The sequence below is a fragment of the Pseudoruegeria sp. SHC-113 genome (assembly GCF_025376885.1).
Lineage (GTDB): Bacteria > Pseudomonadota > Alphaproteobacteria > Rhodobacterales > Rhodobacteraceae > Pseudoruegeria.
The window spans coordinates 1-221,159 of sequence record NZ_JAHUBR010000003.1 but is presented as its reverse complement, the minus strand read 5'-3'; the positions used below and the strand labels follow the sequence as shown (position 1 = coordinate 221,159).

At 64.5% G+C, this 221,159-nt stretch carries 214 protein-coding genes, 3 tRNA genes, 1 rRNA gene and 1 riboswitch (1 of these 219 running past the window's edge); of the genes, 98 read left to right on the top strand and 120 right to left on the bottom strand.

Annotation, left to right across the window (positions count from 1 at the left end; all coding sequences use genetic code 11):
* From KVX96_RS17285 to miaB, 11 genes are all read right to left on the bottom strand, one after another.
* Positions 1-394, bottom strand: partial view of an amidohydrolase family protein gene (locus tag KVX96_RS17285; RefSeq protein WP_261196016.1) — the beginning only. Its footprint begins 668 nt before the window's first position; only the first 394 of its 1,062 coding nucleotides appear in the window; its start codon is at positions 392-394; its stop codon lies beyond the left edge, outside the window.
* 112 nt (positions 395-506) lie between these two features.
* Positions 507-1,229 carry a tRNA (guanosine(46)-N7)-methyltransferase TrmB gene (gene trmB, locus KVX96_RS17280; RefSeq protein ID WP_261196015.1) on the bottom strand — a complete coding sequence of 241 codons (723 nt, stop codon included), beginning with the start codon at positions 1,227-1,229 and terminating at the stop codon, positions 507-509.
* Positions 1,230-1,283: 54 nt separating this feature from the next.
* Positions 1,284-2,183 (bottom strand): bile acid:sodium symporter family protein, encoded by a 900-nt coding sequence (locus tag KVX96_RS17275; protein ID WP_261196064.1) that lies wholly within the window; start codon positions 2,181-2,183, stop codon positions 1,284-1,286.
* A 163-nt stretch (positions 2,184-2,346) separates the two neighbouring features.
* On the bottom strand, positions 2,347-3,528 hold the full coding sequence (gene metK / locus KVX96_RS17270; RefSeq protein ID WP_261196014.1) for a methionine adenosyltransferase: 1,182 nt from the start codon (positions 3,526-3,528) through the stop codon (positions 2,347-2,349).
* 5 nt (positions 3,529-3,533) lie between these two features.
* A riboswitch (SAM-SAH riboswitch) is annotated at positions 3,534-3,582 on the bottom strand.
* A 34-nt stretch (positions 3,583-3,616) separates the two neighbouring features.
* On the bottom strand, positions 3,617-5,134 hold the full coding sequence (gene lnt, locus KVX96_RS17265) for an apolipoprotein N-acyltransferase (RefSeq protein ID WP_314733142.1): 1,518 nt from the start codon (positions 5,132-5,134) through the stop codon (positions 3,617-3,619).
* A 3-nt stretch (positions 5,135-5,137) separates the two neighbouring features.
* Entirely contained in the window at positions 5,138-6,013 is an 876-nt protein-coding gene (locus KVX96_RS17260; protein WP_261196013.1) for a hemolysin family protein, read from the bottom strand.
* 37 nt (positions 6,014-6,050) lie between these two features.
* Positions 6,051-6,554 carry an rRNA maturation RNase YbeY gene (ybeY, locus tag KVX96_RS17255; RefSeq protein WP_261196012.1) on the bottom strand — a complete coding sequence of 168 codons (504 nt, stop codon included), beginning with the start codon at positions 6,552-6,554 and terminating at the stop codon, positions 6,051-6,053.
* Positions 6,555-6,658: 104 nt separating this feature from the next.
* Positions 6,659-7,672 carry a PhoH family protein gene (locus tag KVX96_RS17250; RefSeq protein ID WP_261196011.1) on the bottom strand — a complete coding sequence of 338 codons (1,014 nt, stop codon included), beginning with the start codon at positions 7,670-7,672 and terminating at the stop codon, positions 6,659-6,661.
* Positions 7,673-7,816: 144 nt separating this feature from the next.
* Entirely contained in the window at positions 7,817-8,101 is a 285-nt protein-coding gene (locus tag KVX96_RS17245; protein WP_261196010.1) for a hypothetical protein, read from the bottom strand.
* A 13-nt stretch (positions 8,102-8,114) separates the two neighbouring features.
* Complete coding sequence (locus tag KVX96_RS17240) at positions 8,115-8,675, bottom strand: OmpA family protein (RefSeq protein WP_409977137.1); 561 nt, start codon at positions 8,673-8,675, stop codon at positions 8,115-8,117.
* 232 nt (positions 8,676-8,907) lie between these two features.
* Complete coding sequence (gene miaB, locus KVX96_RS17235; protein WP_261196009.1) at positions 8,908-10,230, bottom strand: tRNA (N6-isopentenyl adenosine(37)-C2)-methylthiotransferase MiaB; 1,323 nt, start codon at positions 10,228-10,230, stop codon at positions 8,908-8,910.
* 134 nt (positions 10,231-10,364) lie between these two features.
* Between miaB and KVX96_RS17230 the strand changes: the two genes are divergently transcribed.
* Together KVX96_RS17230 and KVX96_RS17225 are read left to right on the top strand one after the other, a co-directional pair.
* Positions 10,365-11,231 carry a hypothetical protein gene (locus KVX96_RS17230; RefSeq protein WP_261196008.1) on the top strand — a complete coding sequence of 289 codons (867 nt, stop codon included), beginning with the start codon at positions 10,365-10,367 and terminating at the stop codon, positions 11,229-11,231.
* A gap of 147 nt (positions 11,232-11,378) precedes the next feature.
* Entirely contained in the window at positions 11,379-11,807 is a 429-nt protein-coding gene (locus tag KVX96_RS17225; RefSeq protein WP_261196007.1) for a peptidylprolyl isomerase, read from the top strand.
* 75 nt (positions 11,808-11,882) lie between these two features.
* On the opposite strand, the gene irrA is transcribed toward KVX96_RS17225, so the two are convergent.
* On the bottom strand, positions 11,883-12,296 hold the full coding sequence (irrA, locus tag KVX96_RS17220) for an iron response transcriptional regulator IrrA (RefSeq protein WP_261196061.1): 414 nt from the start codon (positions 12,294-12,296) through the stop codon (positions 11,883-11,885).
* A gap of 174 nt (positions 12,297-12,470) precedes the next feature.
* Between irrA and fabA the strand changes: the two genes are divergently transcribed.
* From fabA to KVX96_RS17205, 3 genes are all read left to right on the top strand, one after another.
* Positions 12,471-12,980 carry a bifunctional 3-hydroxydecanoyl-ACP dehydratase/trans-2-decenoyl-ACP isomerase gene (gene fabA, locus KVX96_RS17215; RefSeq protein WP_261196006.1) on the top strand — a complete coding sequence of 170 codons (510 nt, stop codon included), beginning with the start codon at positions 12,471-12,473 and terminating at the stop codon, positions 12,978-12,980.
* A 27-nt stretch (positions 12,981-13,007) separates the two neighbouring features.
* Positions 13,008-14,237, top strand: coding sequence for a beta-ketoacyl-ACP synthase I (fabB, locus tag KVX96_RS17210; protein ID WP_261196005.1), 1,230 nt, complete (start codon positions 13,008-13,010; stop codon positions 14,235-14,237).
* Between the two features lie 136 nt (positions 14,238-14,373).
* Positions 14,374-14,631, top strand: coding sequence for a type II toxin-antitoxin system ParD family antitoxin (locus KVX96_RS17205; protein ID WP_261196004.1), 258 nt, complete (start codon positions 14,374-14,376; stop codon positions 14,629-14,631).
* Between the two features lie 52 nt (positions 14,632-14,683).
* Here the strand turns inward: KVX96_RS17205 and KVX96_RS17200 are convergent, their stop codons facing one another.
* The 3 genes from KVX96_RS17200 to KVX96_RS17190 form a co-directional block, all read right to left on the bottom strand.
* A complete protein-coding gene (locus KVX96_RS17200) occupies positions 14,684-14,932 on the bottom strand; it encodes a hypothetical protein (RefSeq protein ID WP_261196003.1) in 249 nt (82 codons plus the stop codon).
* Positions 14,933-15,020: 88 nt separating this feature from the next.
* Entirely contained in the window at positions 15,021-15,488 is a 468-nt protein-coding gene (locus KVX96_RS17195; RefSeq protein ID WP_261196002.1) for an SRPBCC family protein, read from the bottom strand.
* The gene (locus KVX96_RS17190; RefSeq protein ID WP_261196001.1) at positions 15,485-15,826 is read right to left on the bottom strand and encodes an ArsR/SmtB family transcription factor; all 342 of its coding nucleotides are present in this window, start codon (positions 15,824-15,826) and stop codon (positions 15,485-15,487) included. The genes KVX96_RS17195 and KVX96_RS17190 overlap by 4 nt, the downstream gene beginning before the upstream one ends.
* Positions 15,827-15,961: 135 nt before the next feature.
* On the opposite strand from KVX96_RS17190, the gene KVX96_RS17185 reads away from it, so the two are divergent.
* The gene (locus KVX96_RS17185; protein ID WP_261196000.1) at positions 15,962-16,933 is read left to right on the top strand and encodes a phosphotransferase; all 972 of its coding nucleotides are present in this window, start codon (positions 15,962-15,964) and stop codon (positions 16,931-16,933) included.
* Positions 16,934-16,939: 6 nt separating this feature from the next.
* Here KVX96_RS17185 and KVX96_RS17180 read toward each other — a convergent pair whose 3' ends face one another.
* Complete coding sequence (locus KVX96_RS17180) at positions 16,940-17,338, bottom strand: VOC family protein (protein WP_261195999.1); 399 nt, start codon at positions 17,336-17,338, stop codon at positions 16,940-16,942.
* Between the two features lie 104 nt (positions 17,339-17,442).
* Here KVX96_RS17180 and KVX96_RS17175 point away from each other — a divergent pair, with 104 nt between their 5' ends.
* The 9 genes from KVX96_RS17175 to KVX96_RS17135 all read left to right on the top strand — a co-directional run bounded on the left by KVX96_RS17175 (position 17,443) and on the right by KVX96_RS17135 (position 27,310).
* Complete coding sequence (locus KVX96_RS17175) at positions 17,443-18,129, top strand: haloacid dehalogenase type II (RefSeq protein WP_261195998.1); 687 nt, start codon at positions 17,443-17,445, stop codon at positions 18,127-18,129.
* Entirely contained in the window at positions 18,126-18,953 is an 828-nt protein-coding gene (locus tag KVX96_RS17170; protein WP_261195997.1) for an alpha/beta fold hydrolase, read from the top strand. The genes KVX96_RS17175 and KVX96_RS17170 overlap by 4 nt, the downstream gene beginning before the upstream one ends.
* On the top strand, positions 18,950-19,921 hold the full coding sequence (locus KVX96_RS17165; RefSeq protein ID WP_261195996.1) for a threonine/serine dehydratase: 972 nt from the start codon (positions 18,950-18,952) through the stop codon (positions 19,919-19,921). The genes KVX96_RS17170 and KVX96_RS17165 overlap by 4 nt, the downstream gene beginning before the upstream one ends.
* A gap of 21 nt (positions 19,922-19,942) precedes the next feature.
* On the top strand, positions 19,943-21,286 hold the full coding sequence (locus tag KVX96_RS17160) for a lyase family protein (RefSeq protein WP_261195995.1): 1,344 nt from the start codon (positions 19,943-19,945) through the stop codon (positions 21,284-21,286).
* Positions 21,286-22,503, top strand: a complete 1,218-nt coding sequence (locus KVX96_RS17155; protein ID WP_261195994.1) for a TCR/Tet family MFS transporter — start codon at positions 21,286-21,288, stop codon at positions 22,501-22,503. Before KVX96_RS17160 ends, KVX96_RS17155 begins: the two co-directional genes overlap by 1 nt.
* 91 nt (positions 22,504-22,594) lie before the next feature.
* A complete protein-coding gene (locus KVX96_RS17150) occupies positions 22,595-23,683 on the top strand; it encodes an alcohol dehydrogenase catalytic domain-containing protein (RefSeq protein ID WP_261195993.1) in 1,089 nt (362 codons plus the stop codon).
* A complete protein-coding gene (locus tag KVX96_RS17145) occupies positions 23,680-24,918 on the top strand; it encodes a mandelate racemase/muconate lactonizing enzyme family protein (RefSeq protein ID WP_261195992.1) in 1,239 nt (412 codons plus the stop codon). Before KVX96_RS17150 ends, KVX96_RS17145 begins: the two co-directional genes overlap by 4 nt.
* Before the next feature lie 122 nt (positions 24,919-25,040).
* Positions 25,041-25,325, top strand: coding sequence for an ArsR/SmtB family transcription factor (locus tag KVX96_RS17140; RefSeq protein ID WP_261196060.1), 285 nt, complete (start codon positions 25,041-25,043; stop codon positions 25,323-25,325).
* 233 nt (positions 25,326-25,558) lie between these two features.
* Positions 25,559-27,310 carry a sugar phosphorylase gene (locus KVX96_RS17135; protein ID WP_261195991.1) on the top strand — a complete coding sequence of 584 codons (1,752 nt, stop codon included), beginning with the start codon at positions 25,559-25,561 and terminating at the stop codon, positions 27,308-27,310.
* Here the strand turns inward: KVX96_RS17135 and KVX96_RS17130 are convergent.
* The 6 genes from KVX96_RS17130 to KVX96_RS17105 all read right to left on the bottom strand — a co-directional run bounded on the left by KVX96_RS17130 (position 27,307) and on the right by KVX96_RS17105 (position 33,081).
* Positions 27,307-28,527 (bottom strand): glycosyl transferase, encoded by a 1,221-nt coding sequence (locus KVX96_RS17130; RefSeq protein ID WP_261195990.1) that lies wholly within the window; start codon positions 28,525-28,527, stop codon positions 27,307-27,309. The genes KVX96_RS17135 and KVX96_RS17130 overlap by 4 nt on opposite strands.
* Positions 28,520-29,326: an HAD-IIB family hydrolase gene (locus KVX96_RS17125; protein ID WP_261195989.1), complete on the bottom strand. Its 807-nt coding sequence runs from the start codon at positions 29,324-29,326 to the stop codon at positions 28,520-28,522. Before KVX96_RS17125 ends, KVX96_RS17130 begins: the two co-directional genes overlap by 8 nt.
* 139 nt (positions 29,327-29,465) lie before the next feature.
* On the bottom strand, positions 29,466-30,101 hold the full coding sequence (locus tag KVX96_RS17120) for an AAA family ATPase (protein WP_261195988.1): 636 nt from the start codon (positions 30,099-30,101) through the stop codon (positions 29,466-29,468).
* On the bottom strand, positions 30,098-30,874 hold the full coding sequence (locus KVX96_RS17115) for an ATP-binding cassette domain-containing protein (RefSeq protein WP_261196059.1): 777 nt from the start codon (positions 30,872-30,874) through the stop codon (positions 30,098-30,100). Before KVX96_RS17115 ends, KVX96_RS17120 begins: the two co-directional genes overlap by 4 nt.
* 2 nt (positions 30,875-30,876) lie before the next feature.
* The gene (locus tag KVX96_RS17110; protein ID WP_261195987.1) at positions 30,877-31,941 is read right to left on the bottom strand and encodes an ABC transporter permease; all 1,065 of its coding nucleotides are present in this window, start codon (positions 31,939-31,941) and stop codon (positions 30,877-30,879) included.
* A 114-nt stretch (positions 31,942-32,055) separates the two neighbouring features.
* The gene (locus tag KVX96_RS17105) at positions 32,056-33,081 is read right to left on the bottom strand and encodes a sugar ABC transporter substrate-binding protein (protein WP_261196058.1); all 1,026 of its coding nucleotides are present in this window, start codon (positions 33,079-33,081) and stop codon (positions 32,056-32,058) included.
* Positions 33,082-33,253: 172 nt separating this feature from the next.
* Here KVX96_RS17105 and KVX96_RS17100 point away from each other — a divergent pair, with 172 nt between their 5' ends.
* Entirely contained in the window at positions 33,254-34,474 is a 1,221-nt protein-coding gene (locus KVX96_RS17100) for an ROK family transcriptional regulator (protein ID WP_261195986.1), read from the top strand.
* Between the two features lie 230 nt (positions 34,475-34,704).
* Here the strand turns inward: KVX96_RS17100 and KVX96_RS17095 are convergent, their stop codons facing one another.
* The 3 genes from KVX96_RS17095 to KVX96_RS17085 all read right to left on the bottom strand — a co-directional run bounded on the left by KVX96_RS17095 (position 34,705) and on the right by KVX96_RS17085 (position 37,875).
* Complete coding sequence (locus KVX96_RS17095; protein WP_261195984.1) at positions 34,705-35,970, bottom strand: ABC transporter permease; 1,266 nt, start codon at positions 35,968-35,970, stop codon at positions 34,705-34,707.
* Entirely contained in the window at positions 35,967-36,743 is a 777-nt protein-coding gene (locus KVX96_RS17090) for a taurine ABC transporter ATP-binding protein (RefSeq protein ID WP_261196057.1), read from the bottom strand. Before KVX96_RS17090 ends, KVX96_RS17095 begins: the two co-directional genes overlap by 4 nt.
* A 133-nt stretch (positions 36,744-36,876) precedes the next feature.
* Entirely contained in the window at positions 36,877-37,875 is a 999-nt protein-coding gene (locus tag KVX96_RS17085; protein ID WP_261195983.1) for an ABC transporter substrate-binding protein, read from the bottom strand.
* 442 nt (positions 37,876-38,317) lie between these two features.
* Here KVX96_RS17085 and KVX96_RS17080 point away from each other — a divergent pair, with 442 nt between their 5' ends.
* The 3 genes from KVX96_RS17080 (at position 38,318) to xsc (ending at position 43,248) form a co-directional block, all read left to right on the top strand.
* On the top strand, positions 38,318-39,724 hold the full coding sequence (locus tag KVX96_RS17080; RefSeq protein ID WP_261195981.1) for an aspartate aminotransferase family protein: 1,407 nt from the start codon (positions 38,318-38,320) through the stop codon (positions 39,722-39,724).
* 177 nt (positions 39,725-39,901) lie between these two features.
* Positions 39,902-41,332: a PLP-dependent aminotransferase family protein gene (locus tag KVX96_RS17075; protein WP_261196056.1), complete on the top strand. Its 1,431-nt coding sequence runs from the start codon at positions 39,902-39,904 to the stop codon at positions 41,330-41,332.
* A gap of 134 nt (positions 41,333-41,466) precedes the next feature.
* Complete coding sequence (xsc, locus tag KVX96_RS17070; RefSeq protein ID WP_261195979.1) at positions 41,467-43,248, top strand: sulfoacetaldehyde acetyltransferase; 1,782 nt, start codon at positions 41,467-41,469, stop codon at positions 43,246-43,248.
* Positions 43,249-43,285: 37 nt separating this feature from the next.
* Here the strand turns inward: xsc and KVX96_RS17065 are convergent, their stop codons facing one another.
* A complete protein-coding gene (locus KVX96_RS17065) occupies positions 43,286-44,155 on the bottom strand; it encodes a phosphate acyltransferase (protein WP_261195978.1) in 870 nt (289 codons plus the stop codon).
* 31 nt (positions 44,156-44,186) lie between these two features.
* Between KVX96_RS17065 and KVX96_RS17060 the strand changes: the two genes are divergently transcribed.
* Positions 44,187-45,320, top strand: coding sequence for a citrate/2-methylcitrate synthase (locus tag KVX96_RS17060; protein WP_261195977.1), 1,134 nt, complete (start codon positions 44,187-44,189; stop codon positions 45,318-45,320).
* 72 nt (positions 45,321-45,392) lie between these two features.
* On the opposite strand, the gene KVX96_RS17055 is transcribed toward KVX96_RS17060, so the two are convergent.
* The 5 genes from KVX96_RS17055 to KVX96_RS17035 form a co-directional block, all read right to left on the bottom strand.
* Complete coding sequence (locus KVX96_RS17055; protein WP_261195976.1) at positions 45,393-46,229, bottom strand: GNAT family N-acetyltransferase; 837 nt, start codon at positions 46,227-46,229, stop codon at positions 45,393-45,395.
* Between the two features lie 23 nt (positions 46,230-46,252).
* Positions 46,253-47,392, bottom strand: coding sequence for a fumarylacetoacetate hydrolase family protein (locus KVX96_RS17050; protein ID WP_261195975.1), 1,140 nt, complete (start codon positions 47,390-47,392; stop codon positions 46,253-46,255).
* Positions 47,385-48,548 (bottom strand): Gfo/Idh/MocA family protein, encoded by a 1,164-nt coding sequence (locus KVX96_RS17045; RefSeq protein WP_261195974.1) that lies wholly within the window; start codon positions 48,546-48,548, stop codon positions 47,385-47,387. Before KVX96_RS17045 ends, KVX96_RS17050 begins: the two co-directional genes overlap by 8 nt.
* Before the next feature lie 40 nt (positions 48,549-48,588).
* Positions 48,589-49,641 (bottom strand): sugar phosphate isomerase/epimerase family protein, encoded by a 1,053-nt coding sequence (locus KVX96_RS17040; protein WP_261195973.1) that lies wholly within the window; start codon positions 49,639-49,641, stop codon positions 48,589-48,591.
* 125 nt (positions 49,642-49,766) lie between these two features.
* Positions 49,767-50,780 carry a LacI family DNA-binding transcriptional regulator gene (locus tag KVX96_RS17035; RefSeq protein ID WP_261195972.1) on the bottom strand — a complete coding sequence of 338 codons (1,014 nt, stop codon included), beginning with the start codon at positions 50,778-50,780 and terminating at the stop codon, positions 49,767-49,769.
* Positions 50,781-50,978: 198 nt separating this feature from the next.
* Here KVX96_RS17035 and KVX96_RS17030 point away from each other — a divergent pair, with 198 nt between their 5' ends.
* The 6 genes from KVX96_RS17030 (at position 50,979) to KVX96_RS17005 (ending at position 57,215) form a co-directional block, all read left to right on the top strand.
* Positions 50,979-52,211 carry an ABC transporter substrate-binding protein gene (locus KVX96_RS17030; RefSeq protein WP_261195971.1) on the top strand — a complete coding sequence of 411 codons (1,233 nt, stop codon included), beginning with the start codon at positions 50,979-50,981 and terminating at the stop codon, positions 52,209-52,211.
* Positions 52,212-52,346: 135 nt separating this feature from the next.
* A complete protein-coding gene (locus KVX96_RS17025; protein ID WP_261195970.1) occupies positions 52,347-53,276 on the top strand; it encodes a carbohydrate ABC transporter permease in 930 nt (309 codons plus the stop codon).
* The gene (locus tag KVX96_RS17020; protein ID WP_261195969.1) at positions 53,269-54,171 is read left to right on the top strand and encodes a carbohydrate ABC transporter permease; all 903 of its coding nucleotides are present in this window, start codon (positions 53,269-53,271) and stop codon (positions 54,169-54,171) included. The genes KVX96_RS17025 and KVX96_RS17020 overlap by 8 nt, the downstream gene beginning before the upstream one ends.
* Before the next feature lie 5 nt (positions 54,172-54,176).
* Positions 54,177-55,319: an ABC transporter ATP-binding protein gene (locus KVX96_RS17015; RefSeq protein WP_261195967.1), complete on the top strand. Its 1,143-nt coding sequence runs from the start codon at positions 54,177-54,179 to the stop codon at positions 55,317-55,319.
* Between the two features lie 3 nt (positions 55,320-55,322).
* Entirely contained in the window at positions 55,323-56,069 is a 747-nt protein-coding gene (locus KVX96_RS17010) for a sugar phosphate isomerase/epimerase family protein (protein ID WP_261195965.1), read from the top strand.
* Positions 56,070-56,093: 24 nt separating this feature from the next.
* Positions 56,094-57,215: a Gfo/Idh/MocA family protein gene (locus tag KVX96_RS17005; protein ID WP_261195964.1), complete on the top strand. Its 1,122-nt coding sequence runs from the start codon at positions 56,094-56,096 to the stop codon at positions 57,213-57,215.
* Positions 57,216-57,285: 70 nt separating this feature from the next.
* Here the strand turns inward: KVX96_RS17005 and KVX96_RS17000 are convergent, their stop codons facing one another.
* The 6 genes from KVX96_RS17000 to xylF all read right to left on the bottom strand — a co-directional run bounded on the left by KVX96_RS17000 (position 57,286) and on the right by xylF (position 63,747).
* Positions 57,286-58,431, bottom strand: coding sequence for an ABC transporter permease (locus tag KVX96_RS17000; RefSeq protein WP_261195961.1), 1,146 nt, complete (start codon positions 58,429-58,431; stop codon positions 57,286-57,288).
* On the bottom strand, positions 58,428-59,363 hold the full coding sequence (locus KVX96_RS16995; protein WP_261195959.1) for an ABC transporter ATP-binding protein: 936 nt from the start codon (positions 59,361-59,363) through the stop codon (positions 58,428-58,430). Before KVX96_RS16995 ends, KVX96_RS17000 begins: the two co-directional genes overlap by 4 nt.
* Entirely contained in the window at positions 59,360-60,325 is a 966-nt protein-coding gene (locus KVX96_RS16990; protein WP_261195957.1) for an HlyD family secretion protein, read from the bottom strand. The genes KVX96_RS16995 and KVX96_RS16990 overlap by 4 nt, the downstream gene beginning before the upstream one ends.
* 246 nt (positions 60,326-60,571) lie before the next feature.
* Complete coding sequence (locus KVX96_RS16985) at positions 60,572-61,333, bottom strand: ATP-binding cassette domain-containing protein (protein WP_261195956.1); 762 nt, start codon at positions 61,331-61,333, stop codon at positions 60,572-60,574.
* A gap of 15 nt (positions 61,334-61,348) precedes the next feature.
* Positions 61,349-62,614: a sugar ABC transporter permease gene (locus tag KVX96_RS16980; protein ID WP_261195955.1), complete on the bottom strand. Its 1,266-nt coding sequence runs from the start codon at positions 62,612-62,614 to the stop codon at positions 61,349-61,351.
* Between the two features lie 158 nt (positions 62,615-62,772).
* Complete coding sequence (xylF, locus tag KVX96_RS16975) at positions 62,773-63,747, bottom strand: D-xylose ABC transporter substrate-binding protein (RefSeq protein ID WP_409977138.1); 975 nt, start codon at positions 63,745-63,747, stop codon at positions 62,773-62,775.
* 284 nt (positions 63,748-64,031) lie between these two features.
* On the opposite strand from xylF, the gene KVX96_RS16970 reads away from it, so the two are divergent.
* A complete protein-coding gene (locus KVX96_RS16970; RefSeq protein ID WP_261195953.1) occupies positions 64,032-65,255 on the top strand; it encodes an ROK family transcriptional regulator in 1,224 nt (407 codons plus the stop codon).
* Entirely contained in the window at positions 65,245-66,813 is a 1,569-nt protein-coding gene (locus KVX96_RS16965; protein ID WP_261195952.1) for a CRTAC1 family protein, read from the top strand. Before KVX96_RS16970 ends, KVX96_RS16965 begins: the two co-directional genes overlap by 11 nt.
* Here the strand turns inward: KVX96_RS16965 and hemE are convergent.
* On the bottom strand, positions 66,810-67,850 hold the full coding sequence (hemE, locus tag KVX96_RS16960; RefSeq protein ID WP_261195951.1) for a uroporphyrinogen decarboxylase: 1,041 nt from the start codon (positions 67,848-67,850) through the stop codon (positions 66,810-66,812). The genes KVX96_RS16965 and hemE overlap by 4 nt on opposite strands.
* 104 nt (positions 67,851-67,954) lie before the next feature.
* Here hemE and hemC point away from each other — a divergent pair, with 104 nt between their 5' ends.
* Positions 67,955-68,911, top strand: a complete 957-nt coding sequence (gene hemC / locus KVX96_RS16955; protein ID WP_261195950.1) for a hydroxymethylbilane synthase — start codon at positions 67,955-67,957, stop codon at positions 68,909-68,911.
* Positions 68,912-69,116: 205 nt separating this feature from the next.
* Here hemC and ccoS read toward each other — a convergent pair whose 3' ends face one another.
* From ccoS to ccoN, 8 genes are all read right to left on the bottom strand, one after another.
* The gene (gene ccoS, locus KVX96_RS16950; RefSeq protein ID WP_261195949.1) at positions 69,117-69,275 is read right to left on the bottom strand and encodes a cbb3-type cytochrome oxidase assembly protein CcoS; all 159 of its coding nucleotides are present in this window, start codon (positions 69,273-69,275) and stop codon (positions 69,117-69,119) included.
* Between the two features lie 4 nt (positions 69,276-69,279).
* Positions 69,280-71,469, bottom strand: a complete 2,190-nt coding sequence (locus KVX96_RS16945; RefSeq protein WP_261195948.1) for a heavy metal translocating P-type ATPase — start codon at positions 71,467-71,469, stop codon at positions 69,280-69,282.
* Positions 71,466-71,927 carry a FixH family protein gene (locus KVX96_RS16940; RefSeq protein WP_261195946.1) on the bottom strand — a complete coding sequence of 154 codons (462 nt, stop codon included), beginning with the start codon at positions 71,925-71,927 and terminating at the stop codon, positions 71,466-71,468. The genes KVX96_RS16945 and KVX96_RS16940 overlap by 4 nt, the downstream gene beginning before the upstream one ends.
* Positions 71,924-73,363, bottom strand: a complete 1,440-nt coding sequence (gene ccoG, locus KVX96_RS16935; protein WP_261195944.1) for a cytochrome c oxidase accessory protein CcoG — start codon at positions 73,361-73,363, stop codon at positions 71,924-71,926. Before ccoG ends, KVX96_RS16940 begins: the two co-directional genes overlap by 4 nt.
* A gap of 578 nt (positions 73,364-73,941) precedes the next feature.
* Entirely contained in the window at positions 73,942-74,811 is an 870-nt protein-coding gene (ccoP, locus tag KVX96_RS16930; protein WP_261195943.1) for a cytochrome-c oxidase, cbb3-type subunit III, read from the bottom strand.
* Positions 74,808-75,014, bottom strand: coding sequence for a cbb3-type cytochrome c oxidase subunit 3 (locus tag KVX96_RS16925; protein ID WP_261195942.1), 207 nt, complete (start codon positions 75,012-75,014; stop codon positions 74,808-74,810). The genes ccoP and KVX96_RS16925 overlap by 4 nt, the downstream gene beginning before the upstream one ends.
* A 10-nt stretch (positions 75,015-75,024) precedes the next feature.
* Positions 75,025-75,750: a cytochrome-c oxidase, cbb3-type subunit II gene (ccoO, locus tag KVX96_RS16920; RefSeq protein WP_261195941.1), complete on the bottom strand. Its 726-nt coding sequence runs from the start codon at positions 75,748-75,750 to the stop codon at positions 75,025-75,027.
* Between the two features lie 15 nt (positions 75,751-75,765).
* A complete protein-coding gene (ccoN, locus tag KVX96_RS16915) occupies positions 75,766-77,376 on the bottom strand; it encodes a cytochrome-c oxidase, cbb3-type subunit I (RefSeq protein ID WP_261195940.1) in 1,611 nt (536 codons plus the stop codon).
* Positions 77,377-77,584: 208 nt separating this feature from the next.
* Between ccoN and KVX96_RS16910 the strand changes: the two genes are divergently transcribed.
* Positions 77,585-78,424 (top strand): universal stress protein, encoded by an 840-nt coding sequence (locus KVX96_RS16910; RefSeq protein WP_261195939.1) that lies wholly within the window; start codon positions 77,585-77,587, stop codon positions 78,422-78,424.
* 107 nt (positions 78,425-78,531) lie between these two features.
* On the opposite strand, the gene fnrL is transcribed toward KVX96_RS16910, so the two are convergent.
* Positions 78,532-79,281: a transcriptional regulator FnrL gene (gene fnrL, locus KVX96_RS16905; protein ID WP_314733139.1), complete on the bottom strand. Its 750-nt coding sequence runs from the start codon at positions 79,279-79,281 to the stop codon at positions 78,532-78,534.
* A gap of 58 nt (positions 79,282-79,339) precedes the next feature.
* Here fnrL and hemN point away from each other — a divergent pair, with 58 nt between their 5' ends.
* Positions 79,340-80,695 (top strand): oxygen-independent coproporphyrinogen III oxidase, encoded by a 1,356-nt coding sequence (gene hemN / locus KVX96_RS16900; protein WP_261195938.1) that lies wholly within the window; start codon positions 79,340-79,342, stop codon positions 80,693-80,695.
* Positions 80,696-80,698: 3 nt separating this feature from the next.
* On the opposite strand, the gene KVX96_RS16895 is transcribed toward hemN, so the two are convergent.
* The 3 genes from KVX96_RS16895 to KVX96_RS16885 all read right to left on the bottom strand — a co-directional run bounded on the left by KVX96_RS16895 (position 80,699) and on the right by KVX96_RS16885 (position 83,903).
* Entirely contained in the window at positions 80,699-81,691 is a 993-nt protein-coding gene (locus tag KVX96_RS16895; protein WP_261195937.1) for a 2-dehydropantoate 2-reductase, read from the bottom strand.
* 75 nt (positions 81,692-81,766) lie between these two features.
* Positions 81,767-82,693: an ornithine carbamoyltransferase gene (gene argF / locus KVX96_RS16890; protein WP_261195936.1), complete on the bottom strand. Its 927-nt coding sequence runs from the start codon at positions 82,691-82,693 to the stop codon at positions 81,767-81,769.
* Positions 82,694-82,712: 19 nt separating this feature from the next.
* Positions 82,713-83,903 carry an aspartate aminotransferase family protein gene (locus KVX96_RS16885; protein WP_261195935.1) on the bottom strand — a complete coding sequence of 397 codons (1,191 nt, stop codon included), beginning with the start codon at positions 83,901-83,903 and terminating at the stop codon, positions 82,713-82,715.
* Positions 83,904-84,196: 293 nt separating this feature from the next.
* On the opposite strand from KVX96_RS16885, the gene KVX96_RS16880 reads away from it, so the two are divergent.
* Positions 84,197-86,527 carry a response regulator gene (locus KVX96_RS16880; protein ID WP_261195934.1) on the top strand — a complete coding sequence of 777 codons (2,331 nt, stop codon included), beginning with the start codon at positions 84,197-84,199 and terminating at the stop codon, positions 86,525-86,527.
* 141 nt (positions 86,528-86,668) lie between these two features.
* On the opposite strand, the gene KVX96_RS16875 is transcribed toward KVX96_RS16880, so the two are convergent.
* A complete protein-coding gene (locus tag KVX96_RS16875) occupies positions 86,669-87,481 on the bottom strand; it encodes an ABC transporter permease (protein WP_261195933.1) in 813 nt (270 codons plus the stop codon).
* 153 nt (positions 87,482-87,634) lie between these two features.
* Here KVX96_RS16875 and KVX96_RS16870 point away from each other — a divergent pair, with 153 nt between their 5' ends.
* Positions 87,635-88,243, top strand: a complete 609-nt coding sequence (locus KVX96_RS16870) for a GcrA family cell cycle regulator (protein ID WP_314733138.1) — start codon at positions 87,635-87,637, stop codon at positions 88,241-88,243.
* A 69-nt stretch (positions 88,244-88,312) separates the two neighbouring features.
* On the opposite strand, the gene KVX96_RS16865 is transcribed toward KVX96_RS16870, so the two are convergent.
* On the bottom strand, positions 88,313-90,256 hold the full coding sequence (locus tag KVX96_RS16865) for a DUF3604 domain-containing protein (protein ID WP_261195932.1): 1,944 nt from the start codon (positions 90,254-90,256) through the stop codon (positions 88,313-88,315).
* 268 nt (positions 90,257-90,524) lie between these two features.
* Between KVX96_RS16865 and rimO the strand changes: the two genes are divergently transcribed.
* Both rimO and KVX96_RS16855 read left to right on the top strand, forming a co-directional pair.
* The gene (gene rimO / locus KVX96_RS16860; RefSeq protein ID WP_261195931.1) at positions 90,525-91,925 is read left to right on the top strand and encodes a 30S ribosomal protein S12 methylthiotransferase RimO; all 1,401 of its coding nucleotides are present in this window, start codon (positions 90,525-90,527) and stop codon (positions 91,923-91,925) included.
* A gap of 136 nt (positions 91,926-92,061) precedes the next feature.
* On the top strand, positions 92,062-92,763 hold the full coding sequence (locus KVX96_RS16855; protein WP_261195930.1) for a GntR family transcriptional regulator: 702 nt from the start codon (positions 92,062-92,064) through the stop codon (positions 92,761-92,763).
* 16 nt (positions 92,764-92,779) lie between these two features.
* Here the strand turns inward: KVX96_RS16855 and KVX96_RS16850 are convergent, their stop codons facing one another.
* From KVX96_RS16850 to KVX96_RS16820, 7 genes are read right to left on the bottom strand one after another with little or no spacing between them, the layout of a single operon-like run.
* A complete protein-coding gene (locus KVX96_RS16850; RefSeq protein WP_261195929.1) occupies positions 92,780-93,652 on the bottom strand; it encodes a dioxygenase in 873 nt (290 codons plus the stop codon).
* 15 nt (positions 93,653-93,667) lie between these two features.
* Positions 93,668-94,975: a TRAP transporter large permease gene (locus KVX96_RS16845; RefSeq protein WP_261195928.1), complete on the bottom strand. Its 1,308-nt coding sequence runs from the start codon at positions 94,973-94,975 to the stop codon at positions 93,668-93,670.
* Positions 94,972-95,493, bottom strand: coding sequence for a TRAP transporter small permease subunit (locus KVX96_RS16840; RefSeq protein ID WP_261195927.1), 522 nt, complete (start codon positions 95,491-95,493; stop codon positions 94,972-94,974). The genes KVX96_RS16845 and KVX96_RS16840 overlap by 4 nt, the downstream gene beginning before the upstream one ends.
* 13 nt (positions 95,494-95,506) lie before the next feature.
* Complete coding sequence (locus tag KVX96_RS16835) at positions 95,507-96,592, bottom strand: C4-dicarboxylate TRAP transporter substrate-binding protein (RefSeq protein ID WP_261195926.1); 1,086 nt, start codon at positions 96,590-96,592, stop codon at positions 95,507-95,509.
* Between the two features lie 31 nt (positions 96,593-96,623).
* Positions 96,624-97,079: an OsmC family protein gene (locus tag KVX96_RS16830; protein WP_261195925.1), complete on the bottom strand. Its 456-nt coding sequence runs from the start codon at positions 97,077-97,079 to the stop codon at positions 96,624-96,626.
* A gap of 7 nt (positions 97,080-97,086) precedes the next feature.
* Positions 97,087-97,752: a malonic semialdehyde reductase gene (locus KVX96_RS16825; protein ID WP_261195924.1), complete on the bottom strand. Its 666-nt coding sequence runs from the start codon at positions 97,750-97,752 to the stop codon at positions 97,087-97,089.
* A complete protein-coding gene (locus KVX96_RS16820) occupies positions 97,749-98,630 on the bottom strand; it encodes a fumarylacetoacetate hydrolase family protein (RefSeq protein ID WP_261195923.1) in 882 nt (293 codons plus the stop codon). The genes KVX96_RS16825 and KVX96_RS16820 overlap by 4 nt, the downstream gene beginning before the upstream one ends.
* Before the next feature lie 89 nt (positions 98,631-98,719).
* On the opposite strand from KVX96_RS16820, the gene KVX96_RS16815 reads away from it, so the two are divergent.
* Genes KVX96_RS16815 through KVX96_RS16805 form a run of 3 tightly spaced genes read left to right on the top strand, consistent with a single transcriptional unit; the run spans position 98,720 to position 101,891 of the window.
* Positions 98,720-99,106, top strand: coding sequence for a YciI family protein (locus tag KVX96_RS16815; RefSeq protein ID WP_261195922.1), 387 nt, complete (start codon positions 98,720-98,722; stop codon positions 99,104-99,106).
* An 8-nt stretch (positions 99,107-99,114) separates the two neighbouring features.
* Complete coding sequence (locus tag KVX96_RS16810; protein ID WP_261195921.1) at positions 99,115-100,392, top strand: malonyl-CoA decarboxylase; 1,278 nt, start codon at positions 99,115-99,117, stop codon at positions 100,390-100,392.
* Positions 100,392-101,891, top strand: coding sequence for a malonate--CoA ligase (locus tag KVX96_RS16805; RefSeq protein WP_261195920.1), 1,500 nt, complete (start codon positions 100,392-100,394; stop codon positions 101,889-101,891). The genes KVX96_RS16810 and KVX96_RS16805 overlap by 1 nt, the downstream gene beginning before the upstream one ends.
* Here the strand turns inward: KVX96_RS16805 and KVX96_RS16800 are convergent, their stop codons facing one another.
* From KVX96_RS16800 to KVX96_RS16765, 8 genes are all read right to left on the bottom strand, one after another.
* Positions 101,892-102,632, bottom strand: coding sequence for a ribonuclease activity regulator RraA (locus tag KVX96_RS16800; RefSeq protein ID WP_261195919.1), 741 nt, complete (start codon positions 102,630-102,632; stop codon positions 101,892-101,894).
* Between the two features lie 119 nt (positions 102,633-102,751).
* Positions 102,752-103,063 carry a cupin domain-containing protein gene (locus KVX96_RS16795; protein WP_261195917.1) on the bottom strand — a complete coding sequence of 104 codons (312 nt, stop codon included), beginning with the start codon at positions 103,061-103,063 and terminating at the stop codon, positions 102,752-102,754.
* Between the two features lie 36 nt (positions 103,064-103,099).
* On the bottom strand, positions 103,100-103,843 hold the full coding sequence (locus KVX96_RS16790; RefSeq protein WP_261195915.1) for an SDR family NAD(P)-dependent oxidoreductase: 744 nt from the start codon (positions 103,841-103,843) through the stop codon (positions 103,100-103,102).
* A 37-nt stretch (positions 103,844-103,880) separates the two neighbouring features.
* The gene (locus KVX96_RS16785; protein ID WP_261195913.1) at positions 103,881-106,208 is read right to left on the bottom strand and encodes a DUF4962 domain-containing protein; all 2,328 of its coding nucleotides are present in this window, start codon (positions 106,206-106,208) and stop codon (positions 103,881-103,883) included.
* A gap of 83 nt (positions 106,209-106,291) precedes the next feature.
* A complete protein-coding gene (locus tag KVX96_RS16780; protein ID WP_261195912.1) occupies positions 106,292-107,863 on the bottom strand; it encodes an extracellular solute-binding protein in 1,572 nt (523 codons plus the stop codon).
* 26 nt (positions 107,864-107,889) lie between these two features.
* Positions 107,890-108,771, bottom strand: coding sequence for a carbohydrate ABC transporter permease (locus tag KVX96_RS16775; RefSeq protein WP_261195911.1), 882 nt, complete (start codon positions 108,769-108,771; stop codon positions 107,890-107,892).
* A gap of 13 nt (positions 108,772-108,784) precedes the next feature.
* Positions 108,785-109,753 (bottom strand): ABC transporter permease, encoded by a 969-nt coding sequence (locus tag KVX96_RS16770; RefSeq protein ID WP_261195910.1) that lies wholly within the window; start codon positions 109,751-109,753, stop codon positions 108,785-108,787.
* Positions 109,750-110,850 (bottom strand): ABC transporter ATP-binding protein, encoded by a 1,101-nt coding sequence (locus tag KVX96_RS16765; protein ID WP_261195909.1) that lies wholly within the window; start codon positions 110,848-110,850, stop codon positions 109,750-109,752. Before KVX96_RS16765 ends, KVX96_RS16770 begins: the two co-directional genes overlap by 4 nt.
* 228 nt (positions 110,851-111,078) lie before the next feature.
* Here KVX96_RS16765 and KVX96_RS16760 point away from each other — a divergent pair, with 228 nt between their 5' ends.
* The 9 genes from KVX96_RS16760 (at position 111,079) to KVX96_RS16720 (ending at position 119,878) form a co-directional block, all read left to right on the top strand.
* Entirely contained in the window at positions 111,079-111,771 is a 693-nt protein-coding gene (locus KVX96_RS16760) for a GntR family transcriptional regulator (protein ID WP_261195908.1), read from the top strand.
* Between the two features lie 326 nt (positions 111,772-112,097).
* A complete protein-coding gene (locus tag KVX96_RS16755) occupies positions 112,098-113,084 on the top strand; it encodes a TRAP transporter substrate-binding protein (RefSeq protein WP_261195907.1) in 987 nt (328 codons plus the stop codon).
* Between the two features lie 79 nt (positions 113,085-113,163).
* Positions 113,164-113,694 (top strand): TRAP transporter small permease, encoded by a 531-nt coding sequence (locus KVX96_RS16750; protein WP_261195906.1) that lies wholly within the window; start codon positions 113,164-113,166, stop codon positions 113,692-113,694.
* Positions 113,695-113,696: 2 nt separating this feature from the next.
* Positions 113,697-114,980 (top strand): TRAP transporter large permease, encoded by a 1,284-nt coding sequence (locus KVX96_RS16745; RefSeq protein ID WP_261195905.1) that lies wholly within the window; start codon positions 113,697-113,699, stop codon positions 114,978-114,980.
* Positions 114,981-115,033: 53 nt separating this feature from the next.
* Complete coding sequence (locus KVX96_RS16740) at positions 115,034-116,338, top strand: MATE family efflux transporter (protein WP_261195904.1); 1,305 nt, start codon at positions 115,034-115,036, stop codon at positions 116,336-116,338.
* On the top strand, positions 116,331-117,419 hold the full coding sequence (locus KVX96_RS16735) for a L,D-transpeptidase (protein WP_261195903.1): 1,089 nt from the start codon (positions 116,331-116,333) through the stop codon (positions 117,417-117,419). The genes KVX96_RS16740 and KVX96_RS16735 overlap by 8 nt, the downstream gene beginning before the upstream one ends.
* Positions 117,419-118,057, top strand: coding sequence for an SH3 domain-containing protein (locus tag KVX96_RS16730; protein ID WP_261195902.1), 639 nt, complete (start codon positions 117,419-117,421; stop codon positions 118,055-118,057). Before KVX96_RS16735 ends, KVX96_RS16730 begins: the two co-directional genes overlap by 1 nt.
* Positions 118,032-118,793, top strand: coding sequence for a heparan-alpha-glucosaminide N-acetyltransferase (locus KVX96_RS16725; protein ID WP_261195901.1), 762 nt, complete (start codon positions 118,032-118,034; stop codon positions 118,791-118,793). The genes KVX96_RS16730 and KVX96_RS16725 overlap by 26 nt, the downstream gene beginning before the upstream one ends.
* Positions 118,794-118,951: 158 nt before the next feature.
* Positions 118,952-119,878 carry a sugar kinase gene (locus KVX96_RS16720; RefSeq protein ID WP_261195900.1) on the top strand — a complete coding sequence of 309 codons (927 nt, stop codon included), beginning with the start codon at positions 118,952-118,954 and terminating at the stop codon, positions 119,876-119,878.
* A gap of 50 nt (positions 119,879-119,928) precedes the next feature.
* Here the strand turns inward: KVX96_RS16720 and KVX96_RS16715 are convergent, their stop codons facing one another.
* The 3 genes from KVX96_RS16715 to KVX96_RS16705 are packed head-to-tail and all read right to left on the bottom strand — an operon-like array spanning position 119,929 to position 122,803.
* Positions 119,929-120,954, bottom strand: coding sequence for a zinc-binding dehydrogenase (locus KVX96_RS16715; RefSeq protein ID WP_261195899.1), 1,026 nt, complete (start codon positions 120,952-120,954; stop codon positions 119,929-119,931).
* A 13-nt stretch (positions 120,955-120,967) separates the two neighbouring features.
* Positions 120,968-121,684, bottom strand: a complete 717-nt coding sequence (locus tag KVX96_RS16710; RefSeq protein WP_261195898.1) for an SDR family NAD(P)-dependent oxidoreductase — start codon at positions 121,682-121,684, stop codon at positions 120,968-120,970.
* Between the two features lie 3 nt (positions 121,685-121,687).
* Positions 121,688-122,803 (bottom strand): extracellular solute-binding protein, encoded by a 1,116-nt coding sequence (locus KVX96_RS16705; protein WP_261195897.1) that lies wholly within the window; start codon positions 122,801-122,803, stop codon positions 121,688-121,690.
* Between the two features lie 134 nt (positions 122,804-122,937).
* On the opposite strand from KVX96_RS16705, the gene KVX96_RS16700 reads away from it, so the two are divergent.
* The 11 genes from KVX96_RS16700 (at position 122,938) to KVX96_RS16650 (ending at position 135,236) form a co-directional block, all read left to right on the top strand.
* Positions 122,938-123,696, top strand: coding sequence for an enoyl-CoA hydratase/isomerase family protein (locus tag KVX96_RS16700; RefSeq protein ID WP_261195896.1), 759 nt, complete (start codon positions 122,938-122,940; stop codon positions 123,694-123,696).
* Position 123,697: 1 nt separating this feature from the next.
* On the top strand, positions 123,698-124,876 hold the full coding sequence (locus KVX96_RS16695; RefSeq protein ID WP_261195894.1) for a CaiB/BaiF CoA transferase family protein: 1,179 nt from the start codon (positions 123,698-123,700) through the stop codon (positions 124,874-124,876).
* 185 nt (positions 124,877-125,061) lie between these two features.
* Entirely contained in the window at positions 125,062-126,162 is a 1,101-nt protein-coding gene (locus KVX96_RS16690) for a mandelate racemase/muconate lactonizing enzyme family protein (protein ID WP_261195892.1), read from the top strand.
* 11 nt (positions 126,163-126,173) lie between these two features.
* Positions 126,174-127,205 (top strand): zinc-dependent alcohol dehydrogenase, encoded by a 1,032-nt coding sequence (locus KVX96_RS16685; RefSeq protein ID WP_261195890.1) that lies wholly within the window; start codon positions 126,174-126,176, stop codon positions 127,203-127,205.
* Complete coding sequence (locus KVX96_RS16680) at positions 127,205-127,975, top strand: SDR family oxidoreductase (protein WP_261195888.1); 771 nt, start codon at positions 127,205-127,207, stop codon at positions 127,973-127,975. Before KVX96_RS16685 ends, KVX96_RS16680 begins: the two co-directional genes overlap by 1 nt.
* Before the next feature lie 185 nt (positions 127,976-128,160).
* Complete coding sequence (locus KVX96_RS16675; protein WP_261195886.1) at positions 128,161-129,117, top strand: ABC transporter permease; 957 nt, start codon at positions 128,161-128,163, stop codon at positions 129,115-129,117.
* Between the two features lie 72 nt (positions 129,118-129,189).
* Positions 129,190-130,224, top strand: coding sequence for a sugar ABC transporter substrate-binding protein (locus tag KVX96_RS16670; RefSeq protein WP_261195884.1), 1,035 nt, complete (start codon positions 129,190-129,192; stop codon positions 130,222-130,224).
* Between the two features lie 64 nt (positions 130,225-130,288).
* Positions 130,289-131,263 carry an ABC transporter permease gene (locus KVX96_RS16665; protein WP_261195882.1) on the top strand — a complete coding sequence of 325 codons (975 nt, stop codon included), beginning with the start codon at positions 130,289-130,291 and terminating at the stop codon, positions 131,261-131,263.
* Positions 131,263-132,762: a sugar ABC transporter ATP-binding protein gene (locus KVX96_RS16660; protein WP_261195880.1), complete on the top strand. Its 1,500-nt coding sequence runs from the start codon at positions 131,263-131,265 to the stop codon at positions 132,760-132,762. The genes KVX96_RS16665 and KVX96_RS16660 overlap by 1 nt, the downstream gene beginning before the upstream one ends.
* A gap of 12 nt (positions 132,763-132,774) precedes the next feature.
* The gene (locus KVX96_RS16655; protein ID WP_261195878.1) at positions 132,775-134,397 is read left to right on the top strand and encodes a GMC family oxidoreductase; all 1,623 of its coding nucleotides are present in this window, start codon (positions 132,775-132,777) and stop codon (positions 134,395-134,397) included.
* Positions 134,398-134,519: 122 nt separating this feature from the next.
* Positions 134,520-135,236, top strand: a complete 717-nt coding sequence (locus KVX96_RS16650; protein WP_261195877.1) for an FCD domain-containing protein — start codon at positions 134,520-134,522, stop codon at positions 135,234-135,236.
* Positions 135,237-135,251: 15 nt separating this feature from the next.
* Here the strand turns inward: KVX96_RS16650 and KVX96_RS16645 are convergent, their stop codons facing one another.
* The 10 genes from KVX96_RS16645 to KVX96_RS16600 form a co-directional block, all read right to left on the bottom strand.
* Positions 135,252-136,223, bottom strand: a complete 972-nt coding sequence (locus KVX96_RS16645) for an ABC transporter ATP-binding protein (protein ID WP_261195875.1) — start codon at positions 136,221-136,223, stop codon at positions 135,252-135,254.
* The gene (locus tag KVX96_RS16640) at positions 136,216-137,229 is read right to left on the bottom strand and encodes an ABC transporter ATP-binding protein (protein ID WP_261195873.1); all 1,014 of its coding nucleotides are present in this window, start codon (positions 137,227-137,229) and stop codon (positions 136,216-136,218) included. Before KVX96_RS16640 ends, KVX96_RS16645 begins: the two co-directional genes overlap by 8 nt.
* Positions 137,219-138,361 carry an ABC transporter permease gene (locus tag KVX96_RS16635; RefSeq protein WP_261195871.1) on the bottom strand — a complete coding sequence of 381 codons (1,143 nt, stop codon included), beginning with the start codon at positions 138,359-138,361 and terminating at the stop codon, positions 137,219-137,221. The genes KVX96_RS16640 and KVX96_RS16635 overlap by 11 nt, the downstream gene beginning before the upstream one ends.
* Positions 138,358-139,341 (bottom strand): ABC transporter permease, encoded by a 984-nt coding sequence (locus tag KVX96_RS16630; protein ID WP_261195870.1) that lies wholly within the window; start codon positions 139,339-139,341, stop codon positions 138,358-138,360. Before KVX96_RS16630 ends, KVX96_RS16635 begins: the two co-directional genes overlap by 4 nt.
* Before the next feature lie 78 nt (positions 139,342-139,419).
* Positions 139,420-141,357, bottom strand: coding sequence for an ABC transporter substrate-binding protein (locus tag KVX96_RS16625; protein WP_261195869.1), 1,938 nt, complete (start codon positions 141,355-141,357; stop codon positions 139,420-139,422).
* A 286-nt stretch (positions 141,358-141,643) separates the two neighbouring features.
* Positions 141,644-142,855, bottom strand: coding sequence for a mandelate racemase/muconate lactonizing enzyme family protein (locus KVX96_RS16620; RefSeq protein ID WP_261195868.1), 1,212 nt, complete (start codon positions 142,853-142,855; stop codon positions 141,644-141,646).
* 63 nt (positions 142,856-142,918) lie between these two features.
* A complete protein-coding gene (locus tag KVX96_RS16615) occupies positions 142,919-143,668 on the bottom strand; it encodes an SDR family NAD(P)-dependent oxidoreductase (protein WP_261195867.1) in 750 nt (249 codons plus the stop codon).
* Positions 143,665-144,492 (bottom strand): carbohydrate ABC transporter permease, encoded by an 828-nt coding sequence (locus KVX96_RS16610; RefSeq protein ID WP_261195866.1) that lies wholly within the window; start codon positions 144,490-144,492, stop codon positions 143,665-143,667. The genes KVX96_RS16615 and KVX96_RS16610 overlap by 4 nt, the downstream gene beginning before the upstream one ends.
* Positions 144,489-145,358, bottom strand: a complete 870-nt coding sequence (locus tag KVX96_RS16605; RefSeq protein ID WP_261195865.1) for a carbohydrate ABC transporter permease — start codon at positions 145,356-145,358, stop codon at positions 144,489-144,491. The genes KVX96_RS16610 and KVX96_RS16605 overlap by 4 nt, the downstream gene beginning before the upstream one ends.
* 90 nt (positions 145,359-145,448) lie before the next feature.
* Complete coding sequence (locus tag KVX96_RS16600) at positions 145,449-146,672, bottom strand: ABC transporter substrate-binding protein (protein WP_261195864.1); 1,224 nt, start codon at positions 146,670-146,672, stop codon at positions 145,449-145,451.
* Positions 146,673-146,805: 133 nt separating this feature from the next.
* Here KVX96_RS16600 and KVX96_RS16595 point away from each other — a divergent pair, with 133 nt between their 5' ends.
* Positions 146,806-147,474 carry a GntR family transcriptional regulator gene (locus KVX96_RS16595; RefSeq protein WP_261195863.1) on the top strand — a complete coding sequence of 223 codons (669 nt, stop codon included), beginning with the start codon at positions 146,806-146,808 and terminating at the stop codon, positions 147,472-147,474.
* An 11-nt stretch (positions 147,475-147,485) separates the two neighbouring features.
* Here KVX96_RS16595 and KVX96_RS16590 read toward each other — a convergent pair whose 3' ends face one another.
* Positions 147,486-148,286: an IclR family transcriptional regulator gene (locus KVX96_RS16590; protein WP_261195862.1), complete on the bottom strand. Its 801-nt coding sequence runs from the start codon at positions 148,284-148,286 to the stop codon at positions 147,486-147,488.
* A gap of 226 nt (positions 148,287-148,512) precedes the next feature.
* On the opposite strand from KVX96_RS16590, the gene KVX96_RS16585 reads away from it, so the two are divergent.
* The gene (locus tag KVX96_RS16585; protein WP_261195861.1) at positions 148,513-149,943 is read left to right on the top strand and encodes an aldehyde dehydrogenase family protein; all 1,431 of its coding nucleotides are present in this window, start codon (positions 148,513-148,515) and stop codon (positions 149,941-149,943) included.
* A gap of 180 nt (positions 149,944-150,123) precedes the next feature.
* On the opposite strand, the gene KVX96_RS16580 is transcribed toward KVX96_RS16585, so the two are convergent.
* Genes KVX96_RS16580 through KVX96_RS16560 form a run of 5 tightly spaced genes read right to left on the bottom strand, consistent with a single transcriptional unit; the run spans position 150,124 to position 154,814 of the window.
* Positions 150,124-150,876, bottom strand: coding sequence for an SDR family NAD(P)-dependent oxidoreductase (locus KVX96_RS16580; protein ID WP_261195860.1), 753 nt, complete (start codon positions 150,874-150,876; stop codon positions 150,124-150,126).
* Positions 150,877-150,914: 38 nt separating this feature from the next.
* Positions 150,915-151,652: an SDR family oxidoreductase gene (locus tag KVX96_RS16575; RefSeq protein ID WP_261195859.1), complete on the bottom strand. Its 738-nt coding sequence runs from the start codon at positions 151,650-151,652 to the stop codon at positions 150,915-150,917.
* Positions 151,649-152,497 carry a fumarylacetoacetate hydrolase family protein gene (locus KVX96_RS16570; protein WP_261195858.1) on the bottom strand — a complete coding sequence of 283 codons (849 nt, stop codon included), beginning with the start codon at positions 152,495-152,497 and terminating at the stop codon, positions 151,649-151,651. The genes KVX96_RS16575 and KVX96_RS16570 overlap by 4 nt, the downstream gene beginning before the upstream one ends.
* A complete protein-coding gene (gene eno, locus KVX96_RS16565) occupies positions 152,494-153,804 on the bottom strand; it encodes a phosphopyruvate hydratase (RefSeq protein WP_261195857.1) in 1,311 nt (436 codons plus the stop codon). Before eno ends, KVX96_RS16570 begins: the two co-directional genes overlap by 4 nt.
* Positions 153,801-154,814 carry an aminoglycoside phosphotransferase family protein gene (locus KVX96_RS16560; RefSeq protein ID WP_261195856.1) on the bottom strand — a complete coding sequence of 338 codons (1,014 nt, stop codon included), beginning with the start codon at positions 154,812-154,814 and terminating at the stop codon, positions 153,801-153,803. The genes eno and KVX96_RS16560 overlap by 4 nt, the downstream gene beginning before the upstream one ends.
* Positions 154,815-154,903: 89 nt before the next feature.
* On the opposite strand from KVX96_RS16560, the gene KVX96_RS16555 reads away from it, so the two are divergent.
* Positions 154,904-155,917, top strand: a complete 1,014-nt coding sequence (locus KVX96_RS16555) for a LacI family DNA-binding transcriptional regulator (protein ID WP_261195855.1) — start codon at positions 154,904-154,906, stop codon at positions 155,915-155,917.
* Between the two features lie 54 nt (positions 155,918-155,971).
* Here KVX96_RS16555 and KVX96_RS16550 read toward each other — a convergent pair.
* Positions 155,972-156,046, bottom strand: a tRNA-Thr gene (locus tag KVX96_RS16550).
* Positions 156,047-156,100: 54 nt separating this feature from the next.
* Between KVX96_RS16550 and KVX96_RS16545 the strand changes: the two genes are divergently transcribed.
* From KVX96_RS16545 to KVX96_RS16485, 13 genes are all read left to right on the top strand, one after another.
* Positions 156,101-156,367 (top strand): hypothetical protein, encoded by a 267-nt coding sequence (locus KVX96_RS16545; protein ID WP_261196065.1) that lies wholly within the window; start codon positions 156,101-156,103, stop codon positions 156,365-156,367.
* A 9-nt stretch (positions 156,368-156,376) separates the two neighbouring features.
* Positions 156,377-157,642 carry a UDP-N-acetylglucosamine 1-carboxyvinyltransferase gene (gene murA, locus KVX96_RS16540; RefSeq protein ID WP_261195854.1) on the top strand — a complete coding sequence of 422 codons (1,266 nt, stop codon included), beginning with the start codon at positions 156,377-156,379 and terminating at the stop codon, positions 157,640-157,642.
* Complete coding sequence (locus KVX96_RS16535; RefSeq protein WP_261195853.1) at positions 157,642-158,121, top strand: DUF2948 family protein; 480 nt, start codon at positions 157,642-157,644, stop codon at positions 158,119-158,121. Before murA ends, KVX96_RS16535 begins: the two co-directional genes overlap by 1 nt.
* Before the next feature lie 4 nt (positions 158,122-158,125).
* Positions 158,126-159,430 (top strand): histidinol dehydrogenase, encoded by a 1,305-nt coding sequence (hisD, locus tag KVX96_RS16530; RefSeq protein ID WP_261195852.1) that lies wholly within the window; start codon positions 158,126-158,128, stop codon positions 159,428-159,430.
* Positions 159,431-159,434: 4 nt separating this feature from the next.
* Positions 159,435-159,914 carry a UPF0262 family protein gene (locus KVX96_RS16525; protein ID WP_261195851.1) on the top strand — a complete coding sequence of 160 codons (480 nt, stop codon included), beginning with the start codon at positions 159,435-159,437 and terminating at the stop codon, positions 159,912-159,914.
* A gap of 2 nt (positions 159,915-159,916) precedes the next feature.
* Positions 159,917-160,387: a low molecular weight phosphatase family protein gene (locus KVX96_RS16520; RefSeq protein ID WP_261195850.1), complete on the top strand. Its 471-nt coding sequence runs from the start codon at positions 159,917-159,919 to the stop codon at positions 160,385-160,387.
* Complete coding sequence (locus tag KVX96_RS16515; protein WP_261195846.1) at positions 160,387-160,968, top strand: GNAT family N-acetyltransferase; 582 nt, start codon at positions 160,387-160,389, stop codon at positions 160,966-160,968. The genes KVX96_RS16520 and KVX96_RS16515 overlap by 1 nt, the downstream gene beginning before the upstream one ends.
* Complete coding sequence (locus tag KVX96_RS16510; protein WP_261195845.1) at positions 160,965-161,861, top strand: carbon-nitrogen hydrolase family protein; 897 nt, start codon at positions 160,965-160,967, stop codon at positions 161,859-161,861. Before KVX96_RS16515 ends, KVX96_RS16510 begins: the two co-directional genes overlap by 4 nt.
* Before the next feature lie 66 nt (positions 161,862-161,927).
* On the top strand, positions 161,928-162,146 hold the full coding sequence (gene infA / locus KVX96_RS16505) for a translation initiation factor IF-1 (RefSeq protein WP_261195844.1): 219 nt from the start codon (positions 161,928-161,930) through the stop codon (positions 162,144-162,146).
* 4 nt (positions 162,147-162,150) lie between these two features.
* The gene (locus KVX96_RS16500) at positions 162,151-162,732 is read left to right on the top strand and encodes a Maf family protein (protein ID WP_261195843.1); all 582 of its coding nucleotides are present in this window, start codon (positions 162,151-162,153) and stop codon (positions 162,730-162,732) included.
* Positions 162,733-162,736: 4 nt separating this feature from the next.
* Positions 162,737-163,774: a ribonuclease E/G gene (locus KVX96_RS16495; RefSeq protein WP_261195842.1), complete on the top strand. Its 1,038-nt coding sequence runs from the start codon at positions 162,737-162,739 to the stop codon at positions 163,772-163,774.
* Positions 163,771-163,953, top strand: a complete 183-nt coding sequence (locus KVX96_RS16490) for a DNA gyrase inhibitor YacG (RefSeq protein ID WP_261195841.1) — start codon at positions 163,771-163,773, stop codon at positions 163,951-163,953. The genes KVX96_RS16495 and KVX96_RS16490 overlap by 4 nt, the downstream gene beginning before the upstream one ends.
* 78 nt (positions 163,954-164,031) lie before the next feature.
* Positions 164,032-164,106 (top strand) — tRNA-Phe (locus KVX96_RS16485).
* A 591-nt stretch (positions 164,107-164,697) separates the two neighbouring features.
* Here KVX96_RS16485 and KVX96_RS16480 read toward each other — a convergent pair.
* The 4 genes from KVX96_RS16480 to KVX96_RS16465 all read right to left on the bottom strand — a co-directional run bounded on the left by KVX96_RS16480 (position 164,698) and on the right by KVX96_RS16465 (position 170,555).
* Positions 164,698-164,931: a hypothetical protein gene (locus KVX96_RS16480; RefSeq protein ID WP_261195839.1), complete on the bottom strand. Its 234-nt coding sequence runs from the start codon at positions 164,929-164,931 to the stop codon at positions 164,698-164,700.
* Positions 164,932-165,311: 380 nt separating this feature from the next.
* Positions 165,312-165,554, bottom strand: a complete 243-nt coding sequence (locus KVX96_RS16475; protein WP_261195838.1) for a hypothetical protein — start codon at positions 165,552-165,554, stop codon at positions 165,312-165,314.
* A 699-nt stretch (positions 165,555-166,253) separates the two neighbouring features.
* A complete protein-coding gene (kynU, locus tag KVX96_RS16470) occupies positions 166,254-167,447 on the bottom strand; it encodes a kynureninase (protein WP_261195837.1) in 1,194 nt (397 codons plus the stop codon).
* Positions 167,448-167,516: 69 nt separating this feature from the next.
* Positions 167,517-170,555, bottom strand: coding sequence for an FG-GAP-like repeat-containing protein (locus tag KVX96_RS16465; RefSeq protein ID WP_261195836.1), 3,039 nt, complete (start codon positions 170,553-170,555; stop codon positions 167,517-167,519).
* A 173-nt stretch (positions 170,556-170,728) separates the two neighbouring features.
* Between KVX96_RS16465 and KVX96_RS16460 the strand changes: the two genes are divergently transcribed.
* Entirely contained in the window at positions 170,729-171,433 is a 705-nt protein-coding gene (locus KVX96_RS16460) for a sulfotransferase family protein (RefSeq protein WP_261195835.1), read from the top strand.
* On the top strand, positions 171,433-172,170 hold the full coding sequence (locus tag KVX96_RS16455; protein ID WP_261195834.1) for a sulfotransferase domain-containing protein: 738 nt from the start codon (positions 171,433-171,435) through the stop codon (positions 172,168-172,170). Before KVX96_RS16460 ends, KVX96_RS16455 begins: the two co-directional genes overlap by 1 nt.
* A gap of 1 nt (position 172,171) precedes the next feature.
* Here KVX96_RS16455 and KVX96_RS16450 read toward each other — a convergent pair whose 3' ends face one another.
* The 6 genes from KVX96_RS16450 to KVX96_RS16425 all read right to left on the bottom strand — a co-directional run bounded on the left by KVX96_RS16450 (position 172,172) and on the right by KVX96_RS16425 (position 178,518).
* Positions 172,172-172,852, bottom strand: coding sequence for a class I SAM-dependent methyltransferase (locus KVX96_RS16450; protein WP_261195833.1), 681 nt, complete (start codon positions 172,850-172,852; stop codon positions 172,172-172,174).
* A gap of 103 nt (positions 172,853-172,955) precedes the next feature.
* Complete coding sequence (locus KVX96_RS16445) at positions 172,956-174,143, bottom strand: hypothetical protein (protein WP_261195832.1); 1,188 nt, start codon at positions 174,141-174,143, stop codon at positions 172,956-172,958.
* Between the two features lie 31 nt (positions 174,144-174,174).
* The gene (locus KVX96_RS16440) at positions 174,175-174,600 is read right to left on the bottom strand and encodes a hypothetical protein (RefSeq protein ID WP_261195831.1); all 426 of its coding nucleotides are present in this window, start codon (positions 174,598-174,600) and stop codon (positions 174,175-174,177) included.
* A gap of 194 nt (positions 174,601-174,794) precedes the next feature.
* Entirely contained in the window at positions 174,795-176,006 is a 1,212-nt protein-coding gene (locus KVX96_RS16435; protein ID WP_261195830.1) for an SEL1-like repeat protein, read from the bottom strand.
* The gene (locus tag KVX96_RS16430) at positions 176,003-177,616 is read right to left on the bottom strand and encodes a tetratricopeptide repeat protein (RefSeq protein WP_261195829.1); all 1,614 of its coding nucleotides are present in this window, start codon (positions 177,614-177,616) and stop codon (positions 176,003-176,005) included. The genes KVX96_RS16435 and KVX96_RS16430 overlap by 4 nt, the downstream gene beginning before the upstream one ends.
* A 53-nt stretch (positions 177,617-177,669) precedes the next feature.
* On the bottom strand, positions 177,670-178,518 hold the full coding sequence (locus KVX96_RS16425) for a prepilin peptidase (RefSeq protein WP_261195827.1): 849 nt from the start codon (positions 178,516-178,518) through the stop codon (positions 177,670-177,672).
* 37 nt (positions 178,519-178,555) lie between these two features.
* On the opposite strand from KVX96_RS16425, the gene gspG reads away from it, so the two are divergent.
* From gspG to KVX96_RS16390, 7 genes are read left to right on the top strand one after another with little or no spacing between them, the layout of a single operon-like run.
* Positions 178,556-179,044 (top strand): type II secretion system major pseudopilin GspG, encoded by a 489-nt coding sequence (gspG, locus tag KVX96_RS16420; RefSeq protein WP_409977136.1) that lies wholly within the window; start codon positions 178,556-178,558, stop codon positions 179,042-179,044.
* Complete coding sequence (locus tag KVX96_RS16415) at positions 179,029-179,505, top strand: prepilin-type N-terminal cleavage/methylation domain-containing protein (protein WP_261195826.1); 477 nt, start codon at positions 179,029-179,031, stop codon at positions 179,503-179,505. Before gspG ends, KVX96_RS16415 begins: the two co-directional genes overlap by 16 nt.
* Positions 179,490-179,891, top strand: a complete 402-nt coding sequence (locus tag KVX96_RS16410; RefSeq protein ID WP_261195825.1) for a type II secretion system protein — start codon at positions 179,490-179,492, stop codon at positions 179,889-179,891. Before KVX96_RS16415 ends, KVX96_RS16410 begins: the two co-directional genes overlap by 16 nt.
* On the top strand, positions 179,888-180,526 hold the full coding sequence (locus KVX96_RS16405) for a GspJ family type II secretion system protein (RefSeq protein WP_261195823.1): 639 nt from the start codon (positions 179,888-179,890) through the stop codon (positions 180,524-180,526). Before KVX96_RS16410 ends, KVX96_RS16405 begins: the two co-directional genes overlap by 4 nt.
* Positions 180,523-181,554, top strand: coding sequence for a general secretion pathway protein GspK (locus tag KVX96_RS16400; RefSeq protein WP_261195821.1), 1,032 nt, complete (start codon positions 180,523-180,525; stop codon positions 181,552-181,554). The genes KVX96_RS16405 and KVX96_RS16400 overlap by 4 nt, the downstream gene beginning before the upstream one ends.
* Positions 181,551-182,726, top strand: coding sequence for a type II secretion system protein GspL (gene gspL / locus KVX96_RS16395; protein ID WP_261195820.1), 1,176 nt, complete (start codon positions 181,551-181,553; stop codon positions 182,724-182,726). The genes KVX96_RS16400 and gspL overlap by 4 nt, the downstream gene beginning before the upstream one ends.
* Complete coding sequence (locus tag KVX96_RS16390) at positions 182,723-183,220, top strand: type II secretion system protein M (protein ID WP_261195819.1); 498 nt, start codon at positions 182,723-182,725, stop codon at positions 183,218-183,220. The genes gspL and KVX96_RS16390 overlap by 4 nt, the downstream gene beginning before the upstream one ends.
* 4 nt (positions 183,221-183,224) lie before the next feature.
* Here the strand turns inward: KVX96_RS16390 and KVX96_RS16385 are convergent, their stop codons facing one another.
* Entirely contained in the window at positions 183,225-183,761 is a 537-nt protein-coding gene (locus tag KVX96_RS16385) for a hypothetical protein (protein WP_261195818.1), read from the bottom strand.
* 170 nt (positions 183,762-183,931) lie between these two features.
* Between KVX96_RS16385 and KVX96_RS16380 the strand changes: the two genes are divergently transcribed.
* The 4 genes from KVX96_RS16380 (at position 183,932) to KVX96_RS16365 (ending at position 189,269) form a co-directional block, all read left to right on the top strand.
* On the top strand, positions 183,932-184,402 hold the full coding sequence (locus tag KVX96_RS16380) for a type II secretion system protein N (RefSeq protein ID WP_261195817.1): 471 nt from the start codon (positions 183,932-183,934) through the stop codon (positions 184,400-184,402).
* A 283-nt stretch (positions 184,403-184,685) separates the two neighbouring features.
* A complete protein-coding gene (locus tag KVX96_RS16375) occupies positions 184,686-186,611 on the top strand; it encodes a secretin N-terminal domain-containing protein (RefSeq protein ID WP_261195816.1) in 1,926 nt (641 codons plus the stop codon).
* Positions 186,547-188,055, top strand: a complete 1,509-nt coding sequence (locus KVX96_RS16370) for a GspE/PulE family protein (protein WP_261195815.1) — start codon at positions 186,547-186,549, stop codon at positions 188,053-188,055. The genes KVX96_RS16375 and KVX96_RS16370 overlap by 65 nt, the downstream gene beginning before the upstream one ends.
* Positions 188,052-189,269: a type II secretion system F family protein gene (locus KVX96_RS16365; protein ID WP_261195814.1), complete on the top strand. Its 1,218-nt coding sequence runs from the start codon at positions 188,052-188,054 to the stop codon at positions 189,267-189,269. Before KVX96_RS16370 ends, KVX96_RS16365 begins: the two co-directional genes overlap by 4 nt.
* A gap of 58 nt (positions 189,270-189,327) precedes the next feature.
* Here KVX96_RS16365 and KVX96_RS16360 read toward each other — a convergent pair whose 3' ends face one another.
* The 11 genes from KVX96_RS16360 to KVX96_RS16310 form a co-directional block, all read right to left on the bottom strand.
* On the bottom strand, positions 189,328-189,777 hold the full coding sequence (locus KVX96_RS16360; RefSeq protein WP_261195813.1) for a molybdenum cofactor biosynthesis protein MoaE: 450 nt from the start codon (positions 189,775-189,777) through the stop codon (positions 189,328-189,330).
* Between the two features lie 4 nt (positions 189,778-189,781).
* On the bottom strand, positions 189,782-190,030 hold the full coding sequence (gene moaD / locus KVX96_RS16355) for a molybdopterin converting factor subunit 1 (RefSeq protein WP_261195812.1): 249 nt from the start codon (positions 190,028-190,030) through the stop codon (positions 189,782-189,784).
* Positions 190,027-190,698, bottom strand: coding sequence for a CDP-diacylglycerol--glycerol-3-phosphate 3-phosphatidyltransferase (gene pgsA / locus KVX96_RS16350; RefSeq protein WP_261195811.1), 672 nt, complete (start codon positions 190,696-190,698; stop codon positions 190,027-190,029). The genes moaD and pgsA overlap by 4 nt, the downstream gene beginning before the upstream one ends.
* Positions 190,699-190,716: 18 nt before the next feature.
* Entirely contained in the window at positions 190,717-192,597 is a 1,881-nt protein-coding gene (gene uvrC, locus KVX96_RS16345; RefSeq protein WP_261195809.1) for an excinuclease ABC subunit UvrC, read from the bottom strand.
* A gap of 338 nt (positions 192,598-192,935) precedes the next feature.
* Complete coding sequence (locus KVX96_RS16340; RefSeq protein ID WP_261195807.1) at positions 192,936-193,718, bottom strand: SDR family oxidoreductase; 783 nt, start codon at positions 193,716-193,718, stop codon at positions 192,936-192,938.
* 26 nt (positions 193,719-193,744) lie between these two features.
* Entirely contained in the window at positions 193,745-194,704 is a 960-nt protein-coding gene (locus KVX96_RS16335) for a calcium/sodium antiporter (RefSeq protein WP_261195805.1), read from the bottom strand.
* A 171-nt stretch (positions 194,705-194,875) separates the two neighbouring features.
* Complete coding sequence (locus KVX96_RS16330) at positions 194,876-195,676, bottom strand: S49 family peptidase (RefSeq protein ID WP_261195804.1); 801 nt, start codon at positions 195,674-195,676, stop codon at positions 194,876-194,878.
* Positions 195,677-195,813: 137 nt separating this feature from the next.
* Complete coding sequence (glpK, locus tag KVX96_RS16325) at positions 195,814-197,295, bottom strand: glycerol kinase GlpK (protein WP_261195803.1); 1,482 nt, start codon at positions 197,293-197,295, stop codon at positions 195,814-195,816.
* Positions 197,296-197,354: 59 nt separating this feature from the next.
* On the bottom strand, positions 197,355-198,926 hold the full coding sequence (gene glpD / locus KVX96_RS16320) for a glycerol-3-phosphate dehydrogenase (protein WP_261195802.1): 1,572 nt from the start codon (positions 198,924-198,926) through the stop codon (positions 197,355-197,357).
* A gap of 90 nt (positions 198,927-199,016) precedes the next feature.
* Positions 199,017-199,778, bottom strand: coding sequence for a 3-keto-5-aminohexanoate cleavage protein (locus tag KVX96_RS16315; protein WP_261195801.1), 762 nt, complete (start codon positions 199,776-199,778; stop codon positions 199,017-199,019).
* Between the two features lie 4 nt (positions 199,779-199,782).
* Positions 199,783-201,102: an aspartate aminotransferase family protein gene (locus KVX96_RS16310; RefSeq protein ID WP_261195800.1), complete on the bottom strand. Its 1,320-nt coding sequence runs from the start codon at positions 201,100-201,102 to the stop codon at positions 199,783-199,785.
* A gap of 141 nt (positions 201,103-201,243) precedes the next feature.
* On the opposite strand from KVX96_RS16310, the gene KVX96_RS16305 reads away from it, so the two are divergent.
* The 4 genes from KVX96_RS16305 (at position 201,244) to KVX96_RS16290 (ending at position 206,307) form a co-directional block, all read left to right on the top strand.
* Positions 201,244-202,128, top strand: coding sequence for a MurR/RpiR family transcriptional regulator (locus KVX96_RS16305; protein WP_261195799.1), 885 nt, complete (start codon positions 201,244-201,246; stop codon positions 202,126-202,128).
* 32 nt (positions 202,129-202,160) lie between these two features.
* Positions 202,161-203,129: a TAXI family TRAP transporter solute-binding subunit gene (locus KVX96_RS16300; RefSeq protein WP_261195798.1), complete on the top strand. Its 969-nt coding sequence runs from the start codon at positions 202,161-202,163 to the stop codon at positions 203,127-203,129.
* A gap of 137 nt (positions 203,130-203,266) precedes the next feature.
* A complete protein-coding gene (locus KVX96_RS16295) occupies positions 203,267-205,876 on the top strand; it encodes a TRAP transporter permease (RefSeq protein ID WP_261195796.1) in 2,610 nt (869 codons plus the stop codon).
* Positions 205,873-206,307: a universal stress protein gene (locus KVX96_RS16290; RefSeq protein ID WP_261195795.1), complete on the top strand. Its 435-nt coding sequence runs from the start codon at positions 205,873-205,875 to the stop codon at positions 206,305-206,307. Before KVX96_RS16295 ends, KVX96_RS16290 begins: the two co-directional genes overlap by 4 nt.
* 55 nt (positions 206,308-206,362) lie before the next feature.
* Here KVX96_RS16290 and KVX96_RS16285 read toward each other — a convergent pair whose 3' ends face one another.
* Complete coding sequence (locus KVX96_RS16285; protein ID WP_261195794.1) at positions 206,363-206,692, bottom strand: DUF1992 domain-containing protein; 330 nt, start codon at positions 206,690-206,692, stop codon at positions 206,363-206,365.
* A 264-nt stretch (positions 206,693-206,956) separates the two neighbouring features.
* Between KVX96_RS16285 and KVX96_RS16280 the strand changes: the two genes are divergently transcribed.
* Genes KVX96_RS16280 through bfr form a run of 4 tightly spaced genes read left to right on the top strand, consistent with a single transcriptional unit; the run spans position 206,957 to position 208,072 of the window.
* Positions 206,957-207,124 (top strand): hypothetical protein, encoded by a 168-nt coding sequence (locus KVX96_RS16280; RefSeq protein ID WP_261195793.1) that lies wholly within the window; start codon positions 206,957-206,959, stop codon positions 207,122-207,124.
* Positions 207,121-207,300 (top strand): hemin uptake protein HemP, encoded by a 180-nt coding sequence (gene hemP, locus KVX96_RS16275; RefSeq protein WP_261195792.1) that lies wholly within the window; start codon positions 207,121-207,123, stop codon positions 207,298-207,300. The genes KVX96_RS16280 and hemP overlap by 4 nt, the downstream gene beginning before the upstream one ends.
* A gap of 45 nt (positions 207,301-207,345) precedes the next feature.
* Entirely contained in the window at positions 207,346-207,612 is a 267-nt protein-coding gene (locus KVX96_RS16270; protein ID WP_261195791.1) for a bacterioferritin-associated ferredoxin, read from the top strand.
* Positions 207,587-208,072, top strand: a complete 486-nt coding sequence (gene bfr, locus KVX96_RS16265; RefSeq protein ID WP_261195790.1) for a bacterioferritin — start codon at positions 207,587-207,589, stop codon at positions 208,070-208,072. The genes KVX96_RS16270 and bfr overlap by 26 nt, the downstream gene beginning before the upstream one ends.
* Before the next feature lie 6 nt (positions 208,073-208,078).
* On the opposite strand, the gene KVX96_RS16260 is transcribed toward bfr, so the two are convergent.
* The 4 genes from KVX96_RS16260 to KVX96_RS16245 all read right to left on the bottom strand — a co-directional run bounded on the left by KVX96_RS16260 (position 208,079) and on the right by KVX96_RS16245 (position 211,506).
* A complete protein-coding gene (locus tag KVX96_RS16260) occupies positions 208,079-208,543 on the bottom strand; it encodes a hypothetical protein (RefSeq protein WP_261195789.1) in 465 nt (154 codons plus the stop codon).
* A 9-nt stretch (positions 208,544-208,552) separates the two neighbouring features.
* On the bottom strand, positions 208,553-208,807 hold the full coding sequence (locus tag KVX96_RS16255) for a hypothetical protein (protein ID WP_261195788.1): 255 nt from the start codon (positions 208,805-208,807) through the stop codon (positions 208,553-208,555).
* A 63-nt stretch (positions 208,808-208,870) separates the two neighbouring features.
* The gene (locus tag KVX96_RS16250) at positions 208,871-210,625 is read right to left on the bottom strand and encodes a glycosyltransferase family 2 protein (protein WP_261196052.1); all 1,755 of its coding nucleotides are present in this window, start codon (positions 210,623-210,625) and stop codon (positions 208,871-208,873) included.
* A 74-nt stretch (positions 210,626-210,699) separates the two neighbouring features.
* On the bottom strand, positions 210,700-211,506 hold the full coding sequence (locus KVX96_RS16245; RefSeq protein WP_261195786.1) for a hypothetical protein: 807 nt from the start codon (positions 211,504-211,506) through the stop codon (positions 210,700-210,702).
* A gap of 207 nt (positions 211,507-211,713) precedes the next feature.
* Here KVX96_RS16245 and KVX96_RS16240 point away from each other — a divergent pair, with 207 nt between their 5' ends.
* Positions 211,714-212,634, top strand: a complete 921-nt coding sequence (locus KVX96_RS16240) for a hypothetical protein (protein WP_261195785.1) — start codon at positions 211,714-211,716, stop codon at positions 212,632-212,634.
* Here the strand turns inward: KVX96_RS16240 and KVX96_RS16235 are convergent.
* Together KVX96_RS16235 and KVX96_RS16230 are read right to left on the bottom strand one after the other, a co-directional pair.
* On the bottom strand, positions 212,631-213,176 hold the full coding sequence (locus KVX96_RS16235) for a hypothetical protein (protein WP_261195783.1): 546 nt from the start codon (positions 213,174-213,176) through the stop codon (positions 212,631-212,633). The genes KVX96_RS16240 and KVX96_RS16235 overlap by 4 nt on opposite strands.
* Entirely contained in the window at positions 213,163-215,025 is a 1,863-nt protein-coding gene (locus tag KVX96_RS16230) for a glycerophosphodiester phosphodiesterase family protein (protein WP_261195782.1), read from the bottom strand. Before KVX96_RS16230 ends, KVX96_RS16235 begins: the two co-directional genes overlap by 14 nt.
* A 175-nt stretch (positions 215,026-215,200) precedes the next feature.
* On the opposite strand from KVX96_RS16230, the gene rbsD reads away from it, so the two are divergent.
* Together rbsD and KVX96_RS16220 are read left to right on the top strand one after the other, a co-directional pair.
* The gene (gene rbsD / locus KVX96_RS16225; RefSeq protein WP_261195781.1) at positions 215,201-215,581 is read left to right on the top strand and encodes a D-ribose pyranase; all 381 of its coding nucleotides are present in this window, start codon (positions 215,201-215,203) and stop codon (positions 215,579-215,581) included.
* Between the two features lie 83 nt (positions 215,582-215,664).
* Positions 215,665-216,759: a hypothetical protein gene (locus KVX96_RS16220; protein ID WP_261195780.1), complete on the top strand. Its 1,095-nt coding sequence runs from the start codon at positions 215,665-215,667 to the stop codon at positions 216,757-216,759.
* Positions 216,760-216,840: 81 nt separating this feature from the next.
* Here the strand turns inward: KVX96_RS16220 and KVX96_RS16215 are convergent, their stop codons facing one another.
* The 4 genes from KVX96_RS16215 to rrf form a co-directional block, all read right to left on the bottom strand.
* Positions 216,841-218,751, bottom strand: a complete 1,911-nt coding sequence (locus tag KVX96_RS16215; RefSeq protein ID WP_261195779.1) for an acyl-CoA synthetase — start codon at positions 218,749-218,751, stop codon at positions 216,841-216,843.
* 167 nt (positions 218,752-218,918) lie between these two features.
* The gene (locus tag KVX96_RS16210; RefSeq protein ID WP_261195778.1) at positions 218,919-220,712 is read right to left on the bottom strand and encodes an ABC transporter transmembrane domain-containing protein; all 1,794 of its coding nucleotides are present in this window, start codon (positions 220,710-220,712) and stop codon (positions 218,919-218,921) included.
* A 104-nt stretch (positions 220,713-220,816) separates the two neighbouring features.
* A tRNA-Gly gene (locus tag KVX96_RS16205) sits at positions 220,817-220,890 on the bottom strand.
* A 179-nt stretch (positions 220,891-221,069) separates the two neighbouring features.
* A 5S ribosomal RNA gene (gene rrf, locus KVX96_RS16200) occupies positions 221,070-221,159 on the bottom strand; the annotation flags it as partial.

Here is a 221,159-nt window from a genome sequence, read left to right as displayed (position 1 = left end):
CAAAGGGGATCACCTGCGCGCCGTAAACGGAGTCACGCGCCAGCGCCGCCAGCCCGTCATGCTGCGCCGCGATGTCCTCCTCAACCGGGCCATGGCCGATCAGCGCCATATCCATCGGCAAGACAACAAACCGCGTCTCGCGCGGATAATAGCGCACCACCTCCTTGAAGACCTCAAGCTGGCTCGTGCGCCCGCCGGTGCGGTGGAAATTCTCCATCCGCACGAGCCAATCGTAGAGCGCGCCGCCCCGCACCAGCCCCACCAGCCAGCGCAGCACCTGCACGAGCCATGGAAACACGCGGAACAGGTAGACCGCCTTGGCCGGGTAATACTTCGGCGAATGGGCGGTTGTGAACGTATGCACGTGGCAATTGATCATGCGAAATTTCGCCATAGACGGTCATTCCTTCATCAGAAATACCGCCATGATAGCATCCCGCAGCGCCACCGCGCCCACATTGTTCTGAAAATATCCCGGGGTCCGGGGCAGAGCCCCGGCCCTGCCCTCAGAGCCTGCGGAAGGTCAGGTAATGGGGCGTGCGCCCTTCGCGCAGGGCCTTCTGCTCGTAGCGGGTCGAGATCCAGTCGCCCCAGGGCTTGCGCCAATCCTCTGGCCCCTCGGCCAGCCATTCGAAGTCGGGCCGCGTGGCGACCTGCTCCAGCGTCTGGCGCACGTAGTCGGGAATGTCCGTCGCCACCCGGAAGATCGCGCCGGGCTTCAGAACGCGGGCGAGCGGGTCAAGGTGATCGGGCGTCACGAAGCGGCGGCGGTGGTGGCGTTTCTTGGGCCAGGGGTCCGGGTAAAGCAGAAACGCGCGGGAGATGCTGGCCTCGGGCAGCACGTCGAACATGTCGCGCACGTCGCCGGGGTGCACCTTCACGTTCTCCACTTCGGCGCTGCGGATCTTGCCCAGAAGCATCGCCACGCCGTTGATGAAAGGCTCGCAGCCGATGAAACCCACGTTCGGGTTCAGCGCCGCCTGATGCACCATATGCTCGCCGCCACCAAAGCCGACCTCGAGCCAGATCTCTTCCTTGTCCGGAAACACCTGCTTCAGGTCCAGCGGTGTGCGGTCGGGGTTTTCCTCCCAGCCCACGGCCCCCGGCGAGAGCGCGGCGAGATCTTCGTCGAGATAGGTCTTCTGGCTGTCGCGCAGCGTCTTGCCGCGGAACCGGCCGTAGAAGTTGCGCCACGGCGCGCCGGAAGGATGCTGCGTGTCGTCAGACATGGAAAACCCCGCTTTCAAACGTGGCCCGCCGTTTGCACCCTTCCGCCGCTGCCGTCAAGTTTGCGGGGTCAGCGCGCGCAAGCCGTAGAGCGCCGGGATCGTCACCAGATACATGATGATGCCATAGACCGCCGCCGGGATCGCGAACTCGCCGATCCCCGCCTGACCGGCGATCAGCCCGGCCACGGTGATCGCGACGGTGGCGTTCTGCACCCCCATCTCAACCGAGATACAGCGCGCATCCGCGCCCGTGAGCCCCAGCAGCCGCGCCAGCAGAAGCCCTGCGGCCAGCAGCACGAGGTTCAGCACCACCAATAGCGGCGCGAGATGGCCCACGTTGCTGACGAACAGATCCCAGTTCGCCGCCAGCGCCCCGACGACCACCAGCACGAAAAGCACGAGCGCCACGCGCGACAGCAGGCCCTCGCCGCGCTCCGCCAGCCCCGGCGCGACATGGCGCAGCAAAAGGCCCAGAAGCACCGGCACGGCGGTGATGGCGAACATGGTGATGGCAATCGAGGTCACGTCGATCTCGGGGCCGGCCTCGCCCAGGAAAGCGCCAGCCGCCCAGGCCACAAGGAGCGGCATCGTCAGCACCGCGAGCAGGCTGACAACCGCCGTCAGCGTGATCGACAGCGCCACGTTACCGCCGCCCATCTTGGTGAGCATGTTCGACGTCACCCCGCCGGGACTAAAGCTCAACAGCATCACGCCGAAGGCAAAGGCGGGCGGCATCTCAAACACCTGCAACAACAGGAAAGCCGCCAGCGGCACCAGAGCCATCTGGCCCAGCATGCCGATGAGCACCGCCTTGGGCATTGTCAGCACCCGACCGAAATCGGCAAACGTCAGGCCAAAGCCCAGTGAAAACATGATGATGGCCAGCGATAGCGGCAGGCCCACGTCGATCAGCATTTCAGTCCTCCCCTGATTTGGAAGGGAGGTTAGCCGCAGGAACGCAAAGCACCAGCCCTATCGTGGCGGCAGGGAACAATTCGCCGGGGCGCGATGCGCGGATCCCGCGATGGCCATGCATCGAAAACGAAAGGGCCGCGCTGCCCGGCGGGGCAACGCGGCCGAATTTTGTCAGTGGCGAAGGCCCGACGTAAGGCCCGCCTCAGAGCGCGCCTTTCAGCACATCGACCAGATCGGTTTTTTCCCAGCTGAAACCGCCATCAGCCTCAGGCGCGCGGCCGAAGTGGCCATAGGCCGCCGTGCGCTGGTAGATCGGCTTGTTCAGCTGCAGATGGGTGCGGATGCCGCGCGGGGTGAGGCTCATCACCTGCCCGATGGCAGCCTCGATGGCCCCATCATCCACTTCGCCCGTGCCGTGGGTGTCCACGTAGATCGATTGCGGCTCGGCCACGCCGATGGCGTAGGAAAGCTGCACCGTGCAGCGTTTGCCAAGCCCGGCAGCCACCACGTTCTTCGCCAGATAGCGCGCGGCATAGGCGGCAGAGCGGTCCACCTTGGTCGGATCCTTGCCGGAGAAGGCACCGCCGCCGTGAGGCGCGGCCCCGCCGTAGGTGTCCACGATGATCTTGCGCCCGGTCAGACCGGCGTCGCCATCCGGGCCGCCGATCACGAATTTGCCCGTCGGGTTCACGTGCCAGACGGTCTTCGGCGTCAGCCAGCCTTCTGGCAGGGTTTCGCGGATATAGGGCTCCACGATGGCGCGCACATCGGCGCTGCTCAGATCCTCTTTCAGGTGCTGGGTGGAAAGCACAACAGAGGTCACCTCCACGGGCTTTCCGTCCACGTAGCGCACCGAGAGCTGGGATTTCGCATCCGGCCCGAGGTAGGGCTCGGTGCCATTCTTGCGCACCTCGGCAAGGCGGCGCAGCATGGCGTGGGCGTAGAGGATCGGGGCCGGCATCAACTCGGGCGTTTCATCGGTGGCGTAGCCGAACATGATGCCCTGATCGCCCGCGCCTTCATCCTTCTCGGCAGAGGCATCCACCCCTTGCGCGATATGGGCGGATTGCTCGTGCAGCAGGTTGGTGATTTCCACCGTTTCCCAGTGGAACTTGTCCTGCTCGTAGCCGATGTCGCGGATGCAATCGCGCGCGATGGCGTCGATCCGGCCCATGTATTCTTTCAGCTTGTCCTGATCGCTCAGGCCCACCTCACCGCCGATCACCACGCGATCGGTGGTGGCGAAGGTCTCACAGGCAACGCGGGCTTCGGGTTCTTCGGCGAGAAAGGCGTCCAGAACGGCGTCCGAAATCCGGTCACAGACCTTGTCGGGGTGGCCCTCGGAAACGGATTCAGAGGTGAACGTATAGGAATTGCGGGACATGAAGGCGCTCCATTGGGGGTAACCTGCCACGCCAGGAAGCCGTTGTGGCAGCAAGATCAACAGGCGATACCGCCTGCGCGCGGCAGGGTCAATCCGGCTTGCGAAGGCGCAGGGCGAGGGCTGACAGGAAAAGCACAGCCAGCAGAGCGAAAACGGGCAGGTTGCCCATACGCGCATAGGCCGTGGGCGGCAAAGGGGCGGGCAGCGCGGCATCAAGCGCCCCGGCCTGCCCCATCGGCAGCGCGGCTTTGATCCGGCCCTTGGCGTCCATCACGGCGGAGACACCTGTGTTGGCCGCCCGCACGAGCGGCAGCCCCTGCTCGATGGCCCGCATGCGGGATTGGTCGAGATGCTGGTAGGGCATGGCCAGCTCACCGAACCACGCGTCATTGGTGATCTGCACGATCCAGTCCGCCCGCTCCGGCGCAGCCGCCACATCGCGGGCAAAGATCGCCTCGTAGCAGATCAGCGGCAGCACCCGGCCAAGGGGGCCGAGATCCAGCACCTGCGCGCCCGGCCCGGCGCTGTAGCCGCCGCCCTCATTGGCCGCGAGCCCGTGGATGCCGATCTTCGCCAAGAGATCCCCGAAGGGCACATATTCGCCGAAGGGCACGAGGTGGTGCTTGTCATAAACCGCTTGCAGCTGCGCCTCGGGCGAGAGCACCGCGAGGCTGTTGTAGTAGCGCGCACCGTCCCGGCGTTGCGCGCCGAAGATCAGCGGCGCACCTGCGGCAGAGGCCATTTGGTCAAAGGCCGATCCGGAATCATCCAGCCACCACGCAAGCGAGGTTTCGGGCCAGACCACCACGTCGGGCGTCTCAGGGCCTTCGGCACTCAGCATGAGCTGCCTGCGGAAGAACATGCCCACGTAGTCGGGGTGCCATTTCTCATGCTGCGGCGCGTTGGGCTGGATCACGCGGACGGTTTGGCCAGTATCGGGCAGAGGCGCTGCAAGCCGTGCCGCGCCCCAGCCCCATGCGGCGAACAGAGCCAGCCCCGCCACACCCAACGCAAGCCACCGTGAACGCCCAGCAAAGGCCAGCGGTAGGGCCAGCAGGCCATAGGTGAAAAGCGCCAGTCCGAAAGGCCCGACGAGCGCAGCGAGCTGCGCCACGGGGGTGGGCAGCCAGATCATGCTGGCCGCCGCCCATGGAAACCCGGTGAACACATAGACCCGCGCCACTTCCATCAGCGTCATGGTGAGGGCGAGCGCGAGCAGCCGTGCACGGGGCGTGCGGCCCAGCGCATAGGCTGCGCCATAGGCGGCCGCCCAGAACAGCGCGATGCCCCCGGCCATGAACAGCAGCGCGAAGGGAGCCATCCAGCCGTGGCGGGCCACTTCCACGAAGAAGGGCTGCACGATCCAGAAATGGGTGCCTCCCACATAGCCGAGCCCGGCCCACCAGCCGATCCAAGCCGCCCCGCGCAGGCTTTCCGCCCGTCGCAGGCACAGAAGCGCCGCCGCCAGAGCGGGCAAGGCGCAATACCAGAGGTTCAGGGGGGCGTGGCCGGTGGCGGCCAGAAGGCCCGCTGCAAACGCCACGGCACAGACGCGACGGCCCGCCAGCCACCCGGCGGGGCGGGCCCTCTGCGCCAATTCGCTCAAGGCTTAAGCGCCTTCCGCGCCCGGCACATGCACGCGCAGCCGCTTGATGCGGCGCGGATCGGCGTCCACCACTTCGAACTCCGGTCCGTCCGGGTGCTCCACCACTTCGCCGCGCGCAGGGATGCGCCCGGTCAGCACGAAGACAAGACCGCCGAGGGTGTCGATCTCCTCGTCGTCCAGCGAATCCGTCAGGCTCTGGCTGATCTCGGCCTCGAACTCCTCCAGCGGGGTCTTGGCCTCCACCAGATACTGGCCCGGCTTTTCCTCGATCCAGAGTTTGTCCTCATCGGTGTCGTGTTCGTCCTCGATCTCCCCGATGACCTGTTCGATCAGATCCTCGATGGTCACGAGCCCATCCACACCGCCGTATTCGTCGATCACCAGCGCCATGTGGATGCGTTCGGTCTGCATTTTCTGCAGCAACACGCCGATGGGCATGGAGGGCGGCACATAGAGAAGCTGGCGCACGATGGCGCGCAGATCCAGATCACCACCACCGCCGTTGAAGCCATGCTTCAGCGCCAGATCCTTCAGGTTCACGAAGCCGATGGGGGTATCGAGCGTGTTCTCGAAGACCGGCAGCCGAGTGAAGCCGCTTTCGCGGAAGACCTCGATCAGCTCCGGCAGGCCGATGTCGGCGGCCACGGCGGTGATATCGGCTGTGGGGATCGCCACATCTTCCACCCGCATGCGGCGCAGGTTGACCATGCCAGCCACGGGCTGGGAGGGATTGGACGCCGCACCTTCGGCTTCGGTTCCGTTTGCTTCGGGGGAGGCGAGCGCGTCCATGATACGGCCAAAAAACCCGCGGTCGCTGCTCGTGTCGGTCTCCTGCGCGCCGTGCGCTGCGTTAGAAGACCCGTCGGTGGTGTCGCCCATCTTTCCTTTCCAGACATAATGAGGGGGGCAATGGCCCCTAGGATGAATATGGGTCAGGCAGACCCAGTTTCGCAAGTATCCGCACCTCAAGACCTTCCATAAGGGCGGCATCGGCGTCGTTTATGTGATCATAACCCAACAAATGAAGAATGCCGTGCACAACAAGATGCGTCACATGCGCCTCAAACGGCTTGCCAGCCTCCTGCGCTTCACGGGCGCAGGTGTCCCAGGCGATGGCGATGTCTCCAAGCTCGACGGGCATCCCCGGCAGATCGGCCTCGGGCAGATCGGGCGTGCCGCCCGGCGTATCGGCCGCGCGTTCCTCGGACGGCCAGGAGAGCACGTTGGTGGGGGTGGGCTTGCTGCGGAACTCGGTGTTGAGCGCGGCGATGCGGGTGTCATCGCAGCCCATGAGGCTGACTTCCCAATCCTCGGCGTCCAGCGCAAGCACGCCGGCCACGGCCACGGCAGCGGCTTCGGCAATGGCCTCAAGCCCCGCCGTGTCCCAACGCTCATCCTCGATCAGCACATCAAGCTGCAACAGGGCACTCCCCGGTCATCACAAATCCCGGCGGCAGAACCACGAAACCCCCGCCACCGCAAGCGCAATCGCCTGCCTGCGGCACCCTGTGCGCGGGGAGGCGCTCAGCCCTCCTCGTCGGCCTCGTAGGCTTCGATGATTTTCGCCACCAGCGGATGGCGCACCACGTCCTTGGCGGTGAAATAGTTGAACGAGATGCTGTCCACGCCCGCAAGGATCCGTTCCGCGTCGCGCAAGCCGCTCATCACGCCGCGCGGCAGATCCACCTGCGAACGGTCGCCGGTGATCACCATGCGGCTGCCCTCGCCAAGACGGGTGAGGAACATCTTCATCTGCATGGTCGTGGCGTTCTGCGCCTCGTCCAGCACCACGAAAGCGTTGGACAGCGTGCGCCCGCGCATGAAGGCCAGCGGCGCGATCTCGATGCGCTTTTCCTCTTTCAGCTTCTCCACCTGCTTGCCGGGCAGGAAATCGTTCAGCGCGTCATAGAGCGGCTGCATGTAGGGATCGACCTTGTCCTCCATCGCGCCGGGCAGGAAGCCCAGCCGCTCGCCCGCTTCCACGGCGGGACGGGAGAGGATGATGCGGTCCACATGGCCGTTGATGAACATGTTCACGCCCACGGCGACGGCGAGATAGGTTTTGCCCGTGCCGGCGGGGCCAATGCCGAAAGCCAGTTCGTTGTTGTAGAGCGCCTGCACATAGGCCTTCTGGGCCTCGGTGCGCGGCTCGATCAGCTTCTTGCGGGTCTGGATCTCGACCTTGCCGCCCTTGAACATCTCAAGCTGATCGCCATCGCGCACGCCGGTGCCTTCCGCCGAGCCGCCCATGCGGATCTCGCCGTCGATGTCACCGGGCTCAACCTCGCGCCCGGCTTCCAGCCGCTGGTACAGCGCACCCAGCACGGTGGCCGCCTTGGCGCGGCTGTCGGCTTCGCCCATAAGGGCAAGCTGGTTGCCACGGCGAATGATCTGCACCGAGAGCTGTTGTTCGATCTGGGCAAGGTTTCGGTCAAATTCCCCGCACAAATCGATCAAGAGGCGGTTGTCAGGGAATTCCAGAAGGGTTTCGAGAACCTCTTCCGACGTCGGCGGTGGGGTGAGCGCACTGATGCCCAAAAACGTCTCCGTTCGATAAAGCCTGTGAGGCCATGGTGCACGCCCCGGCGGCCCCGCGCAAGACGCAAGGCATCAAACTTCAACAAACCGCAATGAAAAGGGCCGCCCCCGAAGGCGCGGCCCGAAATTCCGGCAGAGCGTGGATCAGATTGGATCTGTGCCGCGCTTGTAGGGGCCGATCGCCGTGTTGGGCGGGGCCGCGCCGGAGCAGACCGGCTTGCCGTATTTGTCCAGACGCTGGGAAAGATAGCCTTCCGCGCCATCGTCGATGATCCAGTGATCACAGCCGTTGGGATCGATCCAGATGCCCGCTTCAAGCTTGGACAGATCGCCCGAGTCCACGAAACGGTCCACACCGAGGTTCTGCTTGTCACAGGCGGCCACGCCACCGGCGATTGCAAGAAGGAGAGCGGTTTTTGTCAGGTTCATCTCGTTTCTCCCCTCAGCGAACGCACAGAACTTCGACGCGGCGGTTTTCTTTCCGCCCGGCCGCCGTGCTGTTGGAGGCTTTCGGCTGACGCTCGCCATACCAGCGCACATCGGCGATGCGCACGCCCGTGGACTGCGCCACGGCGGCCACAGATTTCGCGCGGCGCTCGGACAGGCGCATGTTGTATTCGTCGCTCGCGCGGCTGTCGGTATGGCCCACGATGATGTAGGAGGTTGCTCCGGCTCCGCGGAAGAAATTCGCAAGGCTCTGCTTGCCCGCGCTGCTGATGGCGCTGCGATCTGTTGCAAAGAGCGTATCGGTGTTCATCACGGCGCAGGTGTTCACCTGGCGGCACACCGGGGTACCATCGCGGCGCACGTGGGGGCTCATGTAGCCTTCCCAGCCGTCGTCCATGACCCAATGCTCACAGCCATCTGGATCAACCCAGATCGTGGGGACTTTTTTCTTGCCTACGATGGTCCGGGCTTCCTGCGCCGCCACATCCTGGGCCCCAACCCCAAGAGCCGCAACAGCCGCAAGCGCACCCGCCAGTCTGGTCAGATGTTGAAACACGTCACTTGTCCTTCGCCAATCGTTTCAGGAGCTTACTGCGGAAGTGGGCGCAGGAACCCCCTTTAAATCATAGGGAAGCTTAGCAAATTTTAGGGGTATGTGAATAATGTTTTCCTTGCGTCAATCAACGGCAAGGAAACAATCGCGGCGCTCAGCCGGGATTGTTCTCAACCTCTCGCAACAATGCCCGTTGCCGCGCCAATTCGTTGCCGCGACAGAAATAGCGATATGGTCAGGCCAGCAGCTCTCCGCCGAGCGAATTGGTTTCGCTTCGGGTGATTCTCACCGGGCGGATCTCGCCCCGCGCCACCTCCGGTGCCTGCACATGCACCGCGTGGAGATACTCTGATTTACCCACCATCTGGCCGTCCAATCGGCCCTTCTTCTCGAAGAGCACCCTGACCGTCCGGCCCACCATCGACTCTTGCACCTCGCGCTGTTGCCGCACGATGAGCGCCTGTAGCTCTTGCAGGCGAAATGCGGCGACATCATCGTCGATTTGTGGCTTTTCTGCGGCGGGCGTGCCGGGGCGGGTGGAATACTTGAAGGAGAACGCCTGCCCGTATTTCACCTCTTCCACGAGTGCCATCGTGTCGGCGAAATCCTCATCGGTTTCGCCGGGGAAGCCGACGATGAAATCGCCCGACAAGAGGATGTCGGGCCGCGCGGCGCGAATGCGCTCGATCAGGCGCAGGTAATCCTGCGCGGTGTGCTTGCGGTTCATTGCCTTGAGGATGCGGTCCGAGCCCGATTGCACCGGCAAATGCAGGTAGGGCATCAGTTTTTCGCACTCCCCATGGGCCGCGATCAGCTCATCGCTCATGTCGTTGGGGTGGCTCGTGGTGAAGCGGATGCGGGCCAGCCCGTCGATCTCGTTCAGGGCCCAGATCAGCCGTGCGAGGCTCCAGTCGCCGCCCTCGCCCACGCCGTGGTAGGCGTTGACGTTCTGACCCAGGAGTGTGATCTCGCGCACGCCGCGCTCCACCAGATCGCGCGCCTCCGCCAGAATGCGCTCTGCCGGGCGGCTGACTTCCGCCCCGCGCGTGTAGGGCACCACGCAGAAGGCACAGAACTTGTCGCAGCCCTCCTGCACCGTGAGAAAGGCCGTCGGCCCGCGCTGCGCCTTGGGGCGCGCTTTCAGGTGCTCGAACTTGTCTTCCTCGGGGAAATCGGTGTCCAAAGCCTTCTCACCCGCGCGCGCCTTGGCCTCCATCGCGGGCAGGCGGTGATAGCTCTGTGGCCCTACCACGAGATCCACCATCGGCTGGCGCTTCATGATCTCTTCGCCCTCGGCTTGCGCCACGCAGCCCGCCACGCCGATCTTCAGATCCGGCTTCTCTGCCTTCAGCGGCTTGAAGCGGCCCAGCTCCGAGTAGATCTTCTCAGCCGCCTTTTCGCGGATGTGGCAGGTGTTGAGCAGGATCATATCCGCATCATCCGGGCTGTCCGTCGTCACATAGCCCGAGCCGCCCAGCGTTTCCGCCATACGCTCGCTGTCGTAGACGTTCATCTGGCAGCCATAGGTCTTGATGTAGAGCTTCTTGGGTGCGGACATGGGACGGGCCTTGCGGTTTTTTCCGGTTCAGCCCGCGCTCCTACAGAAAAGCGCCCTTGGCTGCAACGCTTGCATTGAACCGGGAATTAACGGAGTTTGCCTCAAAATACAGGCCAGAGCGGCAAAGGGCGATCATGTTTTACGGCGACCTTCAGGATTTTCTGAGCAACGGCAAGGCGGCGCTGGCCAAGGGGCCGGTGGCGATGATCCTCGTGGAGGATCTGGTCGAGGTGGATACAACGATCCGACATCACCAGAACATCGGCTTCGCCTCCGTGCTCGTCTTTGCGCCAGATGAGCTGGTGCTGCCGCCTGAGCTTGAGGCAACCGTCCACCGCATCCGCTTTGACACCCATGCCGACGCCGCCATGCAAACGGCGGTGAACGCGGTGATCAAGGCTGCGCCGGGGATCTGGATGTATTACTGCTTCAACGCGGAATACCTGTTCTACCCCTTCAGCGAGACGCGCAGCGTCGCCGAGATGCTGGCCTTCCACACCGAAGAGCGCCGCGATGCGATGCTCTGCTATGTTGTGGATCTCTACGCGGGCGATCTGGCAGACCACCCTGATGCCGTGTCGCTGGAAGACGCCTATATGGATCGCTCCGGCTATTACGCGCTTGGCCGCTTCCGGGGCCGCGACAGCGAGGCGATGGAGCGGCAGTTGGATTTCTTCGGCGGGCTGCGCTGGCGGTTTGAGGAGCATGTGCCGTTTGAGCGCCGCCGGATCGACAGGATCGGCCTGTTTCGCGCCGCGCCCGGGCTCACCTTGCGCGAGGATCACACGTTTTCGGACGAGGAATATAACACCTACGCCTGCCAGTGGCACCACAATCTCACCGCCGCCATCTGCTCCTTCCGGACAGCCAAGGCATTGCGCAAGAATCCGGGTAGCCGCTACGAGATCCACAATTTCCGCTGGCGCAACTCCATGCCGTTCGAATGGCACAGCCAGCAGCTGATGGATCTGGGGCTGATGGAGCCGGGGCAGTGGTTCTAATCGCCTGAGAGCGGTAAACAGCGGCACGCCCCCACCTGCTTTACATCCGGGCCACAGCCGTTAGGCTCGCCGCCATCTTTCATGTGAGCACCCGGCGGGCTGCCGGCCTCACCCAATTCACCCCCCAGAAAATCGAAAGTGCTACCGATGACCGAGATCAAATCGGGCGATACCGTCCGCATTCACTACAAGGGCACACTGGACGACGGTTCCGTCTTTGACTCCTCCGAAGGCCGCGACCCGCTGGAATTCACTGTCGGCTCCGGCCAGATCATCCCGGGTCTGGACGAAGCCCTGCCCGGCATGGCCGTGGGCGAGAGCAAATCCGTGACCATCGCGCCTGAGAAGGCCTATGGTCCCTCCCACGACGAAGCCCGCCAATCCGTGCCCCGCGCCCAGATCCCGGCGGAGATTCCGCTGGAAGTCGGCATCCAACTGCAGATGCAAACCCCCGATGGCCGCGCCATCCCGGTGACGGTTGTCGAGATCACCGAGGACAGCGTCACGCTGGACGCCAACCACCCGCTGGCGGGCAAGGCGCTGACCTTCGATTTCGAAATCGTTTCGATCAACTGATCCGGCAAACACCCCAAACAAACAAAAGCGGCGCCCACTTGGGCGCCGTTTTTCATTCAGCGATCGAGGGGGGGCTTATTTCCGGCGCAGGCGGATCACCACGTCCACCTTGGCGATCTCCGCGCCTTCGGGCGCATCCGGCACGCGGGCGATCTCCAGCTGTTCTTTCGGCGCATCCGTCAGGCGGGCACTGTCTTCCCAGTAGAAATGCGGGTGGTCGGAGATGTTGGTGTCAAAGTAGCTCTTGGAGCCATCCACGGTGATCTCGCGCAAGAGGCCCGCATCGCAGAAAGCGCGCAGCGTGTTGTAGACCGTCGCAAGCGAGACCTTTTCACCCGCATGGCTGGCCGCATCAAACAGGCTTTCCGCCGTCACGTGACGGTTCTGCCCATCGCCCACCAGCAACGCGGCAAGTGCTGTGCGCTGGCGTGTCGGGCGCAGCTCCGATGTGGCAAGCCAATCGGTGGCGCGGGTCTGGGCTTCGGTCATCATCCGTGGCGTCTTCCGTCTGTCCGTGTAAACCATAGTATAAAGGCCGCAATTCGGCAGTTTCAAATGAAAATGAGTCGCGGCTGCCGTGGCGCCTCCCTTGCCCTTGGTCAACCGCCGGTGCTAGAGGGGTTCAATACAAAGAGAACAACAGGCACAAGGGCTGCGGGAACGATGTCGGATTATCCGAACAGCTTTGACAAGGAAGATCTGCTGAAATGCGCGCGTGGCGAGCTGTTTGGCGAGGGCAATGCCCAGCTGCCGGCCCCGCCGATGCTGATGATGGATCGCATCACCGAGATCAGCGGCGACGGCGGTGAACACGGCAAGGGCCATGTGGTGGCGGAGTTTGATATCACGCCCGACCTCTGGTTCTTCGACTGCCACTTCCCGGGCAACCCGATCATGCCCGGCTGCCTTGGCCTTGATGGCCTATGGCAGCTGACCGGCTTCAACCTTGGCTGGCGCGGCTGGCAAGGGCGCGGCTATGCGCTTGGCGTGGGCGAAGTGAAGCTCACCGGCATGGTCCGGCCCGATCGCAAGATGCTCACCTACTACGTGGATTTCACCAAGGCCGTGCAGACGCGCCGCCTGACCATGGGCGTTGCCGATGGCCGCGTGGAAGCCGACGGAGAGGTGATCTACCTCGTCAAGGACATGAAAGTGGCCCTCTCGGCCAACTGACCCCCAATTCGCGAAGAGGAGTGCGCCATGCGCCGCGTCGTCATCACCGGGCTGGGGATCGTCTCGCCCATCGGCAACAATGCAAACGAAGTGCTGGACTCGCTGATGGCCGGCAAATCCGGCATCATCCGCGAGGAAACCTACGCCGAGAACGGCTTCCGCTCGCAGGTGGCCGGCATCCCGCAGATCGATCTGGTGGAAGCCATCGACAAGCGCCAGCTGCGCTTCATGGGGCCGGGTGCCGCCTATAACTACCTCGCGATGGAACAGGCCGTGGCCGATTCCGGGCTGGAGGAAAACGAGGTCTCCAACGTCCGCACCGGCCTGATCATGGGCTCTGGCGGTCCGTCGACCTCCAACTTCTTCACCGCCCACACCATCGTGAAGGAAAAAGGCGCGCCCAAGCGCATGGGGCCCTTCATGGTCACGCGCTGCATGTCCTCCACCAACTCCGCCTGCCTTGCGACGCCCTTCAAGATCAAGGGTGTGAACTACTCGATCACTTCGGCCTGCTCGACCTCCGCCCATTGCATCGGCAACGGCGTGGAGCAAATCCAGCTCGGCAAGCAGGACATCGTCTTTGCCGGCGGCGGCGAGGAAGTGGACTGGACGCTGTCGTGCCTGTTCGACGCGATGGGCGCGATGTCCTCCAAATACAACGACACGCCCGAAACGGCCTCCCGCCCGTTTGACGCCACCCGCGACGGTTTCGTGATCGGCGGCGGCGGCGGTGTTGTGGTGCTGGAAGAGCTGGAGCACGCGCTGGCGCGCGGCGCGAAGATCTACTGCGAAGTCACCGGCTACGGCGCCACCTCCGACGGCTACGACATGGTCGCGCCCTCTGGCGAAGGCGGCGAGCGCTCCATGAAACTCGCGCTCTCCACGCTGGGCGAGGATCGCTCGGTGGATTACATCAACGCCCACGGCACCTCGACGCCCGCAGGCGATGTGACGGAAGTGGAAGCGGTGCGCCGCGTGTTCGGCGAGGGCAACACGCCCCCGATCGCCTCCACCAAATCGCTCACCGGTCACAGCCTTGGCGCGACCGGCGTGCATGAGGCGATCTATTCGATCCTGATGATGGAGAACAACTTCATCGCCGCCTCGGCCAACGTCACCGAACTGGACCCGGCCCTGAAACCGGAAGAGATCGTCACCACCCGCCGCGACAACGTGAAACTGGATACGGTGCTCTCCAACAGCTTCGGCTTCGGCGGCACCAACGCCACGCTTGTGATGTCCAAATACCGCGACTAAGGGCGCGGCGGTTTCTGAAAGTCATCAAGGGCTGCCCTGATCGGGCGGCCCTTTTTCATTGGGCTGCGCGCATTGGCCTTCGGATTGACACGCCTCACACGACCCGAAATACTACCCAGTAGCACTGGAGGCCAACATGAGTGTCAAAGCGTCGATTTCCCTGACCGAGTCGCAAGAGGCCTATGCCCGCAGGCTTGTGGCAGAAGGCAGGTTTGCGAGCCTGAGCGCGGTCTTGCAACAGGGGCTGGAATTGCTTCGGGATCAATCGCAAACCTCTGACGCGTTGCGCGCACTTCTTGAGGCGCGGCGCAAGGGCGATTTCCAATCCCTGGAGGACGGGCGAAAGGCAACATCAGACATGATCGCGCGCAAGCGGGCCGAGCGTGGCCTTTAAGTTCACGCGGGCGCGCGGTGTCGCCGCCGACCTTGAAGTGATCTTTGATTTCCTAGTCGCGTCGGCCGAGGGGTTCGGCGAGGATACGGAAACGGCTTTTGCCATGGCGCAGCGGCGCATTGGCCAGATCGAAGCCGATATGGAAAGGCTTGGCGATGCGCCCCTGCAAGGCAGCTTGCGGCCGCACCTTGGTCAAGGCATCCGTAACGTGACCAAGGGGCGCGCGGTTTTCTATTTTGACGCCGACGAACGGGCTGAAACGGTCCGCATCCTTGCGGTTTTCTTTGGCGGGCAGGATCACGACACCCGAATACTCCTGCGCCTGCTCACAGGCAGCTGAGCACCTGTTACTGCCACGGCCAACAGGTGCCGCCCGCTCCAAATGTCGACTACATCAAACTCCGGGCGTAGGCCTCCAGCTGGGTGGCCACCGTACCCCAGCCGTCAAAGAAGCCCATATCCTCATGGCCCTTTCGCGCCTCAGCGCTGCGGTGGCGGGCGGTGGCCGTGTAGGTGGTGCCGCCGCCTTCGGCATCGGCGAAATCGACGATGGCCGTCATGAACGGGTCGGCGGCGGGCTTCCAGCCTTCGGTGTAGGTATCGGTGAACACCAACCTCTCCTGCGGGATGATCTCGAGGTAGACGCCTTGGTTGGCCATGAGCTGGCCGTCGATGTTCATCACCGTGTTGAACCGCCCGCCGACGCGCAGATCGATTTCGCAGGAGTCGATCCCGTAGGGCTTGGGCACGAAGAAATGCCTGATGTGCTCGGGCGTCGTCCAGCACGCCCACAAGAGGGCGCGGGGGGCGTTCAGGGTGCGGGTGAAGCTGAGGTCTGTCTCGGGATCAAGGATCATGGGGTTTCATCCGTTGTGAGGGTGGTGACATAGGCGTCGAACCGGTCCAGCCGCCCCTCCCAGAGGGCGCGCTGTTCGGAAAGCCAGCTGTGAACGGGGGCGAAGGCCTCGGGCGACAGGCGGCAGATGCGGCTGCGCCCTTCTTTCTGCGTTGCGATCAGCCCGGCGGCTTCCAGCTTACGCAGATGCCCCATGAAGGAGGGCAGCGCCATATCATGAGGCGCGGCCAACTCGCTCACCGTGGCAGGGCCGCGCGCCAGCCGCTCAAGAATGCCGCGCCGCGTCGGATCGCCCAGCGCGGTGAAACAGGCATCGAGGGAGGGATCATACTTAGCCATGTGACTAAGTTTAAGTTCCACCTCCGCCTGAGTCAATAAACTTAGCCAAACGACTAAACATCATGACGTGCGGGGTTTTGTCCGACACAACCTACAGCTAGGGTCACACCACGCGACCAGCAGGAGCCACCGGCGATGAAACTTCCCTTTGTCAATCAGATCGGCCTGATGGACGAGACCGCCACACGGCTCAAAGGCATCATCGCACAAGACCCGGCCCTGAGCGGGGCAAAGATCCAGAAGTTCATCAAGGCCAAGCCGGACCGCGCCGTGTTCATCGGCAAGCTTGGCGGTGAGCGGGTGATCTTCAAACTGTATTCGGGCGACAAGGCGCTGGAAACGGTTGAGCGGCAGGTGGCGGAACTGGCCTATCTGGAAGGCTTCATGTCCGAGGGGCCGCTTCAGGCCCTGCAAATGCGCCATGCGCGGCCGGACGCCGGGCTGGCTGTTCTGTCTTTCGTACCGGGCAACCGGCTGGACGAGGTGATGGCGAAAGCCGATGCCGCCAAGCGGCGGCGGCTGGTGGCGCAATGCGGCAGTTGGCTGAAGCGATATACCTCGGGCCGCCAACGTCTGGCCAATTTCGGCCCCCATTACTGGGTCGAGAAACGCGCAGGCCTTGCCGCGCAGATCCCCGATGCCGACGATCAGGCGCTGGCCGCCCGCCTGCACGACAACATGCATCGCCGCGCGCCGCTGGTGGCCGGGGCCGATGTGTGCCAAGCCGCCACCCACGGCGATTTCACCACGCTCAATCTCTCGTTCCATCAAGGCACGCTCTACGGCTTCGATATCCAGGGCGAAAGCTGGATGGCCCTGAGTCAGGAGGTGGCGCGCTTCCTCGTCTACCTGCAGATCACCTATCCGCACCCCTCCGGCCGCTTGCGGCTTGGGATTTCGGAGCCCGACATGAAGGCCTTCCTGAAATGCGGGCTGCTGGATCCGAAGGAAGAAACCACCACCCTGCCCTTCTTCATCGCCTCCCAGCTTCTGGGCCGCTTCGTGCAGGAATACAAACGCCCCGAAACACGCGCCAACACGCGCGCCGCGATCGAGGCCTTTCTGGAGTTGCCGCTCAGCCCGGACGCGCTCGCCGCGCTGCGCTAAAGCCGCTCACCCGGCGGGCGTCATGATCCCCAGCGCTGCGCCGGTGGGATCGGTGATGATCGCGATGCGCCCCACGCCGGGAATGTCAAAGGGCGGGCGCAGGATCTCCCCACCTTGGGCCTTCGTTGCCTGCAGCGCGGCGTCCAGATCGGCTACGGCGAAATAGGTAAACCAATGGGGCGGCACCTCCTCCATGCCCGGCAGGGGGGCCATGTCCATGATCCCAGCCACGGGCTGATCGTTGCGGCTGCCCATGTAGTAAGTGCCCATCTTGGGATCCTGCATCGGCATCTGCGAGATCGTCCAGCCGCAGACGGTTTCGTAGTAGTGCAGCGCGGCTTTCACGTCCCGCGTCATCAATTCGCTCCACCAGACCTTGCCGTGATGCTCCGCTGCGCCGCTCATCGCTGAATTCCTTTCCTTGTGCCCCGCCACCTTAGCACGACAATTGGCATCTGCCCCCCTCCCGTGCCACTCTCGCGCCAGTTTGCGACATGAAGGAGCGCCCGATGCCCGTCACCACCTGCGTTTTCGATGCCTATGGCACGCTCTTTGACGTGGCCGCCGCCGCACGGCAAGCGGCGGGCGAGCCGGGGCGCGAGGCCTTCGCCGCGCATTGGGTGAAAGTGGCCAGCGACTGGCGGCTCAAGCAGTTGCAATACACCTGGCTGCGCGCTGTCGTCGGGGCGCACACCGATTTTTGGGAGGTCACGCAGAACGGGCTCGACTGGGCGCTGGAGGCCTCTGGCCTCACCGATCCCGACCTGCGCGAACGGCTGCTGGCGCTCTACTGGGAGCTCTCCGCCTACCCGGAAGTGCCCGCGATGTTGAGCCAGTTGAAGGCGCAGGGTTTCCAAACGGCCATCCTCTCCAACGGCTCGCCCGCCATGCTGGAAGGCGCGGTGCGCTCCGCCGGCGTCGGCGATGTGCTGGACGATGTGCTCTCGGTCGAGAGCGTTGGCATCTTCAAGCCGGATGCGCGCGTCTACGATCTGGTGGGGGCGCGCTTCGGCTGCACCAAGGAAGAAGTGCTCTTCGTCTCCTCCAACGGATGGGACGCAGGCTGCGCCACCGGCTACGGGTTTCACACGGTTTGGGTCAATCGGGGTGGGGAACCTGTTGACCGCCTGCCCTGGGTTCCGGCACATACGCTCTCAGATCTGACCACCATTCCGGAATTGGCCCAATCCCTTTGATACAGCGTTTCACGTCCAGCGACGGCCTGTCGCTTGCCTATACCGACGAGGGCGAGGGGCTGCCGCTCCTGTGCCTTGCCGGGCTCACCCGCAACGGCCGCGATTTCGATCACCTCGCCCCGCATCTGGAAGGCATCCGTCTGATCCGCCCCGATTACCGGGGCCGAGGCGAAAGCGACTATGCCGAGGATTTCCACACCTATTCCATCCCCGTTGAAGCGCGGGACGTGGTGGAATTGATGGATTACCTCGGGCTTGAGAAGGCCGCGATACTTGGCACCTCACGCGGCGGGCTCATCGCCATGGCGCTGGCCGCCACGGTGAAGGACCGCCTGCTCGGCGTCTGCCTCAACGACATCGGCCCCGAAATCGCCGCCGACGGGTTATCTTACATCATGGGCTACCTGGGCCGCCGCCCGGCCCAGCGCTCCCTGCCCGAGATCGCCGCCGCCCGCGCCAAGCTGATGGACGGCTTTGCCAATGTGCCGCCAGAGCGCTGGCTCGCCGAGGCGCAGAACCACTACCGCGAGACAGAGGCTGGCATCGAGTTGCGCTACGACAAGCGCCTGCGCGACGCGATCGAGGCCGCCGGGGCCGCCCCCGTGCCCGATCTCTGGCCTCTGTTTGACGCTTTCGCCGGCCTGCCGCTGGGCCTGATCCGGGGCGCGAACTCCAACCTGCTCACCGCCGAGACCGCCGCTGCCATGCGCGCGCGCCGCCCGGACATGCATTTCGCCGACGTCCCCGATCGCGGCCACGTGCCCTTCCTTGACGAGCCCGAAAGCCTCGCCGTGATCCACGCTTTCCTGAAAGAGCTGCAATGAACATCCAGATGATCGAGGCCGCCAATGCGCGCCTCGCCGGCAACCGTCGCCGCACCCAGATCCTGAACTCCCCCTTTCTGGACGAGATCGCGGGCCGCCGCGTTTATGTGAAGCCCGAATGCCTGCAGCAGACCGGCAGCTTCAAATTTCGCGGGGCTTACAATGCCATCGCCTCCCTGCCCGAGGCGATCCGCGAGAAGGGCGTGCTGGCCTTTTCCTCCGGCAACCACGGGCAGGGCGTGGCATATGCCGCGCGCATGTTCGGCATCCGCGCTGTTGTGGTGATGCCGTCGGATGCGCCCAACCTGAAGATCGAGAACACCCGCGCGCTTGGGGCGCAGGTGGTGCTGTATCAGCGCGACACAGAGGACCGCGCCGAGATCGGCGCGCGGCTGGCCGCCGAACAGGGGCTGACGCTGATCGCTCCCTTTGATGAGCCGCAAGTGATCGCCGGGCAGGGCACCATCGGCCTTGAGATTGCCGAACAGGCCCGCCTGCGCCGGGTGTCGGAGGCCGATGTGTTGATCCCCTGCGGTGGCGGCGGGCTGACCTCGGGCGTGGCGCTGGCGCTGGAGGCCAAGGCCCCCGGCCTGCGTGTGCGCCCGGTGGAACCCGAAGGCTTTGATGACGTGACCCGCTCGCTTGTCTCCGGCGAGATCGAGCGCAACCCCACCACGGCAGGCTCGATCTGCGACGCAATCGTCACCCAGAGCCCCGGCAACCTGACCTTCCCGATCCTTAAGCGCCTCTGCGGCCCCGGCATCGTGGTGAGCGAGGCCGATTGTCTCTGCGCCATGGCCACGGCCTTCACCCGGCTTAAATTGGTCGTGGAGCCCGGCGGTGCCGCCGCGCTGGCCGCTGCGCTCTACCATGGCGATGCGATCGAGGGCGACGCCGTCTTCGTGGTGGTCTCGGGGGGCAATGTGGATGCCGCCATCTTCCAGCGCGCGCTGGAAGACTGGGGTTAAGAGACAGGACAGGAGAACACCATGGCAGCCTCCGTCTACGACAGCGCGATCTACCGCGATCTTTTCCTCGATGCCGAGGCCGGGAAGCTGTTTTCCGACAGCGCCGTGGTGCGCGCCATGCTGATCGTGGAAGGCGCGCTCGCCAAGGCGCAAGGGGGCTGCGGCGTGATCCCGGAGGAAAGCGCCTTCTTCATCCATCGCGCGAGCCTTGAGTGCCAGATCGATCCCGCCGGGCTTTCGGCGGGCACCGGGCAATCCGCCGTCGTGGTGCCCGCCCTCGTGGCCGCCTTCCGCAAGGCGATGGAAGCGCCGGAGCACGCACAATACATCCACTGGGGCGCGACCTCGCAGGACATCATGGACACCGGGTTGGTCCTGCGCCTGCGCCAGTTGCTCACGCTCTTTGACAAACGCATCGACGCCCTGCTCGCCGCCTTCGCCACGCAGGCCGAAGCCCATGCCGACTTGCCAATGGCCGCGCGCACCTTTGGCCAGATCGCCACGCCCACGAGCTTCGGCGCACAGGCCGCTGAATGGGGCGCGCCGCTGCTGGCCCACCGCAGCCGCCTCGCCGCCCTGCGTGGCGAGGTACTGAAGGTGAGCCTCTCCGGGGCCTCCGGCACCCTCGCGGCGATGGGGCCAAAGGGAACCGATGTGCGCGCGAAACTGGCGGAAGGGCTGGCGCTGGCCGATCCCGGCGCAAGCTGGCACAGCCAGCGCGAAGGCCTCGCCGCGCTGTGCGGCTGGATGGCGGGCCTCTGCGCGAGCCTTGCGAAATTCGGCGAGGATCTGGTGCTCCTGAACCAGAACGAAGTGGCCGAGATCACCCTGCCCGCCGGCGGGGCCTCCTCCACCATGCCGCAGAAACGCAACCCGGTGCAGCCGACGCTGCTCATCGCCATCGCCCGCAGCGCCACCGGCCTGAACGCCGCGCTGCAGGGCGCAGCCACTCACCGCCAGCAGCGCGACCCGGCGGCCTGGATGGTGGAATGGATGCTTCTGCCCCAGCTCTGCCTCGGCACCGCCCGCGCGCTGGCCGTGGCGATTGAATTGGCCGAGGGCATCACCCCCAACGCCCCCGCCATGGACGCGCGGCTCTCCGATCCGCTGGGCCTGAGCTACGCCGAAGCCCTGAGCTTCGCGCTCGCCGCCCGGATGCGCCGGCCCGAAGCGCAGGCCGAAGTCAAAGCACTCTGCGCTGAGGCGCGGGACACCGGCACCCCGCTGCAGGATCTCGCCGCCGCGCGCTGGCCCGATCTGGATCTCGCCGCGCTCTTCACGCCGCAGGCGCAGCTTGGCACCGCCCCTGCCGAGGCCCGCACCTTCGCCGCAAAAGCCCGCGCTGCCAGCACAGGCTCCGCCTGATGCAAAGCCGCCTGCCCTTCATCTTCATCCTGCTCACGCTGATGATCGACGCCATGGGCGTCGGGCTGATCATGCCGGTGATGCCCGATCTGATCCGCGACGTGCAGGGCGGCGATCTGGCTTCGGCCGCGATCTGGGGCGGCATCCTCGCCACCGCCTTCGCAGTGATGCAGTTTCTGTTCTCGCCCACGCTGGGCAGCCTGTCGGACCGCTTCGGCCGCCGCCCGGTGCTGCTGATCTCGCTCGTGGTGATGTGCCTCGATTACGTCGTCATGGCGCTCGCGGGCACGATCTGGCTGCTGCTTCTGGGCCGCATCATTGGCGGCATCACCGCCGCCACACAGGCCACCGCCGCCGCCTTCATCGCCGACATCTCCGCCCCCGAAAAGAAAGCGCAGAACTTCGGCCTGATGAGCGCGGCCTTCGGCATGGGCTTCGTGCTCGGCCCGCTGATCGGCGGCCTGCTCGCGAGTTTCGGCCCCCGCGCGCCCTTCGTGGCCGCCGCCGTGCTGGCCGGGCTCAACGTGGTGCTCGGCTACTTCGTGCTGCCCGAAACCGTGACAGACCGCATCCGCCGCCCCTTCGAGTGGCGCCGCGCCAACCCCTTCGGGGCCTTCAAGGCAATCTCCAAGCTCGACGGCGTGCGCCCGCTGCTGCTGATCTTCTTCCTCTACCAGCTGGCGTTTTTCGTCTACCCGGCGGTGTGGTCTTACTTCACGCAGGCCAAATTCGGCTGGAGCGCGCAGATGATCGGGCTGAGCCTCGCCTCCTTCGGTATCTCCATGGCGCTGATCCAGGGCGGGCTGATCCGGGTGATCCTGCCGCGCCTCGGTGAATACCGCACGCTGCTCTTCGGCCTGCTGTTCAACGCTTTCGCCTTCCTGCTGATCGCCACCCTGCCCTCGGGCACTGCCGTGCTGGTGCTCACCCCGCTTACCGCCCTTGGCGCGCTGGCCGGTCCTGCGCTGCAGGGGATGATGTCGCGCATGGCCGAGGACAACCAGCAGGGCGAGCTGCAGGGCCTTCTGGGCAGCGTCGCCTCCGTGGCTGTGATCCTGTCGCCATTGGTGATGACCCAGACCTTCAGCCTGTTCAGCCGCGAAGGCGCGAGCCCCTATTTCCCCGGCGCGCCCTTCCTGCTGTCGATGCTGCTGATGGCCGTCTGCCTCCTTATTGCGCTGCGCAGCCGCCCGCAGGCGCTGGCCGACGCACCGTAAACCTGAAAGCGACACGCGGTGTCGCGGATCAGGCTTGCCCCGGCAAAGCCGCGCAGCGCAGTCTGAGCCGATCCCTGCCAAGGAGGCCACCATGCAAAAGATCCGCGCCGCCGTCTGCCACACCCACGGAACACCCCTGCGCATCGAGGAGGTCAGCCTACGCGCCTGCCTCCCCGGCGAGGTGGAAGTCACGGTGGAGGCCTGCGCCATTTGTCATTCCGACATCTCCTACATGGAGGGCGGCTGGGGCGGTGCGCTGCCGGCTGTCTACGGCCACGAGGCCGCCGGCAAGATCACCGCGATGGGTGACGGCAAGAGCCGCTATAAGCTGGGCGACCGCGTGCTCGTGACCCTGATCCGCGCCTGCGGCCACTGCAGCCCCTGCGGCTCGGGCCACCCCGTGGCCTGCGAAGGCGATCGCAGCGCCCCGCCCACGCTCTCTCTCGCCGATGGCACAGCCGTGGAGGCCGCCATGTATTGCGGAGCTTTTGCGGAAAAGGTTGTGGTGCAGGAAAACCAGCTGGCACCCCTTCCCGCAGACATCACCGCCGACGCCGCCTCGCTGCTGGCCTGCGGCGTGATCACCGGCGCGGGCGCGGCCGTGAACACGGCACAGGTGCGCCCGGGGCAAACCGTGGTAGTGATCGGCGCGGGCGGCGTGGGGCTCAACGCCATTCAGGGCGCGCGCATCGCCGGGGCGGCCCAGATCATCGCCGTGGACATGCTGCCCGAGAAACTGGACGCGGCGAAGGACTTCGGCGCGACGGGCGGTATCCTCGCCTCCGAGCCCGACCAGCGCGCCGCGCTGAAGGCGCTCACCGGCGGGCGGCTGGCCGATGCCGTCTTCGTCACCGTCGGCGTGATCCCCGCCTATGAGGCCGCGCCCGCGCTTCTGGCCGCCAACGGGCAGCTCGTGATGGTGGGCATGCCCCACAACGGCGATCTGGCGCGCTACGATCCGGCCACCTTCGCCGCCCTCGGCCAAGGCATGATCGGCTCCAAGATGGGCGACGTGGTGCTGGCCCGCGACATCCCATGGATGATCGATCTCTACCGACAGGGGCGGCTCAAGCTCGATGAGCTGATCAGCGCCCGCTGGCCGCTTGAGGCGATCAACGAAGCGGTGCAGGATACCAAGAAAGGCTCCGCCCGCCGCAACGTGATCGTGTTTGACCAATGAAACTGCAAGACCTCGAGATTTTCACCGTCGCGCCCCCGGCTCCGGGCTGGGGCGGGCGCTACTGGCTCTTCGTGAAGCTCACCACCGCCTGCGGCCTCACCGGCTACGGCGAATGCTACGCGGCCTCGGTGGGGCCGAAAGCGATGGAAGCGGTGATCACGGATGTGTTCACGCGCCACATGCAGGGCGAACACCCGCAGAACGTGGAGCGCATGTTCCGCCGCGCCTATTCCTCCGGCTTCACCCAGCGCCCCGACCTCACCGTGATGGGCGCCTTCTCGGGGCTGGAGATCGCCTGCTGGGACATCCTCGGCAAGGCGCTCGACCGCCCTGTCTGGGCGCTTCTGGGCGGGATGATGAACGAGCGAATCCGCTCCTACACCTACCTCTACCCGCTTGAAAACCAGCCGATGAAGCCGTTCTGGACCTCCCCCGACATGGCCGCCGAATGCGCCATCGAGATGGTGCGCCTCGGCTTCACGGCGGTGAAATTCGACCCGGCCGGCCCCTATACCTTCCGCGGCGGCCACCAGCCCGCGCGTACCGACATCACGATGAGCGCCGAGTTCTGCCGCGCCATCCGCGAGGCCGTGGGCGATCAGGCGGATCTGCTCTTCGGCACCCACGGGCAGTTTTCCACCGGCGGCGCGATCCGCATGGCCAAGGCGATCGAGCCCTATGATCCGCTCTGGTACGAAGAGCCGATCCCGCCCGACAACATCCCCGAAATGGCCAAGGTCGCCCGCGCCACCTCGGTGCCCGTGGCCACCGGCGAGCGGCTGACGACGAAAGCGGAATTCGCCGAGGTGCTGCGGCAGGGCGCGGCGACGATCCTGCAACCGGCGCTGGGGCGCTCCGGCGGGCTCTGGGAAACCAAGAAGATCGCCACGCTGGCCGAGGCCTACAACGCACAGCTCGCCCCGCATCTTTATGCCGGGCCGGTGGAATGGGCGGCCAACATCCACCTCGCTACGACGCTGCCGAACCTTTTGATCGCCGAAACCATCCAGACCGGCGGGGCCTTCCACATGGCGCTGATCAAACAGTCGATCACATGGGAAGACGGCTACATCCTGCCCCCCACCGCACCGGGCCTCGGCATCGACTTCGACGAGGATCTCGCCCGCGCCCACCCCTACACCGGCAGCGGCCTGCACCTCGAAATGCAGGAAGCGCCCTGCGACTACACCAACGGCAACGCCTTCGAGGGCGGCGCTCCAGCCCCGGAGATGTGAGAGCCTGCCCCCTCGCATTCTCGGCAAAACGCGCCTATATGACGCAAACTGCCCCGCACCGCAGGAGCCTTTGCGTGACTCACCCCGGCACTGAGGCGGCACCCGATGTGGATGTCGCCACCATGCAAACCCAGGCCCAACAGGCCGCTGCCCTCCTCAAGGCGCTCTCCCACGAGGGCCGCCTGATGATCCTGTGCAACCTGGTGGAAGGGGAAAAATCCGTCTCCGAACTGGAAGAACGCCTCGGCAGCCGCCAGGCCGCGGTCAGCCAGCAACTCGCCCGCCTGCGGCAGGACGGCATGGTGCAGACCCGCCGCGAGGGCAAGGCGATCTACTATTCGCTCGCCGACGACCGCGCCCGCCGCACGGTCGAGCTGATGTACCAAATGTTCTGCAGCCAGGGCTGAAGGAGATTTCTGCGAGGCTCTGCCTCGCGCTCCGGGATATTTCAGCCAAGCTGAAGGGGCCCCACTTTGTTCTGTTAAATATCTCGGGGGAGTCGGGCCGTGAGGCCCGGCGGGGCAGAGCCCCCTCTTTCCCGGTTTCGGAAGTTTCGGCGGAAAACGCCTTGTCAAAACCGGTTTCATTGGAAAGGCTTGGCCCTGTCCCGCCCCCAGATGACAGAGCCAACCGCCCCGCCATGACCGACGCCAGCGCCTCGTTTTCCACCAAGATCGCCACGCTCATCCGCCGCGTTTATCCAGATGTGGACGCCGACATCCTTGCCTCCAAGATCGTGGAGGCCTTCTGGCCGGAAGGCAGTAGCCGGCGCAAGCGGGGGCGCAAGCCGGGCAACAACCTCTGGAGCGAGAAGGACGCGCTGCTGATCACCTATGGCAATTCGGTGGTCGACGGCGCGCATAAGCCGCTCGATATCCTGCGCGATTTTCTCGACACCTACATGCAGGGCACCGTGAACGGCGTGCATATCCTGCCCTTCTTCCCCTACACCTCGGACGATGGTTTTGCCGTAACTGACTATCGCGCAGTGAACCCCATTCTGGGCGACTGGCCCGACATCAACCGCATCGGGGCAGATTTCAAGCTGATGAGCGATCTGGTGCTCAACCATGTTTCGAGCCAGAGCCATTGGTTCAACAGCTACCTGCAGGGCCATGCGCCCTATGACGGCTTCTTCTTCGAAGCGAGCCCGGAAGATGATCTGTCCGACGTCGTGCGCCCGCGCACCCACCCCCTGCTGCGCGAAGTGGAGACGGCAAACGGCCCGCGACATGTCTGGTGCACGTTCAGCCACGACCAGGTGGATCTGGATTTCCGCAACCCGGAGGTCTTGCTGGAATTCCTGCGCATCATGCGCCTGCATATCGACAATGGGGTGCGCATCATCCGGCTCGATGCCGTGGCCTTCCTCTGGAAGGAGGCCGGGACGCCCTCGATCCACCTGCCGCAGACCCATGCCATCGTGCAGCTGATGCGGCTTCTGTGCGATTACGCCACCGAAACCGTGGTGCTGCTGACCGAAACCAATGTGCCCAACGCCGAGAACCTTTCCTATTTCGGCAACCGCAACGAGGCCCATGCGGTGTACAACTTCACCCTGCCGCCGCTGGTGCTGCACGCCATGCTGTCGGGCACCGCGCGCTATCTGAACCGCTGGCAGGTGACGATGCCGCCCGCGCAGCTGGGTTGTGCGTATCTCAACTTCACCGCCTCCCATGATGGCATCGGCATGCGCCCCGCCGAAGGCGTGTTGCCGGAGGAAGAGAAGCAGAAGGTCATCGGTTCGGTGAAGGCCTTCGGCGGCAAGCTGAACATGCGCGCGCTGCCCGGCGGGGGTGAGGCACCCTATGAGCTGAACATCACCTTCTTTGACGCCATGAAGGGCACCTTTGCGGGCGAGGATAATCTGCAGATCGCGCGCTTCCTTGCCAGCCAGACCATCGTCATGGCGCTGGAGGGCATCCCGGCTTTCTACATCCATTCCGTCACCGCCTGCCACAATGATCTGGAGGCGGTGGAGAAGACGGGCCAGAACCGCTCCATCAACCGCCATCGCTGGGATTACCCCACCTTGCGCGAAAAGCTCGACGATCCCGACACGCCACAGGCGCAGGTGATGAACGGGCTGCGCGAGCGCATCCGCATCCGCTGCGCGCAATCGGCCTTCCACCCCAATGCCACGCAGTTCACCCTGCAACTGGACGAACGGCTTTTTGGCGTCTGGCGGCAGAGCCTTGATCGCGATCAATCCATTTTCGCGCTGCACAATGTGAGCGCCGAAACGGTGGAGGTCTCGCCCTTTGCGATCAACCTGATCGAGGGCGAGGATTGGGTGGACCTGCTTTCAGGCGAGCGCATTTCGGCGGAAGGCGGCGATATTGCCTTCGCGCCCTATCAGTGCCGCTGGATCACCAACCGCCGCAAAACCTAGCCGAACTCCGCCTCATCTGCGGCCACGGCTGCGCGCATGTCGCGCATCAGGTCGGGGTCGGCGGCATGGACGCGGTTCCACGTCGGGATGAAAGGCGTTTCGGCCGGGTTTTCGAGGAAGACCTGCCCGGCCTGCACGATGTTCTGGGCAAAAAGCTCGATGCTGCGCTCTTCGAGGTGGCGGTCAATCGTGAGCCCGTTCATCTTGGCGTCGGAATAATAGCACTCCAGCAGATCCAGCGCGGAGCGGTAGTAGGTGGCTTTCAGGGAGCGGAAGATCTCCTCCGAGAACACCGTGCCATCGGCGGCGAGCTTGCGAAAGATCGCCTTGCAGATGTCCACCGACATGCGCGACAGCCCGGTGGAGGCGTCCTCTTCGCTCAGGGGCTGGTGCTTGTGGTCGTAATTGTCGGAGATTTCCACCTGACACACGGATTTCGGCGCGAGGTTGCGCCAGGCTTCCGAGAGCACGCCGATCTCGAGCCCCCAGTCCGACGGAATGCGCAGATCGGGGAGGATGCCCGTGCGCATGGCGAACTCGCCGGAGAGCGGGTAGCGGAAGGTGCGCAAGTAATCGAGGTAGTCGCGATCCCCGATCACGCGCTTGAGCGCGATCAGGATCGGCGAGACAAGCAGGCGGCTCACGCGGCCGTTCATCTTGTCTTCACCCACCCGTGCATAATAGCCCTTGGCCACCTGATAGGGGAAATTCGGATTGGCCACCGGGTAGACAAGGCGCGCCAGCATCTCGCGCTCGTAGGTGAGGATGTCGCAATCGTGGATGGCGGCCACGGCGGTGTCCTGGCAGGCGATGGTGTAGCCGAGGCAGAACCAGACGTTGCGGCCCTTGCCGCGTTCGCCGGGGTTCAGGCCGAGTGCTTCCAGTCGGGCGCTGATCGCCTGCATGCGGGGGCTGTCGTTCCAGATCACCACGTGGTTCTGCGGCAGCCGGCTGAAGAACTGGCGCGCGTGGCGGTATTGGGCGGCGTCGGCGCGGTCCAGCCCGATGACGATGCGGTGCAGATAGCTGACGTGGGAGAGCTCGTCGAGGATATGGGGCAGCGCCGCGCCTTCCAACTCGGAAAAGAGCGAGGGCAGGATCAGCCCGATGTGGCGGCTTTGGGCGAAGCTCGCAAGCTCGGCCTCCAGCGCACCGGGTGCCTGGGTGCGCAGGTTGTGGAGCGTGGCAACATTGCCGTTCTGGTGGAAGTCAGCCATCGATGGCTCCTTTCGGCTCTAGGCCGGTTTGATCAAGGATCTGGTGAATGGCCGCGTTCCAGCCTTCGGGGCCGGGGGCCGTGGGGCGCAACACCTTGCCTTGCGCTTCGGTCTTCAAAGGGGGCAGTGGCGCACGGGCCGGGTTGGCGATGATGGCGGCGACGTCCGCCGCTTCGAGCATCTCGCGATCATTGGGCGCATCGCCCAGCGCGATAACGCGGGGCGAACCGTAGCCCGCGCGGATCTCGGCCATGCGATCAGCCTTGGTGGCCCCGTAGGAGAGCGTCAGGAAGCGTCCGCCTTCGCGGGCGTGAATGCCGAGGGTTTGGAGGTGGCTGAGGAACGTGGCGCGGGCCTCGTCGCTGCCCGTCCAAAGGCCCGGCTCGGAGAACTGACGCCGCGCCGCGAGCGCTGCATTGGCCAAGGGAAGGCCCGTGAGCGCCGAGATACCTTCGGACGTGAGATCGCCGAAGCCAGTGAAGCATGCGCGCAAGGCGCTGGGGAGCGTTTCAAGATCGGCGCGCAGCTTGGCATAGACGTCACCGGAAGACGTGGCCTTAGCCCCCGGTGCCAGTAGCCCTGCGCCGTTCTCGACGATGGCCGGGCAGGCTTTTAGGCCAAGCGACGTGCGCAGGGGGGCGATTTCGGCGGCGGTTTTGCTGGAGGCCATGACAACCGGCACGCCCAGCGCCGCGAGGCGGGCGAGCGCAGGAGCGGCGGGACTGGCGTCATAGGTTTCGTGATCCAGCAGGGTGCCGTCGAGATCGGTGAACACGAGGAATGGCGGGGGCGGCGGCATCGGATCCGGTGCGGTTGTTTACCCGGTGATGTTAGCGCCCGCAGCGGGGCGATGGCAGCGTCTGGTGCAGAAACGCCCGAAACTTTTCGCAATTTCTGCCCGGTCCCAGTGCATATGCCTGAAAATTGTGCGCGAACCTCTAGCGCGCGAGAATACCGTCCACCAGCTCCAGGTCGGCCTTCTGCGAAGCCGTGACCACGAGTTGCGCGTTGGGCAGATCGTTTCCGGCTGTCTTGGCCTCGGCCTGAGCCGGCCCAAGGCCAAAGCCTTCCCAGCGCGCCATGAGCCGCTGCTGCAGCGTCACCATGTCCACGCGCAGGAAGACGGACATATCGACCATCTGCTTCAGATCGCGCCAGCCGGGCTGATCCAGCAGCAGGTAATTGCCTTCCAGCAGCACGATCTTCTGCTCCGGCATCACGCAGCCCGCCGCCGCGCGGGACAGATCGGCGGCGCGGTCAAACACCGGGTAGTAGACCGGCGCGCGCGGGTTGCCGAGACGCACGATCAGATCGCGCAGCCCAGCCAGATCGAACGTATGCGGCGCGCCCTTGCGGGGCCGCCAGCCCTGTGCGTCGAGAAGCGCATTATCCAGGTGAAACCCGTCCATCGGCACGACGCAGGCATTAGCACCCAGCCGCGCGCCGATGGCTTCGGCCAGCGTGGATTTACCCGAGCCGGGCGGCCCAGCGATGGCCACGACGAAACGGGCACGCCCCTGCGCGCGCGCCGCGATCGCCTCCGCGGCCTGCCGGGCCCCGAGCTCAAGGCTCATGCCGCCGCCACTTCGGCAGGCGGCTCTTTCGCGCCCGTCATGAAGGCCACGGCGTCGGACATGGTGTAATCCTTCGGATCGACCACGCAGAGCCTGCGCCCCAGCCGGTGCACATGGATGCGGTCCGCCACCTCGAAGACATGGGGCATGTTGTGGCTGATCAGGATGATCGGGATGCCACGCGATTTCACGTCGAGGATCAGCTCCAGCACCCGGCGGCTTTCCTTCACGCCGAGCGCCGCGGTGGGTTCATCAAGGATGATCACCTTGGAGCCGAAGGCCGCTGCCCGCGCCACCGCAACCCCCTGCCGCTGCCCGCCTGAGAGCGTCTCCACCGCCTGGTTGATGTTCTGGATCGTCATCAGCCCCAGCTCGCTGAGCTTGTCACGGGCAAAGCGCTCCATCGCGGGTTTGTCGAGCTGGCGCAGGTATTTGCCGCGAAAGCCCGGTTTGCGGATTTCCCGCCCCATGAACATGTTGTCGGTGATCGAGAGCGCGGGCGACATGGCGAGCGTCTGGTAGACGGTCTCGATCCCCGCCGCACGGGCCTCGATGGGGGTGCGGAAGGCCACCTTCTGGCCTTCCAGAAAAACCTCCCCCTCATCCGGGATCACCGCGCCGGAGACAGCCTTGATGAGCGAGGATTTCCCCGCGCCGTTGTCGCCGATTACCGCGAGGATCTCCCCCGGCAGCAGGTCGAAATCGCAATGGTCCAGCGCGGTGACCTTACCATAGCGTTTGACAAGGTTGCGCCCCTTGAGAATGGGTTCCACGCTCATGACGAGACCTCCCGGATCCATTGGTCGACCGCCACGGCGGCAATGATGAGCACCCCGATGAGCAGGAAGGTCCATTGCGGATCCGCCCCGGCCATGCGCAGGCCCAGTTCGAAAACACCCACGATCAGCGCGCCGAAGAAAGCGCCAAGGATCGAGCCGCGCCCGCCGAACAGCGAGATGCCCCCGATCACAACGGCCGTGATGGCCTGAATGTTGCCGATCACGCCGGTGGTGGCGGAAGGCGACACCGAGCCGAAGCGCCCGATCATCACCCAGCCCGCGAGCGCGCAGATGAAGCCCGCCAGCATGTAGACGCTCATCAGCGTGCCATGCACGTTCACCCCGGCCAGCTGCGCGGCTTCGGGATCATCGCCCACGGCATAGACATGCCGCCCCCAGGCGGTGGATTTCAGCGCATAGGCCAGGATCAGCACCAGCAGCACCATGAGCACCACGCCCAGCGTGAAGGTGGCCCCGGCGAATTGCAGCTTCACGCCCATGAATTGCAGGAAAGGGGCCTCGGCCTCGATGTCCTGACTGCGAATGGTTTCATTGGCGGAATAGAGGTAGTTCGCGGCCAGAACGATCTGCCACATGCCGAGCGTCACGATGAAAGGCGGCAGCTTCACGCGGCTCACGAGCCAGCCCGAGACAGCGCCAAGCGCCGTGCCGACGCCAAGGCCGATCACCACCGAAACCGGGGCCGGCACGCCGTAGCGGAAGGTGAACTGCCCCATGATCACGCTTGTCAGCACCGCGATGGCACCAACCGAAAGATCGATGCCCGCAGTGAGGATGATGAGCGTCTGCGCGGCGGCCAGCACGCCCACGATCTGCACCTGCTGCAGGATCAGCGTCAGCGCGAAGGGCGACAGGAAGCGCGAGCCCAGCAGCAGGCCGAAGCCGATCACCGCCGCGACCAGAACGATCAGCGGCACGAGGGCGGGATTGCTGTGAAGCGCGTTGTGGAAATGGCCCAAGAGGCCCTTCTTGTGATCTTCGAACGAGGCAACCTCACCCGCGCGGCTGGCGGCTGTCTCGTAATTGTCGGACTCCGACATATCTCCTCCTTGCCCCTGCTCAGGGCATGAAAAAAGGGGTGGGATGCGTGGCCCACCCCCTCATTCAAACTGTGGGTGCAATGCGCCCGACCGGTCAAGCCGGGCGCGAAGGGCTTAGCCCCAGCAGAGGTCCATGCCTTCTTTCACCGAGATGGAGTCCACACCGTCGGCGGGCTTGTCCGTCACCAGCGCGACGCCGGTGTCGAAGAAATCCTTACCGTCGGTGGCGGCAGGTTTGGTGCCGTCCTTGGCCCAGGCCGCGATGGCTTCGATGCCGAGGGAGGCCATCAGCAGCGGGTATTGCTGCGAGGTGGCCCCGATCACGCCGTCGGCCACGTTCTGCACGCCGGGGCAACCACCATCGACGGAGACGATGAGCACGTCGTTCTCGCGGCCGATGGATTTCAGCGCTTCATAAGCGCCAGCCGCGGCCGGTTCGTTGATGGTGTGCACCACGTTGATCGAGGGATCCTTGGCCAGCAGGTTTTCCATCGCGCGGCGGCCGCCTTCCTCGTTACCGGCTGTCACGTCGGAGCCGACGATACGCGGATCGTCTTCATCGCCGATCACGTTCGGGTCGGCCAAATCGATGCCGAAACCTTGCAGGAAGCCCTGGTTGCGCAGCACGTCCACCGTGGGCTGGGACACGGCCAGATCGAGCGTTGCGATGCGGGCGTTGGCCACACCCTCTTCGCCCAGCGTTGCGGCGGCCCATTTGCCGATCAGCTCGCCAGCAAGGAAGTTGTCGGTCGCGAAGGTCATATCGGCAGAGTCGATGGGCTCCAGCGGGGTGTCGAGCGCGATCACGAGGATGCCTGCGTCACGGGCCTGTTTCACCACCGGCACGATGGAGGCGGTGTCAGAGGCGGTCAGCAGGATGCCCTTTGCGCCGTTGGCGATGCAGGTTTCGATGGCCTGCACTTGTGTTTCATGGTCGCCGTCGACCTTGCCGGCGTAGCTGTTGAGCGCGATGCCCAGCTCTTCGGCCTTGGCGGTCGCGCCTTCGCGCATTTTCACGAAGAAGGGGTTGGTATCGGTTTTGGTGATGAGGCAGGCGCTCACGCTGTGGCCGTCCGCGAAGGCGGGGGCGGCGGACAGGGCGATGGCGGCAACAGCGCTGCCGAAAAGGCTCTTACGAATGGTCATCTGAGTTTCCTCCCTAGAACTCTGAAATGTGCCCGTCAGCCCCTCCACGGGCCGGGCGACGCGATCAAAACACACGGATTCTCTCCCCCTGTCAATAAATAAATCAAGTTGATTTATCTATCGAGACGATTGACAATCATCCTGTGGGACCGGAGGAGGCACTCCCATGGAACAAGACAACCCGACAAGCGAGGCCCCGGCGGCCGGCGTGACGATCTCAACCCTTCGGGGCGGGGCCAATGCTGCGCGGGTGCGCGAGCACAACGAGCGGCTCGTGCTCTCGCTGATCCGCCGCCATGAGACGCTTTCCCGCGCCGAGGTGGCGCGGCTGAGCGGGCTTTCCGCCCAGACGGTGACGGTGATCATGCGTGCGCTGGAGGAGGAGGGCCTTCTGCTGCGCGGCGCGCCGGTGAAAGGCAAGGTGGGCCAACCGTCGATCCCGATGCGGCTGAACCCGGACGGAGCGTTTTCGATCGGGCTGAAGGTCGGGCGGCGGAGTGCGGATCTGGTGCTGGTGGATTTCCTCGGCCACGAGCTGCAGCGCCGACGGATCGCCTACAAGAACCCGCGCACGACTGACATCGTGCGCTTTGCGGCGGAGGTCTCGGCGGCGATGCTGGAGACCCTGCCCGCAAAATCGCGCTCCCGCTGCGCGGGGATCGGCATCGCGACGCCGTTCGAGCTGTGGAACTGGGGCGCGCAGGTGGGGGCCTCGCCGGAGGATATGGCCGCTTGGCGCGGCTTTGATCTGGCGGGCGAGATCGAGGCGGCCACCGGCCTGCCCACCCATCTGCAGAACGACGCCACCGCCGCCTGCGGCGCGGAGCTTGCGCTGGGGCGGGGGCGGGAGTTCGAGAATTACTGCTACTTTTTCATCGGCTTTTTCATCGGCGGCGGCATCGTGCTCAACAACGCCATTTTCGAGGGGCCTACGGGCAACGCCGGGGCGATGGGCGCGATGCCCCTGCCCGGCCGCGGCCCCGGCTATACCGCGCTCTTGGACGAAACCTCGCTCTTCACGTTGGAGAACCGCCTGCGCGCGGCGGGCAGCGACCCTTCCGTGCTCTGGGAACACCCGGACAGCTGGGGCGATCTGGGCCCGCTGGTGACGGAATGGGAAGATCTGGTGGCCGAGAACCTCGCCATGGCAGCGGCCTCCATCAGCGCGGTGATCGATTTCCCGACCATCGTGGTGGACGGCGGCTTTCCGGGCGAAGTGCGCGACAGGATAGCGGCCAAGGCAAACGCCCGCTTTCAGGCGCTCGGCCTGCGCGGCCTCAGCCCGCTTGAGATCGCCCCCGGCACCATCGGCCCCAACGCGCCCTCCATGGGCGGGGCGATCCTGCCGATCCTGTCACGGTTTTTCATCACACAGGCGGGGATTTAGAGCGGTATCGAGCCAGATCCCAAACGAAAACTTCATTCGACAAGGGCAGCCCTGGACCGCCGGGTGGGGGCAAAAGCCGCCGCGTCGTGCCATAGGCACGCCTCCGGCGTAGGGGGGGGCGGTCGGGGGCTGCCCGGCGTACCGCCGGGCAAAAGCGCAGATTTCGGAAAGTTTTTAATAAAACCGGCGCATGTAGCGCCGGCCTTCTTAACATCGTCAGGCGAAACGGATCAGGACTGCCCCTTCCACGGCACGAGGTATTCCTCCGCCTTGCGCATCAGAATATCGATGCCAAAGCCGATCACGCCGATCAGGATGATCCCCATGATCACGATGTCCGTCAGCTGGAATTTGGACGCAGCCACGATCATCTTGCCTGCGCCCATCTCGGCGGCCACAAGCTCTGCCGCCACAACTGTGCCCCAACAGACGCCCATCGCCACCCGTGCGCCGGTGAAGATCTCCGGCAGCGAGTTTGGCACGATCACCTGCGTCAGGATCTGCCGCTTGGAGGCCCCGAGCGAATAGGCCGCGTGCACCTTGGAGATGTTCACGCCCGACACCCCGGCCCGCGCGGCGATCGTCATGATCCAGAGCGCTGCAAGGAAGAGCAGCACGATCTTGCCGGTTTCCCCGATGCCGAACCAGATGATCACGAGCGGGATCAGCGCCAGCGGCGGCACCGGGCGCATGAATTCCACGATCGGATCAAACCAGCCGCGGAACCAGCCCGAAAGCCCCATCGCGTAGCCGAGCGGGATGCCCACAAGGCTGCCCAGCACGAAGCCCGCGATCACGCGGAACAGCGACCAGCCAAGATGCTGCAGCAGGGTGATGCCCTGATAACCCTCGCCGAAGATCTCGATGAAGCGCGACCAGACGGCCTCTGGCGCGGGCATCCAGATCGGTTCCATCTGCATGCCCTTGGAGGGGGTGAAATTCAGCGAGCCCTTGGCCGTGAGGAACACCGTACCATCGGCCACTTTCACGGTTTCCTCAGAGGCAATCGGCTGGCCATCAATCGCGATCACACCGTAGCCCTCCTGATCGCCGCCCTCATCGTTGCGGATCACCCGCACGAGGCCCGAGCGCCACGCGCCGATCTTGGCACCGTCATCCTTGGCAAAGCCGTCGCCGCCGCCGCTTGCGGGCTCCTCGGCTTCCTCGCCCACTTTGAAGACATTCACCGTCACCGTGGCATCATCCGTCTGCCCGGCCGCGTTCTGGGCGGTATAGGTGAAGCTGGTTTCGCCTAGGAAGGGCCCCGGCACATGGATCGGCACCAGCTTGGAGCCAGTGAAGGCCCCCCAGATTAGGAAGATCGCGACAACCGAAATCACCGAGGCAATCCTGTCGGCATGCACAGCACTTTCATCGCCGAAGGTCACGGTCTTCAGGCTGGTGTAATCCACCGCCTTGCGCATGCCGCCCCGGATCAGTTTCACCACCACGAAGGCGGCAAGGAAAATCGCAACATAGATCAGCAGGATCGTCATTGTGCTGCCTCCGTGCGGCCCATGATCTCTTCTTCCATTTCCCAGATCATCGAGAGGATCTCGTCCCGCGTTTCGGCAAAGCCTTCGCTGCGCTTCACGTCCCGCAGATCCGCGCCCACGCCGCGGTCGGCGAAGGGCAGATTGTATTCCTTGTGGATGCGCCCCGGGCGCGGGGCCATCACGAGCAGGCGTTCGCCCAGCAGCAGCGCCTCTTCCACGGAGTGGGTGATCAGGATCACAGTCTTGCCGCTCTCTTTCCAGAGTTTCAGCACAAGCGCCTGCATCTTCTCCCGCGTGAGCGCATCGAGCGCGCCCAGCGGTTCGTCCATCAGGATCACGTCGGGCTCATTGGCAAGGCAGCGGGCCAGGGCCACACGCTGCTGCATCCCGCCCGAAAGTTCATAAACCGCCTTTTCCTTGAAGTCCTGCAGACCCACGATGTCGAGCAGGTGGTCGGTGATCTCGTCGCGTTCCTTCTTGGCCATCCCCTTCATGCGGGGGCCGAAGTCGACGTTCTTGCGCACGTTCATCCACTCAAACAACGCGCCCTTCTGAAACACCATGCCGCGTTCCGGCCCCGGGCCATGCACCGGCGTGCCGTGCAGGCGGATCTCGCCCTCCGTCGGCGCAAGGAAGCCCGCAACGATGTTGAGAAGCGTCGTCTTCCCGCAGCCCGAAGGCCCGAGCACCGACATGATCTCGCCTTCCTTGATGTCCAGCGACACGTTCTTCAGCGCCTGAACGGAGGTTCCGTTCGGCAGATCGAAACGCATCGAAATATTGTCGATCGACAGACCCACTCTGCTATCCTTCCCGGCTTTCCCTGATCGTCTGGAAACTCTCTGTGGAAAGGGGGCCACGAGGTCTTGCCCCGCAGCCCCCTCCTGTTCTGTCACGCGGGTGCGCTTACATGCCCTTGGCGGACATCAGCGGGCCGGTGTTCACGGCTGCGTCGTAGCTGTCAAGCGCGCTGGGGATGCTGCCGGCTTCCACGAAGACGCCCGCGACGCCCGACATGAAGGCCTGCGCCCCGCCGCCGAGCCATTTCTCGCCCATCTGGTCTTCCACGCTGGGGAAGACGAAGGTGGCCATCGTCTCGGCCGTGGCGTCCTCATCCATACCGGCGTCCTTGGCGATGACCGGGAGCATCTCGGCGGTGTTCTCGCCGGAGTTCCACATGGCGTTCATATCCGCCGTCACCTTCAGGAACTTGGCCAGAAGCTCCGGCTCTTCCGAGACGAAGTTCGCAGGTGCGCTCGTCACGTCGAAGACGAGGATGCCCAGCTCTTCCTTCTCGGCGCCGGTCAGCAGCACGTTGCCATGCTCCTTCATGCGGCGCAGCGCACCGCCCCAGCCGCAGACCATATCGAGGCTGCCCTGTGCGAAAGCGGCCGCGCCATCGGGCGGCGCCATGTCCACGATTTCCATCGTGCCGATGTCCACGCCGAAGTGGGACATCTGCTTCAGGAAGCCATAGTGAGCCGCGGTGCCGATCGGCACGCCGACCTTCTTGCCGGCCAGCTCGCCCGCGCTGTCCTTGTCGATTTCAAGCGCGTCGGCCACGACGCAGTTGTCGTTCTCCGAGTAGCTCACCGCCACGTCGACAACCTGGATGTCCTGACCGGCGGAAGCGGCCACGACGAAGGGCGGCACGCCTTGGGATACGGAGATCTGCACGTCGCCGGAGGCCATGGCTGCCGACATCGCGGTGCCGGCGTCAAAGGACACCCAGTTCACCTTCACGCCCAGCGCTTCGTCATAAAGCCCGGTGGCCTTGGCGTATTGGAACGGCATCGGCCATTCGAGGAAATAGGCCACCGTGATCTCGTCGGCGGCATGAGCCTGCACGGCACCGAGGGCGGCAATCCCGGCAACAGAACCGATCAGCTTAGATTTCAATGTCATTCTTTTCTCCCGTGTTGGTCGCCGCCTTTGCGGCTGTGCTATCCCCCAGGGCCTGTTTGGCGTTTTCGCCTTGTTCTGGGACCCAAGCGATGCGGCCACCGGGGCATATCCACCGGTTGGCGCAAGGGAAGCGTAAAAAAACCCTCTCACCAGTCAACGTTTAGTTTCCCGCGCGGTAAATACTCCGGGCCAGCGATCGCCTTTCGATCCGTGCCATCTGGCCCGCAATTCCCTTGTTTCGCTAAGGCGTTAGGGCACAGAGCGACCTGCTTTGGCCTCCGACGCGCCCCATTCTGGCATCAAAGCCGGGGCAATACTGGCCCTATGGGTGCGCAGGGATGTCCCACAAATTGACGCCAGATCAGGCAGCCTGCGAAACCGGATTCGCAGGGCTGCCGCGTAACGGCTCCACAGAGCCTTCTGACCAGCAAGGTGCCCCGCCATGAACGCCAATTTCCAGTCCAATGACCTCGGCGAAGTCATCGAAGCCGACCGCGCCCACCTGTGGCATCACCTGATCCAGCACAAGCCCTTCGAGACGATCGATCCGCGCATCATCGTGGAAGGCAAGGGGATGCGCGTCTGGGACGCCACCGGCAAGGAGCATCTGGACGCCGTTTCCGGCGGAGTCTGGACGGTGAACGTCGGCTATGGCCGCGAGAGCATTGCCGATGCGGTCCGCGACCAGCTGGTGAAGATGAACTACTTCGCCAATTCCGCAGGCTCCATCCCGGGCTCGCTCTTCGCGAAGAAGCTGATCGAGAAGATGCCCGGCATGAGCCGCGTCTACTACGTGAACTCGGGCTCGGAGGCCAACGAGAAGGCCTTCAAGATGATCCGCCAGATCGCGCATAAGAAATACGGCGGCAAGAAAACCAAGATCCTCTACCGCCACCGCGATTACCACGGCTCCACGCTGGCCGCGATGTCGGCAGGCGGGCAGGACGAGCGCAACGCGCAATACGGCCCCTTCGCCCCGGATTTCATCCGCGTGCCCCATTGCCTTGAGTATCGCAAGGAAGAGCTTGGCCTCGGCCATCTCTCCGGTGCCGAATTCGGCCGCGCCGCTGCCGATCTGATCGAAGAGGTGATCCTGCGCGAAGGCCCCGAAACCGTGGGCGGGCTCTGCCTTGAGCCGGTGACGGCAGGTGGCGGCGTGATCACCCCGCCGGAAGGCTATTGGGAGCGCGTGCAGGAAATCTGCGAAAAATACGACATTCTTCTCCACATCGACGAGGTCGTCTGCGGCGTGGGCCGCACCGGTGAGTGGTTCGGCTACCAGCACTACGGCATCAAGCCCGATTTCGTGACCATGGCGAAGGGTGTGGCCTCGGGCTACGCCGCCATCGCCTGCTGCGTTACGACGGAGAAGGTGTTTGACATGTTCAAGGAAGATGCCAGCGATCCGATGGGCTACTTCCGCGATATTTCCACCTTCGGCGGCTGCACGGCCGGCCCAGCGGCGGCGCTCGAGAACATGCGCATCATCGAGGATGAGGGCCTGCTGGAAAACACCACGAAGATGGGCGCGCGCCTTCTGGCCAATCTTGAAGCGCTGAAAGCCAAACACGCCGTCATCGGCGATGTGCGCGGCAAGGGGCTGTTTGCGGGGGCCGAACTGGTGGCGGACCGCAACACCAAGCAGCCGCTGGACGAGAAGCTCTGCCAGGCCGTGGTGGCCGATTGCATGGCGCAGGGCGTCATCATCGGCGTCACCAACCGCAGCCTGCCCGGCTTCAACAACACCCTCTGCTTCAGCCCGGCGCTGATCTGCACTGCGCAGGACATCGACGACATCACCGAGGCCGTCGACAAGGCGCTGACGAAGGTCATGGACCAGCACGGCTAACGGAGGTTTTCCCAAGGCGCGCCACTCTCCTCCGGCGCGCCCGACTGCACGCCGCCCCAGTTGGCCTCTGGCCTGATCCGGGGCGGCGTGATACATCCAGATCTCCACCCGCTTAATGCCAGATGGAGCTCTGACTTGCCCGCGATTCCCGCCGAAACGCTCTTCCTCGATCCCCGCATGGAAGGCACGCTCCAGCAGCAGATCCAGCAAATGGTGGCGCAGGGCATCCTGTCGGGCCGCTTCCAGCCCGGCGAGAAGATGCCCTCCTCCCGCAAACTGGCCCAGCAGCTCGGCGTGAGCCGGATCACGGTGACGCTCGCCTATACCGAGCTGATGGCGGATGATTACCTCACCTCGCGCGGGCGCTCCGGCTATTTCGTGTCTGATAACGCCCCCACGACGCCGCAGTTCGAGCCGCCCCGGCAGGCCCCGGCCCGCGCCGTGGACTGGACCCGCGCGCTGGGGCAGCGCTTCGCCGGCGCGCCCAGCCTGCGGCGGCCCGAGAACTGGCGGCAGTTCCGATTTCCCTTCATCTACGGCCAGACGGACCCGACGCTGTTTGACCACCAGAACTGGCGGCTCTGCGCGGTAAAAGCCCTTGGCCAGCGCGATTTCGAGGCGCTGACGGCGGATTACTACGAGCGCGACGATCCCCAGCTGATCGAATTCATCGCCCGCCACACGCTTCCCCGCCGGGGCATCGTGGCCCGCCCCGAAGAGATCCTCGTGACGATGGGCGCGCAGAACGCGCTCTGGCTCGCCGCGCAGGTGCTGCTGAATCAGCGCCGCACCGTGGCGATGGAAAACCCCTGCTACCCCGGCCTGCGCAACGCGCTCGCGCAGACCCGCTGCATCACCCACCCCGTGGACATCGACGCCGACGGCCTGCCGCCCGAGGCCCTGCCCGATGAGCTGGACGTCGTGTTCACCACCCCGAGCCACCATTGCCCCACGGCGGTGACGATGCCGCTGGAGCGCCGCCAGCGGCTGATCGACATGGCCTCGGAACGTGATTTCATGATCGTGGAGGATGATTATGAATTCGAAATGTCCTTCCTCAAAGCCCCCTCGCCCGCGCTGAAGAGCATGGATCGCGATGGTCGCGTGATCTACGTCGGCTCCTTCTCCAAATCGCTGTTTCCGGGCCTCCGGCTGGGCTATCTGGTGGGGGCAGAACCTTTCATCCGTGAGGCGCGCGCCTTGCGCGCCGCCATCCTGCGCCACCCGCCGGGCCACATCCAGCGCACCGCCGCCTATTTCCTCTCGCTCGGCCATTACGACAGCCTGATCCGCCGCATGGGCCGCGCCTACCACGAACGCCGCACCGTGATGGAGGAAGCCATCCATGCCCACGGGTTGAGAATCGCCGGGGCCAATGCCTTTGGCGGCTCCTCTTTCTGGATGGAAGCGCCAGAAGGCGTAGACACCGGCGTGCTGGCACAGGAATTGCGGGCCGAAAGCGTGCTGATCGAGCCGGGCTCCTCGATGTTCCTGCAGGAGAACCCGCCAACGCGGTTCTACAGGCTCGGCTATTCCTCCATTGCCGCCAGCCGTATCCCCGAAGGAATCGCCCGCATCGCCGCCGCGATAGACCGTGCCACCGGCTGATCGCCGCTGGCCTTAACCCACCCAACCAACTGGCCCTAACGCCGACCCGCCGCAGGCGATAGGTTCACGCACAACGCCGCAGGCCCGCCCGCGCGCGGCCCCTCCAGATTTCCTCATGAGCGGAGACATCGACCATGAAAATGACGACCGAAGAAGCTTTCGTCAAAACCCTCCAGATGCATGGCATCGAACACGCCTTCGGGATCATCGGCTCCGCGATGATGCCGATCTCCGATCTGTTCCCGAAGGCCGGGATCATGTTCTGGGATTGCGCCCATGAAGGCAGCGCCGGGATGATGGCCGACGGTTTTACCCGCGCCTCCGGCAAGATGAGCATGATGATCGCCCAGAACGGCCCCGGCATCACCAACTTCGTGACGGCCGTGAAAACCGCCTACTGGAACCACACACCACTGCTGCTCGTCACCCCGCAGGCCGCCAACAAGACGATCGGCCAGGGCGGTTTCCAGGAAGTGGAGCAGATGAAGCTCTTCGAGGATATGGTCGCCTATCAGGAAGAGGTCCGCGATCCGACCCGCATCTGCGAGGTGCTGAACCGTGTGATCATGCAGGCCAAACGCGCCTCGGCCCCGGCGCAGATCAACGTGCCGCGCGATTTCTGGACGCAGGTGGTCGACATCAACCTGCCCGCCGTGGTGGAGTTTGAACGCCCCGCAGGCGGCGAAGGCGCCGTGGCACAGGCCGCCGCGCTGCTCTCTGAGGCCCGCAACCCGGTGATCCTGAACGGCGCGGGCGTGGTGCTTTCTGCCGGTGGTATCGAGGCCTCCAAGGCGCTCGCCGAACGGCTCGATGCGCCCGTCTGCGTCGGCTACCAGCACAACGATGCCTTCCCCGGCTCCCATCCGCTCTTTGCCGGCCCGCTGGGCTACAATGGCTCCAAGGCCGGGATGGAGTTGATCAAGGAGGCCGACGTGGTGCTCTGCCTCGGCACGCGGCTCAACCCTTTCTCCACCCTGCCGGGCTACGGTATGGAATACTGGCCTGCAGATGCCAAGATCATCCAGGTGGACATCAACCCGGACCGTATCGGCCTGACGAAAACCGTTACCGTTGGCATCGTCGGCGATGCGGCGAAAGTAGCGAAAGGCATCCTCGCCCAGCTCTCCGGCACCGCGGGCGATGAGGGCCGCGACGCCCGCAAGGCCAAGATCGCCGAGACGAAATCCCGCTGGGCGCAGCAGCTTTCCGGCATGGACCATGAGGACGATGATCCCGGCACCACCTGGAACGAGCGCGCCCGCGCTGACAAGCCCGACTGGATGAGCCCCCGCATGGCCTGGCGGGCGATCCAGTCCGCGCTGCCCAAGGAGGCGATCATCTCGTCGGACATCGGCAACAACTGCGCCATCGGCAACGCCTACCCCTCCTTCGAGGTGGGCCGCAAATACCTCGCGCCGGGCCTCTTCGGCCCCTGCGGCTATGGCCTGCCCGCCATCGTCGGAGCGAAGATCGCCTGCCCGGACGTGCCGGTTGTCGGCTTCGCCGGGGACGGCGCTTTCGGCATCGCGGTGAACGAGCTCACCGCCATCGGGCGCGGCGAATGGCCCGCCATCACCCAGATCGTCTTCCGCAACTACCAATGGGGCGCGGAGAAGCGCAACTCCACGCTCTGGTTTGACGACAATTTCGTCGGCACCGAACTGGACGAGCAGGTCTCCTACGCCGGGATCGCCAAGGCCTGCGGGCTGAAAGGCGTGATCGCGCGCACGATGGACGAGCTGACGGACGCCCTGAACACCGCGATCAAGGATCAGATGGACCACGGCAAGACGACGCTCATTGAAGCCATGATCAACCAGGAACTGGGCGAGCCCTTCCGCCGCGACGCGATGAAGAAGCCCGTCGCCGTGGCCGGTATCTCCGCCGCCGACATGCGCCCCCAGAAAGGCGCGTAACATGGCAGACCCGCGCGGGACATGCCCCGCGCGGGGCCTATTGGGCGAGCGCCAGCGTCACGGCGGTGGCCGCCACGATATCTTCCACGCTTGCGCCCCGGCTCAGATCGCAGACCGGTTTGGCAAAGCCCTGCAACAGCGGCCCCAGCGCCTGCGCGCCGGCCAATTCCTGCGCCAGCTTGTAGGCGATGTTGCCCGCATCGAGCGACGGGAAGATGAAGACATTGGGCGCACCGGCCTCAATGCCCTTGCGCGCCGCGATCGCCGGGTTCAGCGCCGCATCGGCCTGCACCGGGCCGATCGCCATGAGCCCGCGCGCCTGCGCGGCTTCCGTGGCCGCGCGCACCCGTTCCACGCTTTCTCCGGCGCCCGACGCCAGCGTGGAGAAGGAGAGGAAGGCCAGCTCCGCACGCCCCAGAAGTGCCGTGGCGGTGGCCGCCGAGGCGGACGCGATATCGGCAAGGCCTGCCGCATCCGGGTCCACGTTCAGGGCGCAATCGGCAAAAATCGCCTCGCGCCCGTCGGGAAAGCGCATCAGGAAACAGGAGGAGGGCAGCGAAAGCCCCTCGGCCATGCCGATGGCGAACTGCGCCGCCTCGATCACCCGCCGCGTGGGGCTCGCCGCCCCGGCCACCAGCGCCTCGGCCTCCCCGCAGGCCACCATCGCAGCCGCCCGCACCAGCGGTTTCTCCAAAAGCCGCCGCGCGAAGGCCTCCTTGCCGGGGCGCTGCTTCAGGATCGCGGCGACATGGGCCTCGCTGGGCTCAGCCAGCGGCACCGGCACCGCCAGCCCTTCGGCCAGAAGCCGCTCCGCCGCCTGCGCGATGCGCGAGTCCTCGGCTTCCGGCAAGATCACCCGGGCCTGCCGTGCGCGGGCCAATTCGTAAACGTTTTCAAGTACAGACATGCAGCCTCCCATGGGCTGAAAGGATGAAGAGATGAGCGACACCGTCAAGATCAATCGCGGCCTGAAAGGCATCTATTTCGAACGCTCCGGCGTGAGCCATATCGACGGCGCGGCGGGCTCGCTCACCTATCGCGGCTACTCGATTCACGATCTCGCCACCCATTCCACCTTCGAGGAAGTCGCCTACCTGCTGATCTACGGCGAGCTGCCCACCGCAGCAGAGCTCGCCGCCTTCAGCACGCGCCTCATCGCCGCCCGCACCCTGCCGGAAGAGATCCACACCATCATCGCCGCCACGAAACACGGTCACCCGATGGACGTGCTGCGCACCGCGGTCTCCGCCCTTGCAGCGCTTGAGCCTGCAAGCCAGCAGGTGGGCGAAGAGGCCTTCATCGAGAACGGCATCCGCCTCACCGCGCAGGTGCCGATGATCGTCGCCGCCCATGAGGCGATCCGCAATGGCCGCACCCCTGTCGCGCCGGATCCAACCCTCAGCCATGCCGCCAACTGGCTTTGGATGCTGAAAGGCGAAAAGCCCAGCGCCGAGGCCGCTCGGCTTGCCGATGTGGATTTCATCCTCCACGCCGAACATGGCTCCAACGCCTCCTCCTTCGCCGCCCGTGTTACCGTCGGGACAGAAGCCAACCTGCACGGTGCCATCACCACCGCGCTGGCCACCCTCGCCGGCCCCGCCCATGGTGGCGCGGCGGAAGACGTGATGAAGATGGTCGCCGAGATCGGCACACCGGAAAACGCCGCCGCCTATGTGAAAGCCAAACGCGCCAACCGCGAGGCCGTCACCGGCTTCGGCCACCGCGTCTACCGCGCCGAAGATCCCCGCGCCCGCCACATGCGCGCAGGCGTCAAGGCACTGTCTGAGGAGATGGGCCAGCCCGAATGGTACGAGATCCTGCAAGCCGTGGTCGAGGCGATGCAGCCCTACGCCCGCCACGGGCTCAATGTGAACGTCGATTTCTACTCCGGCGTCATCTACCAACTGCACGGCATCCCGATGGATCTCTACGTGCCGATCTTCGCCATCGGCCGCGTGCCCGGTTGGGTGATCCAATGCATCGAGCAACAGCGCCAGAACATCCTGCTGCGCCCGCTCACGCTCTACAACGGCCCCGAGGAACGCCCTTACATCCCCATGGAAAACCGCTGACCCTTTCCTCTCGCTCCAAATTCCTCGGGGGGAGTCCTTGCAAAGGACGGGGGGCAGAGCCCCCCTCCCCCTTCAGCCAAATTCGAAACTCATGACACCGTAGAGCCGCGCCAGATCCTCTTTCGGGGCCCGCCCGCGATACATCCGGGCGGTTTCAAACACCGGTTCCATCCCGAGCCGTTCCGCCATGGCCGCAGCCGCCGCATTGGGCATCGGCACATCCAGAAACACAGGCCCCGCGGCGCCACTCGCAAGGCTCAGAAACAGCGTTTCCGCCAGATCGGGGCTGTCCGCCATCAACGGGCCGATCTTGGTGCCCTCACGGCAGGGCCGCGCCACGCCCCAACCGGCGCAGCGCGCGCCGTTCATCAGCATCAGGGAGCGGGCCTCTGGCTGGGCGAGCCAGGCCTGAAGATAGGTGCTGCGGGAAAAGCCCGTGACCTCCGTGTCCAACCCGTGCACGGCGTCCACGCGGGCCGTCACGGCGTCCAGCGCCGGGGCTTCTGGCAGCTGCGTGGGACCGATCGCGAAACGTGTGTTGGCATGAGCATAGGCGAAGCCGGAAGCGCGGTAGTTTTCCTGCTGGGCCACCACGCCATCAAGCCCCACTGTCGCCCCGTCCAGCCGTGGCAGGGCGGCCTGCCAGAGCGCCAGCCCGTGCCCCCGCCCGCGCAAATCGGGGCGGCAGATGTAGAAGCCCAGAAAGCCAAACCCCGCGCTGTGCCGCGCGACCGAGATCACCGCCGCCAGCGCGCCTTCCACAAAGCAGCCCACGAAGGCCCCCGGATCGGCGGCATGGAAGGTCTGCGCATCATGGAGGCCGGGGTTCCAGCCCTCCGCCGCCGCCCACTCCACGGCCAGCGTCACTTCGTCTGCCGTCAATGTCCGAAACTCGCGCGTCACCGCCATGCCTGCCGCCTCCCTGAAAGGCCCTAAAGCAGCCCCCGGCCCGCAAGATACCCCATCAGGCTGCGGACACCAAAGGTCCAGGGCGCGCAATCGGTGGAGAGCCGCACCCGGTTGCGCAGGGCGCCCAGCCCCGGCGCGGAAATCTCAACAACATCGCCGATCTTGTGGGTAAAGCCTTCGCCCGGCGCGTCGCGATCCTCGGTCGGCGCAAAGAGCGTGCCGAGGAACAGCATCAGACCGTCCGGATACTGGTGATGCCGCCCGATCGTCTGGGCCACCAGATCTTCCGGATCACGGCTGATCTCCTTCATCGAGGAATGGCCGCGCAGCACGTAACCGTCCTCACCCGTCACCACCATGTCCAGCTCCGCCGCGCGCACGTTATCAAGCGTGAAGCCCGCATCAAACAGGCGGATCATCGGCCCGATGGCGCAGGAGGCGTTGTTGTCCTTCGCCTTCGACAGCAGCAGCGCCGAGCGCCCTTCGACGTCCCGCAGGTTCACGTCGTTGCCAAGGCAGGCCCCCAAAATGCGCCCCTTGGAGGAGACAGCCAGCACCACCTCCGGCTCCGGGTTGTTCCAGGCCGAGATCGGGTGCAGCCCTACATCGGCCCCATGACCCATCGAAGACAGCACCTGCGCCTTGGAGAAAACCTCTGCATCCGGGCCGATGCCGACCTCCAAATATTGGGACCACAGCCCCTCCCGGATCAGCGCGGCTTTCACCTTCGCGGCCTCTTCCGAGCCCGCCCGGATGTTGCGCAGGGAATCGCCAATAGCCGCCCCGACGCGGGCGCGGATCGCCTCGGCCTTGGCCGGATCGCCTGCCGCCTGCTCCTCGATCACCCGTTCCACCATGGAGCGCGCGAAGGTCACGCCGCAGGCCTTCACCGCCTGCAGATCGCAGGGGGCGAGCAGATGGGTTTGGGTAAAATCGCCAACCGGCGCGGCCTCTATGTCGGCCCACGCGCCCAGATCCTCGCCCTCTGCTTCGCGCAGGTAGACGGCGGGATCCTCCATCTCGCAGATGTCGCGCACGGTGGGGGCAGCGCGGCTGGTGATGTCCAGCACGCGGCCTGCCCGCAGGGTGATGACGCCCGGCCCGCCGAGATCAGCGCGCCAGACGCGGCCCAGCCAGAGGCCGTTTTCGGGAAGATCAGCCAAAGCTCACCCAAGCCGCATTGCGGCTCGACGAGCGCACGCAGGCGTCCACGAATTGCACGCCCTCAAGCCCGTCCTGAACCGTCGGATAGATCGTGCCCGCCGGGGCGGCGTCCCCGCTGCGGGCCGCGATGATGGCGGCGGCGGCTTCGGAATAGACGTTGGCGAAACCTTCCAGATAGCCCTCCGGGTGGCCCGGCGGCACGCGGGTGAGCCGGTTTCCGGCCTCCGAGGCCCCGGCCCCGCCGCGCGTGATCAGGCGTTTGGGCTCGCCGAAGGGCGTGAACCATAGCTCGTTGGGGTTCTCCTGCCCCCACTCAAGCCCGCCCTTGGTGCCGTAGATGCGCAGGCGCAGCCCGTTTTCGTTGCCCGGCGCAACCTGCGAGCACCAGAGCATCCCGCGCGCGCCGTTCTCATAGCGCAGCAGTACGTGGCCGTTGTCGTCCACCTGACGGCCCGGCACGAAGCTTTGCAGATCAGCGGCAAGGCTTTCGACCTTCAGCCCGGACACGAAGCGCGCGAGATTATAGGCGTGGGTGCCGATGTCGCCCGTGGCGCCGCCCACACCGCTGCGCGCCGGATCGGTGCGCCAGTCGGCCTGTTTGTTCTCCACATGCTCGGTGAGCCAATCCTGCACGTATTCCACCTGCACGAGGCGGATCTCGCCCAGATCGCCCGCCGCCACCATCTCGCGCGCCTGCCGCATCAGCGGGTAGCCCGTGTAATTGTGGGTCAGGATGAAGAGCGCGTCAGAATTCTCCGCCGCCTTCACCAGCTTCTTGGCGTCGGCGAGGTTGGAGGTCAGCGGCTTGTCGCAGATCACATGGATACCACGGCGCAGGAACTCACGCGCGGCGGTGTAATGGACATGGTTCGGGGTGACGATCGCCACCGCCTCGATGCCGGATTTGATCCGCACCTCGCGCTTGGCCATCTCGGTGAAATCGGAATAGATCCGATCCTCCGCCAGCCCCAGCGCCCGGCCGCTTTCCAGCGCCCGCTCCGGCGTGGAGGACAGCGCCCCCGCGACCAGATCGAACTTGCCATCAAGCCGCGCGGCGATGCGGTGCACGCCACCGATGAAGGCGTCCTTGCCGCCGCCGACCATGCCCAGCCGGATCGGGCCCGCTGTCCCGTCATTGCGCCCTGTGATTGCCATCTGCCTGCTCCTCCCTGAGCTTCGCGCCTGTGCCAGAGCCTTACAGGCCCAGCATCTTCCGGTTCGCTGCTTCGTCCGTGCCGCCATCGGCGAAATCGTCGAACGCGTGTTCGGTGACGCGGATGATGTGATCCTTCACGAATTGCGCCCCCTCCCGCGCCCCGTCCTCGGGGTGCTTGAGCGCGCATTCCCATTCAACCACGGCCCAACCGCCAAAATCATTGGCCGCCATCTTGGCGAAAATCGCGCTGAAGTCGACCTGCCCGTCACCGAGGCTGCGGAAGCGGCCGGCGCGGTCCACCCAGCTCTGGTAGCCGGAATAGACACCCTGCCGCCCCGTCGGGTTGAACTCGGCATCCTTGACGTGGAACATCTTGATCCGGTCCTTGTAGATGTCGATGTTGTCCAGATAATCGAGGCATTGCAGCACGTAGTGGCTGGGGTCGTAGAGCATGTTGCAACGGGCATGGCCGTTCAGCCGCTCAAGGAACATCTCGAAGGTCACGCCATCGTGCAGATCCTCGCCCGGATGGATCTCGTAGCAGACATCCACGCCGTTCTCCTCGGCATGATCCAGAATCGGACGCCAGCGGTGGGCCAGCTCGTCAAAGGCGGTGTCCACAAGGCCCGCCGGGCGCTGCGGCCACGGGTAGACGTAAGGCCAAGCCAGCGCGCCGGAGAAAGTCGCGTGCTCGGAGATACCGAGGTTGCGCGAGGCGGTGAGTGCTTTTTTCACCTGATCCACAGCCCAAGCCTGACGCGCCTTGGGGTTACCACGCACCTCTGGCGCGGCGAAGCCATCAAAGGCGGCATCGTAGGCCGGGTGCACTGCCACGAGTTGGCCCTGAAGGTGGGTCGACAGCTCGGTGATCTGGATGCCGTTGTCGGCGGCCTGCCCCTTGATCTCGTCGCAATAGGCCGTGGACGTCGCGGCCTTTTCCAGATCGAAAAGGCGACCATCCCAGCTGGGGATCTGCACGCCGATGTAGCCGCAATCGGCGGCCCATTTGGTGATCGCATCCCAGCTGTTGAACGGCGCATCATCGCCTGCGAACTGCGCCAGAAACAGCGCAGGACCCTTGATCGTTTTCATGCTGAACCCTCCTCCCAAGGCAACGCCGCCCCTGCTCCTCCCGAGCATTTTTTGGCGTTTTGGGTCAATGTAATCGTTTACTTCGGCAAGCTTTAGTGATTCTCGGCGTTCTGTCTACCGTGTTCTTAGCGCTGCGGTGCGGCGGTGCTGGCGCGGGTGACAAGCGTCACCGGCACGATGTGCAGGAAATCGGGATCCACTTCTGTGGGCTGGCGCAGGCGCGTCAGAAGGGTCTTGGCGGTGATGCGGCCAAGCTCCGCCCTGTCCTGCCGGATGGTGGTGAGCGCGGGGCGGAAATAGGGGGCGAGATCAATGTCGTCGAAGCCGACAACCGAGAGATCCTCGGGGACCCGCACCCCCGCGTCCGACAGGCGCGAGATGAAGCCCATGGCCATCAGATCCGAGGCGCAGAACATCGCCGTCGGGCGCTCTTCCAGCGCGAGATAGGCCTCGGCAGCGGCCGCGCCGGAGGCCAGTTTGAAATCGCCGGGGAAGATCCAGTCGGGCCGCACCTCCATGCCCCGCGCCCTGGCGGCCTCGAAGAAGGCCGCCCGGCGCACATTGGTGAGCACGTTGTGCTCCGGCCCGCAGATATGGCCGATGGAGGTGTGGCCCAGATCGGCCAGATGGTTCACCGCCTGAAACGCACCGGAGCGGTTGTCGGACCGGATCGAGGGGATGCCCGCGCCTTCGGCCCATTCGCAGGCGTAGATCACGAGGTGTTCGTTCGGGGTGCCCTTCACCGAATCGATCGACGCTTTGGGCAGGATGCCATCAAGCACGATCACCCCATCGGCACGGCCGTCCTGAAACACATGCGACAGCGGCGTACCGGCGGGGCCGATGTTGGCGGTGTCCGACACCAGCACGCTGTACTCGGCTTCCGAGAAGACCTGCTCGATCCCTGCGATGATCTGCGAGAAGAACGGGTTGCCGATGTTGGGGATCAGGGTGAGAATCGAGGCGGTGCGTTGCGTGCGCAGGTTCCGCGCCGCGCGATTCACCCGGTAACCCGTTGCGCGGACGGCCTCCAGCACGGCTTTGCGGGTGCGCTCGGACACGACGGCGGGGTTGCTCAGCGTGCGACTCACCGTGGCCGTGGAGACGCCCGCCGCCTTCGCCACATCCTGGATTTTCACCGTTTCCGACACGTGCGCCCCACCCTTTTTTTCAACGCCTGCGGCAGGTTTCTCCTATCCGGCCACCAAATCTATTGACAGACTCGACGTAAATGATTTTCCTATATGTAATCGTTTACAGGGCTTCACGCAAACGCTTCATGGTTCTGTAATCGATTGCAAAGGGCGCTAATCGCCCGGATCTCAGGGAGGAGAACCATGAAAACTATTCGTAACCTGTTTGCGGCCACCACCGCAATTTGCGCCGCTGGCGCTGTCTCTGCAGCTGAACTGGAGGTCGCACACTGGTGGACATCCGGTGGTGAAGCTGCCGCCGTTTCCAAGCTGGCAGAAGCCTGGGAAGCCGCAGGCAACACCTGGGTTGATGGCGCAATCGCTGGCGGCGGCGGCACGGCCCGCCCTGTGATGATCAGCCGTATCACCGGCGGCGATCCGATGGGTGCATTCCAGTTCAACCACGGCCGTCAGGCTGAAGAACTGATCGAAGCAGGCCTGCTGCTCGACATCACCGATGTTGCCGAAGCAGAAGGCTGGAAAGACATCATCAAGCCGATTTCGCTGCTGGATTCCTGCACCGTTGACGGCCGCATCTACTGCGCTCCGCTGAACATCCACTCCTGGCAATGGATGTGGCTCTCTCACAAGGCCTACGAAGATGCCGGCGTGCCCGTCCCCGCGAACTGGGATGAATTCGTGGCCTCCGCCCCGGCTCTTGAAGCCGCTGGCAAGGTTCCGCTGGCCATGGGCCAACAGCCGTGGCAATCGGCAGGCGCTTTCGGCGTGATGGCAATCGCAATCGCTGGCATCGACGCCTGGTCGGAAGTCACTATCAACAAGAACGGTGAAGTGGCTGCCGGCCCTGACTATGCGAAAGTGTTCCAGGCAGCGGCTGCGGCTCGCGAACTGTCCAAGAACTCCAAAGTTCAGGATTGGAACCAGGCCACCAACCTCGTGATCACCGGTCAGGCCGGCGCGCAGATCATGGGCGACTGGGCACAGGGCGAATTCCAGGTTGCGGGCCTCGTGGCCGGTGAAGACTACACCTGCCTTCCGGGTCTGGGCGTGAACGAGATCATCTCCACCGGTGGCGATGCCTTCTACTTCCCGGCGACGGATGACGAAGCCATGACGGCCGCTCAAAAAGAGCTCGCAGCTCTGCTGGTGAAGCCGGACACGCAGGTTGCCTTCAACCTTGCCAAAGGTTCCCTTCCGATCCGCGGCGACGTTGACCTGAATGCAGCCAACGACTGCATGAAGAAAGGCCTCGAGATCCTGGCATCCGGCGCGATCCTCCCGGACGGCAACCAGACCCTCTCGGCTGATACGACCAAGCAGCTGGAAGACCTGATGGTCGAGTTCTGGAACGACCTCTCCATCTCGGCCGAGGAAGTTCAGGCGAACTACGCTGAAATCATCAGCAACGCCGACTAACTCTCGATACCGCCTGTCGCTCAGTCAGACCACACTCTGACTGAGCGGCTTTTACTTGGCGCGAAGGCTCCAAGCGATCCAGTCTTAGCCACGGCTTCAAGACCTGATCAAAAAACACACGGGGGAGGTGCCACTATGGCAGTGGTTGAACAGGACGCACCGGCACGTGCGTCGGACACTGTGGGCAGGCCAAACAAACTGTTCCGCAATCTGAGCTCCAAAATAGCCGCCATTCCGATGATCCTGACGACTCTGGTCATCTTCGTTGGCTGCACGTTTTGGACGATTTTCTACTCATTCACTGACTCGAAACTCTTGCCGCGGGAACGGTTTGTCGGCTTCGATCAGTACGAGCGTCTGTGGAACACGAAGCGCTGGATCGTCTCGATTGAGAACCTTCTGGTCTACGGGGTTTGCTCCCTGGTCCTGACAATGGTGATTGGGTTCACCCTTGCCGCGCTGCTGGATCGGAAGATCCGGTTCGAGAACACGTTTCGGACCATCTTCCTGTATCCCTTTGCCCTGTCCTTCGTTGTGACGGGCCTCGCGTGGCAATGGATCCTCAACCCTGAATTCGGCGTTCAGATGGTTGTCCGAAAGCTGGGGTGGGAGAGCTTTACCTTCGACCCGCTCTTCAACGCCGACATCGTGATTTTTGGCATTCTGATTGCCGGCATCTGGCAAGGCTCCGGTCTGATCATGGTCATCATGCTCGCCGGTCTGCGCGGCATCGACGAGGACGTCTGGAAGGCCGCGCGGGTTGACGGCATCGGCCCGGTCAAAACCTATCTCTTCATCATTATCCCAATGATGAAACCCGTCTTCATCACAGCCCTCGTGCTGATCTCGTCCGGGATCATCAAGCTCTACGATCTGGTTGTCGCGCAAACCTCCGGCGGACCCGGTATCGCATCCGAAGTGCCCGCGAAATATGTGTATGACTACACTTTCCAGGCGCAGAACCTCGGGCAAGGCTTTGCGGCCTCCACGATGATGCTGCTCGCCGTCGTCATCATTCTGGTCCCCTACGTTTACCTGCAATTCGGAGGTCGGAAAAATGGCTGACGTCACCGCTGCAATGACCGGCCCCGCTGGCCCGAAGCCGAAGAAGCGCTTCACCCGCAACAATATCATCATCTACGGCACGCTGATCGTGGTCAGCCTGTACTATCTGCTGCCCCTTTACGTGATGGTCGTAACGTCCCTGAAGGGCATGCCCGAAGTCCGGATGGGCAACATCTTCTCCCCGCCGGTGGAAGTCACTTTCCAGCCCTGGGTCAAGGCGTGGTCCGAGGCCTGCACCGGGGTGAATTGTGACGGGTTGAGCCGCGGCTTCTGGAACTCGGTTCAGATCCTGCTGCCCTCCTGCGCCCTGTCGATCGCCATTGCCTCGGTGAACGGCTACGCGCTTTCGATGTGGAAGTTCAAAGGATCCGAGGTGTTCTTCAACATCCTGATCCTCGGGGCCTTCATCCCCTACCAGATCATGCTGTATCCCATCGTGATCCTGCTGCGGGAAATGGGGCTCTATGGCAGCCTTTGGGGGCTTGTGCTGGTGCACTCGATCTTTGGTATGCCCATCCTCACGCTGCTGTTCCGCAACTACTTTAGTTCTGTGCCTGAAGAGTTGTTCAAGGCCGCGCGCGTGGACGGAGCTGGCTTCTGGGCCATCTACTTCCAGATCATGCTGCCGATGAGCCTGCCGATCTTCGTTGTCGCACTCATCCTGCAGGTCACCGGCATCTGGAACGACTTCCTCTTCGGTGTGGTCTACACCAAGCCGGAAATCTACCCGATGACGGTTCAGCTCAACAACATCGTGAACTCAGTCCAGGGCGTGAAAGAATACAACGTCAACATGGCAGCAACCCTGCTGACCGGGCTCGTTCCTCTGACCATCTACTTTGTCTCCGGCAAGCTGTTCGTTCGCGGTATCGCAGCCGGCGCCGTGAAAGGATAACCATCATGGGACAAACCTCTGACAAAATCGCCGACATCGCGATAGACGTTCCGCAAGTGGCCGAAGCCTCGGTTCAGATCAAGAACCTCGATCTGAGTTTCGGGTCCGTGGACGTTCTGAAAAACCTGAACCTCGACATCAACCGCGGAGAGTTTCTGGTTCTGCTCGGATCTTCCGGCTGCGGGAAATCCACCCTGCTGAACTGTATCGCAGGGCTTCTAGAAGTGAGTGGTGGCCAGATCTTCATTGGCGGCAAGAACGTGACCTGGGCAGAGCCATCGGATCGCGGGATCGGCATGGTCTTTCAATCCTACGCACTCTATCCGCAAATGACGGTGCGTGGAAACCTGTCGTTCGGCTTGAAGAACGCGAAGTTCCCGAAGGATGAGATCGAACGGCGCGTGGCAAACGCGGCCGAGATCCTGCAAATGGAGAATCTGCTCGATCGCAAGCCTGCGGCGCTGTCCGGCGGGCAGCGTCAGCGGGTCGCCATCGGCCGGGCGCTGGTGCGTGACGTGGACGTGTTCCTCTTCGATGAACCGCTTTCCAACCTGGACGCAAAGCTGCGGGCCGATCTGCGGGTGGAACTGAAGCGGCTGCACAACCAGCTCGACAACACGATGATTTACGTGACCCACGATCAGGTAGAGGCCATGACGCTGGCCGACCGGATCGCGATCATGAAAGGCGGCAAGATCCAGCAGCTGGCCGCCCCGGGCGAGATTTACAACCGTCCGGTCAACAAATACGTCGCCGGGTTCATCGGATCTCCCTCGATGAACTTCCTGCAGGGAGATATCCAGATCGGTGACACGGACAGCTTCCTGTCCGGCGACGTATCCATTCCGCTCACGGGCTATGCCTTCGACGGCCTCGGCCGCTCGCCGGGCAAAGCTTGGCTGGGCTTCCGGCCCGAGCACATCGTGACAGGCGCCGAGGCCGAAGCCGCGCCGTTCAATACGCAAGCCGTCATTGAAATCGTGGAGCCGATGGGCTCGGACACGCTCGTCTGGACGCAGCTCGCGGGCGAACGCATCCGCATCCGGATGGACGGCCAGAGCAAGGTCGACGAAGGCGACACCATCACCATCGGCATCCTGCCCGAGCGCGTCTCGCTCTTCGATGTCGACTCAGAAAACAGGATCTGACCTATGACCGTTTCTTTTCAACTCTATTCGGCGCGCAACTTCACGCCCTGGGACGATGTGTTCAAAACCATCTCCGCGCTTGGCTATGAGGCCGTCGAAGGCTACGGCGCGCTTTACGTCGATACCGACAAGGTACGCGCGGCAATGGACGCGACGGGGCTGACCATGCCCACCGCGCATGTGGGGATCGCCGATCTCGAAGGAGATCTGGCGCGGGTGGTGAAGATCGCCAGGACACTGGGGATCGAGGCGATCTTCGCCCCCTACATCGATGCCACGCAGCGCCCCTCTGACAGCGCCGGCTGGTCCGATTTCGCCAAGCGGCTGGAGGCGATTGCCAATTCACTGGCCGGCGAAGGCATTTCGATGGGCTGGCACAACCACGAATTCGAGGTGATCCCGCAGGCCGATGGCTCGATCCCGATGAAGGTGATCCTCGATGATGCGCCCTCCCTCGCCTGGGAAGCCGACATCGCCTGGATCGAACGCGGCGGGGCCGACGTGATGGCCTGGATCGACAGCTACGGCGGCCGCATCACTGCTGCCCATGTGAAGGACATCGCGCCGGAAGGCGAAAATGCCGATGAAGACGGCTGGGCCGATGTGGGCGAAGGCGTGATGGACTGGAAAGCCATCCTCTCGGCCTTGCGCACGAAAACCCCCGCAAAATACTTCGTGATGGAGCACGACAACCCGAACGACCTGAACCGCTTCGCGTCCCGCTCCATCGCCAATTTCAAAGCTCTCTGACACTCCCAACAAAGGCCAGACATCATGGCAGATACTCTTGGCGTCGGCATCCTCGGATGCGGCAATATCTCGGCGGCCTACCTGCGCCTCGCCCCCATGTTCAAGGGGATCAAGATCCGCGCGGTGGCGGACATCAACCCGGCGGCGGCCGAAGCCCGCGCTGCAGAATTCGGCGTGCGCGCCGAAAGCGTGGACGGGCTGATGGCCGCCACGGATGTGGACATCATCGTCAACCTCACCATCCCCAACGCCCATTTCGAAACCTCGATGGCGGCGCTACGGGCGGGCAAGCATGTGTACTCCGAAAAGCCCTTCGTGCTCTCGCTCGATGAGGGCCAGCAGATCAAGGCGCTTTCGGAAGAAAAGGGCCTGCGCGTCGGCTCCGCGCCCGACACCTTCCTCGGCGGAGTGCACCAGCACGCCCGGCACCTGATCGATACCGGTGCCGTGGGCAAGATCACCTCCGGCACTGCCCATGTGATGAGCTTCGGACTGGAGCATTGGCACCCGAACCCGGATTTCTTCTTCCAGCCCGGTGCCGGCCCGGTCCTTGATATCGGCCCCTATTACATCACCAACCTGATCCAGCTGATCGGCCCGATCGCCCGCGTGTCGGCCATGACAGCCACGCCGCGCACCAAGCGTCTGATCACCAGTGAGCCGCGCAACGGCGAATATGTGGAGGTCACAACCCCCACCACGATCCACGCGCTGCTGGAATTCGCCTCCGGTGCCGTAGTGACGCTGGGCACCAGCTGGGACGTCTTCAGCCACCGCCATGGCAACATGGAGCTCTACGGAGAAAAGGGCTCGCTCTACGTGCCGGATCCGAACTTCTTCGGTGGCCCGCTGGAGATCACGGAGAAAACCACGCTCGTGGCGCTGCCCGAGGGCTGGGATCATCCGTTCGAGAAGGTCAACGACGGCGAACGCGCCAACTACCGCACCGCCGGCCTCGCCGATATGGCCGTGGCCATTCAGGAAGGCCGCAAGCACCGCTGCGATCAGGATCTCGCCCTGCACGCAGTGGACGTGATGACCTCGATTCTGAAAGCCGGCGAGACCGGTCAGGTGCTGGAGATCACCACCACCTGCGAGCGCCCCGAAGCCCTTGGCCCGGACGCCGCCCGCGCGCTGATGAAGTAATCAGCCCCGCCAGCACAGCGTTCACACCGCCGTTCGCATTCGCGAGCGGCGGTGTTTTAGGTTATAGGCGTCAGTCCAGCCGTTTGCGGAAGCGCAGGGCGGCCACGAGGAGGCCCGCCAGCGCGAAAGCGGCCAGAAACCAGAGGTGTCCCGACAGCTCCGCAAGCCCCGCATCGCGCAGCACGACGCCCCGGATCGCCACCATGAAATGCGTGGCTGGCAACACATCCGCAATGCGTTGTGCCGCTACGGGCATCCCTTCGTATGGGAACATGAAGCCCGAGAGCAGGATCGAGGGCAGCAGGAAGAACACCGTCATCTGCATCGCCTGAAGCTGGCTCTTGGCCACGGTCGAGATTACCAGCCCCAGCGAAAGGCTTGCGAGGATGAACAGCAACGTGACCACGAAGAGATCGGCCAGCGTGCCCTGCATCGGCACGTTGAACACCAGTTTCCCGAGCCCGAGGATGATTGCCACCTGAATGAACCCGATCACGATATAGGGGATGATCTTGCCCACCATCAGTTCGATCGGGCGGATCGGCGTGGTGATCAGCATCTCGGTGTTGCCGCGCTCGGTTTCGCGCACGATGGCCGCCGAGGTGAACATGATCATCGTCATCGTCAGGATGATCCCCACGAGGCCCGGTACGATGTTCACCACGGTGCGCTGCTCGGGGTTGTAGTAGAAGGCCACTTCGAACGTGGGCACGCTGCGGTTGGGCGGCTTGCGGAACAGCTCTGCCAGAGGCATCGCCCGCAGGCTGCGGACCGCCCCGGCCACCACCGTATCGGAGCCGTCCACGATCCATTGCGCCACCGGGCGCGCGGTGACCTCATCCGTGGAAGGCGGTGTCGCGAAGCCGGTGGCCGGGCTGGTCACGGCCCTCTGGTACAGATCCTCCGGAATGATAAATGCCGCGCGCACCTTGGCACCGGCGATCAGCCGTTCGGCTTCGGCCACATCCACGGTGCGCTCGGTGAAGGTCACCACCTGCGTGGCCTCGACCATTTGCACCAACGCGCGGCTGAGGCCGGATTGGCTCTGATCCACCAGAACCGCCGGGATGTGGCGCAGGTTGGTGTTGATGGCGAAGCCGAAGAGCAAAAGCTGGATCAGCGGGATCATCACCACCATGCCGAAGGTGAGCCTGTCGCGGCGCAGTTGCCAGATTTCCTTGCGCAGCACCGCGAGGATCCGCCGAAGCGCCGTCATGCCGCGGCCTCTTCGCCCGGCGCGTGCCGTGTTGCCACCACGAAGACATCTTCGAGGTTGGGCCGCACGAGTCCGGCTTCGGCCTGTGACGGCATGCCTGCGCGCACCAGCGCCACCGGATCGCTCTCCGCGCGATCCACGAGTACGCGCAGCCGCGTTCCGATTTGCGCCACACTGATCACCGAAGGCTGGCCCTCAATGGCGCGCTTGGCGGTGCGCAGATCGCCGCCTTCCACCTGAACCACCTGCGCCGGAAGCCCCGCCATCAGCGCGTCGGGCGCCCCATCGGCACGTTTGCGGCCCTTGTCGAGAATGGCGATCTGCTGGCAGCGCTCGGCCTCGTCCATGAAATGCGTGGAGACGATGATCGTCACCCCGGCCGCCGAAAGATCAAACAGCGTTTCCCAGAAATCGCGGCGCGTCTCCGGGTCTACCGCCGAGGTTGGCTCGTCGAGGAACAATAGCCCCGGTTCGTGCAGCACCGCCGCAGCTAGCGCAAGCCGCTGGCGCTGCCCGCCGCTCATCGAGCCTCCCATCTGGCTGGTCAGGTCCTCCAGATCAAAGCGCGCGAGCACGTCGGCGATCCGCAGCCGCCGCCGGGCCGCGTTCATGCCGTGAATGTCAGCCGCGAAACGCAGGTTTTCGGCCACCGTCAGATCCCGATAGAGCGAGAATGTCTGGGTCATATAGCCGATCTTGCGCTTGAGCGCCTCGGCCTCGGCAGGGAGCGCATGCCCCAGGACCCGCGCGGTGCCGGCGCTGGGGCGCAGCAGACCCGTCAGCAAGCGCATCGTCGTTGTCTTGCCGCAGCCGTTGGGCCCGAGAAAGCCAAAGATCGTGCCAGCCGGGACCGCGAGATCCAGCGCATCCACGGCGCGCTTTTCCCCGAAGGCGCGGGTCAGACCGCTTGCTTCCACGGCGAGGTCGGTCACGGCATATCCACCTGCACCGGAATACCCAGCGGCAGATCCGGATCGGCGTCTGGCAGAAGGATATCCGCGCGGTAGACAAGCCGGCCCCGTTCTTCCTGATTGAGGGCGTAGTAGGGCGTGAAGGCAGGATCGGAGCTGATCCACCGCACCACGCCGGTAAGCGGCTCCGGCAGGCCGTCCACATGGACAGGCAGCCTGTCGCCCTCCTTAAGCCCCACTCTATGGGCCTCGGGAATATAGACGCGGGCCTGCGGCGCCTCGCCGGCAAGGACGACGGCCACCGGGCTGCCAACCGTCACCCGCTCGCCGAGGTTCCAAGGCAGGCTGTCGAGGACTCCGCCCCGGCTGGCGGTGATCGTCAGCTCTGCCAGCCGGGCCTGTTCGGCTTCCAGTGCCGCCCGTGCGGCATCCGCATCGGCCTCGGCGCGGCGCAGATCTTCTTCGCGCGCACCCACCCGCAATTCCTTGAGAGACTGCTCCGCCGCGCTGAGCGCGGCACGGGCGGCGTCCCTGCGGGCCTCATCGGCTTCCAGACGCGCCACCGTGACGGCGTCGGCCTCAACCAGCCGCCGATCTCGTTCATAAACGCTCTCGGCTTCGCGCAACTCGGCCTTCTTGGCGGCGACATTGGCTTCGGCCACGGCGATCTCTTCGGGGCGCGCGCCTGCCACGAGCTTGTCGAGGGCCGCTTGCGCCGAGGCAAGCCGTGCCTCGGCCAGAGCCACGTTGGCTTTCTGGATGCGGTCATCAAGCTGCACAAGCACCGTGCCGGCGTCCACGGTTGCGCCTTCCGGCACCGGCAGCGCGACGACGATCTGGTTGGCGGTCGCGGTCAGCGACACCCGTTCCCGCGCGGTTTCCCCAAGCGCCACACCCTCTGGCCCGCCGCTACAATCCTGAAACCAGCCCGTGACGAGAAGGGAAACCGCCAAGAGCACACGCGACCCTGTGATCAAATCCATACCACCCTCCGGCAGGAGAAGGCTGCGATAACCGACCCCCGTTCACCTCAGGGTAGATCAAGCCGAAAGGCTTGCAAAGTCTGCGGAGACACTGAAAAAACCGACGAGATGTCGCGCCTCGCAGCCGTTCTGGGACGGGTTAGGCGGCGCAGCAGGGCCTGCGCTTCACATAGGGCGCTCAAATGAAAACCGCCGCGAGGGGCGTCCTCGCGGCGGTTTCTTTTTCACCTAGGTCAGGCCAGAAGCTTACGCGTCCGCCTTCTCATGCGGGTGCTTGCCGAGGATGATCATGCCCAGCAGGTCGTCATCGGTGACGGTATCCACATCCACCGTGCCCACGAGCTTACCGTTTTTCATCACCGAGGCGCGGTCACAAAGCTGCATCACATCATGGATGTCGTGGCTGATCAGGAAGATGCCGATGCCTTCAGCCTTCAGCTGCTGGATCAACTCGCTCACCATCTGTGTCTCATGCGGCCCGAGCGCCGCGGTGGGCTCGTCCATGATCAGGATCTTGGCGTTGAAGTAGACCGCACGCGCGATCGCCACCGACTGCCGCTGACCACCCGAGAGCGCCGACACTGGGGCCGAGAACTTCTCGAAGTTCGGGTTCAGCCGGCCCATGATCTTGCGGGTTTCGGCTTCCATGGCGTCATCGTCGACCATGCCCAGCGGTGTCACCAGCTCGCGCCCGAGGAAGAGGTTCGAGGCGCTGTCGAGGTTATCGGCCAAAGCCAGCGTCTGGTAGATCGTCTCGATGTTGTACTTGCGCGCATCGCGGGGGTTGTTGATCACGGCCTTCTCGCCGTTGATCCGGATCTCGCCGCCATCGGCCTTGTAGGCCCCGGAGAGGATCTTGATCAGCGTCGATTTCCCGGCCCCGTTGTGGCCCAGCAGGCCCACAACTTCGCCCGGATAGAGATCCACGGAAACGTGGTCCACGGCCTTGATGCCACCGAAGGAGATGTGGATGTCATCCATCTCCACGAGAGGGGTTTTCTTGTCCATCTGTCGTTCCTCCCCTTACGCGCCGGTCTTGCGACGGTACACGATATCGACCCACACCGCGAAGACGAGCACGAAGCCCACCACGATGTTCTGCAGCGGCGCATCCACGCCCACAGAGGCCATGCCCGATTGCAGCGATTGCATGATCAGCGCGCCAATGACCGCGCCGTAGATGGTGCCGAAGCCGCCGCTCAGGGCGGTGCCGCCGATCACGGCCGCCGCGATCACGCGCAGCTCGTCCAGCGTGCCGAGCCCCACATCCACCGCGTTCAGGCGGGCAGAGGCGATGATCGAGGCGATGCCGGTGAGCGCGCCCATCAGGGCAAAGACCTTCACCGTCAGCAGGCGGGTGTTGATGCCCGAAAGCTCCGCGGCTTCCGGGTTGCCCCCAGTGGCGTAGATGTAGCGGCCAAAACGGGTGCGGGTGGAGATCACCGTCATCACCAGCGCGACGACGAGCAGGATCAGCACCGGAATGGCCACGCCATGGTTCCACACCAGATCCTCGGTGTATTCGATGCCCTGGGCTTCCGTCATGCGCTTCATCGCGCCTTTCGGGATCGGATAGCTGTTCATGATCCAGACAAAGGCGATGATCAGGCCGGCTGCGAGGCTCATCATAATGGCTTCCGCCCAGACCGGTTTCACGACGAAGCCGTGATCGGCCTTGCGCTTGCGGCTCAGCAGCATCACCACCACGGCGGCCACGGCAGCAATCAGGCCAAAGGCCCAGCTTAAGGTCTCGCCCAGCGTGCCCTCTGCCCCGCCGCCCAGCAGGCGGAAGGTCGGATCCAGCGGCGCTTGCGTCTGGCCCTTGGTGACCCACCACATCGCACCGCGATAAATCAGGAAGCCACCAAGCGTCACAATGAAGGCCGGCACCGTCAGGTAGCCGATGATCCAGCCCTGGAACGCGCCCAGCACCGCGCCCATCAGGATCGCGACGACGACAGCGATGATCCAGATCGACCAATGCCCGAGCCCGAGCACCTGCGGCAGCCATTGCACCTGCAGCGCGGCCACTGTCATACCGATGAAGCCCAGCATGGAGCCGACGGACAGGTCGATGTGGCGTGTCACGATGACGAAGACCATGCCCGTAGCCATCACCGCCACAGAGGCCGTCTGCACCGACACGTTGAAAAAGTTGCGCGGCGAGAGGAACCTGCCCTCGGTCGCGATACCGAAGACGATCCAGATCACCACGAGGGCGCCGATCATCCCCAGCAGCCGGGTATCGAGCCCCAGGCTGGCAAAGAATTTCTTGGCTTTGTCTTGCATGTTGTGTGTCCTCTCCCGCTCTCGGACGTCACCCATTGCGATGCAGGCCCAGTGTCCGCCAGCGGCGTGCACCCGGTGAGAGCCTACAGCAATGTCAGGAATTTTGGAAAATGGGTTGCTTCCCCGCGCGTGGGGCGGGGAAGCGGAAGCGTGTCAGATCAGTTGCAGAGCGCGATGGAAGCGCCGGCGCAGAGGGCGTCTTTGCCGATCCAGCCTGCGTCGATCACGACGTTCAGGTTCTCCTGCGTCACCGGAACCGGTGCGAGGAACTTCGCGTTCATCGTGGTGCCGCCCGGCGAGGTCCACTCGGCAGCGCCGTCGATCTTGGCCATGCTGTCGCCAGCCAGCGCCACGGCGATTTCGCCGGCAGCCTTGCCCAGCTCACGCGCGTCTTTCCACACGGAAACGGTCTGGGTGCCCAGAGCCACGCGGTTCAGAGCGGCGTGGTCGCCGTCTTGGCCGGAGACCGGGATGCCTTCCATGCCCTGTGCGGTCAGTGCTGCCACAACGCCACCGGCGGTGCCGTCGTTGGAGGCGACAACGGCGTCAACCTTGTTGTCGGCCGCGGTCAGGATCTGCTCCATGTTGCGCTGTGCGTTGGCCGGAACCCAGCCATCGGTGTAGGCTTCGCCGACGATGGTGATGTCGCCCGCGTCGATGGCTGCTTGCAGGATCTCCTGCTGACCGCCGCGCAGGAAATCTGCGTTCGGGTCGGTCGGGGAGCCCTTGATCATCACGTAGTTGCCTTTGGGCTGAGCTTCCAGCACGGCACGCGCCTGCATGCGGCCCACTTCGACGTTGTCAAACGTCAGGTAGAAGGCGCGGCTGTCTTCGATCAGACGGTCATAGGCCACAACCGGGATGCCTTCGTTGGCGGCGGCTTCAACAGCCGGGCCCACGGCAGAGGCGTCCTGGGCAAGAATGATCAGCGCGTCAGCGCCTTGGGCGATCAGGCTCTCGACGTCGGACAGTTGCTTGGCGGACGAGGATTGCGCGTCGGCAGAGATATACTCGGCGCCAGCGGCTTCCAGAGCGGCCTTGATGGCGGCTTCGTCGGTTTTCCAGCGCTCTTCCTGGAAGTTGGACCAGCTCACGCCGACAACAACGCCATCGGCGAGTGCAGTGGTAGCCATGGTTGCGGCGAACACGCCCGCAACAATACCGGTGAATTTCTTCATGATTTCCTCCCTAGAGTTCACACCGCCGCTCTCCCATGCGTCCTGTTGGAATCGCAGCGGCTCCCTGTTTCTAACATTATTTATTTTGAAGGTCTAATTAAATACGGAGGACGGATGTAAATTTCGTGTAAGCCACTGAAAAATATAATGTTTGCGCTAACTTTTATGCCCTAGCAAACAACCGCGCTTGCGGATTTATTTTATTCAGTGAAATATAGTTCCTTGGGGAGGAACAGCCAGTGGCACGAATCGACCGCGCGACATCGGTGTCCGATCAAAGAGAGTCCGGGCGCCAGAAAGTCATCTCGACGATACGCAAATCCGGGCAGATCGCAAGGATCGATATTGCCCAGAAAACCGGTGTAAGCCCGGCCACGGTCACGTCGATCACGTCTGAGTTGCTCAAGGCCGGGCTGATCGAGGAGATCGCGCCGGAGTCCAAGCCCGATTCCCGCCGCGGACGCCCGCGCGTGGCCCTGAAGATCCGGGGCGAGGCTCATATCGTGGCCGGGCTCAAGGTGGCCAGCCGCAACGTGATGGTGGCGTTGATCGATTTCGAGGGCAACACGGTGAGCGAATACACCGCCGCCCTGCCCGCCTCCAAGCTCGCCCCTGAAGCCATGGCCGAGTTCATCGCCAACTCGGTGCGCGCCGCAGCCTCCGAGGCCGACATGCAGGTGGAGCAGATCTCGGGCCTCGGGATCGGCGTGGCCGGCATCATCGATGCGCCGCGCGGCTTTGTGTACTGGTCGCCCTCCATGACGGAGCGCAACGTGAGCCTGCGCGACAAGGTCGAGGCGCTGCTGCCGATCCCCGTCTTCATCGACAACGATGCAAATCTCGTCGCCATGGCAGAGCAGCTCTTTGGCATGGGCAAGACGGTGACCGATTTCATCGTGGTGACGATCGAGCATGGCGTCGGCATGGGCATTGTGATCGACAACGCCCTCTATCGTGGCACGCGCGGCTGCGGCGCGGAATTCGGCCACACCAAGGTGCATCTGGACGGCGCGCTTTGCCGCTGCGGCCAGCGCGGCTGCCTCGAGGCCTATGTGGCCGATTACGCCCTGCTGCGCGAGGCCAGCATCACCGGCCTGCTCAGCGGAAGCGAGACCGAGAACGCCACGCTCGACATGCTTTTTCGCAAGGCCAAGGCCGGCGACACCACCGCGCAATCGATCTTCCATCGCGCCGGGCGCATGTTTGCCATCGGGCTCGCCAATATCGTCAACATCTTTGACCCCGAACTGATCATCCTCTCCGGCGAGCGGATGCAGTTCGATTACCTCTACGCCGATGAAGTCCTTGAAGCCATGAAGGCCGCCGTGATCCAGGTGGACGCCCCCCTGCCCGAGGTGCGCATCCACAAATGGGGCGATCTCATGTGGGCCAAGGGCGCGGCCGCCTTCGCCATGGACGGCGTCACCGACCTCGCCATCAGAAAGATCACCGATGCCGTATAAAGCCGCCTTCGCAGGTCTCCTGCTGCTCGCGCCACTTACCGTCACGGCGGAGCCGCGCTTCAGCCCTGTGCCTCTGCCCGAGCATATCTACTCCGGCGGCTGGGAGCATTTCGTCGGCGGCGGCGTGGCCGTCTTCGATTGCAACGGCGATGATCTGCCCGAGGCTTTCCTTGCCGGTGGCAGCGCCCCGGCGATGCTGTTGAAGAATACCACCAAAGGCCACGGCGCGGCGATCCGCTTCGAGAAAGCCACCCCGAAATCCCTCGCGCTGGAAGGTGTCACCGGGGCCTACCCGCTGGACATCGACGGCGACGGCACGCTCGATCTGGCCGTACTGCGCGTCGGCGAAAACCGCCTGATGCGCGGCCTCGGCAACTGCCGCTTCGAGCCGATGGGCAAGGCCTTCGGCTTTGAAAGCGACCCGGAGGGCTGGACAACCGCCTTCTCCGCCACCTGGGAAGAAGGCGCGACGCTGCCCACGCTCGCTTTCGGCAATTACGTGGATCGCGCGGACCCGAAAGGCCCCTTCGGCACCTGCGCCCCCGGCGCGCTCTACCGGCAGGATGGCGCAGGCTACGGCACGCCACTCCCGCTCGCCCCCGCCTATTGCCCGCTCTCGATGCTGTTTTCCGACTGGTCCCGCACGGGCCGTCAGGATCTGCGCGTCTCCAACGATCGCCATTACTACGTGAAAGGCGGGCAGGAGCAGCTCTGGGCGATGGAACCCACGCCCCGGCTTTACACCGAGGAGGACGGCTGGAAGCCCTACGCCCTCTGGGGCATGGGCATCGCCACCCGCGACATGACGGGCGACGGACGGCAGGAGGTCTATCTCACCTCGATGGGCGATCAGAAGTTCCAGGCGCTGGCGGAAGGCGCGCAAGGCCCCGTCTATGAGGATGCGCATTTTGATTCCGGCACCACCGCCCACCGCCCCTATGTGGGCGACGATGGCCGCCCCTCCACCGGCTGGCACGTGGCCTTCGGCGATGTGCAGAACGACGGGCGGGACGATATTTTCGTCGCCAAGGGCAATGTCGAGCAAATGCCCGGCGCCGCAATGGAAGATCCGAACAACCTGCTCGTGCAACAGGCCGACGGCCGTTTCACCGAACATGGCGCAACCGCTGGGATTGCCACGGTGGAGCGCAGCCGCGGCGCGGCGCTCGTCGATCTCAATCTCGACGGGCTGCTGGACCTGATCGTCGTCAACCGCCGCGCGGCGGCAGAGGCCTATCAGAACACGTCAGATGCGCCGGGCAACTGGGCCATGGTCGCGCTGCGCCACCCCGCGCCGAACACCCGTGCCGTCGGGGCCTTCGCCGAGATCCGCGCCGGCGGGCGCACCCATCTGCGCGAGATCACCGTGGGCGGCGGCCATGCGGGCGGCGATGCCGTACCCCTGCACATCGGGCTCGGCATGGCCACGCAGGCCGATCTGCGCGTGATTTGGCCCGATGGCGCAGTGAGCGATTGGGTGGATCTGCCGGTCAACGCCCTGACACGCGTCACCCGCAATGGCGCGGATGCGGCGCTTCTACTGGCGCCGGGCGGTTAACCCCGCCCCTCGCGCACCGTGTCGATCATGAGCTGAACGTTCTCCGGATCCGCATCCGGCGTGATGCCGTGGCCAAGGTTGAAGATATGCGGGCCATTGCCGAAGGCTTTCACGATGGCCCGCGTCTCCTCCACCAGCGCCTGCCCCCCGGTGACCATGTGGCGCGAGGCAAGATTGCCCTGCACGCAGCCATCCACCTGCACATGGGCGGCGGCCCATTCCGGCGACACAGAGTTGTCCAGCGCAACGCAATCCGCGCCAGTGGCCTTGGCAAAGCCCACGTAGTTCTCGCCGGCCTCGCGCGGGAAGGCGATGATCGGCACGCCCGGATGGCGCGCTTTCAGGGCCGCGATGATCTCCTTCGCAGGCTCCAGCGCGTATTTTCCGAAAGCCTCGCCCTTGAGCGATCCAGCCCAGCTGTCAAACAGCTTCACCACCTCGGCGCCCGCCTCGATCTGCATCGAGAGATATTCGATCGTGGCCGCCGTGATCCGCGCCAGCAGCGCCTCGAAGGTGGCCACGTCGGCCTGCATCAGCGCATGGGCCGGGCCCTGATCCGGCGTGCCTCGCCCGGCGATCATATAGGTCGCAACTGTCCAGGGCGCACCGGCAAAGCCGATCAGCGTCGTCTCGGAAGGCAACTCGCGCGCAAGGATTTTCACCGTCTCGTAGACGGGCGCGAGCACCTCGTGGATGTCCTCCACCGGCTTCAGCGCCGCCAGTTCGCCCGGCGTGGTGATGGTGGACAGCCGCGGCCCTTCGCCGGTGACAAACCAAAGATCCGCCCCCAGTGCCTGCGGCACCAGAAGGATATCGGCAAAGAGGATCGCCGCATCAAAGCCGTAGCGGCGGATCGGCTGCAGCGTTACCTCGGCGGCGAGGTCGGGGTTATAGCAAAGCGAGAGAAAATCCCCGGCCTGCGCCCGCGTGGCGCGGTACTCCGGCAAGTAACGCCCGGCCTGCCGCATCATCCAGATCGGCGGCACCGCTTGCGTTTCGCCGTTGAGCGCCTTCAGGATCGTCTTCGTCTGGGCCATGATTTCCCCGCTGTCTGCTTGCAGAAACCGACCTTTCAAGCCAGCGGCATGATGTCAAGCGGATGGGCGTTGTCAGGCCGATTTGCCGCGTTTATCAAGGCCCCATGACGCACGCCCTCCCCTCTCCCGAACAGCCCCTCAAGATCGGCACCCGCGGCTCCCCGCTCGCCCTCGCCCAGGCCCGCGAAACGCGCGCCCGTCTGATGGCCGCCTTCGCCTTGCCCGAAGCCGCTTTCGAGATCGTGGTGATCAAGACAACGGGCGATGATCGCACCCTGATCGACGCCGACCGCCCCCTGAAGGAGATCGGCAACAAGGGCCTCTTCACCAAGGAAATCGAGGAGGCGATGCTCGCCGGCACGATCGACATCGCGGTGCATTCCTCCAAGGACATGCCGGTCGAACAGCCCGCCGGGCTCGTGCTGGATTGCTTTCTGCCCCGCGAAGACGTGCGCGATGCCTTCATCTCCTACCACCACCCGGGTATCGCCGCCCTACCCCCCGGTGCCGTCGTCGGCACGTCCTCCCTGCGCCGCAAGGCCCAGCTCCTGAACACCCGGCCCGATCTCACCGTGGTGGAGTTCCGCGGCAACGTGCAGACCCGGCTGAAAAAGCTTTCCGATGGCGTGGCGCAGTGCACCTTCCTTGCGCTCGCCGGGCTCAACCGCCTCGGCACGCCGGAGGTCGCCACCGCCGCCATCGCCCCGGAGGAGATGCTTCCCGCCGTCGCCCAGGGGGCCATCGGCATCGAACGCCGCGAAAACGACGACAGCGCCGCCTTTCTTTTGTCAGAGCTGCACTGCGCCGACACCGGCACGCGGCTCGCCGCCGAACGCGCCTTCCTTGCCCGGCTCGACGGCTCCTGCGAAACCCCCATCGCCGGGCTGGCAACGCTCAAAGGCGATAGCCTCACCCTGCGCGGCGAAATCCTGCGCCCCGACGGCAGCGAGAAACTGGCAGACCAGATCACCGGCCCGGCCGCAGAAGCCAAGGCCCTCGGCACAGCGCTCGCCGAAACCCTGCTTTCCCGCGCCGCGCCGGATTTCTTTGCCTGGCGCTAAAGCGTTTCGGATACACCTTGAATCGCTTTTTCGCTGCCTCTCCTTTCGGTCGAACGCGAAAAACGATGCACGGCGGATCAGGTTAAATCCGAAACGCTTCAACAGTAACTTTGTTCCAAAAATATCTCCGCCGGAGGCAAACCGCCCGCCGCAAGGCGGGCTGATCCTGCCGCGCCCCGCAAGGGGCGCGTCCGCTGAGTCGCCTTCACGGTTTGGGCCTGTCGTCCCAATCGTCGCTCAGGATCCGGTGCTTGTCGCCTTCCGGATCGTCGAACTGATGGGTCTTCATCGCCCAGAAGAAGGCGGCAAGGCCGAGCCCGCCCAGAAAGAGCGAGATCGGAATCAGGTAGGTGAGCATTTCCATAGGCTCACCTTACCCGCAGCGCGTTCAGGGATACAGTGATCGAGGAGAGCGACATCGCCAGCGCCGCCGCCAGCGGTGTGGCCAGCCCGGCCACCGCGATCGGCACGGCGATCACGTTGTAGAGCGTCGCAATGCGGAAGTTCTCCCGGATGCGCTTCGTGGCCTTGCGCGCCGTCACCGTGGCTTCCGCCACCGGCGAAAGATCGCGGCCCAGAAGCACGATGTCGGAGGCCACCCGCGCCGCGTCCAGCGCCGTGGCGGGCGAAATGGACACATGCGCCGCCGCCAGCGCCGCCGTATCGTTCAACCCGTCGCCGACCATCAACACGCAGCCCTGCCGCGACAACTCCGCCACCCGCGCGGCTTTCTCTTCGGGCAACGCGCCCGCCTGCCAGTCGGGGATGCCGAGCCGAAGGGCCAGATCCTCCACGGCCGGCGCAGCGTCGCCCGACAGCAGATGCACGCGGATGCCCTGCTTCTGCAGCCCTGCGATGGCCTCTTGCGCACCGGGGCGCAGGCGATCCTGAAACAGGATGGCAACCGGCGCTTCGCCCTCGATTTCCAGATAGCTCGCCGTACCGCTCCCCTCCGGCGCGGCCCCGATCCAGCCCGCGCGGCCCAGCCGCAGGCGGCGGCCGTCAAAGCGGCCCTGCAGGCCCCGGCCCGGAATCTCGCTCACAGACTCCACTTCCGCAGCCTCAACGCCGCGCCCCCGCGCCAGATCGCAGATCGCCTGCGACAGCGGATGGCTGGAGCCCTGCGCCAGCCCGAGCGCCTGCGACAGCACCGCATCCGACAGCGCGCCTGCGTTCATAACCTCGGGCTTGCCCTCGGTGAGCGTGCCCGTCTTGTCGAAAACGGCGATCTCCACCTCCGCCAGCCGCTCCAGCGCGGTGGCGTGTTTGATCAGCATGCCTTTGCGAAACAGCCGCCCCGAGGCCGCCGTGGTGACAGCAGGAACCGCCAGCCCAAGCGCACAGGGGCAGGTGATGATCAGCACCGCCGCCGCGATGTTCAGCGCCGTGCGCAGATCGAAGGTGTAAAGATACCAGCCAAGAAAGGAGAAGGCGGCAAGGATATGCACGCCCGGCGCATAGAGCTTGGCGGCCTTGTCGGCGAGCGAGGTGTAGCGGCTACGCCCGCTTTCGGCCACGGCCACCAGATCCGCCATCCGGTGCAGCGAGGTATCGCGCCCCACGGCTGTCGCCCGGATCACGAGCGGGCTTGTCAGGTTCACTTCACCTGCACTCACAGCGGTGCCGACCTCGGCGAACACGGGCAGGGTCTCGCCCGTCAGCAGGCTGCGGTCCAGCTCGCTTGCGCCTTGCGCGATCACCCCGTCCACGGGCATCCGCCCGCCGGGTTTCACCCGCACAAGATCCCCCACCGCCAGCGTGGCCACACGCACCTCTTCCTCGCTGCCATCCGCCAAAAGCCGCAGCGCGCGCGGCACTTCCAGCGCGGTCAGCTCCTCAGCGGCAGAGCGCGCCACGGCGCGGGTGCGGTGATCAAGGTAGCGGCCCGCGAGCAGGAAGAAGGTCAGCGTGAGGGCGGCGTCGAAATAGGCGTGTTCACCGGAATGGGCGGTTTCATAGAGCGAGGTGCCGAGCGCCAGCGCGATGGCCAGCGCGATCGGCACGTCCATGTTCATGCGCCCCTTAGAGAGCGCAGCCCAGGCGTTGGTGAAGAAAGGCTTGGCGGCAAAGGCCACCGCCGGAAAGGCGATCAGCGCCGAAATCCAGTGGAACATGTCCCGCGTAGCATCCTCCGCACCGGACCAGACGGCCACGGAGAGAAGCATCACGTTCATCGAGGCAAAGAAAGCCACAGCCAGCCGCATCAGCAGATCACGGCCCGCCTTGTCGGTCGCGGTGGCGCTCAGGGCACCCGGATCGAGCTCATGGGCCTCATAGCCGATGCCCTCAAGCCGCGCGGCAATGTCGGGCGCGGTCACCTCGGGCTCGGCCTCCACCGTCACGCGTTTCAGCGTCAGGTTCACCCGCGCGCTTTTCACGCCGGGGGTGCGGGCAAGTTCCTTTTCCACCGCCGAGATACAAGCGGCGCAGTGGATCGTGGGCAGCGACAGCAGCAGCGCGGCGCTCGGCACCGGCGCGCGCGCGTCGGCCACCTCTTCCGCCAGCGGCGCAGCCACGCAGGCCGGGCAGGCCGAGATCTGCGCCGAAGCCGTTGTCATGCGCCGCTCTTCACGTAGAAGGGAATGCGCTGGCGGAAGGGCGTGCCGTCCGCGGCCAGCGCCACCATGCGAAAGTTCCAGTTGCCCGGTGCAAGCTCCGCCGGGAAAGTGTAGGCCTCCCCGTCCCATGCGAAAATGGGCGTCATGTCGTCTTTTGTATGGGTGGCGCGGCCCAGCGTGCCGGTCAGGCTGTCAGGTTGCACCGGGGCGCCATCGGGCCCGAGGATCTGCAGCCGCAGCAGCCCGTCCGCATAGCCAGCCGAGACCGTCCAGCCCAGCGCCAACTGCGCCTCGCGGTCCGTATCAAAGCTCTGACTGGCCACGTAGCCGTTCTTCACCTCAAGCCCCGGGAAGGTGCGCACGGCCTGCGTGGCCATGAAGAGGTTGACGGCGATGATCAGCCCGAAAGCCGAAGCGACGAAGAGGAAGACCTTGCGGCCGGTGAGAGGGGCGGTCATGGGGTGCCCTTTCCGTTGAATATCGTGTCTTTATAGGCGCGGTCGGTGCTGCCCAGATCCTCGACCCAGAGCCGCAGATCCGTCCGGTGCGCGTCTGCCGGCGTGCTGCCGGGCTGCGCCGAGACATAGACCCGCTGCAGGAAGGTCGAGTCCGCCGGCACCATGATCACAAGTTCCTCGGTGCCTTCAAGTTCGATGCGCAGGGGCTCCTCAGACGTGAGCGACAGGCGGAACGGGCGATCTTCGCCGTGTTTGTTGCGCAGGCGCACGTCGTAGATGTTGCGCACTGACCCATCTGAGAGCGTCACGAAGGTCGGGTTGCGCACGGCGGCGACTGTCATCTCGATCTCGGAGCGCAGGAACAGCGCCACCACGAGGCCAACGCCCACGAGCGACCAGAGCGTGGTGTAGAGGATCGTGCGCGGGCGCAGGATGTGCTTCCACACCGGCTTGGGCGGGATGCCGTCGATCTCTTCCGGCGCATCCGTGAGCGCGAGATAGTCAATCAATCCACGCGGTTTGCCGATCTTGGCCATCACGTCGTCGCAGGCATCAATACAAAGCGCGCAGGTGATGCATTCCAGCTGCTGGCCGTCGCGAATGTCGATCCCCACCGGGCAGACATTCACGCAGGCCATGCAATCGATGCAATCGCCCTGCGGTTCCGCATCCGCGTCCACCGGGCCCTTGCGCAGCTTGCCGCGCGGCTCGCCGCGCCATTCGCGGTAGGCCACGGTGATCGTGTCCTCGTCCATCATCGCGGCCTGAATGCGCGGCCAGGGGCACATGTAGATGCAGACCTGCTCGCGCGCGATGCCGCCGAACATCACCGTGGTGAAGGTGAGGATACCCATGGTGATATAGGCCACGGGCGGTGCGGAGAAGGTGAGCAGATCCATCAGCAGAGTCGGCGCATCGGCGAAGTAGAACACCCAGGCCCCGCCCGTTGCGAGGCCGATGGCGGCCCAGACGATGCCCTTGAAGACGCGTAACCGCACCTTGCGCGCCGTCCACGGCGCGTTCCACAGGCGCACGCGGGCGTTCCTGTCGCCTTCGATCCAGCGTTCGGTGAGGATGAAAAGATCCGTCCAGACGGTCTGCGGGCAGGTATAGCCGCACCAGACACGCCCCATGGCGGAGGTGAACAGGAAGAGCCCAAGCCCGGCCATGATCAAAAGGCCCGCGATGAAGTAGAACTCATGCGGCCAGATCTCGATCATGAAGAAGAAGAAGCGGCGGTTGGCGAGATCGACCAGAACCGCCTGATCCGGCAGATTCGGGCCGCGATCCCAGCGGATCCACGGGGTCAGGTAATAGATGCCGAGGGTGATCCCCATGATCCACCACTTGAGGGTGCGGAACTTGCCGCTGACCCGGCGCGGGAAAATCGGCTCGCGGGCGGAATAAAGGGACGGGGGGGTGTCTGAGCTGCTCAACGGATGGGCTCCCGTTCTGAAATGGCTGGCTGACACATATCCTGTTTCGAATATGTTTTGGATTGACGCAGGTCAAACCGGGCCTTGCCCTCTATGTGATCTGTCGCGCGCGGGTCCGCAGCGTGACAGAGCCCCGCAGCGACAGGATGCTGCTGCGACACGGTGCCCCGCACAGGGGCCGGAGAGATTGACTGCAACTGGTTCATCGTTCGTGCCACCAAAGAGGATTTGGGGCAATCGCGGCCCTGAATTGCAGGGCGTCGCGTGTCCGGGTGTCCTTTTTTGGCCTTTCCATTTCGCCCTGCCGAAGGGAAGCGGGGCGGGTGAGACAACGGGCGGCTGGCAGAGATAGGTTTCGCTTTCTGCCCGCAGCCCCCTAGAATGAAAGGGGCACCGATCCCGTTGGAAACGCGCGAACAGGATCGGGATCGGTGCCGACGGCTCCCAGGGGCTCCTCAACCACAGGGGGCCGTTTCTTTGGCACCGACCCTGTTGGAAACGCGCGAACAGGATCAGGGTCGGTGCCACCCTCGGCCCCTGGCGTGTGGCTGGGGGCCGAGGGAACTCTTGCGTCAGCCTTACTCGCCGCCGCCCAACTGGTGGACGTAGAGAGAGACGGCGCGGATGTCGGCCTCGCTCAGACGGTTGGCCCAGGGTGGCATCACACCGAAGCGGCTGTAGGTGACGGATTCGATCAGCGTGTCGCGATCGCCCCCGTAAAGCCAGACGGCATCGGTGAGGTTCGGCGCGCCCTGATCACGGTCGCCCATGCCGGCTTCCCCGTGGCAGGCGGAGCAGTTGTCTTCAAAAACGGTCGCCCCGGCTGTTGCCAGTTCCGCGTCATGCTCCTGGTTCGAGATCGCCAGAACATGCTCCACCACCTGCAGGATTTCCTCTTCTGCGAGGATCTCGCCGAACTGCGGCATCTCGGAATAGCGGGCGTCGTCGTCCTGCTCGTTCCGGATCCCGTGAGAGATCGTGTAGTGGATGTTCTCGATATCGCCGCCCCAGAGCCAGGCATCGTCCAGCAGGTTCGGGTAGCCCTTGGCACCGGCCGCGCCGGAGCCGTGGCACTGCGAACAATAGGTGCGGAACACGGCGCCGCCGTTGGACACGGCGAAGCGGTTCAGATCCGCATCATCGACAATAGCCGTCAGCTCGGTGTCCACCAGACGCTGCCGGGTGGCGGCGTTGATGTCGTCCCAGCGGGCGATTTCCTGCACGACGTCCCCACGGGTGGAGGCGCCAAGCAGGCCCGGTGTGGCCTTGGTGATCAGCGGCCAGGCGGGGAAGAGGATCGTGTAGATGATCCCCCAGGCGATGGTGGCGTAGAACGTCCAGAGCCACCAGCGCGGCATCGGGTTGTCATACTCCTGGATCCCGTCCCAGGAGTGGCCCGTGGTGGGCACGTCCTGCGGTTGCTGGGTCTTCTTGGGTGCTTTGCTCATGGCCGCGCCTCCTTGCGTTGCGCGTCGGCTTCGAAATCGTCAGCCGGTTTGTTTTCATGGCGGAACGGGATGTTGGCGGTGTCCTTGTATTCCTTGCTGCTGCCCGGGCGGAACACCCAGACAACGACACCAAGGAAGAAGACGAACATCGCCAAGAGCATCCAGCTGTCCGCAAACTGGCGGGTGATCGAATAGGTATCCATTCCCGCCCCCTTACCGGCTTGCGTCCGGGGTGAAGGTCGAGAAGTCCACGAGCGTGCCCAGCATCTGCATGTAGGCAATCAACGCGTCCATCTCCGACACCCCCGGCTGGCCATCGAAATTGCGCACCTGCGCGCCCGGATACCGCTCAAGCATGGCGTCAAAATCGCTGTCCGGGTTCGCCTGAGCGAGGAAATCGGCCTGTGCGTTCTCGATCATTTCATCCGAGTAGGGCACGCCCAGCAAGGCATGGGTCGACATGAAATCACCGATGTAGCGGCCATCGATCAGCGTGTCCTTCAGGAAGCCGTATTTCGGCATGATGGACTCGGGCACCACCGATTGCGGATCGGTCAGGTGATCGACGTGCCATTCATCCGAATAGCGGCCGCCCACGCGCGCGAGGTCAGGCCCGGTGCGCTTGGAGCCCCACTGGAACGGGCGGTCGTACTTGGACTCCGCCGCCAGCGAGAAGTGGCCGTACCGCTCGATCTCGTCGCGCATCGGGCGGATCATCTGCGAGTGGCAGACGTAGCAGCCCTCACGGATGTAGATCTCGCGGCCCTGCAGTTCGAGCGGGGAGTACGCCCGCATGCCCTCGACGTCCTCGATGGTGTTTTCGAGGTAGAACAGGGGCGTGATCTGCACGAGGCCACCGATGGTCACAACGAGGAAGCTGAAGACCAGGAGGAGCGAAACGTTCTTTTCCAGAACCTTGTGTTTGTCGAGAATAGCCATCTCTTTCGGCCCTCCTTATTCGGCCGGTGCCGCAGCAGAAGCAGCAGCCGCCTTGGGCTCGCCTTTGCGCACGGTCATCCAGAGGTTATAGGCCATGATCACACCGCCGGTGACGTAGAGCACACCACCCAGAGCGCGGACCACATACATCGGGAACTTCGCGGCCACGGTGTCGGCGAAAGAGTTCACGAGGAAGCCGTTGGCGTCCACTTCACGCCACATCAGGCCTTCCATGATCCCCGTCACCCACATGGAGGCGGCGTAGAGCACGATGCCGATGGTGGCGAGCCAGAAGTGCCAGTTCACCAGCGCCAGGCTGTAGAGCCCCTGCTTGTTCCAGAGTTTCGGGAACAGGAAGTAGAGCGCGCCGAAGGTGATCATGCCGTTCCAGCCCAGAGCGCCGGAGTGCACGTGGCCGATCGTCCAGTCGGTGTAGTGGCTGAGCGCGTTCACCGCCTTGATCGACATCATTGGCCCTTCGAAGGTGGACATGCCGTAGAAGCCGATCGACACCACCATCATGCGGATGATCGGATCGGTGCGGATCTTGTCCCATGCGCCGGAGAGCGTCATCAGGCCGTTGATCATGCCACCCCACGACGGCATCCAGAGGATGATCGAGAACACCATGCCGAGCGTCGAAGCCCAGTCGGGCAGCGCGGTGTAGTGCAGGTGGTGGGGGCCGGCCCAGATGTACAGGAAGATCAGCGCCCAGAAGTGGATGATCGAAAGCTTGTAGGAGTAGACCGGGCGTTCGGCCTGCTTGGGCACGAAGTAATACATCATGCCAAGGAAGCCTGCGGTCAGGAAGAAGCCCACGGCGTTGTGGCCGTACCACCACTGCGTCATCGCATCCTGCACACCGGCGAAAATCTGCACCGAGTCGGAGCCGAAGATCGAGACCGGGATCGCGAGGTTGTTCACCACGTGCAGCATGGCCACGGTGACGATGAAGGAGAGGTAGAACCAGTTCGCCACGTAGATATGCGGCTCTTTGCGCTTCACGATCGTGCCGAGGAAGACGAGCAGGTAGGCCACCCAGACAATGGTAAGCCAGAGGTCAACATACCACTCGGGCTCGGCGTATTCCTTGGATTGCGTGCCGCCCAGCAGGTAGCCGGTGGCCGCGAGCACGATGAAGAGCTGATAGCCCCAGAACACGAACCACGCGAGGTTGCCGCCCCAGAGCCGTGCGGCCGAGGTGCGTTGAACCACGTAGAAGGACGTACAGATCAGCGCGTTGCCCCCGAAGGCGAAGATCACCGCCGAGGTGTGCAGCGGCCGCAGACGCCCGAAGTTCATGTAGGGTTGGGCCCATTCGAAGTTGAGCACGGGGAAAGCCAGCTGGAACGCGATGAACGTGCCGGCCAGAAAGCCGACAACGCCCCAGAAGACAGTTGCGACGGCGGCGTAGCGGATGACGCCGTCCATATAGCCCGTCTCAGGCGCGGCCGGAGAGAGGTTGGGTTCGTCCGTATTGCGGAGGGTCCAGAGGAACAGACCACCCGCGACCAGCATGAGGATAACCGCATGTACCTGGTAAGCGAGATCTCGGCCGTAGCTGGCGGCGATCATCATGAACAATGTCACCAGGCCAAGCCCGACCAGTTTCAAATAATTCGACATTCAAGCGTCCCTTCGTCTTGCCAGCGTCGACTCGTTTCTTTTTTGCACTGGGTCTATCTGACGGTGGCGTTTTGGCGGCCCTGCTGAGAAGCCACCTTGATCCAAATCAATACATGCTCAAAGCATGGAACGTGTTGATCCGTATCAAAGCCGACTCAATGCTTACACCCTACCCTACCATTGCTTTGCCAGAATTGGGGGTAAACTCGTGGCCTATAAGTCTTTGCTTACAGTCAGTTGCGATCCCGCAGCCGCCGGGAACGTCTTGGAAAGCGCCATTGCGCTTGCCCGCAAGGGGGATGCGCATCTCGATGTGCTCAGCCTCGGCGTCGATCCGACGCAGCCCATGGTCTACTATGGCCAGGGCAATGCGCTCATCACGCAGGAGCTTCTGATCCAGGCCCGCGAACGGGCGAAGGAGAACGAATCCGGGCTGAAAGAGCGCCTCGGGCGCGAGGAGATCTCCTGGGGCTGCGATGCGGCGGCCGCGCAGATCGATGGCGTCACCCGGCTGGTGTCACTGCGCGCACGCTATGCCGATCTGGTGATCCTGCCCAAGCCCTACGCTGAAGGCACGGGCCATGAGCAGGAGGCCATTCTGGAAGCCGCCCTGTTTGAAGGCCACGCGCCGGTGCTCGTGGTACCGGAAGGTCAGACGCTTGAGGAGGCGCCCAAGCGCATCGTCGTGGCGTGGAACGACAGCGCCGAGGCGCTGGCCGCGATCCGGGCCGCCCTGCCCCTGTTGCAGGCCGCCGAGATCGTCTCCATCGCCATCATCGATCCGCCCCAGCACGGGCCGACCCGCTCCGATCCGGGCGGTGCGCTCTCGCAGATGCTGGCCCGCCACGGCGTGCGCGCCGACATTGCGGTACTGGCCAAAACCATGCCGCGCGTGGCCGATGTGCTGGCGCGCCACGTCCAGGATGTGGACGCCGATATGCTGGTGATGGGGGCTTACGGCCACTCGCGCTTCCGCGAAGCCATCCTTGGTGGGGCCACCCGCGATACGCTGGAAGCGGCGAAAGTGCCGGTGCTGATGGCGCGCTGAAGCGTTTTGGATTTCACCTGACACAGCGTGCATCGCTCTTCGCGTTCGACCGAAGGGAGAGGCAGCGAAGACGCGATCCAAGTTTAATCCGAAACGCTCGGCGCGCGTCAGTCGTAGAAACCGCCGTCAGAATCATCCCCGGTTTCGCCCAGCAAACGGTCGAAATCGGGAATGATGACGTGGCGCTTGCCTTCCAGTTCGATCACGCCCTCCTTGCGCAAGGCCGAGATCTGGCGGCTCACGGTTTCCAGCGTCAGGCCAAGGTAGTCGGCCATCGCCTCGCGCGTGAGCGGCAAATCCACCACGATGCGCCCGGCGGCCGCGCCCCCGGTGAGCAGCGTGTTGCGGCGGGCAAAGATCGCCAGCAGGCTCGCGATTTTCTCCTTGGCTGTCTTGCGGCCAAGGATCACCATCCACTCCCGCGCCGCGTCGAGCTCGTCGAGCGTCATCTCCAGCAGGCGCTGGCTGATGTGCGGGGTCTCCTGCATCATCTTCTCGAACGGCCCCTTGCGGAAGCAGCACATCATCAGATCGGTGGTGGCCGTCACGTCATAGGTGGCCACGGCACGCCCGGGGCGGCCCACGAAATCCGACGGCAACAGCAGGCCCACCATCTGGCGGCGGCCGTCTTCCATCGTCTGCGCCAACGAAGCCACGCCCGACACGACGCTGCCCACGAAATCCACCTCATCTCCCGCCCAGACAACCGTCTGCCCGGCGTCGTATTTACGGTAATACTTGATGCCGTCCAGCACCTCCAACTCGTCGGCGTCACAGCGGGCGCAGACGGCGCGATGGCGGATCGGGCAGCTGCCACACTGGACATGCGGCGAGGTCAGGCTCTGAAGGTTCATCATGCGCGTTGGTTGATCTTGATCAATGTTGCCCGAAGCGGGATCGCCTAACGCTACAGGTATGGAACAGCAGACACAACTCGCACGGCTCGGGCTTTTTGACGCCAAAGTGCCGCGTTACACCAGCTACCCGACAGCGCCGCATTTCGCCAATGACGTGCGCGGCGGGGATTTCCGGCAATGGATCGAGGCGATCCCGGCGGGCAACGCCATTTCGCTCTATGTCCATGTGCCTTTCTGCCGGCGGCTATGCTGGTTCTGCGCCTGCCGCACGCAGGGCACCAGCACCAATTCGCCCCTGCGCGCCTATCTCGACACGCTCAAGGCCGAGCTGGACCTGCTGGCCCGCGATCTGCCCGCAGGCGTGACGCTGTCGCGGCTGCACTTCGGCGGCGGCACCCCTACGCTCCTGCCCGCCGCGATGCTGACCGAACTGACCGAGGCGATCTACAGCTTCCTGCCGCTCGGGCCGAATGCGGAATTCTCGGTGGAGATCGACCCGAACGAGATCGACGACGGCCGGCTCGATGCGCTCGCCGCCGCAGGGATGACGCGCGCCAGCATCGGCGTGCAGGATTTCGACCCGGAGATCCAGAAGATCATCGGGCGCGAGCAAAGCTACGAGATCACCGAGGCCGCCGTGAACGGGTTGCGCGCCCTTGGCGTGCTGAGCCTGAACGCCGATATCCTCTACGGTCTGCCCAACCAAACCGACAGCCGCATCGCAGATTCGGTGCAGAAGCTGCTCTCGCTCTCGCCGGACCGCGTGGCGCTTTACGGCTATGCCCATGTGCCCTGGATGGCCAAACGGCAATCCATGATCCCCTCCGATGCCCTGCCCACCCCGCAGGAGCGGCTCGGCCTTTTTGAAACCGCCCGCGAGCTGTTCGTCTGGGACGGCTACGCCGAGATCGGCATCGACCATTTCGCCGTGAAGGGCGACGGGCTGGAAACCGCGCAGCGCTCGGGCCGTCTGAAGCGGAATTTCCAGGGCTACACCGATGACACCGCCGAGGTTCTGATCGGTGTCGGGGCCTCCTCGATCTCGCGCTTCCCTCAGGGCTACGCGCAGAACGCACCGGCCACTTCGGCTCACACCCAGAAAATCCGCGAGGGGCAATATTCCACCGCGCGCGGGCATCGCTTCTCGAAGGTGGACGTGATCCGGGGCCGCATGATCGAAGCACTGATGTGCGATTTCAGCGTCTCTGTTGCCGAGGTCGCCGCCCTGCCCGGCGCATCGCGCAGCGATGTGTCCCGCTGGTGCGCCGAGGTTGCCGCGCAATTCCCCGGCTTCGTGCGCTTTGCCGATGGGCGGCTCGACATCCTGCCCGAAGGGCGCCCGCTCACCCGCATGGTCGCCCGCGCCTTTGACGCCTACGATCTGTCCCGCGCCGGGCACTCCAGCGCGGTATAAGCTTCAGCCATTTTCAAGCTCGCCCGGATCCAGTTCGGGCGAGCCCTTACCCGCCGCCTCCGCCCGCGCCAGCCGCGCGGCGATGCGGGCGGTGAGCGGGGTTTGCACGCCTGTCTCCCGCGCCAGCCGCAGGATCTCGCCCTGCAGGGCGTCGATTTCCGTGGCGCGCCCATCGGCCAGATCATAGGCCATGGAGGTGCGTGCCTCGGGGTCAATCGTCAGCATCTGCGCCGCGATGCGCTTGAACAACGGCGTGGGCAGGCGCAGCAGCGGCGGGATCAGGCCCGGCGGCAACGGGGCCTGCGGCTTGAAGCCGATCCCGGCGGCTTTCAGCACCGCCATGGCCTCCGCCATCTGATCCGCCATCAGCCGCCGCCAACGGCGGTCCAAAAGCATCTGCTGCAAGGTCAGCCCGGAAAGCGCGTTGAGCGCATTGGTGAGGTTGATCAACAGCTTGCCCCATTGCACATCGACAATCTGGGCGCTTTCGAGCACAGTCAGCCCTTCCACGGAAAGTGCATTGGCCAGCGCGCCGGGGCCGGCCTCGATCACGATCTCGCCCGAGGTGGCGCGGTGGAAGCGCGCAGGCGAGGGCGACACAACGTTGAACGGCACCATCGCCGCACGCAGGTCGCGCCCGGGCAGGGAGGCGCGCAGGGTGGCTGCGCTCTCCAGCCCGTTCTGGAAGGAAATCACCGGCGCAGCCTGAGGCGCATGGGCGGCAATGGCGGCGGCCATTTCGGCTGTCGCACCGGTTTTCACCGCGACAATCACCAGATCCGCCGCGCCAAGGCAGGCAGGATCTGTGGAAAGCGTAAGCGCCTCAGGCGGCAGATGCGCCGAAAGCCCGGTGTAATCGGTGAGCTCCAGCCCCTCCGCCGCGATCGGCTCCAATACGCGCGCGCGCCCCAGAAGCGTGACGTCATGGCCGCCGCGCGCCAGAAGCCCGCCCGTGAAACAGCCGATCGCTCCGGCACCGGCAACAGTGATTTTCATGCAAAAAGGCCCTCCCTTACGCAACCTGCACGGGAGGGCCCTTGTTTGGCAAGATGGCCGTCAGGTCAGCCGCGCCTAGCGGCCCACGCACCAGCGCATGATGGCCTTCTGGGCGTGCAGACGGTTCTCGGCCTCATCAAAGATCACCGAGTTCGGCCCGTCCATCACCGCGCTTGTCGCCTCTTCCTCGCGGTGGGCGGGCAGGCAGTGCATGAAAAGCGCGTCCGGCTTGGCGTGGCGCATCAGCTCTTCGTTGACCTGATAGGGGCGCAGCAGGTTGTGGCGGCGCTCCCGCGCGCTCGGCTGATCGTGCATGGAGACCCATGTGTCTGTCACCACCAGATCGGCACCGGCCACCGCGCGGTAGGGATCGCGCTCGATGGTGATCGAAACGCCCTTGTCGCGCGCCTCCTGCATGAAACCGGCCTCCGGATCCAGCACCGGCGGGCCGGTGAACACCAGATCGAAGCCAAACTGCCCGGCGGCATGGATGAAAGAGGCGCAGACATTGTTGCCATCGCCCGACCACACAACCTTTTTGCCCGCGATGGAGCCGCGATGCTCCTCGTAGGTCAGGATGTCGGCCATGATCTGACAGGGGTGGCTGCGGTTCGTCAGCCCATTGATCACCGGCACATCGGCATATTCCGCCATCTCCAGAAGCGTGGCTTCCTCGAAGGTGCGGATCATGATCAGATCCACATAGCGGCTGAGCACGCGGGCGGTGTCGGCGACGGTTTCGCCGTGGCCCAGCTGCATGTCGCTGCCCGACAACACCATCGTCTGCCCGCCCATCTGGCGCACGCCCACATCGAAAGAGATGCGCGTGCGGGTGGAGGGCTTCTCGAAGATCAGCGCGACCATGCATCCGTCGAGCGGAAGCTCGGCGTCCGGCACGCCCTTGGGCGCGCCGTTGCGCGCGGTTTTCATCGCCTTGGCGGAGGCGATCATCGCCTTCAGATCGTCCGGCGCGGTGGCGTTGATGTCCAGAAAATGCGTCATGTCCCTATCCAGTCCTGTCTCAGGTCGCGGCAGCGAGCTCGGCTTCCACGGCATTGGCGGAAGCGTCGAGCCGGGCCACGGCCTCGGAAATCTCTTCATCGGTGATGGTCAGCGGCGGCAGCAGGCGCACCACGTTGTCGGCGGCCGGCACAACCAGCAGTTCCTGACCGTAAGCCGCTGAAACAACGGCAGTATTCACCGCCTTGCACTTGAGCCCCAGCATCAGCCCGGATCCACGCACCGCCTCGAACACCTCGGGATGCGCGGCCACAAGCCCTTCGAGCTTCTGGCGCATCAGCCCGGCCTTGCGGTTCACCTCGGCCAGAAATTCGGGCGTGGCGATGATGTCCATCACGGCACCGCCCACGGCACAGGCCAGCGGGTTGCCGCCATAGGTGGAGCCATGGGTGCCAGCCGTCATGCCGGAGGCAGCCTCTTCGGTGGCCAGCACCGCGCCCAGCGGGAAGCCGCCGCCGATGCCCTTGGCCACCATCATGATATCGGGCTCGATCCCGGCCCATTCATGGGCAAAGAGCTTGCCCGTCCGGCCCACGCCGCATTGCACCTCGTCAAAGATCAGGAGCGCGCCGTGCTCATCGCAGAGATCGCGCAAGCCCTTGAGGCAGACGTCCGGCAGCGGGCGGATGCCGCCTTCGCCCTGCACCGGCTCCACGAGGATCGCGGCCACGGTGTCATTCATCGCCGTCGCAACGGCCTCGTGATCGCCGAAGGGCAGGTGGATGAAGCCCGGAAGCAGGGGGCCGAAGCCCTTCGTCATCTTCTCCGAACCCGCCGCCGCGATCCCGGCGGAGGAACGGCCATGGAAGGAGCCCTCAAACGTCACGATGTTCACGCGCTCGGGCTGGCCCTTCTCGTAGAAGTACTTCCGCGCCATTTTCACCGCCAGTTCACAGGCTTCCGTGCCCGAGTTGGTGAAGAAAGCAGTATCGGCGAAGGTGTGTTCCACCAGCTTGTCCGCCAGCGCCTGCTGCTGCGGGATCTTGTAGAGGTTCGAGACATGCCAGAGGTTTTGCGCCTGCTTCGTGACCGCCTCTACCAGCGCCGGATGCGCATGGCCCAGCGCGTTCACCGCGATGCCCGCGCCCAAATCCAGAAAGCGTCGTCCGTCCGCCTCGATCAGCCAGCTGCCTTCGCCCTTCACGAAGGAGAGCGGCGCGCGGGAATAGGTCGGCAGAACGGTGGGGATCATGGTCGTAACCCTTTGGAAATAGCCCGTATGGAGCGTGTGTGGTGCATGATCGCAGGGATCAAGTCAATCAGGGGGGGCGGGGGCTGCACGCTGGCAGCAAGACAAATGCGCAAGTGGCGCCGAAAGGCATCAGCCTCGGCGTCGGAGCGGGAAATATGCGGCGCAAGTTGTCATGCGACGCTCATAGCGCCTTGGGTGCCCTTTGGGAAGCCGGATTATCGCCCCGCGCGCGTTGACCCTTTGTAAAGGCAAAGGCGGCATGCTGCGCCCCATCTGTAAGGAAGGAGTGCCGTATGAACCGCCCCGCGCTGCTGATCGTCTTGTCTGCCATCGCGCTTGTCGGTGCCCTCTTCATCAGCGTCTGGCAAACAGAGCGCATGGCCGGGCGCACGCTCGCGGCCCTTGCCGAGCACCGGGCCAAGGCCTGGGTGGAGCACACCTCCGAACAGCTTTTGGCCGCCGCAGAGGGCGCGCAGGAGGATCAGAGTGGGCACGCGCATGGGGGGCATGGGCATGAAGGGCACAGCCACAGCCACGCGAGCACCGGGGCACCAGACGGCCTCGCCTTGCTCATCACCGAAGGGGCTTTCCCCGATCACCTGCAAGCCATTCTTGGCGCGGAGCTTGCGGCGGATGATGTCTTTCGTTTCAAACTGTTCGATGCCAATGGCACGCTTGTGTTCCTGTCAGACACCATCGGCTCGCCTGAGCCCGCGGCGGATCTGGGCAGCCACAGCCCGACGGCTGCCGCCGCCATTGCCGCGGGGCGCGCCCACACCAGTATCGGCGATGGCCGCGACCGGGCCGATCGCCCTGACCACTACGCCGAAACCTACGTGCCGCTCTTCCTGAACGGGCAGCCCGCGGGGACGGCCGAAATCTATACCGACATTTCCGCAAGCCACCCGAGGGCCGCGGCGGCATTCCACCGGCTGAGCGCCATCATTGCCGCCGTGATGATCGCTGCCTTCCTGATTCCGCTGGGGGCCATCGCCCTCTCCCAACGGCACCTGAAAGTCACCAATGTCGCCCTTGCCAAGGCCCGCGACGAAGCGCTTGCCGCCGAACACGCCAAGGGGCGTTTCCTTGCCAACATGAGCCATGAGATCCGCACGCCGATGAACGGCGTGATGGGGATGACGGAACTGCTGCGCGAAACCGAGCTGGATGAGGATCAGCGCAGCTGCGCCGACACGATCTACGCCTCCTCCGCCGCCTTGCTGGAGATCATCAACGACGTGCTCGATTATTCCAAGGTCGAAGCCGGGCAGATGACGGTTGATTGCAGCCCCTTCGATCTGCGCGCCCTCGTGCAGGACGTCGCCGCGCTGCTGTTTCCGGTGGCCAACGCGAAAGGCGTGGAAATCTGCGTCTCGCTGGATTTCGATGCCCCCGTCTGGATGCTGGGGGACGCGCCGCGCATCCGCCAGTGCCTGCTCAACATCGCTGGAAACGCGGTGAAATTTACCGATAGCGGCCATGTGTTGATCACGGCGTCCCCTACGGACTGCGGCACCGTGGCCCTGATCGTGGAGGATACAGGCGCCGGTATCCCCGAAGACAAGATCGAACATGTCTTCGCGGCCTTCGAGCAGGTGGACAACAACGCGACCCGCCGGTTTGACGGCACCGGCCTCGGCCTTGCGATCACCCGTCGGCTGGCGCAGCTGATGGGCGGTGAGGTCACGGCGCGCTCCACCTTTGGAATCGGCTCGACGTTTACATTGAACTTGCCGCTCGAGCGCTGCGACGCGCCCGACCTGTCCTCCTGCCCCGAGATGGCGGGGCTCGAAGGGCGCAAGGTGCTTGTCGTCGACGATCTGGAGACGAACCGCCGGATCCTGGATGTCCGCCTCAGCCGCTGGGGGATGGATGTCACGCTGGCCGACGGCGCGCCAGCGGCGCTCGCGTTGCTGGACGCGGGGGCGGTGCCGGACATTTTCGTGCTGGATTACTGCATGCCCGATGTCTCGGGCGAGGATCTCTATAAGGAGATCCGAAAGCGCCCGGCCTTGGCCGCCGTCCCGGCCATCATCCTCTCCTCCGGAGAAACCTCCGCCATCCGCGCACGCCTGCTGGAAGAGGGGCTGGAAGAGATCCTCCCCAAACCCGCGCGCACCGAGCAGTTGGCCCGCGTCCTTTCCCGCGCGCTTGGGCAAGCTCACCCCCTCGCCGTGCAGCCCGAATTGCAGCCCGGCCTGCAAACGCCGCCGGAGGGATTTCCCGGACTGCACATCCTGCTGGCGGAGGACAACCGGACGAACCAGCTCGTCACCCGCAAGATGCTGGAGCCACTGGGAATCGAGATCACGCTCGCGCAGAATGGCCGCGAGGCGGTCGAGTCCTACAAGGCCTTCCCGCCGGATCTGGTGCTGATGGATGTCTCCATGCCGGTGATGGGCGGGCTTGAGGCCACGCGCCTGCTGCGCACCTTCGAGGCCCACGGCAAACGCCCCCGCTGCCCCATCATTGCCCTGACCGCCAATGCCATGGCCGAGGATCGCGCCCTCTGCTCCGAGGCCGGGATGGACGATCACCTTGCCAAGCCCCTCACCAAGCAAGCGCTGATCGACTGCGTGGCGCGCTGGTCGAAGGATTACCGCCTGCGCCGCGAAAGCGCCTAACACCGGCAGCAACGGGCCGCGAAAGGCACCGGGCCTGCGGATGAGGCCCGCCTTAACGATCCGCCATCGACAACGGTCCGCCACCGACCCGGCGGCGCGAAGGCGCGCGGCCAAGCCCCCGCGGCCGTCAGATGTTCGTCGTCAGGCTTTCATGCGGAAACCGCTGCGCAGCCATTGCCAGCACAGGAGAAGCACCGCACCGGTCGCCACGAGGCAGACCAGCAGGCCGAAGAAAGGATTGGCATCGCTCGCCCCGATGAACCCGTAGCGCGCCCCGTCGATCAGGTAGAAGACCGGGTTAAACCGCGTCAGCAGGGCTACAGGACCCGGCAGGCTTTCGATCGAGTAGAACGTCCCCGAAAGAAACGACAGCGGCGTGATGATGAAGTTTGTGATCGCGGCCATCTGATCGAATTTGCTTGCGTAGATCGCCGCAACGATGCCCAAAGCGCCGAGGAAGGCCGAACCGATCACCACGAAGATCAGCGCCCAGAGCGGGTGCTGCGGCACCACGCCCAGCACCAGCCACATCAGCACCCCGATCGCCACCGCCACGAGCACCCCGCGCCCGATCGAGCCGGCCAGATAGCCCACAAGCAGCTCACCGGCCGAAAGCGGCGGCATCAGCGTGTCCACGATATTGCCTTGCACCTTGGCGATCATGATCGACGAGGAGGTATTGGCAAACGCGTTCTGGATCACCGTCATCATCAGGATCCCCGGCGCGAGGAAGGCGGCGAAGGGCACGCCGTTCACGTCCCCCCGAGCCGGCCCGATGGCGAGGCTGAAGATCGCAAGGAAAAGCCCGGCGGTGACGAGCGGTGCCAACAGGGTCTGGGTCCAGACGCCGAGGAAGCGGCGCATTTCGCGGCTAGCGAGCGTCGCCGTGCCCAGCCAGTTCACCCGGCCGAAGCGGCGTGTGCCCATGTCGTAGCGCTCTGCGGCGTCCTGCATCTCGATTCCCCTGTTCTCTTGGTGTCGCAAGTGCTTGTATCCTGCGTTTCCGTGATTAAAATAGGGGGTCAGCAGAATTCTCCCAGGCACGCGATGGAAATGCCGGGCGCCCAGAGCCCCGAACCTGCGCGTGCGGACCGAAAAGGAAGTCAGATGTCCTGGACCGATGAACGCGTCGAAATCCTCAAGAAGATGTGGGGAGAGGGCCAGTCCGCCAGCCAGATCGCCAAGGAGCTGGGTGGGGTGACCCGCAATGCCGTGATCGGCAAGGTCCACCGGCTGGGCCTGTCCAACCGCACCGGCGGTGGCGGCACCGCGAAGCCAGCCGCCAAGGAAAAGCCCGCCGCGAAACCGGCGCCCAAGGCCAAGCCAGCCCCCGCAGAGGCCGAAGCCAAACCGGCACCGGCAGCAGACCCCACGCCCAAGCCTGAGAAGCCCGCCCCCAAACCGGCCGTGGCCGAAAAGGTCGCCACCCCGGCGCGCAAGCAGATCATCCCCGCAGGCCAGCCGCTGCCTCCGCAGCCTTCGGCCAACGAGATCAGCCCCGAAGCACTGGAATCCGTGCGCCAGGTGGAGAAGAAAGCCAAGAAGCTTACGCTCATGGAGCTGACCGAGCGCACCTGCAAATGGCCGATCGGCGATCCCGCCACCGAGGATTTCTGGTTCTGCGGCCTGCCCGTTCAGCCCGGCAAACCCTATTGCGAAGCCCATGTGGGCGTGGCCTTCCAGCCGATGTCCTCGCGCCGGGATCGTCGCCGCTAAGCCGGCCAGACCGACCACACAAAAAAGGCGCCACTAACAGGCGCCTTTTTTTCATGGCTTTTCAGCAGGTCAGCGCGGGGTGTACCAGATCGGCGAGCTATAGGCGCGCTCCGTTGTGACCATCGGCACATCGCTGTCCATCTCCACGGCGAAGCGTTTGGCTTCATAGGCCGTCCAGCGCGGTGTCGGGATTTCCAATACCCGCACGTAATAGAAAGCCTTGAGAGACGGGTCGAAATCAGGATCTTCCCAATAGGTGATCAGCTCCGGCGCGCCGATGGAGTTCGTCCATGTGGCGTTGGCGATATCCACCGTGTTGCCCACCGAAGGGATCTTGCCGTTGGCATCTGGCTGACGCTCGTCGCTCCACGCCACATCGTAGACCTTCTCGCCCTTGGTGCCGTCGGCGTTTAGCCAGCCTTTCACCACCTGTACGCGGTCAAGGTTGCCGCTGAACGGATCCTTCAGGGCCGCGATCAGGAAATTGGGCGCCCCTTCGCCGGGATTGCGCGGCAGATCACCGCCCATCGGCACACCTTTGGCATAGCCGATGTCGCCCGGCAGGCGGGACATCGCGTCCTCCGGGGCGAAGGTCCAGCCACCGAAGAACCGCAGCATGATGCGCGAGCCGGTGGTGCCATAGACCTCTCGCCGCTCAATGGCGTCAAAGATCGCTTCGCGCGTGTTTTCCGCCGCCCAGACAGCGGCCAGCCCGCCAGAGGCCTGTTTCCAGCCGTAGATCGACAGCGACGGATCCGGCGCTTCGATCACAAGGTGCTTCCAGCGATTGGGCTCAGGCTCAACGCCGGAGTGCTTGCCGAAGAAGTTGTCCTCCCCCACGGCGGCCAGCCCGGTATGCGCATCGGTGCTGCCGATCTGGCCGACCTTGAAGGGGTTCACGCCCAACGTGGATTCCAGAAGCAGCCCGTTCTTCAGCGCCTCGCGGGAGTATTCGAACTCCAGCATTTCGGGGGTTTTGACTTCGGTGCCGTTGAGGTTGGAGGCATCCCAGGTGTCGAAATCGGCGAACTCATCGTCTGGCGAGAGGAACGGGTGGGCCTCGCCGTCGCCCTTGATCTGCGTGGTCTCGATCACCGGCTCGAACCTCGCACGCAGGGCCGCGATTTCGGCCGTCAGCGGCGCGCCGTCGAAGGTCAGGTTCGAAAACATCCGCCCGTTGGAGAGGTTGCCGTTGTGCGGGATCGCCAGCACATCGCCTCCGGTGCGATCCTCAAAGGCCTGCAGATAGGCCCAAAGATCTTCCGGGTTCTTGCTGTCGAATTGCGAGAACGGCACCGTCTGGTTGGCCTCGGCGGCATTGCCCCGGAAAAGCACGTTGCGGTGGATGTTGTCGCCGCCTTCGCTTGTCCACTCAAAGCCGATGATCGCGCTGAACACGCCCGGCTCGTTGTAGCGATCGGCCAGCGCGGTGTACTCCGTCCAGGCGTTCTTCACCGCTTTCGGGTTGTCGATCGGGATCACATCGCCCGAAAGGCTGGCCACGATCTCCATCGCAGTGTCAAACACCACCTGATCGTTGCCGCTCGTCAGCTTGTCGTACCAGTCGCGCCCCTGCTCCGTGGCGAGCACTTCGGGATCGCCGTTCAAAAGCTGCGGCATCAGCCCGTACATTTCGGCGTGATCCGAGATCACCAGCCAATCCAACGGCCGGCTGAGCTTGGCCTGCAAGCCGTGCGTCGTCGTCACCTGTTCGCCGCGCGCGAAGCGATAGGCATCCTCCTGCGAAAGCCGCGTCATCGTGCCGGCATCCACCGAAACCTGCGTGTGAAGGTGTGTGTCGCCCCACAGAACCTGCGTCGGGAAGGCCCTGTCGGCATAGGGGGAGAAGTTGTCGTTGCTGAAGTTGGTTGCGACGTCCTCCTTGGAGGGCAGCGTATCCTGCACCCGTTGCGATGCCGCCTCTTGGGCATGGGCCGGCACGAGCGATGTCGCGCTCAGCAAGGCGGCCAGTACCGTCGGCCGAAACGCCGATTGTTTTCTTACAAAATCCATAGTCCCTCCCTTTCCTTTGTCCTGCAGGGCAGAGCGGGCAGCCTTTGCCTCCTGCGCCCGACGCAGGTTACGCATTTTTGAAATTGGTCCAATGCTGTGGGGCCAGTATGCAGACCGCGCCCTGAGTCTGGCAAGGCCGCACCACCTCAGGTTGATCCGCTGATCCGCGCGCTGCGTCATGGCCAAGCAAGCCTTGCTGAGGGAGCCACCTTGCCGTAAAGAAAGGCGCTTGTCGCAAGCCGCCTCCTCAGCCCGCCGAGATCTGCCCATGAGCTCCACGAACCCGCCCTCCCTGCGCCCCGACATCGCGCCCAAAGCCCGCATCAGCGACAGCGCGCGCGATGGCCAGCCGACGATCGGCATGGTGAGCCTCGGCTGCCCGAAAGCGCTGGTGGACAGCGAGCGCATCCTCACAAGGCTGCGCGCGGAAGGCTACGCGATCTCGCCCGACTACGGCGGCGCGGATGCGGTGATCGTGAACACCTGCGGCTTTCTGGATTCCGCCAAGGCCGAGAGCCTTGAAGCCATCGGCGAAGCGCTGAAGGAAAACGGCAAGGTGATCGTGACGGGCTGCCTCGGCGCGGAAGAGGATTACATCCGCGGCACGCACCCTTCGGTGATGGCCGTGACCGGCCCGCATCAATACGAGCAGGTGCTCGACGCCGTGCACGGCGTGGTGCCGCCTGCGCCCGATCCCTTCATCGATCTGCTGCCGGCAACGGGCGTGTCGCTCACGCCGCGCCATTACAGCTATGTGAAGATTTCCGAGGGCTGTAACCACAAGTGCAAGTTCTGCATCATCCCCGACATGCGCGGCAAGCTTGCCTCCCGCCCCGCCCACGCGGTGCTGCGCGAGGCCGAAAAGCTTGTCGAGGCCGGGGTGAACGAGCTTCTGATCATCTCGCAGGACACTTCGGCCTATGGGCTGGATCGCAAATACAGCCCGCATCCGTGGAAGGATGGCGAGGTGCGCAGCCATATCCTCGATCTCTCGCGCGAGTTGGGCAAGCTCGATGCATGGACGCGGCTGCATTACGTCTACCCCTATCCCCATGTGCGCGATCTGATCCCGCTGATGGCGGAAACCGCGGAAAAAGGCCGCGGCCTGCTGCCCTATCTCGACATCCCCTTCCAGCATTCCCACCCCGACGTGCTGCGCCGCATGGCGCGCCCGGCAGCGGGCTCCAAGACCCTGGAAGAGATCGCCGCATGGCGCGAGATTTGCCCCGATATCACCCTGCGCTCGACCTTCATCGTTGGCTATCCGGGCGAGACGGAAGCGGAGTTCCAGCACCTGCTCGACTGGATGGACGAAGCGCAACTGGATCGCGTCGGCTGCTTCAAATACGAAAACGTCGATGGCGCGCGCTCCAATGCGCTGCCCGATCACGTGACTGAAGAGGTGAAGCAGGCGCGCTGGGAGCGCTTCATGGCCAAGGCGCAGGAGATTTCCGAGGCCAAGCTGGAAGCCAAGGTCGGCAAGCAGCTTTGGGTGATCGTGGATGAGGTGGACGAAGATGCCGCCACCTGCCGAACCATGGCGGATGCACCCGAGATCGACGGCAACCTTTTCATCGATGAGGGCCACGCGGCGCTGGCGCCGGGCCAGATCCTTAAGGTGGAGGTCGATGAGGCCGGAGAATACGATCTCTGGGGCCGGATCCTCTGAGACCGCGCCCGGTTGGGCGCGGTTTTTCCTTGATTGAATAAAATCGATTTTTATATCTTCTGGTAGAGATTTCGCGATATTCTGTTCAGGGGCCCGCACTGCGGGCGGGTCGCGGTGCACCAGGGGAGGGGCAGCTATGCCGATTGCCGATATCGACAGCCGCAAGGGCGAGGCCTCTGCCACACAGCAGGCCTATGAAGCCATGCGCCGCATGATCGTGACGGGCGATCTAAAACCCGGCGAGAAGCTGAAGATCGACGGGATGCGGCAGCGGCTGGACACCGGCGCGTCCCCGGTGCGCGAGGCCCTGAGCCTTCTGGTCTCCGACAACCTCGTGGAGCGGATCGACCAGCGCGGCTTTCGCACCGCCGAGGTGAGTGCGCAGAATTTTGATGAGATTCTGATGCTGCGCTGCACGCTGGAGGATCTGGCGCTGCGGGCCAGCCTCGCGGCTGCTGATGACGCGTGGGAGGAACGCGCGGTGCTGGCCCATCACCGGATGCAGCGCGCCCGCGACGCGAAAGATCCGGCCTTCGAGGATCGCCACAAGGAGTTCCACATGGCGCTTCTGGCAGCGGCCCCCTCGCCAATCCTCAAGAAATTCTGCTCCCAGCTTTACGATCTCAACATCCGCTACCGGTTTCTTGCGGGCAGCGCGCTGAACTACAAGAAGCGGGACGTGGTGGACGAGCATTCCGGCATCCTCGCCGCCGCCGTGGCGCGGGATGCGGATCTGGCCAGCGAACGGCTGCTGGCGCATTACCGCAAAACGGGCGCTTTCCTTGCCGGGCTGATCGACGAAGGCACCCTTCCCGCGGCAGCACGCGCGGGCGGCTAGGCCGCCCGGCGAGAGCCTAGTCCAAAGGCACCAGTGTCAGGTCGAAACGGACTTTGAGGTAGGGATCGCCCACCTTTCCCGACAGCTCGAAGCCTTCCGCCGGGAAGCTGCCAGCGGGCATGTCCTCGTAGCGCATCACCAAATCCTTGCGCACACCGAAGACGGTGTCCTGATCGAGATAGGGATCGTCTTCCGGGAAGACCTCCGTCACCAGCGGGCGGAAGCCTTCGGCCTCCACGATGAAATGCAGGTGCGAAGGACGCCACGGGTGGCGGCCACAGGCGCGCAGGATGTCGCCCACCGGGCCGTCGGAAGGCACCGTGTATTCCACCGGACGCACCGAGGTGAAAGCGTAGCGGCCGTCTTCCCCCACCGTCTGCAACCCGTGGAAGGAATAGGTGTCCTGATCCGGGTCCTGGCTGGAGTAAAGCCCGTTGGGCGCGGTCTGCCAGATGTCGAGCGTCGCGCCGGGGATCGGGTTTCCGGCGGGATCCTTCACGATGCCTTCCGCGAGCAGCACCGGCGCGTCGAAATCCTTGCGCAGGTCCGCCCCCACCGCGAGCGGCGGGGAGCCGGAGATATGAAACGGCCCCAGCACCGAGGAAGAGGTGCCTTCCGGGCGCGAATGCAGCATGTCAACGAGCGAGGAGAGCCCCAACACGTCGGATAGCAGCACGAACTCGTGGCGTTCCTTGTCGGAAATCGCCCCGGCGGCCTCCAGAAAGGCGATGCCCTGATTCCACTCCTCGTGGGTCAGCTTCACCTCGCGGGCGAAGGCGTGCAGATGGGTGACGAGGCTCGAGAGTACTTCCTTCAGGCGCGGGTCGATCCCTTCGCCCATGTAGCCCATGAAGACATCGGTGATATTGTCGGCGGTGACGTCCCGCATCGGGTTTCCCCCTTTTTAGTTCAGAATGGCAAGGCTGAGCGCCGGGAAGCGGATCAGCAGGATCAGCACCAGCAGCATGACGAAGGCAAAGGGCAGCGCGCCGAGGAACACGTCCTTCAGGGCGATGCGGTCATCATCCAGCGTGGCCTTGATGACGAAGCAGCTCAGGCCCAGTGGCGGGGTGAGCAGCCCGATCTCGGCAGCGACGACGGCGACGATGCCGAACCAGACAAGGCTGAGGCCCATGTCGTCGATCAGCGGCAGGAAGAGCGGCACCACGATCAGGATGATCGAGGCGGTATCAAGGATCGTGCCGAGGAAGAGCATCAGCACAACAAGCAGCACCATGATCCAGAAGAAGGAGAAATCGTTGGCGGCGAGGATGCTCTGCAGCTCGTTCGGCAGGCCTGCGATGCCGAGCATACGCGCATACATCGAGGCGGCGGTGATCAGGAAGAGGATGGCAGCGGTGATATGGCCCGTCTCGATCACGGTTTCCCAGAAAGAGCGCAGGTTGATCCGGCGGCGAACAGCGGCGATCAGGATGCCGATGGCAGATCCGGCGGCGCCGGCCTCCACGGGCGTTGTCCAGCCGGTGTAGATGCCGCCCAGAACCACCACGATCAGCGCCAGGATGGGCAGGGTTTTCCCGGCGATCTCGCCCCAGCTCATCAGATCGTCCTGCTCGATGATCCGCCCGCCCACGGCGCGCGGCATGAAGCGGCCCATGAACCAGATGGCGGCCACATAGGCGATGGCCAGAAGGATGCCCGGCACGACGCCGGCGAGGAACATCTCACCCACGGATTGCTCGGCCACGAAGGAATAGATGATCAGCATCGCCGAAGGCGGGATGATCATCCCCAGCACCGAGGAGCCCGCCACCACGCCGACGGCGAAGCGCGGGTTGTACTCCTGCCGCAGCATCTCGGGCACACTCATCTTGGAAAAGACGGAGGCCGAGGCGATGGAGGAGCCGGTGACGGCGGCGAAGACTGCATTCGCCCCCACCGTCGCCATGCCGATCCCGCCGGTGATGCGGCGGCAGCCTTGGTTCATCACCGAATAGATATCCGCCCCGAGCCCCGCTTTTGAAACGATGAGCCCCATGAACGTAAACAGCGGGATGGTGGCGAAGGTGTATTCCATCGCGCTGTCGCCAATGGCGATCTTCAGCAGCGCGAAAGAGAGATCCACGTTGCCGCGCATGGCCCAGATGGCCAGAAAGCTGACCATGCCCAGCGCGATGGGAATATAGACGCCCAGATAGATCATCACGATGATGGCGACGATCGAGATCAGGCCGATATCAATGGGCGTCATGAGCCGCTTTCCTGATGCGGGGCGCTATCCCCCGTTCTTGTGAAGATGTGCAGGATGAAATGCACGGTGCAGAGGCAAGCCGATAGGAAGATCACGAGCTTCACAGGCCACCATGGCGCGGTGAAAACGCCGGGCACCCCGAAGTAATCCTTGGTTGCCCACATCTCGCGGAACTCCGGCCAGATCGCCACGGCGACGAGGATCATGAAGGCCGCGCTCATCATGTCGATCCCGTTGGCCAGCCAGCGCCCGCCTTTGGGGCGGCGGCTGCGCAGCACCGTGAGAAAGCCGTCAGACCGGGTGAGCCGGCCCACGCGGATCACGTCGGGCAGTTGCAGGAACACGATCAGCACCATGGAGAATTGCACCACTTCGACCGCGCCGAGGAAGGGCTTGTTGAACAAGCCACGCGCGATGATGTCGTAGTTGACCACCGCGATGAGGCCGACGACCACGAGGGTGCCGGTGGCATTCGCCGCCATGGCGATGCCCCCGGCAAGTTTGGCAAACCACGTCACCTTGCGCGCCGGCTCAGTTGGTGGCCGCTTCGGCGGACCAATCCCGCACCGGCTCGAAGCCCGCATCCTTCAGCTTGGCCATATAGGCCTGCAGCATCTCGGTGCCGGGCTGGCCGGCATCATCCAGCCCCTTGGCCCATTCGGCGGCGATGTTGGGCATCGCGTTGGCCCAGGCCGCGCGCTCTTCCGCGCTCATCTCCACAATGGTACCCCCGGCGGCCACATAGGCATCGCGGCTGGCCTGCGCCTTGTCCATGGCGATCCCGGCCACATGATCACGATAGGCCACGGCCACTTCCTGAAGGGTTTCCTTCACCTCGTCGGGCAGCTTTTCCCAGTAGTCCTTGTTGACGGTGATCGTCTTGGAGTTCACCGCGCCCAGGTCGGCCTTCAGCATGAAGGGGGCAACCTCGGCGATCTTGAAGGTGGAGGCGGCTTCCGGCCAGAGCATGGCGTGATCCACCAGCCCGGTCTGCACCATGTTGTAGAAATCAGTCAGGCCGCCGCGCACGCCGGCCGCGCCCTCGATGCCTTCCAGATACCGCAGGTTCATCCCCGCACCCGCCACTTTGGAGCCTTCCAGATCGGCCAGCGAATTCACCTGCTCGCGGGAGAAGACCTGATAGGTGTCCAACACCACTCCGGTGGCGAGGTAGACTTGGTTCTGCGCGTCAAACTCCGCCTGCATCGCCGGGTATTCCTTGGCGATCTCGTCCACGGCCTTGGCCACGGCGCGCGCATCGGCGGAGACGAAAGGCGTCACGGCAGAGAGCGCCTGGCTCGGCAGTTTGGAGTTGTGGAAGATCGTCGTGACGATGCCGATGTCGCCCAGCCCCAGCTTGATGCCTTCGAGAACGCCCTTGGGCTTCACGATGGTGCCGCCGTAGCTCTCCTGCCAGTCCATCTGGTAGTTGCCGGTTTCGGCAAGGCGCTTGTCCACTTCGGGGATGAAGAAGTCGGTGAACTCCTTCACCCAGAGCGCGCGCGCCGGGTAGCCGTCGATCACGACGGCCTTGATCGTTTCGGTGGCCATGGCCGGCACAGCCATCACACTGAGTGCAAGGCCAAGGCCTGCCCTTTTTACGATTGATTTCAGCATGTTGTCTCCTCCCAAAGAATGCTGGTTTCCGTCAGGCTTTGCGCCAGGTGATCGACAGATCCGTGCCTGCCGCTTCAAAGAGTTTCGAGATCGCGCAGAATTTGGCCGTTTCCCGCGCGACCTGTTGCAACTGGTCCTCGCTGCAGGGGCCATCGGCCGCCACATCCAGCCGGATCGCCGTAAAAGGCACGTCCACTTCCTCCATCAGCAACACGCCACGCCGGTCGAAATCGACCTCCATGTCGAAGGCGAGATTGCCGATCTCCACGCCCAATTTGTGGGCGCATTTGTGGCCGATCACATTGGTGCAGCCGATCAGCGCGGCATAGGCCGTGGCCGTCGGCGAAGGCCCCTCATTGGTGCCGCCGCGCGCGACGGGCTCGTCAATTACTACGGTGTTGCCGTCGATTTCCGTCGCGCTGCGCGCGTGGCTCGTACCCTGCCCCGTCAGCTTGATCGTCATCTGGGTTTTCTGCCGGATTGCCATCAGCGCCTCACAGGATCTCGCAGACATCGCCGAAGGCGAAGCGGGGCAGTTTCTGGAACAGCGCCGTTTCATCCGCGTAGCCGATGTTGCACAGGAAATTGGATTTCCAGCCGTTTTCGCTGAAGAACTCTTCATCCACGATGGCGTTGGAGAAACCCGACATCGCCCCCACATCGAGCCCCATCGCCCGCGCGGCGATCATGAAATAGGCGCCTTGCAGGGTGGAGTTGCGATAGGCGGTGTCCTCGGCGTAGTCCGGGCGGCCGTCGAACAGCGGCTTGCGATCCTCGTGCGGAAAGAGGAAATCGAGCCGCTGCCAATAGGCCGGATCCCAGGCGATGATCGCTGTCACCGGCGCGGCGCGCATCTTGTCGATGTTCTTGGCTTTCAGCGATTTCGCCAGCCGATCCTTCCCGGCCTCGCTGCGCACGAAGATGAAGCGCGCGGGGCAGGTGTTCATGCTGGTCGGCCCGGCGATGGTGATCTCGAAGAGCGTGTGCAACATCTCGTCACTCACGGGCCGGTCCGTCCAGGCGTAGTGCGAGCGGGCATCGCGCAGGATCAGATCGATGGAGTCCTCATCCAGCCGCGCCTTGCGCGACCGCAGCGCGCGCACGGCTTCCTGCGCCTTGGCGCGCAGGCTTTCGAGCGTATCGCCGCCCTCCCCCATCATTCCGCCGCCTTCGCGCTGGCTTCGCCTTCGTCGATCACGGGGCTCGCGCAGATGCCGATGCCTTCGATCTCGATTTCCACGGTCTCGCCCGGGCGCAGCCAGCGCGGGTTGGGCTTTTTCGCGTGCCCCACACCCGGCGGCGTGCCCAGCGCGATGTGATCGCCCGGCTCCAGCGTGGTGTATTCGGAGATGATGGCGATGGTGTCGGCCACACCCCAGATCATGTTGCCGGTGTTGGAGGATTGTAGAATCTCATCGCCCACGCGGCTTTCGATCTTCAGGCCCTTTGCGCCTTCCGGCAGCTCGTCCGGCGTCACCACGAAGGGGCCGATCGCGCCGGTCGAGTCGAAGTTCTTGCCCGGAGTCCACTGGTGCGTTTTGCGCTGATAGTCGCGCACTGAGCCATCGTTGAACACGGTATAGCCAAAGACGTGATCAAGCGCGTCCTCGCGGCTGATGTGACGCCCCCCCTTGCCGATGATCAGCAGAAGCTCAGCTTCGTAGTCCAGCCGTTCCGAACAGCTGGGCCGCACCATGGGAGCACCCGCCGCCATGATCGAATTGCGCCCGCGCATGAAGAGCGCCGGGTAGTCGGGGATGTCGTAGCCGCCTTCCTTGATGTGCTCGACGTAGTTGAGCCCGAGGCAGATGAAGGTGCCCGGTGCGGTGATCGGCAAGGCGGGCGTGATCTCGGAGACATCGAGCGTCGCCGCGCCGCCCATGGCGGCCTTCGCTTCCGCAAGCAGCGCCGGATCGGCGGCCATGGCGGAGAGATCGCTGCCAAGGCCCGCAACGGCGGCACTGAGATTGACGGCGGTGGTGCCCTCCACCCCGAAGACGCTCTGCGCGCCTCCAGCGGATCCGACGATGAAACGCATCTGAAACTCCCTGTTGCTTGATCCCATTTTTGGCGATAAATTTTCACCAAGTCAAATAAAATCGATTTTCTTGAAATGGGAGGCTACAGATGCCGGCATGGGACGATTACAAGGCCGAGGCGAAATCGCGCGGCGCGCTGGCGCATGAGCTTTACGCCGTTGTGTCCACGCCTACGGGCGATCCGGCGCAGGTGAAAGCCAACCTGCCCGCCCACCTTGCCTATCAGGCCAAGCAGGAGGCAGCGGGCCATCTGTTTCTGGCCGGGCCGGTCTCCGATGAGAGCGGCGCGCTGATGGAGGGCATGGGACTGATCATCTACCAGGCCGACTCACTTGAAGCCGCCCGCGCGCTGGCCGAAGCCGATCCGATGCACGCAAGCGGCGCGCGCAGCTTCGTGCTGCGGCGTTGGCTGATCAATGAAGGCGGGCTAACGCTGTCGCTGCGGCTTTCCGGCCAGTCCGTGGCACTGGGATAACCGGCGCAATGGTGCAACGCAGCTTCCTTGGCGACATGCTCACCACGTTGTTTGAGCGCCGCCGCAGCCCCGCGAAGGGCGGCGATGCGCGCTCCGTCGAGGCCATGTGCCGCGCGCTTCTGGACACCGAGGGCGAGGTGGCCGGGCCGACACTGGCGCAATCGGTGCTGGATCGCTACGCCCAGATGAGCCGGGAGGAGAAGGCGGCCTTCTTCGCCTTCCTCAACGACGGGCTGGAGATCGACATCGACTCCCTGAGCGAGGCCATCGCCACCTACCGCGCAGAGCCTACCCCTTCCGCCTATCGTCGGATCGCGGTGAGCGCGGAGCCACCCCGGCAGGAACTGCTGCGCCGCCTCAACCAACCGCCGGGCGCAACGCAGGCGCTGGTGAAGATGCGCCGCGATCTGCTGGACGCCCTGCGCGACACCCCTTTGCTGGCCCGCACCGATCAGGATTTCCGCCACCTGCTGCGCAGCTGGTTCAACCGCGGCTTCCTGATGATGCGCACGATCAGCTGGGAAACCCCGGCGAGCCTTCTGGAGAAGATCGTCGAATACGAGGCCGTGCATGAGATTCGCGGCTGGGACGATCTGCGCCGCAGGCTCTACCCGCAGGATCGCCGATGCTTCGCCTTCTTCCACCCCTCCATGCCCAGCGAGCCGCTGATCTTTGTGGAAGTCGCCCTGACGATGCAGATCCCCGGCTCCATTCAGGCACTGCTGAGCGAAGAGCGCAAGCCGCGCGCCGCCGAGGACACGAATGTTGCCGTCTTCTATTCGATCTCCAACTGTCAGGCCGGGCTCAAGGGCATCTCCTTTGGCAATCTGCTGATCAAACAGGTGGTGTCGGAGCTGCGCAAGGAGCTGCCGGGGCTTGAGCATTTCGTCACGCTTTCACCCATTCCCGGCCTGTGCAACTGGCTGGAGGCCGAGCGCGAAGGCGAGGCAGAAGTGCTGCGTCAGGGCAAATGCGCCCCCGAAGATCTGCGCCGCATCGCCACGCGCTACCTGCTGGAGGCGAAAGACGCCAAGGGCCTGCCGCGCGATCCCGTGGCCCGGTTCCACCTTGGCAACGGCGCGCGGATCCATGCGGTGCACCCGGAAGCCGATGTCAGCGCCAAGGGGATGCAACAATCCGGTGGCGCCATGGTGAACTACGAGTACGATCTGACCATGATCGAAAGCAATCACGAGCGTTTCGTGCAATCCGGCGAGATTGCCGCCAGTCCGGCTGTGAAGAGCACGCTCACCAGCACCAACAAGAAGAACAGGATACAGGCCTGATGACAAACCACCTTTACGATGCGCTCTTCGCGCCCCACGCGGAGAATGACGCCACCCTGTTCACCCGCCCTGATGCCGCGCCGATGAGCTACCGGGCCTTCATCGCCCGGGTTGGACAGATGGCCCATGCTCTGACCCGCGCGGGGCTGAAGCCCGGCGACCGCGTGGTGGTGCAGGCGGAGAAATCGGTGGAAATGGTGATGCTCTACGGCGCGACGATCCGCGCCGGGGGCGTCTTCCTACCGCTCAACACCGCCTACACCCATGAGGAGGTCTCCTACTTTGTGACGGATGCCGCGCCGCGCCTGCTGGTCTGTGATCCGGCACAGGCCGAGGGGCTTTCGGACATCGCGCAAGGCGTGGGCGCGCAAATCCTGACGCTGGATGCGGAAGGCAACGGCAGCTTGACGGAGGGCATGGATGCCCTGCCCGAGGCCTTTGACACCGTGGCCCGCGAGGCCGGTGATCTCGCCGCGCTGCTCTATACCTCAGGCACCACCGGGCGCTCCAAGGGGGCAATGCTGAGCCATGAGAACCTGCTCTCCAACACCCGCGCGCTGATCGATCTCTGGCGCATCACATCCGGCGATACGCTCATTCACGCGCTGCCGATTTTCCACACCCACGGGCTGTTCGTGGCGCTCAACACTTCGCTTCTGGCTGGGGCACAGGTGCATTTCCTGCGCAGCTTCGACAAGGACGCGATCTTCTCCGCCCTACCGCAAGCGACGACGCTGATGGGCGTACCGACCTTCTACACCCGCCTGCTCGATGATCCGCGCCTCACCCGAGAGGCCACCGCCGGGATGCGGCTCTTCATCTCGGGCAGCGCGCCCTTGCTGGCCGAAACTCATGTCGCCTTCACCGAGCGCACTGGCCACCGCATCCTTGAGCGCTACGGGATGACGGAGACCAATATGAACACCTCCAACCCCTACGACGGCGAGCGCCGTGCGGGCACCGTGGGCCAGCCTTTGCCGGGCGTGGAAGTGCGCCTGACGAACCCGGAAACCGGAGAGGCCGTGCCGGAGGGCGAGGTGGGCATGATCGAGGTGCGCGGACCGAATGTGTTTTCGGGCTACTGGCAGATGCCGGAGAAGACCGCCGAGGAGCTGCGCGAGAACGGCTTCTTCATCACCGGCGATCTGGGGCAGATGAGCGCTGATGGCTACCTCTCCATCGTTGGGCGCGCCAAGGATCTGATCATCACCGGGGGCTATAACGTCTACCCGAAGGAGGTCGAGGACGTGCTTAACGATCTGGACGGCATTTCCGAAAGCGCCGTCTTCGGCGTGGCGGATGCGGACTTCGGCGAGGCCATCGTGGCCGCGCTTGTGGCGCTGCCGGGGGCGGAGATCGATCTGCCGGCCACCGAGGTCGCCGTGGGCGAAAAGCTCGCCCGCTTCAAGCACCCCCGCCGCTACGTTGTGCTGGAGGCCCTGCCGCGCAACACGATGGGCAAGGTCCAGAAAAACCTGCTGCGGGAGCGCTATGCGTGATCAGGCGCGGCGGGCCTTCCAGGCTTCGAACCGCTCAAGCGATGCAGGATCGGTGGGCGGGTAGAGGCCGATGACGGCCCGGCCCGCCAGCACTTCTTCCAGCACGAAATCCTCGTAAAGCTCCATGCCAAGGGCTTCCTCGGCGATCTCGTCGGCTAGGTTGCGCGGGATCACCATCACGCCGTCGCCATCACCCACCACGATGTCACCCGGATAGACGGCAACGCTGCCGCAGCCCACGGGCACATCAATGTCCACGGCGTGGTGCTTGGTGAGGTTCGTCGGCGCGGAAGGTTTGGCCGCGTAGACCGGCATGGCAAGCGCGGCCGCCCCGGCGGCATCGCGCACGCCGCCGTCCGTCACCACGCCCGCCGCGCCGCGCACCTGCAGGCGGGTGAGAAGGATCGAACCGGCGGAGGCGGCGGAGGCATCCTGACGGCAGTCCATCACCAGCACATGGCCTTCGGGGCAGGTTTCCACCGCCACGCGCTGCGGGTGATCGGGCTCGCGGAAGGCTTCGATCGGATCGGTGTCTTCCCGCGCAGGAATGTAGCGCAGGGTGAAGGCCGGGCCGACCATGCGCGGCGCGGCAGCGCCAAGCGCGCTGACCCCCTGCACGTAGCAATTCCGGTAGCCGCGCTTGTAGAGCAGCGTCGCGATGGAGGCGGTGCTGGCGGATTTCAGCCGCTCAAGCGTTTCGGGCAGCAGCGGCACCGCGCTTGCGGGTTTCGGATTGGCCATGGAACAAACTCCGGCGAGGGGCAGTTGAAACAGAAAACGGCGGCGCGAGGCCCAGGTTTCGCGCCGCCGCTTGACGCCCGAAGGGAGCCCGGGCGTCTGACAACCGGGGGAGGCCCCGGTTAGAGGAAATCATCCCGGCGAGGAGTGAAGCAATCGATCAGCGTGCCCGGCTCAAGGCAGATGCAGCCATGGATCTGGTTGGGCGGGATCACGAAACTGTCGCCCGGCCCCACCTCGCGCTCTTCCTCGCCGAGGAAGAAGCGGAAGCGGCCGCTTTCCACGTAGGTGGATTGCACATGCGGGTGGTTGTGCTTGGCCCCTTCGGCCCCTTCCGCCGTGAAGCGGAAGGCCACAACCATCAACTCGGGGCGCTCAGACAGCACCTGCCGGCTGACGTTCTCGCCCGTTGGCACGATGGGAAATGCGCTCATGTCTTCAACTCTCTGTATGGCTGATGTTGGATGCGCTCAGCTGAACAGCATGCCGCCGTTGATGTCCACGTTGGTGCCCGTCATGAAGGCCGAGGAGTCGGTGGCGAGGAAGGTGACGAGGTTGGCGATGTCCACCGGCAGGCCCTGACGTTTCACCGGCGCGGCGGCCTCCACGTTGCGGCGCACTTCATCCTTGGTGAATATGTTGTGGAAATCGGTATCGATCATGCCGGGGCAGATCGCGTTGACGCGGATCTTCGGGCCAAGCTCCTTGGCGAGGCCGCGGGTCATCGTCATCACGGCGCCCTTGGACGTGGCATAGGCCACAGCCCCCGGCCCGCCGCCATCGCGGCCAGCCTGGCTGGCGATGTTCACGATCGCGCCTTCACTCATATGCGGAAGACAGGCGTTGATCATCAGGAAGGTGGAGGTGAGGTTCAGATCCATCACCGCGTTCCAATGCGCGAGCGGCATCTCGGCAATCGTCTTGCGCTCGATCAGCCCACCGGAGTTGTTCACCAGCACGTCCACTGAACCAAAGGCGGCGACAGTGGCATCCACCAGCGCTTGCACGCCTTCGGGTTTCGTCAGATCCCCCTGCACGGCGATGGCTTTGCCGCCTGCGGCCTCGATGGCGGCGACGGTTTCATCCGCGCCCTTGGAGGAGGCGAAATAGTTGATCGCAACATTGGCACCCTCGGCGGCCAGAGCCTTGGCGCATGCGCTGCCGATATCGCGCCCGCCACCGGTAACGATGGCGGTTTTCCCTGCAAGTTTCATTTTTATTCCTTTCGATTGAACGGGGTCGGGCCGGGCGTCAGATGCCTGTGGCCGCGAGTTTCTTGATGACGACCTTGAACGAGCGGTCGTCGGAGTCGGTGAAATAGAGATCGCAGTCGTAGCCCTGATCATCCATGAAGCTGAACACGCGGCGCGGGGCTGACAGCGGATAGGGCACCAGAAGCGTGGCGATGCGGTGGCGGGTGGCCTCCGGATAGTTCGCGGTGAGCCTTGTGCTGACGGGCAGCCCCTCGATCTCGGTTGGATCGACACCGGGGAAGGCTGTTTCCTGCGTGAGCTGCGGCTTGCCGGCCTCCGACCAGATGACCTCGCCGTAGAAGCCGGCCAGCTCGCCTTGATAGCGGAAGGTGCTGGCCCCGAGCTTCATTGGCGCGTTGGCATGCAGCAGCCATTGCAGGGAGACAGGCGTTTCGGCATCCACGCTATCGACGAAGATGAAATACTGCCGGTTCACGAAATAGACCTCGCGCGTGGCCAGAGTCACTTCCGGGCTGAGCGTGCGATAGGCGGCGGTGGCGTCGCCCTTGATGTAGATGTGATCGCCACGATCCTCAGCGATGTCGATGCGCCCGGTGGAGCCCATCGCCTGCGCCTTGTCGCGCCCAGCATACTGGCCCTCGCCGTTGATCAGGATCGCGTTCTTGGACTGCGTCTGCCGCCGCCAGACCTGATGCATGGTGGAGTTGAAGGCCACGTAATGCCCGGACTGGATCGCCAGATCCTCGCCGAAGGCCGAGAGGCAGAAGGCGTTCTGATCGCCATGACTGTGGCTGATGGAGCCGAAGGGCGAGGATTTGAACACGAATTGCACATGCTCCTCGGGGCTTTGCATCCGGTGCTGGACCGCAGCCCAGCCGATGCCCTTGAACCAGCGCAAGGAGTCCTCATCCGCAGGCGGCGTGGCCTCTACGATTGGGAAATCGCTCTGGTAGAGCATCTCGTCGAAGCGGAAATCCCACCAGCCCCAGTTGTAGAAGGCCATCTCGGTGCCGGGGTTGGTGCGCTTGATCTCGTCGTAATACCACTGATACGCCCCGTTGCCGGTGACGCCCGCGAACTGACGCAGGTTGTAGCCCAGCTTCACCGCGGGCAGATCGCCCATGGTGCTGTCGTCGCCAAAGGTGGCGCGGCGCGTGTCGGGGGCCTTGGTGTAAAGCGGCATGTCGCCGGTGTCCTGGAAGAAGGGGCGTTTGTACAGATCGATCCCGGCCCAGCCTTTCAGCAGGTTCGCGGCATCGATCAGATAGGCCATGCCCGTCATCCAGTAGTGCGGGCCTTCCGCCCAGCCACCCTGTGCGTCGCCCCAGGGCGAATAGACGGTGGAGAGGAATTCCACAGAGTAGTCCAGCCATTCGGCGGCTTCCTCGGCCTCGTCCAGCAGCGCGATGGAGGCGGGTACCAGCACCGCCGAGACGGCACGCACGGCGTGGCTGTCGAAGGGAAAGAGGTGGATACGGGCGTGTTTGATGATGTGGTCCGCGGTTTCGCGGGTGCGGACCAGCAGGGCCTCGCGCACGGTGGCGCGTTCGTCATCCGAGAGCTGATCGTGCAGCCAGTCATAGCCCCAGGCCAGCGCGAGGTTCACGCGGAAGGCCCATTCATCGGTGTAGCTGCGCGAAGTGGTGCCCGCCGGATCCCAGGCCGCTGCAGCCAGAAGCCATTCCTTGGCGCGGGCGAGCATGGCGGCGTCTTCGGTGACCTTGCCACCGATGGCGAGGTGGCGGATCGCGTAGAGCAGCTCCTGACAGTCGATGTAGGTCTGCCGCCAGATGTTGGCGACGCGCTTGTGGCCCGGATAGCCTGCGGGCTCTGCCATGATCTCGCGCTCCATCCACGGCAGCACGGAGCCTGCGTAGAACACATCCCATGTGCAGTGCCCCGCATCCTCGGCCACGGCGGATTTGAACTCCGCGAGCCGCTCCGGCGAGAGCCAGAGGCGCGGATGCGCGCGGGTGCCGGTGGCGTAGCGCTTGCTGCGCGGCGCGAGGGGCGTTTCGGGCAGGCCTTCGGCAATGGTGAAACTGCGGGTCTCGCTCCAGTCGCTCAGGGGCGCGGCGCTCTGCGGGTCGCAGACGGCATAAGCCCAATACTGCGCGCCGGGTGCGAGGGGCGCATCGGGGGTGAAGAAATTCAGATCGATCGGCCCGTAGTGCTGCGTTTTCTTCGCCGGGAAGGCCGGATCTGAGGAGATGCGCAGAACATAGGTGGCCTCGTCCTCGATGACCGGCAGCCAGGAAAAGCGCGGCGGGTTTTCCGTGATCTGCGTCTCGGCCACGGGGCCATATTGGATCGTCAGGCGACCGGCGCGGGGCTGATCGAGAACGGGCTGCTGGGTGTCGGGCATCGGGTCGGGTGTCCTGTGGGCGGATAAGTCGTTTGGGTGGGGAGGAGGCCGAAACCGGCCTCCTCTATCGGGTTTGAAAGAGTTCAGCCCTTGCTGCCGTATTGGCGCTTGTAGGCGGAGTTCATGGCCTCCAGCACATCCTGGTAGCCCATCTTGTCGAGCGTCGCGATGTATTCGTCCCAATCGGCTTCCACATCGCCATTGCCCAGCACCCAGCCCTGCTGGCGTTCCAGCATGTAGGTGCGGATGGATTCCCAGTATTTGTCGTAGACCTTCTGCTCATCGGCATTCAGCGCCACGCCAAGGAACTGGTCGATCAGGTAGTCGCCCTCGTCATAGAGCGCGATGCCTTCCAGAGCGTATTTGTTGCTCCACTGTTCCTCGTAGGCGTAATCTTGGAAGTAGCCACGCGATTGCAGCTGCGCGCCGACCTCGTAGAGCTGGTTGTTCACCGGCTTGCCGTTGGTCAGGAACTCCTCGGTGAAGGTCGGTTTGCCGTCGACCATCGTGTATTGCTGGCCTTCGACGCCGAAGTTGGCCAGACGGCGGCCTTCCTCGGTGAACCAGAAGTCGAAATACTTGATCGTCTCGACGGGATGCTCGTTGGTGTAGCCGATGGCCCAGCCGTCCGGCTTGATCGGGATACGGCGATGCTCTTCGATGCGCTTGCCCGAGATCGAGGCGGGCGGGGCCATGGCCTTGAACTGGAAGCCCGGCACCTTCTCGGCGAGGCTGTCGTTGTAGCCAGCGGTCGAGGCGAACCAGTCATGGGTTGCGCCGCCGATGTTCTCGGAAAGCAGGTATTCGCGGGCAGAGGAGCCACGGGTGAACACCTCGGCATCCACGAGGCCTTCGGCATACCAGCGGGCGAGGTTCTTGATGCCTTCGCGGTAGCCCTCACCGGCGTAGGGGTGCTTCAGCGCGCCGTTGTCCACGTAGAAGTCGTGGTAGGTGTCAGAGCCCGAGGAGCGGCCGTCCCACAGGGTGACGAGGCGGATCAGCTCCGGCCACTGGCGGGCGAAATAGGGGATCTCGTCCTTCAGACCGTTGCCGTTCGGGTCATTGTCGCGGAAGGCGATGAGCACCTGCTCGAATTCTTCCACGGTCTGCGGCACCTCAAGGCCCAGCGCATCCAGCCAGTCGTAGCGGATGAAATAGGCGCGGCCGTATTTGCCGTCCGGCAGGTAGGGGATGTAGTACATCTCACCGTTGGCGGCCTGGATCGCGGCGCGGATCTCGGGGCGCTCGTCCAGATAGGCCTTCAGGTTGGGGGCGTGCTCTTCGATCAGATCGTTGAGCCCGATGAAGGCACCTTCAGGGCCGTATTGGTTCACGAAGTCCTTCAGACGGCTGGAGCCGACGATGTCGGGCACGTTGCCCGTGGCCAGCATCAGGTTCAGGGCTTCGGTCTTGCCGGTGTTCTCATCGGTGCGGGTGTTCGCGCCGACCGTGGCATCCTTCAGGTGGATGCCCGTCAGCTCGCTGGCGATCTTCTCCACCGGCCAGCTTTCCTCATAACGCGGATAGCGGGCGTGGTTCATCTGCACGGTCAGTTCAAGCGGCTCGTCGACGATCCGCAGGTGGCCGTCGGCCAGCGCCGGCCCCGTGATGGCGGTGCCAGCCAGCAGCACCGATGCAAGTTTCAGATTTCGCATGATTTCCTCCCAGTTGCGAATGGTGATTATTCTTTGACGCCGCCCAGAAGGATGCCCTTCTCGAAGTAGCGTTGGATGAACGGGTAAACGATCAGGATCGGGATGATGGAGCAGACGATGATCGCGGCGGTCACTGTCTCCACGCTGTAGGCGGCATCCACCAGCGAGGCCCCGAATTCATTGTCGTCCGAGAGCGTCACGATGGTGTGGCGCAGGTAGACCTGCAGCGGGATCTTCTCTTCGTCCTGCAGGAGCACCATGGCCCAGAAGAAGCCGTTCCAGCGCGACACGATGCAGAAGAGCGACACCGTTGCGATGGCGGGCTTGGAGAGCGGCATGTAGACCTTCCACAGCACCTGCAGCTCGCTCGCTCCATCCATCCGCGCGGCTTCCTCGAAGCTCTGCGGGATGCCCTCAAAGAAGTTACGCAGCAGGATGATGTTGAAGCCGTTCACCGCGAAGCCGATGATGATGCCGAAGTAGCTGTCCAGCAGCCCCAGATCCCGCATGTTCAGGAAGAAGGGGATCATCCCGGCGTTGAACCACATGGTGAAGGCCACCAGCAGGTTCCAGAACCGCCGCCCTTTCAGCTGCGGGCGCGAGAGCGCATAGGCGCCGGGGATGATGATGATCAGGCTCATCAGCGTGCCGCCGATGGTGTAGATGAAGGTGTTCTTGTAGCTGATCCAGAACATCTCCTGGCTCAGCACATGCTTGTAGGCCTGCAGCGTTGCCCCCACCGGGGTGAGGACCACGTTCCCCGCGCGCGCCTCGAAGCCGGAGCTGAAGGAAACGGCGGCGATATAGATGAACGGGTAGAGCGTGGAGATCGTGAACATGCCGATCAGAACCATGTTCAGGATCACGAAGAGCTTGTCGCCACGGCTGTAGAGATTGAAGTTCGTCATCTGATTGCTCCTCTCACCACAGCGACGTGCGCGAGTAGCGCTTGGAGATGCTGTTGGCCCCGACCACCAGAACGAAGGCGACAACCGCGTTGAACAGGCCGGCCGCTGCGGCCAGATCGTATTGGCCGCCCTGGATGCCCTGGCGATAGATGAAGGTGTTCACCACGTCGGCGGTCTCGTAGGTGGCCGGCTGGTAGAGCAGGATCACCATCTCGAAGCTGACTTCCATGATGTTGCCGATGCGGATGATCAGCATGATGATGATCGTCGGCAGGATGCTGGGGATGGTGATCTTCCACATCATTTGCCAGCGGCTCGCGCCATCCACCACTGCGCTTTCATACAGCGTGGGCGAAACGCCCGCGATGGCGGCCAAGTAGACGATGGATTGGAAGCCCGCCTCCTGCCAGATGCCGGTGCCGATGAAGATCGGGCGGAACCATTCGGGCTTCGTCAGGAAGTAGATCGGCTCGATCCCGAACCAGCCGAGCATGGTGTTCACGATGCCGGCGGACGGCGAAAACGCCGTGATCACGATCCCGGCGATGATCACCGAGGAGATGAAATGCGGCAGGTAGACAATTGTCTGCGATGTTTTCTTGAAGAAGCGATGCAGGATCTCGTTGAACATCAGCGCCAGCAGGATCGGCACGGGAAAGCCGAAGAGCAGCGTGTAGAAGCTGATGATCACCGTGTTGCGCAGGGCGCGGATGAACTGATCGTTCGAAAACAGCGTCTGGAAGTGCTCAAGACCCACCCAGGGGCTGCCCTGGATGCCGCGGAAAATCGAGTAATCCTTGAAAGCGATCTGCAGCCCGTACATCGGCTTGTAGAGGAACAGCAGCAGCCAAAGGACCATCGGCACCAGCATCAGGTAGAGCTGCCATTCGCGCTTCAAATGCGCGACAGCCGCCTCAAGCCGGGTGGGCTTGGCATGGGCCTTGCGCAGGGGCGGGGCGTTTTCTTGCGGCAGATCCGTCATTGGACATTCACCTGCCCGGCAAGGGCGTTGCCCGTGTCGGCGTCAAACACCCGCACGAGGTGCGGTGGGATGGTGAAACGGGTGGCCCCGTAAGCGGTGAGCGTGCGACCGATGGTTTCGGCGCGGATCACGAAGGGCTTTTCGCCCAGTGTTGCGTGCACCAATGCTTCGGAGCCGAGCGTTTCCACGAGATCCACCGAGACTTCGACGCCTGCCGGATCATCCGGCGCGAGCGTCACGAATTCGGGCCGGATGCCCAGTGTCACGATTCGCCCGGTCTGGCCGCGCAGCTCTGGCAGATCGGCGATCTGCAGGCTCTGGCCACCGAACTCGGCGCGCGGGCTAGTGTCGCCCGCCACGATCTTCGCCTGCACCATGTTCATCGGCGGCGAGCCGAGGAAGCCGGCAACGAAGGTGTTGGCCGGGTTCAGGAACAGATCCATCGGCGCGCCGACCTGCTCGATGCGGCCGTCGTTCATCACGACGATCCGGTCGGCGAGCGTCATCGCCTCGACCTGATCGTGAGTCACATAGATGGAGGTCGCGCCAAGGCGCTTGTGCAGCCGCTTGATCTCGGCGCGCATGGCGGTACGCAGCTTGGCGTCGAGGTTGGAGAGCGGCTCGTCAAAGAGGAAGACCTTGGGACGGCGCACGATGGCGCGGCCCATGGCCACGCGCTGGCGCTGGCCGCCAGACAGATCCGCCGGGCGGCGTTCGAGGTATTCGGTGAGGCCGAGGATGCCGCTGACTTCCTGAACGGCGGCGGCGATCTCGGGCTTCTTGGTTTTGCGAATTCGCAGGCCGAAGGCGATGTTGTCGGCCACGTTCAGGTGCGGATAGAGCGCGTAGTTCTGGAACACCATGGCCACGTCGCGGTCCTTGGGCGCGATCGCGTTCATCACGCGATCGTCGATCGTGAGCGTACCGTCGGAGATCTCTTCCAATCCGGCGATCATCCGCAGCGTGGTGGATTTCCCACATCCGGAAGGCCCCACAAGCACGACAAACTCGCCGGGCGTGACCTCAAGATCGATCCCATGAACGACCTGAAGCCCCCCGTAGGCTTTCACGATTTGGTCCAGTCGGACTCCGGACATAGCATTCTCCTCCCCAGCGGCCCAACACTGGCCGCGCCTTTACTCACCCTTAGGCTTGACGAAAAATCTCTGCTCGTCAATACTTGTATACAAGATAAAATACAAGATTGCCGACAAGCAATCCTTGAAACCCGCGCCAAGGCGGCGCAAAGCGGCCCGAGAGGGGTGCGAAACACTGGATCGGACCCCGGCCCGCAGCTATGTGGGACCGGCAGGAAAGGAAGCACCATGGCCAACGCAGAGACAGCGCAGACGACGCGCAGCAGCGTCGACAGGATCGTCGAGCAGCTCTATGACGACATCCGCCAAATGCGCCTGCTGCCTGGCACGCGAATCTCGGAAACGGATATCGCCAGCCAGTTCGGCGTCTCGCGCCAGCCGGTGCGCGATGCTTTCAACCGGCTCGCGAACATGGACCTGATCCTGATTCGTCCGAAGAAAGCGACAGAAGTGAAGAAGTTCTCTTCCGCCGCCATCGAACGCTCGCGCTTCGTGCGCGCGTCTGTTGAAGCAGAGGTCCTGCGGCGCGCCTCGGCCCGCTGCACACCGGCGGATGGCCACCAGCTTGACGCTTGTTTAGCAATGCAAAACAAAGCCCTGGCTGAAAGAGACCACGCCGCATTTGCGCGATTGGACTATGAATTTCACCAAACACTTTGCGACATCGCGGGCGTGCCTTTTGCCTTCGACGTGATTCGCGCGGAGAAGGAAAAGGTGGATCGGCTCTGCATGCTCGGGCTCTCGAAAGAGAATCGGATGCCCCAGCTTGTAGAGGATCACGAGGCAATCGCGACGGCCGTAAAAACCGGCAACGCGGAAGCTGCTGCGGAGGCCGGTATGCGCCACCTCTCGCGCCTAGACGATACGATCGAAGCGATTCGCGTCACCAGTGCCGCCTACTTCGACGACAGCGAAGACTAACCCCTCACACAGCCCACCTCCCGAAAACGGCCGGCCTCCCGGCCGTTTTTTTGTTTGCGGGCCAGTGCTTCTTAGATTCGTAAACTTTTTTCTTGTATGCAAGTTTGCATACAAGCATATTACCGGCAGGCTCAGGGGCTGAACCCACCTGCCCCATGCCTTTTGCAAATCAAGCGCGCCAAAAGGAGGACGGCCCGCCATGCCAGAACAGGCTCCGTGCCAACCGTTCATTTTTGTCTTGGCGCATACTTGAATACTAGCATACTACTATAAACGGCCCACAGGATTCACCCCTCGGCCGTAACGTCATCACCGGGAGGAAAAAGATGAACGCATTCACCAAAATCAAACTCGCGGCGACCGCTGCTGCGGTCTCCGTGACCTGCGCCGCCACCGGCGCGCTCGCGCTCGACATGCGCGGCTGGAACATCCACGTCGAAGATTACCCCGTGTCTCACGGTATGGAGGCCTTCATGGCCGAAGTGACCGAAAAGACCGGCGGCGAGATCACCGGCAAGATCTACCACAACGGCGTGCTCGGCTCGCAGCCTGACGCCATCGAGCAGATCCGCCTCGGCGTGATCGATTTCGGCGAATTCTCCCTCGGGCCGATGGGCCAATCCGTGCCGGAGACAAACGTCGTTTCCCTGCCCTTCATCTTCCCCTCCATCCCCGAGATGTACGAGATGATGGACGGCGAAGTGGGCGAAGCCATCGGCAAGGGCATGATCGCCAAGGGCATCGTGCCGCTGGGCTGGTATGACGCCGGCGCACGCTCCTTCTACAACTCGGTGCGCCCGATCAACACGCCGGCCGACGTCGAAGGCCTGAAAGTGCGCGTGATGAGCAACGACCTTTTCGTGAAGATGGTCGAATCCATGGACGGCAACGCCACCCCGATGGCCTTCGCCGAGGTCTACCAGTCGATCAAGACCGGTGTCGTGGACGGTGCGGAGAACAACCCGCCCTCGTACGAGTCCACCAACCACTTCGAAGTGGCGAAATACTACTCGCTCACCGAGCACCTGATCATCCCGGAATGCCTCTGCATGAGCCTGAAGACCTGGGAAAAGCTCACGCCTGAGCAGCAGGAGATCGTGAAAACGGCCGGCCGCAACAGCGCCGAACTGCAGCGCAAGCTGTGGCAGGAGCGTGAAGCCGCGAGCCTTGAGAAAGTCCAAGCCGGTGGCACCGAGATCAACACGATCGCGGACAAGGGCCCGTTCCAGGCCGCAATGGCTCCGGTGTACGAATCCTTCCTCGCCGACAACCCGGACCTGAAGCCGATCGTTGACCTGATCCAGGGCAACTGATCTCTGTAAAGTCTCTCCGGCGGGGCCCCAACCGGGCCCCGCCATTCCGTTTCAAAACCCTTTTATCTGGAGATCGCGCGTGACCGCTGACTCGCCCCTCGTGCGCCGGATCGAGCAGGCGCTCGACTGGATCTGCTCCCTCTGCATCCTGATCGCCTCTGTCGCGCTCGTGGTGCTGATCGCCACTTTCGGCTGGCTGGTGTTCGGCCGCTACGTGCTGAACGTCACCCCCACATGGGTCGAGCAGCTCGCCCTGCTCCTGATCTGCTACATCGCCTTTCTGGGCGCCGCCGCGGGCGTACATCAGGACACCCACATCGGCGTGACCCTGTTTCGCGACATGCTGCCGGAGACGGCCCAGAAAGCCCTGCTGATCTTCATCGATTTCGTGCTCGCGGGCTTTGGCGCGGTGATGCTCGTGGCCGGTGCGACGCTGATGGAATTCGGCGCGGACACGATGCTGCCGATGCTGAACATCCCCGAGAGCGTGCGGACTGCCGCCATCACCTCACTGGGCGCGCTGCTCGTGCTCTTTGCCGGGACGCGCGGCCTGCTGCGCATCCTCACCTTCCGGGACTGGGCCCCGGACCACTCGATCAAGGACTATTGAGCGTGGGACTTCTTATTCTTCTGGGCACTTTTGCCGCGGGCGTCGTGATCGGCGCGCCGGTGGCCTTTGCCATGGGCATCGCCGCCGCCGCCGCCTTCTGGTTTGAAGGCTTCCCGATGCTGATCACCTTCCAGCGCGCGACGGCGGGGGTTTCCGTCTTTTCGCTGCTGGCCATTCCCTTCTTCGTCTTCGCCGGTGAGATCATGCTGCACGGCGGGATCGCCAAACGGCTGGTGACGCTGGCCTCCGCCCTCGTCGGCCACCTCAAGGGCGGGTTGGCGATGGTCAACATCTTCTCTTCCATGCTGTTTGGCGGCATCTCGGGCTCCGCCGTGGCCGATATTTCGGCCCTCGGCTCGCTTCTGGTGCCGGTGATGAAAGAGCGCGGCTACCGCCCCGATTTCGCGGTGAACGTGACAGTGACAAGCTCCATCGCCGGGATCGTGATCCCGCCGAGCCACAACATGATCATCTTCGCCGTGGCCGCTGGCGGCGGGATCAGCGTCTCCAAGCTGTTCCTCGCGGGCGTTCTGCCCGGCGTCCTGATGTGCTGCGCGCTGGCCGTGGCCGCATGGATCCTGTCGATCAAGCACAACTACCCGGCAGAGCCCTTCCCCGGCTGGGCCGTGGTGGGCCGCGCCGCGGTGGACGCCGTGCCGGGCTTCTTCACCGCCGTGATCATCGTGGGCGGTACGCTCTCGGGCATCTTCACCGTCACCGAATCCGGCGCCTTTGGCGCGATCTACGCGGTGCTGCTGACGAAGTTCTACTACCGCAGCCTCTCCTTTGCGGCTTTCCGCGCCGCCGTCGTGGGCGCTGTGAAGACAACCGCCATGGTGATGATCCTGATCGCCTTCGCCAGCTCCTTCGCCTACCTGCTCGCGCTCTATCAGGTGCCCGCGAAGCTGAGCTACGCGCTGGTGTCGATCTCGGAAAACCCGATCATGATCCTGCTGATGATCAACATCATCCTGCTGGTTCTGGGCATGATCATGGACATGGCCGCGCTGATCCTGATCTGCACGCCGATCTTCCTGCCCATCGCCAAGGGGCTCGGCATGGATCCGACGCAGTTCGGCATCATGATGCTGATCAACCTCGGCATCGGGCTCTGCACCCCGCCGGTGGGCACCTGCCTCTTCGTGGGCTGCGCCGTGGGGCGGATCAAGATCGAGGAGGCGCTGAAATCGATCTGGCCCTTCTACCTCGCGATCCTCGTGGCCCTGATCCTCGTGACCTATGTGCCAGCCGTTTCGCTCTGGCTGCCGTCGATCCTTGAGCCTTGAGCCGGGGCGCGACCTCTACCACGTGGCAGGGCCTTCTGGCCCTGACCTGGCCCATGACCCTGCGGGCCATGATGCTGCACGGCATCGTGGTGATCGACGCCTTCCTCGTCGCCGCGCTCGGGGAGGCCTCCCTCGCGGCGATGGGGCTTGCGAGCGCCATCGCCGGCCTGCTTCTGGGCGCGCAGGCGGCCTTTGCCAACGCCGGGCAGATCCTCGTGGCGCAGGCCTTCGGCTCGGGCCGCGCGCTGGCGCAACAGACGGTGTTTCGCACCAACCTCGTGATCAGCGCCGCTGTCTGCGTGCTGGGGCTGAGCATCGTCGGCCTTGTCACCGGCCCGGTGCTGGCGGCCTCGGGCCAGCCTGAAGCCATTCAGGCCGCCGCGCGCACCTACCTGCTGATCTTCGTGCTGGTGGTGATCGCCGAGGCCGCCGGGCAGAGCCTTTCGGCCCATTTTACCGGCTGTGGCCGCAGCCGGGTGCCCTTCTACAGCTATCTGATTGCGCTCCCGGTGAACGTGGCGCTCAGCTACGGCCTGATCCACGGCGTTGGCCCCCTGCCCGCCCTTGGGCTTGCTGGCGCGGCCTGGGGCAGCGCAGCGGCGGCAATCCTGCGCGCGGGCTTCCTTTGGGCCAATGTGCTGCCGGACCTGCGCCAATGGCCGCGCGGCGCGGGCTATGAGGGCGGCGGGCTGCTGCAGGCCCTGAGGCGCAACCTCGCCTTCTCAAGCCCCGTCGCCGCCACCTTCTTCAGCGCGCAGGCCTCGGCCAGCGTCTGCATGCTGATCTACGCGCGCTACGACGTGTACCAATTCGCCGCCCTCACTCTGATCCTGCCATGGATCCACGTGGCGGGCACCTTCGGCATGTCCTGGGCGCAGGCCACCGGCGTGACGGTGGCGCAGCTTCTAGGGCAGGGCATCCGGGGTGAACGGCTCACCGCCTTCCTGCGCATCGCCTTTCGCGGCGCGATGATCACGGCCTTCCTCGTGGCCGCCGCCTACGCGCTGCTCATCCTGTTCTCCGGTCAACTCTATACCTCGCTTCAGGACACAACGCGCGCCGCACTGCTGAGCTTCCTGCCCGTGCTCCTGCTGCTCCCGTGGCCCAAGAACTCCAACGCGATCTGCGGCAACACCCTGCGCGCGGGCGGACAGACGGTTTACGTCATGGTGCTGTTCCTCTGGACGCAATGGCTCGTGAAAGTGCCTCTCACCGCCTTCGTGGTGCTGGTGCTGGAGTGGCCCGCGGGCTGGGCGCTGTCGATCCTGCTGGTGGAAGAAGTGGTGAAATTCGCCCCCTTCCACCTGCGCCTGAAACGCGGGCGCTGGCGGGGTCAGGAAGACATCCCCAATGGTTGACTTCACTTGCCCCACAACGATCATACCCAGCACAGGTATCGAGGACGTTAGGAAGGGATCACCCGTGCTGACACGACGACAGCTACTGGCCGCCGGGGTAGCGACTTTTGCGAGTGGCACTGCCTTGCGCGCAACGGAAACCGAAATCAATGTCGACAACATGCTGCCGGGCGATTTCACATGGCATCCGGAACGCTCGCCGCAGGGGCCGGTTGCCGTTGTCGCTTCGCTGCCTGAGCAGCGCGTGCATGTCTATCGCAACGGCATCCGGATCGCCGTTTCAACTTGCTCGTCGGGCCGACCCGGGCACGAAACGCCAACAGGCGTTTTCACCGTCCTCCAAAAAGACGCCCGACACCGCTCATCAACTTACAACAACGCGCCCATGCCAAACATGAACCGGCTCACATGGGATGGCATTGCCATGCACGCGGGCAATCTTCCGGGCTACCCGGCCTCTCATGGCTGTCTGCGTCTGCCGCTTGAATTCTCGCGCCTACTGTTCACGGTCACTCATATCGGAACGCCGGTGATCGTGGCCGGCGCAGCGTCTGATGCGTGGGAACTGGTGCACCCGGGTCTTGTTTTGGCTCCGCTGGACCAAAACGAACTGTCAGGCGCAGTCGCAGATCTTGCGCAGAAGAAACGTCCTGATGACTGGACCGCCACGCCGCCCTACCCCATCACCACTGTTTTGGCGACACGGGGCGACAGCCGCATCACCATCATGGAAGACGGGCGCGAGGTCTATTCTGGGCCCGTTACATTTGAGGGCGAAGGCCCGGTAGGCGAACACGTGCTGCTGCTATTGCAAGGGCGCGATGGTGCCCTGCACTGGTCTGGTGTCACCCATCACCCAGATCCGAGCCACCCGCTGCGAAACGAAGAGCAAGTGCTGAACAGGGTGGCCCTGCCAAAAGAGGCGCTGGCCAAACTGCGCGGCCGCCTGCATCCGGGACTGACGTTCATCGTTTCCGAGCTGCCTTCAACACCCGATCGCCGCTCTGGCGACGATTTCGTGATCATGACGGGCGAGAACCTGTCGTCGCCCCGTCCACCTGCGAACCCGGAGCGGAACTGATGCGAAACCTGATCAGCCTCGTCGCAATGGCTCCGGGTGTTGTATTCGCCCAGAGCGAGCCACATTCCCTGCCAGAGACGGCTTTCCTTGCGGTAGAAATCAACGGCAGCCTCAATCTGCGGCTGGAGCCATCCGAAGAAGCCGGGCGTGTGACACGGTTGAGAGATGGCACGCTGCTTCGCAGGATCGACTGTGGCCTCTTCGGTGGTACAGGCGGCCCCGCAAGCGGCTGGTGTGAAGTTGAATCCCTCGATGGGGGAACCGCCGGCTGGGCCTCCGCTGCGTTCCTCGCACCCTATTTTGGTGCGGACCCCGAAGCACTCACGACCCTCGCCGTAGCGCCGGATCAACAGCGACAGGTCGGCGCGGGAACACTTTCCGGCACGCTGCCTTCCGCGGGCATTGAGGATCACCTGATCGCTGTCCCAGAGGGGGCCATTTTGCAAATTGCAGCGGACACCCTGCCCGAGAACATTGCGGCGATTGTTTTTGACGACACAGGCGCAGCGCTTTTGCGTATCGCGCAGGCAGGAGACTCGCAAGAAATCGAGTTTACGAATGCAGGCACCGCCGTGCTTCGCCTCCTAGAAACCGGGGGAATGGATGGCCTTTATGCCGTCAGTATCCGTTTCGACTGAGGCCGGATCCGACACCGCCCGGCTGCCCGTGCTCGACATCGCCCGCACGCTGGCGATCATCGCCATGGTGATCTTTCACTTCGCCCGCGATCTGGAGATGTTCCGCCTCGCCCCGCCGGGGATGACACTCGAAGGCGGTTGGGTGCTGTTTTCCCGCCTGATCGCGGGGAGCTTTCTTTTCCTCTCCGGTGTCAGCCTCGTGCTGGCCCATGGCGAGGGCATCCGCTGGCCCGCCTTCCGCCGCCGCGCGTTGATGATCGGCGGGGCCGCCCTGCTGGTGAGCCTTGCCACGCTGATCGCCGTGCCGCGCGATTTTATCTATTTCGGCATCCTGCACGGCATCCTTACCGCCAGCCTTCTGGGCATCTGGCTGGTGCCGCGCCCCGCGATCTATGCCGCCGCAGCCGCGCTGCTCGTGGTGCTGCTCTGGGCCACGGTCGGCAAGAGCCTCGCCCTGCCGGAAATCTTCAGCTTCACCGGCCTGCTAGCCGCGCCGCGCCCGACGCTGGATTTCATCCCGCTGCTGCCCTGGCTCGCGCCCGCCTTCGCCGGGATCGCCGCCGCTAAATGGCTGCGCATCGCCGATTGGCCGCGCGCGGAGCCCGGCAGGATGGCCCGGCTCATCGCCTGGCCGGGCCAACACAGCCTTGCGATCTACCTGTTGCACCAGCCCGTACTCGTGGCCCTGCTCTGGGCCATCACCCGATTCCTGCAGCCCACGTGCTTTCCATGCTGAAACCCTGCGCAAACGTGGCGGCAACACCGCAAATCACCTTTTTCAACACGCATGCAGCACCCTTTTCGCATGCCTTCGCCCCGCCCTTAGGCTAAGCAGCCCTTGTCAGACCAAACCCGCCGCCCAGCGGCCCGCCAGACCAAGACCCGGAGAGAGAAATGACCGCCCAGAAACGCCCCATCCGCAAGATCGCCTGTGTCGGAGAGGTGATGATCGAGCTGATCGCCGGGCAGGATGGCAGCGCGCTGCTCGGCGTGGCCGGGGATACCTACAACACCGCCGTCTACATGGCGCGGGGGCTGAAAGGCTCCGGGGCCAGCGTCTCCTACGTGACGGCGCTGGGGCAGGATCCCTATTCGGGGCGCATCCTCTCGGCGATCGAAAGCCATGGCATCGGCACCGAGGCCATCGAGCGGCGGGCCGAGATGATGCCCGGCCTTTACGCCATCGACACCGACGAGCACGGAGAGCGCTCCTTCAGCTACTGGCGCTCCACTGCAGCCGCCCGCACCCTGTTCTCCGAGCCTTGCGACGTCCCGCTGGAGCGGCTGAACGATTACGATCTGGTGCTGATCTCCGGCATCTCCATGGCGATCCTGCCCCCCGCCGTGCGCGCGCGGATCATGGCGTGGGCCGAGGCCTTCTCGGCCGCCGGCGGCACGCTCGCCTATGACAGCAACCACCGCCCGAGGCTTTGGGAAAGCGCCGATGTGGCGCGCGAGGTGAACGCGGCGATGTGGGCGCGGGCCGACATCGCCCTGCCCTCGGTGGACGATGAAATGGCGCTTTACGGCGATGCTGATGGCGCGGCCGTGGTGGCCCGCCTGCGCGGTTATGGCGTGGATCGCGGTGCGCTGAAACGCGGCGCGGAAGGGCCGCTGGATCTTTCCACGGGCAACACGCCCGAAGGCCTACCGCAGGTGGAAAAGGTGATTGACAGCACCGCAGCGGGCGACAGCTTCAACGCGGGATTCCTTGCCGCCGTTGCGCGCGGGCAAAGCGATCTGGACGCGGCGAAAGCGGGCCATGTCCTGGCCGCGAAAGTGATCTGCCACCGGGGCGCGATCATCCCCGAAGACGCCTGACGGGAGACACCTGACAAAACGGCCCGGCCTCACTGGGCCGGGCCCCGGGGCTATTCGGCACCGATAATCAGGATCTTCCCGCTCGCTTTCCCGGCGGCCATGGTGCCAAGCGCATCGCTCAGCTCGGCCAGCGGATAGGTGCAGGCGGTGAGCGCGTCGAAATCGACAGCGCCGGATTCCACCAGCTGCACGGCTTCCTCGAACTCCGCATTGAACTGGAAGGAGCCGACGACCTCGATCTCCTTCACCATGATCAGGTGCAGCGGGATCTCTGCCGCGCGGGGCTGGATCGACGACAGGATCGCCACGCGGCCCTTCTGGCGCACCGCTTTCAGGCATTGCGAGAAGGCCGGGATCGCGCCGCTGGCCTCCACCGCCACGTCAAAGCGGCGATCCAGCGCGCCGTCGGGCACCTCGCTGGCGACCAGGCCTTCGCTGGCCCCCACCCGCAGCGCGGCCTCTACGGCCTCGGGCCGGACGTCCAGCGCCGTGACATGCACGCCGCGCGCGGCAGCAGCGGCGATGGCCAGAAGCCCCATCGGGCCGCAGCCGGTGATCAGCACCTTTTGCCCCACCGCAACGCCGCCCTTGTTCAGCGCATGGAGCGCGCAGGCCATCGGCTCAGCGAAGGTCAGGTGGCGCGGGTTCACGTGATCCCCCACTGGGCGGCAGCAGCGCGCCGGGTGCAGGATCTCGCCCTGAAAGAAGCCGTCCCAATGGGGCACGGTGGTTGCGGAACCGGGGAATTTCTTGGCGGTGCAGAGGTTCACCTCGCCGCGTTCGCAGGCCGGGCAGGTGCCGCAGTTCATGATCGGGTTCAGCGCCACGAGCGTGCCTTCCGCCAGCCCGCTGCTGCCGCCTTCCACCACCCGCGCGCAGGCCTCGTGGCCCAGCGTGACGGGGCCATTCAGCACGAAGCCCGCGTTGGCGAAATCGGAATAGTAATGCAGATCCGTGCCGCAGAGGCTGCCCACGGCCAGCCGCAGGCGCACGAAGCCTTCAGGAAGGTCACGCCCCTCCGCTTGAGGGGCAGTTTCAATCTCTTTCGCGGCGGTGAGGCGGGTTTTCAGAAGCATCTTGGCCCTCGTATCAGAAGCCGACGGCATAGCCGCCATCCACAGGCAGGTTGACGCCGTTCACATAGGCGGCGCGGGGAGAGGCGAGATAGAAGATCGCGTCGGCCACGTCTTCCGGCGTGCCGAAGGCATGGCCCGGAATGCGCCCTTCGATCTTTTCGCGCCGGGCCGGATCCTTGGCCAGCACCGCGCGGGTCATGTCGGTGTCGATGAAGCCGGGGCTCACCGCGTTGCAGCGGATGCCGAAGGGCGCGGCGTCCACCGCAACGGAGCGGGTCAGGCCCACGACGGCGGTTTTCGCCGTCACATAGGCGGCCGCTGAAGGCAGCGCCATGATGGCCCCCATGGAGGCCACGTTCACGATCGCGCCCCCGGTTTCCCGGTGCAAATCCACGTAGCGGCCACAAGCCGCGAACATGGCGCGCAGGTTCACGTCGAGCACGTGGTCAAGCTCTTCGGGGGCGACCTCCCACACCGGTTTCTTCAGATGCACCCCAGCGTTGTTGACCAGCGCGGCAATCGGCCCGTGCTGGGCAACGATGGCCGACAGCCAATCCGCCGCGCGATCCTGCGCGATGTCACACGCGTGGAAAGTTACGCGCGGCCCGAGGCTTTCCACCTCGCCCGCGCTGCGCGCCACGACGTGAACGTCAAAGCCCTCGTCCAGAAAACGCCGCGCCTGGCTCAGGCCAAGGCCCTTGTTTCCTCCGGTGATGACGGCAATCGGCATGGCTCAGGCCCCTTTCAGATGATGACGATACAGCGCATCGAGCTGCGCAAGGAAGGTTTCGCAGGGGATCGCTTTCAGGAAGAAATCCGGCATGATCTCGCAAACATCATCCACGAAGCCCAAAAACCACGGCGCGCGCGGCCGCGTCCAGGCGCTGTCGATGGTGGCGAAACCGCCCTTGAAGAAGCCCGTGGCATCGCCCTGCGCCTGCTGGGCCAACCACGTGCGCCGGTGGGCGGGCTGGCCGTTTCCGGCGAGGTAGATACCCGACTGCACGGCTTCCGTGGCCAGCCACTGCGCGAAGGCGATGGCCTCCCGCGGGGCTATGGTTTGCGCTGAAACACCGATGCCCGCGCCGCCCAGAATGGCTTTCGAGCCCTTATAGCCCTGCCAGACGGGCAGATCGACATAGGCCACGGGATGGGCGCGGAAGCCTTGGCGGGCGTAGTTCACATAGCCGAAGAGGCAGGGAGAGGCAGCGAAATCGCCGCCCTCGGATGAGAGTGTTTCCAGCACGTGGATCGGGTTCATCTTCACCTGATCCGACGGGCCGAGGGCGAACAGGGCGCGCAACACGGTGAGCGCATGCAGGCCGTTTTCTTCAGAAACGAAACGCTGCGGCGCATAAGGCATCACCGCGCCGCCGCGCCCGGCGACGAGGGTCATGAACATGTCAAAGGCATCCACCGGCAGCAGCGGCGTGAGGGGGCGGAAGGCTTTGGCCTCCGGCCGGAGGAAATCTTCCCAAACCTTCGCAACTGGCGCGCCCAGATCGGGGCGGTGGCAGGCCATCTGGCAGGCCGCATCGATGGCATAGGCCCAGCACTGCCCCTGCCAGAGGTAGCTCTCCGCCGAACCGCCGAGCGACGCGCCATCATCCTCCGGCGCGGGCAACGGCAAAAGCGCGCCGGTTTCCGCGATCTGGCCCACGTGCGGGTGATCGAGCACGATGAAATCATGCGCCTCCGCCAGCTCTGCGATGGGTGCATCAGCGAAGGCCTGAAGCGAACGCTTCTGCCAGCTGATCTCCACACCGGTCTGTTCGGCATAGGCTTCTGAAGCCGCCACCACCGGATCATAGCCACGCGGGTGATCCCATGTGATTCCTGAAAGCTTCAATGCCGCGCCCTCCTTCTCCGGCCTTTTCGATGGTGTGCCGTAGCTGGCTCTTTTTTGCAAGTATACAAATAACTTTGATATTTGAAATTTACATGCTAGGCAAAACAGGAGGACCGCATGTAAGGAGCCGCCCCATGTCCACCCCGCCCGAAGGCCGTGTCTGGCTACACAAGGATGGGCCGATCGGAGAAATCACGCTGGATCGCCCGGCCAAGCTCAACGCGCTGACGCCGCAGATGTACCGCCAGATTGCCGAGTGCTGCGCGCAGGCCGATGCGGATGCGGAGATCCGGGTGGTGATCTTTCGCGGCGAAGGCAGCCGCGCTTTCTGCGCGGGCTCCGATGTGAAGGCGCTGGAGGGCTACGAGGATTTCTGGGCCTGGCGCAACCGCTTCGACTACATCCCGCCGATCCTCGCCTTACGCAAACCCGCAATTGCCGCCGTGAAAGGCTGGGCGCTTGGCGGCGGGCTTGAGATCGCGCTGGCCTGCGATCTGCGTGTCGTGGCGCGCGATGCCGTCTTCTCCGCGCCGGAGGTGCAGCTGGGTTGGAACGGTGCGGGCGGCGCGGCGCAACACCTGACACGCATGTGCGGCTACGGGCAGGCCATGCGCATCTTGCTGACAGGAGATCGCTTCGACGCCGAGGAAGCCGCGCGCATCGGTATGGTGGAATATCTCGTGGATCCGGGCGAGGAACTGCCCCGCGCCCGCGCGCTGGCAGCCCAGATCGCGGACCACGCCCCCCACGCCACGCAGGCCGTCAAAGCCGCCGTACGCGGCGCGATGGATCTGACCACCGCCCAAGGCCTGCGCAATGAAAACGAACTGATGTCGCTCTGCTTTGCCAAGGCCGATCTGGCCCGCGCCAAAGCCGCACAGGAGACACGCTGACATGCCCCCCCTGCCCGATCTCACCCCCGAAGACCGCCCTCTCGCCGGCCTGCGCGTTTTGGATTTCGCCCAATACCTCGCCGGCCCCGTCGCTGCGCTGCGGCTCGCGGATCTGGGGGCCGAGGTGATCAAGGTGGAGCGCCCCGGCGCGGGCGATCCCTGCCGCCAGATGATCGTGAACGATCAACGGCTGGATGGCGAAAGCCTCGTGTTCCATACCTTCAACCGGGGCAAGAAAAGCGTCGCCGCCGACCTGAAGGACGCTGGCGATCTGGCCCGCGTGAAGGCGCTGATCGGCAGCGCTGACGTGATGATCCACAACTTCCGCCCCGGCGTGATGGAGCGCATCGGGCTGGGCTATGAAGACGTTCGCGCGCTCAACCCCGGCATCGTTTATGGTGCGGTGTCGGGCTATGGGCCGGGCGGCCCGTGGGAGGCCAAGCCGGGGCAGGATCTGCTGGTGCAGGCGCTGTCGGGCATCGCCTGGCTCAACGGTGATGCGGGCCATGGGCCGGTGCCCACGGGCTTTGCCATGCTCGATGTCGCCACCGCCGGGCTGCTGGTGCAGGGCATCCTCGCCTGCCTCGTGCGGCGCGGGATTTCGGGCAAGGGCGGGCGCGTGGATGTGGATCTACTCTCAGCCGCGCTGGACATGACGTTTGAGCAATTCACCTGCTTCCTCAACGACGCGCGCCGCGCCCCAGAGCGCCATGCGCTCGGCAACGCCAACCCCTACCAGCCCGCGCCCTATGGCATCTTCCCCACCGCAGATGGCCATATCGCCGTCGCCATGGGCCCGCTCGCCAAGCTCGCCGAGGCGCTGGAGGCCCCGGAAATCGCCACCTTCGCGCAAGAAGAGGCCTTCGTGCGGCGTGACGAGATCAAGGATCTGGTGGCTAAGCGGCTGGCGGGCGGGCCGACGCAGGGCTGGCTGGATCGCCTGGAGCCCGCAGGCTTCTGGTGCGCGCCGGTGATGGACTGGCCCGGTTTCGCCGCCTCCGACGGCTTTGCCGCGCTGGACCCGCTCCAGCGCATCGAATCGCCTTCCGGAGAAGCTGCCGAAACCACCCGCTGCCCGATCCGGATCGACGGCGCGGCGCTGCGCGCGGGCGCGGCTGGCCCGCACCTCGGGGCCGACACCGCGGCGCTCCTGCCAGAGGTTGCCCCCGCTCCGGTCTGACCAAATCGCCTAATTTTCCTATACTTTTCCAGCGGCGCGCCTTTCGGCGGGCCGCTTTTTCGTTGCAGCCCACGCCGGACCAAACCTGAACTTAGCCAGACCAGAGCGCAGATTTCAGAAAATATATTTGACTGACTCCTGCAATATATGTTTTTTGGTCCTACCAAAAAACCGCAGGACTCCCCATGCCCGTGATCACCGATATCCAGATACGCCGCTTCCCCGTTCCGCTTGCGGAGGTGCTGGTGGATGCCAAGCACGGCGCCCATACCCATTTCGAGCTGATCACCGCGACGATCACCACCGAGGACGGGCTTTCGGGCACGGGCTACACCTATACGGGCGGCAAGGGCGGCCATGCGGTCGTGGCGATGCTCACCCATGATCTGGTGCCCTTCCTCACCGGGCAGGACGCCACCGAGGTCGAGGCGCTCTATGATGCGATGCAGTGGCAAGTCCATTACGTGGCACGCGGCGGCATCGCGAGTTTCGCCATTTCCGCGCTGGACATCGCGCTCTGGGATCTGCGCGGCAAGCGTGACGGCAAGGCGCTCTGGCAGATGGCAGGGGGCATGGGGCGCAAGTGCAAGGCCTATCGGGGCGGCATCGATCTGAACTTCCCGCTACCGAAGCTTCTGGACAGCATCCGGGGCTATCTGGCCGAGGGCTTTACCGCCGTGAAGATCAAGGTCGGCCAGCCGACACTGGCGCAGGACGTGGCGCGCGTGAAAGCCGTGCGCGAACTCATCGGCCCCGACGTGGCCTTCATGGTGGACGCCAATTATTCGATGAGTGAAGCCGAGGCCATCGAGGCCGCCCGCGCCTTCGCCCCCTACGACATCACATGGTTCGAAGAGCCGATCATCCCGGACGATTACGAAGCCTATAGCCGTATCGCCGAGGCCACCGGCATGCCGCTCGCCATGGGTGAGAACCTGCACACCGAGCATGAGTTTGGCTACGCCGTGGCGCAGTCCAAACTGTCCTTCCTGCAGCCCGATGCCTCCAACTGCGGCGGCATCACCGGCTGGATGCGCGCCGCCGATCTGGCCGACGCCGCCGGCATCCCGGCCTGCAGTCATGGGATGCAGGAGCTGCACGTAAGCCTCGTGGCGGGCCGCTCGCCCGAGGGCTGGATCGAAGTGCATTCCTTCCCGATCGATCACTACACAACGCGCCCGCTGGTGCTGGAAAACGCCCGCGCCGTCGCGCCGGACGTGCCGGGCACGGGCGTGGTGTTTGACTGGGACAAGCTTGAAACCGCCTGCCGCACAGCGGCAGCGTGAAGGAGACGACAATGGCTTTTGACGCCGCTTACTACCGGGGCAACCGCAGCTTCGAAATCCGCTCGGTCGAGCCCCGCGCGCCGGGAAAAGGCGAAGTGCAGGTGGCCCCCGCCTACTGCGGGATCTGCGGCACCGATCTGCACGTCTATCTGGGCCACATGGAAGCCCGTATCGGCAATGACCGCGTGATCGGCCACGAGATGTCGGGCCGCATCACCGCCATTGGCGAAGGGGTTGAAGGCTTTGCGATCGGCGATCCCGTCGTGGTGCGCCCGCTGGCCCATTGCGGCACCTGCCCGGCCTGCAAGGCGGGGCATATCCATGTCTGCCACAAACTCAACTTCCTCGGGCTTGATACCGATGGCGCCTTCCAGCAGCGCTGGACGGTGCCGGCCCATGTGCTCCACAAGCTCCCCGACAGCCTGCCGCTGGATCAGGCCGCGCTGGTGGAGCCGCTGGCCGTGGCCGTGCACGATGTGCGCCGCGCTCGCGTGGCGCTTGGCGAAGATGTTCTGGTGATCGGCGGCGGCCCCATCGGCATGCTGGTGGCGCTCTGCGCCCGCCGCGCCGGGGCCCGCGTCACGCTTTCGGAAGTGAATGAAAACCGCCTCGCGCTGGCCCGCGAGATGGGTTTTGCCGTGCTCAATCCGCGCGAAGTCAACGTGGCCGAGGCGATCAATGCGGCCACGCAAGGCAAGGGCGCGGATGTTGTCTTCGAGGTCTCCGGCACGCAGCCGGGTGTGGACCTGATGACGGAAGCCGTCGCCACGCGCGGGCGGATCTGCATGGTCGCCATCCATGCGAGCAAGCCGCAGGTCGACATGTTCCGCTTCTTCTGGCGCGAGATCGATCTGATCGGCGCGCGCACTTATGAAATTTCCGATTTCGACGCCGCCATCGCGCTGCTGGCCGAAGGCATCGGCGCGGAAGCGCTGATCACCGACGTGCGCCCGCTCTCCGAGATGGAAGCCGCGTTCAAAGCCCTCACCGAGATGCCCAATTCCATGAAGACGCTGATCCAGATCAGCGCGGAGCAAGCCTGATGTTCGATCCCAAATCCTTTGACCTCACCGGCAAGACAGCCCTCGTGACCGGCGCGAAACGCGGCATCGGGCGCGGCATGGCCGAAGCGCTGGCCGCCGCCGGGGCTGACATCATCGCCGTCTCCGCCACTCTACCGACGGACGGCGGGGCGGTGGGCGCCTCGGTGCGCGCCATGGGCCGCAACTTCGCCGCCTATGCCTGCGATTTCTCTGACCGCGCCAGCGTGCACGCCTTTGCCGCGCAGGTGCTGGCAGAGCATCCGCGCATCGACATCCTGATCAACAACGCCGGCACCATCAAACGCGCCCCGGCCGCCGAACATGGCGACGAGATCTGGGACGAGGTGATCGAGGTGAACCTCTCCGCCCAATTCGTGCTGACGCGCGAAATCGGCAAGCAGATGATCGCGCGCGGCAGCGGCAAGGTGATCTTCACCGCCTCGCTGCTGACCTTCCAGGGCGGCATCACCGTGCCCGGCTACGCGGCTTCCAAGGGCGGCATCGGCCAGCTCACCATGGCCTTCGCCAACGAATGGGCCGGCAAGGGCGTGAACGTGAACGCCATCGCCCCCGGCTACATCGCGACGGACAACACCGAGGCCCTGCGCAACGACGAAAACCGCTTCAAGGCCATCCTTGAGCGCATCCCGGCGGGACGCTGGGGCACGCCTGAGGATTTCGGCGGACCGGCCGTGTTCCTGGCCTCGGACGCTGCCGCCTATGTGCACGGCACGATCCTGACGGTCGACGGCGGCTGGATGGGCCGCTGAGCACGTAATTTAAGGGGTTTTGCCCCGGATTCCTGCCTAAAAAGGCTTGCTTTCCGAGGCGCGTTAACCAACACTAACGCAAGTTACTTTTATATACGCAAAAAGGTGACTCGATTCTCGGCCGCTCCGCCCCTGTGGGAAATCGCGCGGATCGGCCCCTGAACATAGGGGAGGGAGGACCCCAGATGCCCGACTTCGGACGCCTGTTCCGCGAGCACAACATCGTGTTCGTGACCATCGCGCTGTGCCTGATTTTCTACATGATCAGCCCGCGGTTCCTGAGCCTCGACAACATGAGCGCCATCTCGCGCCAGATCGTGCCCATCGGCCTGATCGCGCTGGGGCAGTTCTTCGTTGTCGTCTCCGGCAACATCGATCTCTCGATGGGCATGGGTGCTGTGCTCTTCTCCATCGTGCTGGGCGTGTTCTTCGGCATGACGGGCGGCGTGGGGCTGGGCATCGTGGCGGTGATCGCCACCTCGCTCGCGATGGGGCTCTTCAACGGCGTGCTGATCGCCAAGCTCAAGCTGCCCGCCTTCATCGTGACGCTGGGCATGCTGTTCATGGCCACCGGGCTTTCGGGCCTGATCATCCCGCGCGGGCAGCAGATTTTCCTGATCGGCGATTTCTTCCGCTTCATCGGCGCCGGGAAGTTTCTGGGCTTCTACTGGTCCTTCCTGTTCATGATGGCGCTCTACGGGCTTGCCTACGTGGTTTACAACCACACCCGCTGGGGCGGCTACGTGATCGCGCTCGGCAACAGCGAGGAGAACGCCAAGCTCGCAGGCATCAACACCGATGCGATGAAGATCGGCGTCTTCATGTTCTCCGCACTCTGCTCGGGCTTTGCCGGCATCATGCTCTCGGCCCGGATGGGCTTCGTGCAGCCGGGGCTCGACGGCAACGGCCTGCTGCTGGACGGTATCGCTGCGATCATCATCGGCGGCACGCTGATCCTGGGTGGGCGCGGCACCATCGGCGGCGCGCTCTGGGGCCTGCTGTTCATCGGCATCATCAACAACAGCCTGAACCTGCTGAACGTCGAGGACGTCTGGCATCAGGTGTTCAAGGGCGCGGTCATCCTGTTCGCGCTCGGGGCCAACTGGCTGCTCTGGCAATCGCGCCAGGCCGAGGCCCACTGACCCTTTCACCAAATCCGTGACCGGCCGTGGAGGAACTTAACCGGCGCGGGCAACCCTTCAGAGGAGGAAACCATGAAAGCAACCAAGGTAAAGGCCCTTCTGGGCAGCGCCCTCACCGCCAGCACGATGCTCGCGGGCGGGGCCTTCGCGGCAGACGATACGCTTGAGATCGTCTTCATCAACGACGGCCACGTCGCGCCCTATCACGTCGCCTGGCTCAAGGGCTTCGAGGACGCCATCGCTGCCTACGACAAGGAATTCGGCAGCGTGTCCGGCCACTGGCTCTCTGCCGAGGGCAGCCTTGAGAAGATGATCCTGCAGGCCGAAACCACCATCAACGAAAAGCCCGACGTGATGTTCGTGAACGCGATCAACGTCGACGCCTTCGAGCCGCTGGTGGCCAAGGCGCAGGAAGCCGGCATCACCTGGATCGCCGTGCACTCCCCGATGGAAAGCGCCGACTACAGCTTCACGCTGGGCGACGTTGAAAACGGCAAGAACCAGGGCATGGCGATCTGCGCCCTGTCTGGTGGCGAGCCCTACAAGGTCGGCATCATGCTGGGCCAGGCCGGCAACCCCTCCGGCGAAGCCCGCCGCGCCGGGATCGTGGAAGGCCTCTCCACCTGTGACAACGTCGAGATCGTGGCCGAGCAGCCTGCCGACTGGGACACCGTGAAAGCCCAATCCATCGCCGAGAACTGGCTGACCCAGTTCGAGGATCTGGACGCCATCTCCGGCGTTACGGACGCCTATATGTACCCCTCCATCGCCATTGCCCAGAACTCGGGCCGAGAGCTGGATTTCTTCGGCTATGACGGCGACATCCCGATCCTGCAGCAGATGGAAGGCGGCAGCGTGAAGGCCGACATCCTGCTGTCGGGCACCCGCGAGGGCTGGAACTTCGTGCAGATGGCCTACCGCATCCACAAGGGCGAAACGCCTGAGAAGGTCTATGACTTCTACACCCCGCTGGTGATGACGGAAGAAAGCCACAAGATGGCGCTGGCCAACGGCTTCCCGGAAGACGTGGAAGTCTACTACGTGGCCGATGCGCTGGAAGTGGCCGAGAAGGGCTACCTCGAGTTCGGCCCGGACTCCGTGAAGTAATCCCACACCCATCCGCCCGGCGCCTCTCACAGGTGCCGGGCCTCACTGCTTTCGGGGACAGACGATGACACCCACTGCCACGGCTCCTGCCGCCGCCAAACCAAGGCTTTCGGCGCTGAACCTGCGCTATGCCGTCCTGATCGCGCTGATCGTGCTTGCCTCGGTGGGCTTCGGCCTCGCCAACGAGAACTTCTATTCGCTCGCCAATATCGGCATCCTGCTGCGCTCGATCTCCGTCCTGTTCCTCGTCGCCATGGGCATGACCTTCATCATGCTCACCGGCGGCATCGATCTTTCCGTCGGCTCCTCCGTCGCCTTTTCCGGCGCGATCGGGGTGGTGACACTCACCGTTACCGGCAGCCCGATGCTCGGCTTTCTCACCGCGATCCTCGCGGGCATGGCCGTGGGGCTGGTGAACGGCATCTTCATCGGCAAGCTGAAGCTTTCGCCCTTCATGGTCACGCTGGCGACCTACGCGCTGGCGCGCGGGCTGGCGCTGGTGATCTATGATGCGGATTCGATCAACGTCTCCGATCCGACCTTCCTGTGGCTGGGTGGCACGAGCTGGGGCAACCTGCCCGTCGTGATCCCCTTCGTCGCGCTTGTCTTCAGCGGGCTGGCGCTGCTTCTGTATCACACCGCCTTCGGCCGCGATGTCTACGCCGCCGGGGCCAATTTCGCGACCTCCTTCGTGCTGGGCCGCGATCCGGCGCGCAAGGTCGTGATGGTCTATGTGCTGATGGGATTCCTCGTGGGGCTCTCCGCGATCATAACCGTGGGCCGCGTCTCCTCCGGCCAACCCTGGGCCGGGCTGTTTCTGGAATTTGACGCCATCACCGCCGTGATCCTTGGCGGTACCAGCCTCTTTGGCGGGCGCGGCAAGCTCTTTGGCACCATCCTCGGCGTGCTGCTCTACGGCATCATCATCAACGGGCTGATCCTGACCGGCACCAACCCCTACCTGCAAAACCTGATCAAAGGCATGATCCTGCTGGGCGTCGTGCTGCTGGACACCTTCACCCAACGGGGGAAAGCGTGATGACCAACCGCATCGACATGGAAGCCATCGGCAAGAGCTTCTTTGCCACCCGCGCGCTCGACAACGTGGATTTCTCCTGCGCGGGCGGTGAGGTGCACGCGCTCGTGGGGCTGAACGGGGCCGGGAAAAGCACGCTGATGAAGATCCTCGGCGGCGTCTATCAGGCCGACGAGGGGCGCATCCTGCGCAATGGCGAAGAAGTGAAGATCAACGCGCCTGCAGATGCCGCCGCGCAGGGCATCAGCATGATCCACCAGGAGCTTTCGCTGATCAACGAGCTGACGGTGGCCGGCAATATCTTCCTTGGCCAAGAGCTGCGCCGCCCCGGCACGCCGTTTCTGGACAAGAAGGAAATGGCCCGCCGCGTGCGCGCGCAGCTGGAGCGCTTCGGGCTGGATCTGGACCCGAACCGCCCGGTGCGAGAGCTGAACTCCGGCGAGAAGCAGATCGTGGAGATCATCCGCGCCCTGATGAGCGACAGCTGGCTGATCGTGATGGACGAGCCCACCTCGGCCCTTTCGGAAGAAGACAAGACGCGGCTCTTCACCTTCATCGAGCGGATGACGGCGGAAAGTATCGCGATCATTTACATCTCCCACCACATGCCCGAAATCTTCGGCATCGCCGACCGCGTCACCGTGATGCGCGACGGGCGCATCGTGCTCTCGGAAGCCACGGCGGACACCCGCGAGGATGCAGTGATCGCCACCATGACGGGTAAGGAGCTGGAGGATTTCGTCAAACCCCACAAGGAGATCACTGGCGACGTGCTGTTGTCGGTGCAGGATCTGCACCACGAAGGCCGCTATGGCCCTGTCTCCTTCGATGTGCACCGGGGCGAGATCGTGGTGATGACAGGCCTGCGCGGCTGCGGCGCGCCGGAGATGGCCAAGGCGATCTTCGGGCTCGACGGTGGCTATACCGGAAAGATCACCTATCGCGGCGCACCGCTCGTGCCCGGCAGCGGCCCGGCGAAAGCCGTGCGCTCCGGCATGGGGCTGGTGACGGAAAACCGCGACAAGAACGGCATCCTCGCGCCGCTTTCGGTGCGCGACAACATCGCCCTGCCCTTCCTTGAGAAATCGGTGAAGGGCGGCGTGATCGACGCCGCCGCCGTGGAAACGCTGGTGGAGAAAGCGATCCGCGACACCTCCACCAAAACCTCCAGCCCCGATCAGGAGATCCGGTTTCTCTCCGGTGGCAACAAGCAGAAGATCTGCTTTTCGCGCTGGCTCGATCCCGATCTGGAACTGCTGATCCTGCTGGAGCCCACCCGCGGCATCGACGTGCACGCCAAGGCCGACATCTACCGCATCATCGAGGATCTGGCCGCGCGTGGTGTGGGCATCCTCGTGCTATCCTACGAGATCGACGAGGTTATCATGCTCGCCGACCGCGTGCTGACGCTCTACCAGGGCCTGCCGGTGGACAGCTACGCCTATCCGAATTTCGAAAAGGACCGGATGCTTGCCGATATGGCGGGTGCGCGGTCCATGTAGAAGGAGCGCAACATGGCAGAGGCCTATGATCACATCATCGTCGGCGGCGGCTCCGCAGGCTGCGCTGCCGCGCATCGGCTGGTGATGGACGGCGGCGCGCGTGTCCTGATGCTGGAGGGCGGCCACTCCCACCGCCATCCGCTTCTGGACATGCCGCCGGGCGTGTTCAAGCTGCTGAAAAACGGCAGCAAGTTCTTCACCACCCACAAGACGGTGCCCCAGCCCCAGCTGGACGGAAGGGTGCAGGAGATCCCGCAGGGCAACGTGCTGGGCGGCGGCTCCAGCGTGAACGGGCAGGCCTATGTGCGCGGACGGCCGTCAGATTACGACGACTGGCAGGAGATCCTGCGCGGCAACAACGATTCCGTGGATTGGAGCTGGGAGGCTGTGCTGCCGCATTTCCGGCGGATGGAGGGCAACCAGACCTTCAACAACGATCTGCACGGCTGCAACGGGCCGCTGATTGTCTCCGAGCCGGGCCAGATCAACGAGATGGCGCGCTGGTTCGTGCAGGCCCTGCAGGCGCAGGGTGAGCCCTTCAACCCGGATTTTAACGGCACCAGCCAGCGCGGCGTGGGCTTTTTCCAGTTCACCTACCAGAAGGGCCAGCGCTGCTCTGCCGCCTATGCCTTCATCGCCCCGATCATGGACGATCCGCGCTTCACGCTGAAGCTGCAGGCGCGGGTGCAGAAGTTGCTGATCGAACAAGGCCGCGCCGTCGGCGTGATCTATTCCGACGCCAGCGGCACCCATGAGGCGCGCTGCGAGGGCGAGGTGCTGATGTCGGCCGGGGCGCTGATCACCCCGAAACTGCTGATGCACTCTGGCATCGGCCCCGCCGATCACCTGCGCGAGCACGGCATCGACGTGATCGCCGATCACCCCGGCGTGGGGCAGAACCTGCAGGATCACCCAGATGTCTCGATCGTGGCCCGCGCCAACGGGCCCTATGGCTACTATGGGCAGGATCGCGGCTGGAACATGATCCGCAACGGGCTGCAGTTCAAACTCTTCGGCACCGGGCCGATCACCACCACCGGGCTTGAGGCCGCCTGTTTCGTGAACCCGGACGCCCCAGACGCCCCGCCCACCCACGAGGCCTATTGCATCCCGATCCTCTACCTCGACGATGACACGCTCAAGCGCATCGGCGAAGGGCCCGGCGTGTCGATCCAGATCGTTCTGCTGAAGCCCGAAAGCAGGGGCGAAGTGCGGCTTGCCAGCGCCGATCCGGGCGCGATGCCGGCGATCTCGCCCAATTTCCTGTCCAAGGAAGCGGATATGAAGGCGATGATCCGGGGCCTGCGCTATTTCCGCGAGACGCTGGAAACCCAGCCCATGGCCGGCAAGCTCTCCGAAATCGTTGCGCCCGATCCCACTGCCTTCACCGATGAGGCCCTCGCCGCCCATTGCCGCAAGGTGGTGAAAACGAACTTCCATCCGGCGGGCACGGCGAAGATGGGGGCCGATGGCGATCCGATGGCCGTGCTGGACGCCCGCCTGCGCGTGCGCGGCATCGAGGGCCTGCGCGTCTGCGATATGAGCGCGGTGCCGGAGATCCCGGCGGGCAACACCAATGCGCCCGCGATGATGCTCGGGGATCGCTGCGCGGATATGGTTCTGGGCCGCCTGTAACGGGCTGCTGTGGCGCAAATGCCTGATCGGGGGCGAATTTCCGCCCAAACAGCGCGGTTTTCCTGCCCTTGGGCGTGGCTGCGCCCTATGGTGCCCCCCACACCGACGCGAAGGACACGCGCATGAGTAGACCGGGCCGCGCTGCCGATGACCTGATCCGCATTTTCGAAGGCAAGATCGCCGCGGGCGAGCTGCGCGAAGGCATGCCTTTGCCCCCCGAACGCGAGATCGTGCAGGACTACGGCGTGTCGCGCACGGTGGTGCGGGAGGCCGTCACGGCCATGGCCAACCGGGGCATGATCATCGCGCGGCCCCGCTTCCGCCCTGTGGTCGCCCCGCCCAGCTACGAAAGCGCGCTCGATACGCTCGATGGCGTGGTGCCGCGCCTGCTGGGGCAGCCCGGCGGCGTGCGTAACCTGTTTCAAACCCGAATCCTGCTGGAAAGCGCGCTGGTGCGCGAGGCGGCGAAATCGGCAGGCAAGGCTGATCTTGCGGCGCTCAAAGACGCTCTCGCGGCCAACGAGGCCGCTATTGAAGACAGCGAGGCCTTCTACCAGACCGACACCGCCTTTCACGCGGTTCTCTACGAGATTTCCGGCAACCCGGTGTTTCCGGCCTTGCACAAGGCCTACACCAGCTGGCTGGGGCCGCATTGGTCTGCCATGCCGCGCCTGCCTGAACGAAACCGCGCCAACTACGCCGCCCACAAGGCGATCTTCGACGCGATCCTGATGCGCGATCCCGACGCCGCCGAAGACGCCCTGCGCCGCCACCTGGACGCCGCCTGGCAACAGGTGCGCGCCACCTTCGAGGAATTGCAGGGCCAAGAGGCCGTCTAGCCCTACGAACGGGCCTCAGATCTCCCCGGCGAAATGGCAGAGCACCTGCGCTGCGCCCAGCTGTTTGGACGGCGGGCGCTCGGCGCGGCAGATCGCTTGTGCATGGGCGCAACGCGGCGCGAAGGCACAGCCCTTGGTGATCACCTCCGTCGGCACCGGCTCGGCCTTGCGGCGCGCCTTGCGGGCGCGCGGATCAGGCACCGGCGCGGCCTCCAGCAGGGCGCGGGTGTAGGGATGCGCGGGCGCGCTGAACAGCGCTTCGCGCGGGGCCAGTTCCACGATCCGGCCACGATACATCACTGCCACGCGATCGCAGATGTGTTCGACCACCGCCAGATCATGGGCGATGAAGACATAGGTGAGATCAAACTCCTCCTGCAGATCCTGCAGCAGGTTCAGCGTCTGCGCCTGAATCGAGACATCCAAAGCGGAAACCGCCTCATCGGCAATCACAAGCTCCGGCCCCGGCGCGAGCGCGCGGGCGATGCCGATGCGTTGGCGCTGGCCGCCGGAAAACGCGCCCGCGTAGCGGTGCAGCACCTCGGGCCTCAAGCCGACCTGCAACAGCAGCCGCGAGACCCGATCCGCCAGCGCCTGCCCGGAAAGCCCTTCGGAGGCGCGCAGGCACTGGCCCACCAGTTCGATCACCGGCAGGCGCGGGTTGAGCGAGCTTTGCGGATCCTGAAACACCATGCGGATGTCCTGCCAGAGCCTGCGCAGAGCGGCTTTGTCCGCCGCCGTCACATCCACCGGTTCGCGCCCCTTGCCATTGAAGGCCACGGCCCCGCCGGTGGGATCGATAATGCGAAGGATCGCCCGGCCCAGCGTTGTCTTGCCCGAGCCGCTTTCGCCGACGATGCCGAAGGTCTCGCCCCGGATCACGTCGAAGGAGACGTCGTCCACCGCCTTCACCACCCCGCCCTTGCCCTTGCGGCCCTTGGGGAAATGCATGTCGAGGTTGCGCACGGAGAGGATGGTGTCAGCCATGGGCGGGGGCCTCCGTGGCAAGGAAACAGGCGGCGCGGGTGCGCGCGGTTTGGGTGAGCGCGGGCTCGGCGGCATCGCAGGTGCCGACGCGGGCGAGATCGCAGCGGGGCGCGAAAGCGCAGCCCGGCGGGCGGGCCAGTGGATGGGGCACCATGCCCCGGATCGCCGGAAGCCGCCCCTTGCCCGTGCTGCCGATGCGCGGCACCGAGGCCATGAGCGCGCGGGTGTAGGGATGGGCAGGCGCTTCGAAGATCGAATAGACGTCCCCTTCCTCCACCACCTTGCCCATGTACATCACCGCCACATCCTCGGCCACTTCGGCCACCACGCCCAGATCATGGGTGATCAGCATCACCGCCATGCCAAGCTCGTCCTTCAGCTCCCCGATCAGATCGAGGATCTGCGCCTGCGTGGTGACATCGAGCGCGGTTGTGGGCTCGTCGGCGATCAGCAGGCGCGGGCGACAGGAGAGCGCCATGGCGATCATCGCGCGCTGCCGCATGCCGCCGGACAGCTCGAACGGATAGGCATCGTAGCGCGCCCGCGGATCAGGGATGCCGACACGATCGAGCATCTCGATGGCGGCTTCCTTGGCTTCGGCCTTGCTCACCTTGCGGTGCAACAGGATCGTCTCGCTGATCTGCTTGCCGATGGTGGTGATCGGGCCGAGCGAGGTCATCGGTTCCTGAAAGATCATCGAGATGTCGCCGCCCCGGATCGCCCGCAACTCACGCGAGCCTTGTTTGGCCTTGGCCAGATCAATGCTACGCCCGTCGGCAGCCATGTAGGTGATGCTGCCCTCCACGATGCGGCCCGGATGGTCCACGATCCGCAGTACCGAGCGCGCGGTGATGGATTTGCCGCAGCCGGATTCCCCCAGCACGCAGAGCGTGCGGTTGGGGCGGATCGTCAGATCCACGCCGTCCACAGCTTTCACCACGCCTTCGTCGGTGAAGAAATGGGTTTTGAGCCCCTTGATGGAGAGCAGCGGCGCGTCAGTGGGCATTGGGGTCTGCGGCATCACGTAATCCGTCTCCGAGGAAGTTGAGGGCCAGCACGGCGATCACGATGGCAGTGCCCGGGGCGATCAGCAACCACGGGGCTTCGATGATCGTGCGGATGTTCTGGGCTTCCTTCAGCAGCGTGCCCCAGGAGATCTGCGGCGGCTGCAGGCCGATGCCGAGGAAGGAGAGCGAGGTTTCGGCAAGGATCATCAGCGGCACCGCCAGCGTGAGCGAGGCGATGATGTGGCTCGCAAAGCCCGGCACCATATGGCGCAGGATGATCTGCCAATCGGAGAGCCCATCGAGCCGCGCGGCGGTGATGTAATCCTCGCTGCGCAGCGAGAGGAACTTGCCCCGCACCTCCCGCGCAAGTGACGTCCAGCCGATCATGGAGACGATAACCGTCACCACGAAATAGGTGCGCAGCGGCGGCCAGTCGAGCGGGATGGCGGCGGCGAGCCCCATCCAGAGCGGGATCGTTGGCACCGAGCGCAGGAACTCGATCAGCCGCTGGATCAGCGTATCGGCCCAGCCGCCGTAGTAGCCCGAGATCCCGCCCAGCGCGACGCCGATCACCAGCGACACCGCCACGCCGACAAGCCCGATGGACATCGACACCCGCGTGCCCGCAATGATGCGGCTCAGGATGTCGCGGCCGAGCCTGTCCGCGCCGAGCAGGAAGACCTTGTCGCGCGGGGATTTGGCCCCGAAGAAATGGCGGTTCGTCTCAATAAGGCCAAGGAAGCGGTAGCTGTGGCCTTTCACGAAGAAGCCCAGCGGCACGATCTTGCTGTCGTCAGGCACATAAGTGCGGCGGCCTTTCTCGCGGTCGAGCTGCATCTTCATCGGGTGGACGTAGAAGAGGCTGCGCTTGCCTTCGGCATCCGGTGGCGAGAGCAGGTGTAGCGCCTGCGGCGGCTGGAAAGTGTTGCGCACATTGGTGCCCTGCGGATCCATCGGCGCGAGGAAATCGCCAAGGATCGCCACGAGGTAGATCAGGCCGACAAGCCAGAGGCTGAACAGCGCCAGCCGGTGCCGCCGGAAGCGCCGCCACAGAAGCGTGCGGGGGCTGGCGAGCGGCGGCAGGGGGGCGTCGTCGAAAGCATTGGGCGTGGTTGTTGTCACGGCACTCATTGGTAACGGATCCTCGGGTCGATCCACGCCAGCAGCAGATCCGAAATCAGCGTGCCCACCACGGTGAGCAGGCTGACGATCAGGATCAGCGAGCCAGCGAGATACATGTCCTGCACCAGGAGCGCGCGCAGCAGGAGCGGGCCGGTGGTGGGCAGGTTCATCACCACGGCCACGATGATCTCGCCCGACACGAGCGTCGGGAGGATCCAGCCGATGGTGGAGATGAAAGGGTTCAGGGCAACGCGCACCGGGTAGCGCATGAGAAGCTGGAACTCGCTCATGCCCTTGGCCCGCGCGGTCACGACGTAAGGCCGATAGAGCTCATCCAGCAGGTTAGCACGCATGATGCGGATCAGCGCAGCCGCGCCGGAGGTGCCGACAACGACGATGGGCATCCAGATATGGGCGAGCAGATCGGTGAATTTCGCCCAGCTCCACGGCGCGTCGAGATACTCCGGCGAGACAAGCCCTCCGACGCTCTGGCCGAAGTATTTGAAGGCCACATACATCATCACGAGGGCGAGCAGGAAGTTCGGGATCGCAAGGCCGATGAAGCCGAAGAAAGTGGCCACGTAGTCGCCCACCGAATACTTGCGCACGGCGGAATAGATGCCGATGGGCAGGGCCACGGCCCAGATGAAGATCAGCGTCAGCACCGAGATGCCGAAGGTCCAGGCGAGGCGATCCCAGATCACATCGGAAACGGGCAGGTTCTTCTCGAAAGAGATGCCGAAATCGCCGTGGAACAGGATGCCGGTGATCCATTTCCAGTATTGTACCCAGATCGGCTGGCCGAGCCCGTATTGCTCCCGCAGGGCTTCCAGCGCGGCGACGTTATCGGCTCCGCCCTCGCCCATCTCGGCGGCAAGCGCGTCGAGGTAATCGCCGGGAGGAAGCTGGATGATGAGGAAGGTGACGACGGAGATCAGCGCCACGGTGGGCACCATGTAAAGGATCCGTCGCAGGATGAAGCCGGCCATGGGCTGCCTCCGTCGCGGTCTGGGAAGGGGGTGGCGGCCCGAAAGCCGGGCCGCCGGTTGGCGCTACAGCGTCAGGGATCAGGGCAGGTTTTCGCCGCCTTCAAAGAACATCTGCGCGGTGTAGGGCGCGGGGAACCAGAGTTGGCCCGCGATCGGCAGCGGATCGGGCACGTTGCGCATGTTGTTGCGCGCGATGCCGAAGACCGGATCATTGTGCACCACGCCGATGGTGAACAGCTCTTCGCTGGCCATGTCGAGCACCTTCTCCATTAGCGCCTTCTGCTCCGCCGGATCACCTGCGGCCTGCATCTGATTGTAGGTGTCGATCACCGCCTTCACATTCGCCGGCGGCTCGCTGCCCTTCGCGGCATCCACCCGCCATTCGGCCCATTCGCGGCCCCAGCTGATGGTGTTCGTCACTGTCGGCACGAAGCAGAGCGGCACCGTGTAGACATCGGCCTGCCCGCCGGGGCAGTTCCAGAGATAGGCGTCATGCTCGTTGGCGGTGTGAAGCGCGATCAGGCGCGAACGGTCGGTGGCGCGCACCTGGATATCGACGCCCACGTCAGCGGCGTAAGAGGCCAGAAGCTCCATCGCGTCCGGGTACTGCAGCCCGAAGACATCGGCCACGAGGAAGACGAGCGAGAAGCGGTTGCCGTCCGGCCCGATGCGGAAGCCGTCGGCGTCCTTCTCGGGCATCACCTTGTCGAGGTACTCATTGGCGAGATCCGGGTCAAAGGCCACGTAGCGATCGACGTATTCGTCCTTGTAGAACTCGCTGCCCTTGCGCGGCGCGACCTGCGCCGGGGTGCCTGCGCCGAAGTAGAGCAGATCGATCAGCTCCTGCCGGTTGATGGCGTGGCTCAGGCCGATGCGGAAATCCCGGTTGTTCACCACTTCGCGCTTCACCGGATCCTCGTTGGTGAGGTTCAGCATCAGCACCATGATGTTGGCCGGCAGATCGCCCACGTCGAAGAAGCCGTATTTGCCGCGCTCCATGTTGTCGGTCAGCGCGGCCTTGTTGGCCGGGCGGCCGATGTGGCGCAGCATGTAGTCGATCTCGCCGTTGAAGGCCTTGAGCAGGATCGTTTCCACATCCTCGACCTGATCATAGGTGATCTTGTCGATGTAGGGCAGCTGCTGACCAGCGGAATCCACCTTGTAGTAGTAGGGGTTGCGCTCGGCGACGATGCGGTCGGTGTTGCCGTAGGCGTTGGTCAGATGCCAGGCGTGCAGCGTCGGGCGGTCCGGGTTCTGCCAAAAGAGCGGTGTGTCCATCGCGCCGGCTTTCAGGTTGAACAGGCTCACCCAATCGGCGGCGGCGGGCTCGGCCTCCACCAGCGCGGCGACGTCGGCGTTGTACTTTTCGTGGAACTGGCCGAGGTAGTGCTTCGGGTAGGCCGTGGGCTGGTAGCCGAAGCCATAGGCCATGTGCTGCAGGAACAGCCCGTTGGGCGCGCCGAAATCGAAGGTCACGGTGGTGTCGTCCACCTTGGTGACTTTGACCGGGCCATTTGGTCCGACAAAGGTTGCGTCCTTGTTCGGCGTCAGCGCCTCGTTCATGAAGACGTCTTCATACCAGAACAGGATGTCATCCGCCGTGAAGGGCGCTCCATCGGACCAGCGCATGCCTTCGCGCAGGTGGAAGGTGAAGCTGGAGGCATCTTCCGAGACATCCCAGCTCTTGGCGATATTGGGGCGGATCTCCGTCCAGGCCGGATCCCAGCGCACCATGTTGTCAGAACCGATGGTGCGCACGATGTTGTGCTGATCGCCGCCGCCAAGAATGGCGCGGCGCAGGGTGCCGCCGTACTCGCCAACGGTTTCAATGGTTTCCAGCACAAGCGGCTCAGATGGCAGACGCTCATCCACCGGCGGCAGGCTGCCGGCGTCCACAAGGGATTTCAGCATCGGGGCTTCTTCGAAAGCGGCCACAGGCAGGGCCAGAACGCTCGCAATCGCGGCGCTGGCCACGGTGGCGGCAAGCCGCTGCGAGATCGTGAAACGTAGTGTCATCAATTCCTCCATTCAGGATGTGCCGGCCACCCCGGACGGGGCGCCTCCTCCTCGGGCACGTGGGGGCGAAAGCGGGATCCATGGGCCAGAACCAAACAGGCCTTCCCGCTCGACCATGGCGCTACGTTAACTTTTCATCATACCAAAATAAACATAAAAGTATTTTCTACAGGTGAAAAAATATATCTTTCAGCTTCCCAAGCAGGCACACCAACACCCCGCCAGCCGATGGGCTGCCGGGGTATGAGATTCTCGGGAGAATTCCGCCAGAGGCCTGAGCCCGCGCCTACCAGTTGGTGACGGAGCCGTCCCGGCGGACCAGCATCGGCGGGCCCCAGTCGCGGCCCGGCACGCTCGCGAGCAGCGATTCGTCAATCTCGATGCCAAGGCCGACGCCCTCGGGCTGCTTGAACACGGTGCCCGCCAGACGCGGGCGCGTCAGGAAGAGCGCGTCATCAGCGGCCGCGCCGTACAAAGCATCGCTCATCACGTTCACTTCCAACGCGGCGAAATTCGGCACCGCAACGCCGAAGTGAATGCTCGCGGCGGTACAGATCGGCCCCAGCGGATTGTGCGGCATGACATCCACGTAATGGGCCTCGCTCATCGCGGCGACCTTCATCGCCTCCGTCAGCCCGCCGACGTTGCAGACATCCACGCGGTTGAACTGGTGAATGCCGCGTTCGATATAGGGCAGGAACTGCCATTTGGACGCGAACTCCTCGCCGATGGCGAAGGGAATATCGGTGAGCCCACGCAAGGATTCATAGGCTTCCGGGGTTTCGTCGCGGATCGGCTCCTCGATGAAATCCAGCGTGCCCTTCGGCAGCCGCTGGCAGAAGGAGGCCGCCTCGGCCACCGACAGCCGGTGGTGCCAGTCGATCCCCAGCATCACGTCCTCACCCAGATCCGCGCGCACCTCGCGGCAGAGGCGGGCCGCCTTGCCGATCTCCTCGCGCGGCTCGAACACCTCGCAGTCGCGCATGTCGGGGAAGAGGCGGATGCAGCGCCAGCCGCGATCATAGAGCTCGCGCGCCTGTTCGCGGGCCTGATCGAAAGCGCCTGCCGCGACGGAGACGAAAGTCGGCACTTCGCGCCGCTGCGCGCCGCCGAGCAATTCATAGACCGGCACCTGAAACGCCTTGGCCTTGATGTCGTGCAGCGCGATGTCGATCGCCGAGAGCGCGGCCTGCAGCACGCGGCCGCCCTCAAAATACTGGCTGCGGTAGACCCGCTGCCAGATCGCGCCGATCTGCATGGCGTCCTGCCCCTGCAGGAGCGGCTCGAAATGGGAAAGCGCGCCGACAACAGCCTTCTCCCGCCCCGAAAGCCCGCTTTCGCCCCAGCCATAGAGCCCGCTTTCGGTTTCCACCTTCACGATCAGCTGGTTGCGCGCGCCGACCCAGACGATGAAAGGGCGGATCGCCGAAATGCGGTGGCCAGCGGTGCGGCGCGTGGCCGGGGTGGCCTGTTCGGAAGGGCGCAGGGGCGTGTTCATCTTCTTCTCCTGCCGCGGGGAGCGCGGCCAAATTTCGGGTCCGGCGGGGGCCGCCGGAAGGGTTCAAATTGCGCCCAACCGGGCGGACATGCCGTGATCGGCGATGATCTCCGCGCCGGTGAGCGCGGCGGAGTCAGGACTCAGAAGGAAAGCGGCAAGGCGGCCGATTTCCTCGGTGCTGGCCACTTGCCCGGTGGCGTGCCAGCTGTTGAATTCCTGCTGCCGGCCTTCGCGTTCGGCGACGCCGGCGACGGCTTCCGTCATGGTCAGCCCCGGCGCGAGCGCGTTCACGCGGATGCCGTCGCGCCCAAGGCTCCAGGCCATGGCGCGGGTCATGGCGACAATGGCGCCCTTGGTTCCGGCGTAGGCCTCGTAGCCCAGATCGGAGGCGCGGGCGTGGTTGGAGGCGATGTTCACGATGCTGCCCCCGCCCCCGGCGGCCATCAGCGGCGCGGCGGACTGCGCGGCCAGCAGGCAAGAGCGCTGGTTCACCTGCCAGAGCAGATCCATCTCCTGCAGGGTCATCTCCTGCAGCGGTTTCTGGATCGTGATCCCTGCGTTGTTCACAAGCCCGTCGAGCCCGCCAGCGGCTTGCGCCACCTCGGCAATCGCCGCCTGAAGCTTGGCGGCATCGGCCACGTCCACCTGCCGGAAGCTTCCGCCTGCGGCCTCAACGGCTACGCGTGCTTCAGCGCGGATCTCAAAGCCCGTCACCTGCGCGCCCTCCGCCACACAGGCCCGTAGAATGCCAAGGCCGATGCCGGCCCCTGCCCCGGTGACGATCACGCGCTTTCCTGTCAGACGCCCGCTCATTTCACTGCCCCCGCCGTCACACCGGCCACGATGCGGCGCTGGAAGAAGAGGAAGAGCACGAGCAGCGGCAGCGAGCCCAGAACGGCCGCCGGGAAGAGCATTTCCGGCTGGATGTTGAGGTTGCCCACGAAGCGGTAGACGGAAACCATCACGGTGAATTTCTCCGGCGATGTCATCAGAAGAAGCGGGTAAACGAAGTCGTTCCAGACCATCAGCATCACGAAGAGCGAAAGCGTGGCGGTGGCCGGGCCCAGCAGCGGGCGGATCACGTACCAGTAGATCTGCCAGTCGTTGCAATTATCCAGCCGCGCGGCCTCTTCCAGCTCGCGCGGGATGGCGCTGATGAAGCTCGTGTAGAAGAACACCGCCAGCGGCAGGTTCAGCGCGGTGAAGGCAAGGATGATGCCCGGGTAGCTGTCGAGCAGACCGAGGTTGCGGAAGATCACGTAGATCGGGGTGATGGTGACGAAGGGCGGCGTGGCCAGCCCCAGCGCCACCAGCATCACCACGCCCTTGGTAAAGCGGTTGGCGCGGCGGGCCAGCGGATAGGCGGCAAGCGAGCCCAGCAGCGCGACGAGCGCGGTGACGGAGATCGTGATCCCCACCGAGTTCACCACCGCCCGCCAATAGCCCATCTGATCGAGCGCGCGGGCGTAGTTTCCGAGGTAGAGCGTATCGGGCAGGCCCAGCGGGGCTGCGTTGATCTCCTCCGCGGTGCGGAAGCTCATGCCGATCATGTAGACAACCGGCAGAAGCATCGCGAGCACCAGCGCCACCACGGCGGCCTGCGCAAGAAAGGAGAGCGCTTTGCGGGGGCGGGTCATATGTTCTCCTCCCGGCGCTTGAGGTAGCCGTTCTGCACCACCGCCACGATCACCACGAGGATGAGCATGATGATCGAGAGAGCGGAGGCGAAGCCGAAGCGGTAGCTGCCGAAGAGGTTGTTCACGATCTCAAGGCTCAGTGTGTTGGTGGCCCGGTCCGGCCCGCCGCGCGTCATGATGAAGGGCAGTTCGAAGGTTTTCAGCGTGCCGACGGTGGAAAGGATGATGTTCACAGTGAAGCTTGGCGCCAGAAGCGGCAGTTCGAGGTGGCGGAACCGCTGCCAGGAGTTCGCACCGTCCAGCCGCCCGGCCTCCTCGATGTCAGACGAGATATTGGCAAACCCGACGAGGAAGATCGCCGTGGTGTAGCCGGTAAACATCCAGACATGGGTGATCACGATGGCAATCAGTGCGGTATCGGGATCGCCCAGCCAACCACGGGAGAACGCGCCAAGGCCCACCGCCTCCAGCAGCGCATTCAGCCCGCCGGTGTAGGGCGAATAGATGAATTGCCAGACATAGCCGACGATCACGAAGCTCATCATGGCAGGCGTGAAAAGGGCTGCGCGGCAGAAATTGCGGATCGCCGGCATCCGGTGCAGCAGCGCGGCGAAGAACAGGCCCGCCAGCGTCTGGATCAGCACCACGAGGAAAGTGAATTTCAGCGTCACCCAGACGGAATTCAGGTAGCGATCGCGGCTGATGAAGCGCTCGTAGTTCTTCCAGCCCACGTATTCCGCCTGCCCGACGCCTGCGAAATCGGTGAAGCTCATCTGCACCGAAAGCACGATCGGGTAGACGAAGAAGCCGCCGATCAGGGCCAGAGCAGGGGCCGCGAAGAGGTATATGCGTCGGGATCTGATCATGGTCGGCAGAATGGCACAGGTTGGGAAAGGAATGAGGGGAAGGGAAAGTGAGCGCTCCGGGCGGGAGGACCCGGAGCGCCCGTTGACCGGTCAGAAGTTCGCGTCTTCGACGGCTTCGTCCCAGCGTTCCAGCACGGCCTCGTTGGAGGCGGTGACATCCAGCAGGAAGCCAGTGAGGCTATCCCAGATTTCGCTTTCCAGCGGCTTCGGCCAATCCAGCACCGCGAAGGGGTAGAGGATCGTACCGCCGCCGTCGCGCGCCGCGTTGTAGGGCGCGGCCAGAGCGGGCACGCCGCTCGCGCCGCCCTCAAACGGGCTGTAGGCGCTTTCGGCGTCGAGCATCACCTGCAGGTTTTCCGCTTCCGCGAAGAACTCCACGAAGGTGCGCGCGGCCTCCTTGTTCTCGGATTGCGCCGAGACGGACCAGCCGATGCCGAAGAGATCCAACGCAACGCCAGTGTCTTTCGCGGAGGGGATCGGGGCGAAGACGTAATCAAGCCCTTCGACCTTGGAGAAATCGGCGATGTTCCAGGCGCCCTGCGGCATCATCGCGAACTCGCCGCCCTTGAAGGCCGCCAGCGCGGTGGACCACGGGTCCAGCCCGGCCTGCGCCTTGGGATCCACGCAATCGGCTTCGATAAGCCCGCGAATCGTATCGAGCGTACCACCGAAGGCTGCGCTATCGGCGAAGCTCTGTTCACCGCTGCCATAGCTGGCCGCGCCGGTCTCGCCAGCTTCAAGCCCGTTGGCGATCACGAAGAGCGGGGCAGAGAAGCCGCCGGTAAAGACCATCGGGTTGATCCCGGCCCCGGAGAGCGCGGCGCAGGCGGCCTTCAGCTCGTCCAGCGTGGCGGGCGGGGTCTCGATGCCGACCGATTTCAGCAGGCCCATGTTCACGAAGTTGCCCATACCGATCATCTCGAGCGGCATGATATAGGCCGCGCCATCGGAGGTGAGCGGGGCTTTCAGCTCGGGCAGGACCTTGCCATACCACGCGCTGTCGGTGCCCAGATCTTCCAGCAGGCCCGCGCCGCCCCAGACATTGACCAGCGGCATATCCGTCATCATCACGTCCGGCGCATTGCCGCCTTGCAGGCGCGGCGGCAGCACAACGTCGGTATCCAGCCGGCTGACGTAGGACAGCTCCACGTCGATCTCCGGGTGGGCGGCCTCGAAGGCCTCGATCAGCTGCGGCAGGCCGGCGGGCTCTGTCTCGTTGCCCTTCCAGGCGGTGACGTCCAAAACCACCGATTGTGCCGAGACGCTGCTGGCCAACAAAGCGCCCCCGATGAATGCGAATTTTCCAAGCTGCATGTCGCTCCTCCACTTCTGCAGGCTGTATATCCTGAAATTTGGATAATATATTATTCAGCCTCAGGTCAACTCTTTATTCACGCTTTGATATACTATATTCAGGTGTGATCGAAGCGACAGCAATGAGGCACCCATGGCCGAGACGCCCGACGCCCCCGCCGCCAAGCGGACCAAGGAAAACAAGGATGTCTATTCCCGCCTGATGGCCGACATCGGAACCGGTGCCTTTCCAAGCGGCACACGGCTCAAGGTGCAGGATCTGGCCAAGCGCTATGGCACTTCGATCATCCCCGTGCGCGAGGCGCTGCGCCTGTTGCAGGGCGAAGGGCTGATCGAGATCGCCCCGAATCGCGGGGCCACCGTAGCCACGCTGAACGCCGAAATGATTCAGGAGATCTTCGAGATCCTGCAACTGCTGGAGCCCTATTTCGTCTCCTATTTCGCGAAGGTCTGCACCGAGGCCGACATCGCCGAGCTGGAAGCAAGGCAGGCGCTGCTGGAGCAAACCCCAGTGCGCGACAAGGCGGCCTTCACAGGCCACGATCTGGAGTTTCACAAGATCATCGCGCGCAAGCACTATAACCGCCGCGCTTTCGGCATCTGGGAGCTGCAGCGCCGTCTGCTGAACGCGCTTGCGCTGCCAATCCCGATCTCCAACGCCCGCCACCGGGAGATCCTCGAACAGCACCACGAGCTGATCGAAGCCCTGCGCCAGAACGACGGCGAGGCCGCGCTGGCGGCGATCAACCGCCACGTGGCCGGGGCCGGGGATCAGATGTATCTGCAGCTGCGCAGCCAGTAAGGCCGCGATACTCAGCCTTGCCCGGGTTGGCCCAGAGCGGCGGAGAGCAAACCGGCGTTTTCTTTGATCACGGCGCGCACCTCTTCCGGCGCGCATTTCTGATCGGCCTGATCGATAAAGCCGCAGGTGATCGCCGCCACCACCCCCCGATTGTCAAACACCGGCGCAGAGAAGTTGCGCACGCCGGTGACGATGCGGCTGGGGCTGTCGTCCAGCCCGGCGACCTCGATCGCCTGCAGGCGCTGACGGGTTTCGTCCCGATCGCTCCCTGAAAGCCGGTTGATGAAGCGCTGCTGCGCCTCAGCCGGAGCATGGGCGAGAATCACGAGGCCCGAACTGGTGGCCAGTGCCGGGAACATCGCCCCGGTGCGCACCGCGTAGCCCGCCGGGCGCGGGCTGGCGACGGAGGCAAGGATCAGCACCTGCGTGCGATTGAGCACGGCCAAATGGCAGGATTGCTCCGTCTGCGCCGCGATACGTTCCAGCACCGGCACCGCCTCCTGCAGCAGCCGTTCAGTGGGCGGATGGCGGTGCGACAGCTCAAACAGCCGGGGCGTGAGCGCATAGCGCCCGGTCGCCGCATCCTGCCGGAGGTAATCGCGCTCCGCGAGGTAGAGCACCACGCGGTAGAGCTCCCCCATGGAGCGGCCGGTTTCCTCTACGATCTCGTTCATCGTCAGCCCGTCGCGGGACAGCGAGAGGATCTCCAGCACGTCGAGCGCCTTTTCCACTGCTGGAACGGCGCTTTTCTTGCGGGCGGCCGCGTCGGCGGTGCCCTTTTCCTCGTGCGATTGGCTGCTCTTGCGTGCCATGGGCCCTCCCCGGCGGCGGTTTTTTCCGTGCCCCGCATATAGCCCGCCCGGACGGTCGCTTGTAAAGCATCTGGTCCCCAGCGGCGGGTTGCCCCCGAGACGCGCAGGCGAGGGACGGATTTTACCCGGTTTTTGGTACGATCATGTTGACCAAAAGAATATATTATGCAAGTTAACCTATGCCCATTTGATATATGGTCAGACTAAAACAGCGCCCGAGGGTCCCATGGATTATTACAGAAGCTTCATCGACAATACCTGGATCGACGGCGCCACCGGCGAACGCGTGGCGGTGGAAGACCCCTCCACCGGCGAAATCTGGGCCGAAGTCGCCGATTGCACCGAAGCGGATGCGCAGGCCGCGCTGGAAAGCTCTGATCGCGCGCAGGCCAAATGGGCGCTGTTGCCCGCGGTGGAACGCGCAGGCTACCTCTATCGCATCGCGGAAGGGCTGAAAGCCGAGCGCGCCCATTTCGCCACGCTTCTGGTGCGCGAGCAGGGCAAGACGCTGGCAGAGGCCGAATTCGAGGTGGATGACACCATCCGCTACATGACCTACGCCGCCGAATCCGCCCGCCGTATCACCGGCGACATCCTGCCCGCCGACGCCCCCAACGAGCAGCTGTTCATCTTCAAGGTGCCCTACGGCGTGACGCTGGCGCTCTGCGCCTACAACTATCCGCTGGCGCTGATCGGCCGCAAGGTTGGCCCCGCGCTGGTGACGGGCAACACCGTGATCATCAAGCCCCATGAGGCCACACCCGTAACGGCCAGCGAGTTCTGCCGCATCGTGGAGGCCGCTGGCGTGCCGAAGGGCGTGATCAACATGGTGTCCGGCGCCGGGATCGGCCTTGGCACCGCGCTGGTGAAAAGCCCGATCACCAAGCTCGTCTCGCTCACCGGCTCCATCCGCGCGGGCCAGGGCGTGGCTGCGACAGCCGCCGAGAACCTCACCGCGCTTTCGCTGGAGTTGGGCGGCAAAGCGCCGTTCATTGTGCTTAAGGATGCCAACATCGACGCCGCGGTCGAGGCCGCCACTATCGCGCGCTTTGCCAACTGCGGGCAGGTCTGCATCTGCGCCGAAACCGTGATGGTGGAGGACGCCATCGCCGATGAGTTCAACGAAAAGCTGCTGAAACGTGTCGCCGAAGTGCGCCCCGGCAACCCGATGCAGAACGCCGGCATGGGCCCCGTCACCACCGCCGGCGCGCGGGCGCGCATTCATGGGCTGGTGGAGGAAAGCCTCAAGCAGGGGGCTGAGCTGGCCATGGGCGGTCGCATCCCCGAAGGTATGGAGAAGGGCAACTGGTACGCCCCGACCGTGCTGCTGAACGCAACCGCCGAGACCGCCGCCGTAAAGGAAGAGATCTTCGGCCCGGTGCTGCCGGTGATGCGCATCTCCGGCCACGAGGAAGCCATCAGCATCGCCAACGCGCGCGATGACGGGCTTTCGGCCTATCTCTGGACGAAGGATTCCGCGATCTACATGGATGCGATCAACCGGCTCGATACCGGCACGATCTTCCTGAACAAGGGCATCAGCGGCTATATCCAGGGCTATCACAACGGCCACAAGCGCTCGGGCCTCGGCGGCGAGGACGGCTTCTACGGCCTCGAAGGCTATCTGCAGAAACGCACCGTCTACATGGCGTATTAAGGGCTCCCCGCCCCGCCACCACCCCGACGCGCCTGCTCTTCGCGCGCCGGGGCGAGGTGGGGCACGCCGCTTCCCGATGCGCTGTGAGGGCCAATCCGCACATCGGGAGGCGGCAAATGAAACGGCCGCGCAGATCCCTGCGCGGCCGCTTTCATGTTTACGCGTTGGGCGTGAGACGGTTCAGTACGTCGCGCGCCCCCCGCTCAGATCGTAAACAGCCCCGGTGGAGTAAGAGCACTCGGGGCTCGAAAGCCAGCCCACCAGCCCTGCGATTTCCTCCACCGTGCCCATGCGGCCCATCGGGATCTTGGCCAGCATGTAGCCGATCTGCTCTTCCGTCACATCGGCGAGCATCTCTGTCTTGATCACCGCAGGGCACACGACGTTCACCCGGATCTCCGTCTGCGCCAGTTCCTTGCCAAGGCTCTTGGTGAGGCCGATTACCCCTGCTTTAGAGACGGAATAGGCCGAGGCATTGGGGTTTCCGTCCTTCCCGGCCATGGAGGCAATATTGACGATCCGCCCATAGCCCGCTTTGCGCATATAGGGCACCAGCGCACGGCAGGTGTGGAAGGTGCCGTTGAGGTTCACGTTCATCACCGCGTTCCAGATCTCGGGCGGGTAATTCTCAAGCAGCGTGTTGACCCCGGCGATCCCGGCGGCATTCACAAGGATCTCGGCCCCGCCCATGGCTTGCGCGGCGGCTTCGGCGGCGGCTTCCACGGCGGCAAGGTTGCTCACGTCCACGGCCTGCGTATCCACCGCACCCTTGCCCGCGAGCTTCGCCTTCGCGGCGCTTAAGCCTTCAGGGTTCAGATCCCAAAGCGAGACCTGCGCGCCGGAGGCAAGGAAGCGCTCCGCGATGGCGAACCCCATGCCGCGCGCGCCGCCGGTGATCACCGCCTTGCGCCCTTCCAGATCCAGCCTGTTCATATCGATGCACTCCTCTTCATATGGTCAATCCGGGCGGGTCAGATCATGATCCCGCCGTCGATGGCGATGGCCTGCCCCGTGATCAGCGCACTTTCCGGGCGCGCGAGATAGGCGCAGAGCCCGGCAATTTCCTCAGGCGTGCCGAAGCGCCCGCTGGGCTGGCGATCCAGAAAGCTCTGCTCCGCCGCCGCCATGCCGCCCATCGTGGGCGCAAGCTCGGCGATGCGGCCGCGCAGGCTGGGGCTGTCCACCACGCCGGGGCAGACCGCATTGGCGCGGATGCCGTGGCTCAGGTAGTCCGCCGCCACCGCCTTGGTGAGCCCGATGATCCCGCCCTTTGCCGCCGTATAGGCCGCGCGGCGCGGAAAGCCTTTCATCGAACTGGCCACGGAACCAATGGTGATGATGCTGCCGCCATGGGCCTTCATGCGTGGAATGGCGGCGCGCAGCACGTGGTAGGCGCTGTCCAGCGTGATCTCGGTGGAGCGCCGCCAATCCTCCTGCGTGCATTCCTCGATGGTGCCCTGATGCACGTAGCCGACGCAATGCACGAGGATATCCACCCGTGGGAGTGCCTTGAAATAGGCACTGACACGGGCTGAATCCGTTGCATCCAGCGCACTAGCGCGGACACCGGCAAGGCTCGCGACCAAAGCGCCGTCCAGATCGCTGGCATGGACCTCGGCCCCGTCATCGCGCAGGCGCGCGGCGACGGCGCGGCCGATGCCCTGACCGGCCGCCGTTACAACGGCGACCTTGCCAGCCAGCGGCGTCACAGCGGCACGACCTTTTGCGATTGCGCGCCAAGCTTCTCGATCCCGAGCGATACCTCATCGCCCGGCTTCAGCCAGACAGGCGGCTTCATGCCCGCGCCAACCCCCGGCGGGGTGCCGGTGCAGATCAGATCGCCGGGCTCAAGCCGGGCGAATTCGCTCATGTAGGACACGATCGTCGCCACATCGAAGATCATCGTGCTGGTGTGGCCCGTCTGCATCCGCGTGCCGTTCACATCCAGCCACATCGACAGCGCCTGCACATCGTCCACCTCATCCGGCGTCACCAACCAGGGGCCGGTCGGGCAGAAATTGGGGAAGCTCTTGCCCTTCACCCACTGCCCGGAGCGCTCCAGCTGCCAGGCCCGCTCAGACACGTCATTGACCAGCACGAAGCCCGCCACATGCGCCATGGCATCGCTTTTCTCGATGTTGAGCGCGGGCTTGCCGATCACGATGCCCAGTTCCACCTCCCAATCCAGCTTGGACATTTTCGGGGAGTAGAGGATGTCATCATGGGGGCCGCAGAAAGTGCCGGAAGATTTGTTGAACAGGATCGGCTCTTCCGGGATCGCCATGCCCGCTTCGGCGGCGTGGTCGGAGTAGTTCAGGCCGATGCACCAGATGTTGCGCGGCTGCGCGATGGGCGCGGCCAGCCGCTGCCCCTCGACCTGCGCCACCGGCAGGCTGGACGGATCCAGCGCGCCCAGCGAGGCGAGCAGATCGGGCGAAAGCGTGTCGGGCGTGAAATCGGCCACATAGGCCGAGACATCGCGCGGGATGCCGTCTGCGTCGATCAGGCAGGGGGTTTTGGGGGCGCCGGAAGCGCCGTAGCGAGCGAGTTTCATGCGTTGTCCTTTTGAGTTTTGCCCCACCATGTGCCGGCCAGCGCCGCGCCGCCCGCGAAGGCGGGCGCGTCGGGGCTGTCGGCGATGCGCAGGCATTCGTTCCATTTCACCATCCGCTCCGAGCGCGTGAAGGAGCCGACCTTCAGCTGCCCCGCGCCGAGCGCCGTGGCGATATGGCTGATCGATGTGTCCTCGGTTTCACCCGAACGTGCCGAGACGATCGCGCCCCAGTCGTGTTTGCGCGCGGCCCGGAAAGCGGCCAGAGATTCAGAGACTGTTCCGGCCTGATTCACCTTGATCAGCACCGCGTTGCAGGCCCCGGCCTGTGCCGCTTCCTCGACAAGTGGCGCGGTGGTGACGAGGTAATCGTCGCCGATGATCTGCACGCGTTCGCCAAAACGGCGGGTGAATTCCCGCATGCCCTCCACGTCATCCTCGCCCACCGGATCCTCGATGGAGACGATCGGGTAAGCGTCAAGCCAGCCGCCCAGCATGTCGATCAGCGCGGCGCTGTCCATCTCACGATCTTCCAGTGCGAGCCGGTAGCGGCCCGATGTGCCAAACTCCGAAGCTGCTACGTCGAGCGAGATCGCGACCCGCTCGCCGGGCTTTTCCCCAGCCAGCGCGATGGCCTCGGTGAGGGTCTCCAGAGCCTCTTCGTTGCTGTCAAACGAAGGCCACCAACCGCCCTCATCGGCGACCCCGGCAAGGCGGCCATTGCGGCCCATGATGTCGCCCGCCGCGAAATAGACCTCGTTGGTCACCTCCATCACCTCGTCAAAGGAGGAGGCACCCGGCACCATGATCATGAAATCCTGAATATCCACACGCCGCCCGGCATGGGCACCGCCGCCGAAAATCTGAATTTCCGGCAGGGGGAGAGCCGCTTTTGTGCCTTCCTGCAGGGCGAGATATTGCCAGAGCGGCAGGCCCGCTTCCTCCGCCGCAGCATGGAGCACGGCGAGCGAAACGGCTACCGTGGCGTTGCCGCCCAGATTGGCTTTCAAAGGGCTCGGATCGAGCGCGAGGATGGCGGCATCCACGCCCGCCTGATCGCGCACGTCCAGCCCCTTGAGCGCCGCCGCAATCGGCCCGTTGACCGCCGCCAGCGCCTTGCTCACGCCCATACCACGTAAAGCGCTGCCGCCGTCGCGCAGATCCAGCGCTTCCCGCGCCCCGCGCGAGGCCCCGGCCGGGGCAATCGCCCGGCCCAGCGCGCCGTTTTGAAGCCGGACCTCGGCCTCTACCGTCGGGTTGCCCCGCGAATCCCAGACCCTGCGGCCCTTTACCGATGCAATGGCTGTCACGCGCCTTGCTCCTTCGTTTGTTCGGAAATGTCGGAGAGCAGGGCCGAAAGCCCCGCCTGCGGCGCAAGGATCAGCGCCTTTGAAAGGTCGCGCACCTGACTGGCCGTTTCCGGTGCGAGGTATTCGACCGGGGATTTCCCATCCACGCGGGCCAGCATCAGCGCCGGCAGAAGCGCCGCGATCCGGGCCTCAAGGCCTGCGGCAGGTTCCCAGCGCACATGGGGGGCATAGGCGGCCCAGAGCGCGGCGGCTTCCTGCAGGTAGGCCGCGCGGCAGGCGGGCAGATGCAGCGCTTTCAGCACGAGGTGGTTCAGGCAGAAGGCCACGTCGAACGCCGGATCGCCCATGGTGGCGCATTCGGCATCCAGAATCACCGGCCCGCCGGTGCGGAACAGGATGTTCTTGGGGCTCACATCGCCATGAACCAGCGCAATTTCGGCGGAATAGAGACTATTTGCCAGCGCTTGCAGCGGCGCGGCGAGATCAGCGTGCCGCCCGGCGGTGAACTCGATATAGGGCTCGATCCGCAGGGCGCGGAAATCGTCGCGGTTGTGGAAGGGGCTGCGGTCAAAATCGGCCATAGCCGACGCCGCATGAAGGCGCCCGAGCATCCCACCCACGGCGGCAGCCTCGCCTTTCGGCGCCTGCCCCTGCAGCAGCGCATCCTTCCAGAGGTAGACCTCCTGCCCCGCCAGGAACTCCATCGCGAAACCGTGGAGCGTTTCGGAGCGCCCATAGAGCCGCACCGCACTTTCCGGCGCGATTTTCGCGGCGACCGTCAGCCAGGCGTATTCCGCCGCGTTGCGATGCACCGGGGCGCGCCAGTCGGCGGCGACCTTGAGCTTGGGCAGGGCGAATTTCATGCAGTAATCCGCATCGCCAATCCGCACCCGCGCAATATCAGAGGCCACGCCCCCCGTGAGCGGCTCAACAGCACGGATCGCTTCGGGGCGATCGGCCAACCCCAGATCTTGCGCAAGGCGCGCGCAGTTGTCTTCCAGCGCTTGCATGGCTTCCTCGATTCCCGCATATTCGGCTATATGTTCACGTGAACAAATACGCAGGCACAGCCATCTGGTCAACCCCCCGGAAAGCTGGGATGGTGGGGCAGCAGCCGAAGGAGGCCGAGTTGCGCGAACGCGCCACGATCAAATCCATCGCGCGGGATCTGGGCATCTCGCATATGACGGTGTCGCGCGCGCTGTCGGGCCATCCGAACGTGCAGAAGGAAACGCGCGAAGCGGTGCAGGCCCATGCGCAGGCGGTGGGCTACGTGAAGAGCGCCGCCGCTTCGGTGATGCGCGGGGCGGGCGCGCCGATTGCCGGGCTGCTGCTGCCCAACATCACCAACGAATTCTACGCCCATTTCGCCAACAGCCTCGCACTGGCCTGCGATGCCCAGAAGTTGCAGTTGATCATCCACCTCACCGGTGACGAGGCCGAGGCCGAGGCGCTTGCCCTGCAGCGCCTGCGCGAGGTTCAGGCGCGCTTTGTCGTCTCCGTGCCCACGCCCACCACTGAAGCTGAGGCCCTGCCGCCCGACGGCCCCGCGCTGATTCACCTGATCCGTCGCCGCACCGACGCGCCCGAGGCCCCGGCCATCCTGATCGACGACGCCCCGGCCTTGAAGCAGGCGGTGGGTGCACTCGCCAAGGCCGGGCACCGGCGGATTGCCTATATCGGGGCGGATCAGAGCCTGAGTTCGGGCGAAAGCCGCCTTACCGCCGTTCGGGAAGGACTCACTGAGGCCGGGCTTACGGAAAGCGAAACACAGCTTCTAACCGGCCCGCCGGGCTTTGCCACCGGCGAGGCCTTCACGCGCGGGCTGATCGCAAGCGGCACGGCGACGGCGATCCTCTGCGGCGGTTTCGAGATTTCGGCCGGCGTGCTTGCGGCCCTGCAACAGGCCCCTGAGGCGCGGCTGACCATGATCGGCTACGGCGACCCTTCCTATTACCGCTGGATCGGCGGCGGCATCTCCGCCATCGCGCTCCCGGTGAAGGAACTGGCCCGCCAGACCGCCGAGATGATCGCATCACCCCCCGCCAAGGGTGAAACCCGCCGCGTGCCCGCCGGGCTCACGATCCGGGCCCTGCCCGCACCCGCAGACTGAGCCAGCAACAACAGCAAGGCTCTAAAGCGGCGCGTATCTCAATGAGGGGGGGAGTGGTGCTGCTGGAGAGAATTGAACTCTCGACCTCTCCCTTACCAAGGGAGTGCTCTACCTCTGAGCTACAGCAGCATGCCGTGTGTGGCGGGTCTTTAATGCCTCGCCGCTGGGGGTGCAAGCGCCTTTTTGCAAGAAATCGCCGCCACCGGGCGGCCCCGAAAACACCGTGGCGTTTTCGCCGCGCGGCAAGCCTGCACGCTCTCTGGACCCCTCGCGGGTGCTGCGCTACAGAGGGGCATGGAAAAACCTTCGCAAAAAAAGGGTGGCAAGCCCGCCAGTGACAGCCGCGATGAGCGGTTGAAGGCGGCGTTGAAGGCCAACATGCAAAAGCGCAAGGCACAGGCGCGGGCCCGGAGCACCTCCGAAAGCCCGCAGGACAAGACGGACAAGTAGGGCAGTTTCATGGATTCGATCGTCGTTACGGGCAATGGCCCGCTTCAGGGCAGCATTCCGATCGCGGGCGCAAAGAACGCCTGCCTCACGTTGATGCCGGCCACGCTGCTCAGCGAAGAGCCCCTGACGCTCACCAACGCGCCGCGGCTCTCCGACATCAAGACGATGACGGCCCTGCTGCAGTCGCTGGGCTCCGAAGTGAGCAGCCTGCAGGACGGTCAGGTGCTGGCGCTGTCGAGCCACGGGGTGGACAACCACAAGGCCGATTATGACATCGTGCGCAAGATGCGCGCTTCGATCCTTGTGCTGGGCCCGCTGCTGGCGCGCTTCGGCCATGCCGTTGTCTCGCTGCCCGGCGGCTGTGCCATCGGCGCGCGGCCCGTGGATCTGCATCTGAAGGCGCTGGAAGCCATGGGCGCGGAGCTGGAGCTGAAGGAAGGCTACGTGCACGCCAAGGCCCCCGGAGGCCTGAAGGGCGGCACCGTGGAGTTCCCCTTCGTCTCCGTCGGCGCGACAGAGAACGCGCTGATGGCCGCGACACTCGCCAAGGGCACCACCGAGATCCGCAACGCCGCGCGCGAGCCGGAGATCGTGGATCTGGCGCAGTGCCTCAAGAAGATGGGCGCGCAGATCGAGGGCGAAGGCACCTCTACCATCACCATCCAAGGCGTGGATCACCTGCACGGCGCAACCCATCCCGTGGTCACCGACCGCATCGAGCTTGGCACCTACATGCTTGCCCCGGTCATCACCGGCGGCGAGGTGGAACTGCTGGGCGGACGCATCGATCTGGTGGGCGCGTTCTGCGAGAAGCTCCATGCCGCGGGCGTCAGCATCGAGGAAACGGCGCGCGGGCTTAAAGTCTCCCGCCGCAATGGCCGCGCCAAGGCGGTGGATGTGACCACCGAGCCTTTCCCCGGCTTCCCCACCGATCTGCAGGCGCAGATGATGGCGCTGCTGTGCACCGCCGAGGGCACCAGCGTTCTCGAAGAGAAGATCTTCGAGAACCGCTTCATGCATGCGCCCGAGCTGATCCGCATGGGCGCGAAGATTGACGTGCACGGCGGCCATGCCACCGTGACGGGCGTCGAACGGCTGAAAGGCGCGCCGGTGATGGCCACCGATCTGCGTGCCTCGGTGTCGCTGATCCTCGCCGGTCTGGCGGCGGAGGGCGAGACGGTCGTTTCGCGCGTTTACCACCTTGATCGCGGCTATGAGCGCGTCGAAGAGAAACTGCGTGCCTGCGGGGCGCTGATCGAAAGGATACCCGGCTGATGCAGGAAGATGCCCGTTTCGAAGACGGCGGCGAGGCCGCGCTGCACCTGAAGGCGCTGGACGCCGAGGATCTGCAGGTGATCGCCAGCCTGACGCAGGATGCTGTTTTTCCGGCCACGGAGATGACTTGGCAACCAAAAGAGCGCCGCTTCGCCCTGCTGCTGAACCGCTTCCGCTGGGAGGATCTGCCGCAGGCCGAAAAGCGCCACCGCCCCTATGAGCGGGTGCAATCGGTTCTGGCCTTTGACTCGGTGCTGAGCGTGCAGAGCCAGGGCGTGCAGCGCGGCGATGCGGATACCGTGCTCTCGTTGCTGTCGGTCGATTGGCAGCCGGGCGAGGACGCCGCCGGCATCGTGGAGATCACGCTGGCCGGCGATGGCGCGATCCGCCTGCAGGTCGAATGCCTTGAAGCCACCTTGAAAGACGTGACGCGGCCCTATCTTGCCAACGCGCGCCACATGCCTCACCACCCGGACTAAGCCCTTGCCCCTGTTCCTGAACGCTTCCGATGCCTCCTTCGAGGCGGATTTCGCCGCCTTCCTGACCACCAAGCGCGAGGATTCGCCCGATGTGGACGCGGTGGTCGCCGAGATCATCGCCGACGTCCGCGCGCGCGGCGATGCGGCGGTGATCGCGCTGACGGCGAAGTTCGACCGGCTTGAGCTCACCCCCGAAACGCTGGCCTTCACGCCGGAAGAGATCGCGGCGGAATGTGCCAAGGTCTCGCCAGAGGAGCGCGCCGCGCTGGAGCTGGCCGCAGACCGCATCCGCGCCTACCACGAACGGCAATTGCCCGAAGATGCGCAGTGGGAGGACGCCTCCGGCGCGACTCTGGGCTGGCGCTGGGGGCCTGTCTCGGCGGCTGGCCTCTATGTGCCGGGCGGCCTGGCCTCCTACCCGTCTTCGGTGCTGATGAACGCGATTCCGGCCAAGGTGGCCGGCGTGGAGCGGCTCGCCATCGTCGTGCCCACGCCGGGCGGGGTGACGAACCCGCTGGTGCTACTGGCCGCGCAACTGGCCGGGGTGGATGAGATCTACCGCATCGGCGGCGCGCAGGCCGTGGCCGCGCTGGCCTATGGCACGGAAACCATCGCCCCGGTGGACAAGATCACTGGCCCCGGCAACGCCTTCGTGGCCGCCGCCAAGCGCCGCGTGTTTGGCAAGGTCGGGATCGACATGATCGCAGGGCCGAGCGAGATCCTCGTGATCGCCGACAAGGACAATGATCCGGACTGGATCGCGGTGGATCTGCTGAGCCAAGCCGAGCACGATGAAAGCGCGCAGTCGATCCTGATCACCGATGATGCTGCTTTCGGCAAGGCTGTTGCCGCTGCCGTGGAAAAACGGCTGGAAACGCTGGAGCGCCGTGCCATCGCGGGCGCAAGCTGGCGCGATTTCGGCGCGGTGATCACAGTGCCCGATCTGGATGTGGCCGCGCAGCTGTCGGATCGCATCGCGCCGGAGCACCTTCAGCTTTGCGTGGCCGATGCGGAAAGCTACGTGGGCAAGATCACCCACGCCGGCGCCATTTTCATCGGCGCCTACACGCCGGAGGCCATCGGCGATTACGTCGGCGGGCCGAACCACGTGCTGCCCACGGCCCGCTCGGCGCGCTTCTCCTCCGGCCTGTCGGTTCTGGATTTCATGAAGCGCACGACGCTGTCGCGCATGACCCCCCGCGCACTGGCCGCCATCGGCCCGGCGGCGGAACGGCTGGCGATTTCGGAAAGCCTTGAAGCCCATGGCCTGAGCGTCCGCGCCCGGCTTGATGCCTTGAACGAGGGATAAGGCGATGAGCAAACTCATCCGCGTTGAAATCGACGACTCCGGCCTCCCGGCCCCGACGCCCGAGATCGAGCAGGAGCGCAAGGTCGCCATCTTTGACCTGCTGGAAGACAATTCCTTCGTGCTGCCGGGCCGTGACGGGCAAGACGCTCCCGAAGGCCCCTTCGGCCTTGTGCTGGCGATCCGCGAGCGGCGGCTGGTGTTCGAGATCACCACAGAAGCCGAGGCGAAAGTGGTGGATTTCCACATGTCGCTCGGGCCGTTCCGGCAGGTGGTGAAAGACTACTTCCAGATCTGCAAAAGCTATTTCGATGCCGTGAAGAAACTGCCCCCCAGCCAGATCGAAGCCATCGACATGGCCCGGCGCGGCATTCATAACGAGGGTGCCCGCGTGGTGCAGGAGCGCCTTGAGGGCAAGGCCGAGGTCGACATCGACACCGCGCGCCGCCTCTTCACTCTGATCTGCGTTCTGCATTTCGGTCAGTGACGATGGGCGACGTGCAGATCCCCACGTCTGTTCTGTTCTGCTGCGATCACAACGCCGTCCGCTCCCCCATGGCCGAAGGTATCACCAAGGCGCTTTGCGGGCAGGAGATCTATGTGCAATCCGCCGGGGTGCGCAACGATCTGGAGATCGACGGCTTCGCCATTTCCGTCTGCGACGAGATCGGCGTTGAGATCTCGCGCCACCGATCGCGCTCCTTCGAGGAGATGCTGGCCTGGGGCGATGATCTGTCGGGTTACGATCTGATCGTGGCGCTTTCCCCCGCCAGCCAGCGGATGGCACTGGAGCTGACGCGCTACGCCCATCTCGAGGTGGAATACTGGCCAGTGCTCGATCCCACGGGCCTTGGCGAAACGCGGGAGACGAAACTCGCCGCCTACCGCCAGACCCGCGACCAGATCCGCGACCGCGTCCGCGCCCGGTTTGGTGGCGCGCTGCAAGGCAGCCCCGCCTGATGGAGGTCAAACCCCTCACCGGCAGCACCCTGCGCGCAGCCCTTGGGGATCTGGCTCGCCTGCGCATCGCCGTTTTCGCCGAATGGCCCTATCTCTACGATGGCGATGAGGCCTATGAACGGCGCTATCTAGCCACCTATGAGGCCAGCCCCGGCGCGATTGTCGTCGCCGCTTTGGACGAAGGCCGGATTGTCGGGGCCGCCACGGGCACGCCGATGGAAGATCACGCCTCGGAATTCGCCGCGCCGCTCGCCAAGGCCGGGCTTGCCGTGGAGCAATGTTTCTACTGCGCCGAATCCGTCCTGCTGCCCGCCTATCGCGGGCAAGGGCTGGGCCACGCATTCTTTGACGCCCGCGAGGCCCACGCCCGCAGCCTTGGCCGCAGCCATGCCGTCTTCTGCGCCGTGCAGCGCCCTGCGGATCACCCGGCGCGCCCCGCCAGCTATCGCCCGCTCGACGGCTTCTGGCGCAAGCGCGGATATGCCCCGGTGGAGGGCGCTTTCGCCCAGTTCCGCTGGAAGGATCACGGCGACACCACCGAGACGGAAAAGCCCCTGCAACTCTGGAGCCGCGCCCTATGAAGATCGCCAGTGCCGCCTATCCGATCGACTGGCTCGCCTCGCCCGAAGCCCTGCGGAAAAAGCTCGCCCGCTGGGTGGCACAGGCGGCACAGGCCGGGGCCGATCTGCTTGTCTTCCCGGAATACGGTGGCATGGAATGGGCCAGCCTTGCCGGCGAGGCCGTGCGCGGCGATCAGGCCGCCTGCACGGATGCTGCCGCCGCGCAGTGGGATCTGGCCGATGGCATCCTCGCTGCACTGGCCGCTGACCACGGCGTCCATATCCTCGGGCCCTCCGCCCCGGTGGACGGCGGTAACGGCACCCATATCAACCGCGCAGGCTTCTACCGCCCCGATGGTGCGCGCGCCCATGCTGACAAGCAGATCATGACCCAATACGAGCGCGACAGCTGGAGCCTGCGCGCAGGCGACGGCCCCGCCCTCGTGGAGACGCCCTTCGGGCGCATCGGCATCCTGATCTGCTACGACAGCGAGTTCCCCCTGCTCGCCCGCGCGCTGGCCGAAGCCGGGGCCGAGATCCTGCTCGTGCCCTCCTGCACCGATGCACTCATGGGCTATCACCGCGTTCGCGTGGGCTGCATGGCGCGGGCGCTGGAGAACCAAATGGTGGTTGTCCATTCCGTCACCGTGGGCCCGGTGGATTGGTGCCCGGCAGTGGATGAAAACCACGGCGCCGCCGCGCTCTACGGCCCGCCGGATCACGGCTTTCCGCCCGATGGCGTGCTGATGCAGGGGCCGATGGACACGCCGGGCTGGACCATCGCCGAGGTGGATATCGAAGCCGTGCGCCGGGTGCGCCGCGAGGGGCAGGTGCGCAACCTCACCCACTGGCCGGAGCAGGCCGCGCGCATCCCCCACGTCACTTTTCTGCAATTCGGCGAAGCCACCCCTTGAAACATTGCCATTTTAAGCGCATTTAGTGCGCGCCCGCACCAAGCGGGTATTTGTTATGGAGCGAACATGGCCAAGGATGAAGATCTCGAATTTCCGGGCGTCGTTAGGGAACTCCTGCCAAATGCGACATTCCGGGTCGAGCTTGAGAACGGCCACGAGATCATCGCACATATGGCAGGCAAAATGCGCAAGAACCGTATCCGCGTGCTCGCGGGCGACAAGGTTCAGGTCGCTATGACGCCGTATGACCTCACCAAGGGTCGCATCAACTACCGCTTCAAGTAAGCCAATGCGGCTTGTTCTGGGCTCTGGCAGTCCGCGCCGGAAGGATCTTCTGGCGCAAATCGGACTCGTGCCCGATTCGATCCGCCCCCCCGACATCGACGAAACGCCTCAGCCAGGTGAACTGCCGCGCCCCTATTGCGTGCGGCTTGCAGCGGAAAAGGCGCAGGCCGTCGATCTGGCGGCGGATGAGATCGTCCTCTGCGCCGATACCACCGTGGCCCTGGGCCGCCGCATCCTCGGCAAGCCTGCCGACGAGAAGGAAGCGGCCGAGTTCCTGATCAAGCTTGCAGGGCGCCGCCATCAGGTGATCACAGCTGTGGCGGTGCGAAAGGGCGATCAGCTCTGGCAGCGCGATGTGGTGACGGGGGTGAAGATGAAGCGCCTCTCCGACGTGGAACTCAACACCTATCTCGCTTCCGGCGACTGGCGCGGCAAGGCCGGCGGCTACGCCATTCAGGGGCCCGCCGGGGCCTTCATCCCGTGGATCAGCGGCTCTTTTACCGCCGTGGTCGGCCTGCCCGTGGCCGAAACCGCGCAGCTCCTGCAGGCGGCAGGCTATCCGCTCTATTCCCAAACCGAGGGGTAACGCCATGAAAGGCACCGTCATCATTCTGGATCACCTGCGGGGCCGCGAGGTGGCCGCGCGGCTCGTGGACGGTCGGTTGGAGGATTTCCTCTTCACCCCGGCGGATCCCGATGTGCCGCTGCCCGGCGCGATCTACCGCGCCATCGTGGAGCGCCCGATGAAAGGACAAGGCGGTGTCATGGTGCGCCTGCCCGAGGGCACGGGCTTCCTGCGGCAGGCCAAGGGGCTTGCTGCCGGTCAGGCAATCCTCGTGCAGGTCACCGGCTTTGCCGAGGGCGGCAAGGCCGTGCCCGTCACCCAGCGCGTGCTGTTCAAAAGCCGCTACGCCATCGTCACGCCGGATGCGCCGGGGCTCAATATCTCCCGCGCGATCCGCGAAGAGGAGCGCCGCGCCGAGCTGAAAGCGCTGGCCGATGACGGGATGGAGGGCAGCCTCCACGGGCTGATCTTGCGCACTGCCGCCAGCACCGGCCCGGACGACGACATCGCCGAAGACATCGCCGCCATGCGCGCGGCAGCCGACGCGATTCTGATAGATGCCGAGGGCGACACGCCCGAACTGCTGCTCGACGGTCCCGCCCCCCACATGCTGGCCTGGCGCGACTGGCCCGAGCCCGACCATGTCGAGTCCGAGCCCGGCGGGCTGGACCGGTTCGACGCGCTGTCCGCCATCGAAGCGCTGGCCTCGCCCCATGTCACCCTGCCCGGCGGCGCGAGCATGTATATCGAACCCACCCGCGCGCTGGTGGCCGTGGATGTGAACACCGGCGGCGACACCTCACCCGCAGCCGGGCTGAAAGCCAATATCGAAGCCATCCGCGCCCTGCCCCGCCAATTGCGCTGCCGCGGCCTTGGCGGGCAGATCGTGCTCGATCTCGCCCCCTTCCCCAAGAAGGACCGCCGCCCCATCGAACAACAGCTGCGCGCCGTGTTCCGCGCCGATGGGATCGAGACGGTGCTGGTCGGCTTCACCGGCATGGGGCTCTTTGAGTTGCAGCGCAAACGCGAGCGCCTGCCGCTGGACCGGGGGCTGCTGCAATGAGCTGCCCGATCTGCAAGAAACCATCGGTGGAAAGCTACCGCCCCTTCTGCTCCAAACGCTGCGCCGACGTCGATTTGGGCCGCTGGATGTCGGAGAGCTACGCGATCCCGGCAGAGAGCGAAGAAGAGGCGGATTTGGCGTCCGAAGAGGAAAACGAAGCGAGCCGCAACCTGCACTGAAAAAACTGCATTTCGCCTCTGGACAGTCCCCTCGGGCGCGTCTAGAAGAGCGCCACCCGAACGCTAGCGTTCACCCGTGCCCGGGTAGCTCAGGGGTAGAGCAGTGGATTGAAAATCCTCGTGTCGGTGGTTCGATTCCGCCCCCGGGCACCATTTAACACCGTGAAAATATGGGATTGTTCGCGCGCGTACCCGCTTTGTCATTCGTGCTCTCATCCCTTTGTGTGCTGCATGGGTGCCATTTGTAGACAATTGACTCAACCGTAGTCAGTGTTGAGAACCTCTTGATTGAAAGGGCCCGCGAGGAGAGCGAAACCCTGCTCTCATCTCTGACCGAGGCCCTCAGGAAGATCGCTGCATGGTAGGAAGTCTACTACCGCGATCAAACGCATTCATCCCTCGGCAACCCAAAGCCGCAGGAATTTGGAATGAGATCGAGGCTGGAAACCAAATCCGCACAATGCCAGAAACTTAACGATAGATTCCCCCAGGGATCGAAAGAAAGTCGGGTCTTAGCTACCCTGGAACACAGACTTTCAATCGAGCTGAAAATGAGAATCCCGCCCGGAAATGCATTTGAACGAAATTAGTACACCCAAGAGAACAGTGTCAAATTCCAATCCCTTTCCCAGCAGCGTTTGAGAGAGTCTTCCGACGGTTACCGAACTGGCCTTTCTTTATAGAAGACATTTTCTTCAACTACACTGAATTGCCACCGACTTGAGAAAAGCAAGACCGCGTCCGTCAGGGCCCATTGCCTGTAATCGGAAACACACTCTTTCTTCGATTTATTTCTTCTACAGCCATAAAGAAGTTCTCAGCAACTTTTTTCGACAGATTGTCATAAAGAGTGACTTGTCCAACGGTGGAGCCACCAACCACAATAGGGCGAAGCGCCGGGGTAAAGATAAAATCCTGAGGTTGATTCAATTTGGACTCAGAGGAAAAAATAAATTTCGGAGGGCTATTCTCATCCATCTTCATTCTCTGGTGCGAGAATACAAAAATTCATGGCTTATCACGATATGACAAAACATACTGATAGTGTGTATCACTTAGCTGTTTTATGCGCCAAATCCTGTAGTTTCCGACTTCGTCAACCTTAACCCCCGTCAGTGTTGTGTTCGGACACTCATTTTCCTTGGAGAACTGGAAATCTGGTGTCGCCGTGTCGAAGGGCTCAAACGGACTAGAACAACCAATAGTATTGAGAGCGATTAGGCCTAGAAGGGAAATACGGATCAGTCGCCCAGCTATCATGCTGGATTTCTGAGACAACTCCCTCACCCGATTTGTGCAACAAAGCCCCATCGCACGCTCTTCAGCGTGAATAACATCCCGATCAGAGTCTACGTATTTTATTTCTGCGGCCAAGGATTTACAACCTTCCCATTGTAGATGATATCGCCATGAACAAGAGCAAACGCTTGCTCGGAATTTGATTTGTTTTTGTTGGAGACGGCGTAGAAAACGCCCGCGTCATTTAGAAGAATCTCAGTAACGGAATTTCTGCAGTTTTCTTCTGCCAACTGCTTTACGGCTTCGGGGAAACGGTTTCGTCTTGAGTCGTATTCACCTTTTCTAAACAGGTTGTGATCCATGCGCCGTTTCATCAAAGTGTCTATGGCCGGGATCAAGAATTTCTCAGGAAAAACAAAAGGGAAATCGTACCCTAAATGTGTGGAATACGTGAGGGGAACCGTTATTCCTGAGTCGTTTATTATGCCCCGTTTTCCGTTGCGAAGAAACTCGCAGAAACACGGACTACTTTTTCGTATCACTCGGTATCCAAATATCCCGTTATAATTGTTCGTTGAGTTTTCGTTGATAAGAATACGAATGTTGTCAACAGTTTGCCTGCCGCCAGCATAAATATCCTTCCAACCTTTCCTCAATGGGATTCTTAAAACACACCAAATTGAAATCAAGCTCAGGGATTAACGTAATTTTGGCCCCATCAGCAGCTAAAGCCAACGACGGCAAACTCGTGAATGTGACAAATACACCCAGAACTGAAGAAATGACGCCGCGTCTAAGCTTTCCGAACATAGTTTCCCCTACAAACTGATAGCCGATGTGTTTAGCGAGTTTATGGGCCCGCGTCAGATCCACGCCTGATGTGACGTGAAACGGGGTGGCTTGGGCTCCTTGCGTAATGAACCATGTTTTAAACCAACCATACAACCATAGAGTGAAGACGTCGTCTGAGGGCCCTGAATGCGCGCCTTTCAGAGAATGGAGACCGGGACGTGCTAACTCTCGGACCAGAGCCAACAGTTTTTGGCATTCTGCGCGATCTGCTACGTCACCCGTGACCGGACGCTGTAGTGCGGCTCCTGCCACACCCCTTCCGCCATCACATCCCCAAGGATCTCTGCCGCCCGCACCACATCCGCTTCGTCCAGGTAGAGCGGGGTGAAACCGAAGCGCAGGATGTTGGGGGCGCGGAAATCGCCGATCACGCCGCGTTCGATCAGGGCCTGCATGACGGGGTAGCCGTCTTCAAACGCGAAAGAGACCTGTGAGCCGCGGGCCTGTGGATCGCGCGGGGAGGCGAGGCGCAGTTGCGGGCAGCGCGCCTCGACCTCGCAGATGAAGCGCTCCGAAAGCCGGATCGACGCAGCGCGCAGGGCCTGCATGTCCACCCCTTCCCAGATGTCGAGCGCATGATCCAGCAGCGCCAGTTGCACAATGGGCGGGGTGCCAACGCGCAGGCGTTCGGTGCTCATGGCGGGGCGGTAACCGGGTTCCATTGCGAAAGGCGTATCATGGCCGAGCCAGCCTGCCAGCGCCGGCTTCACGTGGTCGATGATGTCGGGACGGGCGTAGATGAACGCGGGCGCGCCGGGGCCGCCGTTGAGGTATTTATACGTGCAGCCCACCGCGAACTCGGCCTCGCTGGCCGCGATGTCCACCGGCACGGCCCCAGCGCTATGGGCCAGATCCCAGATCATCACGGCACCTGCTGCATGGGCGGCCTTGGTGATGGCCTCCATGTCGTGCAGGCGGCCGGTGCGGTAATCCACATGGGTGAGCATCACCACGGCGATCTCCTCGGTGATCGCCTCCAGCACGGCCTCGGGCTCGGCCAGCCGCAGCTCGTGGCCTTGGCCGATGGTGCCGATCAGCCCCTGCGCCATGTAGAGATCGGAGGGGAAATTGCCGGTGTCCGACAGGATCACCCGCCGCGAGGGGGCCATCTTCAGGGCCGCCGCCAGCGCCTGGTAGACCTTGATCGACAGCGTATCGCCCGTCGTCACCGAGCCTTCCGGCGCGCCGATCAGCCTCGCGATGCGGTCGCCAACGCGGGCGGGCATGGCCATCCATCCCGCCGTGTTCCACGCCTTGATGAGCTGCTGGCCCCACTCATCGCTCAGCACCTGCGCCACGCGCGCCTGCGCACCGCGGGGCAGCGGGCCGAGCGAGTTACCGTCCAGATAGATCACGCCTTCGGGCAGGTCGAAGCGGGATTTCAGCGGCAAGGGGTTTGGCATGGGCGGCTCCGGTCTTCGCGTTGCCCCTTTCTGGCAGGGAAAGGCTTGCCTTCGCAAGCCAATCATCCGCTAGGGCTGACGCTCGATCAGGTAGCTTTGGCCCGCCGCCAGCGGTCCAGCCACAAGGCTCACCGCACCATCGGGCCAGGTGATCTCTAAAGCGTCGGCCTGTGCCGCCGCCCCGAGCCCGAAATGGGCCATGGGCGCATCGAAGGACATGAACCCGCCGCCGAGTTGCAGCTCCCGTTGCTGCGTTCCTCCGCCCGCCGAAAGCCGCAGAACAGCGCCGATGGCCGCTGAATTGGCAGACGTATCGCGCAGCCGCACCGTGATCGCCCTCGCCGCCTGATCGTTGTTGCGGAAATAAACAAGCGGGCCGTTCACCGGATGCGTCAAGAGATCCAGATCGCCGTCCCCGTCCGGGTCAAACGCCACGGCGGTGGCTGTCATCAGGTAATCCTCCAGCCCGAAGGGCCCCGAAGCCTCTGTGAACTGGCCCTGTCCGTCGTTCTCGAAGAACAGGTTGGACGGGCTGACCTCATTGGGCACCCATGTGCCGTTGACGATATAGACGTCCAGATCGCCGTCGTTGTCGAAATCCTCGATCTTGGTGTCCCAGCTCCAGCCCCCCACCGACAGCCCCCGTGCCGGGGCTTCGTCGGCGAAACCCGCGCCCGCTTCGGGGCGGCGCAGGAGCACATTGGCCTGTTTAATCTGCGGCAGGGCCGCCGCCAGCGCGGCCGGCGAGGGCCGGCCCGCGGGGAGAAAGTGCAGCTCGCAGAAGGAGGCCGCAAGCGGCTGACCCGCCGGGATCAGGCCGCAGAGCGAGGGATCTTCTTTCTGGATCGCGATGTCCTTTATCAGCATCGCCTTGCACTGGGCCTGCGTGGGGGCGGGCAGATCATCGCAGTTGCGGGCATAGGTCGGGTCAAAATTGTTGCCCGATTTGTACCAGCGTTTGATCTCCATGTTCACGGTGCAGATCCGCTTGGCCTCCGGATCACGGATCCCGTCGCAATAGCGCTCAAGCGGTTGCATCTTCAGCGTGGCGGAGATGTTGGAGGAGCGGCCAGCGATCTGGGCGAGGTACAGATCGACGATGCCGCGGTTCTCCAGATCCGCTGTTTTCACCGCCATCGTCGTATGGGTGGTATGAGGGATCAGGCCGTCTTCACGGCCCAGAAGCCGCAGGCCGCCCTGCCCGTCGCTGAGGTAGATCGCGTCCGGGATCTCGAAATCATTGCCCACGATCAGATCCGGCCAGCCGTCCTGGCTCAGATCCGACAGCAGGATCGAAAGCGTTTCGCCGGGAATGGCGGGCAGGTCCACGCGGCCCGGTGCCAGAAGCCCGGCGCCGGTGTTCAGCAGCAGCCGGTTGCGGCTTTCCTCGCCGGGAACGCGCCGATACCAGCCCGCCGTCCAATTGCCGAGCGCCGCATCCAGATCGCCGTCCCGATCGATGTCGCCGAAGCTCAGCGCGATGGAGAGCACCGCGCCGCCGTCCTCGATCTTGCGCGGCGGTTCGGCCTGCGTGAAGCCACCCGCGTTGGGCCAGATCCAGTTACCCTGCCGGTAGGTCGCCAGGAAAAGATCCAGATCACCGTCGCCATCCAGATCCACGAGCGGCGCGTTGAACACGGGCATCTCTGCCACCGGGCCAAGCTCCAGATCGAGCGGTGTGAAGCCGCCGTTGCCGTCACCGCGGTAGGCATAAAGGCCCTTGCGCGTTGAGGCGATCACCACGTCCACAAGCCCGTCGCCGTCGATATCCCCGGTCGCCAGGCTGCGACCTTCCCAGAACGGCGGCCACATGTCTTCGAAATCGAACTCGAGCGGCTTGTCGATGCCGATCTCCGAAGCTTCGATCCGCGTGAAGGGTGTGGGCCCTGCAGCCGAGCGGGGGGCATGCGCCGTGGCGGTGACGCGGACAGGCACCTGCGCCGCCTCAGACGCCTGCGCCGCCATCAGGAGGCGTGGCGCGGGGGCTTCGCTCAGGAGGTAATCCAGCGCGCGGCGGTTCTGCCAATCGTGATAGGCCTGCGCCCCGGCCCCGCCGAGCACGCCGAGCGCCACAATGGCCGCCGAAAGCAGCACCGCCGCCCGCGTCGAGATGGTACGTGCGACGATCAGGAAGGAGTAGACAGAGAAAATCCCCAGCGTGAACAGCAACACCATCACATAGCCCACGCTGAGCCCGCTGCTCAGAAGGGCTCCGGCGATCACCACGTCAAAGGCGATGGGCACCGGCAGGAAGATCCCGGCCACCGCCACCAGCACCGCGAGCCCCAGCATGAAGGAGGTGCCCGACAACAGCTCGGGCGGCAGCAGATGGCCGGCCACAGCGCCAAGGAACCCGGCCAGGAACATCAGCGGAACCGTTGTACGCAGGATGAACCAGAGGTTGGCGGCAAAGCTTTTGGCAACGTCCCACAAGGCGCTTTGCAGCGGCATACGGGGCGCGGGCTCTGCCCAGCCCTCCGCCGGGATCGGCGGCGGCGCAATTTGCAATTGGGATCCGGGCAGCAAGCGGCAGATCAGCGGTACCACGACGAGGATCACGAGCAGGCTCAACCCGATCTTGGCCAGCACCATGTAAGCCGGCAAGAGGCTGAACAGCATCGTCAGCACCACCACGTTGAGCGTGGGCGAGGCCACCATGGCCGAAAGCGTCGTTTCCGCGCGCAGGCCGCTGGCATAGAGCCCCTTGGCAATCGGTGCCGCGCAGTTGACGCAAACTCCGAGCGGCGCGCCGATGGCGAGGCCAAGGGCCGAATTGGCAAACCCGCCCCGAAAGCTGCGCCAGGACATCGTGCCGAAGAGCGTCAGCAGCGCGGCCCCGAAGAGCACGCCGAAGGTCATGCCCTTCTTGTTGGTGTTCAGCCAGTTGACCGTCGAATAGGCGATCCGCTGCCACAGGGGCTGCTCCGGCGAAGTGGGCAACAGTACATCGAAGGAGATCGGATCCTCCAGCACAATCGCCCCGCTCATCAGCGCCTTGTCGTCCAGCGCCGGATAGCGCGACTGGGTCCAGAAGAGGTAGGCCAGCAGAGCGACGATCAGGAGGGCAAGAGCCGTCCGGGCATGGAGGGAGAAAAGGCGTTGCTGCATAAACTTCTGAAAACCGTTGGTCCTGCGGTTGACACCTGAGCGGGACTTGTGTCGTTTGTGGCAACTATCCGGGCATTTGCTCTGCAAAGCAACTGCAAGCCCCGGAGGGATCCGTAAACCGCACGATGTGCAGGGGTCCACGGCAATAGCATCGGACTAAAGGGCTTTGGGTTTTGCAGGCATATCAGAGCGACAAGCCGCTAATCTTCAGCCACATTCCGAAGACCGCCGGATCATCAGTCAGCGAGATTTTCAGGTCTTGGTTCGGAGAGGGGTTCTTGCCCCACTATGCGAGAGACAACCTGCCCGAAAGACATGACCTCGAAGAGCAAAGCCGCCGCCACCGCGTGGTAATCTACGGGCACTTCAACAGTGCTAAGGGGTTCGGTCAGGTGGATTACTATCCCAATGTTCGGCAAACGGTGACCATTCTGCGCGACCCACTCGAGCGGATGATCTCCAACTATTACTTCCGCCGCCTGAAAGCAGACAAGATCCCCCAGTTCCGCGCGTCCGCCAAGATGACGCTTGAAGACTTTCTGTCAGGCTGGCCCTACGAGGATCCCAACATGGGCCCACCGATGGCCGCGTTCATGCCGCAGCCCTGCACGCTCAACAACTATACCGATCTGCTGGAGGAATACTTCGTCGCGCTTGGTGTGACCGAACAACTGGATCGCTCGCTTGACGTCTTCGCACGGGCCTTTGGCTTTGAACGTGCGACCGGTGATTTGAAGCACGTCAACGCGGCGCCGCGTGACACGCAACCTCTTGGCATCAACCTCGATGACTTTCGCGAACGTGCCCGCTTGGATTATGCGCTTTACGATTATGCTGCTGCTTGGCTGAAGCAGCAGCCAAACACGGGCGCTAAGTGATGTCCGCGCCCGAGGTGAACTTTGTTGTTGCCGGCACGCAGAAAGGCGGAACGCGCGCGTTCGGGCATTTTTTGCGGCAACATCCGCAAATTCGCCTTTCGCATCCAGACGCGCCGGAGCCGCATTTCTTCGACATGAAGTTCAAAGACGCGCACCCCGGAGACTACGCGCCGTATCATGCGCTCTTCCCGCCAAGGGCCGCAGAAACCACCACGGGCGACATCACGCCGATCTACATGTTCCTGCCTGAGATTGCGGCCCGCATCCACGCCTATAATCCGGCTATGAAATGGATCCTTCTGTTGCGAGATCCGGTTGCGCGTGCCTACTCGCAATGGAACATGCAATATGAAAAAGGCTGGGAGACTCGGGAATTTCTGGACGCCCTGCACCACGAAAGCCGGAGCCGCGCGGAGCTCGGCCGTCATCCGTTCTTCTCTTACATCCAGCGTGGGCGATACAGCCTGCAGATCAAGAACCTGCTTTCGGTGTTTCCTCGCGAAAACCTGCTGCTGCTGAAATCAAGCGATCTTCGGGACGCCCACGATGAGGCACTCGATACTGCCTGTGATTTCCTTGGGGTTGACAGATTTACAGTCCCGGCGGCGCGTGTACACGCCCGAAGCTACCCACCTATGTGTTCGAAGGCACGGGCGTTGTTGCTCCGGGTCTTTCGCTCCGAGGTGGATTGGTTGGAAGCGGAAACTGGATGGGATCTGCGGGCTTGGCGCGGCTAAGCTAGACTTTGCGGAAACACACCATTTTCTGGTTGCGCGGGTGTTCCCAGGACTGGACGTTTTCTAACTCCCACCCTTGTCCGCGCGCGAAATGGACAAGGTCCCTGCGATAGTAATGGAAGGGATCCTTGTCTGGAAAAGTCACGACGTCGCAACCCGGTTGGCGGATAGCCTGAAACAGATCTTCGTGGGGTTGCACGATGAAGAAAGAAGCGAAGAACCGGCCGCCGGGCTTCATCACCGGGCCAAGATTATGCAACGCCACACGCAGGTTGTTCAGCGGAAGATGTGTAAACACGGACACCGCTACGGCCATGTCGAACCGGACCCTGAATCCTGTCGCATCAAACGCCTCGGTCTGGCGCAGGTTTTCGCGTGGCAGTTTGTCCTGCAAACCGGCTTGCGTGATCTCCACGTCGTAACCAGCGGCAAGAAGTTGCGGCGACAGATCAATACCGTAGTAATTACCGGCCTCAAGATAGCGCACGTAATGGGTGCCGCCGCGGAGGCACCCGCAACCGACATCAAGTAACCGATCCGCCGGCTTCAGCCCCTGCGATTTCAGGAAAGAAAGCTGCAGTTTCCCCATCTCATCCCACAGCCCGCCAACCACGGCCCTGTGATCACCGCGCGCAACGATTTCCTCCATCAGCTCGGAGTCGTAGTAGTAGTTTTGCGCCATAAGGAAACCGCCAGTTTATCGTTGAACAGAGAGCACCCGTTATGAATAGGCAGGGCGGCACCATTGAGTTGGCGCCGCCCTGCTTTCCACCCATTTGAGGGGGTCATTCGGTTACGATGGCTTTCTCAAGATCCACAACGCGCTCTTCCAGCTGCGCAATGTAGATGTGCGCGTGTTCCAGCTCGTTGAGCATGCGCAGCATCTTTTCCGTCATGTTGATGGGATAGTCCGGGCCAGTCGGACCCACTGCCGGAAGGTACTTGTTTTCCCACATCAGGGCCGCATGTTCCTGAATGGAAGGCACGGTGTAGACCTCAGGATCAAACACACGGTCACACGGGTCTGCAACCGTACACGCCCCGCCACCTCCGGTCGTGATCAGGCTCCCGGTGATTGTCAGGTTCCCGGCCCCATCCATTACAAACACGTTTGATGCCGTGGTGCGATCCTGAATCACGAAGGTGTCACCCGCGGAAATGGACCAGTCGCCCGCAGCCGGGCCACCATTGCCGCTGTTCGTCATTTGGATCCGCGGACGCCCGGCGTTGTTCGTCAACTGCAGAAGCGTCTTGTTGCCGGAAACGGAACTCGCGTCCTCAACATGCAGCTGTGCCGTACCGTTGGTCCGGCGCACGTGGAGGGGCGCGTCAGGAGAAGAGGTCCCGACACCAACGTCACCGTCCGAGGCAATGTCGATCGAGCTTTCCGGCGCGCCCGGGCGGATGCGGAAGGACAGTTTGGAACCATTGGTGACATCGCGAATGAAGAAGTTGGCTTCGTTGCCCGCCACGTCCCATGTCTGCGGTGTGAAGCCATCCGAGCCGTCTTGCTCGAGCCGCATCGTAGGCGTGTTGCCTTCCACGATGTGCAGATCGACAACGGGGTTGGCCGTCTTGATGCCCACATCGCCATCGGCTTCCACATAGAGCGCGTTCACTGGCGCGCCCGCTTCAATACGGAAGGGGATCCGCCCGGCGGTTGCGTCTTCCACGGCGAAGTAGTTCGCGCCACCGTTGGAGGAATCGTTGATCGTGATCCGCCAATCATTGCTCGGAAAGCTTGCCGAGGACGATGTGTCCAGGAAATGAAGGCGCAGGTTGTTTTCCTTCAGACGCAGCGTGTCAAACCCGAAGCTCTCCGACGACGAGCAGTCGATACCGACACAGGCGCTGCCCTGCACGATCAGATCCGTTGCAAACACCTGCGCGCCCATGCTGGCGCCCGCCGAGAGCACGAGGGCACTGGTGGACAGGGCAAGGCCCTTGAGTTTCGTCATACTGACTGTTTTCATTTCGCGTCTCCCTCGACCCTAAAATCCCTGATCACTCTTCCACGGCGCCGTCGGCGCCAAGGGGCACGATGGCCCCGCGTTCCACGGCAAACGCGCCGCTCATGCTGAACGACACCGCCGTTGTGGCTTGTTGGGCATCGCCCCGGCCGTTGTTCTCTGACGGGTCGAGCAGCGCCGTGCGCTCCCCGGTGGCCGCCGTCAATTCATAGGTGTAAACGCCGTCGGCCACAGTGCTGCCCTGAAGCTGGTACACCGGGGTGCCGCTTTCGGCGTAGATGCTCACAACCCGCCCCGAGGGCTCCGCCACTTTCAGCGTGGCATTGCTGAGTCCGACCCAATTTTCGAACCAGATCGCGTTGGAGTTGAGTTGTTCTGTAGGCTCATTGGCCGAGGCCGCTCCGAGTGAAATACCCAGCAGTGCCGCGCTCACAACCGTGATCGCCTTCAAGCGTGCCATGCAATGATCTCCCAAAACCCTGTCAGAGCCACCTGCTCTGAAAATTCGCAAATGAATACCCCGACGACTCCGTCGTCACAGCCTTCCCTATCCGGGACAGTGTCCCAGATACCCCAAAAAAAATCAACTATTTGGTAACACTTCTGCTCAGACAGCCCTTCGTGCAGCGGGAAAGCTTACCTGACGTCACGCAATCACTGCGACGCAGCAAGCTTTTGAGCCTCAAGAATCTGAACCGCTGACATTCCGCTTGCAAGACTGTCCCGGAGGTCTGCCGCGGCTGGAAGCCCGGCGAGCGAGGCGCGCGAAAAAAGGGCATACGCCTGCGAAAAATCCTCGATCACACCGTCGCCCCGCTGATAAAGCAAGCCAAGGTTGATCATCGCGGGCGCATAGCCTGCGTCGGCCGCACGCTGCAAATGATCTGCCGCGGCAAGATAGTTCGCGGGATCCGCCGCCATCGCCGTAAGTGCGAGGCGGTAGTGCGCCACCGGATCGCCCAGCCGCGCACGGCCCTGCGCAAAACTCATCTCCGACGGCCCGAGGATGGCACCGGTCAGCCAAGGATCGAATGTCTCGCCGCCGAGGGCCGCAACATGATCGCCGCGCGCGGTGTCCGCCGCCATGCGGTACCAGCGCTTGGCCTCCTCGTCGCTCTGGGGCACGCCGAAACCGTTGTCGTAAAGCGTGCCGAGGTTCGTCATCGCGCTGCGCTCGCCCTGCTCCGCCGCCAATTCAAACCACAGTGCCGCGGCTTCGTAATCCTGCTCCACGCCCTCGCCCCGCACGAACATCAGCCCAAGATTGTTCTGCGCGCGCGCGTTCCCGGCCCGCGCCGCCTTCAGGAAAAGCGTTCTGGCGGCGTCCAAATCTTTCTGCACGAGCTTACCCTCGTATAGAAGCGTGCCGAGGCTCGCTTCAGCTTCGGTCGAGCCACGCTGCGCCGCTTCCATGTAATTGCGACGTGCCGCTTCCCCATCCTGTGGAGTAAGGACACCACTTTCGTAGAGAAGGCCCAATTCGAGATGAGCCTCCACGGCCCCTTGTGCGGCGGCGGCTTCAAATAGTGCAACAGCCCTATCGCCATCAGCCGGGCCTGTCAGCCCCGATCGGGCGTAACGCCCCAGCATCAACGTGGCCCGCGCCACCCCCTGTGCCGAAGCTTCCGCATACCACTGTTCTGCCTTCAGATAATCGGCAAATGTGCCAAGCCCCGCATTGTAGGCTTCGGCCAAGGCCAATTGCGCGCTGGCGTCACCGGTGCGCGCAGCGGCCTCCAACGCTTGGACATTGGCCGCATCCTGTGCCGTGCCTGACGTCTGCGCCAGCCCCGCCCCCGGCCAAACCGCGAAGGCAATCTGCACCGACGCCCAGGCCGCAAATACGGCAGTCCGCGCCGAAATCACTGCCGCGCTCCCGAGAGCAGCGCCCGCGCCATGGCCTGTGCTTCGGCGATTTGCTCCGGTGTCATCAGATCGGCGAGCGCGCCACGGGCCTCCCGCGCGCCGGGGTAGCCGCCGGCGGCGGCAAGGTTTGTCCAGCCATGCGCCTTGACGAAATCCTGCGCCACGTGATCGCCACGCGCGAAGAGCTGGCCCAGCCGGAACTGCGCCTGTGGCTCACCGGCCTGAGCTGCCGATTCCAGAAACCCCACTGCCATGGCGAGGTCCGCGGCCTCGGGCGCGTCCCGCGCTTCCACGATCTCCAGCATCCAGAGCTGCGCCGCCGGATCCCCGGCCTGCGCCGCCTCCAGCACCATCGCGGCGGCATCGGAATCCGGCCATTGCAGGGCGGCAAGGCGCAGCCATGCCCCGTGATCGCTATGTGACGCCAGCTCCTGTGGCAGATCCCCCTGCGCCGAAAGGCGCCCAAGGTGGGCAAGCGCAGCGGGCGACTCCTTCTCCGCCGCCTCAAGATAAAGCGCAACAGCCCGCGCCATGTCCTGCGGCACACCGCGCCCCGCCTCGAAGAAACTGGCCATCACCAGCGCCGCCGGCAGGTAACCGGCATCGGCGGCCTGACCATAGAGCCGGGCCGCGGCCACATCGTCCTGCGTGACCCCGGTGCCCGTCGCATAGGCCCAGCCGAGGTTGTTCTGCCCGATCGGATCACCCATCCCGGCCGAGGCCTGCAGCATGGCGAGCCCAGCATCCGGTGCAATGTCCGGGCTGCGGCCCTGCAATGTCTGCATGCCAACAATCGCAAGCGCTTGCGGATGCCCGCCTTGGGCGGCGCTTTTCAGAAGCCTGTCTGCCAGCGCCTCATCCGGGGCAAGCCCGGACGCCGGATCGCCGAGCCTGCGGGCCAGATCGAATTGCGCCCAGGCGTTGCCCTGCCCGGCGGCTGCCTGCAACAGCGCCAGCGCCTTGGCGCTGTCCTGCACGCCGCCGTCGATCCCCTTGTCGTAGAACTGGCTCAACGCATATTGCGCGCGGGCGTTTCCGGCCTCCGCAGAGGCCTCGAACAGGCGGCGGGCCTCGGCCAGATCCGCCTCCATGCCGATGCCCCGCATGGCGGCATTGGCGAGCGCATATTGCGCCGTCGCATCGCCCGCGGCGGCGGCCTCGCCCAGCAGGGCCACGGCGCGCGCAGCCTCGGATTCATCGCCAGAGAGCAGGATGCGGCCCAGCAGCGTTCGGGCGTCGGCGTAGTCGGCCTCGAGCGCCTTGCCAAGCCAGGCCTTCGCGGCCTCCAGATCCTGCGCGCCTCCGCGCCCTTCTGCCAGCATGTGGCCCAGCCGATACCAGACAACGGGCGAAGCGCTGTCATCGGCGAGGGCGATCAGCGCCGCGCGGGCTGTCTCATAGTCTCCGGCCAGATAGGCCTTCTCGATGGCTTCCATATCCGCCGGAAGCGCCCCGCCGGAATCGTCCGCGCCATAGGCAGAGGGCACGGCCACGCCGAGCATGGCCACGAGCGCCAGCGCCAAGGCGGCAGGGCGGCGCTGGATACCGTTGGAAACAAAGCGCAGGGGCTGGGGCAGCGAAGGCCGCATCGAAAATCCCTTTCTGGTCATATGTTCCCGCACCCTAGGGGCTTCCGCCCGCCACCTCAACGGCGAGGGTGGCTTCACAGGCAAAGAACACCTGCCATGGCCAGAAGAAGCGTCGTGCCGAAGGGTACGGCGGTTGTACCCGACAGCGCGCCGTCCGCCTTCGCCTGAATGAGGCCAAACCCCAACGCCAGCAGCGCGGCGATCAGCACCATGGGCGCGAGGCCAAACGGCCCCACGAGCGCGCCCAGCGGTGCCATGAGCTTCACGTCGCCAAGCCCCATCCCCTCGCGCCCGCGCAGCTGCGCATAGGCAAAGCGGATGGCCCAGAACACCCCGCTGCCCAGCGCCGCACCGGCCAGCGCCTCCGGCAGGCCCATGCCCCACGGCAGGGCTGCGCGCAGAAGAGCCAGTGCCAGAAGCCCGGCCACAAGCGGATCGGGCAATCGCATCCAAAGCGCGTCCGAGAAGGCCAGCGCCTGCGCCACCCAGAGGATCAGACAGAGCAGCACAAGATCCGCGACACCGCCCTGCGCCGCCACGGCGGCAAGGCCAACACAGACGAGTGCCAGCGCTTCAGAGGCCGTGAGCCAGGCCGGGATCCGGCCGCCACAGGCGCGGCAACGCCCCTTAAGCCGCAGCCACGACAGCACCGGCACAAGATCGCGCCAGCCAAACGCCGCGCCGCAGGACCGGCAGCGAGACCGGCCCCTGATCACGCCTTCACCACGGGGCAGCCTGTCGGCCAGAACAGCCAGAAAAGAGCCCACGAAGGGCGCGATCAGCAGCAGGTAAACAAGCAGGCCCGTGGGCGTAGGGAAGGGGGTCTGGATCTGTCCGGCTCCGGTTTTCTCGCCCAAATCAATTGGCAGCGCGGTGAAAGAATGGCATTCGTGGTGCAACCCGGCGCGCATCCTGTGCGCCACCTGCCCCTTAGTGCCATGCCCAAAGCGAGGTGACAATTTGACGATCGCATCCGCGCACCCCGCCCGCAAGAGCCGCAACCAAAGCCAAAGCCAAGGCCTGCGCCGCCGCGACGCCGGGTTCTCCCTGCTCGAACTGATGGTCGTTGTCGTGATCCTCTCCATCCTTGCGCTTGTCATCGTGCCCCGCGTGATCGACCGCCCCGATCAGGCCCGCCTTGCCCGCGTGCAGGCCGACATCGCGGTTCTGGAAAGCGCGATCGGCCTCTACCGGCTGGACAACTTCCGCTACCCGACCACCGAGCAGGGCCTGCAGGCGCTCGTGGCCCCGCCCAGCCTTGAACCGCTCGCGGCGAACTGGGCCACCAATGGCTATATCGACAGGCTCCCCAAGGATCCCTGGGGCGCGGACTACCAGTATCTTCAGCCCGGCGTGCACGGGGAATTCGACATCTTCAGCTACGGTGCCGACGGGGTCTCCGGCGGCAGCGGGATGGATGCCGACATCGGCTCATGGTCCGCGCAGTAACCCCTCTCAAGGCTCCGGAAGGCCGCACAGGCGGCTTTACCCTGCTCGAACTGCTTGTCGTCGTCGCGGTGATGGCGCTGCTCTCCGTCGGGGCGACGCTCGCGCTCGGGGCGCGCGGCGCAGCCTTCCCGCGCGACGTGGCGCGGCTTGAAGCACAGGTGCGGCAGGCCACACAGCAGGCGGTGCTCTGGCAAACCCCCTACCGTCTCCGGGTGCAGGCCGAGGGGCTCTCGTTGGAGCGAGGGGGCGCGGCCAGCGCGCAGGGCGTGAACACGCCGGTTGCGCGCTGGGAAAGCGGACGCCTGCGTCTCCTGCCCAACGGTGCCCCGCTCCGGACTGAGGCGCTGTTCCTGCCATCCGGCGCAAGTGAGGCGCTGCTGTTCTCTCTGGCTACAGCCAATGGCGCGCGCGCGGATTGCAGCGGCGATGGCTGGGGAGGCTTTGCATGCCAGCTCCGCTGACACCCCGCCCCCCGGCACAGCACCGCGCCCCGAAGGACGCGGGACTGACGCTCGTGGAACTCATCGTTGCGGTTCTCGTGCTCTCCATCGCGCTGGTCGGGATCCTGCGGCTACAATCCGGCAGCCGTGCCACGCTGGGCGGGGAGGCGGGCCGCACGCTGGCGCTGATCGTAGCCCAGAACCGGGCCGCCGAACGGCTCCTGCCCCCGGCCCTGCAGCCCGCATCCGGCGCGCCTGCAACCATGGCGTCGCAGGATTGGACCATCGAGGAGGCGTGGGAACCCACCGCAGGCGGGCTTAGCGAACTGCGCCTGACCGTCAGCTCCACGCAGAACCCCTCGGCCCGCGCCGCGCTCGTGGCCTATATCGCGGGCCCGACACCATGACGCCGCCGCCCCGCCAGAAAAACGACGGCACGGACCGTGGCCTCACCCTGATCGAGCTGGTGGTGGCGATGGCCGTGTTCGCGCTGGTGGCCACCATGAGCCTGCAGGCGATCACGGGCAGCCTGCGCCAGCGCGACGGGTTGTCGGAGGTCGCGCTGGCGGCGTCGGATCTCGCCGTTGCCGCGACGCTGATCCGAAGCGATCTGGCGCATATGGGGCCCGCGTTGTTCCATGATCCAGACCAAAACGACGGCCCACGCTCCGCCTTCGTCGCACCGGCTGGGGCAGAAACACTTGGCCTCTCCACGCTGCGCACACGGCTGCCCGAGGCCGCGCCCGCCGGGCAGCCGATGCGGGTGGACTGGCGGCGCGAATCTAAAACCGGGCAGCTGCAACGCCGGGTCTGGCCAAGCACGCAGCCCGGCACCTCTGAGGCGGCCGGGCCCTGGGTGACGCTGTTGCAGGGGGTTCAGGCCTTCGAGATCTCGGTGCTGGACGCCGGGGGGCAATGGCAATCCGGCGATGGCCAGCCTCCGGGGGCCACCGGCTTCACCGACGCGCTGCCCCGCGCGGTGCAGGCTTCTGTCACGCTTGAGGCCACGGGCCGCGTCGATATCCTCGTGGTGCGCCCATGAGGCGGCGCGCGGATGGCTCCGGCGGCTTCGTGCTGCTGAACGCGCTGGTCGTGGTGCTTGCGCTCTCGCTCGTCGCCAGCTTCCTGCTGCGCCTCTCCGGCGAAAGCCTCGCCCGGCAGACCGGCGGCCAGACCGCCGCGCAGGCCACGCTCTATCTGGAGGCCGCCGAAACCCTGCTGATCACCCGGCTGAACGCCAGCCGTCCGGCCTCCGGCCCACCCCAACCCGGCGAGGACGCAACGGAGGCGGCCATCGCGCCGTTCCGCGCAGCCCTCGTGTTCGATGTGCCCATCGACCGGGGCCACGTGGCGGCGCGGCTGCAGGATCGGGGCGGGGCGTTCAATGTGAACTGGCTTGCCAATCCCGACGATCTGGCCGCGGGGGCGGCTTTCCAGCGGCTTATGGCGCGGATCGGCTTGTCCCAATCCCTCGCAACCGCGATCCGCGCCCATCTGGGCGACGCCCCGGACGCCGCGCGCTATCGCGGCTTCGCCCCCGCCTACCGGCCCCGGGGCGGGCCTGTCGCGCGGCTGGAAGATCTACTGGCCGTGCCCGGTTTCGGCCCCCGGCAGTTGGAAAGGCTCGCCACGGTCGCCATCGCCGCACCCGGCCGCCTGCCCGTGAACGTCAATGCGGCCCCGCCGCAGGTGCTGGCCGCCCTGTTTCCGGCGGCCGAGGTGGCAGGCGTCGAAGCGCTCGCGCTTGAACTCCGGGCCAAACCGGCCAAAACTCTGGAAGAATTCGAGGCGCGCTTGGTCGCCAAACTGGGAGAGGAGGCCCTTGAGGGCGCCGTGATGCAGCAGTTGTCCCTGCAATCCTATTGGTACGAGGCTCAGATCGAGGCCCGGCTGGACGGGCTCACCCTGCGCCGCTTTGCGGGCCTTGAGCGCAGGCTGACCGACGGCGGCGCGCAGGTCAGCTTCCGCGCCGAGCCGGGGATCGCCGCCAGCCCCCTGATCTCGCCCAGCGCCTCTGCGTCCGAAACGCCGCTCGGGGCGGAAAGCTTCCGCCCGGAGGCGCGCCGGTGAGCCGCAGGGATCTTTCGCAACTGCCCCGGTTTTACTGCGGCTCTGGCGCGCCCCTGCCGGACACGGCTTTCGTGGCCCTTGTCCCCGGCGAGGCCGCGCCGCTGCTTCCGGTGTCCCTGCCTGACGGGCTGAAGGGCGCGGCACGGCGCAAGGTGGCCGCCCTGCGGCTGCGGGACGGGGCCGGGCTGGCGGCTTCGGCGGCCGAGGTTCACCCGTTTCTCACGGACGCAAAGGCCAGCAGCACCTGGGATCGGGCCGTCGTGGCGGCCAGCGAGGCCCTTGCCGGGTGGCGGGCGGAGGTCACCGGACGCCCCCGTGCGCGGGCGCTCGCCTTGCTGCCGGACTACCTGGATCTCCCCGCAGCGAAAGACATTGCAACCCTGCAGATGCGCGACGACCGCGTGCTCGTCCGCCTCGGCCTCTCCGACGGGTTTTCGGCCGAACCGCCCCTCTGCGAAGCGATACTGCGCCGCGCCCTCGCGGCCACCTCCATGCGAGGCGCTGTCTGGATCGGGCCACCTTCGCCCGGGATCGACGCGGTTCTGGCGGCGGCGGATGTGCCCGTCTGCACCGAGGCGCAGGGCCTGAAAGCGCTGGGGCTGGCGGTGCCTCAGGCGCAGCCCGTCATGCTCGATCTGCTGCAGGATCCGGGCGCGGAGGCGCAGCGCCTGCAACAGGCCCTGCGCCCGTGGCGCCTGCCTGCCGCGCTGGCGTGCCTTGCCGCACTCACCTTCGGCGGCCATCAGGCGTGGCTTGGCCAGCAGGCCGCACAGGAGGCCCGCGCCCTGCGTGGCGAGACCGAAGCCATGCTGCGCAGCGCGATCCTGCCGACGGGGCCCATCCTTGATGTCCGCACACAGGTGTCGCGAGCGCTGGCAGCGGCGCAGCGCCCTGCTGCTACGGACTCGGGCCCCGATCCGCTGCGAATGTTCGCAGCCACGGCAGACGCCTTGCGCGCCGCGCCTGATGGCACTGAGGTTCAGGCGGTCGCCTTTGTGGCCGGGGCGGAACTGGCCGTGGATCTGACGCTGGCCAGCTTTGCCGCCGCCGACGCGCTGCTCGCGCAGTTACGGGCGCGCGGCTTTACCGCCTCCCTCGCCGATGCCTCCGCGCTGGACGGCGAAGGCGTGGCCGCGCGGCTGATGATCACCGGCTGGGAGCCTGACCAATGACGGATCTCTACACCGCCCTCGCCCAGCGCAGCCCAAGGGAGCGGCGCTTGCTCGCGCTTCTGGTGGTGGTCGGGATCGCGGGCCTCGCCTTCGCGATACTGGCCCCGCTGCGCGAGGCGCGGCTGTCCGCCGAGGCCCGCGTGCTGGAAGAACGCGCGCTGCAGGGCTGGGTGCAGGCCCGCACGGCGGAGTTCAGCGCCCTTGCCGCCGCCAGCCCGGCACTACCGGAAGCCCCCACCGCGCCGATCGGCACCAGCGGCATCGAGGAAAGCCTGATCGCCGCCCGCCTGCGCAACAAGGTCAGCCGCCTCTCCGCCGAGGGCGACGGCCGCGTGAGCCTGGCCTTTGACACGGTGGAATTCACCCGGCTGATGACATGGCTCAGCGGGGTGTCGGCGCGCTGGGGCTACCAGATCGAGGCCTTCAGCCTCGCCCGCACCGCGCCCGAGGGCAGCGTGCAGGCCGAGCTGTCGCTGGCCCCGCGCACCCCTTAATGGCTCAGGAAAAGCCGGCCAGCAGCGCGTCGATGGAGCGTTTGCGGGTGGCCAGCGCGCCCAGCGGATCCAGTTCGGCGGGATCGGCAATGGCAACGCCCAGCGCCTGCGAAGCCGAGCGCAGGTAGCTGACGGCGCGCGGATCGCGCGGGTCGGCATCCATCAGCGAGAGTGCGGTTTCATGTTCCGCCGTGCCCTGCACCGCTAGGGCTGCAGCACGGGCGGTGTCGGATTGGGTTGCCGCCAGTTGCCGGGCCACGCCGGCCGCCGCCTCGAACTGCTCGTCGCGCAGCAGGGCATGGGCATATTCCAGCTCCATCCGGGGCGCGAGCGGCCCGGCCACGGGGATCAGCGCCTTGTATTGCTTGGCCGCCTTGGCGAAATTCTCGTTCTCCAGCGCGGCACGGGCGGTGTTGTAATCGTCCCGGAAATGCGACGCGCGGCTGACGCTCGGGCCTTCCGAACAGGCGGCGAGGATTGCGCCGGAAAGCGTTAGGGCGGCCACCATCGGGCCAATGCGGATCTGCATGGGTCTGCTCACTGTCTGCCTCACTCTCGTCGTTCTGGCCTGTTGTCCGATCCGGCTTGCCGTACCGGGATCAGCGGCCGCCCATTCGGGCTTTTTGTGGCAACCACGCTACCATCGCGCGGCGATTCAGGCCACAATGCAGCCGCCGATCGGCACAAACAACGGAAACAACTGAGGTTTTCATGGCACGGTTGCCCCTTCTTGCCGGCATCGCCGCCGCCGCCGCTTTGGGTGGAGCGCTGTATCTTGCCTGGCAGGATCTGCGCCCCGTTCCCCGCGAAGCGGCCTCACCCGCGCAGGCGGCAGCACCCGCGCCCGCACCGGAGCCAGCCGCGCAGCCGCAACCCGCCGCGACCGTCTGGCCGCCGCTCTTCGGCGAACCCCAGCCCCCAAGCGCGCAAGCCTCCACGCCGACGCCGCCCGCGCCTCCAGCCGCTGCTGCGCCGCCGGTTTCGGGCCTCGGCTACAGCCTCGTAGGCCTTTTCGAAAGCGAAGCCGGCAAATGGGCGATCCTGTCCCACCCCACGGGAAGCGCACTGCTGCGCGAGGGCGACACGCTCGCCCCCGGCCTCGTGGTGGCAAAGATCACGGAGGAAGGGATCTGGTTCGGCGAGGCCGACACCCAGCAATTCCTAGCCTTCCCGGACCCGTAAAGCCTCGTTTCCCAACACCGCCCGCCAAGCCGATTCGTGAAACAGGTGTGCTCGGCGATTATTTCGGCTACACTGGCTGCGAAGCCCTTGCGTGGCTGGCGCGAAATCTCTTTGAGATCGCGTCACGGCATGACATTCAGGGCCCAAGAACGAGACGGTAAAACAAGACGATAGACGGATCCCGGCAAACGGGGCCATGAGGCAGGAGACACGCCAGCGGGCCACACCCCGCAACGGCGTTACAAGAACACGGTCTGAAAAGGCTGCGGGCGGAACAGGCACAATGACTCACACCCTTCAACTGCGGGCACTCTTGCTAGGCCTGCTTCTGGCATTCTCCACAATGCTTCCCGCGCGGGCGCAGGTCTCGCTTGATCTGCGGGATGCGGACATCAAGAGCTTCGTGCAGATCGTCGCCGAGGCCACGGGCCGCCGCTTCATCCTCGATCCGGACGTGCGTGGCACCGTTACCGTGATCGCCCCGGGCCGGATGACGGAGGAAGCCGTTTACGAGATTTTCCTGAACGTTCTGGAATTGAACCGGCTGACCATCGTGGAAGGCAACGAAGCGGATCGCATCGTGCAGCTTGGCACCGCCCGTGGCCTTGCGCCGGGCACGCGCGCCGACCTGCTGGACGGTGCGTATGAAACGCGGGTGATTTCGGTACGCAACGCGCCTTTGAGCGAGATCACGGAAGTGGTGCGCCCGCTGCTGCCGCAGGAGGCCGTGCTCTCCACCGTGCCCTCCGCCGGGCTCATCATCCTTTCGGACCGAGCCGAGAACTTCCGCCGGATCGACCGCCTGATCCAGCAATTGGACCAGAGCCGCGAACAGCCGATCGAGATGATCAGCCTGCGCAATGCCAATGCCACCGAAATGCTGCAGGTGATCGACTCGCTCGAAATCACACCGCCCGGCGCGAAAGTCTCCGCCGATCGCCGGGGCAATGCCCTGCTCGTCTCAGGCTCCAGCAACTTCCGCCAGCGTGTACGCTCCATCGTAACGAACCTCGATCAGCCCCAGCGCAGCGTGGCCACCCGCGTGGTGCAGCTGAACTATGCCGACGCCAACAGCCTTGGTGACATCATTCTGCGCAGCTTCGGCAGCACACAGGAGAACGGCGCGGTGAACATCGTCGCCGAGCCGCGCTCCAACGCGCTGATCGTCACCGCTCCGAATGATCGCATCAACGAGATCGTGGCCTCGATCCACAACCTCGACCGCCGCCCGCATCAGGTGCTGGTGGAAGCGGTGATCTTCGAGATGAGCGTGCAGGGCTTTTCGGATCTTTCGGTGCAATTCGGCGCAGTTGTGAACGACGCGCTGGCCGGCGGCGTGCAATTCGCCCTGCAAGGGCGGCCGACGCTGACCAGCGTCGTCTCGGCTGTGATCAACGATCAGGTCGTCGATCCCGGCAGCGGCGGCACGCTGGTGGGGCGGGCCACCAGCGGAGAGGCCGAGATCGTTGGCTTCCTGCAGGCCGTGGCCACGCAAACCAGCACCCGGCTTCTTTCCACGCCCTCGATCCTGACGCTCAACAACCAGGAAGCCGAAATCGTGGTGGCCCAGAATGTGCCTTTCATCACCGGCTCTTTCTCAACCACCGGGGATTCCGTAGAGAACCCTTTCCAAACCATTGAACGACAGGATGTGGGCCTGACGCTGAAAGTCACCCCCACCATCAACGCCGATTCCACGGTGCGGATGGCGGTGAGTCAGGAGGTTTCAAACCTCACCAACACAACCTCCGCAGCTGGGGGAGAGATCACCGCAAAGCGTACGCTCTCAACCAATGTCCTCGTGCGCGACGGCAACGTGATCATGCTGGGCGGCTTGCTCGAGGATGGCTCTGGTGCGAACTCTCAGAAAGTGCCGGGGCTGGGGGATACGCCTCTGATCGGCGGGCTGTTCCGGGGCAAGAACGTGCGACAGGATCAGCGCGTGCTTCTGGTGCTGCTGCGCCCCCGCGTTGTTGCAAATGACAAGCAGGCCGAACAGCTGACTCGTGAAGTGACCCGCGAAAGCCGCCGCGCAAGCCTTGCCTTGCAACCCCTTGATACCGGACAATACCCCCGCACCCCGGATCAGAGCCTCCCCTTCGATGGCGCCGATCTGAACCAACCTTTCGACGCGGGCTTCGTGGATGACATCGCAAAACGCCGAAAATACCCCCCGCTCCCGTCCCGACTCCAGTTTAACGGGCAATAGCGGCACACGGCTGCCCTTCGCCTTCGCGCGCGACAACCGGGTGCTGCTCGACGGCGCCCGGCTTCTGGCCGCACCCGAGGCCACGCTGCTGGGCTTGCGCGAGGCCCGGCGACGGCTGGATCCCGGCTACCACTTCGAGGAAATCGGCTCCGAGGCCTTCGATGTGGCGCTCGCTGCGCTCTATCAGTCGGGCGATGCCGCGGAGGGCACCGAGGATCTGCTGTTTGACCTTGAAGAGGATGGCAGCGTCGCCGGGCCACGCGACCTGCTGGAAGAGGCCGAGGATGCCCCGGTGGTGCGGCTCGTCAACCAACTGCTGCGGCAGGCGGTGACGGCGGGGGCGTCGGATCTGCACATCGAACCCCATGAAAAGGGGCTGCGCGCGCGGATGCGGATCGACGGGTTCCTGCAAGCGGTGCTGGACCGGCCCGATGTGCCCGTGCGGCGGGTCGTCTCCCGGCTCAAGGTGATGGCCGATCTCGACATCGCCGAAACACGGCTGCCGCAGGACGGGCGCATCGCGCTGCGGCTGGGCGGACGCGCAATCGACGCGCGGGTGTCCTCGCTGCCGGGCAACTACGGCGAGCGGATTGTGCTGCGGATCCTTGATCGCTCCGCTGGGTTGCTGCCGCTGGCCGATCTAGGCCTGACCGAAAGCCAGATCGCCCGGCTGGAGCGGCTGGCCGACAAGCCCAACGGCATCATCCTTGCCACCGGCCCTACGGGTTCGGGCAAGACGACGACGCTGTATTCCCTGCTCAAGCTCGCCAACAGTGCCGAACGCAACGTGGTGACGGTGGAGGATCCGATCGAATATGATCTGCCGGGCATCTCCCAGAGCCAGATCAACGCCGAGATCGGCATGAGCTTTGCCGCCGGGCTGCGCGCCACGCTGCGGCAGGATCCCGATGTGATCCTCGTGGGTGAGATCCGCGACGGGGAAACCGCCTCCGTCGCCGCGCAGGCCGCGCTGACGGGGCACCTCGTGTTTTCCTCCCTGCACGCCAATGGCTCCGTGGGCGCAGTGGTGCGGCTGCGCGATCTGGGGGTGGATGACTTCCTCATCGCGGCCACGCTGCGCGGCGTGATTGCCCAGCGCCTGCTGCGGCGGCTCTGCCCCGAGTGCCGCGTGCCGCATCCCGTGAGCGCCGCCGAAGAACGGCTCTTTGCCGAAGGCGGCGTTACCGCCCCGGCGCAGGTCTATCACGCGGAAGGCTGCGCGGCCTGCGGCGGCAGTGGCTATGCCGGGCGGATCGGGATCTTCGAGATTGCCGAGGTGGATGAGCCCCTGCGCCAGATGATCGAAAGCGGCGCGGGCGAAACCGCCCTGCGCGCGCGCGCCATCGCGGCGCAAGACAGCCTTCTGGGCCAAGGCCTGCGCTGGGTGGCCGACGGGCGCACCACCATGGCCGAAACCCTGCGCGTCGTGGGCGACGTGTTGTGAGAAGCTTCGCCTATACCGCCTATTCCGCCACCGGGCGGCGCAAGCGCGGGCTGATCGTGGCCGAAAGCGAAAGCGATGCGCGGCGGCAACTGGAGGCGCGCGGGCTGTTTGCCTCCGATCTCTCGGGCCGGTCGGAGCGCCGCAAGGGGCTCGGTGGCCGCGGGCTGCGCGGCCGCCTGAATGCCGACATGCAGGCCGTGTTTACCCGGCAGATGGCGGTGCTTCTGGCCTCTGACATCCCGGTGGAAACCGCGCTGGACATCGTGCGCGAAGGCGATGGCGGCGGCAGCGGGCCGATGGCGCAATTCGCCATGCGCGCCAAGGCACGGCTGCTGGACGGCGCGCCGCTGTCCCTTGCCGTGGAACAGGCGGGCGGCGGATTTGCCCCCTATTACGCTGCCGCGCTGCGGGCGGGCGAACGTTCGGGCGATCTGGACGTGGTGTTCGGTGAATTGGCCGACCACATGGAAAGCGCCGGGGCGGATCGGGCGAAACTCGCCACCGCGCTGATCTACCCGGGTTTCGTGGCCGCCGTGTCTCTCGTCGTATGTGCCGTACTGATGGTCAATGTCGCGCCCGAGATCGTGGCCATGTTCGAGGTCACCGGCGCGCCGCTGCCCCGTCTGACGCAGATCGTGCTTGGGGTAAGCGACTGGATCCGGGCGCACTTCCTTTGGCTGCTGGGCGGGGCGGTGCTCGGCGCGGTGCTTTTTCTGCTGGCCCTGCGCCAACCGGCGTTCCGCGCCCGCTGGCATGGGCTTCTGCTGCGGCTTCCGGTTGTCGGACGGCTGATGCGGCTTTCCGCGGCGGCGCAATACCTGCGCACGCTGGCGCTGGTGATCTCCTCCCGGCAGACGGTGCTGGACGCCACGAAAAGCGCCGGAGATGTATTGACCGTCGCCCGTTTTCGCGACGAGGCCGAGGCGGTGAGCGCCGATGTGCGCAGCGGAGCGAGCCTTTCGGCTGCGCTGCAGCAGCTCTCCGTGATCCCCGCCGTGGGCCGTCAGCTGATCAGCGCCGGGGAGCGCTCGGCCCGGCTGGGGCGGATGACGGAACGTGCGGCGGTGATGATCGAAAGCCAGCTCGCCAATGACCGCAAACGCGTGGCCGCGCTGCTGGATCCGATCCTGATGATGCTGGTGGGGGCATTCGTGCTGGTGATCGTGTTAGCGATCCTGCTGCCCATCTTCGACCTTCAAGCCGCGATCGGCTGAGTGGGCATGCCGGAACTTTCATGCCTCCGGCGGGGATATTTTCAGAACAAAGTGAGGCTCAGTCCGCCCAGCGGCCCAGCGCGGCTTCGTCTTCGTCCTTGCTGTCGACCCATTCCGCACCGCCTGCCGTGACTTCCTTCTTCCAGAAGGGGGCGCGGGATTTGAGGTAGTCCATCAGGAACTCGGCCGCTGCGAAAGCGTCCACACGGTGGGGGGCGGCGGTGGCGACCATCATGATCATGTCGCCCGGTTCCAGCACCCCGTGGCGGTGGATGACGAGAACGTCCTTGAGGGACCAGCGGGTGACGGCTTCCTCGGCGATTGCTGTGATCGCTTTTTCCGTCATGCCGGGGTAGTGCTCGATTTCCATCCGGTCCAGATCGCCGCGCGCCAGATCGCGCACAATGCCAGTGAAGGTGACGACGGCGCCGGCGTCCTTGCGCCCCGCGGCGAAGGCATTGGCCTCGGCCCCGAAATCGAAGGGCGCTTGCTGCACGGCGATCTTCATCGGTTCAGCCGCCTGTCATGGGCGGGAAGAAGGCCACTTCGCGCACGCCTTGAAGCGGCGAGTCGAACTCGGCCAGTTCCTGATCCAGCGCCACGCGCAGGGCGGAGGTGTCGGCGAAGGCCACCTCGTAGCGCTCCTCGCGCGTTTTCAGCTCCTCGACCAGTTCCGCCACCGTGGTGGCGTCGGTCTGGATCTGCTCTTTCGGGATGCCGATGCGCTCACGCACCCAGGCAAAATACATCACGTCGATCATGGCCGCTCTCCGTCTTGCAGGAAGGGTAGCGCCTTGGAGAAATAATCCCAGCCCGTGATCACCGTCAGCACAGCCGCCAGCCACAGGAGTGCAACACCCAGAAGGCCGGTGGCCTGCACCGCCAGCACCTTCCAGCCGATGCCGAGCGTATCGGGCGCGTCGCCATCGAGAATAGCCGTCACGGTGGCCTCATCCATGCCGAAGATCTGCATACCAAGGTAGTGTTCGAACAGCGCGCGGGCGAACAGCACGGAAATCGCCACCATCTGCACGGTGGTTTTCCATTTCGCGAGCTTGGTGACTTTCAGCAGTTTCGCATCCGCACCGAGGAACTCGCGCAGCCCGGAGACGAAGACCTCGCGAAAGACGATCAGCACGCAGGGCATGAGGATCAGCCAGTCGAGCCCCGAAAGCGCGGCCAGCACGACGATGGCGATCAGCACCATGGCCTTGTCGGCAATCGGATCCAGCATCGCGCCAAACCGGCTTTCCTGTTTCCAGGCACGGGCGAGATAGCCGTCAACCCAATCGGTGAGCGAGGCGCCGATGAACAGCAAAAGCGCGATCCACTCCGCATAGGGCGCGGCAAGGCCGAGGAAGACGAGGCCAAGCGCGGGCGCGGCGAGCAGGCGCAGGACGGTGAGGATATTGGGCAGGTTCCATGTCATGGGCAAAGCTTTACCGCGTCAGGACTTCTCATGGAAGAAGTCATAGATGGTTTCGGCCAGCGCATCCGAAACGCCCTCCACCGCCTTCAGATCCGAAAGCCCGGCGCGGCTCACTGCCTTGGCAGAGCCGAAATGCGCCAGCAGGGCGCGCTTACGGGTGGGGCCGACGCCGGGTACGTCATCCAGCGGCGTGGCGGAGACGGCCTTGGCCCGCTTGGCGCGGTGGGTGCCGATGGCAAACCGGTGGGCCTCATCGCGCATCCGCTGCACGAAATAGAGCACCGGATCATTGTGGCGCAGCGCGAAGGGGCGCGCGCCGGGGCGGTAGAATTCCTCCTTGCCGGCATCGCGGTCCACCCCCTTGGCCACGCCAACCATGGGCACATCCTCCACGCCCAACTCGGCCATGATCTCGGCCACGGCGGAGACCTGCCCGGCACCGCCGTCGATCAGCAGCAGATCGGGCCATGTGCCGGAGGTGCGGTCCGGATCTTCTTTCAGCAGGCGCTTGAAGCGGCGGGTCAGCACCTCTTTCATCATGCCGAAATCGTCGCCCGGCGTCAGGTCCGTGCCCTTGATGTTGAACTTGCGGTACTGGTTTTTCAGGAAGCCCTCGGGCCCAGCCACGATCATGCCGCCCACGGCGTTGGTGCCCTGGATGTGGGAGTTGTCGTAGACTTCGATGCGCTGCGGCGGGGCGTCCAGATCGAAAGCCTCCGCAAGGCCCCGGAGCAGCTTTCCTTGCGTGGCGGTCTCGCTCATCTTGCGCGCAAGGCTTTCGCGGGCGTTTCGCAACGCACCGGCCACCAGTTCGGCCTTCTCGCCACGCTGGGGCACCGCGATCTCCACCTTGCGGCCGGCCTTTTCGGAGAGGGCCTCGGCCAACAGCTCCCGGTCTTCGATGTCATCAGACAGCAAGATCTGCCGGGGCGGCGTCTTGCCGTCGTAGAACTGGCCAAGGAATGCCTGCAGCACCTCGGGGGCGTCTGCGCCCGCGCCGGTGGCCGGGTAGTAATCCTTGTTGCCCCAGTTCTGGTTGGCGCGGATGAAAAAGACTTGCACACAGGCCTGTCCGCTGTCCATGTGAAGCGCCACGATGTCAGCCTCGGCCACGCCGCGCGGGTTGATGCCCTGCGCCGATTGCACATGGGTCAGCGCGTGGATGCGATCGCGGATCGCGGCGGCGCGCTCGTATTCCATCGCCTCGGAGGCCGCCTGCATCTGGGCCGCGAGTTCCTCCTGCACGCGGGTGCTGCGCCCCTGCAGGAAGCGCTCGGCGTCCTTCACCAGCGCGCCGTATTGCTGTTCGGAGACAAGCCCCACGCAGGGCCCGGCACAGCGCTTGATCTGGTACAGCAGGCAGGGACGCGTGCGGCTTTCAAACGTCGCATCGGTGCAGTTGCGCAGCAGGAAGACCTTCTGCAACTGGTTCAGCGTCCGGTTCACCGCGCCCGCAGAGGCAAAGGGCCCGTAGTAATCGCCCTTTTCCGATTTCCGCCCCCGGTGCTTCTTGATCTGCGGGAAGCTGTGATGCTTGGAGACGAGGATGTTGGGGAAGCTCTTATCGTCGCGCAGCAGCACGTTGTACTTGGGCTTGAGCTGCTTGATGAGGTTCTGCTCCAGCAGCAGCGCCTCGGTTTCGGTGCGCGTTGTCAGGAACATCATCGAGGCGGTTTCGCGGATCATCCGCAGGATGCGCCCGGAGTGGCCATGGGGGTTGGCGTAGTTGCTCACCCGCTTGCGCAAGGCGCGCGCCTTGCCGACGTAGAGCACCCTACCTTGAGCATCGAGCATCCGGTAGACGCCGGGGGAGTTGTCGAGCGTTTTCAGGAGGCTCTGGATCAGCGCATGGCCGGTCAGCGCCTGCTCGCCTGTCGCCGCTTCATCCTCTGCGCCCATGTTTCACCTGCTGTCTGATTCTTGCCCGGGGCTGCAATTTAATCACGCCATGGGCAAGAGGGAAGCTTTCCACGGTTTCTGGGGATAACTCTGGTGACAACTATTTTGACGGGCGGAAAAACCCTGTATTTCCTGCCAATTCTTTGAGTTGCTGAAAAAATAGGCGCATATACAGGTATCTGATTTTAAACGATATTTTTCGTGATCTGCTGCAAATTATTGAAATCATTGAAGGATTTCTAACGGTTTTGTAACAGCCCTGTGAGCGGTGCAAAACTTGGCAGTCTACGGGCTCCGGCGCGTCGCAGGACCCTTTGGTCGGGCCTGTTGAAGAGGGCTTATTCCGGCCCCTGCACGTCCGGCGTTTGCCAGCCCAGATGCTGCCCGCCATCGGTGCACAGCAGCTGGCCGGTGACGGAAGGGGCGTCGAGGAAATAGCCCAGCGCGGCGGTGATATCGTCAGGGTTCGCGCCCCGCTTCAGGATCGTGGCGGCGCGCTGGTTGGCAAAATGCGCCTCGCTCTGGCGCGCGCCTTTCAGGGTGGGGCCGGGGCCAATGGCGTTCACCCTCACCGCCGGGGCCAGCGCCCGCGCGGCTGTCTGGGTGAAGGCCCAGAGGCCCATCTTTGCGATGGTGTAGGTCATGAACTCAGGGGTCAGCTTGCGCACGCGCTGATCGAGCATGTTGATCACCAGCGACGTGGCGATCGGCTCGCCATTTGCGTCCACGCCCGCAGCCGGGGCCTGTGCGGCCAGCGCCTGCGTCAGCACGAAAGGCGCGCGCAGGTTGCTCTGCATGTGGCGATCCCAGCTCTCACGCGTGGCCGTGTGCAGGTTGTCGTAATCAAACACGCTGGCGTTGTTCACGAGGCAGGTCACGGGGCCCTCAAAAGCGGCGGCCACGCGCGGATAGAGGCTTTGAATGCCCTCTTCCGCCACCAGATCCGCCTGAAACGCCTCGGCCTTGCGGCCCATCGCCCTTATCTGCGCCACGACCTCCTGCGCCTCGGCCTCAGAGCCCTGATAATGCACGGCCACGTCATAGCCGCGCTCCGCCAGATACAGCGCCATGGCGCGGCCAAGCCTGCGGGCCGCTCCCGTTACCAGTGCCGTCTGAGCCATCTGTCAGCCTCCCTTTGGCCAGCCTCTCAGAGCAGGAAGAACCGCCCCACATAGGCAAGGTAGAGCGCGGTGAGCAGAAGCCCCCAGCCGCGGGTGATATCAAGCTTCATGAAGACGAAAGGCGCAAGCAGGAGCGAGGCGCCCAGCATGACCCAAAGGTCGAAATGCAGCAGGCCAGGATCCACGGGCAGCGGCCCGACGAGGCCGGTGATGCCCATGATCGCAAGCAGGTTGAACATGTTGGAGCCGATCACGTTGCCCAAAGCCACATCGGCCTGACGGCGCAGCGCGGCCATGATCGTGGTGGCCAGTTCGGGCAGCGAGGTGCCCAGCGCCACCAGCGTGAGGCCGATCACCGTTTCCGGCACGCCGAAGGTGCGGGCGATGTTTTCGGCCCCTTCCACCAGAAGCTCCGCGCCGAGCGGCAGGCCGATCAGGCCGAGGATAATGTAGATCGCGATCTTGGTGCCCGACATCTCCGGGTCCGCGCCCTCGACCTCTTCCTCGCCTTCGCTCATCGCGCAGGCCGCGCCGTTCTCCCGGTGCCGCATCGCATCGCGGAAGGCATCACCCAGCACCACGGCAAGGCCCGCAAGCAGGATCAGCGCGTGCCACCATGTGATCGGCCCAAGGAAGCAGAGCACGATGAACAGCAGGCTGGCGGCGATCATGAAGAGGTAGGTCTTGCGGCTGTCGCATTCGCTGGTGTGCATCGGGGCGAGCAGCGCCGGCAGACCGAGGACAAGCAGGATATTGGCCGTGTTGGAGCCGATCACATTGCCTAGTGCCAGCCCCGGCACGCCTTCCATCACAGCGCCGACGGAGATCAGCAATTCCGGCGCGGAGGTTCCGAAGGCCACGATGGTGAGGCTGACGATCAGCGCGGGCACACCCAACCGCAGACTCAAATTCACCGCCCCACGCACTAGCGCATCTCCCCCCAGAAGGAGAATGACGAGGCCTACGGCCACATATAGCCAATCCATTCCTTAAGCCTTTCCGTGTCCGCAGCCGCAGGGGCCACGTCCCAGTTTGTACCGTCCGCAACCTGGGCATTTGCGAGCGGCGAGTTTCTTTTGCCCCGGAAACCGGAGCCGGCCGAACATGGCGAGTACGGCCATTCCGGCAAGGAAGAGAGTGACGATCTTGACCACGGCTCAGAGCCCGAAGCGGGCGAAATGGGCACGCTCCTCAAAGCCGTCAAGGGCATCGGTGGCAAGCTGCGCGCCGAAGCGGCGCAGGAAGGGGCGCTTGGGGCCGTAGGTGAGGAACTTCACCTTCTCGCCAAAGCGTTCCTTCATCTTGGGCACGAGGTGGCCGATCCCGTCGATCAGCCCCAGTTCCTGCGCCTTGCGGCCAAGCCAGACTTCGCCGGTAAACAGATCCTGCCCCTCAGGCAGCTTGCCGCCCCGGCGGGCGGTAATCTGGGATTTGAACGTCTCGTGCAGTTGTTCGAGCAACGTGTTGAGCCGCGCCACGTCCTCGGGATTTTCCGGGCGGAACGGGTCCAGCATGGATTTGCTCTCGCCGGCGGTGTGCACCCGGCGGTCGATCCCCTGCCGTTTCATCCAGACATCCAGCCCGAAGCCCGCCGAGATCACGCCGATGGAGCCGATGATCGAGCTTTCATCGGCCCAGATCTCATCGGCAGCGGAAGCGATCCAGTAACCGCCCGAGGCGGCTACGTCTTCCACGAAGGCGATGGCGGGGATCCCGTGTTCTTCCGAAAGCCTGCGGATGCGCGCGCCGATCAGGGAGCTTTGCACCGGCGAGCCGCCGGGGGAGTTCAGCACCAGCGCCACGGCCTTGGGCTTGCCCTTTTTGAAGGCGCGTTCCAGCACCGGGCCGACAGCCTCATCGTTCAGGGCGGCACCACGGCCATTGGCGGCGATCACGCCCGAAAGGCGCACCACCGCCACTTTCGGCGGGGATTTGAAAGACGGGATCCAGCTTTTCATGAAGCTGCATGTAGAGCCGCCCCCCGCCAACAACAAGGAGCGGCGTGAAATGCTGTTTACCTGTTGCGGCTCTGCCGAAGCGCCAGAAGGCGCAAGGAAACAAGGGCAAACGGGCGGCCTTAGGTACGCAAGCGCCCTTAATAGACCAGCGTGCCTTCGATTGCGCGCTTCCAGGCCTTGTATTTCCGCGCGCGGATCCCATCGGCCATTTCCGCAGTAAAGCGCTTCTCCCGCGCCCATGTGGCGGCGAAACCGGCCTGATCCGGGTAGACGCCAGCATTCTTCCCGGCAATCCACGCCACGCCCAGCGCGGTGGTTTCAAGGATCGTGGGGCGATCCACCGTGGCGTCGAGGATGTCGGCGAGGAATTGCATCGTCCAATCGCTCGCGGACATGCCACCATCCACCCGCAGCACCTGCCCGAGGCCCGCGTCGCCACTGTCAGCCCGCATGGCCTCCAGCAGATCGCGCGTCTGGTAGCCGACGCTCTCCAGCGTGGCGCGGGCAAATTCGGCGGGGCCGGTGTTGCGCGTCAGGCCGAAGATCGCGCCCCGGCTGTCGGCGTTCCAATAGGGCGCACCAAGGCCGGTGAAGGCGGGCACAAGGATCACCTCCTGGCTGTCGTCGGCATCCTCGGCCAGCGGCGCGGTATCGGCGGCGCTTTCGATTACCTTGAGCCCGTCGCGCAGCCATTGCACGGCCGCGCCCGCGATGAAAATGGAGCCTTCCAGCGCGTAAGTGGGCTTGCCGCCGAACTGGTAGGCGATGGTGCCCAGCATCCGGTGCGTGCTTTCCACCAGCGTGTCGCCGGTGTTCAGCAGGGCGAAGCAGCCCGTGCCATAGGTGGATTTCATCATCCCCGGCTCGAAACAGGCTTGGCCCACGGTGGCCGCCTGCTGATCGCCCGCCACGCCCAGAATGCGCACCGGCGCGCCGAGGATCTCGGTTTCGCCGAAATCGCCATCGGTGTCGCGCACCTCGGGCAGCATCGCCATGGGCACGCCCAGCGCCGCGCAGATCTGATCGTCCCAGCGCCCCTCACGGATGTTGTAAAGCATCGTGCGCGCGGCATTGGTGGCATCGGTCGCATGGACAGCGCCGCCGGTGAGCTTCCAGATCAGGAAGCAATCAACGGTGCCGAACAGCAGTTCGCCCGCCTCGGCCCGCGCCCGCGCGCCTTCGACGTTTTCAAGGATCCAGCGCACCTTGGTGGCCGAGAAATAGGGATCGAGCAGCAGGCCGGTTTTCTGCGCCACCATCGGCTCATGCCCGGCCTCGCGCATTTCGGCGCAATAAGCGGAGGTGCGGCGGTCCTGCCAGACAATGGCATTATACACCGGCTCGCCTGTGGCCTTGTCCCAGACAACGGTGGTTTCGCGCTGGTTGGTGATGCCGATGGCGGCAATGTCGCCTGCTGAAACGCCCTGTTTCTTCAGCACGTCGCGCGCGGTGCGCTGCACCGTGTCCCAGAGGTCGGCAGGCGCGTGCTCCACCCAGCCCGATTGCGGGAAATGCTGGGTGAACTCCTCTTGCGCGACGGCGGCGATTTTCATCTCGCCGTCAAACAGGATCGCGCGCGAGGACGTGGTTCCCTGATCGATCGCCATTACATAGGTCATGGAGCCTCCCCCCGATATCTTGTCGTGTTGTCACACCTTCGGCCCTGCGCCTTGGGTGATCAAGCCTTGCTGGTTGCGTTCTCTTCCATCCAGTCCTCAACGGCGGCGGTTTCCTCCGCCGAGAGCCGCAGGCCCAGCTTGCCGCGCCGCCAGAGCACATCCTCGGCGGTGCGGGCATATTCCTTCTCCACCAGCCACCGCAGTTCGGCCTCGGTGAGCGAGGCGCCGAAATACTGGCCCAGGTCGGCCACGGCCTCGGCCTTGCCAAGGATCGCGCGGGTCTCGGTGCCGTAAGCTTTCACCATCCGGCGCAGCCATGCCGGGGTGAGGAAAGGGTATTCGCTGGCCAGATCGCTGTGCAGCTTACCCAGATCCGCGTAGGCGAAATCGCCGCCGGGCAGCGGCACACCGGCTGTCCAGATGCCTTTCTCGTTGCCAAGGCGCGGCGCGAGCTTGGCCATCGCGGCCTCGGCGAGCTTGCGGTAGGTGGTGATCTTGCCGCCGAACACGTTCAGAAGCGGCGCGCCGGGGGCTTCGTCCAGCGACAGCACATATTCCCGCGTTGCCGCCGTGGCCGAACTTGCGCCGTCATCATAGAGCGGACGCACGCCGGAATAGGTCCAGACGATCTGGTCGGTGGTGATCGGCTGCTTGAAATACTTGGACGCGAAGGCGCAGAGATAGGCCTGCTCCTCCGGCGTGCAAACGGGCTTCGCGCCCAGATCCTTGTGATCGGCGTCAGTGGTGCCAATCAGGGTGAAATCTTCCTCGTAAGGAATGGCGAAAATGATCCGCCCGTCCTCGCCTTGGAAGAAATAGCAGCGATCGTGATCGTAAAGCTTGGGCACCACGATGTGGGAGCCGCGCACCAGCCGGATGCTTTCGCCGGTGTTGCGGCGCAGCTTGCCAGTCATCACGTCCTCGACCCACGGCCCGCCCGCGTTCACGATGGCGCGCGCGGTGTATTCGGCCTCTGCCCCCGTCTCGGTGTTCTGGGTGCGGATCTTCCAGAGATCGCCTTCCCGTTCCGCCGAAAGCATCTTGGTGCGCGGTAGGATCTCGGCTCCGCGCGCCTCGGCGTCGCGGGCGTTCAGGATCACGAGGCGGGCGTCCTGCACCCAGCAATCGGAGTATTCCCACGCCGTGGAGAATTTCGGCTGCAACGGCGCGCCGACGGGCGTGTCCTTGAGATCCACCTTACGCGTGGCGGGCAGGATCTTGCGCCCGCCCATCGTGTCATACATCGCGAGCCCCAGCCGGATCAGCCAAGCGGGGCGGCGGCCTTTCATCCACGGCATGACGGTGGAGAGAAGCTTCGACGTGGGGGTGTCGCTCTCAAAGCGCATGGCCGAGGAATAGGGCAGCACGAAGCGCATCGGCCAGCTGATGTGCGGCATGGCCGAGAGCAGCACCTCGCGCTCGATCAGCGCTTCGCGCACGAGGCGGAACTCGAAGAACTCAAGGTAGCGCAGGCCCCCGTGGAACAGTTTGGTGGAGGCCGAGGAGGTGGCCGAGGCCAGATCGTTCATCTCGACAAGGCGCACCGAAAGCCCCCGGCCCGCCGCGTCCCGTGCGATGCCGCAGCCGTTGATGCCGCCGCCGATGATGAAGAGGTCCGTCGTCTCGCTCATGCTCCGCGCTCCCGCCGAAAAGGAAGATGCGCGCAGCTATACAATGCGCGGTTTCGCGCGTAAACGAAAATTTAGGCGCGAAAGCGAAAATCAAGCGAAAGCGCGGGCCCGGACCTCCCGCACCCGTTCGGCATTGCTTCCGGCAAGGCTGCCATCGGCATTCCAAAGCGAGTTTTCAAAACCAACGCGGCACTTCCCGCCCGCCGCACGGGCGGCGCGCAGGCAGGCCGTTTCCTGCGGCCCAAAGGCACAGAGCGCCCAATCCGGCTGGATACCATGGCGCGCGAAAGCCTCTGTGAACTGCGCTATACCCGCCGGATCGCTGCCAGCGGCTCCGGTATAGCGGCCCAGCACGCAGATCAGCTGGAGCGCGGGATCGCGAAAGCGCGCCTCGCCCAGCACCCCGGCCAGACCGTCCAACTCGCCCGCATCATAGAGGATATGCTGCACAGTGATCCCGGCCGCATCGCAGGCGGCATAGAACTCCGGCGCAGTCTGGGCCGCCTCTCCGGCTGTCATCTCGGCGATGGAAACCGAAACCGAGCGCGCACCGCTCTCAAGCGCCACGCGGCGCTGGTGATCGGGCGCGTAACGGCCAGCGGCCTCTGTCGTGATCTGCACGGCAAAGCCCGGCAGCGCCGCGTCAAATGCCGTGAGTGCCTCGCGGTAGGCCCCGGCATCGAGCAAATGGCCGCCTTGTGCGTCGCGCAGGTGCAGGTGCAGCCCGTCCGCCCCGGCCTCGCGGCAGGCGCGGGCCTCGGTGAGGATTTCATCAAGGGTGATCGGCAGGGCCGGATGATCGGCCTTGCCGCGCCGCGCCCCGTTGGGCGCGACCATCAAGTGGGGGAGCATGGGATCAGAGCACCGCTTTCAGAGCCGTATCGAGCTTGTCGACGATCTCATCCACATGCTCCGGGCCCATGATGAAGGGCGGCGCAAGCAGGATGTGATCGCCTGTTTGCCCGTCGATCGTGCCGCCCATCGGGTAGCAGATGAGGCCCGCCTCGAAAGCGGCGGCCTTGAGCTTCTTGTTCAGCCCCAGCTTGGGGTCAAACGGCGCTTTCATGGCGCGGTCCTCCACCAGTTCGATGCCAAGAAACAGCCCGCGTCCGCGAATGTCGCCCACGTGGGGGTGCTGGCCAAAACGCGCCTCAAGCGCGGCTTTCAGTTCCGCGCCGCGTTCGGCGCATTGCGCCACGAGCCCGCCGTCGGTGAGCTTCGTCACCACGGCAAGGGCGGCGGCGCTGGCAGTGGGATGCGCCATGTAAGTGTGACCATGCTGGAAGAAGCCCGAGCCATCACGGATCGCGGCGAAAATCGTATCGGAGCAGAGCATCGCGCCGATGGGCTGATAGCCCGCCCCAAGTCCCTTGGCGATGGCAAGAATATCCGGGCGCACGCCTTCCTGTTCGCAAGCAAAAAGGCTGCCGGTGCGCCCCATGCCGCACATGACCTCATCAAGGATCAGCAGCACACCATGGGCATCGCAGATCTCGCGCACGCGTTTGAAATAGCCCTCCACCGGCGGCACCGCACCCGCCGTGGCGCCCACCACGGGCTCGGCCACGAAGGCCATCACGGTGTCCGGCCCCAGCCGCTGGATCTCGTCCTCAAGCTCGTTGGCCACGCGCTGGCCGTAGTCAAAAGCGCTCTCGCCCTCGTCCCGGCCCCGGTATTCATAGCAGGGCGAGATATGGGTGGTGTTGATCATCAGCGGCGCGAAGGGCTCCCGCCGCCACATGTTGCCGCCTGTTGCAAGCGCGCCGAGCGTGTTGCCGTGGTAGCTCTGCCGCCGGGCGATGATGTTCACGCGCCCGGGCTGGCCAATCTCGAGGTAATACTGCCGTGCCAGCTTCAGCGCCGCTTCCATCGCCTCGGAACCGCCGGAAACAAGATAGACATGCTCAATGCCTTCCGGCGCGTGCTCGACGAGCTTGTCGGCCAGTGCTTCGGCGGGTTGCGAGGTAAAGAAACCGGTGTGCGCAAAGGCCACCTGATCCAGCTGCGCCTTGATCGCTGCCGTCACGTCCGGGTCCGAATGGCCTAGGCAGGAGACAGCCGCGCCGCCGGAGCCGTCGAAGTAGCGTTTCCCCGAATCATCGATCAGATAGACGCCATCGCCATGGGACACCATCGGCAGGGTGGCTTTGCAGCTGCGTCCGAAAACATGGGACATATCAGGATCCTACTCCCAGAAAACCCCTGATAACTTACGCGACGGCAGGGGGATCCGCGGGACCATGGTGAAACATATGTTTCAGTTGTTGACAATCCATAAAACACCTGAAACGTTCAGTTTCAATTTCAGGGGGGCTTGATGAACAGCCGGATTTCGATCGAGGAAGCCATTGCGGCCGAGTACAGCGGGCTGAGCGCCAAGCTGCGCACGGCAGCGGATTACGTGGCTGCGAACCCGATCGATGTCTCCACCCGCTCGCTGCGCTCGATCTCGCTGTCGTCCGGTGTTTCGCCTGCCACATTCTCGCGGCTGGCACGAGCGCTGGGTTTTGACACCTATGAGGCCATGCGGGAGCTGTCGCGGTCGGCCATCGGGCGCTCCTCCATCAGCTTTTCCGAGAAAGCCGGCCGGATCGTGGCCGATGCGGGCACCGGCAAGCAACCGCCTTTCCTTGAGCGACAGGCCGCCGCCTGCATCGCCAATATCGCCGCCCTGCCCAAGCTGATCGACGCCCAGCGCCTCGATACCGCGGTTGAAGCGCTGCACAAGGCGCGCAACGTGGTGGTGTACGGGGCCTACGGCTCCACCGGGATCATCGAATACCTCTCCTACATGGCCAATTTCGTGACTCCGAAATGGAGCATGGCCGGGCGCATGGGGGCCTCTGTCAGCACCACGCTCACCCATCTCTCCGAACAGGACGCCGTGATCATCCTGACGAAGCCGCCCTTCGCGCGGCGCTCGATCCTCACGGCGGAGATGGCGCGCGAGAAAGGGGCCTATGTGATTGTCATCACCGACACGCATACTTGCCCCGCCGTCAAATATGCGTCGAACACCTTCATTATTCCCACTGACAGCCCGCAGTTTTTCTCCTCCTATGCCGCCACCCTCGTTCTGCTTGAAACGATGATCGGTATGCTGGTGGAACGCTCCGGCAAAGATGCCGAGCTGCGGATCAACACGGTGGAATCCGGCAATCGCCGTCTGGAAGACTTCTGGAGCGGCGATGATGAAGAGTAACAATTGAGACATCAAACCAAGGGAGTGTAACGATGTTTGCGAAACTGAAACTCACTGCAGCGGCGGCAGCCGTCTGCGTGATGGCTGCCCCGGCCGCTTACGCCGAGGAGTTCATCACCATCGGTACCGGCGGCGTGACCGGCGTGTACTACCCTACGGGCGGCGCGATCTGCCGCCTCGTCAACAAGGGCCGCAAGGAGCACGGCATCCGCTGCTCCGTGGAATCCACCGGTGGCTCCGTCTACAACATCAACACCATCCGCGAAGGCGAGCTTGAGTTCGGCGTTGCCCAGTCCGACTGGCAGTACCACGCCTACAACGGCACCTCGAAGTTCTCCGAGCAGGGCCCGTTCAAGGATCTGCGCGCCGTCTTCTCCGTGCACCCCGAGCCCTTCACCGTGGTGGCCCGTGCTGACTCCGGCATCAAGAATTTCAAGGATCTTGTCGGCAAGCGCGTGAACATCGGCAACCCGGGCTCCGGCCAGCGCGGCACGATGGAAGTGGTGATGGAGAAAATGGGTTGGGATAACTCCACCTTCGCCCTCGCCACCGAGCTGAAGGCTGCCGAACAGTCCGCCGCCCTCTGCGACAACCAGATCGACGCGATGGTCTACACCGTGGGCCACCCCTCCGGCTCCATCCAGGAAGCCACCACCGCCTGTGACTCGGTGCTGGTGAACGTGGAAGGCGACGAGATCAAAGCACTGGTGGATGCCAACTCCTACTACCGTCACGCCACCATCGTGGGCGGCGTCTACCGCGGCAACCCGGATGACACCCACACCTTCGGTGTCGGCGCGACCTTCGTGACCTCCACCGCCGTGTCGGACGAGGCCGTTTACGCCGTCGTGTCTTCCGTCTTCGAAAACTTCGAAGACTTCAAAAAGCTGCACCCGGCCTTTGCAAACCTCGAGCCCCAGGAAATGGCGACGGCTGGTCTCTCTGCCCCGCTGCACCCGGGCGCCGAGAAATACTACAAAGAAAAAGGCTGGATCGAGTAATCCACGCCAACTGACGGGCGGAGCGGGGCACCTGCTCCGCCCAATTTTTCAGGGACAACAAGCACCGCCATTAACGGTGCAATGGGGCCGCACGGACCATGAAGCGCCGGGCCCCATGGATCAGGGAGCTAAGGGACATGTCTGACAATCCGCAACGCGGACGCCAGCTTTCGGAAGAGGAGCTGCAGGAGCTCGTCGCCGCAACAGACTCGGGCGCACGCACACCGGCCGGGGCCGTTGGCACGATGATGGCCATCGTCGCCGTGACGTGGTCGCTGTTTCAGGTGATCCTCGCCTCGCCCGTGGCGAACTACATCCTGCCCGGCGATCTGATCAACAACTCGCGCCAGATCCACCTGGCCTTCTCGATCTTCCTGGCCTTCCTGGCCTACCCGATGCTCAAATCCTCGCCGCGCGATTACATCCCGGTGCAGGACTGGATCTTCGCCTTCCTCGGCGTGTTCACCGCGCTCTATGGCTACATTTTCTACGACAAGATCGTCGCCTCCGGCGGGCTTGCCGATGACGTGGACAAATGGTTCGCGCTGCTCGGCCTGATCCTGCTGTTCGAGGCTGCGCGCCGCGCGCTTGGCCCGGCCATGGCGATCATCGCCACGATCTTCCTGCTTTACGTCTTCTTCGGCTCCTCCTCATGGGTGCCGGAAGTGATCCAATGGAAGGGCGCTTCGCTGAAAAAAGCGATGAGCCACATGTGGATCACCTCGGAAGGGGTGTTTGGCATCGCACTGGGCGTCTCCACCAAATTCGTGTTCCTCTTCGTGCTTTTCGGCGCGATGCTCGATAAGGCGGGCGCGGGGAACTACTTCATCAAGATGGCCTTCGGGGCGCTCGGCCACCTGCGCGGTGGCCCGGCCAAGGCAGCCGTGGTGGGCTCTGCCGCCACCGGCCTGATCTCCGGCTCCTCCATCGCCAACGTCGTGACCACCGGCACCTTCACCATTCCGCTTATGAAACGCGTCGGCTTCTCCTCCGAGCAAGCGGGCTCCGTGGAAGTGGCTTCCTCCGTGAACGGGCAAATCATGCCGCCCGTGATGGGCGCGGCCGCCTTCCTGATGGTGGAATATGTGGGCATTTCCTACGTGGAGGTGATCACCCATGCCTTCCTGCCGGCCGTGATCTCCTACATCGCGCTGGTCTACATCGTGCACCTTGAAGCGGTGAAACGGAACATGCCGACGATCGGCAACAAGGTCGTCTCCATGGGCCGTACCATCGGCGGCATGGCCGTGTTCTTCACCGGTTTCGCCCTGCTCTGCTACGGCGTGCAATACCCGGTGAAAGCCGTTGTGGCCATGGTGCCCTCTGGCGCGGGCTGGGTGATGGCCGCACTCGTCTTCGTGGCCTATGTCGCGCTGCTCTGGCTCGCCGCCGGGGTGGACGATCTGGTGCCCGACGATCCCAACGCCGAGGTGGTGGAACTGCCGGATCTGGCCAAGATATACAAATCCGGCCTCTACTTCCTGCTGCCCATCGTGGTGCTCGTCTACTTCCTGATGATCGAGCAGAAATCCCCGGGCCTCTCGGCCTTCTGGGCCACCGCGCTGCTCTTCGTGATCCTGCTCACCCAGCGCCCGCTGAAGGCGATGTTCCGCGGCGAAAGCGAGATGGCGAAGAACTTTGCCCAGGGCCTCGCCGATCTCGTGGCGGGCCTGATCGACGGCGCACGCAACATGATCGGCATCGGCCTTGCCACCGCAACCGCCGGCGTGATCGTCGGCACGGTGACGCTTACCGGCATCGGGCAGGTGATGGCCGATCTGGTGGAGTTCATCTCCGGCGGCAACCTCGTGGCGATGCTCTTCTGCGTGGCGCTGCTGTCGCTCGTTCTGGGCATGGGCCTGCCGACAACGGCCAACTACATCGTCGTCTCCTCGCTGATGGCGGGCGTCGTGGTGCAGCTGGGCGCGCAGTCGGGGCTCATCGTGCCGCTGATCGCTGTGCACCTCTTCGTGTTCTACTTCGGGATCATGGCGGATGTGACGCCCCCCGTAGGCTTGGCGAGTTTCGCCGCGGCGGCCGTTTCGGGCGGCGATGCGATCAAGACAGGCTTCATTGCCTTCTTCTATTCGCTGCGCACCGTGGCCCTGCCGTTCATGTTCATCTTCAACACCGATCTGTTGCTGATCGACGTGACATGGATGCAGGGGATCCTCGTGTTCATCATCGCCACCATTGCGATCCTCGTCTTCACGGCGGGCACGATGGGCTACTTCCTCACCCGCTCGCGGATCTATGAAAGCGTTGCCCTTGTGCTGATCGCCTTCGTGCTGTTCCGCCCGGATTTCGTGATGAACCGCATCCAGCCGCCGTTCGAGGCGATCCCGCCGGTGGAGCTTACGCAGGCAATGGAAGCCGCGACGCCGGGCGACAGCCTGCGCCTCACCGTCACGGGGCCGGACTTCGTCTCAGGCGACATCAAGGATCTGACGCTGCTCGTCACCGTCGGTTCTGAAGAGGGCGGCGATGCGCGGCTGGAAGCGCAGGGCCTCACCGTCCTGCCCGAAGGCGATGCGCTGCTGCTGGAAGAGCCCTTCCCCGGCACGCCCTTCTTCGATCAGCTGGGCGGCTATGATTTCTACGGCGACACGCCCGTGAGCGTGACCGCCGTGCAGGCGGCGGCACCGCAACTGCCCAAGGAAATCATCTTCATCCCGGCGCTGATCCTGCTGGGGCTCATCGCGATGCTCCAGAAAGGGCGCGCGTCCAAGGAAGGAGTTCCGGCATGAGCAAGTCCATCCTCTGCGCCATCGATATGAACCGCCCCGAAGCGGAAGTGCCGGTGCTCGAAACCGCCGCCCGGCTCGCCGCCCTTGATGGCGCGCGGCTGGACGTGATCACCGTGCTGCCGGATTACGGCTCCTCGCTGGTGGGCTCCTTCTTCCAGCAGGGCTTCCACGAAAAGGCCGTGGCCCAGACGAAAGAGGCCCTGCACCGTTTCACCGCCGAGACCATCGGCGAGGAAATGGATGCGGGCGTCCGGCACCTCGTCTCCACGGGCAAGGCTTATGAGCACATCCTCGATGCGGCGAAAAAGGCCGACAGCGATCTGATCGTGATCGGCGCGCACCAGCCCGAGCTGCAGGATTACCTGCTCGGCCCCAACGCAGCGCGCGTGGTGCGCCACGCGAAATGCTCGGTCTACGTCGTGCGCACCTGAGCGCGCAGCCCAGACGCGAAACACGCCCGCCAGCCGGACACGGTTGGCGGGTTTTTCATTGGGTGGCGTAGAATTTCCGCCGCGCTTCCTGCTCGATGGCAAGGCGCAGCTCCAGATCGGCCAGCCGGGCCAGTGCTGTGCGCCGTGCCTCCGGCTGATCGCTGCCCAGCGCAACGAGAGCCTTGCGCTGCGCGTCCACCTCTTTCCTGAGCGTGATCTCCCGCGGCAGGGCGCCAGCCTCGGCCATCACGCGAAAGCCGGCTGCTGTGGCAACGTCCTCGCCTGCACGCGACGGCAAGGGCTGCCCCTCGCCTGCGAGGCCGTCAAGCTGGCCTTCCGCACGGGCTTTCTGAATCTGACGTTCTGCAAGATCACGGAAGCGCATCGCTCCGGCTCCTTTTGCACTGGTGTCGCTGTTGTTCATATGGGGGCCCGCAGGCTCGGTTTGGAGCACCCCTCGCGCCACAGGTCAGAAGCGCACAGAAAATAGCCGGTTTTCCTGTACCCCAGCTGCCCGGCGGGAAATGGCCAACGCTTTTTATCAGGCATATTGACTCCGCAAAGTATTTTTGTCAGGAATAGACTCATCAGCCAACCCTCCCCTCTGGCGGGCCAGCCCGACACCGCGAACAGAACAGCAGGACAGCCGATGCTCATCCCTTCTCCCCAGCCCAATCGGGACGGCACCGCCGAGCGCCAGCATGCGCAGGCCAGCCGAGACGATATCCTCTCCTTTGTTCTGCAGTTCGCCCTGCCCGGCGATTTCAGCGCCGAGCGCCTGATGGACCGTTTCGACACCGGAGTGACCCGCAAATGATGCACGACCGCCCCAAGCTCTTCGCCTCTGCCCGCGCCGCGACCAGCGAGGCCGAAATTCCCCTGCACGATGTGCGCCAGATCGTTGGCGAGGGCTCGCTGGCCCATATCAAGCTCAACGATCAGGTCTACACCCTGCGCATCACCCGGCAGGGAAAGCTGATCCTCACAAAGTGACCCCGCGCACCGCCAAAGCCTGAAACGATAGTCACAGCCGCCGCCATGATCATCTGCCACTGCCAGAACATCACCCACGAGGACATCGACGCCGCCATCGACTGGATGCGCGCCGCCGACGCAGACACCGTCATCACGCCCGGCAAGATCTACCACGCCCTCGGGAAATCCGCCGATTGCGGCGGGTGCATGCCGCTTTTCCTGTCTCACATGCGAAAGAATGCTAATTGTGAGGTACCAGCCATTTTGCGCGGGCTGAGGCCTGCGCGCAGCAAAGGAATTGAGGATGAAAGGCGATACAAAGGTTATTGAGTATCTCAACAAGGCCCTGCGAAGCGAGCTGACGGCCGTTAGCCAGTACTGGCTGCATTACCGCCTGCAGGAAGATTGGGGCCTTGGCCATATGGCCAAGAAATCCCGCGAGGAAAGCATCGAGGAGATGAACCACGCGGACAAGCTGATCGCCCGCATCCTGCTGCTGGAAGGCCACCCGAACCTGCAAAAGCTCGATCCGCTGCGCATCGGCCAGACGCCGAAAGAAACGCTGGAGTGCGATCTGGCCGCCGAGCACGAGGCCCGCGCGCTCTATTCCGAGGCCCGCGCTTACTGCAACTCGGTGGGTGATTACATCTCCCAGCAGCTGTTTGAGGAGCTTCTGGGCGATGAGGAAGGCCATATCGACTTCCTCGAAACGCAACTCGATCTGCACGAGCGCATCGGTGCCGAGCGTTATGCGATGCTGAACGCGTCGAAGATGGACGAGGCCGAATAAGCCCGCCTACTTCGATTTCCCGAGATGTTTGAGCAATGCCGCCAGGAGCGGCATTGCCAGCCCGCTGGCCGCGCCCAGCGGATCGCGCCCGATGCGACGCAGGTCGCCGACAACCGCCTGAACCTCGGCCTGTGCCAGTTCCAGCTCGGCCTCCAGATCGGCCACCGCCATATCCCGCACCTCCGAGACAGCCGCTACCTCGGCTTCCGCGTTTTCCCGGCCCGCCAGCATGGCGAGGATCCCGGCAAGGATGAAATTCCCGATGGCCACCAGAAGGGCCGCCAGCGGCGCGCCAAGGCTCGCGGCCAGCGCCTGATAGGCGGCCACGTTGAGCATCACGAGGCCAAGCACGGCCACCAGCCCGGCGAAGGCGATGAAAGCGATCTGTTTGCGCGCCACGGCCAGCCGCCTCTGGGCAATCAGGCTCTCGCAGCGCAGGATGATCGTCAGGTTGCGAACCACGCGTTTCATCGGCCTCTCCTATCGTTTGGCCAGCAGAAGGCCGAGGCAGAAGGCCCCGACCACCGTGAGCACCGGGCGGTTGGCGGACAGATCCTCGATCTCTTTCACGAATTCCGAGATCAGCGCCTCGCCATCATGCTTGAGATGCTCCACGATGCCTTCCGGCTCATCCTCGGCCGCCGCTTGGGCCGCGTCGGCAATCTGATCCTTGGCCGCCGAGAGCTCCGCCCTCAGCTTTTCCAATTCCGCTTCCAGTTCCGCTTTCGTGGGCATGGTTGGGCCTCCGTGGGGAATAACCTGCAAAAGCCTAGCCGAGACAGGAATAAAATCAACGCCCTAGGCGCGGTCAAACACCCGTGCGCCGCTTGTGGCCAGCTCTTCCACTTCCGTGAACCTCTGCCCCATGATCGCCTTGGCCACCGCCGTTTCCTGTTTGCGGTAGCGGCTCAACACGCCATCGGAGAGGATCACCCGGCGCAGGGCAGCCAGCGGCGCGGCGGCCAGAACCTCGGCCGTGAGCGCCTCGTCGTCCACACGCAGCACATCCGGTTTGAAGCTGTCCAGAAGCCCCGCCAGCCCGGTGGCCGCGCCGCCCTTGTCGGCAGAGGCAAAGAGCGCATCGCCGGTGATCTGCAGACGCGCATCACCGTCAAACCCGTTCTCCGCCGCCACTTCACGCGCGATCTCGCAGAGATCGGCCCGGTTTTCCTGCGCCAGCACCTGCACTTCGGGGAAGCATTTGCAGATATGCACCGGGATAAAGCCGATACCCGAGCCGATGTTGAGCACGCGTTTCGCGTCTTCCGGGATCAGGCGCGGGGTCCAACGGGCAGCCTTGCGGTCGAACTTGCCCGCCGCTGCCGCCTCCAGCGCATCCGGGTTCATCACCCGCGCATCCACCGCCAGCATCACCTCGTGGTTCTCCACGCGCTCGATCGGGATCTCGACGCTGCGGTCAATCGGAAACGGCGCATAGAGCGGCTCGGACGGGCCGCGATCCACGATGCCCTCCGCCTTGTCCTTGGCGCGTTTCTCCTTGGCTTTCTTACCGGATTTCTCCTCCACGTCGCTCATCAGCGCGGCGATCTTTTCCGGATCGCGCGCCTTGGGCGGCTTGGCCGACACCTGCGTGATCGGGATCTTGGAGGCCTCCTCCAGCCCTTTCACCATCTCCTTATAGGCGTCGGTCTGGCGGTACTCATCAAGCTTGGCTTCCACCCGTTCAAGGGCGGCATAGTGCAGCTTGCTCAGAACCGGATCCTTCAGCAGCTCGGCCATGATCTCCGCCCGCTTCGCGCTGTGGCGCAGGATGGTTTCATCGCGCGTCTCGTTGCGGTTCTGCAGCGCCCAATAGTCGGAGTTGTACTTGTCTTTCTTGTTGTTCACGTTGCCGCGCAGCTTGCGCACGGCGTAGGAATCCACCGATTTCACCGCGTAGTGGTTCATCTGCGCCCACTCGTAGCCCACCGTGCGCCGGATCGAGCGCCAGCCGCGGAACTTGAAATACTCCTCCATCGGCTTACCGGAGCCGTTGAGCCATTTCACCGTATCGGGAAAACCGTCCTCAAGGTGCTTGTTCTTGATCGACGGCCGGTGGATGCCGAGCTTCCAGTACTCAGGGTCAAACTTGAACAGCGTCTTCACGCCCCAGCCTTTGTTCCAATTGGCGGGCGCGGCATAGAGATACTGCTCGGTGACGGGATCGCGGCTCCAGTCGACCACATGGCCCGAGCCAAAGGTGCGCCAGGTGATGACGATGCCGTTGGCATCCCCAGCGGCGGTGATCATGTCATCCAGCGTGCCATCGCCGTAGCGGATGCAAAGGAATTCATCGGCGTCAAACACCAGCACCCAATCCGCCGCCTGCACCACCGGCTCCTGCTGCGCGTATTTCAGCGCGGAGGGCTGCGGCTTGATGCCTTCGGGGATGTCGTTGCGGCGGTGATAGCCCAGCCCCAGCTCTTCGAGCCGGATCAGCATATCATCGGTCCCGTCGGTGCAATCGTTGGTGTAGACGAGGATGTCGGTGAAGCCCACGGCAAGGTGGTGGGCGAACCATTCCAGCAGGAACGGGGCTTCATCCTTCATCATCGACACCGCCAGAACGGTGCCGTGCGGGCTCTTGTGCTTCTTCAGGTCGATGGCCTCAGCCTCCCGCTGCCGCTTCAGCGCAGCGCCTTGCTTGGATCGATGCCCACCTGCTCGCACATGCGGTAGGCGTAGCTGCCGGGCAGCGGCACGTTCTTCTCCCACCACGGCTTGGTGCCGTTGGTATAGAGGTGCACCGAGAGCGTGTTCTCGGTGAAATGCCCCTCAACGCGGCCATAGGGATCGTAGAAGATGTCGTTCAGCTGGAACGGCACCGGGTAGAGCACATCCACCGGCAGCGCGCGCTCGAAATCGCCCGTCTGCTTGGCAAACCACGTGAAGGCCTGCGGGCCAAAAGCCGTGCGCTCGGCTTTGTAGATGCGCGCGGCGTGGCTCATCTTGTCGGGCAGGCGATCGTATTTCTTGCGCTGGTTCTTGTTCCACCAAGCCGGGTAGTCCGGCAGGTTGTCATAGTAATCCAGCAGCTGGTCCATCAGTTCACATTGCTGCGGCAGGCCAACAACGCCGCAGTTGAGATTGCCCGACAGCCCGTGCCCGCCGAAGACCCATTCCATCTCGTCCGGGAAAGGGCGGTGGCAGAAGGCATCACAATCGATCCAGATCGCGCCGGTTTTCTGGATCATCTTGTAGCGGAAGACGTTGGACAGGAAGGAGGCCGAGGTATCCTCCACCAGCCGCATGTCGATCTCCATGATCTCGCTCGCGGGGCGGATCTCCACGCCTTCGGGCGCGTTGTCCACGTTGTGGGTGCAATAAAGCGTGGTGGGATGGCCCTGTATCACGTGCGACTTGAGGCACAGCTGGTTCAGGTAATGGAGTTTCTCGCCAATCCACAGCGATGCGACGGGCCGCCGTTCGGTCATTGGAAAATACCTTCTCATGGAACTGCTCTTTCCCCAATCGATAGGGGGCGGCGGAGCGCAAGGCAACTGGGATTGCGGGGATCGCACCGGATCGACTGGCAAGCGTGGCGGGGCGGGCACGGGCGGCGGGGCTCTTGTCCGATTGCCGGTTTACAGCGCGCCCGCAGCGCCCATAATCCGGGCAGAGCAGCACCAGCGGAGCCCGCCTTGGACACCCCCACCCCGACCCAGCGCACCGCCGCCTTCTTCATGATGGACGGCACCGCTTACGAGCCGATGGCGATCACGCTGGCCGCCACACTGCGCCACCACAACGGCGAGGCGCTTTCGCTGTTCGCCTATGTGCCGCAGGAAAAGCTGGGCGACGTGCGGCCGATCACGCGCAAGGTGCTGAAGGAGCTTGGCGTCGCCATTCGCCCGCTGCCCGCGCCGGATCTGGCAGGCGGCATCTGGCGCGAGCCCTATCCGCACGGCAACAAGATGCTCGCCGCGCTCGATGATCGCGATTGCGACGTGAGCCTGTTTTTCGACACCGACATGGTCTGCGTCGCGCCGCTTGCCGTGGAGGGGCTGGTGCCGGAGGGCCACGTGGCGGCGATGGTCTCAGACTACAAGACATGGGGCGGGGAGAAGCGCTGGAAGAAGGCCTATGGCCTCTTTGGCCTCGACGTGCCGGAGGAGCGCGTGCAGTTTCACCGGGGGCAGCGGCTGTGGTCGCCGCCCTATTTCAACGCGGGCCTCGTGGGTTTCCGCGAAGGCGAAGGGGCCGGCGGGATGAGCTTTGCGCAGGCCTGGCTCGACACCGCCCGGCGGATCGATTTCGACACCAAGCTCGACGGGTTGCGCCCCTTCCTCGATCAGGTCTCGCTGCCGGTGGCGATCCGGCGGCAGGGATTGGGGTTCGAGATGCTCGCGCGCGATTACAACCTCACGATCCAGAACGCCGACTATGACCCTGAGGCCACACCGCGCATCCTGCATTACCACAAGCCGAAGTATCTGAAGGTCTGGCCGCAGGGGGCGGAAGCCTTCGCCGCCTGCCGCGAGATGGTGGGCGATAAGCGCTATGGGCGGCTGAAGAGCCGGTTCAAAGCCTTCTTCGCAAACGATCTGTCAGAGGCCGCCTAACAGTCCGGGTAGCCATACCCCCAGCGCCACGAAAGCCCGGTGCAGGGCGCGCCGCCCAGCCGGACAGCCCCATGCATCGCCTCGGCGATCAGCCCGTAGACGCGCACCACGGCCTCGGGCGACATGCTGTAGATCTCACCCAATTCCTGCTGCCGGGCCGCCGCCGTATCCCGCACGCAGGCCGCAAGCGCCTCATCGGCCTCTTGCCGCGCGCGCAGGCTTTGCAGCGCCTCCAGCGCCCCGCCCGCCTCGTGGTAGGCGCGATCATGCACCACGCAGCAGGCCTCCCACGGCGGAAGCTCTCCGTGGGCCTCTTCGAAGATCGAGATCTTCTCCGCCGCGAGGGACCATGCCGCGCTTTGCCAGCCCGAACAGCCATCGGTGGTGAAGGGCGCAAGCGTGCTGCCCTCTGCGCCCATAACCTCCAAAAGCTTTTCATGCGCCCGCAGCTCAAGGCGTTCGTCCAACCGCAGGTCGTCTTCATTCGCCGCCACTGGGGTGGCAAAGAGGCACAGCAGGAAGAGCGCGTTACGGAGAGTCATCACGGGTCGCCTTTCTCTCGAATTCCACGCCCAGCATATCGCTGAGCGAGATCAGCAGCCGCTGAAGCAGTGTCAGTTCGGCATGTTTCGCAATCACCTCGCGGGCCAGTTCGGGCTCATCGGTGATCAGCCCGGACACCCCGCGCGAGAGCATCTGCGACATGGTGAGCGCGTCGTTGACCGTCCAGACGTAGACAGGCTTTCCAGCCGCATCGGCGCGTTTCACCAGCCCGCGCGTGGCAAGCCCGGTGTTCACGGCAAGGAAATCCGCCTCAAGCGCCGTGAGATCCCCCACCGCCGTGGCGGCAAGCAGCCCGACGGTGGCCTCGGGCGCAAGGCCCTTGGTTTTCTCGACAGCGGGCAGTTTCAGCGACATGTAAGCCACCTGATCCGCCATGCCTTCCTCGACGACGATATCGAGCACGCGCTGCTCCAGCATCACGTCATGGCCGTAGTATTTCAGCTCGATCAACACCTTGGAGCGATCCTTGGCCGCCTGCAGCACCTCGCGCAGGGTGGGCGTGCGCTCAGCAGAATATTGCGGATCGAACCAGCTGCCGATGTCGATCCCGGCCAGCTCCTCCACCGTTACGTCCCAGACCTTCGTCGGCACGCCCGCGAGCTTCATGAAATCGCTGTCATGCACCACGATCACCTCGCCCTCGGCGGATTCCTGAACGTCGATCTCCACGAAATCGGCCTCAACCCGAAGGGCCTCGTCGATCGATGCCATGGTGTTCTCAGGCTTCGCCCCTGCCGCGCCGCGGTGCGCGATCACCAGCGCGCCGCTTTGCGTCGCGATGGCGTTGAGCATCAGGTTGCCGGTGAAGCCGCCGATGAAGATCAGCACGCCCACAACCGGGCCGATCACCGCGAGCTTGCGCAGCAGGGCGGGCATCTGCTCGGCCCGTGCCAGATAGGCTGTATCCACCACGCCGCCGGCCTCGGTGAACCCATCCGCAATGAGGATCGAGAAGGCCCCCGAGGTAATCGTGGTGACGATCACGTTGGTCACCACCCAGAGCAAAACCGCCAGCAGCAGGAACAGCGCCACGAGCGCCAGGTTGCCGCCAGAAACGGGCGCGATGAAACGGGTGCCGATGGCGGCAAGCCCCAGCACCGTGATCCCGATCGCAACGCTGACGAGCGCCCAGACAGCAAAGCGGCGCAGGAAGCGAAATCGGAACCCCTCCATCAGCCGCGCGCTCTCGGCAAAGGCGGCCTTGGGCGCGGTGCCGGAGAAGAGCACGAGCGGCAGGGTGAGCATCCATGTGAGCAGGCGGTTGATCAGGATCACGGCCATCACCGCCAGCAGGGCCCCGATCATGCCGACGGCCTGCAGGAACTCCGGCGGACGCTCGGTGAGGTAGTAGTTGATGTCATAGGCCGTGAGGTTGCGCGCGGCGATCCAGAGCCCTGCGAGCAGGAAAGGCGCGGCGATCACGAGGATACGCAAAGTGAGCCGCGCGGCGAGGCTGATCACGGCCGGCAGGCGCGGCAGCACGCTGCCAAGCCCGGTGCGAAACCCGCCGCGTCCGTAGGTACGGTCGGCCAGATGGATCGACATCAGGAAGGCGGTATCCAATACCCCGGCCGCGATCACCACCGAGGCGGCCACGATGAGGCAGACGAAACCCACCGGCGAGAGCAGGAAGTAGGCGATGTCCTGATCGGCAAGCGCGGGGTTGCCCGACATGCCGATGGCCACGCGCAGGATCAGCGCCGTCGCGGGCGAGATCACGGCAATGGCGAGCAGGCCCAGCAGCACGTGGGAGACGAGGAAGCGCCATTTCAGATACCACGCGTCGGAAAAAGCCGCCTGAACCGGTCGGTTGTGCTCTAAAAACATCGTGCCCTCGTCTCTTCGTTGGCTGCGCCGGTTGCGCCCGGCCGTGCCCTCATTGGTCGGCTGCGATGCTAGAGCCTTGGGCCGCCACCTGTCACGGGTGAATTCACGCCGCTTGATCGTATCGCCAAGCGGTGCGAGCCTTCGCGGGAGGGATACCAACCGGGAGGCATGATCCATGAAGAAAACAGGGCTGCTGCACGCCGAGTTGAGCCGCACCATCGCGGCCATGGGCCATGGCGATGCGCTAGTGATCGGCGATGCGGGCCTGCCTGTGCCGCCGGGCACGCTCTGCATCGATCTGGCCGTCTGCCTCGGGGTGCCAGATCTCTGGTCGGTGCTCGATACGGTGCTGGGCGAGCTACAGGTGGAGCGCGCGGTTATCGCTTCTGAAGCCGCGCAGGAGCTGCGCACGGCCTTCGAGGCACGGCTGCCGTGTGAACAGGTCAGCCACGACAGCCTGAAGGCCGCAAGCGCTGCCGCCCTCGCCGTGGTGCGGACCGGCGAGGCGACACCCTACGCCAATATCATCCTCTACAGCGGTGTGACCTTCGGCTAGGCCAGTTTGCGCAATAGGGCCTTCCCTTTCGGCGCGCGACCAGTGACACTTGGCAGGCACCCACAGCGCAAGCGAGCCCAGCCATGACAGCCCCTCGTGCCCTTTCTTGTGCCCCCTCCGGCCTCAAGCCCCTGCTGCTGGCCAGCGGCCTGTGGCTTTCGGCTGCCCCAGTGGCGCTGGCCTGTGCGTTTCACGATTATGTCCCGCGCCCCGGCCTTTCGGATGAACTGGAGATGAGCGAGACCGTGCTGCTCGCCCGCCCCGATCCGGCGTCGCCGTTCCGCTTCATCCCAGTCATCGCCCTGCGCGGTGTAGGCGAAGAAGTGGACCTGCCCCAACTCGTGGACAGCGTGACCCGCCGTCGGCTGGCCGCCAATCCCGACGATCACGTGCTTTTCCTGCGCCCGGACGACTACGGCGAATGGGAGCGCGGCGTTTATGTGGACGATCAGACCCGCACCTTGCTCGAAAGCCTCGTGGCCGAGATCGCGCAGGAGGGTTTCCTATCGCTGGAGCGGCGCGTTGAGATTTTCGGCCCGCTCCTGCAAAGCGAACACCCCGTCCTGAACGCCATTGCCCTACGGGAGGCCGATCAGCTGCCCTACGAGCTGATGCGGGCGCTGCCGCCGCCCCCGCAAGCCGCGCCCCATATCGCGGCGCTCAGCACCGCGAGTCAGGCGCAGAGCCATCCGATCCGGCTTTTGCTGTTGGGCCTCAGCCCCGATCCCGCCGCCCGCGCCTTTCTGGAAAACGCGCTGCTGGCAGCGGCGGCCACGGGCAATACCCGCAACCTCGGCGCGCTGACGGCGGGCTATATCGAAAGCGCCGGGGCGGAGGGCGTTGTCGCGATCGAGGCAGCTTTCTTCACCCGCCCCGCCGGACCGCGCGACATCCAGTCCGAGGCGCTGATCGAGGCCATGGCCATTCATAGCCTGCAGGGCGATCCCGAAACCACGGCGGCCATAACGCAGGCCATCGCCCACCTGCTGGAGGCCCACCCGGACTCTATCGCTCCTGTTGCACGGCAGTTCGGAGGGCGCGAGATCCCGATCTTCGCCGATCAGGCGGCCTCGCTTCTGGAGCGCGGCCTGCTCGACAGCCTTGAGATGCGCAATTCCGCCATCGAATACGTGGCGCGCTCCCGCCGCGCGGCGAGCGACGCCTTCCTGATGGACTGACGCCCCAAGAGATTGACCCCAAAAAAGAAAACCCCCGCCTCTTTCAAGGCGGGGGGCTTTTTTCGGGTGCTGCGCAGCGCGTCAGGCTTGTTTCCATTCCCATGCGCCGGGGAACTCGCCGAGGCAATGGCCCACGGTTTCCTCGTCCACTTCGCCTGTCTTGACGATCTGGGCCACGAGGCCGCGCTTCTTGTCGTCGATGACAGAGGACACCTCTACGGCAAGGCCCTGGGTGCGGAACGTCTCGTTGTAGACGCGGATGATCGCCATTTTGCGCAGATCCGGCTTGAAGATCTTGCCCACGCCGGTTTTCGGCAGCTCCGGCAGGATCTCGATGTATTTCGGATGCGCGGCACGCTCGTGCACGTGCTTCTTGGCGTAGGCCATCAGCTCGTCCACAGAGGTATCGGCCCCGGCGACAAGCTCCACATAGGCGCAGGGCAGTTCGCCCGCGAAGGAGTCCGGCTGGCCGATGGCCCCGGCGAAGGCCACGGCCTCGTGGCCGGCGAGCGCTTCCTCGATCTCGGCCGGATCGATGTTGTGACCGCCTCGGATGATCAGATCCTTGGCGCGGCCGGTGATGTAGAGATAGCCATCGGCATCCATGCGGCCCAGATCGCCCGTACGCAGCAGTTTGCCATCGGCAAAGAGCCCCACGTTCTTGTCGGCCTCGGTGTAGGTCGCCCCGGTGAGCACGCCGGGGTTTGAGATGCAGATCTCGCCCACTTCATCCACGTCACATTCGCGCAGGATGTTGCCCGCGTCATCGCAGTTCAGGATTTTCACCTCGGTGTAGGGGAAGGGCAGGCCCACGGAGCCGATCTTCTTCACACCATCGGTCGGGTTGCAGGACACGAGGCAAGTGGCCTCCGTCATGCCGTAACCTTCGATGATGTTCACACCGGTGGCCTTCTCGAAGCGGTTGAACAGCTCAACCGGCAGAGGTGCCGAGCCGGAGAAGGCGGTTTTCAGGCTGGACACATCGGCGTCCACCGGGCGCTGCATCAGCGCAGAAATCGCGGTGGGGACGATGATCACGAAGCTGACCTTGTAGCGTTCGATCAGCTTCCAGAAGTTGTCGAACACGCCTTCGCCGCGGTAGCCCTGCGGTGTCGGGAAAACAACATGGGTGCCCGCCGTGATCGCCGAGAGCATCACCGGGTAGGCCGCGAAGACGTGGAACATCGGCAGCGGCGCGATCATCGTGTCTTTCTCGTCAAACAGCAGACGATCGCCAAGCCAGCCGTTGTACATCATGCCGGAATACTTGTGCTGCGCCACTTTCGGCATGCCGGTGGTGCCACCGGTGTGGAAATAGGCGGCCACGCGATCCTCGGTGGAATCCTCGAAATCCAACGCGTCGGCGCGGTGCTTGGACATCGCCTTGTTGAAATCCAGCACCTGCGCCTGATGGCTCACCGGATTCTTGGGGCGGATCAGCGGCACGATCCAGCTTTTCGGCGGCGTCAGGTAGCGCAGCAGATCCACTTCCAGAACGGTTTTCACGTTCGGCGCCAGCGCCACGGCTTCAGCCGCCTTCTGCGCCACGTCAGAGCGCGGGAAGGCCCGCAGCGTCACCAGAACCTTCGCGCCGGTTTCGCGCAGGATCGCGCCGATCTGCTCGGGCTCCAGCAGCGGGTTGATCGGGTTCACGATCCCAGCCACGGAGCCCCCGATGAAGGAGATCACGGTTTCATTGGCGTTGGGCAGCAGGTAGGCCACCACGTCATTCTCGCCGACGCCAAGGCTGCGGAAGAGGTTGGCCGACTGCGTGACCTTGCCCTTGAGCTCCGCCCAGGAGAGCGTTTCGGCCTTATCTTTCGGGCCGGAGGTGATCTGGAAAGTGATGGCCGGACGGTTCGGGAACTTGCCCGCCGTTTCCGAAAGCAGGCCATAGAGCGTGGTGGGCACATTGCGCTCCTCCCACGGGCGCTCTGCCTCCATCGCCTTTACATCTGCTGCCGTCGCGAATTGCCGCGCTTGTTGCGCCATCGTGAAACCCTCCCCTTGGCCGTCATTCACGCCATTCTTTAGCAGATAAATTGCAGGCTTGCCTTGCCCAGCACAAGGGGCAGCGCGGCCTCTACGCAACGTCACGAGGGGCCGCGCGGGCTTTGGCAGCCCTGCCGTCGGGTCAGGGGGGCGGCCGCATTTGGCCCTCAGGCCGCGTTGGCACCCTCGGTGAACTGCAGCCGGGCCAGCCGGGCATAGAGTCCCCCTTCCGCCACCAGCGAATCATGAGTGCCCTCGGCGACGATCCGGCCCTTGTCGAAGACGAGGATGCGGTCGGCCTTCTTCACGGTCGCCAGCCTGTGCGCCACCACCAGCGTGGTGCGCGTGGCGCTCATCACGTCCACCGCTGCCTGAACGGCACGTTCGCTTTCGGCGTCGAGCGCCGAAGTCGCTTCGTCCAGCAGCAGGATCGGCGCGTCGCGCAGGATGGCCCGCGCGATGGCGATCCGCTGCTTCTGGCCACCCGACAGCATCACACCGCGCTCACCCACCTGGCTTTCGTAGCCCTCGGGCAGTTCGGTCAGGAAGTCATGCGCCGCGGCGGCCTTTGCGGCGGCTTCCACCTCCGCATCAGTGGCATCCGGGCGGCCAAAGCGGATGTTCTCGCGTGCGGTCGTGCCAAAGATCACCGGGTCCTGCGGCACCAGCGCGATGTTCTGGCGGAAGTCAGCCCGCGCCATGCTTTTCACATCCACACCGTCGATGCACACGCTGCCAGACGTCGGATCATAGAAGCGCAGCAGGAGCTGCAGGATGGTGGATTTCCCGGCGCCGGAAGGGCCGACGAGGGCCACGGTTTCACCCGGCGCGATTGTCACTTCGATATCCTCCAGCGCCGCGACTCCCAGCCGGGAGGGGTAATGGAAGGTGACCGCATCAAAGGTAACTCCGCCTTTGCAGGGGCTCGGCACGGCCACAGGCGCGTCCGGGTCCAGCACGTCGTCAGGGGCGTTGAGCAGCTCCACCAGCCGTTCCGTGGCCCCGGCGGCGCGCTGCAGCTCGCTCCAGATCTCGGACAGCGCACCCACGGAGCCTGCAACCATCACCGCATAGATCACGAATTGCACCAGCGCGCCGACGGTCATCTCGCCCGCGCGCACATCCCGCGCGCCGATCCAGAGCACGCCAACGACGCCGGAGAAGATCAGAAAGATCACGATCACGGTCATCAGCGAGCGCGTGGTGATGCGCTTCACGGCGGAGCGATAGGCGCTCTCCGTCACGCTGCCGAACCCTGCGCGCGTGATGGCTTCGTGGGTGAAAGCCTGCACCGTCTGCACCGCGCCAAGCGCTTCGGAAGCGTTGCCTGAACTGGCCGCGATCAGATCCTGGTTTTCCCGGCTCAGGCCGCGCAGTCGCCGCCCCAGCACGATGATCGGCACGATCACGGCGGGCACGATCAGCAGCACGAGGCCGGTGAGCTTCAGGCTGGTAAACACCATCAGCACCATGCCACCCAGCAGGATCAACATGTTGCGCAGCGCCACCGAGACAGACGAGCCGATGACAGACTGGATCACGGTGGTGTCCGTCGTGATGCGGGAGAGCACCTCACCGGTCTGCAAAGTCTCGTAGAAGCGCGGGCTCAGGCCGATGACACGGTCGAACACCGCCTTGCGGATGTCGGCAACCACACGCTCGCCCAGCCGGGTGACCATGTAGTAGCGCAGCCCCGTCCCCAGCGCGAGCAGCGAGGCGATCAACAGCGCGGCGGCGAAATAGCTGTCCAGAAGCTGGGTTTCTCCGGTGGAGAAGGAATCCACCACGCGGCGCACGGCCAGCGGCAGCGCCAGCGAGACACAGGCCGTAAGTACAAGCGCAAGCCCGGCGAGCGCCACGTAAGCGCGATAGGGCAGAATAAATGGCCAGAGCCCCGCCAATGCGCTCACGCGCTTGGATTTTTCCCTGTCTTCGGGCCGGGTCTGATCTGTGCGCGCCATCGGTCTGCCTTGCGTCTTTTCCTGTGTTTCATCCGCAGTAAAGCCTGCAAACACGGGCGGCAAGGGCGCTTTCGTCGCGCCTGAGGCTGGATCTGGGGGCGGTCTGGAGCGGGTAGCGGGAATCGAACCCGCACCTTAAGCTTGGAAGGCTCTTATGATACCATTTCACCATACCCGCTCGGTGCGCCGGTGGTATGCCAAGGCATGAGGGGCGTCAAGAGCCGGGTTTTGCCCGGGCTGACCGGCTAGGTGTCCACCGGCTTCCCACTGCCCAAAACACGAAAAACCCCGCGGCAAGGCGGGGCGTTCGGTAGGTCTTGGTGAAGATCGTATTGAGAGTTTAAGGCTTTTTATTAGGTTTGGCGGTGACCTACTCTCCCACGTCTTAGGACGCAGTACCATCGGCGCGGCTGTGCTTAACTTCCGAGTTCGGGATGGGGTCGGGTG

What these genes read in the sequence shown, in the direction of transcription:
- trmB (WP_261196015.1), bottom strand. Translation starts at nt 1,229, where the DNA reads ATGTCTGACGACACGCAGCATCCTTCCGGCGCGCCGTGGCGCAACTTC.
- metK (WP_261196014.1), bottom strand. Translation starts at nt 3,528, where the DNA reads ATGTCCCGCAATTCCTATACGTTCACCTCTGAATCCGTTTCCGAGGGC.
- KVX96_RS17260 (WP_261196013.1), bottom strand. Translation starts at nt 6,013, where the DNA reads ATGGGCGACACCACCGACGGGTCTTCTAACGCAGCGCACGGCGCGCAG.
- KVX96_RS17245 (WP_261196010.1), bottom strand. Translation starts at nt 8,101, where the DNA reads ATGAACCTGACAAAAACCGCTCTCCTTCTTGCAATCGCCGGTGGCGTG.
- miaB (WP_261196009.1), bottom strand. Translation starts at nt 10,230, where the DNA reads ATGTCCGCACCCAAGAAGCTCTACATCAAGACCTATGGCTGCCAGATG.
- KVX96_RS17230 (WP_261196008.1), top strand. Translation starts at nt 10,365, where the DNA reads ATGTTTTACGGCGACCTTCAGGATTTTCTGAGCAACGGCAAGGCGGCG.
- KVX96_RS17225 (WP_261196007.1), top strand. Translation starts at nt 11,379, where the DNA reads ATGACCGAGATCAAATCGGGCGATACCGTCCGCATTCACTACAAGGGC.
- irrA (WP_261196061.1), bottom strand. Translation starts at nt 12,296, where the DNA reads ATGACCGAAGCCCAGACCCGCGCCACCGATTGGCTTGCCACATCGGAG.
- fabA (WP_261196006.1), top strand. Translation starts at nt 12,471, where the DNA reads ATGTCGGATTATCCGAACAGCTTTGACAAGGAAGATCTGCTGAAATGC.
- fabB (WP_261196005.1), top strand. Translation starts at nt 13,008, where the DNA reads ATGCGCCGCGTCGTCATCACCGGGCTGGGGATCGTCTCGCCCATCGGC.
- KVX96_RS17205 (WP_261196004.1), top strand. Translation starts at nt 14,374, where the DNA reads ATGAGTGTCAAAGCGTCGATTTCCCTGACCGAGTCGCAAGAGGCCTAT.
- KVX96_RS17195 (WP_261196002.1), bottom strand. Translation starts at nt 15,488, where the DNA reads ATGATCCTTGATCCCGAGACAGACCTCAGCTTCACCCGCACCCTGAAC.
- KVX96_RS17190 (WP_261196001.1), bottom strand. Translation starts at nt 15,826, where the DNA reads ATGGCTAAGTATGATCCCTCCCTCGATGCCTGTTTCACCGCGCTGGGC.
- KVX96_RS17185 (WP_261196000.1), top strand. Translation starts at nt 15,962, where the DNA reads ATGAAACTTCCCTTTGTCAATCAGATCGGCCTGATGGACGAGACCGCC.
- KVX96_RS17180 (WP_261195999.1), bottom strand. Translation starts at nt 17,338, where the DNA reads ATGAGCGGCGCAGCGGAGCATCACGGCAAGGTCTGGTGGAGCGAATTG.
- KVX96_RS17175 (WP_261195998.1), top strand. Translation starts at nt 17,443, where the DNA reads ATGCCCGTCACCACCTGCGTTTTCGATGCCTATGGCACGCTCTTTGAC.
- KVX96_RS17165 (WP_261195996.1), top strand. Translation starts at nt 18,950, where the DNA reads ATGAACATCCAGATGATCGAGGCCGCCAATGCGCGCCTCGCCGGCAAC.
- KVX96_RS17160 (WP_261195995.1), top strand. Translation starts at nt 19,943, where the DNA reads ATGGCAGCCTCCGTCTACGACAGCGCGATCTACCGCGATCTTTTCCTC.
- KVX96_RS17155 (WP_261195994.1), top strand. Translation starts at nt 21,286, where the DNA reads ATGCAAAGCCGCCTGCCCTTCATCTTCATCCTGCTCACGCTGATGATC.
- KVX96_RS17150 (WP_261195993.1), top strand. Translation starts at nt 22,595, where the DNA reads ATGCAAAAGATCCGCGCCGCCGTCTGCCACACCCACGGAACACCCCTG.
- KVX96_RS17145 (WP_261195992.1), top strand. Translation starts at nt 23,680, where the DNA reads ATGAAACTGCAAGACCTCGAGATTTTCACCGTCGCGCCCCCGGCTCCG.
- KVX96_RS17140 (WP_261196060.1), top strand. Translation starts at nt 25,041, where the DNA reads ATGCAAACCCAGGCCCAACAGGCCGCTGCCCTCCTCAAGGCGCTCTCC.
- KVX96_RS17135 (WP_261195991.1), top strand. Translation starts at nt 25,559, where the DNA reads ATGACCGACGCCAGCGCCTCGTTTTCCACCAAGATCGCCACGCTCATC.
- KVX96_RS17130 (WP_261195990.1), bottom strand. Translation starts at nt 28,527, where the DNA reads ATGGCTGACTTCCACCAGAACGGCAATGTTGCCACGCTCCACAACCTG.
- KVX96_RS17125 (WP_261195989.1), bottom strand. Translation starts at nt 29,326, where the DNA reads ATGCCGCCGCCCCCGCCATTCCTCGTGTTCACCGATCTCGACGGCACC.
- KVX96_RS17120 (WP_261195988.1), bottom strand. Translation starts at nt 30,101, where the DNA reads ATGAGCCTTGAGCTCGGGGCCCGGCAGGCCGCGGAGGCGATCGCGGCG.
- KVX96_RS17110 (WP_261195987.1), bottom strand. Translation starts at nt 31,941, where the DNA reads ATGTCGGAGTCCGACAATTACGAGACAGCCGCCAGCCGCGCGGGTGAG.
- KVX96_RS17100 (WP_261195986.1), top strand. Translation starts at nt 33,254, where the DNA reads ATGGAACAAGACAACCCGACAAGCGAGGCCCCGGCGGCCGGCGTGACG.
- KVX96_RS17095 (WP_261195984.1), bottom strand. Translation starts at nt 35,970, where the DNA reads ATGACGATCCTGCTGATCTATGTTGCGATTTTCCTTGCCGCCTTCGTG.
- KVX96_RS17090 (WP_261196057.1), bottom strand. Translation starts at nt 36,743, where the DNA reads ATGCGTTTCGATCTGCCGAACGGAACCTCCGTTCAGGCGCTGAAGAAC.
- KVX96_RS17085 (WP_261195983.1), bottom strand. Translation starts at nt 37,875, where the DNA reads ATGACATTGAAATCTAAGCTGATCGGTTCTGTTGCCGGGATTGCCGCC.
- KVX96_RS17080 (WP_261195981.1), top strand. Translation starts at nt 38,318, where the DNA reads ATGAACGCCAATTTCCAGTCCAATGACCTCGGCGAAGTCATCGAAGCC.
- KVX96_RS17075 (WP_261196056.1), top strand. Translation starts at nt 39,902, where the DNA reads ATGGAAGGCACGCTCCAGCAGCAGATCCAGCAAATGGTGGCGCAGGGC.
- xsc (WP_261195979.1), top strand. Translation starts at nt 41,467, where the DNA reads ATGAAAATGACGACCGAAGAAGCTTTCGTCAAAACCCTCCAGATGCAT.
- KVX96_RS17065 (WP_261195978.1), bottom strand. Translation starts at nt 44,155, where the DNA reads ATGTCTGTACTTGAAAACGTTTACGAATTGGCCCGCGCACGGCAGGCC.
- KVX96_RS17060 (WP_261195977.1), top strand. Translation starts at nt 44,187, where the DNA reads ATGAGCGACACCGTCAAGATCAATCGCGGCCTGAAAGGCATCTATTTC.
- KVX96_RS17055 (WP_261195976.1), bottom strand. Translation starts at nt 46,229, where the DNA reads ATGGCGGTGACGCGCGAGTTTCGGACATTGACGGCAGACGAAGTGACG.
- KVX96_RS17045 (WP_261195974.1), bottom strand. Translation starts at nt 48,548, where the DNA reads ATGGCAATCACAGGGCGCAATGACGGGACAGCGGGCCCGATCCGGCTG.
- KVX96_RS17040 (WP_261195973.1), bottom strand. Translation starts at nt 49,641, where the DNA reads ATGAAAACGATCAAGGGTCCTGCGCTGTTTCTGGCGCAGTTCGCAGGC.
- KVX96_RS17030 (WP_261195971.1), top strand. Translation starts at nt 50,979, where the DNA reads ATGAAAACTATTCGTAACCTGTTTGCGGCCACCACCGCAATTTGCGCC.
- KVX96_RS17025 (WP_261195970.1), top strand. Translation starts at nt 52,347, where the DNA reads ATGGCAGTGGTTGAACAGGACGCACCGGCACGTGCGTCGGACACTGTG.
- KVX96_RS17020 (WP_261195969.1), top strand. Translation starts at nt 53,269, where the DNA reads ATGGCTGACGTCACCGCTGCAATGACCGGCCCCGCTGGCCCGAAGCCG.
- KVX96_RS17015 (WP_261195967.1), top strand. Translation starts at nt 54,177, where the DNA reads ATGGGACAAACCTCTGACAAAATCGCCGACATCGCGATAGACGTTCCG.
- KVX96_RS17010 (WP_261195965.1), top strand. Translation starts at nt 55,323, where the DNA reads ATGACCGTTTCTTTTCAACTCTATTCGGCGCGCAACTTCACGCCCTGG.
- KVX96_RS17005 (WP_261195964.1), top strand. Translation starts at nt 56,094, where the DNA reads ATGGCAGATACTCTTGGCGTCGGCATCCTCGGATGCGGCAATATCTCG.
- KVX96_RS17000 (WP_261195961.1), bottom strand. Translation starts at nt 58,431, where the DNA reads ATGACGGCGCTTCGGCGGATCCTCGCGGTGCTGCGCAAGGAAATCTGG.
- KVX96_RS16990 (WP_261195957.1), bottom strand. Translation starts at nt 60,325, where the DNA reads ATGGATTTGATCACAGGGTCGCGTGTGCTCTTGGCGGTTTCCCTTCTC.
- KVX96_RS16985 (WP_261195956.1), bottom strand. Translation starts at nt 61,333, where the DNA reads ATGGACAAGAAAACCCCTCTCGTGGAGATGGATGACATCCACATCTCC.
- KVX96_RS16980 (WP_261195955.1), bottom strand. Translation starts at nt 62,614, where the DNA reads ATGCAAGACAAAGCCAAGAAATTCTTTGCCAGCCTGGGGCTCGATACC.
- xylF (WP_409977138.1), bottom strand. Translation starts at nt 63,747, where the DNA reads ATGGCTACCACTGCACTCGCCGATGGCGTTGTTGTCGGCGTGAGCTGG.
- KVX96_RS16965 (WP_261195952.1), top strand. Translation starts at nt 65,245, where the DNA reads ATGCCGTATAAAGCCGCCTTCGCAGGTCTCCTGCTGCTCGCGCCACTT.
- hemE (WP_261195951.1), bottom strand. Translation starts at nt 67,850, where the DNA reads ATGGCCCAGACGAAGACGATCCTGAAGGCGCTCAACGGCGAAACGCAA.
- hemC (WP_261195950.1), top strand. Translation starts at nt 67,955, where the DNA reads ATGACGCACGCCCTCCCCTCTCCCGAACAGCCCCTCAAGATCGGCACC.
- ccoS (WP_261195949.1), bottom strand. Translation starts at nt 69,275, where the DNA reads ATGGAAATGCTCACCTACCTGATTCCGATCTCGCTCTTTCTGGGCGGG.
- KVX96_RS16945 (WP_261195948.1), bottom strand. Translation starts at nt 71,469, where the DNA reads ATGACAACGGCTTCGGCGCAGATCTCGGCCTGCCCGGCCTGCGTGGCT.
- KVX96_RS16940 (WP_261195946.1), bottom strand. Translation starts at nt 71,927, where the DNA reads ATGACCGCCCCTCTCACCGGCCGCAAGGTCTTCCTCTTCGTCGCTTCG.
- ccoP (WP_261195943.1), bottom strand. Translation starts at nt 74,811, where the DNA reads ATGAGCAAAGCACCCAAGAAGACCCAGCAACCGCAGGACGTGCCCACC.
- KVX96_RS16925 (WP_261195942.1), bottom strand. Translation starts at nt 75,014, where the DNA reads ATGGATACCTATTCGATCACCCGCCAGTTTGCGGACAGCTGGATGCTC.
- ccoO (WP_261195941.1), bottom strand. Translation starts at nt 75,750, where the DNA reads ATGGCTATTCTCGACAAACACAAGGTTCTGGAAAAGAACGTTTCGCTC.
- ccoN (WP_261195940.1), bottom strand. Translation starts at nt 77,376, where the DNA reads ATGTCGAATTATTTGAAACTGGTCGGGCTTGGCCTGGTGACATTGTTC.
- fnrL (WP_314733139.1), bottom strand. Translation starts at nt 79,281, where the DNA reads ATGATGAACCTTCAGAGCCTGACCTCGCCGCATGTCCAGTGTGGCAGC.
- hemN (WP_261195938.1), top strand. Translation starts at nt 79,340, where the DNA reads ATGGAACAGCAGACACAACTCGCACGGCTCGGGCTTTTTGACGCCAAA.
- KVX96_RS16895 (WP_261195937.1), bottom strand. Translation starts at nt 81,691, where the DNA reads ATGAAAATCACTGTTGCCGGTGCCGGAGCGATCGGCTGTTTCACGGGC.
- argF (WP_261195936.1), bottom strand. Translation starts at nt 82,693, where the DNA reads ATGACGCATTTTCTGGACATCAACGCCACCGCGCCGGACGATCTGAAG.
- KVX96_RS16885 (WP_261195935.1), bottom strand. Translation starts at nt 83,903, where the DNA reads ATGATCCCCACCGTTCTGCCGACCTATTCCCGCGCGCCGCTCTCCTTC.
- KVX96_RS16880 (WP_261195934.1), top strand. Translation starts at nt 84,197, where the DNA reads ATGAACCGCCCCGCGCTGCTGATCGTCTTGTCTGCCATCGCGCTTGTC.
- KVX96_RS16875 (WP_261195933.1), bottom strand. Translation starts at nt 87,481, where the DNA reads ATGCAGGACGCCGCAGAGCGCTACGACATGGGCACACGCCGCTTCGGC.
- KVX96_RS16870 (WP_314733138.1), top strand. Translation starts at nt 87,635, where the DNA reads ATGTCCTGGACCGATGAACGCGTCGAAATCCTCAAGAAGATGTGGGGA.
- KVX96_RS16865 (WP_261195932.1), bottom strand. Translation starts at nt 90,256, where the DNA reads ATGGATTTTGTAAGAAAACAATCGGCGTTTCGGCCGACGGTACTGGCC.
- rimO (WP_261195931.1), top strand. Translation starts at nt 90,525, where the DNA reads ATGAGCTCCACGAACCCGCCCTCCCTGCGCCCCGACATCGCGCCCAAA.
- KVX96_RS16855 (WP_261195930.1), top strand. Translation starts at nt 92,062, where the DNA reads ATGCCGATTGCCGATATCGACAGCCGCAAGGGCGAGGCCTCTGCCACA.
- KVX96_RS16850 (WP_261195929.1), bottom strand. Translation starts at nt 93,652, where the DNA reads ATGCGGGACGTCACCGCCGACAATATCACCGATGTCTTCATGGGCTAC.
- KVX96_RS16845 (WP_261195928.1), bottom strand. Translation starts at nt 94,975, where the DNA reads ATGACGCCCATTGATATCGGCCTGATCTCGATCGTCGCCATCATCGTG.
- KVX96_RS16835 (WP_261195926.1), bottom strand. Translation starts at nt 96,592, where the DNA reads ATGCTGAAATCAATCGTAAAAAGGGCAGGCCTTGGCCTTGCACTCAGT.
- KVX96_RS16830 (WP_261195925.1), bottom strand. Translation starts at nt 97,079, where the DNA reads ATGGCAATCCGGCAGAAAACCCAGATGACGATCAAGCTGACGGGGCAG.
- KVX96_RS16825 (WP_261195924.1), bottom strand. Translation starts at nt 97,752, where the DNA reads ATGATGGGGGAGGGCGGCGATACGCTCGAAAGCCTGCGCGCCAAGGCG.
- KVX96_RS16820 (WP_261195923.1), bottom strand. Translation starts at nt 98,630, where the DNA reads ATGCGTTTCATCGTCGGATCCGCTGGAGGCGCGCAGAGCGTCTTCGGG.
- KVX96_RS16815 (WP_261195922.1), top strand. Translation starts at nt 98,720, where the DNA reads ATGCCGGCATGGGACGATTACAAGGCCGAGGCGAAATCGCGCGGCGCG.
- KVX96_RS16810 (WP_261195921.1), top strand. Translation starts at nt 99,115, where the DNA reads ATGGTGCAACGCAGCTTCCTTGGCGACATGCTCACCACGTTGTTTGAG.
- KVX96_RS16805 (WP_261195920.1), top strand. Translation starts at nt 100,392, where the DNA reads ATGACAAACCACCTTTACGATGCGCTCTTCGCGCCCCACGCGGAGAAT.
- KVX96_RS16800 (WP_261195919.1), bottom strand. Translation starts at nt 102,632, where the DNA reads ATGGCCAATCCGAAACCCGCAAGCGCGGTGCCGCTGCTGCCCGAAACG.
- KVX96_RS16795 (WP_261195917.1), bottom strand. Translation starts at nt 103,063, where the DNA reads ATGAGCGCATTTCCCATCGTGCCAACGGGCGAGAACGTCAGCCGGCAG.
- KVX96_RS16790 (WP_261195915.1), bottom strand. Translation starts at nt 103,843, where the DNA reads ATGAAACTTGCAGGGAAAACCGCCATCGTTACCGGTGGCGGGCGCGAT.
- KVX96_RS16785 (WP_261195913.1), bottom strand. Translation starts at nt 106,208, where the DNA reads ATGCCCGACACCCAGCAGCCCGTTCTCGATCAGCCCCGCGCCGGTCGC.
- KVX96_RS16780 (WP_261195912.1), bottom strand. Translation starts at nt 107,863, where the DNA reads ATGCGAAATCTGAAACTTGCATCGGTGCTGCTGGCTGGCACCGCCATC.
- KVX96_RS16775 (WP_261195911.1), bottom strand. Translation starts at nt 108,771, where the DNA reads ATGACGAACTTCAATCTCTACAGCCGTGGCGACAAGCTCTTCGTGATC.
- KVX96_RS16770 (WP_261195910.1), bottom strand. Translation starts at nt 109,753, where the DNA reads ATGACGGATCTGCCGCAAGAAAACGCCCCGCCCCTGCGCAAGGCCCAT.
- KVX96_RS16765 (WP_261195909.1), bottom strand. Translation starts at nt 110,850, where the DNA reads ATGTCCGGAGTCCGACTGGACCAAATCGTGAAAGCCTACGGGGGGCTT.
- KVX96_RS16760 (WP_261195908.1), top strand. Translation starts at nt 111,079, where the DNA reads ATGGCCAACGCAGAGACAGCGCAGACGACGCGCAGCAGCGTCGACAGG.
- KVX96_RS16755 (WP_261195907.1), top strand. Translation starts at nt 112,098, where the DNA reads ATGAACGCATTCACCAAAATCAAACTCGCGGCGACCGCTGCTGCGGTC.
- KVX96_RS16740 (WP_261195904.1), top strand. Translation starts at nt 115,034, where the DNA reads ATGACCCTGCGGGCCATGATGCTGCACGGCATCGTGGTGATCGACGCC.
- KVX96_RS16735 (WP_261195903.1), top strand. Translation starts at nt 116,331, where the DNA reads ATGGTTGACTTCACTTGCCCCACAACGATCATACCCAGCACAGGTATC.
- KVX96_RS16730 (WP_261195902.1), top strand. Translation starts at nt 117,419, where the DNA reads ATGCGAAACCTGATCAGCCTCGTCGCAATGGCTCCGGGTGTTGTATTC.
- KVX96_RS16725 (WP_261195901.1), top strand. Translation starts at nt 118,032, where the DNA reads ATGCCGTCAGTATCCGTTTCGACTGAGGCCGGATCCGACACCGCCCGG.
- KVX96_RS16720 (WP_261195900.1), top strand. Translation starts at nt 118,952, where the DNA reads ATGACCGCCCAGAAACGCCCCATCCGCAAGATCGCCTGTGTCGGAGAG.
- KVX96_RS16715 (WP_261195899.1), bottom strand. Translation starts at nt 120,954, where the DNA reads ATGCTTCTGAAAACCCGCCTCACCGCCGCGAAAGAGATTGAAACTGCC.
- KVX96_RS16710 (WP_261195898.1), bottom strand. Translation starts at nt 121,684, where the DNA reads ATGCCGATTGCCGTCATCACCGGAGGAAACAAGGGCCTTGGCCTGAGC.
- KVX96_RS16700 (WP_261195896.1), top strand. Translation starts at nt 122,938, where the DNA reads ATGTCCACCCCGCCCGAAGGCCGTGTCTGGCTACACAAGGATGGGCCG.
- KVX96_RS16695 (WP_261195894.1), top strand. Translation starts at nt 123,698, where the DNA reads ATGCCCCCCCTGCCCGATCTCACCCCCGAAGACCGCCCTCTCGCCGGC.
- KVX96_RS16690 (WP_261195892.1), top strand. Translation starts at nt 125,062, where the DNA reads ATGCCCGTGATCACCGATATCCAGATACGCCGCTTCCCCGTTCCGCTT.
- KVX96_RS16685 (WP_261195890.1), top strand. Translation starts at nt 126,174, where the DNA reads ATGGCTTTTGACGCCGCTTACTACCGGGGCAACCGCAGCTTCGAAATC.
- KVX96_RS16680 (WP_261195888.1), top strand. Translation starts at nt 127,205, where the DNA reads ATGTTCGATCCCAAATCCTTTGACCTCACCGGCAAGACAGCCCTCGTG.
- KVX96_RS16675 (WP_261195886.1), top strand. Translation starts at nt 128,161, where the DNA reads ATGCCCGACTTCGGACGCCTGTTCCGCGAGCACAACATCGTGTTCGTG.
- KVX96_RS16670 (WP_261195884.1), top strand. Translation starts at nt 129,190, where the DNA reads ATGAAAGCAACCAAGGTAAAGGCCCTTCTGGGCAGCGCCCTCACCGCC.
- KVX96_RS16665 (WP_261195882.1), top strand. Translation starts at nt 130,289, where the DNA reads ATGACACCCACTGCCACGGCTCCTGCCGCCGCCAAACCAAGGCTTTCG.
- KVX96_RS16660 (WP_261195880.1), top strand. Translation starts at nt 131,263, where the DNA reads ATGACCAACCGCATCGACATGGAAGCCATCGGCAAGAGCTTCTTTGCC.
- KVX96_RS16655 (WP_261195878.1), top strand. Translation starts at nt 132,775, where the DNA reads ATGGCAGAGGCCTATGATCACATCATCGTCGGCGGCGGCTCCGCAGGC.
- KVX96_RS16650 (WP_261195877.1), top strand. Translation starts at nt 134,520, where the DNA reads ATGAGTAGACCGGGCCGCGCTGCCGATGACCTGATCCGCATTTTCGAA.
- KVX96_RS16645 (WP_261195875.1), bottom strand. Translation starts at nt 136,223, where the DNA reads ATGGCTGACACCATCCTCTCCGTGCGCAACCTCGACATGCATTTCCCC.
- KVX96_RS16640 (WP_261195873.1), bottom strand. Translation starts at nt 137,229, where the DNA reads ATGCCCACTGACGCGCCGCTGCTCTCCATCAAGGGGCTCAAAACCCAT.
- KVX96_RS16635 (WP_261195871.1), bottom strand. Translation starts at nt 138,361, where the DNA reads ATGAGTGCCGTGACAACAACCACGCCCAATGCTTTCGACGACGCCCCC.
- KVX96_RS16630 (WP_261195870.1), bottom strand. Translation starts at nt 139,341, where the DNA reads ATGGCCGGCTTCATCCTGCGACGGATCCTTTACATGGTGCCCACCGTG.
- KVX96_RS16625 (WP_261195869.1), bottom strand. Translation starts at nt 141,357, where the DNA reads ATGACACTACGTTTCACGATCTCGCAGCGGCTTGCCGCCACCGTGGCC.
- KVX96_RS16620 (WP_261195868.1), bottom strand. Translation starts at nt 142,855, where the DNA reads ATGAACACGCCCCTGCGCCCTTCCGAACAGGCCACCCCGGCCACGCGC.
- KVX96_RS16615 (WP_261195867.1), bottom strand. Translation starts at nt 143,668, where the DNA reads ATGAGCGGGCGTCTGACAGGAAAGCGCGTGATCGTCACCGGGGCAGGG.
- KVX96_RS16610 (WP_261195866.1), bottom strand. Translation starts at nt 144,492, where the DNA reads ATGACCCGCCCCCGCAAAGCGCTCTCCTTTCTTGCGCAGGCCGCCGTG.
- KVX96_RS16605 (WP_261195865.1), bottom strand. Translation starts at nt 145,358, where the DNA reads ATGATCAGATCCCGACGCATATACCTCTTCGCGGCCCCTGCTCTGGCC.
- KVX96_RS16600 (WP_261195864.1), bottom strand. Translation starts at nt 146,672, where the DNA reads ATGCAGCTTGGAAAATTCGCATTCATCGGGGGCGCTTTGTTGGCCAGC.
- KVX96_RS16595 (WP_261195863.1), top strand. Translation starts at nt 146,806, where the DNA reads ATGGCCGAGACGCCCGACGCCCCCGCCGCCAAGCGGACCAAGGAAAAC.
- KVX96_RS16590 (WP_261195862.1), bottom strand. Translation starts at nt 148,286, where the DNA reads ATGGCACGCAAGAGCAGCCAATCGCACGAGGAAAAGGGCACCGCCGAC.
- KVX96_RS16585 (WP_261195861.1), top strand. Translation starts at nt 148,513, where the DNA reads ATGGATTATTACAGAAGCTTCATCGACAATACCTGGATCGACGGCGCC.
- KVX96_RS16580 (WP_261195860.1), bottom strand. Translation starts at nt 150,876, where the DNA reads ATGAACAGGCTGGATCTGGAAGGGCGCAAGGCGGTGATCACCGGCGGC.
- KVX96_RS16570 (WP_261195858.1), bottom strand. Translation starts at nt 152,497, where the DNA reads ATGAAACTCGCTCGCTACGGCGCTTCCGGCGCCCCCAAAACCCCCTGC.
- KVX96_RS16560 (WP_261195856.1), bottom strand. Translation starts at nt 154,814, where the DNA reads ATGCAAGCGCTGGAAGACAACTGCGCGCGCCTTGCGCAAGATCTGGGG.
- KVX96_RS16555 (WP_261195855.1), top strand. Translation starts at nt 154,904, where the DNA reads ATGGTGGGGCAGCAGCCGAAGGAGGCCGAGTTGCGCGAACGCGCCACG.
- murA (WP_261195854.1), top strand. Translation starts at nt 156,377, where the DNA reads ATGGATTCGATCGTCGTTACGGGCAATGGCCCGCTTCAGGGCAGCATT.
- KVX96_RS16535 (WP_261195853.1), top strand. Translation starts at nt 157,642, where the DNA reads ATGCAGGAAGATGCCCGTTTCGAAGACGGCGGCGAGGCCGCGCTGCAC.
- KVX96_RS16525 (WP_261195851.1), top strand. Translation starts at nt 159,435, where the DNA reads ATGAGCAAACTCATCCGCGTTGAAATCGACGACTCCGGCCTCCCGGCC.
- KVX96_RS16520 (WP_261195850.1), top strand. Translation starts at nt 159,917, where the DNA reads ATGGGCGACGTGCAGATCCCCACGTCTGTTCTGTTCTGCTGCGATCAC.
- KVX96_RS16515 (WP_261195846.1), top strand. Translation starts at nt 160,387, where the DNA reads ATGGAGGTCAAACCCCTCACCGGCAGCACCCTGCGCGCAGCCCTTGGG.
- KVX96_RS16510 (WP_261195845.1), top strand. Translation starts at nt 160,965, where the DNA reads ATGAAGATCGCCAGTGCCGCCTATCCGATCGACTGGCTCGCCTCGCCC.
- infA (WP_261195844.1), top strand. Translation starts at nt 161,928, where the DNA reads ATGGCCAAGGATGAAGATCTCGAATTTCCGGGCGTCGTTAGGGAACTC.
- KVX96_RS16500 (WP_261195843.1), top strand. Translation starts at nt 162,151, where the DNA reads ATGCGGCTTGTTCTGGGCTCTGGCAGTCCGCGCCGGAAGGATCTTCTG.
- KVX96_RS16495 (WP_261195842.1), top strand. Translation starts at nt 162,737, where the DNA reads ATGAAAGGCACCGTCATCATTCTGGATCACCTGCGGGGCCGCGAGGTG.
- KVX96_RS16490 (WP_261195841.1), top strand. Translation starts at nt 163,771, where the DNA reads ATGAGCTGCCCGATCTGCAAGAAACCATCGGTGGAAAGCTACCGCCCC.
- KVX96_RS16480 (WP_261195839.1), bottom strand. Translation starts at nt 164,931, where the DNA reads ATGGATGAGAATAGCCCTCCGAAATTTATTTTTTCCTCTGAGTCCAAA.
- KVX96_RS16475 (WP_261195838.1), bottom strand. Translation starts at nt 165,554, where the DNA reads ATGGATCACAACCTGTTTAGAAAAGGTGAATACGACTCAAGACGAAAC.
- kynU (WP_261195837.1), bottom strand. Translation starts at nt 167,447, where the DNA reads ATGCCAAACCCCTTGCCGCTGAAATCCCGCTTCGACCTGCCCGAAGGC.
- KVX96_RS16465 (WP_261195836.1), bottom strand. Translation starts at nt 170,555, where the DNA reads ATGCAGCAACGCCTTTTCTCCCTCCATGCCCGGACGGCTCTTGCCCTC.
- KVX96_RS16455 (WP_261195834.1), top strand. Translation starts at nt 171,433, where the DNA reads ATGTCCGCGCCCGAGGTGAACTTTGTTGTTGCCGGCACGCAGAAAGGC.
- KVX96_RS16450 (WP_261195833.1), bottom strand. Translation starts at nt 172,852, where the DNA reads ATGGCGCAAAACTACTACTACGACTCCGAGCTGATGGAGGAAATCGTT.
- KVX96_RS16445 (WP_261195832.1), bottom strand. Translation starts at nt 174,143, where the DNA reads ATGAAAACAGTCAGTATGACGAAACTCAAGGGCCTTGCCCTGTCCACC.
- KVX96_RS16440 (WP_261195831.1), bottom strand. Translation starts at nt 174,600, where the DNA reads ATGGCACGCTTGAAGGCGATCACGGTTGTGAGCGCGGCACTGCTGGGT.
- KVX96_RS16430 (WP_261195829.1), bottom strand. Translation starts at nt 177,616, where the DNA reads ATGACCAGAAAGGGATTTTCGATGCGGCCTTCGCTGCCCCAGCCCCTG.
- KVX96_RS16415 (WP_261195826.1), top strand. Translation starts at nt 179,029, where the DNA reads ATGGTCCGCGCAGTAACCCCTCTCAAGGCTCCGGAAGGCCGCACAGGC.
- KVX96_RS16410 (WP_261195825.1), top strand. Translation starts at nt 179,490, where the DNA reads ATGCCAGCTCCGCTGACACCCCGCCCCCCGGCACAGCACCGCGCCCCG.
- KVX96_RS16405 (WP_261195823.1), top strand. Translation starts at nt 179,888, where the DNA reads ATGACGCCGCCGCCCCGCCAGAAAAACGACGGCACGGACCGTGGCCTC.
- KVX96_RS16400 (WP_261195821.1), top strand. Translation starts at nt 180,523, where the DNA reads ATGAGGCGGCGCGCGGATGGCTCCGGCGGCTTCGTGCTGCTGAACGCG.
- KVX96_RS16390 (WP_261195819.1), top strand. Translation starts at nt 182,723, where the DNA reads ATGACGGATCTCTACACCGCCCTCGCCCAGCGCAGCCCAAGGGAGCGG.
- KVX96_RS16380 (WP_261195817.1), top strand. Translation starts at nt 183,932, where the DNA reads ATGGCACGGTTGCCCCTTCTTGCCGGCATCGCCGCCGCCGCCGCTTTG.
- KVX96_RS16375 (WP_261195816.1), top strand. Translation starts at nt 184,686, where the DNA reads ATGACTCACACCCTTCAACTGCGGGCACTCTTGCTAGGCCTGCTTCTG.
- KVX96_RS16370 (WP_261195815.1), top strand. Translation starts at nt 186,547, where the DNA reads ATGACATCGCAAAACGCCGAAAATACCCCCCGCTCCCGTCCCGACTCC.
- KVX96_RS16360 (WP_261195813.1), bottom strand. Translation starts at nt 189,777, where the DNA reads ATGAAGATCGCCGTGCAGCAAGCGCCCTTCGATTTCGGGGCCGAGGCC.
- moaD (WP_261195812.1), bottom strand. Translation starts at nt 190,030, where the DNA reads ATGATCGACGTGATGTATTTTGCCTGGGTGCGTGAGCGCATCGGCATC.
- pgsA (WP_261195811.1), bottom strand. Translation starts at nt 190,698, where the DNA reads ATGACATGGAACCTGCCCAATATCCTCACCGTCCTGCGCCTGCTCGCC.
- uvrC (WP_261195809.1), bottom strand. Translation starts at nt 192,597, where the DNA reads ATGGGCGCAGAGGATGAAGCGGCGACAGGCGAGCAGGCGCTGACCGGC.
- KVX96_RS16340 (WP_261195807.1), bottom strand. Translation starts at nt 193,718, where the DNA reads ATGGCTCAGACGGCACTGGTAACGGGAGCGGCCCGCAGGCTTGGCCGC.
- KVX96_RS16335 (WP_261195805.1), bottom strand. Translation starts at nt 194,704, where the DNA reads ATGGATTGGCTATATGTGGCCGTAGGCCTCGTCATTCTCCTTCTGGGG.
- KVX96_RS16330 (WP_261195804.1), bottom strand. Translation starts at nt 195,676, where the DNA reads ATGAAAAGCTGGATCCCGTCTTTCAAATCCCCGCCGAAAGTGGCGGTG.
- glpK (WP_261195803.1), bottom strand. Translation starts at nt 197,295, where the DNA reads ATGACCTATGTAATGGCGATCGATCAGGGAACCACGTCCTCGCGCGCG.
- glpD (WP_261195802.1), bottom strand. Translation starts at nt 198,926, where the DNA reads ATGAGCGAGACGACGGACCTCTTCATCATCGGCGGCGGCATCAACGGC.
- KVX96_RS16315 (WP_261195801.1), bottom strand. Translation starts at nt 199,778, where the DNA reads ATGCTCCCCCACTTGATGGTCGCGCCCAACGGGGCGCGGCGCGGCAAG.
- KVX96_RS16310 (WP_261195800.1), bottom strand. Translation starts at nt 201,102, where the DNA reads ATGTCCCATGTTTTCGGACGCAGCTGCAAAGCCACCCTGCCGATGGTG.
- KVX96_RS16305 (WP_261195799.1), top strand. Translation starts at nt 201,244, where the DNA reads ATGAACAGCCGGATTTCGATCGAGGAAGCCATTGCGGCCGAGTACAGC.
- KVX96_RS16300 (WP_261195798.1), top strand. Translation starts at nt 202,161, where the DNA reads ATGTTTGCGAAACTGAAACTCACTGCAGCGGCGGCAGCCGTCTGCGTG.
- KVX96_RS16295 (WP_261195796.1), top strand. Translation starts at nt 203,267, where the DNA reads ATGTCTGACAATCCGCAACGCGGACGCCAGCTTTCGGAAGAGGAGCTG.
- KVX96_RS16290 (WP_261195795.1), top strand. Translation starts at nt 205,873, where the DNA reads ATGAGCAAGTCCATCCTCTGCGCCATCGATATGAACCGCCCCGAAGCG.
- KVX96_RS16285 (WP_261195794.1), bottom strand. Translation starts at nt 206,692, where the DNA reads ATGCGCTTCCGTGATCTTGCAGAACGTCAGATTCAGAAAGCCCGTGCG.
- KVX96_RS16280 (WP_261195793.1), top strand. Translation starts at nt 206,957, where the DNA reads ATGCTCATCCCTTCTCCCCAGCCCAATCGGGACGGCACCGCCGAGCGC.
- hemP (WP_261195792.1), top strand. Translation starts at nt 207,121, where the DNA reads ATGATGCACGACCGCCCCAAGCTCTTCGCCTCTGCCCGCGCCGCGACC.
- KVX96_RS16270 (WP_261195791.1), top strand. Translation starts at nt 207,346, where the DNA reads ATGATCATCTGCCACTGCCAGAACATCACCCACGAGGACATCGACGCC.
- bfr (WP_261195790.1), top strand. Translation starts at nt 207,587, where the DNA reads ATGAAAGGCGATACAAAGGTTATTGAGTATCTCAACAAGGCCCTGCGA.
- KVX96_RS16260 (WP_261195789.1), bottom strand. Translation starts at nt 208,543, where the DNA reads ATGAAACGCGTGGTTCGCAACCTGACGATCATCCTGCGCTGCGAGAGC.
- KVX96_RS16255 (WP_261195788.1), bottom strand. Translation starts at nt 208,807, where the DNA reads ATGCCCACGAAAGCGGAACTGGAAGCGGAATTGGAAAAGCTGAGGGCG.
- KVX96_RS16250 (WP_261196052.1), bottom strand. Translation starts at nt 210,625, where the DNA reads ATGATGAAGGATGAAGCCCCGTTCCTGCTGGAATGGTTCGCCCACCAC.
- KVX96_RS16245 (WP_261195786.1), bottom strand. Translation starts at nt 211,506, where the DNA reads ATGACCGAACGGCGGCCCGTCGCATCGCTGTGGATTGGCGAGAAACTC.
- KVX96_RS16235 (WP_261195783.1), bottom strand. Translation starts at nt 213,176, where the DNA reads ATGACTCTCCGTAACGCGCTCTTCCTGCTGTGCCTCTTTGCCACCCCA.
- KVX96_RS16230 (WP_261195782.1), bottom strand. Translation starts at nt 215,025, where the DNA reads ATGTTTTTAGAGCACAACCGACCGGTTCAGGCGGCTTTTTCCGACGCG.
- rbsD (WP_261195781.1), top strand. Translation starts at nt 215,201, where the DNA reads ATGAAGAAAACAGGGCTGCTGCACGCCGAGTTGAGCCGCACCATCGCG.
- KVX96_RS16220 (WP_261195780.1), top strand. Translation starts at nt 215,665, where the DNA reads ATGACAGCCCCTCGTGCCCTTTCTTGTGCCCCCTCCGGCCTCAAGCCC.
- KVX96_RS16215 (WP_261195779.1), bottom strand. Translation starts at nt 218,751, where the DNA reads ATGGCGCAACAAGCGCGGCAATTCGCGACGGCAGCAGATGTAAAGGCG.
- KVX96_RS16210 (WP_261195778.1), bottom strand. Translation starts at nt 220,712, where the DNA reads ATGGCGCGCACAGATCAGACCCGGCCCGAAGACAGGGAAAAATCCAAG.